This is a genomic window from Vibrio frigidus (assembly GCF_042465995.1).
Classification (GTDB): Bacteria; Pseudomonadota; Gammaproteobacteria; order Enterobacterales; family Vibrionaceae; genus Vibrio.
The window spans coordinates 288,358-519,043 of the sequence record NZ_JBCDMC010000001.1 but is presented as its reverse complement, the minus strand read 5'-3'; the positions used below and the strand labels follow the sequence as shown (position 1 = coordinate 519,043).

Genomic DNA, 230,686 nt, shown 5'->3' with positions numbered 1-230,686 from the left:
CCATAATAATGGGCAACTGAGAGAACTGGCGTACCTGTTTGCATATCTCGATACCGTCCATATCTGGCAACATTAAATCAAGCAGCATTAAGTCAAACGTCTGCGATTTCACCGTCGCCACGACTTCTGCACCCGACGCAAGATGGGTCACTTCAAAACCGCTATTTTGGCAATACGCAATCAAGACTTCGGCAATGTATTCTTCGTCTTCCACAATCAAAATATGCGTATTCATTCTCTTCTTCCTCTATCGAAGTCTTATTGTTAGGTAGTATGGCGATGGATCGGTAGGGTTATCATCATTTTAACACCGCCCATAACCGATTTTTTAGCACAAATAGTGCCTTGATGCGCCTCGATAATTTGGTGACACAATGCTAAACCAATACCAGAGCCACCATGCTCTCGACTGCGAGATTGTTCTACTCGATAAAAGCGTTCAAATACCCGCGTGAAATCTTGCTCAGGTATGGATGGTGACGTGTCTTCGATTGCCACCTCAACGGTATTTTTTTCTTTGTGAAGTGATAAAGTGATGTTTCCCGGTGCGTCGGTATAACGACAACTATTTTCCAATATGTTGGTAAACAACTGCGTCAAACGATCTCGATCAGCGATGACGAAACAATCGGTATTCTCTATCACATACAAAGGTTCACAATCTAGCTCCAACCCAAGCTCATCGGTTTTCACCTTAAAGCTAAGTAAGATATCTTGGAGGAGTTCAACGAGATTAAATGATGTTTTTTTGTATGACAGTCCGCCAATGTCGGTAATGGACAATTGGTAAATATCGTCAACCAAGTTACTCATCCCATCTATTTGGTCAATCATCACCTGTAAACGCTTTTCATCCGCTTTAAAAATTCCGTCTTGAATCGCATTGAGTTGCCCTCGAACAACCGTTAGGGGTGTTTTCAGTTCGTGTGCAACATCTGACATCCATTTAGAACGTTCCGTTTTGTTTTTCTCTAGAGTCTGAGCCAGAACATTAATATTGTCCGTCAGTTCGCCAAGTTCATCGTTGCTACTGCTAACAACTTTTGTTGAAAGGTTACCCTGAATTAACTGAGTCGTACCCTGATTAACCCTAAATATGGGCGCAACCAAGTGACGAGAGAAAAGCCATGCGGTGACAAACGCAAGGACAATAACAGCGAGCGTAATAGAGAGATAACTTTGGTATTGCTCAGCCAGAAACGCGTTAGCGGGGCTATGTTCAGCCAGTCGCGATGGGACATAACTTAACCAACCAATCACGTTACCCTCGTACTCTATAGCTTGAGTTAACATCCTTTCATCAATTTGAGATCGCCCAACCACGACCGTCTTATTCGCATCATACAAACTGAGCCTCCGCTGTGTTTGCAATAGCTGGCTTATACCTGTTGTATCTGTCGGTACAGACAACGACGCATGATCCTCACCCGATCTTCTCGAACCAACTAGGCGTCGCCAATGGTTTTCATCGCCTTTTAACGATTGCCATGTCCCATTTTCTTGATAAAACTCGCCCAATTTTTGGCTGACTTGTTCGACATAGTTCGATTCCGCATCTTTAATGAAATCATGAAAACCCGATGACAAGTTTTGCATGATCAGTGCGAGCATAATGCACACAGCCAAAAAGCTTGTCATACAAAACGCTAGAAAGAACTTATGAATGATCTTCAGCTTAAAATTCACTTTCAACGTCTGTTTCCTTATCCTTTAGATAGCGCATCTACAGGGTTTAATCTTGCTGCATTTCTGGCCGGCAAGAAACCAAACAGAATCCCAATCAATGTTGAGCACATAAAGGCGGCAATAATTGAGTTGGTCGAATAAATAAGACTCAAGCCACTGCTCATTGATGAGATAACCAAACCAACAACGTAAGCTAAACCAATACCCAAAGCACCGCCACATAGACACACCAGCACCGCCTCTATTAAAAACTGTCTCATAATATCCGCTTGTCTTGCCCCTACAGCCATTCGGATACCGATCTCCCGTGTGCGCTCGGTTACCGACACCAACATGATATTCATGACCCCAATACCACCAACCACCAATGAAATAAAGGCAATCGCCGAGATAAGTAAGGTCATCGTTGATGAGGTTTGTTCAATGTTTTCCCTTACCGTATCCGTATTAACAGTAAAAAAGTCCTCTACGCCATGGCGCATTTTAATCAAGTTAATGATCGCTTGCTCTGCAGCGACACTCGATACTTCATCACTCACCCTTACTGTAATATCATTTACGTAATTTTGGCTGTAGATACGAGAGTTTACCGTACTATAAGGCAGCCATACATTCAAAGCATCGCTATTACCAGATGCCATTTTACTTACTTCAGTGACTCCAATAATGCGCACTGGCAACTGGCCCAAAAAGATCACTTGCCCAAGAGCATCACCATCAGGAAAGAGATCGTTTAAGGTGTTATTGTCAATGACGGCGACTTGGCCCAATGAAGCGACACTTTCCTCATCAAACAATTGCCCTTGTGCTAACTCAAAACCTTGAACGCGAAAATAGTCAGGGCCAACGCCTTGCACCTCTGCGGTGACGACCTCACTACCATAGCGTACAGTAACATTGGCACGCACGGTTGGCGTCACGCTATCAACAAATGATAGATTCGTTAAGGCATTGGCATCACTTGCGGTTAGCGTTCTTATTCGGCCCGCACGTCTATCACCTAATCCAGAGCCGGGTTTGATTTCAATGGTATTGGTCCCCATCGAAGCCATTTGTGACAACACTTGTGCCTGAGAGCCGTTACCGATCGCCACTACGGATACCACAGAGGCAATACCGATAATGATCCCCAGCATCGTTAAAAACGTTCTTAGACGGTGACTGCCCATTGCCGATAGTGACATTTTGAACGCTTCAACAAAGCTGAACCATTGCGCGGAAAGTGGCTTTGATGCGAATGTATTCGCATTTTGTTTTTCTGCAACACTTGTTGATGAAGCATCTATAACCGAATTAGCTACTACTGAATGTTTAATTGAGGCGGTATCGTTACTGACATCGCTGGTTATATCACTAACAATTTCACCATCAGAGATTTCAATAACACGCTCTGCTGATACGGCGATTTTAGGGTCATGAGTGACGAGTACAATGGTGTGCCCTTGCTGATGCAAATCTCGAAGTAGCTGCATCATTTTTTTACCGCTGTAACTATCAAGCGCACCGGTTGGTTCATCGGCAAGGATCACTGTACCACCATTAATTAAAGCGCGAGCGACACTAACCCTTTGTTGTTGTCCACCACTTAATTGACTAGGCTTGTGACCCATACGATCGGCTAATCCCAATCTGTTTAGCAACTTCTCTGCGCGTGCCTGACGCGACGATTTATTTTCTGCCGAGTAGAGCGCCGGAATTTCAACGTTTCCGATAGCGGTAAGATCATCCAACAGGTGATAACGCTGAAATATGAAACCAAAATAGTCACGTCGTAACTCTGCTAATCGGTCTGGATTCATTGTGGAGGTATCTTGACCATTGACCAAATACGCCCCTTCACTGGGGGTATCTAAGCAACCTAAAATATTCATTAAGGTTGATTTACCCGAACCAGATGCCCCCATAATCGCAATCATTTCGCCGCGACGAATAGTCAGATTGACGTTGTTCAATACCGTTAATTCCTCATCACCAGCAGGAAAACGACGACTAAGACCCGAGACTTCTAATAGTACGTCACTCATAGTTAAGGTCTCCCGCTATTTCGGCCACCATTGCCTCGTCCACCTTTATCTTGCCCTAATGTGGATGACATATTAAAATTTGATGACGATTTGGTGTCCGCTTGACCAATAATGACTCGATCACCTTGCTCTAACCCATTCAGCACTTGCGCATACACTTTATTATCGATACCAATCTCAACATCTCGCATTTCCAACGCCCCATCAACCAATACGGGGATACGATAACGATTATCGCCCGGCAGCTTGCGAGTGAGAATTTGGGATGGGACTAGTAACACATCTTGAGCTGAATCTAAAACAATAGACACTTGTGCTGTCATGCCTAAGCGGAGCAACCCTTCATTGTTGTCGACATCAAATACGGCGTTATAATAAATAGCATCATCATCACCAATGTTAAGCTTGCTATCATCGCCGGTAAGAAGAGTTGGTCCTGGTTCTATTGTTCTTAACTCACCATAAAAATAGTGTTGTGGAGCGCCTAAAATCGAAAAATATACTTTTTGTCCTGTCGTAACGTGAATAATATCGGCTTCAGATACTTGCGCCTTGATCGTCATAACATCGAGTTGAGCCACTTCAACAATGGAAGGTGTTGACTGGTTTGTATTGACAGTTTGCCCCTCTTCGACAGAGACATAAACAACAGTGCCATGAATGGGTGACTCAATCGTCGTGTAGCCTAAATCCAACTGGGCATCATCAACATTGATCAGCGCTTTCTCTTTTTCAGCAACCAGTTGGTCTAATTCTGCTTTATAAACAAGAAGCTCCGCTTCCGCAGCATCATACAAAGACTGTGAGGTGACATTTTTTTGAAGCATCACCTTCTGCCTTTCAAAAGAGAGTTCTGATTGATGAATCTGCGCTACTTTCGCTTGATATTGAGCGTTAATATTGGCCAATGATGCTTGGGCTTCTTTTAATGCGTTTTCTTGAGAAAGGTTGTCAATTTGAGCAATGAGAACACCCGCTTCAAGTCTGTCGCCAACCGAAACGGCTATCGACTCCAACTTTCCGGACACTTGGGCCCCGACATTCACCATTTTAGATGGGTATAACACACCGTTAGTTAGCACCACATCTTCAATATTCCCGATGCGAACAGGCTCCGTAGAATAAGTCACGGTTGAAGCGTCATTCTTCATATAAAAATAAACGGCGACGGCACCGGTCGCGACAACAAGTAAAGCGATCATAACTAAATGTTTAATGTTTTTCATGCGCAGGTTTTCCCAATTTTTTAACTGTTATTAGGATAACGAAAAAATGTGAGGGAATTTTGAGACATAATATTATAATAAATAATTGATAATAAATGACTTTATCTCGATAAAATTGAATTATGTGGTAAATGTGTGGTGATAAGAAAAGTAACGACCCACAACGCAAGAAATTCTGCACCATTTCTTTTTTCAAACTTGTTGTCGTGAATCTATATCAACATAACCATGCGCTAAGGCTTAGTTGGAGAGTATGTATATGGTTAACACGGCTAAATATTCTATCGCCAGTAGGGTTATTGGTCTCGCTTTTTGCCATTCATTAGGTTTTGTATATCAAAATTACCTGAACATATTTATTCGAACTTCAAGGCGTAACCCACAATGGGGCAGAACCTTTTTAGCTGTTTGTTAGCAACACCCTTTTATATGTCATTATCAGTTAATTGCTGACGACAGTTGCGAACTGTCAAAATACGGATTTCAAGACCTAAACTGTAAATAATACGATAATGACCAAACAATATTTCACGATATTGTGTATGTGGCATTTCAGGAACCATTCGCCCCATTTCGGGCAGAGTTCCTAGTAAATCAGCTTTATCGAAAATCTCGTTAATCCAGTTTCTTGCAGCTTCTGGGTCATCTAAAGCAATGAACTCAGCAGCATCACCAAGCTTTTCAAGAGCTAATGGAGACCAAACTACTTTCATTATTTGATACGTCCCAGCACTTGAGTGCGAGCATCTTCGTTAGATACACCTAAACCAGAAGCGAGCTGCGCTTCTGCTGTTCTCATTTCTTCGAGTAGCTCGATTTTTTCCTGCATTGCCTCATATTCTGCAACATCAAGTACAACTGCAACACCCTTACCGTGCTGAGTAATCACTAGAGGACGGCGGGTCTCATTGATTTGTTTAATAAATGAGGTTACACCTGCACGAAACTCAGAAAGAGGCTGAATATCTTTATCGAAATGAATTCGACTCATATTGAACTCCAAATAGTACAAAATAACGTACAGATAATAGTTCGATTACAACTTTGGTGCAAGAAGTCAATTAGGTCGATCCAATGTAGCCATCATAACTATTGATAGATTTAACTAAAAGATAAAGGGCAGAGGCGTGTTACAAACTTTAAGCTCCCTCGTAATGACAAACTTCAGTAGGTAGTTAGATTTCGGATAATCACTACTAACTAAGTTTGAAAGGTTTACAATGCGTACCTTGATGATAACTGAGCTTCCAACAAGTGCTCGTAAATGTCCAAATTGACCAAATTGACCAGCGTTTAGCATAAAACTAATGGGGACATACACTTTATGAAATGATTATAAAAATCATCTCTATAGGTTAAGATTTTCTTAATTAGCATATTTCTTTACAACAATGATTGGCTCAAACCAAATTCGCTATTTTGGCAGGAACTTCTTCTTTAGCAGAGAATGAGATATACAGCCTTAAAAGTAGATTTGAGCTGGATATAGATTGTCCGTGGGAACAAAGACAATTGAATGCCTCAACACGCTTTGAGTAGATTCATCTTTCCAGTAGACCACAGAAAAGTTTCAACCTTTACTATTTACGCTCTAATCATTATTGTTTCGGTTTCAAATATGAATATTTTCCGCCAGTCGTTAACGAGATGCACGACACGCTAAATAACTACTTTCTCTAGAGAAAAACCGTAAAATCTGCTAGTTTTTCCCTACACTCAAAAAGGATGTCACCGCCCAATGGATTCTATACTTGCGCAACTACAAGCTTATTTTTCTCAACCTAGCCAAGATTGGGGCAATGACGTTCTTCTCATTACAGGCATAAGTTTTGTTGCTTGGCTCGCTTGGCGGGTTATCTATGGTCGACTAGAAGTAATTGCGGACAAAACTAAGTTTCAATGGGACAACGTCATTATCAATGCTTTAAAGACACCGATAAGTACACTACTTTGGTGTTGGCCCGCAACCGTCTCTATCGGTTTGGTCATGCAGAGCTATATAAAACATTCTCTCGATTGGCTAACAACGCTCAAAATGTTGCTCGTTATTGCCATATTCATTTGGATTATCCTCCGGCTTATCAATAACGTAGAAGAATACGTACTTCAACAAAAAAAACGGGATGAATCTACGGTTCAAGCCATCGCTAAAGTGGCAAGGCTACTGTTCATCATCATGGGTGTCCTCTCCATCATGCAGACTTTAGGCTTGAGCCTGTCTGGCCTTCTCACCTTCGGTGGAGTGGGTGGTTTAATTGTAGGTCTGGCGGCAAAAGATCTACTATCCAACTTTTTTGGCGGCATGATGCTTTACTTCGACCGCCCTTTCAAACTAGGCGATTGGATACGTTCACCAGATAGGCAAATAGAAGGCACGGTTGAACGAATTGGCTGGCGAATGACCATCATTCGAACCTTTGATAAAAGACCTCTGTATGTACCTAACTCCGTTTTTACTAATATCGTTGTTGAAAACCCGTCTCGCATGTCGAATCGACGAATTTATGAAACAATTGGTCTGCGATATGAAGATGCCCACAAAGTCGATGGCATCATCAAAGATGTAAAGATAATGCTAGAAAATCATCCAGATTTAGATATCTCTCAAACCTTGATCGTCAACTTTAATGCCTTTGGCCCATCATCATTGGACTTCTTTATCTACTCATTTACAAAAACAGTGAACTGGGTGCACTTTCACGAGGTAAAGCAAGATGTACTATTAAAGGTAATGGGGATTATCCATGACCACGGAGCGGATGTGGCCTTCCCAACTCAGACTTTAAAAGTAGAGCAGTCAACACCACCCAGTGGATTCCCCTTTCCACCAGTAGGAAAATAAAAATTTTGATTCTACACGGACAGTGATCGAATAAACGCGGTCACAGCGTTCGTTTCTACCACGTCGTTCAAAAATACAACAAAGATAGGTATGCCATTAATTAGGCAAGAAATAAATCCACCTTTTAATACTGCTGTTGCCGTTGTTTGAGCTAAACCTCAAACGCTTTTTGCGCATTACTGCAAAATAACAACATTCTTTAAATTGGACATAGATAACGACATGGAACAGATGATCAATTGGGGCATCATTGCCCCGGGACGAATAGCCCATCGGTTTGCACAAGGGTTTACCGCAATAGATGATGGGAATCTTTTTGCGGTAGCGAGCCGTAATGTTGAGCGAGCAACACACTTTGCCAAACAATATGACATTCAACATGTCATGGCCGACTACGAAGAGATGATCCAACATCCGGACATTGACGTAATCTATATCGCCAACCCACATCGATACCATCATGAAACCGTTAAGAAGTGTCTTCTTGCAGGTAAAGCCGTGCTTTGTGAGAAGCCTTTAACGGTGACTGCAAAACAAAGTATTGAGCTATTTGATCTAGCAAAAAAGCAGAACGTCTTTTTGATGGAAGCCGTATGGAGCCGATTTTTACCCTGCTGGACCCAAGTGAAAACGTGGTTAGAAGAAGGGATGATCGGAGAAGTTCAACTCTTGCACTCTACATTTGGTTTTCAACCTCCTAAAGATGAAACCGATAGGCTCTTTGATATCAATCTTGCCGGTGGTGCCCTTCTCGATACTGGAATCTACAATATTGCTCTTTCTGAGTTTATATTGGGCAGGCAACCAAACAGAATCCAATCCGCTGTTTTGGTTGGCGAGACTGGTGTTGATGAACGCTGCACCGTGACGTTAGATTATGGCGACATAACCAGTCAGTTCACTTGTACCTTCTTGAGTAAACTAGACAATCAATTTCACATCATCGGTGATAACGGGACTATCGTAGTCGACGGGAATTTTTGGGATGCCCGCAGTGCAACCTTGACCACCAATGTTGGTGAGGTGCTTAAATGCAACAAACCACAGCGCGCAAGTGGTTTTGAGTATCAGGTAGATGAGGTTCATCGTTGCCTAAGAAATGGGCAGATCGTTTCAGATAATATGCGACCAGAAGTCACCATCGCCAATATGAAAGTGATGGATCAAATATTAGAAGAGGCTGGTGTGGTGTATCCATTCGTAGAACGATAACTAAGAACGTGTATAAAAAAATCCTGCGTTATTAAGCAGGATTTTTTATTTTAAATCGAACTACTTCTTTTTACGGCGCGCTTCTACCGCATCGGCCAATTGTCGAAGAACTTTTTCGGTATCATCCCAACCAATACAGGCATCGGTAATTGACTGACCATAGCAAGCGGCTTTTCCGTCCACAAGATCTTGACGACCTTCCACTAGGTGCGACTCAATCATTACACCGAAGATAGCATCCTCACCGCTCGCCATTTGATCAGCAATATCTGTTGCGACGACCATCTGGCGCTGAAATTGTTTAGAACTGTTCGCGTGGCTAAAATCAATCATCACTTTCTGCGGTAAGCCCGAAGCCGCCAATTGAGATTTCGTGGCCTCCACATGCTCTGCACTGTAGTTGGGCTCTTTACCACCACGAAGAATGATATGACAGTCAGGGTTACCCGCCGTTTCGATAATCGCAGAATGACCGTATTTAGTGACAGAAAGGAAATGGTGCGAAGCCTCCGCACTACGAATTGCGTCTGTGGCTATTTTAATATTGCCGTCGGTACCATTTTTGAAACCCACTGGGCATGAAAGGCCTGAAGATAACTCTCTATGCACCTGAGATTCCGTCGTTCGCGCGCCAATTGCACCCCAACTAATAAGATCGGCAATATATTGCGGCGTGATCATATCTAAGAACTCACCCGCTGTCGGCATTCCCATATCAGTGAGGTCGAGAAGAAGCTTACGACCGATTCTCACACCATCGTTTAACTTGTAGGTATCGTTAAGGTATGGGTCATTGACCAACCCTTTCCAGCCTACCGTTGTACGAGGTTTTTCAAAATAAACTCGCATAACAATTTCAAGGCGATCCCCTAGCTCATCACGTAAAACTTTCAGTTTTTTTCCGTAATCGAGTGCCGCTTCAGTGTCATGAATTGAACACGGACCTATAACAACCAATAAACGATCATCTTTATCATTTAAGATATTAGATATTGCCTTACGCGCTTGGTAAGTCGTTGTAGCCGCGGTTTCGGTCGCTGGGAACTTCTCTAATACCGCGATAGGAGGAAGTAATTCTTTTACTCTATTAATTCTTACGTCGTCAGTTTGATGCATTGCTAATACTATTCCTATTCATATTTGTGAGCCAGTTTGGTATAGATACTACCGACTCATCCATTCTCTATTCTCTATTCTTGTAACTTATCGAGTAAAAAAGATAACTTCAACCATTTTTTCAATCAAAGTTCAATAAAGACATCAAATTTACACTTTACACGACTTGTAACGTTAACTTTACACTTCAATTATTGACATTATTTGCAGGTGTTTTCAGCTTTGTTTACTCATTAGAGGTTAAGAACCTGAGTATTTGGGTTATATTTTAGCGTCAAGCATAGAAATTACACGCACAATTCATTATGGAACCACGCCTTAGGTGTTCGCTATGAAAAAATTCGATATTACGTTTCTCCATACCGGTGAGATTCATGTTAACAATTTTCAATTATTAATAGATGAACTAGCGCCAGAACTAACGACTCATCACATTGTAAATGAATCATTTTTACTTCACGCTCAGAAATACGGCGTTGATTCAACACTGGCTGAGTCAATGAATGCGATACTATTGCCTTTCAGTGAACAATCTCGTTTAATTCTTTGTACCTGTTCTTCTATAGGTTCCGTCGTCGAGAAAATGCCGCTTCATAATGATTGTTTATTTCATCGTATTGACAGAGCAATGGCAAACGATGCGGTTGAGAAATACCAAAACATACTGGTCGTTGCGGCACTAGAAAGTACCATCGAACCAACCAAAACACTTTTGGAAGAATCATGTATTACAAAAAATAAGCAGCCTAATATTGATTTTATCGTGATCAAAGAAGCATGGTCGTATTTTCTTTCCGGTCAACAAGAGAAATACCTGATGGCTATTGTCGACGCTGTACAACAAAAACAGAACGATTATGATGCCGTGGTTCTTGCGCAGGCTTCCATGGCTGAAGCCTCGACTAAAGGGACGTTTTCAATACCGGTATTAAGTAGCCCTAAACGGGGTATCACTCATGCGATAGACGCATTAACCTGACTCCAATTCTATTATTGCCACATCACCAAGGTGGCCGCCAACGCGATCATAATAAGCGCCATAATATCTTTTCTTTTTACGCTTTCTTTAAGCCAAAAAAAGGAAATGAGCATGGTGAAAAACACCTCTACCTGTCCTAATGTTTTTACATAAGGCACAGTTTGAAGAGACATCGCACTAAACCAACCTAAAGAACCAACAAAACTGGCAACACTGGTCATCACCACTAGCTTTGGCTTTCGAAACATAGCCGTTAATGTCGCCCTGTCTTTCAGCAACATATAACTGGTCAAGATGAGTGTTTGCAAAAATATCACTGAAAATAGCACCCATGCGGCGCGATGTGGAAAGGGTACGGATAAACTTAAGCTCGCCTCACGGGCCCAAAGAGACGTTAAAGCAAAGGCACTACTACACGCAAGACCCAATAGCACCGTACTTTTCGATAGGCTTCGGAAGCCCTGTGGGCAACTGAGTATTAATACTGCAATCCCTCCTATTAACACTCCAATCCAACCCAAAACCGGCAATGAGGTACCAAAAAATAGAACCCCTATTAACGCGGCAACGGACGCTTCACTTTTTGCTAACCCAGCCCCAATTGCAAAGTTTTTCTGTTTAAACAACACGACCATCAATGCTGTTGCAACAATCTGCATGATAGCGGCACCAAATATATAAAACAGCGTATCGCTGGTCACGAGAGGTAATTCGGTGGGCTGCCAAACATAAAGAAAAACGAGATAAAGCAATGCTAAAGGGCTCGCCCATAGAAAACGAGCTAAGGTCACTCCGACAACGTTAAGCTCAGCGCTAAGTTTACTCTGAAAAGCGTTGCGCCAAGACTGACTAAAAGCAGCGAGTAAAGTAAATAATATCCAGCTCAAAGTGGTTATTCATCCATGAAATTAGACATTTATCTTAAGAGCAGTTGATCTTAGGTGAAGTTGTAAATATGAGTGACAACTTCATATTATTTACTTCGCCACAAGCCAGAAAGACCGAGTTAAGTAAATTTGTGATCGACATGCATATGACTCCGCAGACCGCTCAATACGTTCTTTTACGCTTAATTATGGGCAAAACGGAAATCTATATTGCGTTAATATCGTCTCGACGACAAGCCCGAACATCGCAAAACGCTCTATCGACTATGGATGAGATACCCATTGATGCCTGTTGCGTAGCTTCTATATTCTTGTCTCTTTAACTATCTAGATGCGTATGATTCCAGCCACGTTCACTAGATTAAAAAAATCGGCCTCTAACACAGTTAGAAGCCGAACATTTTTTATTTCGTAAAAATCCAATCTCGCTTAGTTTTGCTCTGCCGTCACCCTCTTTATCAAATAAAGAACGTATACCGCCACTTTAGATAGCCCAACCACCAGCATAGAATGCAACGAGTACAACCGCAATCAACACGGTACCCACATTAAGACGATTGAATTCACCAGCAATAACACGACCAATAACCAACGAGCTGAAGCCCAACATAATACCGGTCACAATGTTTCCTGTAAGTACAATAAACACGGCGCACATAAGACCCGACAGGGCGTCTACAGAATCGCTCATATCAAGCTTACTGACATTACTTAGCATTAATAGACCAACATACATCAATGCGGGTGCCGTTGCATAAGAAGGCACAAGATAGCTTAGAGGTGCTAAGAACAACATCAGCAAGAACAAGCCACCAACGATGGTCGCGGTTAACCCTGTTTTACCACCTGCAGCAGTACCAGCGGCAGATTCGATATACACAGCAGCGGGTGCACCACCTACAAAGCCTGCAAACATGCTACTGATTGAATCCGATGTAAGCGCCTTACCACCATTAATAATTTGGCCATCTTTATCAAGCAGATTAGCTTGGCCGGCTACCGCACGAATTGTGCCTGTCGCATCAAAAATTGCCGTCATAACCAACGCCAGAACACTCGGGATAACAATCGGGTTAAGCGCGCCCATAATATCCATGGTACCTAGCAATGATTCACCTTCAGCCCCGAAAGAAGGCATAGCAAATAAGCCTTGATACGTTACGTTAGGGTCGAAAACCAAACCAAAGATAGAGATCGCAATAATGACGAGTAAAATGCCTCCAGGAACGCGACGACGCTCTAAACCGAAGATTGCAGCCAGACCAATGACGGACATGAGTACAGGCAAAGAAGTGAACTCACCAAGCCTTACAGGCAAACCTTCGTATGTGTTCTTCTCAACTAACCCGACGCCATTTGCAGCAATAAGTAGCAAAAACAGGCCGATACCAATGCCTGTACCATGCGCAATTCCGGTAGGTAAATTGGTAAGGATCCATTGACGAATACCTGTCACCGTAATGGCAGTGAATAGAACACCCATCAGGAAGACGGCACCGAGTGCAACAGGGATACTTATTCCCTGCCCTAACACTAGGCTAAACGCAGTAAATGCGGTTAAAGAGATGGCACAACCGATCGCCATTGGCAACTTCGCCCACAACCCCATTAACAGAGAACCAAACGCCGCCACCAAACAGGTCGCGATAAACACGGCACCTTGGTTAAACCCGGCAGCACCTAACATGCTCGGCACGACAATAACTGAATAAACCATCGCAAGGAAGGTGGTTAACCCTGCAAGCATCTCCTGTTTAACGGTACTACCGCGAGCCGAAATTTGAAAATAACCATCTAATCCGCTTTGTTGCGCGGGCTCTTTTGGTATATTGACTGGATCACTTTGTATTGTACTATTTTCAGACATGGTGATATTTCCTTGTTAGTCATTGAGTTCAAAGAGTTCGTATTAATTAACTCGTCAAAATAAGACATACCCTTTACAACTCAGAAAGTGTGTAAATGTTCCATTCCACGTATTTTAAATTACCTATTAAATTCTTTTATTCTTTGTCAAAAGACGACGGATTAGCCACGTTCATAAACGAGACGACCATCGACATAGGTTCGGTAGATACTGCGATCATCCCCTAATGTCATCAGCAAAAATAACTTGTCAGCAAGATCTTTTGAACTGTCATAACGCAATTGCTGTAGAGGCGTTGCACAAGGGTCAATGACGACGAAATCGGCTTCTTTACCGATCTCAAAGTTGCCAATCAAATGGTCCAGCGACAGTGAGTTTGCTGCGCCTAAGGTTGCGAGATAGAATGCTTCAAAAGCAGATAATCTATGCTGCTGCAATTGCATTACCTTGTAGGCTTCATTGAGCGTTTGAAGCAGGTTAAACGTCGTGCCAGCCCCAATATCGGTCCCTATTCCGACCTTTATATTTCGATTCCATGCCTCCTGCAGTTTGAACAAACCACTACCGAGATAAAGATTCGAGGTAGGACAGAACGCAATGGCAGAATCTGTCTCTTGTAAGCAATCCCACTCTTTCTCTTCAAGATGAATACAATGAGCAAACACGCTCTTGGGTCCGGTAAGGCCATGGTGATGGTATACATCAAGGTAGCCGTCTTGTTCCGGATACAGTTCCTTCACCCACGCAATCTCATCTTTGTTTTCACATAAATGTGTATGTACATATGTATCTGGATACTCGGCTTTTAGTTTACCGGCCATTGCCAACTGTTCTGGAGATGACGTTGGGGCAAAGCGTGGGGTAATGGCATATTGTAAACGACCTCTTTTATGCCATTTTTCTATCAGTTCTTTGGATTGGTTGTAGCCAATTTCTGGCGTATCAAGCAGATAATCGGGAGCATTGCGGTCCATCATGACTTTACCGGCAATCATCCTCATATTGATTTTTTCAGCTTCTTCAAATAGAGCGTCCACTGACTCAGGGTGAACCGTACCGAAGACCAAAGCGGTTGTTGTACCATTGCGCAACAATTGCTTAATGAAAAATGTCGACATCTCCCGAGAGTATTCTTTATCTTTATAGCGAGCTTCTGTTGGAAAAGTGTAGTTATTTAGCCACTCAAGCAATTGCTCCCCATAGGCGCCAACCATTTCTGCCTGAGGGTAGTGAATATGGGTATCGATAAAACCCGGCATAACCAGTTTTCCCGGATAACTTCTAATACGGACCGATGCTGGAACTTTGTCTTTTCCTTCTTCCCAAGGACCCAACCATTCAATACGCCCGTTATCAACAAGCATTAATCCATCTTCTATAAAGCGAACATTTTCTTCGATATCTCCTGGTTTATCTACTACACGCGCAATATCCATGAACGAGGCACGGATTGCCTTAATAGATTGAGAGTATTCCATAGTTACCCCTATACATTTTTTATACGCACATCTATTTGTTTCTCATCATAGGACGATCACAAATAGCGTACAGATCAATTTTAAAGTTCTAATGTAGAATTCTAAGTATTCATTGATGGCAAAAAACCAATCGGCTCCTTGCCAGTTTATTCAGTGCCGATTTACGCTTTCTGACGAGCCAAGTTTTCTTCTTCTTCCAAAGCACGATTACACACTTCACACTCTTTAATTTGCTCTTCCAAGGCTTCACGTTTTTCGGTTGCACTTTCCGCTTCATCCGCGCGATTAACGCCTAGAGCAACATTCAATGCAAGTGCAACCAATGAACCAGTGGTGATACCTGAGCCGAAAATGACTTTCAAGGATTCAGGTAAGTGAGTAAGTATTTCTGGACGAACAGTCACAGCCATACCAGACGCAACACCTACTGCAATGATCAACATATTGCGCTTGGTAAAACTAATTCGTGAGAGGATGCCAATACCCGCTGAAATAATCATGGCAAACATGACTAAGCCAGCACCACCAAGAACAGGTGAAGGGATCGTTACCACTATACCGCCCAGCTTTGGAAATAAACCAGCCAACAGCATGATGAAACCAGTAAGGGCAACCACATGGCGGCTCGCGACGCCAGTAATAGAAACAATACCGACGTTTTGGCTAAATGATGAAAAAGGGGTTGCACCAAACATAGACGCTAATGCACTACCGGCTCCATCACACAAGATACCTTTCGACAGTTTCTTGCCCGTTAATTTGGTATGAGTTGCATCACTCAATGCTAAAAAATCACCCGTTGATTCCATGATCGTGACCAGGTAGGCAATCGACATACCGATGATACCGCTCACGGTGAAACTAAGGCCAAACGGCAATATTTCAGGCAAAGCAAAGAACTTAGCATCACGTACAGGAGAGAAATCAACAATGCCCATAAATATAGCGGTCAGATAACCTACAGCCATCCCTATTACAATCGCTGCCGCTGATATAATACCGGTACCAACTTGTGATAGGACAATAACAACAACCAGTACCAAAAGACCTAACAACAGATTACTAAGTTGACCGTACTCTTCTTGACCCACAAATCCACCAGCAAACCAATCCACGGAAACGGGTAGAATAGTTAAACCAATAAGTACCACAACCGTACCGGACACAACCGGCGGGAATAATTTGCGGATCTGAGGCATAAATCGGCTACCGATAATCATCACCAGTGATCCCACCAGCGATGCACCGAATATGCCTGAAATACCGGCATCTAAACCGATAGAGATAGAGATGGCAACAAAGGTAAAACTTGTCCCCATAACAACAGGTAGACGAATCCCTACTGGTCCCACACCTTTACACTGAACAATCGTCACTACCCCAGAGACCATAAGGGCAGCGTTGACTAAAATAACCATTTGATCGGTAGGCAATCCAATTGCACTTCCCACGACTAAAGGCACAGCAATGATTGCCCCCATAGCCGCGAGCATATGTTGAAAAGCTAATAATATTGCGGCTCCAACAGGAGGCTTATCTTCGACGTTATAAAAGAGTTTCATTTCAATACTATCCATTTTATAGACTTTTCACAGACTACTGTGCGCTTTAAGGCTTCTTATGTGCCTGTTCAGTCAAACAGTATCAACGAAAAGATTGGACGAGTATGGAATCGATAACCTAGCCAGAAAATCCCCAAGGGGCTCCCACCTAGTAAATAACTAGGTGCTGCCTTACCCCATTTCACTACAACTAAATCTAATTTAGTTCGTATCAGCCAAGCTATGACAACTCACTCGCAAATTAAAAAAGCGGATATTTCCCATCCCCTGAAAATTAACCGCTTTTAGTTCAATTTACAGTTTGTTGAGTCCTCTAAGTACCTTCTCTGGTGTAAAGTTCCATTCTCGAATCCACACACCACAGGCATCATGAATAGCGGTAGCGATGGCCGGTGAAGCACCATTTACACCAATCTCTGAAATAGACTTAGCGCCAAATGGTCCAACAGGATCATCACTTGGTACTAACGCCGCCCGAAAATCTAATGGTATATCACCAATTTTCGGTGCACCGTAACTCTTCAGATCGGTATTGATTGGCACACCGCTCTCGTTATACATCAACTCCTCAGTCATGCTGTGACCAATGGCACGCATACTGGCTCCATAGATTTGACCCAGCGCCAAGTCTGGATTGATTGGCGTACCACAATCGAGAAGGGCATGAAATTTATTCAGTTTTATCTGACCGGAGCGAGTATTGACCGCAACCTCAACGAAATTGGCCCCATATGGAAAAGCAAAGTCAGAGGTAATGAAGCTGCCACTCGTGAGTAACTGCCCCCAACCTTTACCACCTTCAGCTTGATGCGCAATTTCACCGTAGGTGACTTGTTTGCCATCTTTGGCTTCCACCGTTGCAGGGAAAACAAGTTTAACACTTTCAACCTGCTCACCAAGCATCTCTGCTCCGCAAATGAGTATGCGTTCACGCATTGCTTGCGCTGCTTTCATTGCCGCATTTCCGGAGAAACATGTTCCTGACGATGCGTATGCCCCTTTATCAAACGGGCAGTGGTCGGTATCACCAGAGATGACCGTCACTTCTTCCAGCGGCATCTTCAGTGTTTCTGCAACGATCTTGCTCACGACCAAGTCCAAGCCAGTACCAATGTCTGCACCTCCAGAATGGACAATCATTGTGCCATCTGAGGCCAATTTAGCTTTACAGTTCGCCTGATCGATATCTGGAATGCCCGATTTTTGCTGCATAATTGCAACGCCTCGCCCGATTTTCCAGTCAGGTCCGAGATCTTCTTTCGGTGTGTCCCAGCCGAACTCTTCACGTCCACGACGCAACACTTCAGTAAGCGCGCACGAAAGAACTCTAGGCGGTTCTGTCGGTAAATCGCCTTCACCAACTGCCGCTTTAATTTTTAGTGGGTCACCTTCATGAACTCGGTTCTTCTCAATAATATCCAGAAGATCCATATCCAGTTCATCAGCAAGTTCCGCTAGCATCATTGTTAGGGCAAAGACACCTTTAGGTGCGCCATAACCTTGATAAGCACCTGTAGGACAAATATTTGAGTAGTACGTTGTCACTTTAAAACGCACATTATCGATTGGATAAAGCGGCAGTGATAACGCAGGACCGTTGGAAGGTACTGTAAGAGCATGGTTACCATAAGGACCTGTATTGGCTTGGAAATCCATGTCAATTGCCGTCAGAGTACCATCTTTTTTCATGCCTACTTTTAGATTGACCTTAGCAACGTGACGCGTAGAACAAGCGATAAATTCTTCTTCACGAGTGTAATGAAGATAAACTGGTCGTCCGGTCATAAAGGTCGCGAAAGCCGTAAGATCCTCAACCAAGATATCTTGCTTGGACCCAAACCCACCACCAACACGCTCTTTAATTATGTGTACAAGGTTTTGCTTAACGCCGAGGATCCTAGCGATCTGACGACGTACATGGAATGGCACCTGAGTGGAAGCATGCATAACCAATCGATTTCCATCCATATAGGCGTAGCAAATATGGGTTTCCGTTGGCGCTTGCTGTGCCTGTTTGGATTCGTACGTTCTCTCCAAGATTATATCTGCGTCCGCAAAGCCTTGATCGATGTCGCCAATCTGACCATGTACCGAAGCGGCGATATTTTCGCGCGGCTTACAGCCTATTGGAAAGTTAACAATCAACTTACCTTCACGTGGGTCGGCATCTCTGTTTTGTTCTTCGAGATCAGAAGGTGCACCCGCAAGATATTCAATAGGTTCATTGTGGATGATTGGCGCATCTGCTGCGGCGGCTTCATCGATACTCATCACCGGTTTCAGTACTTCATACTCAACGTCAATAAGTTTCAAAGCCGCTTCAGCTATATCGACGCTTTCCGCGACAACGGCCGCAACACGGTCACCGACATGGCGCAGTTTCTGACAGAACATGCGTCGATCTAAAGGCGATGGTTCGGGCCCCGTTTGACCGCCGGGCGTGTAAGGAATATCTGGGCAGTTTTCGTGCGTCATGACAAACACAACACCGGTTAGCGCTTCAGCTTTACTGACATCCAGACGTTTTATCCACGCATGTGGATGAGGACTGCGTAATACTTTAATAACACACGCATCTTTAGCAATTCTATCTTCAACATAACAGGGTTTGGCCTGAACCATTTTCACTGAGTCGTCTTTCGGACTCACCTTGCCGACAATATCCAAGTCATCACAAAAATCCGGTGCCACTTCTTCATTGTAATCCGGCGTATGTTTACGGTTTGCAGCCAAACTGACCACTTGGTAGAACTGTTGATAGCCAGCATCACGGCTAAATAGACCAGAGAGCGCATCATCTATCTCTTCGCGAGTAGGGTTGGCAATTCGCTCTAGTAAATCCGTAATAATCAGTGCCGCCGCTGGATCGTTATATCCTGACTGAACAACACCGACATCAATCATCGCTTGCTGAACTACGTTTAGGTTATTGTGTGTGCTTAATGATTCCGCTGTAAATACGTCACAACCTTCGAGTTGCGCTGCAATTAACAATGAAGCATTCACTAACTTTCCGTTTAGTAAGATGACATCTGAACCTGCATAACCATAACCATCATCACTGTTACGTACGGAGTGTAGCCCCATGCCATGCAGTAGTTTTTGTACATTTTCACCAAGAGCACATTGGAGTTCTTGAGGGCGACTATTTAGCGTAAATTGAATGGTCATAGTTAAGCCTCCTCAGCCAATTGCTGACACTCTGTCAGTAGATCTGCCACAACGACACCCGCGATGTAGCGCTTATATTCCGCACTACCGATGATATCCGCAACGGGATGAACCGCATCCGCTACCGCTTGTTCTAACAACTCACCTTTGAGGTTTTGACTTTCAACATCTCGCAAACGGATAGGTTTTGCGGCACCATTATGCAATGGGGAAACGCCATCAAGTGCAATAACCTTATTCCCTTGGTTGTCTACTGACACCGCAGCGGTGACAACCGCTAATCCCGCAGCAGAGCGCGATATGTTGTAACCAATGCAGTTGAGGTTCACATCAGGAATGATGACTTTAACAATCAAATCTCGTGTCTCTATTGAGATATACTCTTCGACATCGCATTCTCTATCATCTGCCAATACTACGCGGGCTTTCAATGCAATGAGGCTGGGTATTAAACGGGCTTCTGTCTGTAAAGCTGCAATTTCACCACCAAGTGTGGCTTGGTTGCGTACATGCCGAGAGTAAATGAAGCTTGCTGATTGTTTCAATGCCACCGGTACTAACTCGTTATCTATCAAATGCTGAATCTTGCACATCGCACCGATGTGGATGGCATCATCTAATTGTTCAATTTTATCGAACGCCAACTTATCAAGCGATATAGCAACCGTTTTATCGGTTTTACTTGGTGTGGCGTTAAGCTTGGAACCACCGGCGAACCATGTTGCTGTGCCAATATATTGCTGCATGAGTTCTAAAGCCTGGGTGGTAGAGTCTGGTCTGAAGTAGTGCTCAATCATTATTCTTACCCTTTAGATTTCTACTTATCTTTGAGTTCATGGCCTATTTTATTAAGTGAGGCCTTGGACGATACTTTAACTATTCTTAGTCAAGAAAATAGCAACTATTGCGCCAACCTAGACCAAGGACTTAATAAGTGAAGCGTTTCGTGAACCTCGTCTGAAATCGAGGCAGAAATGAGAGCTAAATCATCGATAGAATCTGAGCACATCGACAAATTCAAGATAGTTAAAAAACATTAAATAGGAATGCTTATCAATACGTTAGATATACCTATCAAAATAATATTTTTCCACTATCAATTTGATATCTATCAAACGTGATAGTTGATAATACCAATACCACAAGGTCACGTTTCAAGTGAAAAACGTTTAGTAATTCCAACGTGAAAACGTCATTGTTCAGCAATATGGATGCAAAGGAACAGGCATCAAAAAGGGGGGGGGGGCGTATCGCCCCCCCCCCCCCCCCCCCCTTTTCTTCCCCAATAAAATACGATGACAAACTGAAGTGGTTAATAACCTTTATTGACTACTTAATTGACTAAGCCAACGTCGTAACAGATTAAGAGACGCCTGAAGGCGATAATCAGCCGTAGAACGTTGATCGTCAATTGGATGAATGATTTTTCCATACAAGGTTATTACTTCTTCGATAAAACTTGGGTCTGAAAGTTGCTCGACGGGTAGCCCAGCAAATAGAGACTCAAGTTGACGACTGCGAACCACTGTCGGACCAACCGCACCAAAAGCGATACGACAATCAACTAATTTGCCTTCTTTAACGTTTGCTAACCCTGCAACCGAAAGCTTAGTCAGTGCATTTGCAGCACGGGTACCAACCTTATGGTAGAACGTGACGGGAAAATCAGCTTGCGGAATAATGATATGAGTGAGCATCTCATTTTGCCTAAGCTGGGTCCGTCCCGGAGCAATGATGAAGTCTTCAAGTTCTATTTCACGCACCTCTTGAACAGACGACAGCACGACACGTGCATCTAACAGGTATAAAGCAGGCAGTGTATCTGCGGCGGGTGAAGCATTGCAGATATTACCCGCCATAGTGGCGCGATTACGAAGAGCAGGCGCGGCTATTTTGGCCGCACTTTGACGTAATATATCGGGCACCATGGGGTGTTTTTCAATCTCGTTTAATGTCACCCCTGCGCCGATAACCAGTGCGGTTTTTACATCACCGTTCGAATGAGCGCCATCGCGAGTTTTAGTAATATGCTTTAGCTCTTGGATTGCATCGACAAAAACGACATCCCGATTAAAACTCGGCGTCATTCCCGGTCTGACGCTGTGTTGTACCATGAGATCAGTACCACCAGAAAAGAGCGTATGGCAACCAACCGCAAGCCTATCCAATGCCTGCTCTAAAGTGTCCGGACGATATGCTTCTACCATAACCCTTCTCCTCTTTCGCTGGCAATTTTCGCGGCGTCAACAATCATCCCGTACCCTGTGCAACGGCAAAGGTTACCTGATATCGCTGTCCGAATCTCCAGCTCGTTCGGATGGGCGTTGGATTCAAGTAAAGCATATAACGCAAGCACCATACCCGGAGTACAAAATCCGCACTGTACACCTTTTGCTTCAAGAAGCGCATTGATAACACACAATCCTTTTTCCGTTTTGCGCAGCCCTTCCAGTGTCATCAACTGACCACCATCGGCTTGACCAATGGGCATCATGCAAGCGTTGACCAGATCGCCATTAAACAGTATTGAACACGCGCCACACTCCCCTTCACCGCAGCCTTCTTTGGTCGCCATGTGACTGAGGTTGATACGCAGTGTATGCAGTATTGATTGCAGGGGATCCGCTTCCACTTCGACCAACTCATCATTTAAATAGAATCTGATCTTCATTTTGCCTTACCTCCGCCAGTGGTATTCTGTACTCGTTCACTTTGATAAATCGCCTGGCATATTTTCTCTGGTGTGACGGGTATTGATGACAAGCGTTCGCCAATAGCGGATTCTACTGCCGCTGAAAATGCGGCCGCACCGCCATTATGGGTTAACTCCCCTCCCCCTTTAGCACCATTTGGTCCGTAAGGGTAAGGGTTATCAACTAGGTCGCTTTCAATCGACGGCACATCCAACGCCGTTGGAATGACATAATCAGCCATTGTTTTTTGAGCGAAAACACCTCCGTCATTTAGCTCCATTTTCTCACAACTGCCATAACCAAGCGCCTGCACTAAACCTCCGTCAATCTGGCCCTTGAAAACGGCTGGATCAATCGCATGGCCAATATCGTATACTGCCCAAGCACCGAGAATATCTGTTTCGCCGGTAGCCATATCGACCTCAACCTCAACAATATTCATACCGTAGCTTGTTGCTTGATACGCATTGCCCTGATAAGTATTTTGATCCCAAACGTGGTAGTCCGGCTTGCGGTACACCTCTTCGATTTCCAGAGGTTCACCTTCGTGCCAATTATCTCTTATTTTTTTGGCCGCCTTCTCCAACAAATAACCAACAATCAAGATTGACCGAGACGCGACCGTTGGGCCAGAATCCGGCACAATGCCAGTATCTGGCACCGCTAATTGAATCGTGTCCAATGGTTTGTTTAAGGTATCGGCGACAATCTTACGGAATGTCAGGCTTAAGCCTTGCCCGATATCAGTGTTAGATGCGAGGATTTGAATAGTACCGTCCGCCAATTTGAGAAGACGTACTTTTGCGCGTACCAGCGTATCTTCTAAATCTCCAGCAAAACCACAACCGTGCTGGAACACGGCCAGTCCAATTCCTTTTCGTTTTTCGTTATCTAGCCCTTGTCTCTGAGCTCGCTCATTTGACAGAATCGTATTCGCGTCAGTCTTGTTGTTATAGTCTGATAAGTTCAGTATCCGCTCCAACATTTGATCCAACACTAATTCGCCGAAAATAGCCGCGCCAGTCAAGGTGGTCGAGTCTGATTTTAGGAAATGTCGATGCTTGAAAGCCATTGGGTCTTCGCCAATCTGCTTGGCGATATGATTCATATGGGTTTCCATACAGAAGCACGTCTGTGGTGAACCAAAGCCACGAAATGCACCTGTTGGCACGGTGTTCGTTGTCCAAGCATGTCCTTCTACGCGAACGTTAGGGATATCGTAAACATTGGTCGCCGTTGTAAGGGAACGCTGTAAAACAATGCCAGAAAGGCTAAGGTAAGCACCTGAATTAATATCAAAGTTGAGTTCCATAGCAACAATATTGCCATCGGCATCAATTCCGGTTTTGTAGTGAAATTCTACCGGGTGTCGCTTAGACGTGAATTGAATGTCTTCGCTACGCTCCAGTACGATTCGAATAGGTTGTTGCAATTTTTCAACCGCGACAGCCAGTGGCCCAGCCAAGACATCAGGATAATCTTCTTTACCACCAAACCCACCACCCGTCGGGCATTGAATAGCACGAACGTTATCATGGCCAAGTAGTACCGCCATACAGTGATGAACATAAAAAGGACACTGCATCGAGCCCTCTATAACAATTTTTCCATCCTTTGGATAGCCAACACAGCCTTGTGTTTCCAGATAGATATGCTCTTGATAACCCGTACTGCACGTCTCTTCAATAATGGTCACTGCACGGGAAAACCCCTCTTCAACATCGCCCTTTGTTAGCGTGTGCCTATCAAGCACGTTGTCCGTTGAGTGAATCGCACCATCGATAAGCGCTTTAGATTGCTCTATCGTATACGCCGGTTTTAACGGCGTGTAATCAACCTTAATTTTATTCAGTAACGTCTCTATCACATCTGGATTTGGACCAACCAAAAGATAGATAACCTGACCAACATACCGCACTTCAGTGCAAGCAAACGCTGGCCAATCTATTTCTACTATAGGAAGCGCATTTTGTCCCGGAACATCATCAGCACCAAATAAATGGTAGCCTTCTGGTAGTTCCGGAAGTTCGACCGATTTAATAACCCCTCTGGGGCAAGAAGAGCGGAAAAACCGCCCCTCTAAAAGTCCCGGGTAATGACGGTCGGCAATATACTTAGCTTCACCAGTGGCTTCTTCCCACTTGAATCGAGTATTAACCGTATCCATATCGAGATCTCACATTAGTCTAATCGATCCATTGTTTTCCAAAGGCGTTGCGCTACTTTGCGTGCTTCTGCATAGATAGGCGCAATATCGAATGGGAATGCTCGATCTTCATACACAAATCGGCCTTCAACGATAACACTGTTGACGTTGCCCGCATTGATACCAAAAGCAATATGTCCTGGCAGGTTATCGGCCACAAATGGCGTTGGACTGGTGTAATCGAGAATCGTTAAATCTGCTTTATTTCCTGGGTCCAGACGACCAAACTTAGCCCCAAAGTTACGTGCAAGAATTTCGTTACCATTCCATAGATTACGTGTAAAGCTATCTGGCCATAAAGGGCCACCAGCATCACGATGTTTGAAGAAAGCAAATTTAAGTTCTTCAAACATATCTGCACCAATACCATCGGTTCCCAAAGCTACATTCTTAAAGCGAGTTAGTTTGCTGTTGTAACCTACATTATTGTTCATGTTAGAACGGGCGTTGTGTACTAAGAAACCGTCTTTCGCATTCAAGATATCAATGTCTCGGTCAGACAGGAATAGACCATGTGCCAAAAGTGTTTTTTCATTGATTAGGCCAAAACTGTCCAAACGTTCAACAATATCCTGACTGTAATGATGATGACTATGAGTGACGTCGTAGCGATCTTCTGCGACATGAATGTGGACACCACGTCCCGTAGCCTTAACAGCTTCAGACATCATGGAGAGACCTTCATCCGTCACCGTAAATGGGGCATGTGCACCAATATGCGATTCTACAAGATACGGTTCTTCCCCTTTCGCTTTAGCGCTGTCAATCAGTTGAGCAAAGGCAATATTTTCCTCAACTCCGGCCATCATTTCTTTCATGCCACCATTACGATCAGTCGTCTCATAGCAAGTCATTCCGCGCAAGCCCGCTTTTAAGAAACCGCTGCGCAATGTCTTCAACGAACCGGCGATATAGTTTGGCGAAGCGTGGTGATCAATCACCGAAGAGCAGCCATTCTTAATCGCTTCCAATGAACAAATCAGGCCGCTGTAATACAGCGCTTCTTCATCCAAAGCTCGATCCATACGCCACCAAAGATTTTTCAGAATCGAAATAAAATCTGGACTTGGTTTGATATCGGCCATAATGCCGCGAGCAAGACCCGAATAAAAGTGGTTGTGCGAGCATACAATGCCCGGCATGACCAATTTCCCATTCATCTCTTTTACCGTCGCGCCGGGGTAATTACCCGCCAGATTTGAACCGATCGCTTTGATAACGCCGCCATCAAGTACGATATCAACGCTTTCCTTAATCAGTGCAGGCTCTAATTGCACCGCCGTTGCATTTTTTAGTATTAACATTCCTGACTCCTAACCTATAAATCAACGCTGCCAAGCAAATAATTATGATGCGCATGAACGTAGCTAATCATTGTCGCTTCATCCGTCATCGACACAGGCATATCCAGTTCACTCTCGTTATTAATGCTAAAGGTATATGTCTCACCTTTTGAGCGAACTAATACTTCCTTACCCTCTACGTAGAAGCCTTCATTGGTACTGTTTGCAAAGTCATCGCGTAGATTAAATATGGTGAATTTGTCTTTGTAAGGCTTGCTATCCCAAGGGCAGAACTGAGCACAGTTACCACATTCGTTACAGTAAGCGTCTAGGTGCAATGTTTGGTATTGGTCTTTGAACCCTGGAATAGGCAAAGATATATTGGCTCGGTTAGGGCATACGTCTACACACTTACTACAGATGTAATTACATTCCAGACAACGACTTGCTTCTTGCTCTATGAAGCTTTCGCGGTCGGATTCTTCAAGTTCGTTAACGTTGATCATCTGAACTTGAATATCACCTTTACGCGCATATATCGCCTCGACCTTAACCTCTGATGAAACATCGGCTAGGCTCTCTGATTTCGATTCTCGGGCCAATATCGTTGTCGCAGTTTTCCGGCCACTGGAGATAGCAGAAACGATAGATGACGGTCCTGTATGGGCATCACCCATTAAGAAGACATTCTCTACGCCTGTTTCACAGCTTTCTTCGTCAACAATAGGCCAGCCATTTTCACCCATTGGAATACCAATACGGCCAAGTGCATCTCGGTTTGACTGTTCGCCTACAGCGGTAATGAGCGCATCCACCTGAAGCTCAATGGTCTCTTGTGTGGCAACTGGGCGACGACGACCTTTCTCATCAGGCTCTCCCAATTCCATAACACGAGCGGTTAGCTTGCCATCGGCATCGAACTGTTCCGGATTAGTGAGGAACATAAACTGAACGCCATCTTCAACCGCTTCTTCATACTCTTCTTTGTAGGCGGGCATTTCGGCAATTGTACGGCGGTACAGTATGGTTACCTTCTGAACGCCATCAACTTTAAGAGCGGCACGAGCACTGTCCATCGCCGTGTTTCCTGCACCAATAACCGCAACATGACTTCCAAGCTCCAGTTTTTCACCGTCATTGAACTGACGTAGAAATTCTAGCGACTTATAGATATTGCTATTGTCACCTGCAAGCGAAATAGGGTTGCCTTTATCCGCTCCTATTCCTAAACAGATATATTTGAAACCACTCGATTTTAGTGCATCCAAGTCTAAATTCGGGTTGCAACCGTATTCAATATGAACACCATGAGCGGTAACAAAATCAATATCGTGTTGAATCACTTCTGCCGGAATTCGGAATTGCGGAATGATATTCGTCACCACACCGCCCGCATTTTTCTCTTTCTCAAATATGGTTACTGGATGACCAGCTCGCGCCATAAAGTAGGCCGCGGACAAACCAGCAGGACCGGCTCCGATAACCGCGACAGGGAATTTTTCGCTATCTAAATCAGGTTCATGCCACTTGGCTTTATAGCTTTCCCAACCTTTATCAAGTGCGATTTTCTTCATTTCACGAATGTTCAATGCCCCTTCGTAGTCACGACGGGTACAGTTGTACTGGCATTGATGATCACAGATATGTCCGGTAATGGCAGGCAAAGCGTTACGAGAATAAATAACCTCTAATGCTTCGGTGTACTTTTGCTCACCCAACAGACGAATGTACTCGGGAATATCTTGGCTAATAGGACAAGCAGTGACACAAGGTGCAATATAGCAATCGGTCAAAGGCAGCGCTTTTTTGACACTGATTTCTTCTGGTCCACGCCACTCTTTTTGTACGTAATCTGCGACCAGTGATTTTGCCGCTAATGCTTCAAGTTTCACGAGATCAACTTTTTGCATTCCCCATTCATCACTGGTTTCTAGCTCTTTCGCACAGTCAGTTAAGCGAAGATAACCACCAGGCTTCAGCAAGTCAGTTGCCATTGTGATTGGGCGAATACCCGTTTCAAAAATCTCCTTAATATTAAATTTGCTAGCACCACCGGAATACGAAATAGGCAATGTTCCGTCGAATTCTCGAGAAAGTTCAAGGGCGACGTTAACAGACAGTGGGAACAAAGCTCGGCCAGACATATACATCTCTTTGTCGGGTAAACGTCCCTTACGATTTAGCGTGCCAAGGGTGTTGGTTAGCTTAACGCCAAATCCGATATTTTTTGCTTTGCCTAATTCGACCAAACGATGAAGCATTGCTTTCGCGTCTTCTATCTGCAAGTCGTGACCGAATGACTCTTCGCTTAACGCAATATAGTCGAATCCGGCGTTATCTAATATTTCACGAACACGTTTAAAGCCTAATAAAGTAGGGTTCAGTTTCACAAACGTGTTGATGCCCTTCTCTTCGATCATATATTGACAGATCGCTTCTATCTCATGTGGTGGGCAACCATGCATAGTAGATAATGTGACACCACGCGTCAGTTGAGGTGTAATCGTCTCAGTAAGCTGATTAAGGCGTGTTGAACTAAACTCGTTAGCAAAATCTGATTTCGCGATAAAACGATTCAATTCATCGATATATGCAGCGAAATTTTCATGCGTACTTGAATCAAGCATGTCATGGATATATTTCTGCATTGGTGCTGTTTGGATCCCAGCAAGGTCGTAGCCCACACTCATATTAAAGACAAAAGATTTTGCTTCGCCTTCTAATCGTGGAGCAAAAACTTCTTCCAATAGATGCAATGCAATCCACGCTTTAAGATATTCGTCATACGCTTTTATTAAAGTGAATTCGGTTGACCATTCGGTGTTAAAACACTCATCTTCTGCGTCGATACAGGGTTTAGCGATTTCCAACGTATCAAGCTTTTGAACGGTCTTCAGTTCCATGAAACGACCACCCGCTAACCAAGAGCAGATAATATTCTGCGCCAATTGAGTATGCGGGCCGGCCGCCGGCCCGACGGGTGTTTCACAATTCTCACCCCAAACAGAAAGATCTTTGTTGCTCTCCTTGCGATAAAATTGCTTTGCTGGAATCCCAAAAATCGACTGGCTTTCCTTATACTCGCTAAAGATACGATTAAGAAGCTCGCCGAACGGAACGGGACGCATGATGTCTCCCATGATAAATCTCCTTGATGCTATAATTGCTTGTTTGGTTACAGCCAGTACATTTCGTAATGCAATGTGTGGGGCTAAAATATGTCGGTCTCAAAGTGATAGGTCGAAAAAAATCAACCAACTATATTTATTAAAGAGCAACTACTGAGCCAGATATTAAAATCGAGATCATCAAGTCGATTGTTCTAAGTTAAATTCGTGACAGAGGTCGAAACTAAGGTCCATTGTGTGAGCGCACGCACCTGAAGGTAAAGCGTTTAATAATGAACAAGATAAGTCGGAAATGATTATGATTCTTAGTCAAGGTAAAATACCTATCAAATTAATAAATAACTATCACTTTGATACCGTTTATTTTGATAGGTATTATCAGAAACAGAAACGTTAAAAAATTGTTTAATATAGAAAGGTGAAATGTAATTTATTCTCAATAACAAAATAGGTTCAAATAAACAGTCTAGATTTTTACACAATACAATTATTAGCTGGTGATAGTGACTTATTATCATTTTGATAAAAATTCACTATCAACTCTCATAATGATACTAATAAAATTGGACATGGTGAAGTCAATCAGCTTCAACGCCGACAAAGCGCGTCATAGGCATCTTGTGTGTCAATATCGAACAATATTTCTAACTCCTTCATTCCTACATATTTCACTTCGCCACTCTGAATCAATTTTTTCATCTTACTGTCCAAAGGAGCATTGGCTATCTCAGCCGCCATAGAATAGCAGAGCAAAACCGGGTGGCCCGGGGCTTTAACTGTGCCCGGAAAGACAGTGTGTTGACCACGTTCATTCCACACCCTCTGATAAATATCAGCAGAAATACATGGCATATCGCCATGACATATAAAGAAATTGTCCGTTTCGACTTGTTTAACACCATGTTGAATAGAGCCAAACATCCCCTGTTCAAACCCCGGGTTTACCACCACAACTATATTGCTGTTGCTCTGATAGCGTTGGGCTAATTCACCACCGCGGTGACCCACGACAAGTATTACTCGAGTGCAAAAGCCAAGTGCATTTTCGATACTTTCATCAAGGATTGTATGGTGAAGGTAAGGTAGCATCATCTTCCAGCGTCCCATTCGAGATGACAGGCCAGCAGCAGGCATCACACAGTCTACGTGTTGACGTTGAACCATTATATTACCCATTTGTTAACATTAATCTCATTATTAGGAGGCCATATGACGTTGGAATTTGACGACCACGAACTGCATTTTTTACCATTTAAGGCCTCCGCATCAAGGCCGCTTGTTATTTCACTAGTAGGGGGTGGTGGTAAAACATCAACGGTGTTTTGGCTTGCCAATCAATTCAAGCAGAAAGGTCATCATGTTTTTGTTAGCACAACAACAAAAATGTATTTACCAGAAAATGAACAAGCTGATAATTTTATTAACCTCCACGACACCAACGAACAACTAATAACATACCAGCACTTGAATTTATTAGAGCCAAGTATCACTTTTTGTTATAAAAATAAAATTAAAACAGATAATAAAAATGACAAAATTAAAGTGTCGGGTGTCACAAGTCAATTTATTGATAATTTAAAAAATGACTCACCTTTCACAGTTTTTATTATTGAGTCAGATGGTGCTAAACGTTTGCCAATAAAGGCACCTAATAGGCATGAGCCTTGCATCCCGAATACTTCGGATATAGTTATCGGTGTCACTGGTGCAGAAATTATTCATACTCGGGCGAACCCCGAGAGAATTCATCGATGGGACACGTTTTCTGCACTGACCCAATGCTTGGATGGCGAACTCATAGACCACCGAGTACTGGGAAACTTGATTGAACATCAACATGGAATGTTTAAGCACGCTCCCAAAGATGCCATCAAAATTTGGTTGATAAACAAGCTGGATCTGGCCACTGATTACGACAAAACAATCACGTTAGCCAATAAAATTATCAGCCAAACCTCAACACTTGATGCCATCTGGCTTGCGACGATGAACAGTCATACCCCGATTAAAGACGTACTGACGAGAAACTCGCCCATAAAGCGCTCGTCATGAAAACTGAGGTCATGATTAATGAACATTTTTGCAAGAGCAGCACAATTAGAAGAACAAAACGTTCCATTTGCACTAGCAAGTATCATTGAAACACGTGGGTCAGCACCGCGTCATTCTGGACAGATGATTGTTAAAACCGATGGCACTATTATAGGCACCGTTGGTGGCGGCATGATAGAACGCTATGTGATTGAACAATCATTAGAAGCGATGTCGGAAAGAAAAGCTCGAGTAGTCAAAGGTCGAATGACGCAATCAGGTCCTGAAGCGATGGGAATGGATTGTGGAGGTTCGATGAGTGTGTTCATTGATGTGTATGGCCTTCGCCCTAGCCTTTTGTTAATTGGCGGCGGTCATGTCAATCGAGCGGTCGCGCATGCGGCGCATGTACTCGGTTTTGATATTACGGTTGCTGACGCGTACGAAGATAGCCTTGCAGAAGAACATTTCCCAGAGGGTACAAAATGCATCCTTGGTAAGAGCATGGAAGATGCTATCGATAAATTGAACATTACCGAAGAGAGTTTCGTGGTTATCGCCACGAACCACCAAGACAAAGATGCCATCTCAAAGATCGTGAGTCGTGATACTCGATATACCGGCCTTATGGCAAGTCGTCGCAAGGTCCAGACTCTGTTTAATCACCTTAGAACATGTAATGTAAGCGAAGAACACATTCAAGCAATACACTCTCCTATCGGGTTTAATATTGGCGCGGAAACCCCAGACGAAATTGCCATCAGTATCATGGCTGAAATTCTAAAGGTTAAGCATCAGTCTGCTGGCGGGTTAATGAAAGATGATCCCCGTATTAATCGCAATAGGTTGGTTCTCATTCGAGGTGCGGGAGATATTGCTACGGGAGTCGCCATTCGCCTAAAAAATTCAGGGTTTAAAGTCGTCATGACGGATATTTCACAACCCACAGTAATACGCTGCACTGTCTCTTTCGCCCAATGCTTGTACGGTGAACCTTCGACAGTGGAAGGGGTTACCGCTAGAAAAGCAAACAACTGTAAAGACGTATATAAGATAATCAACGACAACGAAATCGCCGTTATGGTTGATGAAGAGTGCTGCTCTATCGACAAACTAAAACCAACCTTTGTGGTCGATGCGATTCTCGCGAAACGTAATCTAGGCACTCGCCGTGATATGGCGCCAGTCACCATCGCGCTGGGCCCTGGTTTTACGGCTGGTGAAGATTGCGACGCGGTAATAGAAACCAATCGCGGCCATTACCTAGGCCGAATTATCTATAACGGTGTCACTCAAGCCAATACGGGCATTCCGGGCAATATTGCCGGTTATACTCACCAGAGAGTCATGCGCGCAAGCAATGATGGTGTTATGCATAATCATGTCAAACTGGGTGATATTGTAGAAGAAGGGGATGTCATCGCTCATGTTGGTGACAACCCAGTCATCGCGCCATTGAGCGGAATGGTTCGAGGGTTACTGAATGAAGGACTCACGGTCACTGAAGGGTTTAAAATCGGCGATATTGACCCTCGAGGAATCGAATCCGATTATACAACGGTGTCAGATAAAGCCAGAGCCATTGGCGGTAGTGTGTTAGAAGCGATGCTTCACCTAGAACATACTGAATTGAGTTAATCTTTCAGCGTCAGTTTGTTTTAATAACCCATTAATGAACTTCAATAAACCACTCCTGTAAGAGTAATGCTGTTCACCTAAGAGATCAAACTCCGTCATCCTCACGAAAACCAACGTCATCCCCATGAAAATGGGGATCTAAACCCACACAGATTCCCGTTTTCACGGGAATGACGATGACAACTTTGTCTTAAATGATCGGCATTAACTCCTGTATGAGTGGTTTATTAATGGGTGGTAACTCAAACTACCTTTTAAAACATACGAATTCTTTGCGCCATAAACCTATCGATTATGTGAACTGTATTTCTTTAATACCTTCTATTAATTTATTGGGTAGCTTGCGATATGCTAAGACAATAGAGCGTGTTATTGGTCTGTCCAAGACAATCGAAATATACTTTAAATCATCATCTTGCTGGATGTATGACTCTGGTATTACTGCTACCCCTAACCCTAGTTTTACTAAGCCTTGTAGTTGCAAATCGTGGATAGCTTTACCCTTGTAAATAATAGATATGTTCTTCTCATTGATAAGACGTTCAAATGCTTTCCGATTGGTACAATAAGGTCTCTCAATGAACTTGAGGCCTTCAAGCGAATTGAGACTGACTTCTTCGTTTTTCGCTAATGGATGGTCTCGACACACAACGAGTTTATAGCCTTCCTGACGAAGTATTTTAAACTCAAATTGCGACGGTAATCGTTCTTCATCAATGATGGCAATTTGCGCTTGCTCAATAGAATCTGCGATAGACAAGTTAATATCTAATGACACATTTCTTATCGATTCAATAATACCAAAATAATATTCAATGTTGATATCTGGTTGTATATATATATGTAGTTCAATACTACTATCGGGTATAAAGGCAGCCTTTAATTGTTGGCTTTGCAATAACAGATCAGAAGCTAGCTTGTAGAGCTTGTGCCCCTCTTTTGTTGGTTTAATACCTTGTTTATTACGCTCAAAAACTATCACCCCTAAATTTGTTTCTAACGATTTTATAGCATGAGTAATCGACGGTTGTGAGATGTAACATCGCGATGCTGCTGCAGTAATAGACCCTTCTTCATAGGCGGCCAAAAAGTAATGGAGTGGTTTTATCTCTATCATATAATTTATCTATGGATAGTAAATATAATCAATATTATATCTATATAAGAAAAATTGCTACTTTTGTGTCTACAGATAATACAAAAATTCATTTAACAAGGTCATCTCGTATGGCGACTAAGGAAGGGAACCAGAATATGCTCGATCGTCACAGTGATATTGCAATCCATCAAGTATTAAACCGATTTGAGAAAGGAGATTTAACATTGCTAGAACTCATCGCCGACGATATTAATCTTCGAATAGACCACTATAAAGATGATGCAGATATTGATTGGCAACGATGTGACAATAAAGAGGGCTTTATCAAAGTATTAACTCGCTTAGGCACAGAAATTTTTCCTAAGGGAACGACAATTACAGGACTGAAATCAGATACACTAGGGAATGGATGGTATGTAACAACATTTGATCAATCATTTTGGTATGGCTTGGCTGAAGAAACGGTTGAGAGCCGAACGTATATTGTTTCTCATGAATTAGATGGTCAACTAGATTATTTTCGTGAGAATGTAGGCACACTTCAATATAAAACTGTAGATTAGCTTGTGAAATGCGAAATTAATTAGGACCACAACTGACCTTGATGAATTTTAATAGGTGTTGGCCGAGGTGTTTATCGAGATCTATTGACACGGAATGGAGAGAAAACGTGCTAGCAGATATCGTTTTAGCACGTTCCTGGACAATTCCAAGTCAGTAAGTTTCCAAATTAACATTTAGCGAATTATCTAGAGTATTACAAAAACTACTAATCGATAGAAGGTAGAGGAGAGACTGACTCAAGAAGCAATTCATAAAAACGTTTTGTAGCAGGCCCCGTTTTAATCCCTTTAGGTAAAGTCAGATGTAATGGAACCTGATAACCACCTCCATTTTCAACATTCAGCACAGTCAGTTTCCCACTGCCACGGTTGTCAACAATATGCTTAGGTAGCCTGCAATAACCCACACCCTGCTCTACTGCACTAAAGGCATGGTCGAAATTATCAACCGTAATGCGCTGACTCGACTTCAACCAACCCACATCTTTTTTCTCTCCGAGCTTTTCAATCGAGCCTAAGTCTCTAACAACAATTTGTGGTAACGACGACAGCTGGTTTAGCGATATGGATGTCGCGTTAGCTAACGGATGCGAGCTAACCACAACAGGTTCCATCTTCGTAAAGCCAAAGACCTCTGCCGAATAATTTGTGATGGGTAGGTTGATGATAGCTACATCGGCTAGTTCTTGAGTCACCATTTCCGTTGTTTTAGACAGTGACGTTTCAACAACTTGTATCGATGTGGTGTTATTCTCCGCCAAAAATGCTGCCATGGGCTTATAAAGACGTTCAAGGTGACAAAGATGATCAACCGCGACCACTATTTCAGATTCCACACCCTTTGCTAGCTGTTCACTGATCAGCTCAAGTTCTCGAGCTTGTTCCAGCATGCTGCTCGCCCTGCGCAGTAACGCTTTGCCGTCTTCCGATAACACCGCCCTCCGACCTTCAACCTGAACCAAAGACACGCCCAATTGATCTTCCAACTTTCTCAGCGCATAAATAAGCGTGGTGTGGCTCTTATTCAACTGCAATGCCGCAGCCTGAATGCTGCCGGCGCGGTCTATCTCATAGAGTGTTTGCCATTGGTCTAGGGTAGTCTTTAATCTCATCGGTCTAAAATCCTGACAGTTAATGGCAATATTATGAACTTTTCTGTCTGTTTTTTACAAGTAATATCTATTTCAACAGGCAATCAAGCCTCCTATGTTTTGCGAAATGACCATGAGTCACAGCGCAATACCAAGTAACTGTTTGGAGAAATAACCATGAAATTATTACAAGTCGACTTTGAATTTAACGGCCCATTTGGTGAAGAGATGTCAAACGCACTCGTTGACCTAGCAAAGTCTATTAACAACGAACCAGGCATGATCTGGAAAATTTGGACAGAAAACCAAGCCGAAAAACTGGGTGGTGGTGTCTACCTTTTTGAAGACCAACTCAGTGCAGAAACTTACCTAGCGATGCATGCCGCTCGCTTAAAAGAGATGGGCGTAGAAGAAGTGCGTGGTGTAATTTTTGACGTTAATCAGCCATTAACTACCATTAACAAAGGTCCAATCAACGGCTAATTCAGACGTTTGCTGAATGAAGAAAGATAATGGAAGACACGAGATAGAGAGATACAACATGAACAATAAAACGTTTTTAAGCCTACACGGCATCATTTACGCTGGGTTTGCCATCGCACTGTTTTTTCTACCAACGGTGATGTGGCCCATGTACGGCGTGGAAATCAATGATAAGTACGCTTACTTTCTGTCTCAACACACCAGTATCTTCCTTGGTGGTATTGCAGCGATAACTTGGTTATTACGAGATATTGATGCGGGGATCAGCGCCAAAAAACTCATCCAAGGTTTGGTTATCACCAATATGCTGGGTACCATCATCACACTGTATGCGGCTTTCACTGGTATCTTTGTTGGCTTTGGTTGGAGTGACCCCGCGTTCTTCCTTTCACTATCTATACTGAGCGTGTTGCAGGTTCGTAAGCAAGCTTAAACGATTATTTAGTTCGGATAGCACAAACAAAAAGCACTCGGTATATGCCGAGTGTTTTCGTATTCAACCATTTTATCAAGACTAAAGTAAAGTTCACTAATAATGATAAAGCCTGAACTTTATAGACATTACATGTATAAGCAAAATTAGGTTAAACCTCATACAATAACTCGTGATGTAAATCGAACGAAACTTGATGTATGGAATCCACTCCCTCTCTGCCAATCTACACTTAGCAGAGTGCCGTTATAACGAGGGTTCCAATATGTTGACTAAAAATGTTATCGCTATCGACTTAGCAAAAAATGTTCTTCAAGCCTGCCATATCAGCATTCATGGTGAACTACTGTCCAATAAACCTCTGAGTCGCCAGAAAATGAAAGAGTTCTTGGCGAAGGCTAAGCCTTCGATTGTCGCCATGGAAGGTTGTTGCGGTTGCCATTACTGGGGACAATTAGCAGAAAAATTTGGGCATGAAGTCCGAATTATTAACCCTAAGAAGGTGAAAGGATATCTAGAAGGTCATAAAACGGATCATAATGATGCTCTCGCCATCGCTAACGCCGCTATACAAATTGGTATTAAGTACAGCCGTCCAAAGTCATTGGAACAACAAGCTATGCATTCTTTAGAAACTAGCCGTAGATTCTTATCTCGTAGTGTTGTTTCGCTAGCGCTTCATATTAGAGGGACGATTTTGGGTTACGGGATAGCAAATCCTAGAGGTGAAAAAGGTTTAAAAGCTTCTGTTCAGGCTGTATTGGATGGAGAGACCTCAATACCAGCAAATGTTGTATCCGTTCTGTCCATGTTGTGGGAGCAATATAAAGAACTGAAAGCAAAACTCATCGCGTTCGAAAAAGAGAAAAATGCATTAACCCGTCAGATAGAACCATGTCAACGATTAATGGACATTGAAGGTGTTGGTGAAACAACTGCTGCGATGCTCTATACAACTCTTGGTGATGGAAAGCAGTTCAAAAATGGAAGACAAGCTTCAGCGTTTGTTGGTCTTACGCCTAAACAACACAGTTCAGGTGGCAAAGTCTTTATGATTGGGATCGATAAATGCGGAGGTGTGAAGGAGCTACGCTCGCTTCTTTATCTTGGCGCAATGTCTTACGTTGGACGACTCCCCGAAAAGCCGAAGACTCAGAAGGACGCTTGGTTGAGGAGTATCATAGATCGTATCGGCTTCAAGAAAGCCTGCATTGCACTGGCCAACAAAGTGGTACGGACTGCGTGGGCAATGCTTCGATATGAGACTGAATATAAACCAGTATTACTCACTAACAAATTCTAAAATTTTACAAAATGATGATGCATAAAAGGTAAGACCAACCTACTGAAAACCTGGCCATTCTGTCATGCCTTAGAAGCTGCAAACTCGATGAGGACAGTAGGTGCGCAAAACATCAAAGGCTAGAAGGTAGCTCCTTCAATAAGAAGCCGAATATACGACCGCATCTTAACTTTTATTGCCAAAATCACTTTGTAAATACGTGGATTCCATATACACAATGGGGCAGAAATGAGTTTCGGAAAATCGAATATTAGCGACTCATGAATAACTATTGGTATGGAAAGTCGCTTAACTTGGTGTCCAGTATTAATGGTGCAGATCAAGATGTGGATGTCTCAACTTTCTGGTTTTCTCTGGTTCTTTATTAACGGCGATTTGTCAAAACCACTCCGGTGATCACCAGCGCAGTACCGAGTAACATCGAAAGGGAGATCTGCTCATTGAGTAGCAAAGCGCCGAACAACACACCAAATAACGGAACAAAGTTAGTAAAGACAGCCGCTTGTGCCGCACCAATCGTTTTTATTCCTTGGTAATACCAAATAAAAGGGATTACGGTGCCAAATAACGCCAAATAGCCAATAGCAGCAACAATTTCCCAATTTAACTCAGGTAGCATCTGCACATTTGGATTGAAAAACCAGACCATTAACAGCAATAGTAACCCCCAAATAGCAGCATAAGTTGTTGACACTAAAGGTGATAAACCAAGCAGTGCTTTCCGTCCCACGACAGTATAGATAGCCCAGCTAAGTACTGCGCAGAGCATTGACAATTCTCCACGACCAAAAGCCTGACTCATATCTTGGATCACGGTAAGTAGATGACCATTACTGATCACCGTCAGTGCACCCAATACTGCTACAGAGATCCCAAGTAACTTCTGTAATGAAATTTTTTCTCGGTATAAAAGGGAAACCAATAACGCTGTAGCGATAGGATTAAACGCAACAAATAGAGCCGTACGGGAAGCTGGCATTTCAGAGAGTGCAGTAAAAAAACACAGATTGTAGGTAAATATTCCGGTAAGACCGAGAGCGAAGGTGATCGCAACCTGTCTGAGCGATAGCTTTGGTAGCCTACCTTCTAATTTTATAGTGAGTAAAATGAGTATCAATACCGCCAGACCAAAACGGCCTATCGCCGACATTAACGGTGAAAGCGATCCCGCAAGTAAACGCCCTGCGATAAAAGTTCCTCCCCACAGTAAGGCGACTAGAATAAGTTTGAAATAGGTTGGCCAGATGGAGGGTAAAGCCAAGTCGTTCGATGTATTGGTAATTGGTTGCATGATGTCGCTCGATAGAAAAGTGAACCGGATATATGCTACAGTCTTTCACTAATGTTAGGCCATAGTAAAATGAGCAAAAGATCATGACATTTAGTCAACTTGAAATATTTGTGGTGGTTGCAGAGCGGTGTGGATTTACCTTGGCGGCCCAACAGTTAGGTATTAGTCAGTCCGCTGTTTCGCACGCACTGAAAAAACTCGAGGAGGATTTAGGGGTAAGCCTTATCGAGCGCAATAAGTCACAAACTGAACTTACTGTCGCTGGAGTTCAATTGCTTCCCCGCGCTCGAGAAATACTGGGGTTGTCTGAGACCATACGCCAAGAAACAGCAGATATTAAGGGGTTGCAACGAGGGAGCCTGCGTATTGGATCTTTCGGTCCAACTTCTTCTTTGCGCTTACTCCCGGAGATTTTGGATGATTACCGTAAGCAATTTCCCAATATTGAGGTGCGTATTGATGAAGGAAATGATCAACAGGTCGTACAATGGTTACAAGAACGTCGGGTGGATGTTGGCTTTGTGGTGCTGCCTGATGAACGTTTTGATACCTTTGCATTGATTGAAGATAAAATTGTTGCCCTTATACCTAAAGCACATTCATTGGCGAAGAAAGATAAAATTGCACTTCAGGATTTATGTCATGTTCCTTTTATTTTGACTGAAGCCGGTTCAGCACAACTCATTTCCAAATTATTTGCGGCCGAAGATCTGAGCCCTGACATTCGTTTCAGAACGACCCAACTGATGACTACAATTGCATTAGTTGCAAAAGGCGAAGGTGTTGCACTCGTTGCTGAATTAGCCCTCCCTCAAGCTTTGCAAACCGATGGCTATGTGGCTCGTCAACTCGCGCCGCAATGCAAACGAACAATTGGTTTAGCGCTCCACAGTTCCCGCCAAGCCTCTCCTGCCACACAGGCATTTGTCAAAACGGCCGTACAATTATTAAAAAAGAGAAACCGGATGCGTTAATATTGAGCCATTGTTTCGATTATTGTGTCTTCTTTTTTTTAGATTCGTTCTGTAACATGCGAACCCAATCTTCAATAAATCGATTTACTTTGTCTTGCTCGCCTTCAGACCAAGTGCCTGCAATAGCAGAGAAAACACCACCCACGAATGATACTGCACCACCCATACACACTGGGAACAACTTTTGCTGAATCTGCGGCGCTTGGATAAACGTCTCAAAGTGGATCCCACCTTGATTTTGATTGAACCAATTCAGTTTGTAGAGCTGAAAATACTTGTAAATGTGTGACTAGATTTACTAGTCCGCATAATATTACTCGTGAAACAATTTAAGTGACCCATAAATGACTCACACCAAACAAAACACACGAATTAATCAGTTCTGCTTCGGTCAACCGAAAGAGTCTCTAAAGTTAGAAAGTGTCCCTTTGGACGATCTTGCAGAAAATATGGTTCGAGTTCGAATTGAAGCTACCAACATTAACCCTAGTGATTTGTTATCGATTCGTGGCATAGGTCAATATAGACACAGCCATCAACCACCTAGAATACCTGGGTTTGAAGCAGTAGGAACAGTTATAGAGTCCAGTCATGCTGAATTTATCTTAGATCAGCGAGTAATCGTAGCTACGAGTGGGACATGGCAGAAATATATCGATGTATCACCAGAAAACCTCTTCCATGTTCCTCAACACTTAGAAAATGGCTACGCATGTCAATTGTATATTAATGCATTAACCGCTTGGGTTCTTACTACGGAAATTGCTCAGTTAACAAAAGAGGATGTTGTCATTATCAATGCTGGCGGCTCAGCAATTGGTAAGATTTTTTCCCAATTATCCTCCTCACTAGGCTTCAGGCTCATTGTCATAACATCACAAACCGAAAAATATCCATATGCTTCAAACTATGTGTTAGATGCAAAAGATGATTTAATTTCCCTAATTCAGAAGTTTGACTTACCCAGGCCAAATGTCGCATTTGATGCTATAGGTGGAAAGGCAGGAACCGATCTCATTTACACCCTCGGCAATAAAGGACGTTTTATCAACTATGGCACTCTTTCTCTGGAGTTTTATGAGCCTCGTTTTTTCGAATATGCAAAAAGTCAGGATATCGATTTCAGTACCTTTTTCTTACGTTACTGGGAGAATGCGGTTGGTAAAGATTTCCGACGTGAAAAATTTACGCTGATGTTAGACCATTTCATAAAAAATAACATACAGTTAGATGTAGATCGTTGTGTTCCATTAGATGAGGTTCAATCTGCTATTAATCTTATTGAATCTAAATCAGTGCCTTTAAATGGGAAGATTATCTTGCTCCCAATCTAGGCCAAATATACGACGATTCAAGATCGCTTATCATCAACAAAAGTATCGAAAACTCGGTTGTTTAATTAAGCATCGTGTAAACATGTTAGAAAGAGATAGGTGAGGATTAACGATGAAATAAATTTGTTGGAGGCATTATTTGAACAGATGGTGTCAAAACAGGTAACCCCGATGTTATCGGTGCCGAGTTTCTATGTTATTCGGAATTCTATAAAAGGAACTCAGTTGATAACAGCAACCGTCAGCTTGTTTAAGCTTGCCAGATTCAACGCTCGCAAGATCAAAATGTCGTACGGATGTCGGTACACATTGACAATTCTGGAAATAACTGTGCCGATGAGTTCGCTAAATAAGAAATTATTATTTAATTACAACAATCTCATGATTTTAAAGACTGAACCTTTACCATAAGGCAAAAAGAGGGTTATACATAATCTTATGTAATTTATAGTTGTGAATATTTTATGACGCTCAATGAGATCCTTCAAATCCGTAATGTCCGCTACTTCCTAATGTTTCGAAGCAGTTACTTTGCGCGCTTTTACTACCCAGTATTCACCCTACTCTATTTAGACTACGGCTTGACCCTCTCTCAATTTGCCATGCTTAACGTAGTATGGGCTGCAACCATTGTTCTTGCCGAAGTCCCATCGGGTGCATTTGCCGATACCCTAGGACGAAAAAAACTGGTGGTATTATCTTCGGTTGTCATGTTTATTGAAATCACAATGATCGCCGTTGTTCCCACTGGTGACCCCTCTTTGGTATTCATTGTCTTTTTGGTCAACCGAATATTAAGTGGCTTAGCGATGGCTTTGGCAAGCGGTGCAGATGAAGCCTTGGCTTACGACACGTTAAAAGAGCAAGGCAAGGAAGACGCGTGGCCTAGAGTTTTGCAAATCCAGCTACGCATTTCCTCTAGTGTTGGCATATTTGTCACTCTATTAGGTGCCGCTATGTATGATGTTAACTTTATGGCTAACATTTTCCATACTCTCGGATTAGCAGAGCCCGAAAGTACCAAAGACCTAATGCGTATTCCCGTTTATGCCACTCTATTTGTCGCGATGATCGCCATTTATTCTGCGATAAACATGAGAGAAGAAAAAAAAGTATTGCCAAGCAATCAGACCAAATTGGCAACAACTATAACAAGCCTTAAATTAACGGCAACTACTGGTAAGTGGGTACTTGCTACACCTTATGTTCTATTTATCTTGCTCTACTACAGCTTATTCGAACACACTTCGCGTATGTTTTTAACCATGAACAGCCAATATTATCGTGCTATTGATATACCCATTATCTATTTCGGCTTGATTGGTGCGGGGATAAGTTTGCTCCAAATTCTATTGGCAGGTCAAAGTCGTCGACTAGCTGAAAGCATGGCCCCTAAGAGATTTATTGTTGTTATGGGTTTAGCGGCTATGGCAACCTATTATTGGATTAGTCTGGGATGGTCAATTTACGGGGTAATACCAGCACTTATCTTAATTTTCATTGTTATGACCATGAATATTTTCATTAGTTATCACCTCAATAAAAAGACCGAATCACACAACAGAGCCACTGTATTAAGCTTTAAGGGTTTGATGTTTAACCTCGGATACGGCTCGATTGGTATCTTGTATGCCTACTATTATAAATTGGTGTCTCAGAACTACACCGAGCAACAAATAGAACAACACATTGACTTCTTGGCCTCACTTTCTTCATTTTTCTATTACTTTACGGTTTTGTTCATTTCAATCAGTGCGGTATTCTATTTTAAGGACAGAAAAAAGGCGATCTTTTGAACATAAATTTTTATAGACAAGCAGGAATCTACTGAGATTATGCTGACTCGAAGATGGACACAAGTGAGTTTGGAAACGATGCTATTGATAGGTACATAATGTCGCTATCACGAGGCTATAATATCGCTTGTTAGTCTTTATGAATATTTGCATCTATTAACACTATTATACTTTAAAGCTATTACTATATGCACAATCTGAAAAGCGCAACCATTGGTAGTATTGTGTAGTTTTAATGCTACTGTTAAATTTAAAGCACTTTCTCGCATAGGAAATCAAATCAATGCTTACTATAAAAAAGCAGTTTATTGCCCTTTCATCCGTCATTGCACTGGCTACAGGCTGTTCTCCATCCTCTGATATAGTTTCTAGTAGCAGCATCAGTGATTACCAAGGCTCTGCAAGTATTACTCAAGGTCTCGCAAAAACTGTAGAGTCAAACCTTTTTGAGTGTGAGGATGGACGTAGCCGAGTTGCTGGTACTGGTGAAATAACAGATTCAAAAGGAAACGTTTGGACGGTTCCTGCTAAAAATCATTTTACTACTGCACCAAAAGCTATCGACTTATACGAAGAATGTGCAAACATCACTCCCCAAAGTCTTGCTGACGTAGATGAAGCCTCTGTACCAGTTGTAGTGGTTGATTCAGATGGGGAAGAGATCACAGGCTATATTTTTGCTGACAACTACTTTGAGTTATACATCAATGGCACGCTTGTAGCGGTAGACACCGTGCCATTCACACCATTTAACTCTAGCATCGTAAAGTTTAAAGTTAAGAAGCCTTATACGATAGCTGTAAAAGTTATCGATTGGGAAGAACACTTAGGTATGGGTACAGAAAATAACCGAGGGAAGACTTACCACCCTGGAGACGGTGGCTTTATTGCAAGCTTTAGTGATGGAACAGTGACAGGTTCAGACTGGCAAACTCAAACATTCTATACCGCGCCAATTTATGATCTAACTTGTTTAAGTGAAACTGAAGGCCAGCGACTATCTGAGACTTGTACCACAGAGGGTACAGATCATGGCGAAAATGCTTACGCTGCCCATTGGAAAACTCCAAGCAAATGGATGAGTCAGGAATTTGATTCAACCTCCTGGCCTCAAGCAACATTATATTCAGAAGATGAAATCGGTGTAAATAACAAAAAGTCCTACATAAACTTCATTGAAAAATTCAGTGGTACAGGAGCTAGCTTTATTTGGTCAACTAATGTTGTGCTAGATAATGAAGTTTTACTGAGATACGAAGTCAAGTAAGCCTTTACAAAGTTTTTTTTCCGCTTATTCAAACAGCAATACATCATCGTATTGTGTATGGCTGTTTGGTAAATATCGTATTAAGCGCTTTTTCCTTCGCCCCTAACTTAATGTATGGAATCCACTCTCTCCTTTACCAAACTAGAAGTAGAATATAATGAATGACAGCATTAACAAGAAAAAGGGCCTTTTCGTGTGATAAAACGCCAACTCTTGTGGTTCAATAAAACCGACTATTAAGCAATAACCTAACTCAATTTTGATTATTTCTCAGTTAATAATTTTGCTATTTTAACTAATGAAAATTAACTGACGAATACCAATATGTACTGATTTACTCTTCAACCATATTCGCAAAATCAAGATTATACTTTCTGCTTAATTCTAGGATCTCTCCACTCTCAATCATTTTTTCGAATTCCAGATCAAATTGGATTAAAAAACCATCCAGTGTCCTTTTTCTAGAGAATCCATAATATCCCTTATTCACTATAAGAGGTGGTAAGATCATTTTCACTTTATCTTTAATTTTCAACTCATCGATGAGCTTTGATGCGCTTCGAGGATGGCTTACAAGTAAATCAATTCTATCCGCAAGTAATTTTTGGAAATTAGCTTTTACTGTATTCGTCGTCTCAATTCTTAAATTCTCCTTGTATTGATCAAATTTTTCACCGTAACTCCACCCTCTAGTAAGGCCAATATGCAGCCTTTTGAGCGAAGAAAATTCATTATCCCATTTAAAAGCGTTATCTGCCTTAACATAAAATACCATCGGATCTCGATAGAAAGCGTATTTAGTGTAATTCATGAACTTTTCTCTTTCAGCGGATTTGTAAGGACCTATCAATACATCTGCCTCACCACGTTCAATCATTTTTAAAGCTCTTTTAAAGGGATAAATTTCCATTTTGAGGTCATGCCCTAGTCTATGAACAATTGTCGTTGCTATGTCATAACCTAAACCATAAATTTCACCATCATGTTTTTGTTCCAATATAGATGGGAAAGTAGTTCCTACAAATAAATACGTTTCAGCAATAGCCGAGCTTGAGATAATGAAAGACAAAATCATAATAAAAACATATTTCATAACCATTATCCTTCACTTTGTATATTCGCTCACCTAAGTGGAATAACATATTGACCTTGCGTATGCGCATTTCCCCCTTAGTAGTCAACGATCAAAATACCATTGAGCAGCTGAAAAACAAGGGGGTTGAAACTAAAAGAAAATTGCTTAATAAAGCTGATCGTAGAAATAGTATTATCTCTAGAAATCACTTAAAGATAACCTCAGTAAAATGCGGATTATCAATTAAAACTTCCAGTTTAGCTATACCATCCAATTCAATCAGAATGTCTGTCTCGTCAGTATTAAGTTTGATGCATTCATTACGACTTTCATTACGAATTGTATCAAGAGCAACACCTCTTATAGGTTCCCCTTCTTTCATCGTTAATCTAACCGGATAACGGTACAAACAGACTATCTCAATATAATCATATTCACTGCAACTTATCATAAGACTCACCTCTAAAATGAATTACTTACTGCAAGGTTGAACATCAGTTATTGCAATAATCTCAAAAAACAGTGTATCAATGACCATTCAGCACCCGGTATTTTCTTAAGAAATCTCAATTTAAACATCCATGTATAGAACTAAATATGGTTATTTAAATTTGCAAATCTGTATGTGTTACTCTCCTTTGAGCGTATGTCTCTTTTACTATTTCGAGTCAACGATTCGAATTCTATATTCCTAGCTAAGCGCTCACTTCAATCTCATAAGAAGTAAACTTGCGAATGTTAATCACGCCAGTATCAAAAATCAAATACTGTCCTTTAATGCCTTGTAATATACCTGTCACTTCAGGGTTTTTATCAAAATTATGTGAACTAATTTTGATTGGGTGAACAGTCACTGGATAATGTATCTCGGTCGTCAACTCGGTTAACACCTGTATCGCGTCCGCTCCAAACTGCTGCTTAATTTCCTCTACTTTTTCGGTTACCAAAGGCAGAAGTTCAGCAAATTTGTCAGATAAATCCATTGCATCACCGTCTTGCTTTAATAAGGTCCGCCAATTGGTTTTGTCTGAGATATGTTTCGCAAGTTCAATCTCAATCAATCCAGAGATATAACGAGTTTTCACTTTGAAAATAGGTAGACCTTGGGTGGCCCCTTGATCAATCCATCTTGTCGGGATTTGGTTATGACGCGTGATACCGACCTTTAAACTAGAGGTATTAGACAGATACACATAATGGTCTATCATGCAGTTCTCTTCGCCCCATTGCGGCTCACGACATGTACCTTGGTCGTAATGGCACGTTTCAGGTTTCATAATGCACATGTCGCAACTAGCCAATTTCCTCATGCACACAAAACAGTGGCCTTGCGAGTAGCTCTTTTTAGTCTTTTTACCGCATGAACTGCAGAAGATATTACCTGTGTGAGTAAGTGTAATCGTTTTACCTACGTATGGATTGAGATCAATCTCTGAGTCTCCAACAGGTAAACGGTAAAACACCGCCTCTCCTAGATTGGCACGCATTTTACTCAAGGTTCCTTTCGCTAAAATAGACATGTCTTACCTACTACTTTTTTTATTATGAAGATACATTGATTGGATTGTAGCAAAGAAGCGTCGATCATAGGATTATCTAACCACATTATTCTACTGCTTGTAATAATACTTAATGGCTGATCCGTTTCTAAACAATTTTTAAGTGGGCAATTTTGATTTTTTATAGAGTCTGTCCCTGCGGTACCTCGTGGTTATCGCCACGAATCACCAAGACAAAAATACCATCTCAAAGATCGTGAATCGTGTTACTCGATATAAGGATCTCATGGCGAGTCGTCGCAAGGTTCAGACTCTGTTTAATCACCTTAGAACAGTCACTTTACCGTCCTGACTGATCAAAATGGATCGAATAACCAAGACTTTGACCTTTTCTTCCCTCATTTGTTAATGTTAACAAATGAATTGTATATCCGACACTAAAGAGCCCGCTGATTAAGCGGGCTCTTTACCATTTAGTGCGTGTCTAACTCAGCATGAGGCGCAATGGAACCTTGTGGCCGCGTTGCCAACTCTTCATATAGCTGCCACTTACGTTTCGCAACATGTTGTGCCGTTGCAGTAATCTCTGCCGCGGCTTCTGGGTTACTTCTGCGCAATGTTTGGAAGCGTTCCTCGTTGTAACGATACTCCTCTAATGGAATAGTCGGCCTTAATGTATCCAGCGAGAACGGATTCTCACCAGCATCACGAAGGGCTGGGTTATAGCGGAATAGTGGCCAGTGGCCGGATTTCACCGCTAATTGCTGCTGCTTTAAACCATCTTCCATATTGATACCATGAGCAATACAGTGGCTATAGGCAATGATGATAGACGGGCCTTTATAGGCTTCGGCCTCGCGCATGGCCAACAACACCTGCTGAGGGTCGGCTCCTAAAGCAACCCTTGCAACATACACGTTGTTGTAGGATATGGCTTGCATGGCAACATCTTTCTTGGTGGCTTGCTTACCTGCACTCGCAAATTTAGCCACGGCGCCTAACGGCGTTGATTTCGACATCTGTCCACCCGTATTGGAATACACCTCTGTATCCATAACCAAGACATTGACGTCTGCACCACTAGCAAGTACGTGATCCAACCCGCTTGAACCGATATCGTATGCCCAGCCATCACCACCAACAATCCAGATAGAGCGACGGATCAACTGGTCAGCAACAGACATAAGATTTAACGCAGATTCTGTCGTTACCGTATCTAGCTCAGTTTTTAAGGTATTCACCCGTTTAATCTGAGCCTGAATATCGGTTTCTGTAAGCTGTTCTGCATTCAACAGTTGGTCAACCAACAAAGGATCAAGATGTTCACGATTATCCATCAACAACTGTTCTGCCATTTCGTGTTGCTTAACCGCGGCTAGACGGAAACCAAAACCAAATTCTGCATTGTCTTCAAACAGTGAGTTTGACCAAGCAGGGCCACGTCCATCTGTGTTTTTCGACCATGGTGTCGTAGGTAGATTACCACCAAATATTGAAGAACACCCCGTTGCATTCGCGACCATTAATCGATCACCAAACAACTGAGAGACCATCTTGAGATAAGGGGTTTCACCACATCCTGAACACGCACCAGAGAACTCAAATAGAGGTTGTAAGTACTGAACACCACGTACATTTGAGAAATCAATTCGCGCTCGGTCGTTGTAGGATAAAGTTTCAAAGAAGTCTAGATTCTTCTTCTCTTGCTCCATGTATGGTGCTTTCAATTCCATATTGATCGCTTTACGTTCTGGTTGTCCTTCAGAAGCTTCTTGGATCACCATAGGACAAGCATCAACACATAAGCTGCATCCTGTACAATCTTCTGCGTAAACCTGCAACGTATAGCGCGTATCAGGGAAACCACGCGCGGTAATACCAGCAGACTTATAACCTTCAGGTGCCTCATCCAATTTTGATTTGTCATAGAATTTGGCGCGAATCGCGGCGTGGGGGCAAACAACGCTGCAATTACCACATTGAATGCACGCTTCATTTTCCCATACCGGTATTTTCTGAGCTATGTTTCGTTTTTCCCACTGAGTGGTTCCCGAAGGATAGGTGCCATCCACTGGCAACATTGAAACAGGGATCAAGTCCCCCTTACCTGCCATCATTTGCGCGGTAACTTGTCGAACAAATTCTGGGGCATTGTCAGATACCACCGGTTTAATCTGTTCACTGGCCGTGACTTTATCTGGAAGATCAACTTGATACAGATGGGCAAGTGTGTGATCAACCGCTGCAAAGTTTTTCTTAACCACTTCTGGGCCTTTGCGGATGTAGGTTTTTTTGATTGCTTTCTTAATCTTGTCAATTGCCAGTTCTTTTTCAAGCACACCTGACAGAGCAAAGAAGCAGGTCTGCATAATGGTATTAATGCGATTGCCCATTCCGGTATCACGAGCGACTTTGTACGCATCAATGACATGCAACTGCATGTTGCGACTGATCAGTTGTTCCTGCATACGCGCAGGTAAACTATCCCATGCAGTTTGCGCTGATTCCGTTGTGTTAAGTAAGAAAATGGCGTTGTTCGCTGCTTTGGCAAGCATGTCTGTACTTTCAACAAAGGTAGATTGATGACAGGCCACAAAGTTAGCCGACTGAATTAAATAAGGGCTATTTATCGGATGATGTCCAAACCTCAAGTGAGATTCAGTTTGTGAACCCGATTTTTTTGAGTCATAAACAAAATACCCTTGTGCAAAATAATGTGGGTCTTCACCAATAATTTTAATCGTATTTTTGTTTGCCCCCACGGTTCCATCGGCACCCAATCCATAAAACATAGCACGCACAACATCGTTTGATTCAATATCGAAGCGGTTATCTACATCCAAGTGTGAGTGACTGATGTCGTCAATAATACCCACGGTAAAATGGTGTTTGGGTTTATCTAATGCTGAGTTATCAAACACAGATTTAACCATGGCAGGGGTAAATTCTTTGCTCGATAAGCCATAGCGCCCAGCGACCAATCGAGGCATTTTTTCGAAATGCTCCTGATTGTCTACCAGTGCCGTCAATATATCTTGATACAGCGGATCAGCATTCGCTCCTGGTTCCTTGGTTCTATCTAGAATAGTGAGTTTTGTTGTCGTTTGCGGTAGCGCTTCCAACAAATGCTTGGCAGATAGTGGGCGGTACAATCGGACTTGCAACACCCCTATTTTTCTACCCTGCGCAACGAGATAATCGACCGTTTCCTTGATCGTTTCAACACCCGATCCCATTGCGATGACGACGTGTTCTGCATCAGCAGCACCAAAGAACTCCATCAACTTATAGTGGCGACCGGTAAGCTCTCCCAGTTTTTCCATGCACGATTCTACGATCTCTGGTGTTTTTTCATAATAAGGGTTCACCGTTTCTCGTGCCTGAAAATAGACGTCTGGATTTTGTGCAGTACCACGAATGAAAGGCGAATCAGGACTTAAGCCTCTATTACGGTGGGCTCGTACTAATTCATCAGAAATCATGGCGCGAATGTCTTTATCTGCGATTAGGTTTATCTTGTTCACCTCATGCGAGGTTCTAAACCCATCAAAAAAATGGATAAACGGAATTCGCGCATCAAGCGTTGCGGCATGGGCAACAAGCGCCATATCATGAGCTTCCTGTACGGAAGAAGAAGCGAGCAACGCAAATCCTGTTCCTCGCGCCGCCATGACATCTTGATGGTCACCAAATATAGACAAGCCCTGTGCGGCCAGTGATCGTGCGGCCACATGAAATACAGCCGAGGTCAATTCTCCTGCTATCTTATACATATTGGGCAGCATCAACATTAGCCCTTGAGACGCAGTAAAAGTCGTGGTCAAAGCCCCACTTTGTAAAGCGCCGTGCACGGTACCCGCGGCTCCCCCTTCACTTTGCATTTCCGCTATAAGAGGAATATTCCCCCAGATATTTCGTTGGTCTTCAGACGCCCACTGGTCGGCCAATTCAGCCATCGTAGATGAAGGCGTGATCGGATATATAGCACACACTTCACTGACACGATAAGCAATATGCGCCGCGGCTTCGTTTCCGTCGCAGGTATGCATAACGGGGTTATTTTTCTCTATCATGATCAGCTCCTATTCCATTTCCGCCGCGACCATTTCGATCGCATGACTAGGACATTGCGAATAACATGCTTCGCATCCGGTACACTTGTTGTAATCCACTTTATAACCCTTACCTTTTCCAAGGTGAGTTATCGCGCCATACGGACAAGCACCCAAGCAACCATTACATTCAAAACAATTGCCACATGAGTAACAGCGCTGAGCCTCGAACAACGCCTCTTTTTCTGTCAATCCACCGACAACTTCGTCAAAAGAGGTGGCTCGTTTACTCACAGAGATTGCTGGCTGTTCACTCTGCTCTGCATCGGTTTTGTACCATAAATGCAGCTTGTCGAACTGGATGAGTGGCTGCTTAGAGACCTTACTGAACACCCGTTTATTGAGAAAGGCATCGATATGAGAAGCGGCCTTTTTACCGTGTCCGACAGCAATCGTTACGGTACGGTCGCAAGGGACCATATCACCCCCAGCAAACAACCCGTGGTACCCCGTCATCATCTGATCGTTAACCTCGAGGCTGCCATCCCATTTATGCTCTACACCCGGAATATTTTCGGTCAATTCTGTATCGATATTTTGACCCAGTGCCAAAATAAGAGAGTCAATCTCTACCGTTTCAAATTGACCCGTTGGATGCGGACGACCATTTTCGTCAATCGACGTTTTCTCTAGAGTAAATGCTGTGCCGTCGATCCGATTAATGGTACGTTGCCAATTAAAGAGGACACCTTCATCCATTGCCTCAACACATTCAAAATCATGGGCTGGCATATGTTCCCGGTCACGACGATAGATAACCGTGACATCGGCACCCATTCGACGAGCCGTGCGCGCGGCGTCCATTGCCGTATTTCCCCCACCATATACGACAACACGTTGACCTAGCTTTGGCGCTGTATTCATTTCGATCGCTCGAAGATAAGATACGGCATCAATCACCTTGTCTGGATAGTCATTAGGGATATCCACTCCACGGCCGACATGGGCACCAATAGCAAGAAAAACGGCATCAAATCGACCTTTGACTTTCTCGGCTAGTAAATCTTCGACCTTATGATTAAGCACAATTTTAATGCCCATCGCTTCAATACGTGCAATCTCATTTTCAAGGATATCTCTTGGTAAACGGTATGCAGGGATACCAAACTGCATCATGCCACCTGCCATTGGTGCCGCGTCGCGGATTTCTACATCATGTCCTTTTCGCTTCAGGTGATAAGCTGTTGCAAGACCACTTGGGCCAGATCCTACGATCAGAACTCGCTTGCCTGTTGGCTCAGCCTTAAATCTGACGGGCCATTTTTTCTCTAGTGCTTGATCACCAAGGAAGCGCTCAACAGCGTGAATGCTCACCGCTTGATCTACATTGGTACGGTTGCAAGCGGATTCACAGGGGTGATAGCAAACCCGACCATGAATAGCGGGCATCGGGTTGTTTTTGATAAGGGCCTGAAACGCTTCTTCATATTGCTCTGACTGAGCTAGCGATAACCATTCTTGAATATTACTGCCCGTTGGACAGGCATGATTACAGGGTGGCAGGGAATTAGAATAGATTGGAAATTTAGTTCGTACTGGCCCAGAACCTTTTTTCACAGAAAGGTCTGGTGGTAAGGTCATATCCTTAGAACAATTAATCATAGTGTTTTACCTTGTTGTCTGGTTGTTGGTAAAATCAAGAGACGTACTGTTGCGGCGTGAATACGTGGTCGTGGAGGTCTATTCTTAGATTTCCCCCTTCAAACACAATGCCTAGTGATAAGAATTTTTAGATAATGTTACGTCTCTGTTCTTACTACCAACCTGATCAGGCCGTTGGGTTTTTTAATCCTAAAATCCAACGGCCGAATAGATGAGTAAGTATCTTGGAAAAAAGAACAACTATACTGATACGCAGGTGCCTGCTCTCTCATCGAGAACTTCTACGCCTTCTTCAAGCGCACCAATGTAGGCTCGCCCACCAAATGTTGCAAAATCGGCTGCGGCTTCAACTTTGGGTCCCATCGAACCTGCAGGGAACACGTATTGGCTGAGCTGAGTCGGTGTTGCTGTTCGTAATGCACGCTGTTGATCCGTGCCCCAGTCAAGATAAACGGCGTCTGCATCCGTTAGAATCAATAGCTTGTCTGCGTTAAGTTGTTTTGCCAGCAAGGTAGCGGAAAGATCTTTATCGATGACACCTTCGACTCCTTGATACCCTATTTCGTTTCGACAAACCGGAATACCACCCCCACCACAACAGATCACAATTTGGCCAGCAGCGAGCAGCGTATCAATCGATTTCTTGTCAATGATGTTAATTGGTTTAGGCGATGGCACAACACGGCGAACATAATCACCGTCGCGTTTCATTATCCAGTTATTCGCTTCAGCCAAAATTCCAGCTTCTTCTTCGTTGTACACAGGACCAACAAATTTCGTTGGGTCAAGCATACTAGGGTCATTGCGATCGACTTCAATACGAGTCAATAGGCTGGCTACTTCAGTATCTGGAAGAAGGTTTTGTAGCTCTTGAGCCAACATATAACCAATCATACCTTCACTTTCCGCGCCCAACACATCAAGAGGGTATGGTGAAACTTTATCGTAAGCTAAGTTTTGTAAGGCTATCAGACCAACTTGTGGCCCATTTCCATGGACGATTGCCACTTGGTATTTATCGGCTATTTCGGCAATCGCTCTGGCAGCAACTTTAATATTAGCCAGCTGGTTGTCAAAACTTGGCGCATCGCCACGACGTAGTAATGCATTGCCGCCAAGGGCCACAACTGCGATGGGTTTCATGTTAACTCCTTAAATTATAATTATGGTCTGAGCCGCTTTCCGCAATATCTTTCGCCTTTTCGTTAGGTTTAAGATGTGATTAATATGAAAACGGTTTTCGGCGAACAAAGCGGCCATTCCCAGCTTCCCCCATAAATTCGCCATTACACGCGACAACCTGCCCATGGCTAATGGTCATTATTGGCCAGCCTAGGCATTGCATTGATTCATACGGGGTGTAGTCTGTGTTGTCGTGCAATAAATCGTGAGTAATCGTCATCTGTTGCTTAGGGTCAAACAGCACCAAATCAGCATCAGAACCTTTTGCCATATTGCCCTTTTGTGGAAACATTCCGAACAATTTCGCTGGCATGTAACTGGTTAATTCTACAAATCTACTTGGACTCATTCGTCCACTCATTACCCCTTCAGAAAAAAGAAGTGGCATCCGGTTCTCAACGCCGGGCATCCCGTTTGGACAGGCGCTGAAGTTATCTTTTCCACGCTGTTTTTGGTCTAAGTAAGTGAACGAACAGTGATCAGTTGCAACGGTGTCAATGCTGCCGTCTATCAGACCCTTCCAAAGTTTTTCTCGCTCTTCGACAGGTCGAAGAGGCGGACTAAGAATGAATTTCAGCGCATCGTCACGCTCGTAACAACTCTCGTCGAGCAATAGGTATTGCGGGCACGTTTCAGCCCATACAGGCTGATGGTTTTGGCGGGCAAGGCGCACATAATCGAGCCCCAACCCATTGGATAAATGCACAATATACAACGGCGCATTATCGGCTAGTTTTGCCAAGTTGATCATTCTGGCAATCGCTTCTGCTTCGCACTCTAACGGCCGACTTTGAGCATGATATTTAGGGGCCGTTTTCCCTTCGTCCAGAAGCTGACTACGCCTTAGCGTTATGGCGGCATCGTTTTCTGGGTGCACAGTGGTGAGGGCATTCACTTTGTTTAGCTGTATAAGTGCGCGTAAAACGGACTCGTCATCAAGTTTATAGCCATAGGTGAGGTAAAGTTTAAAACTAGAAATGCCTTCGACCTCAACCATAGAAGCCATTTCAGATAGTATCTCATCGTTGATATGCTGAATCACACCATGGAAGCTGTAATCAATAACGGCCGTGTCTTTGGCATACTTTTTATAGACCGATAATTGATGGTGGAGATTACATCCTCTGGGACCAAATCCCATATGATCCACCACCATTGTGGTGCCACCGCAAGCCGCGGCTCGGGTGCCGGTATAAAAATCATCACAGCTCGTGGCAATACCGACATCAAGATTAAAATGCGTATGAACATCTATGCCACCAGGCATTACGTATAAACCGCTTGCATCGATGATGTGCGTCTCAGCAGGGTAGCTTGAAATAGTTTCGCTAATATCCGCAATTTTTCCGTCGACAATCAGTACGTCAGCTTTCTTTTCCTCTAAATGATCGACCACAATTCCGTGTCGAATAAGCATCACCGATGAAGGTCCGTCAGAATGTGCATTCAGCTGTGAGGGAAAAGAACGCTTAAAAACCATATCGCCACCTTGTTAACGTAAAGACGTTGCCATATTCGTGAATATATTTTCAAAATATCTGCGAGTATTGAGGTACTTTGAAAAGAATTCTCTGTTGTTAATGTATCCATCCCGAGGAGGATAAAGTCCAGTACTAAGGCAGAGCATACTGAAACCCTCGGGACGGAATTCTTTAGTGAGGCTGCCTAAACAGCATCAAAACCTATTTTTTCAACTCTTCTAAATACATCTGAGGAATAACCGCGTACATCGCTGCGCACGTAACCAAATGATCTTTCCAAGTTTTCTCGTTCGGAGCGTGAGCTTCTGGCTCTTTACCCGGCCCAAAACCGATGACTGGAATGCCATAGCGACCCATGATCGATACACCATTGGTTGAGAAGGTCCACTTATCAACGGTTGGTTTTTTATCAAACAACAACTCATAAGAGGCTTCCAGAGTCTTCGTTGCAACGTGATCTTCATCGATCAACCATGTTGGGAAATAACACTCGGTTGGGTATACCAGACCGGTATAAGCCGGACGGTTGTATTCGTACATTGACACAACGGCTTTAGCTTCTTGTACCGCTGGTAGCGCTCTGATTTCTTCAAGCGCCCCTTCCCAAGATTCACCCCAAGTTAAACGTCGGTCGATAGAAACAGCACAGCTGTCTGCTACTGCACAACGACTAGGAGAAGTGAAGAAGATTTCAGAAACAGTCAGGGTACCTTTGCCTAGGAATGGATCATCTTTCAGATTGTGAGATAAGCCTTCAAGTTGGCTTAGAATTGGCCCCATCTTAAAGATAGCGTTGTCACCACGTTCTGGAGCCGAACCATGGCAGCTTACGCCTGCAACATCGATTCGAATTTCCATACGACCGCGCTGACCGCGATAAATTTGGCAATCTGTTGGTTCAGTGGATACAACGAATTCAGGACGGATGTTGCTTTCTTCGATGATATACTGCCAGCAAAGGCCATCACAATCTTCTTCTTGAACTGTACCAGTCACGAGCAATGTGTATTCATCTTCAAGACCAAGATCTTTAATAATCTTACCCGCATACACCATAGAAGCCATGCCGCCTTCCTGATCTGAAGCGCCACGACCACCGATTATTTCGTCATTTTCCATACCTTCGTACGGGTCGAAATCCCAGTTGTCCATGTTACCAACACCAACAGTGTCGATATGTGCGTCCATTGCAATTAGGTGAGGACCATGACCGATCCAACCTAATACGTTACCCATAGGATCAATTTCTACCTTATCGAAACCGACCTTTTCCATCTCTTCTTTAATGCGTAATACGACTTTTTCTTCATCGCAACTTTCACTTGGAATCGCAATCATGTCACGTAGAAACTGACTCATGTCTGCTTTATAGTCTTGAGCTTTTTCCACTACTTTGTGGAATGGGATAGTCATTGTCATTGTAATGCTCCTTGAACCGAACGGTGGTCATCGTGTTCGGCATGATGATTTGCATAGAGAGTTAATGCGCTCTTTATTGATGACAGTTACTGCGCATTAACCTGAATTTTAATTGTTTTTGTTAAAGCGTTGGATGTTTGCCTTGCCACAGCACTTCACGATAATGCACTGGGTCGGTATCGCCTTCGGTGTTAATAAGAAGCACAATAGAATCTTGGTCTAATCCAAGTTTCTCCATCAATTTCTCACGCTCGGGGTGGTAGTAAATAGCCGCTAACATACCTGCGCCAACCGCACCGGATTCACCTGATACCACTTTAGGATCACTGCCTAACGGGTTCGCTAACACACGCATACCAAGCGCAGCGATACTGTCTTGACAGGACACAAATTGAGTAGAGCAGTCACGAAGTACTGGCCAGCCAATTGGGTTAGGTTCCCCACATGCTAAACCAACCATAATGGTAGCGAGATCGCCTTCTACGTTGACCATTTCACCTTGCTCACTAATACCTGAGCGATAAATGCAATCTGCAAGATCTGGTTCAATAATGACAGAATGAAGCTTGTCCGCGCCGTACATGTCACAGAGATAACCAAGCACGCCGCCTGCCATCGCACCTACTCCAGCTTGCAAAAATACATGGGTAGGACGTTCAACATTCTGTTGCTTCATTTGATCGACAGCTTCTGCGGCCATTGTGGTGTAACCTTGCATGATCCACGTTGGGATTTCGGTATAGCCTTCCCAAGCCGTATCCTGCACTATCTTCCAGTTGTTCTTGTTTGCCGTTTTAATGGCCAAACGAACGGTGTCATCGTAATTCATATCCGTAACAATACACTCAGCACCCAGAGCACGGATGTTGTTAACTCGCTCATCTGCTGAGCCTTTGGGCATATAAACCACTGCATTTTGACCCAGTTTACTTGCTGCCCATGCCACACCACGTCCGTGATTTCCGTCGGTTGCGGTGGCAAAAGTCATTTTTTCCGATATCTCGTTTTTCAATTTGTCGAAATCAAAATTATTAATATCGAGTGAATACTCGGCACAAAGTAAGCGAGCAATTGCGTATGCACCACCTAACATTTTGAATGCGCATAAATCAAAACGATACGCTTCGTCTTTGACTAATATTTTACCAAGGCCAATTTCTTTCGCTAAACAGTCTAGAGAATGCAATGGCGTTGGTTGGTAACCTTCAACTTTTTGATGAAAAGCACGGGCTTTTTCCGCTTCATCAATGGTGAATAGAGGAGATTGCTTACCGTTATAATGGCGATTATCAGCAATCTCCATTTTTAGAGAGAATGTAGACACGACCAGACCTCATTGAATGAATTATATGGAATGGGCGGGGAATCGAGTTGATGCCCCCGCATAAATGGCCAACATTAGCCAGTTGTCTTGTTATGGGACATTGGGCTATTTGACGCGTTTTTCAGATTCGTCTAACAACTGTTGTAAGATGTCACCTGGCGCTGGGTATTTACGGTTCAAAATCATGGCCGCAATGATATATGGTTTCCAGCTCGCTTCTTTGTATGTGGCAATGCGGTATTTTTCGAATACAGCTTCATCCACTTCACCTTCTTTACAAGATACGCCAGTGATATCCGCAGGTAGGCAATGCATATAAAGCGCTTCTCCACCCTTGGTTTTTTTCATCATTTCTTCAGTACAATGCCAATCTTTGTGTTTTGCATTTTGAGCCAAACATTCTTGCTCAAGCGCTTTAAGTCCATCATGATCATCGGCACGTAGAAGTTCTGTACGACGGCCCATGACTTGATAAGGAGCCCATGATTTCGGATAAACGATATCGGCATCTTCGAAAGCTTCTTCCATAGAGGCAACCTGAGTAAAGCTACCACCTGATTCTTCAGCGTTCTTACGCGCTTGTTCAACAACCTCAGGAATAAGATCGTAGCCTTCTGGATGGGCCAGAGTTACATCCATACCAAAACGGGTCATCAAGCCAATAATCCCTTGAGGTACTGATAATGGTTTGCCATAACTCGGTGAATACGCCCACGTCATCGCAATTTTTTTGCCCTTCAACTGTTCTAGATCGCCGAAATGTTCTTCAAGCCATGCTAAATCAGCCATTGATTGGGTTGGGTGGTCAACATCGCACTGTAAGTTTACTAACGCTGGGCGATGAGGTAGAACACCTTCTTTCACACCATCATCAAGGGCTTCACCCACTTCACGCATATAGGCATTACCCGCGCCTAAATACATATCATCGCGGATACCGATAGCATCTGCACAAAATGAAATCATATTCGCGGTCTCACGAACAGTTTCACCGTGAGCGATTTGAGATTTGCCTTCATCAAGATCTTGCTGAGCGAGGCCTAGCATATTAATAGCCGATGCATAAGAGAAACGAGTACGAGTTGAGTTGTCACGAAACAGTGAAATGCCCAAGCCATTTTTAAAGACGTTTGTAGCAATATTTTCCTGACGCATTGCTTTGATGACTTGCGCCGTTTTTAATACACACTCTAACTCTTCAGGGCTTTGTTCCCACGTTAATAGGAAATCTTTCTTATGAAGTTCAGAGTCTAGTTCATTGATTTCCTTTATAAGTTCATTAATGCTTTTCATTTTATTCTTCCCAGTAATTAAAAATTATTATGTCGTTTGCGGCTGGAATTTTCGGTTGGATAAAGTCCATTAAATAAACAGACACTGATTCCTTTATTCCAATATCTATGCCAATAACGAAAGTAACTCGTAAAATAATCTGATAAAGCTTATTAATACTTAAAATACAATAAGTTATAACTTTTCATTTGTTTTTAATGCGCAATACCTCTTCTGTGGCACTATCAATTACTATCAGTGATAACGACCAAAATGATAGTAGCCAAATAACGGTTTATCATATTGATATCCGTGTGTGATGCAGTGCTCAGATCCCGTCTCATTCTGGCAATCCAATTGTAAAATCTGACTTACATCAATCTTCCTTGGTACCAATCTTGTTAACTTGGTATGTCATTTCTCGAGTAGATCTCTATATGCTAAAAAACACTCAGCAATCCGAACTGATGCAACTTCAACCAACGATATTGCGTTTTACACAAATGCTGTCAGCTGTACTTCAACTTGATGCTGAAGTCGTCGATGCCGATTTAGTTCGTGTTGCTGGCACTGGGCCGTATAGCAAACTCTTTGGTAAGAAAGCAAACAAAAGCTCTAGGATATTTAGGTACATCCTTGAAACTCATCAAGAAAAAGTCGTTCTAAAATCACGTACAGATCCAATCTGCAAAGGTTGCGACAATATAGCGACTTGTCGTGAAACGGCCTTTCTGGGCGTGCCGATCATGGTTGAAGACCGCTGCGTTGGAGTGATTAGTCTCGTCGCCTTCACTGAAGAGTCACGAGAAAGAATCAAGGACAATGTTTCATTATTTTCCGACTACATTCAGCATATATCTCAAGTTGTAGTAGCAAAAGTATTGACTAGCGATAAAGAGCACGAAGCTGGTCTGGATGAAGTATTGACAAGCCTGATAGAGAATATGGATCAAGGCGTACTCGTGCTAGATGGTAACCGCCAAGTAAAATATGGTAACCAGCCGGCGCTCACCAATCTCAATATAGAGCGCGAAGCGTTATCAATCGTAGAAGTCAATATTCAACCACTCTCTTTGCATAACAACGAACTGAAAGGGAATCAGCAACATATTATTTCTCTGGGTGACCGACAGGAATTGGTTGTCGGTCAATTTCATGATGCCCGCGGTCACCAACTATTCCTAATGAGTTTTCACCAGCCGAATAAATCGTTTTCAATTAACGAACCGCAACCACAATTCACCAATGTGATTGGTGAATGTAAAAAAATGCACCAACTGAAAACCTTAATCTCGCGTATCGCCAGTAGCCCTTCAAGTGTGCTTATTAATGGAGAAAGTGGAACCGGCAAAGAAGTCATCGCTCACGCCGTTCATGATTTAAGCACTCGCAGTGATCAACCCTTTATCGCCATTAACTGTGCGGCGATACCCGAACAACTTTTAGAAAGTGAACTTTTTGGTTATATAAAAGGGGCGTTTACTGGTGCGTCAACCAAAGGCAAAACAGGCCTAATTCAAGCCGCCAATAAAGGCACATTGTTTTTGGATGAAATTGGCGATATGTCGATGACTTTGCAGGCCAAGTTACTTAGGGTGTTGGAAGAGCGAGAGGTTAAGCCTATTGGTTCAAACACTTCCATTCCAATCGATATCCGAATTGTGTCTGCGACCAACCGTGATTTCGCCGAAATGATCGCGTCTAACCGATTCCGTGAGGATCTATATTACCGTCTAAACGTCATCCCTATTCATCTTCCCGCACTCAAAGAACGCGAAGGTGATGTTGAGCTTCTCGTTCAATTTTTTCTAGATATACATACGCGAAAAATTGGTGTTGCTTACCCAGGTATTACCGATGAAACGATGGCTAGGCTTAATGCCTATCACTGGCCGGGCAACGTTCGTGAGCTCAGTAATTTAATTGAATATCTGGTAAACGTTGTTCCTGAAGGTGACACTATTGACGTTGATTTATTGCCCCCTTATTTCGAGCAAACCTCGGTAGAGAAACAATCAACAAACATTGTCATGGATGATTTTGCAATGAGCCTTGAAGAGATGGAGAAAATCCGCATTGAAGATGCAATAAGTCGATTGAGTAATCGCAAATTGGTTGCTGACGAACTAGGCATCGGAATTGCCACTCTTTATCGAAAAATCAAAAAGTATGGACTTAACGCCAATAGCCATTAACCCATTAGCATTCAACCATCGCCTCAACTTGACCAAGGTTGGGGCACAACACAATTGGCTTTAGGTGTTCCAGCTCATGGTTGTCACGCACTTAAAGCACTCGAGTAAAAGACATTATTCCATTCTATGGATGTATTCAACAATCACTTCATTCCCTTCTACATAGGCCCTTTGAATCTCACCATCGACCGAAAGGCGCGTTTTTAGAAATGCCGTTTTATTCTTTGCCGACGATCCATTTCTTAACGATGAAATGGCCTGTTGTGGCTCTATGTGCATGATCTGGCAAAATTGTTTAACAAAACTGTAAGTGAGTGGCGCACCTCCACGCAAAAGAGCCGAAAATTCCATTTGAGATATGCCTAACTTTTTGACCACCTCCATCTGAATTAATCTCATGTTTGCCTTTTTAGACATCCAGACATGGTAAAGCTCTTCTCTGTCTTCTTGTGTAAAATCCACACTATTTTCCTAACGGTTAGTAGAGGCCATGAATATGCCTTTTAACCGGAGGAAAGTGTCAAATTCCCGTGAAAATTGATCCTGTGAATGTATTTTTGGAAGCAACCGCAACCTAACTACGTATCCACTTCTAGCCCAAGACAGGTGAGTAATCACCTCTGATCAATGTTCACTTCTATGACCGAGACCAGTGCTTAATCAGCAACCCATTCGGCTTCGACAATCACTTTATCGCCGCATTTTATGCGTCCAGTGAATATATCGCCCTGATAAACAACACCGACACCTGCTGGTGTTCCACTCATTACAATGTCACTAGTTACTAAGTCAGTATAGCTGCTGAGCTCTTGTAGAATGACCCGCGGAGGATAAAGCATCTGGTTCACGTGACCGCTTTGAATACGAACCCCATTGATAAACAGTTCAATATTAAGGTCATCGATATCGGCTCCATCCAAAGGTACAAATCGGCTCAAAACAGCAGAACCATCAAATGCCTTTGCTCGTTCCCAAGGCAATCTTTTTTCTTTCAACCGGCTTTGTAAATCTCGTTTAGTGAGATCAAGACCGAATCCAACAGCCGCCAGCTTTTTGCGCCTCACCATAAAACAGATTTCCGCCTCATAATGAAGGGCTTCTTGGTGAAAAGATCGTAATCTATTCGAAATCGACGAATTAGGTTTATTAAATACCACCATCTCGTCAGGAATGACATTGTTCAACTCTTTTATATGCTCGACATAGTTTCTACCTATGCATAACACCTTGGACGGTTTCACTTGTTTATCGCCTAACGCTACCGTATTCATCTGTTCTGTTCCTTACTTATGAATAAGTATCAATCGTTTAACTTACTCAGTAGCTTCTCGCATAATCGTTTCAGTTCTATCAACTCTTCAACGTCCATATTAAGTTTACAGACCATACCATTTGGCACTGAAAGCGCCTTCTTTCTCAATTCCAAACCTTGTTCAGTCAGGTACAGCATGCGAACTCTTTCATCATCTAGACCTCGTTGTCTGCTGACGAACCCTTTACCTTCTAGGCGCTTTAAAAGCGGTGTTAACGTGCCGGAATCAAGATGAAGTTTATTGCCCAGTTCCTTTACATTGATTCCATTGGTCTTCCACAAAACCATCATCACAAGGTATTGAGAATAGGTGAGATCAATCTCTAGCAAAAGAGGCCGATAAGCTCGAATTACGGCGTTAGCAGCGCTATATAAAGGGAAACAGACCTGATTATCCAATTCTAATGCTTTTTCATCCACAGTAAAACGACCCGATTTCATAATTCATCTCCGAACAATATTGCGCACAATATACTTGCATTTCAGTTTAACTTCGACTTATACCTAAACGCAACTTAATTGTGTACAGCCTAATTACAAGATGACTTCCTATGGCGATATTTGAGCCAGCTCCTAATGCGAGTAGGCTCTTTTTTAATCATCTATTGACCACCTTTAGGAGGGCGATATTTGGGTTGTTGAACTAAAGATACTCGCAAAGATACGCCGTCGGCTCTTCTACTTTCACATCAAAAGATGAGTCACCAACAACGTCAAAAGCCTGCCCTGCGGTAAACGTCGTCCATTGTTCTTCGTCTGTACGCTTGATCGTTAATGCCCCCTTCACCACCGTCATCTTTTCCGGTGCACCCGTGCCAAATGTATATTCACCCGAAGCCATAACGCCAACACTGCTGTCTCCATCTTGCTGAGTAAAACCTAACGACTTAACACCACCGTCAAAGTAAGTATTTTCTTTGATCATTTTACATCCTTGTTGCTTCATTTATTGAACCCATATTTGTATAAGAATTTTCACCAACTCACAAGCAATATAGCTAAATTAACCCTTTAGAAAGGCCTCGGGGTGGCTCTATTTACGGTCAGAGTTACACCATCCGTTATTTCCTGTTTTACGTAATGCTGTTCGGTTAGTGCTAAATTCTTCATTATTCCCGTGAAAACGGGAACTTTGGGGAGTTTAGATCCCCATTTTCATGGGGATGACGTCAGTTTTTCGTGAAAACAGGTCAGTTTTCGTCGGGATGACAGGTTTAAATAATCTTAACCGAACAGCATTCCGGTTCTATGGGTAAAGGATGGATATTTTTCTTAAACGATGCCGTCAGGCAGTGCGTAGGAATGACGATAAACTGAGGTTTAGTTAAGCGTTTTGCTGTTCCAATAATGGGATAAGTTCTTTCGCTAGTAACGGCTTGCTAAAATAATAACCTTGCGCGTACCTACACCCTCTTTGTACTAGAAAATCCGCCTGTTCGAGCGTCTCTACACCCTCAGCAATAACATTGAGTGACATCGCATTTCCGAGTGCAATAATGGCATCAGCAATCGCGACATCATGCTTATTTTCAGGAAGATTCATCACAAAAGAACGGTCAATTTTCAATGTATTGAGTGGGAGTTTTTGTAAATAACTTAACGAGGAGTACCCTGTACCAAAATCATCCATGGATAACTCTATTCCATGTGCGCGCAACGTTTCTAATTGCTTGAGCGCGTTTTCTGCATTACTCATCATAAAACCCTCTGTCACTTCGAGTTCAAGATATCTTGCCTCTAAATCCGCTTCTTTAAGCACCGAAATGACCAATTCAGCAAAGTTGGACCGCTGTAGTTGAGCACCCGCGACATTGACAGCAATACGACCGAATTTGAAACCTTTATCACGCCATTCTATTGCCTGCTTACAAGCTTCCTTTACGACACGCAATCCAATCTCTTGTATTAAACCGGTTTTTTCTGCAATAGGAATAAATTCATCAGGTGATACTGAACCCAATTTTGGATCATTCCAACGTAGCAACGACTCAAAACCGATTAACCTACCTGTAATCATATCCACTTGGGGTTGATACACCAGAAAGAACAGCTCATGATCAAGCGCATCATGGAGCGCAGCCTGCAGCTTTAGATGCGATTCCGACTGCTTGGTTAAGGCTTCCGTATAATAAGCATAGTTATTTCGACCTGTTTTCTTAGCCCTATACATAGCGGCATCTGAGTTGCTTAATAGTAGGTCGCTATCCTCTCCATCTTGCGGATAAAGCGCGATCCCCATGCTACCGGTCAGTCGAATCGAATCTGTTTTATCTAATTCAATCGGTTTATCAAAAATAGACATGATTTTAGGGGCAATTATCGATATAGATTCCAGATCGGCGATAGCAGGGAGAAGCAAAACAAACTCATCGCCCCCTATTCGAGAAACGGTATCGACTTCTCGCAAAATACCTTTCAATCTAGAGGCTATTTCACACAATACTTCATCACCCACAAGATGACCGTAGCTGTCATTAACATGTTTAAAATGGTCTATATCAATGAAGATCGTCGCAAACAGTTCTTGGTTTCTTTTTGCGTGATATATTTCCTGCTTTATTTGATTGGTTAGCTTAGTACGATTGGGTAAATCGGTCAGTGGATCATGATACGCCATGTGTTGAAGGTCATTTTCTTGCTGTTTCTGTTGAGAAATATCTGAAAATACAGCGACATAATTACAGATATTTCTCTTATCATCATACACAACACTGATTGTTGAGAGTTCAGGGAAGATTTCACCATTCTTTCGCCTGTTCCATATTTCGCCCTTCCATTGACCTTCATTGAATAAATCCTTCCAAATCTCACGATAAAAGCTTTTATCATGACGACCCGATTTTAAAAATCTCGGATTACGCCCAATGGCCTCTAGCTCTTGATACCCTGTGATCTCGCAGAACGCTTTATTTACATAGATAATCATGCCATCTCTATTGGAAATAATGACACCTTCAATAGAGTTTTCAAAAACCGTCGCGGCAACCAATAATTGATCTTCAATCGCTTTTCTATTGGTCACATTTCGTGTCATACCGATAATTCCAATCGTTTGACCTTGGCCATCTAACATAGGCGCTTTAATCGTCTCTAACCACGTTTTACTTTGAGGATTAACAGCATTAGCGCATTCTTCAACAACGGTCTGCTTCCCCGCAACAACAACTTCCTTGTCTGCAATCTCAAATTTTTTCGCTATCTCAGGATCGAATAGCTCGACGTCAGTTTTACCTATAATCTCAGAGACGGGCTTGCCCCACGCTTTACTCACTTCACGATTACAATGGGTGTAAACACCTTCTAAGTTTTTTACCCATAAATGGTCGCTAAAACTATCGATAAAACTTTGAAATTCGGGTATTGATTGATGATCCGCCATACTGGTCAAATCAACCTGAAACGCTCTTTGATTCTCTCTATATGTATTGACGAGATCTTGTTCTATTTGACTCACAATCCCTTTCAATAAATCATAATGTTCTACTTGGATTGGCCTATCTTTACTGAAGGCCAATAACACACCAAAATGAGACATGCCTGACCACGTTATTGGTACGCCAACAGAGTAATTAAAGCCACCAATCAGGCAAGGTTTTGAATAAATCGCGTTATGGGATAACACAAGCTTAGAAAAAGCATCCACTTCCAATGTGTATTTTACGTAATCGATTGATTCTGAGGAATACACAATCGGCTGATATACATTGTGTTTAACCGTTGTGCACAGCACAAGCTCGTAACCTAATACGTTTTGATAACTAACGAGTACTCTTTGCCAGTTTTTGCGCGCCTCTACAGGAACGTCGATTTCTACCATGACCTACTTCTACGTATGTTTAATAAGATAAACTCTGACACCACATACTAATTATAATAGTGTCAGTATAAATATAAAGGAATGCTAACTGAAAGGAAGAAATAACCTCGCAATACGTTAACTAACAAACATTTCAGGCGTATAAGCGACTAATTGACTACTATTTTAACTTAATTTTGGCAGCAATAGAGACAATACCAACCAAAATGACACCAGACAAAAGGCCAACGAGCCCATTAAAGACTATCGGTACCAGTGATTCTACAATACTGATATGCGGTAAATTAAATAATACGGGTTCTATCAAATGATGGATGACTGGAATACTGTGAACAACGATCCCTCCCCCCACTAAAAACATTGCTGCCGTACCTATTATTGTTAATAAGTGCATCAATTTGGGTGCACCAGCAACCAAGCCATTTCCTACTGAGACTAAAACACGAGAACGCTTGCGCTTTTGCATATAGAAACCGAGATCATCTATTTTCACGATACCGGCAACCAAGCCATAAACGCCAATCGTCATTAGAACAGCGATTGTGCTCACCACTAAAATTTGGGTCAATATTGGCTGGCCTTGAACCGTACCCAGAGCAATCACTATAATCTCGGCTGACAATATAAAATCGGTTCTAATTGCGCCATTTATCTTCTTTTTTTCATACTCTTCGAGTGACCCAACATCGTTGGAAACGGGTTCGGAGTCTTCACTTTTTTGTTTCTTATGAAAAAATTTCTCGATTACTTTTTCTGCTCCCTCATAACTAAGATATAAACCACCAACGAGAAGCAGTGGCGTAATTAACCACGGAGCGATAGCACTGATAAGCAATGCGGCTGGAACTAAGATAAGTTTATTGCGAAACGATCCTTTAGCGACAGCCCAAACGACAGGAATCTCCCTTTCTGACGCGACACCAGAAACTTGCTGGGCATTAAGAGCAAGATCATCACCCAAGACGCCTGCCGTTTTTTTTGCCGCAACTTTAGATAACACGGCAATATCATCCAATACACTCGCTATATCATCCAGTAACGTTAATAGACTTGCTCCAGCCATTTTTCATCCTTTGAATCCAAACCAAGAACAACAATTACAGCACATTTAGGCAATACGATCCGATTAATATCTCTCTTCTTAACTCAATTCAGTTAACAGGCAAAAAATCACTGATCAAAAATAATATAATTGTTCATAGATCTGCTCATAAGCGAGCATTCTTATAATTAGCTGTGTAATAACTTCACGTTATGATAAATAGTCTGTTTTCGAATCCCTGTGTATACGTTTATACTGATTTAGATGATCGTTCTAAGGATAGATATGGGTAAGATAAGAGAATTAACAGGTTTAATCGAAAACCCAATGCGAAGCCGCATTGGCAAACGAATTACCCTAATTATGGTGCTAATAAGTACCATGGTGACGCTAACCGCGACAACATTTCAGCTTGCATGGGATTATTCACGAGAAGTCAATGAAGTAGAGAGTCGACACCAAGAAATTGAAACCATACATGTGCCTCTACTCGCCGCCTCTTTATGGGAATTTGACCTCAAACTTTTACAGCAAAAACTTGAAGGCCTGATTAATCTACCTAGAATCAATTACTTAGAAGTTCGTTCTGCCAACGAACTTTATTATGCTGGCGAGCCGGTAAAAAAGAACGCTATCGCGGATGAATATCTGATTGTCTATCAATCCAGTTATCATGAGGATCCGGAAGTTCTGGGTACCCTTCGAGTCGAATCAGATGAACAAGAAATCTACGATTATCTGCTGACACAGTTTCTAATTACGCTCGCCATCAATGGTTTTAAAACACTCATCGTCTGCATGGTCATAATGCTCGTTATTCACGAAAGCATTAACAAGCGAATATTCTCTATCAGTAAATATCTACAGAAATATAACCCAAGGCATCCAAGTGAGCCGCTTAATTTGCCGTCAGTAAAAGTTATCACCCATGCATCAGACGAACTCAGCCAACTGGGTAACGAGACCAATAAAATCACCACACGCCTGACGCTCTTATATAACAATATCCGTTATGAACAGGAACGCTTTAGTGATTTTGCTAATGTGGCCTCTGATTGGCTATGGGAAACAGACAGCAATGACGCCCTAATCTATGCATCTATCGAAATGCAGCATAGTTTAGGCATTGATGAACTCGCCAAAGTGCATTTTAGAGACCTACCTGTGCTGCGCAACGCCAGAACGTTACTCTCAAACATTGAGAAAAAGCAGAGCTTTTCATTATGCCAAGAAACTGTCGTCATTGATGGAATGGCCCATTACCTATTATTTCAAGCTATCGCAAATTATAAAAATGGAACATTCATTAGTTTTCGAGGCACAACTATCGATATAACGGTTCTACAACAAGCCCAGATTGAACTCGAAGAACTTAATAATAATTTGGAAAGAAAAGTAAGCGAACGAACACAAGATCTTGAAACCAGCATGTCTCAACTCAAACAAACTCAACAGCAGTTGATTGAATCGGAGAAGCTTGCTGCGCTTGGTGGATTGGTATCAGGTGTTGCCCATGAGGTAAATACTCCTCTAGGGATATCGGTCACAGCAGCCTCTATTATTCGAGAGGGCATTGACGATCTAAATCAGAGTTTCGCAAAACAAACACTCACAACAACACAGTTTTCCAATTTAATGAAACGGCTTGGCGATAGCAACTCTATGCTGGAAAGCAATTTGAATCGAGCAGCACAGTTGATTAAAGACTTCAAGCAAACCGCGGTTGATCAAGTTTCGGAGAGTCGAATATCATTCTCTGTTTATCAGGTACTTGTGTCATTGCTCGCCAGTCTACACCCAGAGACTAGAAAAATTCCCGTCGAACCACAACTTATAGGTGACACAGAATTAGTTATGAATAGCTTGCCGGGCGTTCTCACTCAAGTTGTATCTAACCTTGTCCTTAATAGCGTTAATCATGCTTTTTCCACTCAAACAACACCGGAGATTTCAATTTCGTTTGTTGAAGACGGGGACGATGTGGTGTTTGAGTACCGTGATAACGGAGCGGGAATCGATAAATCTTTGCATCAGAAAATATTTGAACCCTTCTTTACGAGCAAAAGAGGTAAAGGCGGGTCTGGTCTAGGGCTCTATCTTGTATTCAACCTTATACAACATAAAATGAAAGGGAAACTAACTTTCGATTCAGAACTCGGTCAAGGTGTACACCTGACCTTCAGACTACCGCGTATACTGGATAATACTGTGGACAAAAAGGTCATCGATTCCGATGCTTAGATTTTCCGAACGGGCAGACATCTAATACCAAATAGAACACATCACTTTGTGGCTTTAAAGAAGCAGACTTCAACAGGCAAAATAAAGGGCGACATTCTGTCACCCTTTATTTATTGCGGTATTCAATTACGCAAGATCATTAATCGGGGTGTCTTGCTCTAATCTCAACGAAGTCATCCCAATGTTCAATCATCAAATCAACCAATTTAGGGTCAAAATGTTTGCCCCGTTGATGAATAATCTCCGCTTTTATATCCTCATTCGACCATGGTTCTTTATAACTACGTTTAGAGCCAAGTGCATCAAACACATCTGCGATAGCCGTTAAACGGCCGCTAATAGGGATAGCTTCCGCTTGTAATTTATTTGGGTAACCCGTTCCGTCCCACTTCTCATGGTGGTTTCCTGCAATCTCTTTTGCAACAAGCATCAACTGACGTTTTGAATTACTCAATATCTCAACACCATAATCAACATGCTTTTGCATAATAGCCCACTCTTCTTTATTGAGTTTGCCTGGTTTATGCAAAATACTATCCGGTATCGCAACCTTACCAACATCATGTAGCGGCGAAGCATGTTTTAACATTGTAGTTTCTTTTTCTGACAAACCATAAAGCAAACCAAGATGTTCACTAATTAACGACACTCTCTGTACATGAGCTCCGGTCTCTTTACTACGAGCTTCAACTGCGTTCGCTAGGTTGTATACCAACTCTTTCGTGGTGTCTTGCAGGTCCACCATCAAATTAATATTTTCAAACGTTAAACATATATTCTGCATATATAATTCGAGTAACTGCTTATCAAGCTCGGTAAGCTCTGTAATCAAATTTATATAAAGAATACTTTTTACACCCTGATCGTCCACACTATAAAAAACGTATGCATCAGAATAGTTCTCGGATTGTTCAGTATGGATCGCATCTTGACAACGCTGGGCCACAATTTCTGGTAACAATTCTAGAGAATATTTTGGATGAAAATGAACAAATTCCCCAGTAGCTGCCAATGTCAGGGCGCGAGTGGCCTCACCCTCTTCGCTAGGTTGAACGATACAGTAGAAAGCGGAAGCATCTAACTTAAGCAGGCCTGTAAGTTGTTCAAGTACACTCGTCGCATAGGTTTTTAAGGTACCCGTACTCTGAACATTTGCAGAGGCCTTAATGACGCGGCTTAGCCCTTGTTTTTGATCTTCGATTAAACAGATATCTCTATAGGCTCTGAGAGAAGAATATAATAAGGTTCTTAGCTTCTGGGTTGTTAATTCTGTTTTTTCTTTATAGTCGTCTATCTCATATTCACGGATCACGACATCTTCCGGTGCCTGTCCTGCTTGTCCAGTTCTTAGTACGAGGCGGGTAAGGTGATTCTTACACTCTGAACGAATATAGTGTACGAGCTCTAGTCCCGCATGTTCGGTCTCCATTACAACATCAATCAATGCAATGGCAATATTCTTTTCAGAATCTATTATTTCTCTAGCCTGAGCGCCAGAATACGCTGAAATGAGTTCAAGACCACGATCTTGAAATTCAAATCCACTCAACGCAATTTGCGTGATCTGATGCATCTGTTCATCATCATCGACAAGTAATACACGCCACGGAGTTCTAGGTTTTATAACTTTTCCAGTTGGAACCTTCTCACTATTAGGATCGCGTAGATCAGCGAACAACTCCATTCCCACCCCTTAACATAAAAGTTAGACTCTACTGGTTGATTAGATCGTAAGCATTAAGATAGAACCTATACCTTAGAATGAGCATTTATACTAAAAAATCAAGCACAACGTGACAAATTGACCTAGGAATTTCTCAAATTGAGACATCAATTTTTATCCTGTAGATACCATTAATCTCACAGATAACATATTTCACTAGGGGACACTTTAAAGATAAAAGAGTGACTACAAAATAGTAGCCCTTTTATAGAAATCCAGCCAGTAAACTCAATGAATAAGTTTATCTGAATTTTTATTGAATTGACCGAAATGTTTTTCAAGTACTTCAGGGGTTAATTTCCCTTCTTTCTCTAATCTTTTCAGCTCTTCAACCACCGCCTTCTGTTCTTCTAACGTTGGCAGTTTAGTTTCGTCTTCCGTACCCATTTCTAGAGCCATGTTCTCTAGTTCTTTTTCCAAATCACTCATTTTCAAAACCTTACATTACTGTGAATTATGTGAAGTTTACCCATTTCCACAATGTGATTCTAGAAAAACTCGTTAAGCTAGGTAACGATATGGGGTAGCCTAATATCAAATATGTTCGTTACCTGTTGATTTGAACCGGAAGTCGCTTGAAATGCATTGCCTAAATAGCATATTGTTTATAACTGCATGATTGTATCAATACCCCTAGGCTGAAGATTTACATTCTATATTGAACAAAAATCAAGCAATCAATTCGTCGATTAGGAACTTATTTTCGTTTTAGACGACAAAGCATTAAAAGCAGGAGATATGTCGTAGATGCATTCAGAAACATTTCAAAGACTTCAGAACTATCTAGATTCACAAATAATCGGACAGTCAGAACTCGTTCAGCAACTACTCGTTGCTCTACTGGCAGATGGGCATATATTGGTCGAAGGTCCTCCAGGCATTGCCAAGACCCGAGCCGTACAGAAACTTGCAGAATGCATTGAAGGAGACTTTCATCGTATTCAGTTTACCCCAGATCTATTACCTGCGGACTTAACGGGTACTGATATATTTAGACCCGAGACGGGAGAGTTCACGTTTCAAACGGGGCCTATCTTCAACTCATTGATTCTGGCTGACGAAATCAACCGTGCTCCTGCAAAAGTTCAAGCCGCGATGCTCGAAGCCATGGCTGAAAAGCAGGTTACTGCGGGCAGCAGAACCTACCCTCTTCCCGAATTATTTTTGGTTATGGCGACCCAAAACCCTATTGAACAAGAAGGCACTTACCCATTGCCAGAGGCGCAGCTTGACCGATTTTTATTGCATTTAGATGTTCAATATCCCACAGCAGAAAGTGAGCTGGAAATACTCAGACTGAATCGTGGCGAAGCATTAGGAATGGCAGCGATAGAAAAAGCGCACGTAACGCAAAATGATATTTTTCAGGCTCGCAAAGAGGTTCTATCCATTCATATGGCGGAAAGTATCGAGCACTATATCGTTCGACTCGTTCTAGCAACTCGTCATCCTGAAAAATATAGCCCTCAATTGGCCGAGTGGTTAGAGATGGGGGTTAGCCCAAGAGCCACTATCGCCTTGGACCGATGCGCAAGAGCGCGTGCGTGGTTAGATGGACGAGACTATGTCACCCCTGAAGATGTTCAGAAAATGGCCTTCCCAGTGATGAGACATAGATTGCTTTTAAGTTATTCAGCACAAGCTGAAGGTGTCCACCCAAACCAAGTTGTACAACAACTAATATCAATGGTCGGTAGCGCTTGATGACGGATAAGCACACCGCAAACACTCGGTATTTAATAGAAGCAGAGAATATACTGTGTTTGTGAAACAAAGTATGAGCGAATCATTGCTACCAGAACACACCAACGGGGTAACCTTGTCGCTTGCCGAGTTGTTGCAATACAAAGCGCAAACTGTACGCTGGTTACCTCCAGCCAAGAGCTTATGGTCACAACTCAACGGCTTGCATAACAGTGCCCAAAAAGGTCGTGGGATGAATTTCTCGGAGGTTCGGCAATATCAGGCCGGTGACGACATCCGTTCTATCGATTGGCGCGTCACCGCAAGGACAGGAAAACCACATACCAAGCTATTTCATGAAGAAAGAGAGCAACCTGTCATGCTCTATTTGGATTTTGGAAAGTCAATGCGCTTTGGTTCTAGATTGATGCTTAAATCTGTCCAAATGGCACATATGGCAAGCCTAGTTAGTTGGTTAGCAATAGAACAGAAGGACAGAATTGGTGCCATTCTAGACTCTGGAAGTGAGCTGTTTGATATCAAGCCAACGTCAAGAAATAAAGGGCCACTGCAACTATTTAATCAACTGATTAAAATGCACAACCAAATACTAAACACCATTGTTGAAAATGAGCCCCCGTTTTCTAAGGGATTGGCGGCACTCCATCGGTTATGTCCAAAAGGGAGTGAAATTATCATATGCAGTGACTTTACTCGGTTCGATCACAAGGTTGACAAAATACTACTGACACAACTACGTCAGCACAATAGAGTTCAGTTTATTCAGTTTTATGACCCTTTAGAACTCGGACAAACTACATTCAGAGGTACAGAGAAAGTAACAAATGGCCACCAGACTCAATGGCTAAGTTTTTCGACGAAACAAAACAGGGAGAAACTGGAAAGCGTATTTCAATCTGAACAACGTAAAATCGCTTCTTTGTGTCGCTCGCTTGCGATACCTTATTACTCCATATCCAGTGCTGAACCCTTAATTTCTCAAATTGCCGGAACCAATCAATGACCGAAGCAACTGCTGTAACCCATCCACTTTCTTTAGAAGCGATACATCTCCCTTCCGTACCGGGGTTCTGGCCTTTTCCGTGGGGATGGTGGAGTTTATTGGCCAGTTTTATCCTTACCATATTATTTGTCATCGTCCTTTGGAAATGGCGAAAACGCAGACTAAGAGCAAAAAAGGCCGCTATTGCTTTGCTCTCGTTAGAGAAAAATCTGATCACACCATCAGGTGCAATGGAAATCTTAAGGCAAGCTGTTCTTAGCTATTACCCAAGAGGACGCGTCGCTCACCTATCCGGCGAAAACTGGTTAGTTTTTTTAGATTCACAGGTTAAAACACCTATTTTTGAAACTCATGAGAAAGAGTGGACAACCGCCTTATATCAGAAGGAATCGCGGGTAAATCGTGACATGCTCATTGCCCAATGCGAAACCTGGCTGAATGCTGCATTACCACCAAAGAAGGGAGGCCGTGGGTAACCTCATGCATTTTGAGTTTATGTGGTGGGGGATGCTATTTTTGCTTCCTCTTCCTATATTGATCTATTTTTTTGCACCTTCCGTAAAAGAAAATGCGGCAATAACGTTACCTTATCTTCCGAATGAAGGGAGTATCACTGCGCCTTCAAATTTATTTGCCAAAATTATAGCAGCATTAATTTGGCTTCTATTCGTTTTGTCATGTGCTAGACCTGTCTGGTACGGGGAACCGATAGAAAGTCAACCAAAACATCGTGACATGATGCTTGTTGTCGATCTATCAGGTTCCATGGATACGAAAGACATGGCGTTTGAAGACCAATACATTGACCGTTTAACCGCCGTTAAAAATGTACTCATTGACTTCATTAAAAAAAGAAAAGGCGACCGTTTAGGTCTTGTTCTTTTTGCGGACCATGCCTATCTACAAACCCCCTTAACACTCGATCGGCACACCATCGCTTCTCAACTGAACCAAGCGGTATTAGGGTTAATCGGCAATAAAACCGCCATAGGTGAAGGTATCGGCTTAGCCACCAAGACATTTGTGGATAGTGACGCACCTCAGCGAGTCATTATCCTTTTAAGTGACGGTGAGAACACAGCGGGTGTTCTAGACCCTCTAAAAGCGGCCGAGATCGCTAAAAAATATAAAACAACCATATACACCGTTGGAGTCGGTGCAGGAGAAATGGTCGTACAAGAATTCTTTATGAGTCGAAAAGTTAACACAGCAAAAGACCTAGACGAATCGTCGCTTACCAAGATTGCAGAGATGACAGGTGGTGAATATTTTCGTGCGCGCAATCAGGATGATTTACAGAATATCTACGACACTATCAATGAACTAGAACCCATTTCAGGGGCAACGCAAACATGGCGCCCACAAACTGAGTGGTTTAATTATCCATTGGGTATGGCCTTAATACTCTCTGTTGTATTGGTCGTGGGGAGAAAAATACGTGTCTGACTTTATTTTCCTTACCCCTATTTGGTTGCTAGCGCTCATCCCTTTATTTGGTGTTTTGATTTGGTTAACTAAAAGTCAATCTACATCAGGATTGATTGCATCACATATAGCGGAAAAAATGGGTTTGTCCCCAACCAAGAGTCGAAACAAGGGTATTCTCTTACTTGGATTCATTTGGTTAATTACCATTATCGCTCTTGCAGGCCCAAGCATAGAGAAGATGTCTAAACCTACTTTTTCTATTAATTCCGCACGAATGCTCATTCTAGATATGTCTCGTTCACTTTATGCTCAAGACATCAAACCGAGTCGTCTGGCACAGGTGAAATATAAGGCACGGGATCTCCTTTCTTATTGGGATGAAGGCAGCGTTGGTCTTATCGCTTATGCGGGTGATGCCTATACCATTAGCCCTCTCACATCCGACGCATCGACGCTGCACAACCTTATCTCCCATTTGTCACCAGAATTAATGCCCTATCCAGGCGCGGATGCGGCAAAGGCAGTCGAACTCGCCATCACTAACCTAAAACAAGCTGGTTACCCTACTGGTGATCTTGTTTTGATTACTGATGACCTTGATGAGCAAGAGACGAGCACTATTCAAGGACAGCTTAATGGTTCGTCGTGGTCACTATCCATACTTGCTGTCGGTACAGAAGAAGGTGCACCTATACCGATGAAAGACGGATCGCTTTTGACAAACAGCGCTGGCTCAACCGTCATTGCCAAGACGCGAATGCGCAATATGCAGAATATCACGAGAGCATTTTCTGGTGCCTTTGCTCCGGTACAAACCTCTAATTCAGATATCGAACTGATCGCTAAAGCGACAACAAAAGTCGAACTTTCTGACACTAAAAAAGCAAGTCAAGAAATCGAGGAGCGCATCAACAATGGCTATTGGCTGCTCTTACTACTGATTCTTCCTACTCTTATGATTTTCAGAAGAGGGCTTCTCTTTGTGCTTGTTATCAGCACGTTGTCGATAACAACAACACAACAAGTAGAAGCCTCTGCGTGGATAAATAACGATCAACAAGCCTACAAAGATTTTGAATCTAAAGACTTTAAAGCTGCACTAGATAAATTCGAAGATACGCGATGGAAAGCCGCAGCAGCCTACGAGGCAGGTGATTATCAAACAGCAATAGATCAACTCAAAGAGAGGCAAGAAATCGATTCTCAGTATAACTTGGGTAATGCTTATGCTCAGGCAGGACAATTTGAAAAGGCAATAGAGTCGTATCAAAAAGTGTTGGCCGAACGCCCAGACTTCTCTGACGCAAAAAACAATCTAGACATAGTAAAACAAGCCCAACAGCAACAGCAACAAGATGAGAATTCGCAATCAGACAATCAACCCACTGATTCGCCGAAACAAAACTCCGACAGCGGTACAGAGCAATCGGACAAAAACACGTCTGGCCCTCAGGAATCTCAGGAATCTCAGGAATCTCAGGAATCTCAGGAATCTCAGGAATCTCAGGAATCTCAGGAATCTCAGGAATCTCAGGATAGCCAACAGAACTCTAATGACAAGCCATCTTCTCAATCTAAAGGCAAATCTACATCAGCGTCAGAAAGCGAACAATTGCAAGAAGATCAACCTGAAACACAGGCTTTAGCGGAACCGGACAACAGCCAAACTGTCGACCCTGAACTACGCAAATTAGAGCAAGTAGAAAACGCAAGAGATCCGAGCCAATTGATTCGCGCACAGATGATTTTGCAGGCGCGTGGTAAAGAAACGCCAAAAAATAACGGTAAGAGTTGGTAATATGAAATCGAAAACTAACATTCACATCCTCATCGTAACAGCCACTAACCTGTTACTACTGGTCTTAAGCCCACTATCACACGCCGCAGTCATCGCTTCTGTCTCCAGTAATTCAATGGCAAAAGGTGACATATTTACCCTTAAGATAGTTTCTGACAATCGAGTAGACTCTGGAGATGTAGATTTTACTGTTTTAGATAAAGAGTTCTATATGGGTCGACCAAGCTTTTCTTCTTCGATGAACAGCTTTAATGGCACCCGCTCAACACGCAGTGAATGGACACTATCTCTCGCCCCACTTAAAGCCGGTCGCCTAACCATACCTTCTTTCCAAGTGAAAGGAGAAAAGACAGACCCTATTTCGGTCACTTCTCATATTGACCCCACGGTACCAAAATCTGACGATTTCGTTGTGTATCAATCACAGCTCAGTAAAAACGAGATCTACCCTGGAGAGATCGCTCAGTTAGATACTAGACTGATCATCAAAACCGATGCAAGACGGGTACAAGATCCACTATTGGTCCCGCCGACGGCTCTAACGGGGCTCGATATTGAACCAACAGGCACCGCTAATCGATATCTAAGTGTCATTGATGGTATTGAAGCGACCATCATTGACCAAAGCTACCAAATAACAGCGAACAAAGCTGGCCAGCACTCTATCACCAGCCCAAAATTCACAGCCACTATCTTAGACAGAAACCCCCAGACCGGCACAACAAGATTAGTCCCCGTAGACACAGGCTCTAAACAGATCGTCCTTCGTGTTCTCGATAAACCAACGGATCTTGTCGGTACATGGTTACCAAGTCCAAATCTCACCTTGTCTCAAAAATGGCTCGACAGTAACGGCAATGAATTAACTAACGTGGACGAAATAAACACGACGGCAGGTTCCGCCATTACTCGAGAAATAGTCATCGCTGTTGAGGGGATCGCCCAGTCACAGTTACCGAATATAAAAGTTAACTACCCTAGTGATATCCGTTATTACGATGAGCAGCCTAAAATAGTACAAGAAGGTAATCAGGTTTCAATGACGATTAAGCATGTACTCATTCCAAAAATGGAAGGCCAAGTTAATTTGCCGTCACTCACCTTGAACTGGTGGAACACAGTTAAAAAACAGGCACAAACAGAAAAACTGACTGGCTTAGTTCTCGCTGTCAAACCAAACGAAAACCCAAGCATTAAACTCGATTCTAATGACAATCAACCCACTTATCCGGCTCAGATTACAACGGAAACCGTCGTTATCAAAGAACCCGGCATTTGGCCATTTCTTACCATATTGGTTTCTGTACTTTGGTTGATTACCCTAGGACTTCTTTTAAAAAAGAAGACAAACAATGCACAAAATAAACCGGTCGAAGATAAAGATAGTGATACTTTTGCTAACCTAATGACTTCAATCAAAGAGACAGATGGATTGAGAGCGCAAGCAAATATGACGTTGTGGTATAAAGAAAATTTGGGTATAGACCAGATGGTTAAAGCTCAAATAGATGACGAGTTACGTGCGATGATTGCGTCTATTTATGCCGAAGAAACCTTATCTTGGCAGGAAGGTTCTTTGATTACATTGCTTAAGAGTGCGAAGAAAAACCTCTCCAGAAAAAAAACCGAACAACCGAGTTTAGCGCCTCTATAACCGGTTATCGTGACGATACGTTGAGAACATGGATTCAACTCGATTCGATCAGTTCTTCAACGTATTGATTCCATAATTTCAACAGCTCACCAGACTCCGTCATTTCTTTCATTACCTGCTCAATTTTTATAATCGTTTCTGAATGCCGTTCATTGATATAATGAAAACCGCCCTGAACTTTTATCAACTCAGGTATAGGTTCGATATTGGCGTTAGGGTGTCTTTTAAATTCATAGCGAGCATTGATTTCACTCACAACGGCAACGTCCACTTTTCCTCTTTCAAGCTGCTTCATCAGTATATTCACGTTGTTAAAGAAGTAGATATAAGGGTTTCCCGCGGCGAACTCATTAGTATGTCTGACCCCTTTTACTACCGCTAATTTGCATTCTTCTAACCGATTGACGTCAACAACTTTATGTTCCTTGTGTACATACAGCCTTGTTTTTACATAGCCTAACGGATACGGAATTCGAACTAGGCCTATTTTATCTGTCCCATAAGAAAGAATGCGCATAATTTCACCATCTTTTTCACCCATTCCAGCTTCAAACGAGGCACGTTTTCCTGGCAATTGAGTGATTGTCATCTCTATACCTGCCCTTTCATACACTAGGGTAAGCAGTCTTTCCGCAACACTTTGAATGGGACTATAAGCAATTCGCGCGTATTCAAGCTTATCGTCGCTATACGCCGATCTCGGTAAAAGAAGAAACATCAACAATACCAAATACAGGGGATTCATCGTTACACCATGTAAAATTTCGTGTGCCTTACAACTAAGTATAAGCATCATCCGTTGTTTACGGCATTATTAATTCGCACTCAAAAACCTGTCTTTCGCTCATGCTTAGGGTCTGTTGACCTTTCGAGGTAACCTCGCAGAGAAAGATCACCTGAATCCAATAATCAAACCACTTTTTTTGGTGCTCCGTCAATCAAATAACGAGGCCCATCACCTTGTAAAGCCGCTTCATCATTAGGGTTGAACAATCTGCAGCTTTTTAGTGAGAGACAACCACAACCGATACAAGAATCGAGGTTATCTTTTAATCTTTGCATCTCCGCAATCCTTTGATCGAGCGTATTCGCCCAATTTTTAGACATTTTTTCCCAATCTTTTTTGGTTGGTTGTCTGCCCTCCGGCAAGGCGTTAAGCGCGTGTTTTATTTCTTCTAACGAAATACCCACTTTCTGTGCAGCACGGATAACTGAGATAGTCCTTAATGTGGCGGCATGGTAACGTCTTTGGTTCCCATGAGTACGGATAGAACGGATCAGGTCTTTGGATTCATAAAAGCGTAACGTTGATGTCGCTACTCCACATCGCTGAGCCGCTTCACCTATCGTAAAAAAACGCGGATTAACTTTCATTTCAATGTCCATACGTAGAAGTAATTAAAGCTAAGTTTAACTATAGGTTTATAATGCCACATTTCAATTTACAAAACGAAAAAAGCCCATCTTTTACGATGAGCTTTGGCACAAATGGTTGACGACCTATAATAGTGGAGAACCCAAGTACTGATGAATCATAGCACTGATGAACCCAAATACTGACGTGCCAAAAAGTCACCAATAAAACGACATTCAAATGCGATAAACCGTTATTCTACGGGGGTGAGACTAACAAACGCAGGTGATATAAAGTCGTGTTAGTGACATTGGTAATGGGTTGCCAGTTCCGATACATCAATTTGACCTAGTAACTGGCAAGTACAGCTTAAAACTTCACTTTGAATGTCTTCGCTTGGCACTGCGCAAGCGCCCCAACGGAACCGTCTGTCACCTCTTCTGCATCAACTTTTACTGTTTCGTCAAGCATGACCTCAGTCCACTCTTTGACATTGTTAGTAAAGCTAATGTCATCCGACAGCTGTTCTGTTTCAGATGGGTTATACATGCGTAAGACTAATGCATCGTCATCTTCCGCCTTCTTCAAGACACTGATAACAGCACCACCTTCCTCCTTGTTAAGCAGACTATACGTTAACGGAAGAATCTGATCCCCAACATTTAACTTCATAGCATTGTATGGAATTTTGTTATAACAGACTATCGGTGTCACATACTCGCGCGCTTTCGCCATGACGTTTGCACCGATATGGTCATCGGAAAAACCGAAGAGTGCAAATTCACATACCAACTTACCTCGTACTTGAGAATCTGGAGCGGGTATCTTGATACCAGATGGGCGCCCCGGGCGCAGAAGTAAATTTTCCTTACCTAATACGCCAACAGAACGGAACAAAGTAAGAGCAAATGTATCACGAGCCCCTGATTCACCGGCAATCACTTCAAACTCACGCAACCCGTTAGTAAATATTGCCATACCAGCGTTGTCATTTTGCACCGCAGCGAAGTTCATCAATTGATAAATAGGCACAGGCGCTTCTTTCCATTTCTCTTCTTCCCAGACTTGCATTGCAGGGTCATCAACGGGACGGGTGATACAACCAAATTGATTATCTGCCACAACTACTTCTGGAGTGAAAGGGGTCGGTACAAGGACACGAATACGGTGGTCATCGGCTTGGTTATCAAGTTCTATACGGATTTCTATGCGACGTGCATTGTCTTTGAGAACCACTTGGCACTTCACATCAACATAGCCATTTTGACCCGTGCGAGCTTCACGTTCTGTCAGATTTTCTGGCACGTTCATGCGAAACGCGATGTCTGCAACAGATTGGAAACCCTCACGTTTGATGCTTGTTTCTACATCAAACTCATTCGAATACAGAAGCCATTCTTTACGCGATGGCGAATAATCGTATTCATCACCGTCATCAGAACCGTCCTCTAAACGAAGGACTTGTTCGAATGTTTCGTTCGTCTCTTTATCAAAGACAGACAAAGTGCCATCACTATTTACGGTAATTTTATAGAAACTGTTTTCAAGCTTATCTGCTTTCTGTTCTGCGACTTTTACAGTACCGCTCTTATTGGCTTGAATATGCAGTGTTGTGTAGCCCATTGCGGGTACTTTAATGTTCAGTTGGATATCAAATTCCATAAACGGGTCATAGTTACCATAATGAACGATTTGACGATCGACTTTACCTGGGTCTATTTGACGTTTATCTTGAACAAAATACTCAACTTGGTTGCCATTTTCATCAAAGATAGAGAATTCTTGAGCACGTATAGTGATCATCGTATTGACCACGTCACTACGTTCATAAGGCATCAAGTTAAAAAATGCGAGCTTATCGCAATCACCCTGCGCTGGCATATGGTCGACAATCTTGCGCTTGTAAAAATGGATAAGGTTCGTTGCCATATCATCGGCAAGAATGTAACGGTTGAGGATCTCCGCGTGAACCTTATCTGAACAACAGCAGCCGATTGAATCGTGGGCATGATTTTTCATGCTCTCCTTCCACATTTTTTCAATAAGACCATGATGATATTCGAACCCTAAAGTCCAGGCGATAGAAGCCAAAGGCTCAAGAATATTAACTATTTTGTTCTCAATTTCAGCATGGATAAGTTTAATATCCATGCGAGTTGACGAAATAGAACGGTGAACACGCATGTATTTACCATCGTTAAACTCGCCTTTAATGGTATCTAGTTGATCACGCATTGCTTCGATCTTCTCAAAGACTTCTTCATAGCGGCTCATATGGAATTCGCGATCTGGATAGATTTCACGAAGCTTACCTATCACATCGAAGATGTCCTTTTGGATCGGCATCTGATCGTGACCGTTTGGAAGTAAGATATCTTTAGTAACAGAAGCCGCTTCTAAGACTGGAAAGTACTTATCTAAACGAGCACGCAAACCTGCTTCATCTGTTGGCAAATATTTACCAATAGCGTACCCAAGAGGTAGAACCTGCGCGGTCACTTCACTGCCATCGTTACTTTGCCACAAAAATTCCGTTTTATTGGTACCATGGCGTTCACTACAACCACGCCAAAACATTGTGCGATCAATACCAAAACCGTTATATATCATCGGCAGTTGTGAACTCATAGAGAACGAATCTGGCAGATAACCAATCTTCATCACATCACCAAGCTGAAGACAGTCACGAATACCATACATCATGTTACGAACAATAGACTCACCCGATACTTGCATTGTATCTGTCTGAGAATACCAAGGGCCGATAATCAATTTACCTGCTTGAACTAGGGCTTTAACGCGCTCAGTATTCTGTGGTTTTATTGCAAAATAATCTTCTAGCACTGCAGTTTGGCCGTCAAGTACGTAGTATTTGTATTCTGGATCACCTTCTAAACGAAGCATGATCTCTTCCATGTTATTCACGAGAAGAATGCGCGATTCTTCCGTTGTGAAATACCATTCACGATCCCAGTGCATGTGAGGAGTAATATGAACGCGTGATGTAGTCATTGTTTTTACCTGATGTGGTCGCTATTAGAGTACTCAAAAACGTAGGCTTTGAATCTTACTCGTCAGCAAAAATTAGAATGTTAAAAGGTCATATGGGCGCAATGTGTGCTGAGATTTAGAAAGTAGATAGCGTGTTATCTTGATCTCTAGCCTTCAGCATCATCTCTGGAAACTCAGGATTTAAACCAACTCACGACTCTTCCGAAGAAAGAAGGTGACGTTGTCTTCGCACTTATCTCTGATGGTGTTGGTGATGCTGGCTCAACGTTTGCTGCCGGTGCTTCTTCGTCTTCATTTTGGGCATCAAAGATAGCCAAAATCTCTTCCGCTGTAGAGGCGTTCAACACGGCTTCACGAACATCATCATCAACCAATGTCGATGTTAATGCGGTAAGCAAATGCATGTGGGTTGAGCCTGCTTCTGCATTTGGAATTGCGATAAGAAAGATAAGGTTTACATCTTCGTCTTCATCGTCTTCGTCGATACCAGGCCACTTTAACTCTTCGGTGAGGGTTGCAACTGCAAACGCGGCTTCTTTTACTGCATTTGTTTTACCATGCGGAACGGCCAAACCTTCACCCAAAGCGGTTGCACCATGTGCTTCACGTTCAAATACAGCTTCAAGATATTCTTCAAGATTATGTAACTTACCTTGTTGGTTAAGTTGTTCTGCAAGCGCTCTAATTGCTTCATCTTTACTAGTGAATGTCGTTTTTATATTGATTAGCGACGCATCGGTAATAGTGGTTAATTTCATGGCCCAGTCTCATCATCGTCAAAGAAATAAGTATCGATAACACGCTAAAGCATCAAAACTAGCGCAGTTTTAGCAAACAGTCGTTATCGGTTCTGCAATAATAATACACTGACAATACAAATTATCCGTGATCAACACCACATTTTGATACAAATTTGTATTCTTGTTGTATTGAATGTAGAAAACATGATTAGATTTGAGTTGTGTTATCGTCATTAATTTGTATCATGTAAACAATAAGAATATAGAATTACACTGCCAAAATTAAAGAGGTAGGCATGGCCAGACTTCCAATGTACCGTCAAATTTCTGATGCAATCCGCGAAAAAATAGGCAACGGTGAATATAAGGTTGGTGAAGCCCTGCCGACCGAAGCCAATTTACGTGAAGAGTTTTCAGTCAGCCGAGTCACGGTTAGACAAGCATTAAAATTACTCATCGAAAATGGAGAGTTAGAGAGCGTTCAAGGCAGCGGGACATACGTAAAAGCCAGTAAAGTAAATTATGATATTTATCAACAAACTAGCTTCAAAGAAAAATGGGCACATCTGAATGTCGCGACCCACAGCGACGTGATTGCATTTGAAATTACATTGCCCAACCTGAGTATGGCAGAGCATCTAAATATCACAGAGAATGAGCGCATATTTTATATCAAACGTGTACGATATTTGGACGATAATCCTATTACTGTCGAAGAGACATGGATGCCACTCAGTCTATTTCCCGATTTGACTTATGAAGTAATGCGAAACTCAAAATATGACTATATTGAGAATCAAAAAGGTATGATCATAGATCGGAGCGAACAGGAAATTGTTCCGGTGCTTCCGCCCGAAAAAGTCTCAGCATTACTTGGGATAGACCCTTCTCAACCGATAATAGAAAAACGTACCCGTGGCTATTTATTGGACGGAACGGTATTCGAATACAGCCGCAACTATTTTAAGTCGACCGACTATAAATTTACCTTGATAGCAAAACGCCATAAAGGGTAACCAAAAACAGAGCGCATATTTCGCACAATAAACCAGTTGAAACTGGTTTATTGTGCGAAATATTTTGGCGAGGAGTTAAAAACTCTAACTATGAAAGCGCATTTATTACACTATTACTTCTATATTCAACACGTTAAGTTGACGACAACAGCAACGATCTGATATCTATGTTATCTCTCAATAATTCAGATGGTTAACCGTGTATGAAAGCCTATAAAAATAGTATTATCAAATACATTACTTGCTCTTCTTTCATTACTCATTTCTGGGTGTTCTTATTCAACAATCCAGACATCAAAAACCATCATTTCAGACCCACACTGGCACACAGGAACATTAGAAAACGGACTAAAATACTATTCTTATTACTTAGAAGGTGAACCCGTTGAGATGCGCCTACTTGTAAAGGTTGGCAGCTATAACGAAGACTTGAACGAACTCGGTTATGCTCATTTTTTAGAGCATATGGCTTTTAATGGCAGCAAACATTTTAAAGACAACCAACTTATTAATAAATTTGAACAAGAAGGCATAACCTTTGGTGCAGATCTCAACGCCTATACTGATTACGAGGTCACCAGTTACCAAATGTCATTGCCAGACAACCACAAATTCGATGATGCCTTAACTTGGTTTCGTGATATTGGCGATGGATTAACGTTATCAGCAGACCAAATTGAACGAGAAAAAAATGTTGTATTAGGTGAGTTTAGAGTCACCAATACCAATGAAGTCTCACTATATAATCAAATATATGACGAGCTTACAGAAGAAGCAGAACTATTTAGCTATGACCCATTAGGTAGTGAAGACCACATAAAAACAATAAATAGAGAAAAGTTGACCAATTTCTATAACAAGTGGTACCTTCCAAACAATACAGAAATTATTATCGTTGGCGACATCTCACCACAAAAAGTAAAACAAAAGGTTAACGACTTATTCTCTGACTGGTCATCAAGCACAACACCGACCAAATCCAAAATACAATTGCAACACATTAAGGATACTATCCCAACCGCATTCGCAGTCCCTACTTCAGAATCAGCATCAATAACGCTACTACAACCTCTAGGAACTTCACAAGAACAAACACGACTCGACCAACAACGCATTCTTAATTACATTCTTGCCTATCAAGCAATACAGTATCGCTTGGAGACAAAAGCGTATGAGCAATCACTTAATACTGATTATGTTTTCGTCGGCGATTTCGATCTATTTCAAGTTAAGTACGGAGAAATAACAATCGGTTTTTCTGAAAAGGACAGAGAGCAATCCCAAGCGTTTCTCGCAACAGAACTGGCCAATTTGCGTGACCAAGGTATGAGCCAATCAGAATTCTCTATTGTATTACAAACGTTTAACAACGTATTTGATGAGATTGAGAACGACTATAATAATAGAACGTCTCTAGAGGTCATTAACGAAAAAGAAGCCTCTATTTTAACCGGAAACCCTTATCAATATATACAAGATACCAAACAGAGCTTTCAACAATTCTTAACTGAAGTCAACTTAGCCAAAACAAATGAGACCATTAAAACGGCACTTCGTACCGATCATCAAAAAATCATATTTGGTACTCCAACATTGATCGAGTCGCCAGACTTTGCACATTTTCCAACACATAAATATTTCGACACATTCAATACTATTTTCTCTCAAGCGAACAACAACAAACCAACCGAAATCACCAAGAAATCGCTTTCAATAACTCTTCCTGCTGGAAAGATATTGTCGTTCAAGACGATAAAAAAAGACCTTCATAAATGGAACTTAGAGAATGGTATCGAAGTCTGGCTAACGCAATCGGAACAAGCGGAAAATAACGTCTATATAAACTATATCAGCGAAGGCGGATTGCTCAGTGTCGATAAGCGATTCAATCCTGCTTACTACCTATTGTTAGAGACCTTACAACAAAGCGGTCTTGCCGAACTAAATATTACCGAGCTGAAAGCAAACCTAATTAGTCATGCAACCGACATCTATCCGTTCTTTACTATTAATAGTCATGGCTTTCAAATAGATACAACAAATCAAAACCTAAACAATGCTTTTTCTCTGTTACATTTAAGCGCGACTGAAGCTCAGATTGACCGATCCCAATTTGATTTAATACAAAACAAAATCGTAGATGAAAAGAGAAACCTACAACAATCACCTTTAGATGCCTATTATTTTGATTTACAAAGAGAGCAATACGGCATCAACAGTGCAAATACGGGTTCAACTCCGAATGATATCGCCGCTGTAACTGCGGATTCTTTAGAAGACCTTTATCACTTGTTGTTTCGCACTGAACACCCATTCCGACTTATTCTAGCCGCAGACATAACCCCAGAAGAGCTCACACCATACCTTGAAAAATATGTGGCTAATATAGATTATGCCGCGAAGCGGCACTGCGGTCAGAAAATAATGCTTTCTTCACATAAAACTGAATTTGATAGAGCAACATCGAATGAGAACTCCGTCCTTTACGGCGTCTATTTTTCAGAACAGTCATCGATAGCGGACACTAAGGAGAGTGTTATTAATGAGCTAATTTACAAAATCGTCGATTCAAGGTATTACAAACTAATTCGAGAAGATAAAGGGTTAGATTACTCTCCAACCGTAAACCTGAGCAAAATGGATGGTGTTAACACCAGTGAATTATGGTTCGAAATGACATTAGAACCAAAAGATGTCCATCCAGCTAGGGAGGCGATGGATGAATTATTAACCCATCTTCGTGTCGATGGCGTATCGGAAGAAGAGTTGAAAACAGCGAAAAAACAAGTCGCTACCGATATAGCAAAAAACAATGGCGTGACAGACAACTTAGAGAAACTAACGCGTTACCTAACCTTTGGTTATTCCTTGGATGCTTATATCAACCCTAAAATCATAATGGATAGAATCTCAGTCTCCGACTTAAACAAAAGGATAGAGACACTAATAGGAGCAAAATCACACCGCATAAACGGGTACTTACGTCCACAAAATCCTAAGTAAAGCCAAATTTCAGTCAAAAAAACCCCACTCATTGAGTGGGGAAAAGTTTCCATCGCATATTATTATAATAGGTTGCCAGTAATTACATTATTCGCCGATAATTACGGTTTTATACCAAGCTGAGTAACGTTGTACCCAATATAAATATCATTTCTAATGTTGTCTGATTCGTTTTGTAGATTGGTATTGCAATATGTCGATCGCCACCAACCCATCATCGGTTCTGTTAACCAAAATCACCATTAACGTAACCTTTCGTACGGTCATCTTGCGGGTTACTAAAGATATTTTTTGTATCATCGTGTTCAACGAGCTCTCCCATCAAGAAAAACGCGGTTCTGTCAGAGATACGACGCGCTTGCTGCATTGAGTGGGTAACAATCACAATGGTGTAATCTTTTTTCAACTCTTCCATCAACACTTCAATTTTGTGCGTTGCAATTGGGTCAAGCGCCGACGTCGGTTCATCCATTAAAATAACATCCGGTTCCATTGCAATAGTCCGAGCGATACATAGACGTTGTTGTTGACCACCAGAAAGCCCAAAAGCGTGGGATTTAAGACGATCTTTCACTTCATCCCACAATGCAGCGCCACGTAAAGAGCCTTCAACAACCGAATCAATGTGTTTTTTATCTTTAATACCCTGAGCACGGAGACCGTATGCTACGTTTTCATAAATACTCATTGGGAATGGATTTGGTTTTTGAAAAACCATGCCGACCTTGATACGAAGGTCTGCAACATCAATATTGCCATACACATCGGTACCATCCATTTCTAATAACCCCGTAATGGTTACCCCCTCAATCAAATCATTCATACGGTTCAAGCAACGTAACAATGTTGATTTTCCACAGCCTGAAGGCCCAATAAGTGCCGTTACTTGTCGAACGGGAATAGGTAGGTTGATGGCTTTTAGCGCCTGATTCTCACCGTAAAAAAGGTCAAGATTTTCGATGTTAAATTTGTTCATATTTTCGTCTCTGCCTTCGTCGAATTCTTCTCGATGCAATCATCTCTTGCAACGAGAAATTCTATTAATAAGTCGCTGTATTAAAGCGTTTCGCAATAAGCTTGGTAACCATATTAATCAGCAACACAAGTACAATGAGTACAGTTGCGGTGCCATAGGCTTGGTTCCATTCATCAACAGAAAATAGCTCCGTCGTTAACTTATAAAGGTGAACGGTTAACGTTCTACCTGAATCCAATAGAGATTCTGGTACGCGCGCGACCATGCCTGCGGTTAAAAACACCGGAGCCGATTCACCAATTACACGACCAATACTAAGAATGACCGACGTTAAAATTCCCGGCGTTGCACTTGGCAATATTAAACGCCAGATAGTATAGATTTTTGAAGAACCTAACGCATATGACCCTTCGCGGTACGTTTGAGGTACCGCCATTAATGCCTCTTCTGTGGTACGAATAATAACTGGCAGAATAAGAATACTTAGCGTCAATGCACCGGATAATATTGAGAAACCTAACCCAAGAACACCCACAAAGAAGGTCATACCGAACAGACCAAATATAATCGATGGTATACCTGCTAGGGATTCAGTACAAAAGCGGATTATTTTGACTAAGCGACTACCTACTTTGGCATATTCGGTTAAATAAATCGCCGTCATTATCCCTAAAGGTGCGGCCACTGAAATAGAGGCAATAACCATATAAATGGTTGAAATGATCATTGGGAAAATACCCTTGTCCTTACCTGTTGCGGTGTAATCTGTAGAGATAAACTCCCAGTCTACATATTGCAAGCCGTTAGAAAGGATGTACCAAATAATCCAGAACAAGAAACCGACCGTTAGCGCCGCTGCGCCCCAGATTAAAGTGATAAGAACTTTATCCTTGTTCTGGCGAGCTTGTTTAAGTTTTACTGTATCCATAATAATTACTTCGCTCTCTCACGGTTCAAGTAAAGCAGTGCCGCATTTAGCACCATAATAAATACCAGTAACACGACGCCTGTGGCGTAAAGTGCACTCGCGTGAACACCGCTAGCGTAAGACATTTCTATTGCGATATTCGCCGTTAATGTACGTGCTGCATCCAAAATACCTTCTGGCATGGCTGGTGCGTTCCCCATCACCATAATAATCGCCATGGTTTCACCAAGAGCACGACCGATACCCAAGATAACCGCAGTCATGATTCCTGAACGTGCAGCGGGAATAAGTAGCTTAAAAATAGTGAACACACGAGAGGCACCTAACGCTAAGGAACCTTCCTTGTATGAATGCGGCACAGCTCTAATTGATGTTTCGGAAACCGTAATTACCGTCGGAAGAATCATGATACCGAGCACAATAATGCCCGCCAAAATAGTGTTACCAGCGGGGACAGAAAAAACGTTTTGTATTAGCGGTACGATGATAACGAGACCGAAGAAACCGTAAACCACTGAAGGAATACCAGCGAGTAGCTCAACAGCTGGGCGGATTATATCCGCGAGTCTTTTTGGGGCTATCTCCGCGATAAAAATGGCGGTAAGAACCCCAACGGGCACACCAACAATGACGGCACCGAAAGTGGACACTATTGAGGCAACGATCATCGTCAATACGCCATATAGCGCAGGGGGAAGCCAGTTCGTTCCTAACACGATGCCTGTAACACCGGCTTCTTGGAACGCGGGAATGCTTTCTACGATGATGGTATAAGCGATCACTGCAAGGGAGAAAGTACCAATGATTGCACTGGTTAAGAATAAGCCATGGAAAATTCGTTCTTTCCAATCAACACCTTTTTTCGTACGTAAACCATTTGATTTAACGCTAGGCATGAGCTTTTCACTATTTGTCGCGATGGTCATATAGATTTCTCACATTTCGAATTATTCGATATGGAAAAGGAAAAGGCTCAGCCCTAAAAGTTAGCGGGCTGAGCAATCATTACAAATGGTCTAGATTATTGAACAGAGATGTAGCCTTTCGCATCAACAAGTTTCTGCGCGTCGGCGGCAACCATCCAATCAAGGAATTTTTGAGTTTCAGCAGAAGGTTTGCCTTCTCTGTAGAGGACTAAGAAAGGACGAGCGACTTTGTAGTCACCACTCTTAACATTAGCAACGGTCGCATCAACACCGTCAATTGCAAGCGCATGAACAGACGCATCAACCGTACCTAGAGAGATATACCCGATAGCATATGGGTTAGAAGCAACATTCGTTTTTAGAGCACCATTACCCGCTGCAACTTGTGCACGTTGAGAGATTGCCGATACTTTTTTACCTGCAATTTTTTGCTTTAAGCTCATGATATCTTCGAACGCACCACGAGTACCTGATGCGGTATCACGAGTGATAGCAACGATTGGCTTGTCTTCACCGCCAACATCTTTCCAGTTAGTGACGTCGCCTTTATAAATAGCCGTTACTTGGGCAGCCGTTAGCCCTTGGATTTTATTTTTAGGGTTTACGACTACCGCGATTCCGTCACGTGCAACCACAAGCTCTTTAAGTGAATCTTCTTTTTCCGATGCTTTTAGATTACGAGATGCCATCCCTAAATCAGCAGAGCCATTTTTTGCGGCTTTTACACCAGCAGAAGAACCAGGCCCTTGAACCTCAATGAAAACACCTTCGTGCGATTTCATGTATGTTTCACCAAAAACTTCCATCAGTGGCGTTACACTTGAAGAACCTACAGCTGAGATAGTTTCTTTCGCTGAAACTGGAGTTACTGATAGAGCGCCAAGAAGTGCAATTGCACCGATTACTGTCTTTTTCATCACAATTTCCTTTAGGGGCATAGTTGCCGTATTTGTTTTGTTTGAACGAGAGTAACTTTAGGACTTAAATGTGACAGTTGTGTTTCAGTATATTGAACACTCTGTGACAGTGCATTTTATTGGGATTATTGAATGGTCAAGTTGTTACTTATTGAATATTAAGAGAAAAAGGCATTAATAGCATGAAGAAATCAGTAACCAGCAACGAGTAAAGGGGTAATTTAGCAGGTAATATTACAGTGAATACGAGAGATTACGGCAAAGGTTAGAATGCTATTTAGCCAGTCATATACTGTATTTTCGACTGATCCACTGACCAAGAAACTTTAAATGAATTGAAAGTATCACAAATTAAAAAGCCCCTGTCTTGCTCTCCAAGACTGGGGCTCTACAATAATCCTACCTAAACAAGACCTAACTGCTTGCATGAATATCGTGTGTTGAACTGTGGTTTTCAATATAGGCTTCGTAACGTCCACGAAGCACGATAGTGATCAGTCCGTAAACAAGGCCAATTACACAGTAAACAAGCTCTGTGATAGTTGCTGACACATAGGTTGCACCATCAACATAAGACATAAATCCAAAGAAAGTGCCCGCACCAACAAATAGAGCCGGAACAAAATCAAATGGGGGTATGCGTTCTAAGCAAATACAGAAGATGACCACAATAAAAACAGCGACAGGAAATGCAAAGAACCCAAGGCTAGCCAAAACGCCGCCCAGTTCCATTATTGCAACCGATGCCACTATACCAGCGATGTAGCCGAAGAAGGCTTTCTTACCTCCCTCAATTGTGCACCCCGCCATAAAGTACATCGCCCATGCTATGAACGCTATCCAACCAAATCCAACATTATTTTCAACAGGCATAAATCCAGCGACCAATTGGTCCAAGATCTGAATGGTAAATGCTAAAAATGCGACGATTACAGGGATAAATAAAAACTGTGAAAATTTCATCTTTGCCTTCCTTAAGCTTGAGCGCTTTTTTCAGTTTCATAGAGGTCATACGCTTGTACTGGTGTTAGACCACAATGAACAACACCATTAATGGCTTTTATCATGCCCACTGGGCTATCGGACTGGAACACATTTCGTCCCATATCAACACCAGCAGCACCAGCTTGAATAGACCGGTATGTCAGTTCTAATGCTTCCATTTCGGTAACTTTCTTGCCTCCCGCGACAACAATTGGAACCGGACATGCTGCCACAACTTTTTCAAAATCATCACAGTAATATGTTTTCACTATGTGGGCTCCAAGTTCCGCTAAAACACGGGTTGCTAGCATGAAGTATCGAGTCGTTCTCGCCATCTCCTTTCCTACCGCAGTCACCCCTAATGTTGGAACACCAAAACGTGCCCCTGCATCAATCGTATTAACTAAGTTCTTTAAACTTTGGCATTCACCATTTGAGCCGACAAAAACTTGCACCGCGAGACAAGATGCATTAATTCTAATCGCATCATCAATTTCGACACCGATCACTTCATGGCTCATGTCATCTTTTAGTACTGTGCTCCCTGCACTTGCTCGTAAAATTACAGGCTTATTGTGGATAGGTTGAATACAACTTCTTAACGCACCTCGAGTTGCCATCAGAGCATCAGCGTAAGGAGCTAAAGGCTCTATAGTTAAGTCCATTCTTTCTAGCCCAGCGGTTGCGCCCATCATGTAGCCATGATCAAACGCTAACATCACTGTTTTGCCTGTATCAGGTCTAAAAATACGGCTTAGGCGGTCTTTCATTCCCCAATCAACATGATCCATGCCTTTTATATAAAAAGATTGGTTTGCCTGCGGAATATCTAAACCGAAATTTTTGGACAACTTCATACCATCTTTATCTGCCATTTTTTCTCTCCTAGCCTTTTTGTTCTTCTATATAATGAGTAAATGATTCGAAAAGAATCGCCATACTTGTTGCCCCTGGGTCAACAAAACCCACCGCTTTTTCGCCCATGTTTTTTGCGCGTCCACGCGTTGGAATCATAGCGATTGTCTCCTGACAACCTTGCTGTGCAGCCTTAGAAGCCATATCAAACATCTGAGCAATGCTTGCTCCTTCTTTAGCGTTTATTTCTAATGCTTCAATCGCTGGAATAAGCGCGTCCAACATTGTTTTGTCACCTTGACGAGCGCCACTGAAGTGAGCCAGACGATCAAGCCCTGCACGAAATGCAGCCGCAACCTCCGAGGGGGCGAGTTCGGGTTCGACCAAACCAGAGCCGATACCCATAAATAGATTACCGATTAGCATGCCAGCCGAACCACCGTCTTGACTCATAATCGTCCAACCAAGCTCATCCACTTGTTTATTCCAATCGCCTACATTTGTTTGCTGCATAGATGTTTCGATGCAATGGCAAACTCGCAACATGGTAGTTCCATGATCACCGTCACCCGTTTGTCCATCGAGTTCATTAAGGTGTGGGACTTGCTCCAATAGGCATTTCGCTGCGTGCGCAAACATGCCAAATAACAAACCCTGATTGAATGTGACCATTATTCTTCTCCTGATTTATGGCTAAACGAATCCCTACGCCAAAGTGCAAAAACACGGCATATAAACTTGAACATTCGTTTTATGGTTTGAAAAGCTTGCCAGTGAATCATTGGCAAGCCACTATTGACTTACTGTTGAGTCCAGTAAGGTGTGCTACATGGCATATCCCAGTAACTTAACGTCTCGCCATCAAACTTACTAACACACATCTGGAATCCGGCCATCTCTTGAACTGTGAGTACCTCTTCCACTTTCGAACGTGAGATAGTGGCTCCCTTGTCGTCAAGATAAAGATGACTCGCACGCGCAACGATAAACATTTCCATCAACGTAGTGGCACCAGTACCATTAATCATCAACATAAGGTCGTCACCTTTTTTCAAATCGATGGCTTTACAGATCTGGGTTAACATTATGCTCGCCGTGTCATCAGCGGTTTGGATCTTCATTCGGCCCCCACCGCCTTCGCCATGCTGCCCCATGCCAATTTCCATTTCGTCATCGGCGAGGTCACCAATAATCATGCCTGACTGTGGGTGAGTCGCATTACTCATCGCGACCGCTAACGTCGCCATATTTTGATTGAATTTTTGCGCCACACGGTAGACTTCTTCCAACTCCAACCCTGCCTCTGCGGCAGCACCTGCAATTTTGTACACTGGTACACAACCAGCCAACCCACGACGGTCTTTGATATCGATATCGATGCCCGCACTGATATCTTCATGGGTAAGCAACATCTTCACATTGATACCTTCACGTTTGGCCATTTCCATCGCCATATTAGCCGACATCACATCGCCTTCATGGTTAAGTACAATTAACAGAACACCTGCAGGACAGTCCGCCATTTTTAATGCTTCAAATACTTTAGGTGCACCAGGTGCCGCAAAGATATCCCCTACTACAGAGTAATCCAATATGCCTTCACCTACGTAGCCGCTTAGCGCCGGTTCATGCCCAGCGCCACCAAGCGTGACGACAGCCACTTTACTCGGGTCTTTTGGAGTACGGCGACAGACAATTTTGTCTGAAACCACTTTTACTTTTTGAGGAAAGGTTAGAGCCAAACCTTGAAGGAGCTCTACGGTAATATTTTCACTATTATTAATAAATTTTTTCATTGTAGGGTTCTCTTAATACGTTATTTGATTATTTGATACACACGTTACTCGTAATCTAATGACTTTATTTTATAAGAATTGCATCAGCTCTACGGGCGCTTCATCTTCCATTACAAATGCAATCTTTAATGAGTCATTTGCATTAAACGGTTCTAAAAGTACTTTTTTACCTTTCATTGCTTCTTCTAAGTCACTCACTTCATAAGCAATATGTGCGGTTGTTTTTAACTCTTCTGGCATCGGGCTGTCTTCAAGAAAACGCAACCATTCAATACGATTTTCACTTTCGTTGAAATCGGTACAGTACAAACCGATATCTGCATTTAACACTTCACCTTTGTGCTCAATATTTGAAGGTATTCCAATGTGATTAAACTTTTTCATTTCTCGCTCCTTGGGTAAATCACTTCTTTTAGATAACGAGGTTAATATAGACAGCTATTAGCATTAAAAAGGTGATATGTATCACTTAAGGGGGTTATAGTTAAATAGTTGATTTAATAGAATATTATGATTTATTGATATTGTTTTATAAGCAAGTGCAACAAAAGTGACGGATATTTGAATGTGAGCAAGTGCAACAGATATAGATCGTAATTTACAGGTTACACCTATTTTTTCTTGGGCAAGTGCAACAGATAGGCGAGGGATATAAACAGGAAATGATAGGCAAGTGCAACACGTGATCCGTGTCTCAATTTCTAAAATTATTCTATTAAAAAACAATCATCAATCAATTTGTCAATCTGCTCAATGGTAAGTTCAGAGTGATGATGAAGAATAAATTCCTGACACTGTTCTCGTTCCCAACCAATACCAACGAGCTCTTTTACTAGCTCTTCATATTGTTTTTCTACAATTTGAGTGTGAAATTTTTTTCGATGGATCGCCATACGTTGAGCGAGTTGAGGCTCGTAACCATAAGGGCCTGAGTTTCTGGAGAGCTCTCGACTTACCGTTGCGCGGTGAACCTCGAGAATAAGAGCGATTTCGGTTTGGGACTTCCCTTCTTTTCTGAGTGCCCATATCTGCAATCGTTTTTCTTTGTTCAACTGCTTATACACTGTAATTCCTCTTAAGATTAACCTCGCCTTAATACCAATAGAGTGCAATAAACAAAAGTTATATTCTGTGAGAAGTCGTTTATAACTGCATTAAAAAAGCCCTACTAACAATGATTAGTAGGGCTTGATATGTTTTGAGTAACCTTACTCTTCAGGCGTTGATGATTCTGGTTTCGCTGCTTTCTTTTTTGGTACAAATACATCATCACCAACTGCGACAGTTTTATAAAACGTCTTATCTCGCTTAACGGGCTTCTTAGCCACTTTCTTCGCATTTGGATGCTGTTTCTTCTTCGAACTATCGCCTTTTTTCACAGTAGGCTTCGGAGGCTTAATTCCTTTAAATTTGCCTTTCAACCCTTCTAATTCTGCAAATTCAATGTCTTGTTGAAGGAATGACTCTACACGTTTAAAGCTGTCCCAATCTTTCGGACCAACCAAAGAAATCGCATTGCCTTTATTACCAGCACGACCTGTACGGCCAACTCGGTGCACATATTCTTCCATATGCTTTGGCATGTCAAAGTTAACAACATGCGTAACATTGGCAATATCCAACCCACGAGAAGCAATATCTGTCGTCACAAGTATTTTATGAACAGCACGTTCAAACTGACTCATGATAGAATTACGTTGTGTTTGGTTCAGGTTACCACTTAGTGCTACCGCTTTGAGTTTCTTCTCGTTCAGTTTTTCTGTCAAACGCTCAGTATCTGCACGTGTTGCTGTGAACACAATGACTTGGCGATACTCCGCTTCGCTAATAACACGGTCTAAAATCGCTTCTTTATGGTCTAAATGATCACAGAGATAAAATGATTGTGTAATATCCTTGTGCTCTTCATTTGAAAGGCCGATTGAAATTCGTTTCGGATCATTTAGCATCTCTGAGGCAATTTCATTCACTTCAGCATGGTCCATCGTCGCCGAAAACATAAGCGTTTGACGACGGCGATGTTTTGCTAATTTATTGATTTTAAGTAATTCAGGTGCAAACCCTAAATCGAGCATCCGGTCAGCTTCATCCAAAATCAGTGTATCAAGCGTGTCGATAAACAGTGACCGATGTTCAATATGATCCGCCAAACGGCCAGGTGTCGCGACAATGAATTTTGGGTGTTTTCTTAGCGCCTTAACCTGATCGTTAAAGTTTTCCCCACCGACAATAAGAGTCGCGGTATAAGAAAGGCCACCTAACATACCACGCAGCTCACCATACACTTGCTTAGCGAGTTCACGAGTAGGAGCAAGAATAACGGCTCTAGGATCTCTCGCTGAGAATGATTTGGTTTTTAGAGACTTATGCAGCATTGGCAACACAAACGCCAATGTTTTTCCTGACCCAGTTTTTGACGATGCCATTAAATCTTTGCCAGCAATCGCAACAGGAATTGCTTGCTGTTGGATGTCTGTCGCTTGTTTGAATGCGAAATGGTTAAGGTTTTTCAGTAAACGATTATCTAGGCCGAGGTCTTTAAACTGCAAAAGTTTGTTCTCCGATTTTAAGGTAAAAAATAGCGCGCCATAATAACGCAGATCCCTATCTAATAGATAGCGATCACAAAAATTATTATCGTTTATTTTTTAGTCAGTTGGTCAATTTATCCGAAGAGTCGTCTTTACAGAGTCAATTGGTGTATCTCAGATTGCCTTGAATAATATCGTCACAATATCAACTATCGGTTGTTGCTTCCCTATGAGTGAACTTCATTTGATACATTCTTTGATCGGCGTGACGAATGAGTTCGTCAATATGAATGCTGTCATTTGGGTAGTTCGCAAAGCCAATGCTGGTAGAAAGCTCGTAATGGGTATCTTCATGTTTAAACGGGTGATGAAATATCGACTCGAGTACTTTACAAAAATCATCACCTGAGCTCAAAAATTCTTCTGGTACCACAACAGCAAACTCGTCACCACCAATCCTAAATGGATAAGATTTCATACTTCGATTCAGGTTAAGACGGTTAGCGACTTCAATTAAAGCGTTATCGCCTACCTGATGCCCATACTTATCATTTATTTGCTTGAAGCCATTTAAATCTAAAAGAAAAAGGTTAAATGACTTATTTTCATTGTTTAATTCATCGACCACGTTAAACAGCGCCAATCGATTTGGCAATGAAGTTAATGTGTCCGTCAATGCAAGGCATCGACTATATTTCAGTTCCCTCGAATAAATCAGTCCGATGATGGATATGCAGACCACCAGTAACAGAAGTAACGCTGTTTGCATCTGCTCTAAATTGTTTACTTGATTTCGTCTTTCTAAGTACAGAGGACTTGCAACACGAAAATTTCGATTAATATAGTCGACTAATTGTTTATGAATCTTTGTAGTCTCATTTACAAATTCAATAGGGTTTTCCGATTTCGTTTCATCAATAGCCTCCAGTAGAGGTTCAATCTTTTTGTACTCATCAAATAGGTCAGTAAAGAAAGGTCTCGTGCCAGTCAATGCCATAAAGTCATCCGATTCCTTACTCGTCAGCAAAAGATCAAAGCGGCTCCATGCAAGGTCGTATTTAAGTATGACACTTGGCAGGTGATTATCACCGTCACCTAAATGGCTCGCATTCGATGCAAGCTCTAACAGCTCTTTATTCAACTGAAAAAGAAACCACGTTGCTTGATTTTGTTGACTAGAAAAGGAAGCCACCAGTTTCTTGGTTTCACTCAATATATAAATATTGGCTATCAATATAATAATCGCAAATATTGACAGCAATAGCTTCGCTGTGCCTGAGTAGAGATGAGCTTTTTTAGTAGATCGCTCTATTTTCATAGGCTATCAATTTGAATTTTTTCTAACTGCCAGATCATCTGAGAGTGATATAGGCTGTCATCAATTATCGGAAAATCAGAAAGCGAATATATTATCCAATAGGGCCCTTTTTCTCGCACTGTCATTGCCTTCCCATCTTTTAGGTAAGCGATAATAGGATCAAATTTTTCTATATCACTCTTAACAATATCGACAGAATAGTCATTTAACGCGCGGAAGGTAACAACATCTGGGATGGCTCCAAACTGCTTGGTCAGAAAATACTCTAATGAGACGCCCGTAAATTCCGCTTCAACAGTAAACCAAGGCAAATGGGTTTTATAGCTTATTGAGGGCATGGTTTTAAGTTCGTCAAACGTAACTATTTTTACTGGCTTATTTGAAACTTCTAAAATTAAATCACGTGCTAAGCCAACTGGGCTTAGCAATACCGCCATTAATCCAAAGATAAGAACTCGCATGTAATCTCCTACATATCAAATCTTTATTATGTCGAGATAAATTATAGGCCCTGTCACGTTTGGTTACAAATTAGCAACACCTTATTAACCTATCAAGACAACATGGTTAGTACATTGTTCCATCTATGCCGTGTTGTGATTCTGCTGCTCTAGCATCTCTAACAACTTCGCATGAGTTTTGTTACTTTCTTCTAAAGATTTGGCCGTTATCTGAATAGAATTTGCCATACTTGCAACATTACCGGTCGCCGCCATTATGGTGCTCTGCATAGGTCGAATGACAAACCAATACAAACAGGCAATGACAATCGCTAACCCGACCACTATCAAAATTAGCACGATGAGTATATTCATTTTTAGATCGCTCAAAAACACTCGAGTATTGGCAACAACGGATTCTCCTGCTTTGGCAATGGCATCTGGCAATGCCTCCATTACTTCTGTTGACGACATAGCCAATTGGCTAATATTTCCTGACGTTGACGTAATTATCGCGGCTTGCTCTGGTGTTAGTTCTTGGTTATCTGATATCCGATCTAACGCTTCTATTACGTGTTTCATGGACTGATTGGTAATTAATATTGCTTCTTCAATTCCTTTCGTATCCACCACCACATCTAACTCAATGAGAGGCCCACGCATTTCTGGTTCGGTAGCCAATTCATTTTCAGCAAAAGAAAAACCACCAAACATCAAACAAAAGACCACTAACATTCGAAGCATCACGCAACATCCCTACTAAATAAGTATTTATTATCATCAATGAAGACTTTAGCGTATCTGCAAAGCAAATGTATATTTTTTTCAGAAAAGAAAAAGCCCATCCGAAAGGATGGGCAGTAGAAACACTATTGAAAGCACAAGGCAATGAAATCAACACTATGCTTTACATCTTACTTATTGGAATAACATCCTATCTTTCTTAAAGTTCGGCACTCGCTGAGTCAATGAGTGCCTATAATGCCAAATGTTTTTATCACGCTTGTGCGTTTGCTTTTGCCTTGCCTTTTTTACCCACCATCTTAAGAGCGATAGTAAGGCCCATAGAAACGGCAACACCGATTATAAAGTAGGTTAGCCATGCCATAGGCTCGCTAATTACTGGTAGCATGAACACCGCACCACCTGCAATCGTGCCGATTTGGATCTTGGATGAGAGGATAAGAGCAGCCGCAACACCACCACCAATCATGTGAGCAGGGATGATACGCATTGGATCTTTAACAGCGTAAGGGATTGCACCTTCTGTAATACCACAGAATCCTAGAATGGCAGTAGATGGACCAGCAAGACGGTCTTCTTCGTCGAAGAAGCGAGGAAGTGCAATCGCCATAATACCAAGAGACATACCGGGGATACACTTCGCGGCCGTAAACGCGGCGTAGAACTCAGTGTTACCGTTTGTACCTGCACCAATACAGAATAGGTATGCGGCTTTATTAATTGGACCACCCATATCAAGGTTAGACATACAACCTAGGATGAAGCCGAGGATAAGCAGGTTTGAACCGCTCATTACGTTGAGCCAATCAGATAAAGAAGTGTTTAAGAACGCGAAGAACTTACCTGGGCCAACTAACATGAATAGAATCGTTAGTACACCAGCAACAAGAGGAGTAATAATAAGAATCTTAACTGATTCTAGTACTTGAGGTACCTTGATTTGACGAACAAGCATAACAAACAATGCTGCCGCCGCACCCGCTACAAGGCCACCAATGAAACCACCACTAACAATAGTTAGTTTACCGAAAGTGCCACCCACGGCAACATAACCACCAACGAATCCTGGTGCTAAGCCTGGTTTACCTACCATACCGTAGGCGGTAAATGCAGCAAGAACACAAATCAACAGTGGATTAAATGCTTTTAGTGCGATGTAGTATAGATAGTGAACAATACCTTGGTGCGTGGTTGCAAAGTCACCCATGAATTCTTTATCAGCAATTTGTTCACTTGTGAGGTTGTAAAGATGGGTATAGTCATAACCATAAAAAAGATTGAGTAAACCAACACAAAGGCCGCCAATAATAACAAGAGGAATGATGTGAGATACACCAGATAGTGCGCCCTTGTACCAATTTTTTAAGAACTTAACAACGAAGTTGCTATTGCTATCATCAGGTTCATCAAATGCCACGGTAGAAGCGCTAGTCACTTTAGAGACTTCACCACCTGCTGCTTCAATTTTTTGTACTAGGGCATCAATCATTGCATCCGCTTTCTTGACACCGTCTTTAACTTTACCTTGAACAGAGATTAGCCCTTCAAAACGTTCCATTTCCGCTACACCAACATCTGTGGCGAAAATGATACCTGAAGCTTCCGCGATATCTTGTGCCGTGATGCGGTCATCAATTCCGTTAGCACCTTGTTTTTCTACTTTAATATCATAACCGCGTGCTTTCGCTTTTTTTTCTAACGTTTTAGCCGCCATATAAGTATGAGCGACCCCAGCAGTACATGCAGTAATTGCTAAGATTTTCATCTTGTTATCCTTTATCTCGTCTCTCTACCGTCTCGTATTAGTTGCGAACTTTATTGATGGCCCTTTCAATCTCTTTAGAAGAGGTGCACAACTATTTCAGAAATATATGAGTTAGTCACGACTTACTCAGTAGCTATATATTCGTACTATTTGTCCTAACTTTCCGTGATAATTATCACATAAGAGCTATTTTATGTATTATAATTGTATTAATTTTAATGTAGCCACATTAATACAACTGAATAATACAATGAATCTACAATGTTAATACAAGAAATACAAACCATATTTGTATTTAACTTTTTGTTTATAAAGGATATTACCATCCAACCTTACTTTCATTCTACTTTTTATTATAGAATAAAAATAACTTCCATTCATTTTATACGATCCTTTTTCTAAAACGAATTGAGAACAAAAGCAGTAAATTTTAAATTTTGACTCTAAAAAAAGTACACAAATGTTGCTATCGATAACACAATAATCACGACGGCAATTCACTCTGTCACCTTGAACAATTCCTATTATCAAACTAGCATTCATTAACATAATCATAACAATTACAACCAGTGCAGTATGTTTCCAGCGTTATCATCAAAGATTAACGTTGGATGCACTCGACTAAGATGGGGGGATATCGTTTGCATCAACTAGCTACTGTCCGAAAATTGTTCATTTGTTTACTTTTACTCTCGCTACCAGTTAAAGCATTAGCTCAGACTTCACTCAACATGACACAAGGTGTGACAGAAATTAGCGGCAAAGTGTATGAATTGCATATGTTGATCTTCTATATATGCTGCGCCATTGCTTTTGTTGTGTTTGGTGCGATGTTCTACGCCATTTTCAATCATCGTAAATCTAAAGGTGCTGTCGCTGCCGATTTTCATGAAAGCACAAAGGTCGAGATTATATGGACAGTTATCCCTGTTATCATTTTGATCGCGATGGCGATTCCTGCAACCAAAACACTGATTGCGATGGAAGATACAAGCAAATCAGACTTAACTATAAAGATCACTGGTTCGCAGTGGAAATGGCACTATAGCTACTTTGGTGAAGAAATTGAGTTCTTCAGCTTACTCGCCACCTCCTCAGAAGAAATTGACGGTATTAAAGAGAAAGGGGCGAATTATCTACTTGAAGTTAACAATCCACTCGTCTTACCTATCAATAAAAAAATTCGTTTTTTACTCACTTCCGACGACGTTATCCATTCATGGTGGGTGCCAGATTTTGCAGTAAAAAAAGACACCGTACCCGGCTTCATCAATGAGGCGTGGACAAAAATAGACAAACCCGGCATCTATCGCGGCCAATGCGCAGAGCTTTGCGGCCAAGCCCACGGCTTTATGCCTATCGTCGTTCACGCGATGGAAGAAGATGACTACGAACAATGGTTATTAGGTAAACGTCAGGACGTCGAACGTCAAAAAATCGAGGCTGCCAAAGCATTGGCAAACAATATGCCATTAGATCAGCTCATGACCATAGGTGAAAAAGTATACCTGGAACGCTGCTCAGTATGCCACCAACCAAATGGAATGGGTCTACCGGCCGTATTCCCTGCTATCAGTGGAAGCCCTATCGCTACAGGTGATATTTCTCTGCACATTGACACCGTCGTTAATGGTCGCTCCGGTACCGCTATGCAAGCATTTGCTCTTCAACTCACCGATCAAGAAATCGCTGCCGTTATCACTTACCAACGTAATGCTTGGGATAATAAAACAGGTGATGTGATTCAGGCTTCCGATATCAATGCATTTAAGAATCCAGCTGAAGCAGATAAAAATTCGGAGGAAGAGCAATGAAAACTTCTATAGAAAGCAACAACATCGGCTCGACAATCGAATCAGAATTGATGGCGTCAGATACCGCTTCCTCCCATGACGTTCATCATGCTCCTAGCGGTTGGACTAGGTGGGTATTTTCAACCAACCATAAAGACATAGGCACGCTCTATCTTATTTTTAGCCTAACCATGTTCTTCATTGGTGGTGCGATGGCAATGGTAATCCGTGCAGAACTTTTTCAGCCGGGGTTACAACTTGTCGAGCCAAACTTCTTCAACCAGATGACAACGGTGCATGGGCTGATCATGGTATTTGGCGCCGTCATGCCGGCATTTACTGGCTTAGCCAATTGGATGATCCCAATGATGATTGGCGCGCCAGATATGGCGCTACCTCGCATGAATAATCTCAGTTTTTGGATATTACCTTTTGCATTCTTAATCTTACTGGCATCGCTCTTTACTGAAGGGGGCGGTCCGAATTTTGGTTGGACATTCTACGCACCACTTTCTACCACCTATAGCCCTGATAGCACCGCATTATTTGTTTTCTCGGTTCATATTATGGGTATTAGTTCTATTATGGGCGCGATCAACGTTATCGTCACCATTTTCAATATGCGCGCGCCGGGCATGACATTGATGAAGATGCCGATGTTTGTGTGGACATGGTTGATAACGGCATTCCTACTCATTGCCGTTATGCCTGTGCTCGCGGGTGCGGTAACCATGGTATTAACCGATAAGTACTTTGGCACTAGCTTCTTTGATGCTGCTGGGGGTGGTGACCCTGTCATGTTCCAACATATTTTCTGGTTCTTTGGTCATCCAGAAGTGTACATAATGATCCTACCTTCTTTTGGTATTGTTTCTGCCATTGTGCCTGCTTTTTCTGGTAAAAAATTATTCGGCTATAACTCCATGGTCTACGCTACGGTCAGCATCGCATTGATGTCATTTTTGGTATGGGCGCATCATATGTTCACAACGGGAATGCCTGTATTTGCTGAACTGTTTTTTATGTATTGCACCATGTTGATTTCGGTGCCCACTGGTGTGAAAGTATTCAACTGGGTTGCCACCATGTGGCGCGGCTCGCTCACCTTTGAAACCCCTATGTTGTTTGCTATCGCTTTCATTGTTCTATTCACCATCGGCGGATTTTCTGGCTTGATGTTGGCCATTGTTCCGGCGGACTTCCAATATCACGACACCTATTTTGTGGTCGCCCATTTTCACTATGTTCTGGTTTCTGGTGCCGTATTCTCCATCATGGCGGCTGCCTATTATTGGTTACCAAAATGGACCGGAAATATGTACAACCAACGCCTTAGTCTATGGCATTTTTGGACATCACTTATCTCGGTAAACATACTGTTCTTCCCCATGCATTTCCTTGGACTAGCAGGTATGCCACGCCGAATACCCGACTACGCCATCCAATTTGCCGACGTAAACCAGATTGTTTCCATCGGGGGGTTCGCATTTGGTATATCACAGCTGCTATTTCTTTGGGTTGTCATTAAATGCGTTAAAGGCGGAGAGAAAGCGCCGGCAAAACCGTGGGAAAGAGCCGAAGGGCTCGAATGGACGGTCCCTAGCCCCGCCCCTCATCATACGTTTGATCAACCACCGAAAATCGATTAGGTGTCGTCATGGGAATAGGTGAAAAAAAAGATAAGCAAAAAGCAAACAAAGCGCTGACGACCAAACTATTGTTTGCCGTCGTGGCGATGTTCGGTTTTGGATACGCGCTTGTGCCTCTATATGACGTCATGTGTGATGCTTTAGGCATCAATGGAAAAACGAATAAGGTCGCGATAGATCAGCCCCATGGAATGGTTATTGATCTATCTCGAACTATTAACGTAGAGCTTATGGCTCACATTCCGTCTGGTATGCTTTGGCAAATGAAACCAAAAGTTCGGACGCTCCAAGTTCACCCAGGACAGGTGATACAAACGGCGTATCTCGCCAAGAATTTGTCGCAACAAGATACGATTGTACAAGCGGTACCCTCGATCTCTCCGGGCATAGCAGCTACACATTTTAACAAAATGGAGTGTTTCTGTTTTACTCGTCAACCACTTAAAGCTGGGGAAAGCACCGAGCTTGGGCTGGTATTCTATATCGAACCAGATATTCCCGATTCCATTCATACCCTTACACTCTCTTACACCGTATTCGACATAACCGACTCAGTAGAACAAGAGCCAAAAAGTGTCGCCATGCTCGCTAACTCAACCGCGACACCAAGGAGATCAGAATGAGCGTAGAAGCCCCCCATCCACAACATCCTACTTACTATGTCCCAGCCCAGAGTCACTGGCCGATCATTGGTGCTATCGCTCTATTTTTGATCGCGGTAGGTGCAGGGGTAACCGTCCAGTATAAAGGGACCGAGAGCCTTGGGTCTGTCATCGGTAAAGGCGTATTAACCATCGGGTTTTTGGTTCTATTGTATATGTTTGCGGGGTGGTTTAAGAGCGTGATCACCGAATCTCTCTCTGGCTTGTACTCAGATCAGATCGATCGTTCATTCAAACAGGGCATGAGTTGGTTTATTTTCTCAGAGATTATGTTTTTTGGTGCTTTTTTTGGTGCGCTATTCTACGCAAGAATGGTTGCCGTGCCTTGGTTAGCGGGGGCAGATAACAATGCGATGACTCACGAAATATTGTGGCCCGCGTTTGAGGCCCTTTGGCCCTTAACCAGTACACCTGCAGGCCAGTCAGTCGAAGCCATGCCGTGGCAAGGGATTCCACTTAAAAATACGATAATCTTGTTGCTCTCTTCTATCACGTTGCACTTCGCTCATGTCAGTTTGGAAAAAGACCGTCGCACAGCATTGGTTTTCTGGTTAGAGATAACCATCGTGTTAGCAGGGCTGTTTCTGTTCTTCCAAATCGAAGAGTACATCCATGCCTACCAAGAACTCGGGCTCACATTGCAGTCTGGTATTTATGGCAACACCTTCTTTATGCTGACCGGATTTCACGGCCTGCACGTCTTATTGGGATCCATCTTTCTGATAATTCTGCTTTGTAGAATTGCGTATGACCATTTTACACCTCGAAACCATTTTGCGTTTCAAGCCGGAAGTTGGTATTGGCATTTTGTTGACGTGATCTGGCTCTGCCTGTTTGTATTCGTTTATGTGCTATAGAAACGGTTTAATTCACAAATACAACACATATTAACGATCAATAAGGACGAACATTGGGCTCTATTAAACCGGAGCTCAGAGCGATAATAAGTAATATAACGACACCTACTGACACCATGAGTCTCCGGCCTAAAAATTGACTCATGGAAGGACTATTTTCACCATCAGAAGGTGATGATTTCACCATATAATAAAGGGCTATCGCCAAGTTGCCAATGATGAAAAGTAACATGAATATCAGTGCTGTTTTGAAAGCAAAAACCATAGCATCTCCTATTGCTGTGTTATCCCACTCCGTTTCGTATTGGGTTGCAGCACTGTTAACTGTGGTTGTATTTTTTCTATTGGTCAACTTAGGATTCTGGCAATTAAGTCGAGGCGAAGCGAAACAGCTGCTTGAACAACAGTTAGAAACAAGAGCAGGGCAGACTCATATTCCCCTTAGTGAATTGACCGATTATTCGGTTCCTGTTACCGGACTAAAAGTATCCGCAGCCTTCAAACCCAGCAATAACCCCTTAATCTATCTTGATAATCAAACCCATAATGGGCAGGCCGGTTATTTGGTGTATCAAATTGTTAAGCCACATAACCATAATGAGCACCTATTGATCGAACTCGGATTCATACCAACGGGGGACGATCGTTCAGTACTCCCTGCTACTCCACAAACTTTACAACAAGAACGTTTAACGGGTCGGTTGTATGCTCGAAGCTTGAATAAGCTCAGCTCAGACCTGATGCCCGAAACTATCCAACATCTTAGAATCCAAAATTTGAACTTCAAACAGCTTGAAACCAAACTTATGGTTTCTTTATTACCTTTCGCTCTACAACCTGATCAAGTAGAAGACTGGCCTCTCCCTCAACCATGGAAACCGATACCCATGGCTTCATCTAAACACTTCGCTTATTCCGTACAGTGGTTTGCGATGGCAACCGTTTGGTTACTGCTCATGTTAACCATTTTCTATAAAAAATTACGAGCCATTAACAGGGATATATCATGACCATTTCACTAGAAGAAAACCCCACCAATAGCCGAACCAAAGGTCGAATCGTTTTGGTTTCTCTTATTCTCATGTTCATGATTCCAGCCATCGCGGCTAAATTGATATTGACTCAACATTGGTACCAGTCAGGCGTAACAAACAAAGGCGTCCTTATCGAACCAAGACTGACTTATTCAATGCTTAAGATAGAGATGCCCGTCAGTAAAATTTGGCACATGGGAATCGTCATCCCTGCTCAGTGTGGTGAGCTATGTAAACAACAGGTTTATTTACTCAACCAAAGCTATGTCGCACTAGGAAAATACCAACCTAGAGTTGAAGCCGTCCTTTACGTCACCGAAAAGAGTGACCTTAGTAGCTTATCCAGTTTAAGTGACTTATTTACAACCATTAAAGTGACAGATAACTTTATGGACTACGTCGATTCATCAGAGTATTTGTTAGTCGACCCTCTCGGACAATTAGTGATGAAATATCCTCGACAGTCATTAGAAAATGAACTTTTTAAGCAGCATAAAGAACTACTTACTGATTTTCGCAAGTTATTAAAGCTTTCCAGAGTCGGATAAGGATACCGAAATGCAGAACGAACCGCGGGTTTTATTATTGGTATTAAAGCTGAGTATTATATTAACTCTGTGTGTCATCGTTTTGGGTGCCTATACTCGTCTATCCGATGCAGGATTGGGCTGTCCGGACTGGCCGGGATGTTATGGCCACCTCAGTGTACCCACTTCCACGGCTGAGATAGCAAAAGCGAATCAACTCTACCCTCATCTTGACGTTGTCGAGAGTAAAGCATGGCCAGAAATGATTCACCGCTACTTCGCTGGCTCTCTCGGTTTACTTGTTTTTGCTATCACGTGGATTTCACTACGCCACAATCGTGTGGGCTTCATACTCCCAATCTCGCTATCGCTTGTCGTTATAGCACAAGCATTACTCGGAATGTGGACCGTCACCCTCAAGCTCATGCCTATTGTGGTATTAGCCCACCTGTTTGGTGGCTTTACTTTACTCAGTTTACTGGTGCTTCTGTATACCAAAATACGTCTACGTACCGCTGCGCCCGCACAAATTAACGAACCGTTACAAGGCGCTATAAAATCACTCGCATTGATCACGCTGGTTTCAGTCATCGGTCAGATATTTTTGGGTGGCTGGACATCAGCCAATTATGCCGCACTTATGTGCACCAGTCTGCCGATTTGCCAAGGTGAATGGACGCAATATCTTAATTTTAAAACGGCGTTTACACTCATCCAATCTGGCCATGATAATTATGAATTTGGCGTATTAGATTATGCAAGCCGAATGACCATACATATCAGCCACCGCATTGGTGCGATTATCGTCGCCATCGTTGTATTGCTATTTCATTGGCAAGCAAAGCGGAGCGCTGATCCATTTCTTCGCCATCAATCACATTGGCTGCTCTTTTTGCTACTGATCCAAATAACATTAGGGGTCAGCAACGTTTTACTTCAATTGCCGTTACCTATTGCTGTTCTACATAATCTTTGCGGTGCACTGATTCTCATTACCACAGTCAGAATCAACTACGTTATATACGTACACAATAAGGGCCACAACATTGCAACTTCTCACTCTATCGAATCAAACATTAGGGGGACTCATGAATAAAACACTTGTCGCAAGCAATACGGTTGCATTTGAACAGCCAAAATGGCGTCTTTACCTCTCGCTCACCAAACCAAAAGTGGTCGCACTTATGTTGCTTACTGCGGTTGTAGGTATGTGTTTAGCCGTGCCCACTTCATTACCGGTACAGCAAAGCCTACTGGGTCTATTGGGGATTGGCGCGATGGCGGGTTCTGCTGCCGCATTTAACCACCTAATCGATAGAAGAATCGATGCTTTGATGATGAGGACTCAAAAAAGACCGCTCCCTTCGGGAAATATCAACGCTTATGAGGTCTCGCTTTTTGCTTCCGCGTTAGGGGTCATTGGATTTGCCGTCCTCTATATTGGTGTTAACGCATTAACTGCATTTCTCACCTTGGTGAGTTTGCTCGGTTACGCAGTGGTTTACACCATGTACCTGAAAAGAGCCACGCCGCAAAATATTGTCATCGCAGGTATTGCAGGTGCGATGCCTCCTCTATTAGGTTGGACCTCTGTCACCGGAGAACTCCATGCTAACGCGTGGTTATTGGTTATGATTATTTTTGTTTGGACTCCGCCTCACTTCTGGGCACTCGCGATCCACCGAAAAGATGAGTATGCCAAAGCTGATATCCCTATGCTCCCCGTTACTCATGGAGTGGAATACACAAAAACAAGTATTTTGCTTTACACTATTTTACTATTTTTGGTTTGCTTATTACCGGTTCTTGTCGGCATGAGTGGAATGATATATTTGTCGATTGCTACGGTATTAAGCAGTGGGTTTATCTTCCATGCATGGCAGCTTAAATATAACTGTAAAGACAACACAGCAATGGATACATTTAAGTTTTCTATCTATCACTTAATGCTCCTATTTGTTGCTCTTTTGGTTGATCACTACCTAAATTTGTAAAATAACTCGTTTTTATGGGTATTTTTTGTCGAACAAATCGCATTAAATCGTCTTATTAATGAGACAGATACAATTTTACAGTGTAAATAGTGATGATGATGCAAATCTATTTACTAATAAACCCTATCGGATCAATGAGATCAGAGCTACACTAAATTCGAGTTAAAAAAAGATGACATTACATAACAGGAGTGTGCATGAATAACAAATTACTAATAGCAGTCGGTATGGGTTCTCTTCTTTTACTAGGAGGCTGTGCCTCTGGACCCGATGAAGAAACAACCAGTCAACTTGCCGCGCTATCTTCACAAGTAGATGAGTTAAGCAGTGAAGTTTCTTCGCTTAAATCAAGTCAATCAGCTGCTGAAATGAAAGCAGGTAAAGCGACTGATGCAGCTATGTCAGCTCAAGATGAAGCAGCTAGAGCAAACGAGCGAATCGATAATATCGCTCAGTCTTATACGAAGTAGTGTTCAAATACTAAGTAGTCATAGACAGCTTTACTAAATAGTAACAAAACAACGCTAAGCCCTAACCTTTGTTAGGGCTTTTTTTGATTTACGGTTTACAACCAATATCAGTCAAATTGTCTATATGCTTAAAATGAATTCGGTTTATCGAACCGATCGAGTCATACGGGCGTGAACACTTTTCGTCTAACCTATCTTTTAATGGTACTGGTATAAATACCTAGTATCTCAATTGAATTAACGCGAATAGTGTAATACATTCGCTCTGTCTCTAATTCATTAGGTTTAAAAGCATAATTTGGCAAAATTCTATGTCGTTTGGCAAGGCCGTAAAACGGGTATTTTTACTGATTGGGCAACGTGTAAAGCCCAAGTTGAAAAATTCCCTGGGGCTCGTTATAAATCATTTCCGACTCGCATTGAGGCTGAAGAGGCATTTGGTCAACCAGCGAATACCGGCGTAATATCCAAATCACCCGCCGTTAAGTCCGGACACGGAAGCAAATCTATCGCGGGCACTAAAAAACCAAAAGCCTCAGCTTTAACCGATGAACACATTAACGCCATGCCTTATGAGGTTAAAATTTTTACCGATGGTGCTTGCGAGCCCAACCCTGGTGAAGCAGGGTCAGGTATTGCTATCTATCATTCCAACAAGCTTACTGAGCTATGGTTTGGAATCTACCAAGCCGAAGGGACCAATAACACGGCAGAACTGAATGCTCTTCATCAGAGCTTATTGATCAGTCAAGCCTATCTAAATAACAACAAAACTGTTGGTATTTATAGCGATTCTAGTTACTCAATCCAGTGCTTAACCACATGGGCGAAAGGGTGGGCGAAAAATGGATGGGTTAGGAAAGGGGGCGAGATCAAAAATATCGAGCTTATTAAAGATATGTTTGCTTTATACCAAACCCTAGAGAGTAAAATAGCGATCCACCACGTCAATGGCCACATTGGTGTAGAAGGCAATGAACTCGCCGACAGAATGTCTATTTTAGCTATCGAAACGAAACAAGTTAAGCTGAGCTTATACACTGAAGCGTTAGATATTGACGCTATTCTTAAAAAACGCCGCGGATAAATCAACGCTAAATAAATCGATATATAATGTTGTTGATATCAAAAGTAATTATACATGCTAAGCAGTAAGGAAAAACCCAGAATGAGTAACCTCACTCAAGAACAAGAACACGCCATTACTCTTTTTAAAGGTAACCTTCATCTTCCTGATGGCGGCTTCCATCGCCTTATCCTTGCACTTTGCATAGAATTTCAATTGCCGTTTCAAAAGGTAAGAGCGGTATTGAAAGAATCACAGGTCTTTGTAGAACACAAAATCGTTAATGAGTTTGAAAGAGTAGATGAAAACACATTAACCAAAGAAAACTGGCTAAGCATTATCAGACAAACGTTGTCATCTCTGTCAAAGGATAACAAGCCGATTATGGAAAACCTCGTTAATAACCTGCACTACATAAAGGCTATAGACAATGCTGATAAGCCAATAGAGAGTGAACACGATCGTGAGAGGATTATCGCGGATCTATCTCAAGCGTATGAAACGGAAGTATACAAACCACTATCCGCTATGCTTTACACCTCTGATTTATATTGGTTATTATCCAACGAGTTAATCGAAATGGATGACGTTCGCTGCCAACCGTTTCAAGACTACCCTCAACATATCGAGGCAATAATGCACCTGACTACCCTTCTTCAACGCGTCGCTTCACTTTCCTTAACGATCAAATAGATCGCAACATACCCAACTCGAACCTAATCAGATTCGAGTTGGTCAAATTCGCTTCTCTACATTCATTTTAAACCGCAAAAAATGACGGTATTATCAAAAACAAGATCTACGCACCCAATCACTTAACCCAAAGTAATATTTATCGTTATACTCATAGAATAATAATATGTATTGGCTAGAAAAGAGACATTCATTTGGGCTTTATTAAAAAACACAAAACCATCATCAGTATGTTGCTTGTGTGGTCGATTTTGATTGCAGGTTCACTTAGCTGGAATATTATAGCCGCAAGAGAAAGCATCATAAGTCGCGCCTATAGCGAGGCGAAAACGTCTATCAATAAAGACATCACATTTCGCTTATGGGGAGCGTCTCATGGTGGAGTCTATGTGCCTATTTCGGATAAACAACAACCAATTAAATGGTTAAGTCATATCCCAAATAGGGACGTTAATCTACCCGATGGTACGATGCTCACCCTAGTGAATCCTGCCGCAATGCTTCGTCAACTATCTGAACAGTATGCTGAATTATTCGGAATACAAGGTAGGATTACATCCTTAAAGCCAATCAACAACGTTAATGCACCTGACGCTTGGGAAGCGCAACAGTTGACTGCATTTGAACAGGGTGTCATCACAGAAAGTTGGGATACAGAGTTAATCGATGGTGTACCGAATCTTCGCTACCTGAGAGCCATGAATGTTGAAGAAGGGTGCCTTAAATGCCACGCCTCACAAGGCTATCGACTTGGCGATATCAGAGGTGGTATCGGCGTAAGTTTACCTCTTACCGAACACTACCAATTAGTTCAGCGATCCATTAACAACCTGTCAGTTAGCCATTCTATCCTTTGGGTTTTAGGCGGATTGGGGATCTTTTTATATTCAAATATATCGTCTTCTCAGGTTAGGGAACGTCAACAAAGAGACATAGAAAGAGAAGAGTCAGCCGAGGTTTTAGGTCTTTATGCCAACGCCTTTTCCAGCAGTGGTGAAGCCATGTTAATCATTGACCAAAACCAAAAAATCATTAATGCAAATCGTGCATTTTTAAAACACAGTGGTTATTCAATTGAGGATGTTATTTCCAAAAACTGGGAAATGATGCACGCGGATAATACGCCAATTTCGACCTACCTTGAGATGACGAGTACGTTAGAAGACAAAGGATTTTGGCAAGGAGAAGCCTACGGCCGGAGAAAAAATGGCAACGTATTCCCTAAATGGCTCTCAATTTCCAAAATACAAAAGAAAAGCAGCGATTCATCCTTTTATATCAGTACTTATAGCGATATTAGCGAGCGAAAAGAAGCAGAAAAGAAGATTGCCCATCTTGCTCACTTCGACATTTTAACCGACCTGCATAACCGTTACAGCTTAGAAGAAAGGCTAGGTCGAGTATTGGAGCAAGCCCAAAAATATCACTACAAAGCGGCGATGTTGTTCATTGACCTAGACCGATTTAAAACGATTAATGACTCACTTGGGCACGCATTTGGCGACAAACTGATCATAGAAGTAGCGCACGAACTCTCCCAAATAAAGCGAGATCAAGATACCCTTGCACGGATCGGTGGTGATGAGTTTGTATTGGTTCTCCCTCAAGTAACCGATGCTTCAGATGTTGCTCTTGTTGCTCAACGGATCCAAGAGAAACTAAACAAGCTCTATCACATTAATAATCGTGATGTGGAGACCTCTGCCAGTATTGGTATCTGTTTATATCCAGATGATGGCACCACGACGGTTGAACTGATGAAAAATGCCGATATCGCCATGTACCAGGCAAAACTAAAGGGGCGAAATAACTACCAATTTTTTACCACCGCATTGTCCCAAGCTGCGGATGAAAGGTTGAAACTAGAGAACCAAATGCGGGTTGCACTGGAGTTGGGTCAATTCGAAATCTACTTTCAACCAATAGTGAACGCAACCTCTCTAGCTATCGTTAGTGCAGAAGCACTTATCCGCTGGAAACATCCAGAGCACGGGTTTTATCCACCCGACAAATTTATACCCATCGCAGAGGACACTGGATTCATTCACATCCTTGGCGATTGGATATTAGACGAGGCTTGCCATTCATTCTCTCAAATAAAACAGCGTGGCGGTGGCTTAAACAAAATATCCATCAACCTTTCAGTCAACCAACTGCAATCCACTAAACTGATCGACAAAGTAAACAAAGCAATGAAAAAATATGGTATTTCAGTCGGTGAACTAGAATTTGAAATCACAGAGACAGCCGCAATGCAAGATCCAGACTTTGCCGTTTCACAACTTACGGCTCTCAGCAATCTAGGTATCTCATTGGCTATCGATGATTTTGGCACAGGTTATTCATCGCTGAGTTACCTGAAAAAATTACCTATCCAAACCCTCAAGGTAGATAGGACATTTGTTAGCGATATAGGAAAGGATATCAATAATGAAGAGATCTGTATTACAACGATTACCTTAGCTCACAACCTAGGATTGCAGGTCGTTGCGGAAGGGGTTGAAACAGACGAACAGATCGCCTTTTTAAAACAGCACCACTGTGATCGCTTACAGGGTTACTACTTTAGCCGACCCGTCCCGATAAACGAACTTTGTCTATACATAGAGCAAAATACTGCGCCATCAATAATATGAAGATAGACGCCGTTTTCGAACAAAAACTATGGCCCTGCGATCTCTATAGGAATACCACTTTGAACTAGAATCGCCGCTTTTGCTTTATTTTTAGACATTCCAAATTCATCCATCCAACCCTCTAAACTCTGGGGTACAGCCAAGGTTTTTTTCTCACCGTTGCTTCTGGTCAAGGGTTCATGAACTTCCATAAATACGCTGCTATCAGGTTCTAACGTCATTTTCACAGGCGTATTCACTACTCTCACTTTCTCTTTACGAGAAACTTGATGAAATAACCAGTCAATATCCTTTGGTTCCATTCGAATACAACCAGAGCTTACACGCAGCCCGATACCAAAATCCTTATTGGTTCCATGAATGAGGTAATCTCCTACTCCATACCCTAAGCGTAATGCATACAGCCCCAAAGGATTATTTGGTCCTGCAGGGACAACCTTGGGCAGTTCAATACCATTGGCCAATGACTCAGCTCGAATTGTCTGAGTGGGTGTCCACGTTGGATCCTTGATTTTTTGGTTAATGTAAGACGTCATTTCTGGAGTATCGCGACCAATACGACCGATACCGACAGGGAAAACATGCACATTCTTTTTGTCTTTATCAAAATAATAGAGCCGCAATTCTGCAAGGTTAATCACTATTCCCTCGCGGTCTTTGGAAGGTAGAATAAAGAGTGAAGGTATAGTAAGGACCGTCCCTTCTTCTGGTAAAAAAGGGTCAACGCCTTGGTTTGCTGCCATTAATGATAGAAAACCGACATCATATTGTTTTGCAATACCGGCCATTGATTCACCCTGTTCCACCAAGTGATTCTGTATTCGACCAACAAGTTGACTGCCGTCGGTTGGCAGTCGATAACTTGCGGCTTGCAGTGGTGCAACAAACAGTAGGCTAACCAATAAAAACCATCTAAATATCATCAAAAATCTGTTCCTTTCGATTTAAAAACCCAACGAATACATTTTATAGTAACCACACTACTCGTCTCCATTTATTGGAGGAAATTTCTGTTTCAATATGACACCCATACTACTACATAATTGAGCAGACGAAATGTAAGAGATCTTATGAATCATCCTTTCTTAAAATGATTGAAGTTAAGAGTGTATGCAAACTGCATAGCACCAAAATTTTTTGACCATGCTGATGATCTTTTTTTTACAATGTAAATAAAGGCAACCATTTGATTTTAATAAAATGTTAGTATAGCAACTTACCTTACACCACAGGCTTAACTCCATGGGAAAACTATGTAAACTGCTCATTTTTGTTGCCCTATCCAACCTATTCTTTGTTGGGGCTATTTTCCTTATCGAGTATCAAACTGGCATTCTAGCGGTTAAATTCATATCGGATTACTTCTTCTATAGCATGATGGCGCAATGGCTTATTGGTACCTTCTTTATGGTTTCCCCACCGACAAATACTCGCTATATAAAACACAGCCCAAATTTAGCGACAAGCACAGCGGCGTCAATGAATGATGGTTCAGGTGAACAAGCATTTACTTACGTTGATCTACCTTTAAGTCAGAAATTGTTTCTTTCTGGTTCAGCTAGCCTCCTATTTTGTTTAGTGCTCTGATGACTAAAGAAAAGAACCGCATAAGATCACACCAATAAAAACAAAGCTTATCAAACATAACAGTAAATAAAACGTCACAAAAACAGCCTATTTATTCACGTATGTACGAAAATCGCGCAAGGATCAAGTTTCCCAACCTCTATAGTTTTTATACTCATAGGCTTGATTCAACCTATTTTCGAATCGGCTATCGCCACCAAGGAGCATTATGAAACCTCAGAAACAGCCTGCCAACCCTAATTTCTCTTCAGGCCCATGCGCCAAACGCCCAGGATACGATGTAAGCCAACTCGATTTATCCACTCTGGGACGCTCCCACCGCAGTACGATTGGTAAAGCTGCCTTGCAGTCGGCAATTGAACAGACAAAAGCAACGTTAGAACTTCCAGAAGGTTACCGAGTAGGTATCGTGCCCGCATCAGATACTGGAGCAATGGAAATGATCCTTTGGTCCATGTTGGGTCAACGTCCTGTTGATATTTTTACGTGGGAATCGTTTGGTGAGGAATGGCTCACCGATGTAACCAAGCAGCTCAAGCTCAACGACGTCCGCCATTTTGGTGCAGATTATGGACAACTGCCAGACCTTAATCAGGCTAATTCAGATCATGACGTCGTGTTTACTTGGAACGGAACAACGTCCGGTGTCTGTGTCCCTAACGGTGACTGGATAGAAGATGATCGAGATGGGTTGACTATCTGTGATGCAACCTCTGCTGTCTTCGCCATGCCAATGCCTTGGGATAAATTAGACGTTACGACCTACAGCTGGCAAAAAGTGCTGGGTGGTGAAGGCGGGCATGGTGTTATCGTGCTTAGCCCAAGGGCCGTTGAACGGTTAGAGAGTTATACTCCAAGTTGGCCGATGCCTAAAATCTTCCGCTTAACCAAAGGGAATAAGCTTATTGAAGGTATCTTTAGCGGCGCGACGATCAACACACCATCTATGTTGTGCGTAGCCGACTACTTAGACGCACTTCAATGGGTTGACTCTATTGGTGGCCTCTCTGCATGTATCGCAAAATCACAAGAAAACTTAGCCGTTATAGAAGAATTTATTGCCCATAATGAATGGATAGATTTTCTGGCAGTAGACCCTCAAACTCGTTCTAATACGAGTGTATGCCTCTCTTTAGACGCAACGCCAGAACAAGTTAAAGCGTTAGTAAAACTACTGGATGTTGAAGGTGTCGCCTACGATATTGGTGCTTATCGCGATGCGCCAGCTGGCCTTCGAATCTGGTGTGGCGCCACGGTTGAATCAAGCGATCTCAAAACACTACTTCCATGGTTAAGTTGGGGTTATCAGCAGGTTAATAAATAATCACACGTCCTTAAATGAATACTGAGTTCCACGTATAAGAGAGCCATACTAATGCGAAAAATTCGTACCTATAATAGTATCAGCCCCCATGGATTGGACTGCTTTCCTCGTGATAGCTATGAGGTCGCCAGTGAGATAAGCGAACCCGACGCCATCATGTTACGTAGTCAAAACCTTCATGACATCTGTTTTCCTGAGCGAGTTAAAGCCATTGCACGCTGTGGCGCTGGTGTTAACAACATTCCAGTGGGTGATTGCACCCATCAAGGGATTGTCGTATTCAACACGCCCGGAGCAAACGCAAATGCAGTAAAGGAGTTAGTCTTAACAGGCATGTTAATGTCTTCGCGAAAAATCATTAACGGTATCGATTTTACCAGAATGCTTGTCAGTGAACGCAATAACCCTCAGTTTTCAAAGCTGGTTGAAAAAGAGAAGAACAATTTTGTAGGCTCAGAATTATCAGGTAAAACGTTAGGGGTTGTTGGTTTAGGTGCTATTGGCGCAAGTGTCGCACACGCGGCGTTGGCTCTGGGTATGAAAGTGGTGGGTTACGATCCTGCACTCAGTGTCGACACAGCATGGCGACTCTCTTCACAAATACAACGCGCAGAGAATATGCAGTGGCTCATTGCACGCAGTGATTTTATCAGCTTGCATGTTCCTGCTAATGAACATACCAAGGATATGCTCAATTCAGAAACCTTGTCTCACGCGAAACCAGGTTCCGTACTGCTGAACTTCGCTCGTGGTAGTATTGTAAATCAACAAGCCCTTCTCGCTTCACTAGAACAAGGGTTGATTGAACAATACGTATGTGACTTCCCATCACCAGAACTTCTAGAGCATCCTCAAGTAATTCTGCTACCGCACTTAGGGGCAAGCACACACGAGGCCGAACAAAATTGCGCAACAATGGCCGCAGATCAACTGATAGACTTCCTTGAAAATGGTAATATTCGCAATTCAGTGAACTTTCCAACGATTAGTTTAGATAGAACGAAAGGTTATCGAATTGCTTTTGCTAACGACAACGTTCCGAAGGTATTAAGTCAGGTTCTTCTGGTTCTCTCTGACTTGGAGATCAACGTAATTGACATGCTAAATAGAAGCCGCGATGACATTGCCTACACCATTGTCGATATCGAATCTCAACCTACTGAGCATTTACTGGCTAAAATAGCCGCTCTCGAACATGTTTTTAATGTCAGTACGTTTTAATATCTGGTACAAATTAAGCGTGATTCACTACGCGTTTAATTTGTGCTACAACCTACCATAAGAGTTTATTCCTACAACCCCACTTCAATTCAGATATATCCTTACTTTATCTCTATAGCATGAGCATTATTGTATTTATCGCCACCTAGAATAATTTGAAACCAACACACGTTATAATACACTAACATAAGCAATCTATAACAATCGAAAATAATCAGATTACTATATTAGTAAATACGACTAAAATTTTAAAATTACTTTTAATACAATCAGTTATTGTAAGATCATCTAGTCATTACATTCCCCATAAGAATACTACATATAGTTAAACATATAAGATACAAATACTCATAATAATACTGTACTAACATCCGATTAATTATATAGCACATGTCATTTAAAAAATTAATATTACGCTATTATTACTATTAGAAAATACGTTTACCATAATGCCCTTCAACGCAGACCTTAACTGCACCTCTTAATCATATTACCTTAAATTCAACCTACATTACGGTTGAATTTTATTCACAATCAGAATCAAGGTTAATTCTTGATTCAATTAATGAGAAAATTTTAACATTTATGTTGAATGGAGAATTATGAAAAAAATAACATTATGTCTATTGGGTGCAAGTGTTGCATTCAATGTGGCCGCCGATGAAAGCGGTTTCTATATTGGTGGTAAAACTGGCTGGACTCATTTTTCCGGGAGCTGCGAACCATTAAGTTTAGATTGCGACAAAGAAGCGATGGGTGGCGGTTTATTCTTCGGTTATAGCATCAATGACTGGCTTGCAATTGAAAGTGGATATGATTACTTGGGTAAAGCTAAGGCTACTTACCCAAGTTCTAGTGGACCATCCGTAAACGCTTCTAGTAGCACGAAAGTCCAAGGCGTAGAACTCGGTCTTAAAGCCGATTATCACTTGGTCGATAGTCTAAATATTTTTGGTAAAATTGGTGGGTTCAATTGGCAAGCGGAGCAAAAGAGGCAGGAACTAAACCGTAGCACTCGTGATACAGATGACGGGACGTCCTTAATGCTTGGTACCGGTCTTGAGTATCATTTATCTGACCAGTTAAGAACGAGATTAGAATACCAATGGTTTAATGACGTTGACGGTTCAGACATTAGCTTTGTAACCGTAGGTCTAAGCTATGCGTTTGGGTCTGCAGAGAAAGCCATTCCCGTCACAGAACCAGAAGTTGCTATTATTGAGCCTGAAGTGATTGAACCTGAGGTCATTGAGCCTGAAGTGGTGAGCATCAATGAGTTGAATAGCTATGCTCTGTTCAAATTTGATGGCACTACCTTATCACCAGAAGCAAATGGACACCTGAGTCCAATGCTAAAAAGGCTTCAAGATCATTCAGAGGCCCAGTTGTTCATTATTGGCCATACCGATTCTCAAGGATCAGAGAGCTACAATGATCAAATCTCTCTACAAAGAGCACAAAGTGTCGCCTCCTATTTTGAAAATAATGGCATTGCGGCGAGTCGTATTCAGGTTGAAGGCAGAGGGGAAAGTGAGCCAGTAGCTGACAACAGCACGTTAGAAGGGCGAACACTGAATCGCCGCACTGAGGTCATTTCACCATCATTCACCCAATCAGCGCCATAAAACGCTTGTTATCATAAACTTACCTTCTAAGCCCTTCACTTTGAAGGTAGGTCTATAAACACTTTAGATATAAGAACTCCTGAATCAAGATTCAAGGGTTCTTATATCTATTTTTGAATAAGTAAACTAATTTCACCCTGTTACAAACCGCAATACCAATTTAAAAATTTAATTTGTCCGCAATATGAACATTATGTAACCGGCTTAACAATGGACATAAAAGTCCATTGTTAAGCCGTTTCTATTATTACTTACCCATTTTATTCTTTTTTAGGTATAGACTTAAGAAAAGCTTTTTAATCAGAAAGGGAAAGGAATGAAAGAGTTAAAAAATTTGACCATACTAATTATCTGCATTCTTACATTGACAGGTTGTACAGGAAAACCTAACGATATCGAACCTGTTGCCAATTTTGCTCTCGATAACTACCTAGGTAAATGGTACGAACTTGCCCGGCTAGATCACAGCTTTGAACGTGGGCTCAACAATGTCAGCGCAACGTATTCTGTCAATGATGACGGATCAGTACGTGTAATAAACCGCGGATGGAAAAAAGAAGACAAGGAATGGAGTGAAGCGGAAGGTAAAGCCAAATTTGTCACCACACCCGACATCGCGCATTTAAAGGTGTCATTCTTTGGGCCATTTTACGGCAGTTACATTGTCTTTTATATAGAGCCTGATTATTCAACGGCATTAATCAGTGGCTATAACACCGACTATTTTTGGATTTTGTCTCGCACACCGACGATTGCTCAGGATAAAATGGACAAGTACATCATGATAGCGAAAGCGGCTGGGTTTAATACCTCAGAGCTTATCTTTCCTACTCAGGAACCAAAATAGTCTATTTAACAACGCTCTGGTCTGTGGATCAGAGCAAAAAGCGCTTTACGAAGAACTAACGCCCCCGTACACATCGATAGTGAACCCTCTCTCTTTTGCATAATTTTTTGGCGTCAATCCAATCTGTTTTTTCAAATGCCTAATGAGATGTGGCTGGTCACTAAACCCAAATTGGAATGCAATCTCCACCCAGTCTATTTCACTAGTACTACGCTGATAAAGATATTCTAACATCTGTTCTAGTTTGTTCATTGTCTGACATTGTTTCAAAGTGAGCCCCGTCACTCGGCTGAAGCTTCTCTCCAGCGTCCTTTGCGAGCAAAACAACGCGCTACTTAGATCGGAAATAAGGGTATTACCAAGGAGCGGAAGGATTTTGTTAGTGAGTGCACTGTGTTGATCTTCTTTGCTGTTTTCAAGCCATGGTTGCAATAACTTATCTAATTGAGCACAGCAAAGATTAGGGTCATTTCTCGCATAATCAATAAGATCAAGCTCTACTAATCCATCCATACTAAATAGGCTGGTCAAGTTGAACGCTTCTACAGCGTCCAACATCGGATGGGCGCACGTGGGAATTTTTAATGAATACAAAGCACCAATACGGAACTTAATGCCCAGATGTACGAAGGCTTGTGAATGGTCCAACTGCAAGGTTTGCTGATGAGGAAATAACCAATGGCTACCCTTACCTTCAACTATTGCAGGATTCATGTCGTAACGATATTCTTGATTCGAAGGCGAAAGTATCAAGTGTGCGGACGGGTCTGGGTTTAGCTTGGGATATTGGTGGCTTGTTGCATCCGGTCGTTTTTCAATAAACCAATAACACTCAATATACTGTGCTACGTTGGATAATTCTGGAGCCTGAAGCCAATGAATCATAGTGTTGTATAACCGCGATCGTTTTTGTCATCTGACTATATGCTAAATAGAGACGAAATTCAGTGTTCTTGTAATGAAACAAAGGCTCAACCCCTTTATAGAATATGAACCTAATAGCGACAAGTTAAGCGCGACCAAATTCGAACTGAACGATTCGGTTTGAAGAAGTGAGCCCCGCTCGCATAATCGCTTTTTGTGCAGCTGTGTTACCACCTTCAGTTGAACACATCGCCTTTAATCCTTGTTCCGCTGCTCTATTTTTTAAGAATCGCAAGACTTTAGTAGCAATGCCTTTTCCTCGTTCAGATTTCGCCACAATCATGCCCATATCGGCAAAATCGACCTGATACTCGTCAAATAAACGGCACTCTCCTGAGGCGACTAATTTTTCACCTATCCAGTACCCCCAAAGCTCTTGGCGTTGAATCAAATTACCGTAATACCCAGATAACCATTGTTCCGGAGCACCGATAGCTTCGACGGCAAATTCTACAAAACTTTTAAGCTGTTCCTGATTGGCCATTTTCATTTCTAACCATTTTGTTTGGTCAACTTTACTTGTTGAATTTTGTTGATACATCAATGCATTTACCGTAAACGATGACGAATTGTCTAAACACAGCGAGAGATAATCCGTTTCAGCCGTACTGACAAATGCCCCGACAACCTCACCAATATCGACACTGTTTTTCTGCGCAATTAAGGTAAACAATTCTGTTGGCTGTACGTTAGCCACAGGCGACAAATAAAACTGCAACAGATAACCATCCCCATTGACGCAACAATATCCGACCAAAGCTCTATCTTCATAGAATCCAAAATGGTTCGACATAGGAGCAAATCCAAAGTGCCACATACCATCTAGTGGAGCCGTAGTTTGCGCAAAATAAGCGGCTCTTAACTCACTGATCTCATCTATTGACTCTATTTTTTTTATTTCTAACATCACTTTTCTACCTACCAAATTCAATCCACTATCATTTTAGACGGTGAGGACACTTAACTTTCGTCCGCCTCCCACATCTGATGGCAGAAATAGTAGTTGATGCACCTATAGTAAGATTGAACAAAAACGACAGATTATCAAAAAAATGAATAAATCGATTGACCTGACTATGGGGGTAACCCTTATAGTGTTGCGCTTTTCGACTCGCCTATATATCTTCAAAGAGGTTGTTAATGGCCATTGGTTTTGATTTCGGTACTGCTAACTGCTCGGTAGCGCATATTATTAATGAGAAGGTTCACGCCGTCCCATTATCTGGAAGTGATATTTATTTGCCATCAACACTCAGCGCACCCAATGCTGAGTCTGTGTCCGAGTACTTGTTCCGGTGCCTTGATATTAGACCGGCTAACGCTATCGGAGAGTCCGTACTCCGCCGCGCCATTAATCTGAATAAGGAAGAGGGGTTAATAGTTCGACCAGATGACATTCATTTTGGTCAAGCCGCCTTAGGTCTTTACTTAGACGACCCCAAAGATGTCTACTATGTACAATCACCCAAGTCTTTTTTAGGCACACAAGGTTTGCGAGATGTGCAGCTCTCTTTCTTTGAAGACCTCATCTGTGCCATGATGGCAAACGTAAAACAGAAGACAGAACTCGCTTTAAATGAACCCGTATCTGCTGTTGTTATTGGTCGCCCGGTGAACTTTCGTGGTCGCGGTGGTGAAAAATCCAACCAGCAAGCCGAAGGCATTTTGCAACGCGCGGCGACTCGAGCAGGTTTCAAGCATATTGAATTTCAATTTGAACCTGTTGCAGCAGGATTCGAGTATGAATCTAAATTAACTTCAGATAAAACCGTATTGGTCGTTGATATTGGCGGCGGTACCTCAGATTGTTCTTTAATTCAAATGGGCCCCACCTGGCGAGGAAATCAAAATCGCTCTGAATCCCTTCTTTCACATAGTGGTTTGTCCGTTGGCGGAAATGACCTTGATATTTCGATCGCATTCAAAAAATTCATGGCCGATTTTGGCCTAGGTACGGAACAATTATCAGGCTTACCTGTTCCTATTTCTCAGTTTTGGAACTGTATTGCCGTCAATGATGTCGTTGCCCAAAGAGACTTTTATAAATTCGATAATTTAAAGCCGATCTACGAACTCATTAAAAATGCAAAGCAACCAGAGAAGCTAAAACGCTTAGCATACGTCCATAAAGGGACGCTTGGGCACAGTGTTGTCCGAGAAGCTGAATTAGCAAAAATAGCACTCGGCGTTCAAGAGGAATACATTTCTACCCTTAATCTATTAGAAGAAACCCTTGATATTAGACTGCTTAAAGAACAGATGGCCGATGCGATTTCAGAACCAGTACGAAAAATCACGCAGATGGTACAAGAGGCAGAAAAACAGGGGCAAGTAAAACCGGATGTTATCTACATGACTGGCGGTTCGGCGCGTTCCCCCATACTGAGAAAGGCGATAAAATCGGTGCTACCAGATACAGAAATTGTGAGCGGCAGTTATTTCGGGTCGGTAACCGCAGGTTTATCTCGCTGGGCGGACCTCTGTTTCAAATAACGTAAAGTGCACATTGCCCTAGCATCACCAATGCATGCCTATCGATAGTCTTGCATCTGCTCGTACAGGTATTCTACAAATAGCTTTAATTGAGCTGGTACATATTTCGACTGTAAATATTGTGCAACTATTTGCCCCTGATAGCGGCCATTTAATGTCCAATCAGGGAGCACTTCTACCACCTCTCCTGACTGAATAAGCTCATTAATAGTAAACTCAGGAAATACCGAAATACCTAGCCCCCTCAACACAGCATCCTTTCTTATTTCGGTATGATTTACTGCAAAATTTCCGTCAATATTAACCGTTTCTATGTTACGTCCAAGGCTAAACGACCATTTCCTATCCGAGGCTGACTCACCCAATCGAATGCAGTTATGTGTGACCAAATCAGATGGTGAATGCGGTACACCGTGTGTGTCAATGTATGCAGGGTTAGCACATAGAACCAGCCGACTATTTCCTAATAATTTGGCAACCAAGCCTTCAACGGGTTTATCGGTAATATGAATGACAACATCTACCTCATTGCCGATTGGATCAATGAAATGATCTTCGGATTGAATCTGAATAGAGACGTTAGGGTAGACTTGCAGGAAATCCAAAATAATTGGCGATAATACTTGTCTAGCCAAAGCCTTCGGCGCCGAAACCCGAACCAAACCAGAAACTGTATCCGATTCTGAATAGGCAGCATTCACTGCCGATTTAGCCGAGTTCACCATATCGATACAGAGACAAAAGACCTCTTCACCAATTGTACTCAGGCGCAGGCTTCTGGTGGTTCTTTCAATCAATTTTTGCTGCAAAGCATTCTCTAACCTTGCTACCGAACGGCTAACAGATGAAGGCGCGACGCCAAGTTTTATTGCGGCTCTTGAAAAACTGCCTTGCTCAATGACAACAACAAAGGTAGCCATCTCTGGTAAAAGTACCAACAACTTATTCATATCCACAACGCAACAATCCTTTCCATTTTAGCCTATTGTTTATCACAGGGTACTAGTTGATAGTGGACTAATCAATCACATAAGTACTCTGAGATGCCCTGACAATGAACATAGCAACCGAATCCAGACAACGTTATACCTTTACGTTTCCAACCACCGAGGTCCTGTTACTGCTTGTCGCCATCGTATGGGGAACCAGCTATGGCTTGACAAAAAGTGCGCTCACTTACACCTCGGTACTGTTGTTTATTGCTATACGGTTTTCCATGACTTGTTGTTGTCTTCTCCCTTTTGTTTTGAATGACATTGCAAAACAAAGGAATAAGGATTGGATAGTGTCATTACCAACCGGGTTTATATTGGCCGCTATCTTCTTCTTTGAGGTTTATGGCGTAAGCAAAACTACCGCAGCAAACGCCGCATTTCTTATTAGTCTCAATGTTATTTTTACGGCCTTTATTCAGAACATAATCAATAAAGAAAAGCCGAGTGTTGAGTTAATAACACTTTGTGCCTCGAGCGTGTTTGGGGTATTGCTACTCACTGACTCTTTCAACCTGAGTATCTCACTTAACGCAGGCGACTACTGCATCCTTAGCGCTGCGGTACTTCGCGCATTAATGGTCACAACAACAAGACGATTAACCAATGGCAAGCAAATAGCGAACACGACGCTTACTTTTGTTCAGTCTTTTGTCGTCGCCAGTTGCTCCGTTATCGCACTCTTTACCACGGTAGAATTCTCCGTAATATCTCTGCCAACCGAACTTAACTTTTGGCTATACGTTACTTATTTAGTCTTATTTTGTACGCTGCTGGCTTTCTTTGTCCAAAACTATGCGGTCAGAAAAATTTCTGCCACCAAAACGTCGCTGTTAATGGGTAGTGAGCCGTTGTTTGGTGCACTATTTGCGTATTTTTGGTTAAACGAAACCTTTACCGCACTGCAATTGTTCGGCGCCGCTATTATTTTGACTAGCGTCATTCTTACTGCCAATCGAAATATTTAGCTTCAAAAATATATAGAAAATAAATAACCCCATCTGAAAACTCATCCGTTTGTATAGGAAACAGACTGAGTACACAGAAGGAAATACACATGACTTTACGCAAGATATCAACGGTATTCACGGCGCTGACAGTAGTGATGGGTTGCAGTGACCAGATAGCTAACGAGCAAGACCAAACATCAAACTCAAACACACAACAGGCCGCCACAACCGAAGTTGTTACTCGTGAGACAATAATTCACGCTATAGAAGAACAAGAAATGTATGCTGCGGCAGTATTGGAAAGACAATCAAAATCTAAACTGTCTAAACAAGCCGTGCGTTCTACGCACGTATCTCAAATGGATATGATGCTCAGAGTAGAACCGCCGACTTACAACCAAGATCGTGACAACTACTTTGAAAGTGTCAGCAATAACGTGCATCAGGTACTTAATACCCCGCTATCCACGTTTTCTATTGATGTGGATACTGGCAGTTATGCCAACGTTCGTAGTTATCTCAATATGGGTCGTAAACCCCCTACCGATGCTATTCGTGAAGAAGCTTTCATCAATTATTTTGACTATCAATACGCTGCATCACAGGACAAAAATCAACCATTTTCGGTTAATACCGAAATTGCACCCTCTCCTTGGAACGAACATCGACAACTGCTTCGAATCGCACTTAAAGGTTATGACGTCCCTCAGGCGGAACGTAAATCTTCAAATTTGGTTTTCTTAGTCGATGTTTCAGGCTCCATGAATGAACCGAATAAACTGCCCTTACTGGTACAAAGCCTTTCCATATTAGTTAAGGAGCTGAACGAGAAAGACACCGTGAGCTTAGTGACCTATGCTGGTCATTCGAGTGTCGTACTCCAACCAACAAAAGGAAATGAAAAAGAGACCATTACCAACGCGCTAAAAAGCCTGTCTGCGGGAGGAGGCACCTACGGAGAAAGTGGCATTATGATGGCCTATCAACAAGCACGTGCTAATTTCATCAAAGAGGGGGTAAATCGCGTAATTTTAGCAACAGATGGTGATTTTAATGTTGGTATAGCGAGCATTGATGCACTAAAAAAGATGATTGCCAACGAACGTGACAAAGGGGTATCACTAACAACACTCGGCTTTGGTCGCGGAAATTACAATGATGCGATGATGGAGCAACTCGCCAACATTGGTGATGGTAATCATGCATATATTGATACCTTACATGAAGCTAAAAAAGTTCTACTCCGTCAAATGAGTGGCACATTACAAACCATTGCGTCGGATGTGAAAATTCAGATTGAATTTAACCCAAATATTGTCAAAGAGTACCGTTTAATCGGATATCAGAACCGTATTCTAAAAGACGAAGACTTTAACAATGACAAAGTAGATGCGGGTGAAATAGGAGCGGGTCATACCGTAACGGCACTATATGAAATCACACTTGCAGGCGAAAAAGGCCAAATAGACGACCTGCGGTACGATCGCAAAGCTATAACAACAGAAAAATTTGAAGGTGAGTTAGCGCAAGTGAAGGTACGTTACAAGTTACCAAAGTCAAAAAAGAGCGTTTTGACCACGAGCATCGTAAGCAGCCATCAGATAAAAGAACGCTTTAATCATGCCAGTGAAGACTTCCAATTTGCTTCTAGCGTTGCTGCATTTGCTCAAAAGCTCAAGGACAACCACTACTTAGATAGTTTCTCCTATGAGAAAATTGCTGATATTGCCCGAGAAAATCGTGGCAAAGACCCGTACAATTATCGTGGAGAATTTATTAGCTTAGTTGAATTAGCACAGAGTCTTTAATGATAAACAGAACCGATGAACAACTAATGGCAGCATTTGGGAAAGGCGAGCAAGACGCTTTTTCCGAGCTGTATCAACGGCACAAGGACCCGCTTTATCGATATTTTGTGAGGCAGCTTGAACCCTCACGAAATGCTCACGCGGAAGAGTTATTCCAAGACGTATGGTTTCGAGTTGTCGATAAGCGAGAGTCTTATACACCGTCAGCCAAATTCACCACTTGGTTGTATAGAATGGCGCATAACTTGATTATCGATGAATATCGAAAACGCATGTCTGAAAATGCGTATAGCGCACAAATCAGCAATGAAGAATTCACTGAATTACACGACCCAACCGAACAAAATAAAGGCGCGATAAAACACTGTATGTCACAGCTTGCCCCCCTTCAGCGAGAAGCCTTTTTATTGCGATACGAATCCGGTTTCGAATCAGCGCAGATCTGCACGATTGTTGACGCAAAACCAGAGGCGATAAAAACCCGCCTTCGCTATGCATTAGATCAGTTACGCCAATGCCTAACACGCAAACTAGGAGGTCAAGAATGAACCGACCACTAAAAGATGAAGAGATGGTTTCGCTTTACCAACAAGGCGCAACAGAAACACCTTCAAGTGAACTGGATGAAAAAATTATTGGCTACGCTAAGCGACAAAGCAAAAAACAGAAAACGTGGTGGCCGCACATAGGATTAGCAGCATCGATCACTTTTGTTGCACTTCTTGCGCCTTGGAATTGGCTAGATCAGACGTTGCAAAATCCGACCGAGCAAGAACAATATAATGCGCTTCCACTTATGTCAGAAATTGAATCCGAAAATCAATTAATGCGTGACACGCAAAAACTGGAGTCTCGCAGTACCAAGGCAAAAAAGGCCGAGTCTGAAGCATTATTATTACGTTCAATACAAGAAAATGCATTGCAATCTGAGGCCAATAAAAGGTTGATGAAAAACAACGACGAATCAGACATAACAATGGATATACCAGAGACAAAAGAACATTATTTGTTTGAAGAAATCGAATGGCTATTGGCCAATGGTGAAAAAGAAAAAGCACGCGAACAATTATTGGAAATGCTCAAAGGTGACCCAGAAATTGAAGAAAGATTACCCCAAGAATTGAGAGACTTGCTCGCAAGCAAACCGAAATAACACAATTTGAGAGTTAGGTTTCTATCATCACAAGTCTCATCGCTTTGTTGTAGGGCAACAAAGCGATGGGATCTTACTCAGCCGCGAATTACAGAATTTTCGCCGTCAGTTTACCGACTCGACTTTTAAACTTTCGCGATTCATCTAAATAATACTTGTGTTCTTGCATATAAGAGTCATATCCATTTCTTACATTGCATTCATCTTGTAAGCCATTAGATTTCTGCAAGTAATCATTGAGTAAGGTGACTTCTCCACTGTGCATATTGTTATGAACGATCGGGCGAAAATACCCTTTATCAAGCAACTTTGAACTCACTTTCACTCGACACATCGATTCCACACTCCTTGCTTTATATAGATTTTTTTGAAATTGATTGGTGTTGAGATGATAGGTTTTGGCCGCCGATTTGATATAGCTTAATGCGTAAGTAGAAAAGGACGCAGAGAGCAATATGACACCCGTTATAAAACAAACAATTTTAAGTAAGGTCTTGCTGAACATAATAGTCGTATTCTTCATGGTCGCCGTACTGGAGATACATTTATACGTTACGGATTACGACACAATGTCAGCCACTGGTAAAAGAGATACATCTAATAACAATGTGCATTTATACTTCATGCACAATATTTGATAAATACGTAAGAATAATGGATAGACTTTTTCCTATTGTTATTATGGAAACTAAGGGAACATATAAAAGCAAGGTTATATGTTCCCCCGGCAATGAATACAAAGCCCGCAGTTTCGCTTTCTTTCAGAATATGTTTAGACCATAAATATCTTTTACATCGCTGAGGACGTCGTTGGCTTGTGCATTAGCAACATCTGTCCCCGCATGTAATATGTTAGCCAGTTCTTGCCTATCTGATAAGAATACCTCACGTCTTTGTCGAATGGGCAATAATAGTTCTTGAAGGCACTCTTCTAGAATTTTTTTCGTTGTACCATCACCAAGCCCGCCCCGCCGATATTGTTCTTTTAGGCTTTGAACATACCCTTGGTCTTCACAAAAAGCGTCCAAATAAGTAAACACAACGTTACCTTCTATTTGGCCAGAATCTTCAATCCTCACATGATTCGGATCTGTATACATCGACTTTACCGCAACACTTATCTCTTTAGGTGTAGAACCTAATGAGATAGTGTTTCCCATTGATTTGGACATTTTATTTTTACCATCGGCACTTGGTAACCTTGGCATATGGCTAAGCAATGGTTCACACTCGGTAAGGACCGGCCTGTTCGCGAGACGATTGACCTTTCTAACAATCTCATTCGTCAACTCAAGCATGGGAAGTTGATCATCACCAACGGGAACGGTATCAGCTCGAAACGCCGTGATGTCCGCCGCTTGAGAGATGGGATAGGTAAAGAAACCAGTAGGGATAGATCGACCGAAGCTTTTAGATTGGATCTCATTTTTCACGGTAGGGTTTCGTTCTAATCGCGCTACAGACACGAGGTTACTATAAAACATCGTAAGCTCTGCTAACGCAGGGATCTTAGACTGTAGACAAATAGTTGTTTTAGCGGGTTCAATACCCACAGCCAAATAGTCAGCAACCACATTCAAAATATTGCTCGACACTTTTTGAGGATCAAACGCATTGTCCGTAAGGCCTTGCATATCGGCGACCAAGATAGTTTGATTGTTATTATGTTGTAATACGACGCGAGGCTTAAGAGAACCAACGTAATGCCCTAGATGTAAAGCGCCTGTCGCTCTATCACCCGTTAAGATTGTCTTTTTCGATAATGTTGTCATTTTTTATCTCCAGTTTGTATGCCACCGAAGATAATAAGAGGGAGAAATGGTTATCGTTTTTGTCCCCAGCTACCTTTCGGCGGCTAGTGAACACAATGATTCGACGCCGCTCTAAAAAGAGCGCCACCAATTAATAAGATGTGAAGAAACAGTCGTGATTTTAATTTTATTCATAGTCTTTCAAACTATCAGAGCGGCACTTAGCTGTCAAAGAAAAATAGAGAGTCATCTAAACAACTAAATGTACTCAAGAAAATGAGCGCCTCATTACCAAAATTCGATATCATCAAAGTACGACAATATTTGAAGCTTACTTTACATCGGCAATTAATTTTACCGATTAAACTATTAGAGTAAAAAGCCATAATTGCAGAGCGAAGTTTAGAATGCTAAACTCCTGCGGAAAATTACTTCGTATAATCCCAATGATATGGTTTGGGAGTTTCTACCAAGGGCCAATAACTCTTGATTATGAAGTCTGTAACTTTATTTACCACCAATAAAGGTAGAGGCTCATGAACTATTTTAACCTGCCAAAAATCGATCTTCACTGCCATCTTGACGGTAGCGTCCGTCCACAAACTATTATTGATCTCGCTAATCAACAAAACCTAAGCTTGCCGAGTAACGACATCAATGTAATTCGTTCAATGATGATTGCACCAGAAACTTGTCAGAACCTTGACGAGTATTTGAAGCGATTTGAACTTCCGCTTTCTGTCATGCAAACCGAATATGGTATCGAACGTATCGCTTTCGAGGTCTTTGAAGACGCAGCAAAAGAGAACGTAAAGTACTTAGAAGTTCGTTTTGGGCCATTATTACATCTTCAGAGTGGTCTTAACCTTGATCAGGTATTGTGTAATGCAATTAAAGGCATGAAAAAGGCTGAAGAACAGTATGATATCAAAGGTAATTTCATTCTTTCAGTATTAAGACATATGCCTAAAGATAGAATTAATGAGGTTATTGATGCAGGCGCAAAGTACTTGCATAACGCCGTCATTGCATTCGACATAGCGGGTAGCGAAATACCAGGATTCAGTCATGAGTTCGTGCCTTATGCAAAGTATGCCCAAGACAAAGGGTATCGAATTACGATTCATGCGGGTGAGCAAGGTGATGGTCAAAATGTACACGATGCCGTCTCACTGTTAAATGCTGAACGCATCGGTCACGGTATTGGTATTAATGCTCACGAAAATGCTTATAAATTGGTTAAAAGCGACGCCGTTGTACTGGAAACATGCCCCAGCAGCAATATCCAAACCAAAGCAGTCGATAAGCTTAGCAACCACCCATTAGAAGCATTCTATAAAGATGGTTTACTCGTTACGATAAACACCGATAACCGTACCGTCTCCAATACCACAATGACGGAAGAAGTTCGTAAAGTTATGGAGGAGTTTCAACTACGTCGTGAAGATTATTTTGAAATCTATAGAGTAAGCGTAGAACGCTCATTCGCCTCTGATTCTGTAAAACAACATTTATTAACCTTCGCAGAATAAACCCATATTCGTACTACGAACTTATAACGTGGTGAGTTAATTGCCCTCACCACGTTATGCCCTTCATTAGAAACTTCTAACATAGCGATTTATGGCCACTCTCGAATATCATTTACGAGTTTCGCCTGAAATAAATGTCCACAACAACCTTGTGGTTCTTGAATGAAAGGTTAAATCCTGCTCAATTCACTTTCATAACACAGTACTCAATCACATATATGCAAATATACACGTGGTCAAACTGCGCTGCGTTTGCTAAGTTTAAGTGACACAGTGATTGAAAAGGTATAATTATATGAAAGTAAATGTTCAAACACATCACGTTTCAATTAATGACGACTCACGTAAAGAAATTGAAAGTAAATTTGAAAAGGTATCCGCTCACTTTCCACAACTCATCAGCAGCGACATCATCATTACCAAAGAGCATGGACAATACGATGTGGAAATTTTTACCAATTATGAGGGTGTAAGGGTTTCAGCAAAGTCGACTAACGCTATCATGTATCCTGCGATTGCGGCAACATTGAAAAAACTAGAGACAGGTCTAAGTAGCCGTAAAGGGCAATTAAAATCGGACCTTCACGAGAAACCAACGAGCACGAAACCAGAGATTGCTTCAGATATTATCCAAGAGATGAAATTACTTTAAGCAACGACAAATAACCAGATTCATATAGCCAGCAAATTAATGCTGGCTTTTTTACACCTAAAATACAAGAAAAATACACAACGATCTCTTCAACCTTCCGCTCGCTAATGAATCAATTACGACAAAGGTTCTGTTCAAGTTAGCAGTTCGAGAATATACCTGTGCAAAATCTATTTTATTGTTCCTATACTAATAATTACAGTACCTTGATAGAGTGGACAACAAGCCTCCCTTCTCATTCGCTGGATAACAAATAGAATAAAAGGTGCAATAGTTGGATACGATTGCTTTAGAAAAAAAATGGGTCTCCTTAAGCGGAGCTGCCTTTCTGTGCCTAATTTTGGTTCTAACCTCTTGGGTTTCACCGTCGTTGGCATCGCAAATCGCTATATCGAAAAACTCTGCATCGGAATCATCTGTATCAAACCCGTCGGATCCCAACGTTGTTTATATACAGTTGCGTTGGCATCATCAATTCCAGTTCGCTGGCTACTACGCTGCATTAGAAAAAGGCTTCTATAAAGACGAAGGGATCGACGTTCAAATTCGTAACGGTGATCCAAAACGTCAACCAGTAGCTGAAGTATTGTCAGGTCGCGCACAATACGCGGAAGGGAACAGCGAAATCCTTTATCAGCGCTTGCAAGGCAGGCCCCTCATCGCTCTTGCATCTATATTCCAGCATTCCCCTTCCGTACTACTTACATTAAAAAGTTCAGGCATCCGCTCTGTACACGATCTCATCGGTAAAAAGGTCATGCTTGCCAATAAGAACGAAGATGCGGACTTTTTAACCATGCTGGTCAACGAAGGTATTTCCGTTTCACAAATCAATGCGATACATAGTAGCTATCAGCTTGAAGACCTTATATCTGGCAAAGTAGATGCCTTCAACTCATACACCACTAACGAACCGTATTTTCTGAAACAACGTAATATCGAATACAACATTATCGATCCAGTATCTTACAGTGTTGATTTTTATAGTGATATTTTCTTTACGTCTGAGCACGAATTACGTAGCAACCCCAAAAGGGTTGAAGCGATGACCAGAGCAACATTAAAGGGTTGGCGTTATGCGATGGATAACCCAGAAGAAATAATCGAACTTCTATTAACAAAATATAAGGTGCAGAAAACAAGAGATCATCTCCGTTTTGAAGCCGAAGAAATGCGTAAGTTGATTATTCCTAACCTAATTCAAATCGGCCATATGAACCCTGAACGTTGGCAGCATATGGCCAATGTTTTTGTGACAGCCGGGCTAATACCCAATGACGAAAACCTTGATGGCTTCATCTACGATACTAATCCTAGTCGATTACCCGACTGGGTATTTCCAGTGCTCGCCGTCGCACTAGTCATCGTACTAGGCACTAGCTCCTTTAACTTTTATCTTCATCGATTTAATCAGCGTATTGCCCACGCAAAAAAGACCATCCAAGAGAGCGAAGAACGGTTTAAGGCGCTGAGTAGTGCGACAAATGGCGGAGTGATCATTCATGATGAAGGTCAAATACTGGAGTGCAATACTGGTCTATCTGACATGACTGGCTTCAGTTACACGGAGCTTATCAACATGAATGGTCTTGAGCTGATCGCACCAGAATGCATTGAAACCGTCTTTGACAAAATGCGAATCGATTATACCCAAAGCTATGAAGTCATTGGTATGCGTCGTGATGGGTCTCAATATCCACTGTCAATCAAAGGCAAAAATATTGTTTACAAGGAACGGAATGCAAGAGTTATCGAGTTTCTCGATATCACCGAACGTAAAAAAACGGAAGAAAAATTAAGGCTTGCCGCTAGTGTATTCACTCATGCACGTGAAGGTATTATTATCACTGACACTTCAGGCACCATTATTGATGTCAACGACACCTTCACTCATATCACTGGTTATTCTCGCGAAGAAGCGATAGGTGAGAACCCTCGTATTCTCCGTTCCGGTCGTCATGACCAAACATTCTACACTGAGATGTGGACATCGCTACTCAATAAAAAGCAATGGTCTGGAGAGATCTGGAACGAGCGTAAAAATGGAGAGTTATTTGCTGAATTAGTCACTATCAGTGCTGTAACCGATACCAAAGGTCAAACACAAAACTACGTCGCTCTATTCTCAGATATTACCCCAATGAAGAACCACCAACAGCAGCTCGAACATATTGCGCATTACGATACCCTCACAAACCTACCTAACCGCATATTGTTGGCGGACCGCCTGCACCATGCAATGGCCCAAAGTGAACGACGGGGACAATCTCTGGCGGTTGCGTATCTTGATTTAGACGGTTTTAAAACGGTGAATGATTCCTATGGTCATGACGTAGGTGATGAACTATTGATCGAACTTTCTACACTGATGAACCATTGTTTACGCGACGGGGACACCCTCGCTCGCATCGGTGGCGACGAATTTGTGGCCGTTCTCGTCGACATAGAGGAAATGAGTCAGTGCACGCTAGTATTAGAGCGATTATTACAAGCGTCCATGAGCCCCATCACGATCAAAAATAATACGTTGCAAGTATCCACCAGCATCGGCGTTACATTGTATCCTCAAGATGGCGTCGACGCTGACCAATTGATGCGTCATGCCGATCAAGCAATGTACATTGCTAAACAGACAGGAAAGAATCGCTATCACCTGTTTGATATCCATAAAGACAAATCTATACAGACACAACGAGAGACTATCGAACATATCAAGCGAGGGCTCGATCAACACGAATTCGTGTTACATTATCAACCCAAAGTTAACATGAGAACGGGTGCTATATTCGGAGCGGAGGCTTTGATTCGCTGGCAGCACCCAGAACGAGGGTTAGTCTACCCGAATGACTTTCTACCAATCATCGATAACCACCCGATCAGTTTGGAAATAGGTGAATGGGTTATCGGTACCGCACTGACTCAGATGGCCAAATGGCAATCTGCAGGGCTCAATATTCCCGTCAGTATCAATATAGATGCTTTCCAGTTACAACAACGAGACTTCATCAATAAGTTATCCACTGCACTGAAAAAACACCCGACGATCAACCCGAACTCTTTACAACTTGAGATATTAGAAACCAGTGCGTTAGGAGACCTTGTAGAGGTATTAACCATAATGAAATCGTGTATCGATATTGGTGTAAGCTTCTCTCTTGATGACTTTGGTACTGGATTTTCTTCATTGACCTACCTAAAACGTTTGCCAGTAGATCAACTAAAAATCGATCAAAGCTTTGTTAGAGATATGCTAATAGACCCTGATGATCGCGCTATCGTGGTTGGCGTCATCAGCTTAGCGTCTGCTTTCAGTCGTCAGGTAATAGCCGAAGGTGTTGAGACCATTGATCATGGAACCCAATTACTGTCTATGGGTTGTGAACTCGCTCAAGGTTATGGTATTGCGCGTCCTATGCCAGCGGAAGATTTACCCAAGTGGGTGGCGAAATGGAGCCCAGATGCGGCTTGGAAATCATGATGCTATGTTACAAAGAAGCCACGCTTGATCTCCTCTAAATAATAAACACTAAAAAGTAAACTTACTGCTCGGACGTTCAGGTGTTTTCAAGTCCACATAATAATCCCCCCAATATCTGACAATTTCTTTATTTCTCCATTATTCCTTCAATATCCGGCTAGAGAATGATTTTAAAGTGAACATATTGATTCATTTTCTGACCTTAGTATTTTCTTATATTGGAATGCACCTATGGCAACATCTTCTGAAAACAACAATATCGTCCACAGTCGAGGACCACTGATATTAAGCAAAAAGAAAAAAATGGCCGTGATCTATTTCATCGGGCTCTTTATCCCCTATGCTATATCACGCACGGTCAATATGGATAATAAAGGCATCTATGCTTCTATCCTCAGTATTATTAATCTGCTAGCAATGATGGCATTTTTTGTTCAGTTTCCTTTGGCAAGCCGATTAAAACAGATCCCTTTCTTTGCCAACATTGATTGGAATATCTCAACGCATAAAAAAGTAGGCCAATGGTTAAGTGTAATATTTCTTTCGCACCCTATCCTGATTCTTGCCCCACGATTTTTCGTCTCATTTGACGATGCTTTCGTTAGTATTGTCGATACCGTTACCTCTCCGAAAATGCTCACTGGCGTTATAGCATGGTGTTTGATGATCGTCTGGATCCTTACCTCAATATTTAAAAATCGTCTTCCAGTACGCTACGAAACCTGGCGCTTATCCCATGTCGTTGGGTTCGTAGTTATCGCTATTATTGCTACCCTACATATAACAAACATAGGCAGTCATGGTCAGTTCCAGTCTCAGTTTAACTTTGTTTGGTGGGTGCTATGTTCGCTGTCTGTTTTAATGGTTGGCTATAACTATTTTGTTAAACCGACCCACTTGAAGAAAAATCCTTTCACATTGACCCACGTAACTAAAATCAGCAGTAGCGATTGGTTGGTTACTCTAGTAAATAAAAACCGTAATGATTTCAACTTTGAAGTAGGACAGTTTGTGTGGCTTAACACCAGTGGGTCGACTAAGGGAGTAAATGAGCATCCATTCTCCATTGCTTCATGTAAAAAAGACCTGCCTAGCCTCTCATTCATTATTCGCGAATTAGGTGACTACACTTCGACACTTGGTGCTTTAAAAGAAGGACAAGATGTCTATGTCGACGGCCCTTATGGAAGCCTCAGTTTAAAAGATAGCGAAGGTACACATGGCATTACCCTTATCGCTGGAGGTGCGGGGATTGCTCCTATGTTAAGCCTACTCAGAGAACTGGCGTACAAACATGATTCTCGTCCAGTTCGACTCATCTACGGTAACAATAAGCTCGATCAGATGGTGTGTCAGCAAGAGATTCAACAATTAGAGTCTGAAATGGTTAATTTTCGCCAACAGTTAGTCTGCATTGAAAAGACAGACTTAAGCGATGTTCATACCGGTGTAATTGATAGAGTGTGTTTAGAAAACAGCATCAACCCTAATCAAAAAGGTAACTGGGCAATCTATTCATGCGGTCCTGCACCTATGATACGCGCCGTTAACGAGCACGCGAAAGTATTAAGGATCCATAGCGATCAAATTCACTACGAACAGCTCGCTTTTTAAGTAACAACAGAATTAGGAACGACTATGCCCATTCATCAAATATCCGGTTGTATAGGTTGCAAAACCTGTATTGAAAGCTGTCCGACCGACGTCATTCAGTTCGATAAGAATAAAAAAATTGCAGTAATCAAATACCCTGAAGATTGCCAAATCTGTCACCTATGTAGACTCTATTGTCCCGTTGGTGCAATCACCATCACACCTGAAAAATCGATCCCTGTTATGGTTTCGTGGAGGTAACAACAATGAGTAATAAAGTAGGTCTATCTCGTCGACAGTTTATTGGTGTGGCAGGTGGTGTACTGGGTGCATCCGCATTTGCATCTATACCATTTAGTCAGGAAACGGAAGAAAATAACACCACACTTAATGTGAAAAACTTCATTACCAAGCAGTATGAAACCGATGTACTCGTTATCGGTGGTGGCATGGCAGGTCTATTTGCCGCGGTTAAAGCTCATGACGCAGGTGCAAAAGTCATGATGGTATCCAAAGGACGACTCGGTAGTTCTGGCCTGACGCCTTTCGCTAAAGGTATATTTAGTTACGATAAATCCAATGCTAGTATGAGTATCGACGAATTCGTGGCCAAGGTCTCTGAGTCCTCACTTAACACCAGTAATCCTGTTTTTACGCGTCAATTAGCAGAGCATTCTTTTGAACGAGTTCAGGAACTAAAGGAATGGGGGTTTTTCGACTCAGCGTTGTATAACCATAGTTTTATGAAGCCGATGAACGAAAGACAAATTCCATTGCTTGAACGTATTATGGTTACCCACCTTCTCAAAGAAGATGGTCGTATTGCGGGGGCTTCAGGTTTTAGTTTAAATGAGCAAGAGATCATCCATTTTCACGCGAAAAGTGTGATCATTTGTACTGGTTCTGGCGGTTTCAAACCAAGCGGTTTTCCGGTATGCGACCTTACCCATGATGGGTCCATCATGGCGTACAAAATTGGTGCGAAGATCACGGGTAAAGAATGGAATGATGGTCACCCAGGTTCGGCCAAAAATTCAGGATCTTGTTACGATAACTGGCACGGGCAAATCGAAGAAAAACCAAGCACAACAACGGTTCAAATCAATCACCATTTGGGCGTTGATATGAATTACCAAGCCTATACACAAGGGGGACCTGTAACCATGGGACCACCAAAATCTAATGGCGATAGACCTAGGCAAGCTAAAGAATCAAAAGGAGGACCTTATGTACCTCCTGCATTTCGTCAGTCCGGCCCACCACCGAAACCTCCTGAAGAAACGGGCTTAAGAGCGATCTTCGCAAGTAAAGGGCACTCAGGCCCTCCAGGTATGGGTGGCGTACAAGTTGGTGGTTCAACGGCAGGTATGGCCATTCATAAAGCCGAAGGTTTGGTGCCAATTAATAGTAAAGGATTGAGTACCATTCCAGGACTCTATGCTGCTGGTGATGCACTTGGTTCTTATATGTCTGGCGGGATTTACACTCAAATAGGCTCGTCGTTAGCGGGTTCAGCAGTGCAAGGCGCTATCTCTGGCGAAGCCGCAGCAGAAGAAATCAAACACATCACACTCAATAAAATAAGCTCAGAAAAACAAGCCCGCATCAGTGGCGAAATATTAGCGCCGATGCAAAGAGAGAAAGGTTATAACCCTGCATGGGTAACTCAGGTACTTCAAAATACCATGATCCCTAATTTTGTTCTGTACATTAAAAAAGAGCGCATGATGCTGGCCGCTCTCGCTTACATTGAAGAATTAAAAGAGCACCATGTTCCTATGCTCATAGCTGAAGATCTTCATCAACTAAGACTAGCGCACGAGACAGAAAATATGGTCATTACCGCGGAGATGAAGTTAAAAGCTTCTCTTATGCGTAAAGAGAGTCGATGTAGCCACTATCGTCTAGATTATCCCGAAGTAGACTACGAAAATTGGCAAGCGTGGATCAACCTTTGGCAAGATGGCAATGGTGACATGCAGTTTGAAAAACAACCATTTGACTCTGTTGATTACAGCTGACGAGTAGTGTGGGGCGTGAATACATGTCATGGAAAATAGCAAACTCACTAATGTTTCGTTTTTCTCCATTCTCTCTCCACATTCCTCATGCAAAGTGAAACAAACTTTAACCATGAGCTTTATCACCAAACCTATGCACAAGATAATACATAAATCAGCCCTAATACTTATTCTGTTCATCGTTCCAATGTGGACTAACGCAACAGAAATAGTTCAGCTATCCTTCGCCTTAGAAAACGGACAGAAATATCAATCCGAGGTTTTACTGCCAAATGAGAATAAAGACGAGCTGTATCAAATGGTCTTTCAATCACTTCATTCAGTCACGCTATTCACTGAGCTAAAAAGCGAAGAAGAAAAAAACTATCCTATTACAAAACAAGTGACGTACGGATTAACTGTACAGTCAAAGGCAATCAATCAATCTGAAGGGCTATATAGATTTTCTCTAGAATATATGGGTATACCAACGTTATCGTTATCGAACGAAGAAGAGAACAAGATCGTATTCAAAAATTCACCTGAAGATGTAAAATATGAAGTGAATCTTATCTTGGATTCAAACACACCTATCTGTAGCAACATGTCTAAAACCTCAAACAATAATGCTTCATTCCATTCTAGTTTCTGTATCGCGCTTATAGAGGTAGATGCAAAATCCGCGACTAATTGAATTGGATGGTAACGAATAACGCACACGATTAATTGGTCACACCTTATTACTAGCCGTCATCCCATTAATTGACACATCTTATATTGCTCATCGCATGTTACTCCATGACAAATTTGTGCCGATGATGAAACTTAACGATACGAAACTGCCTTAATGTGCATTAACAGCGTTAACTACGTGTCTATTCTCAGCCTGTGTGATTGATAGTCGCAGTATGCTTAGTATCCTCGCAAACAATAATCACTCAAACAAAAGCTGCTCTACCAGTTTCGGTAACAGTGAATGCTGGCTGTTCTTGGGGTGGACAAAAAAATAACTCATACCGGAAAGGACCACGTCATCATAAGGCCTGACCAAACGCTTTGCCTTGATGTCTAGCTCTGCCAACTTAATGTCGCCTATGGCGATACCAAATCCTTGTAATGCCGCATTCATAGCATGATCTAACGTAGGAAAATTTTGATTCTGCTTACTCACCTTACCTCTATAGCCACGGTGACTTAACCATGCCTTCCAGTCTGTGTGATCAGCATCAGCATGCAACCAAGTAAAGCGTTCAATATTGTCCCCTACCTGTTGATCTTCATGTGATTTGATTGCGTCTAATAATCTAGGGGTACAAACAGGCGACAATTGCTCTTCAAATAAAAGATGTGCATCCATAAACGGCGACTTTGGCGCTTTACCATAGGCAATGGTGGCATCAAATACATCAAAATCCGGTGTCACGAAATGGGTAACTGTTGAGGTGAGTTCCACTTTAATTTCAGGATACTTCTCTTGAAACTTCATTAATTTGGGTAACAACCAAGGTGTAATACAACTCGGCGCGTTTAACTTAATGGTCTCGGATTGGCTGGACATCTCTACGACCGCCTTGCGCAACCGAGTAATCACGTCTTCTGCGTGAGGGATAAATTTCTCTCCCTGTGCTGTTAATTTAAGTCCACGCGCTTTGCGATAAAAAAGTTGAACGCCAAGAAGCTCCTCTAACATTTGGATCTGCCGACTCACCGCACCTTGGGTAATATTCAGGACCTCCGCCGCGCGGGTCAAATTTAGCTGCTTAGCCGTAATCAAAAATACCTGTAAGCTCTTCGTTGAGGGCAGTCGACTCTTCATAAATAATATTCAGCCATGTCTTTTAGTTATGGCTAGTATGCATTTATTTCGATTTCTTCTACAAGCGTTTTTTGGTTGAATAGATTTTATGCAGCGTACTGGTTATATATCGAATAAAAAAGCAAAACCAACGCATATAAAATCAAATAATTAAGTAAGATAATTATATAGAGGGATTTAATGTCAGCGTTAGTAGAGAGCTTAGTGCCAGAAGCCATAAAAAAACTAATACCTTATCAATCGGCCAGAAGAATCGGTGGCAGTGGTCGGTTGTGGTTGAATGCCAACGAACTTGAACATGGCATAATGTACCCAGATACCAACGCCGAGTACCATCGCTATCCCGACTTTTTGCCATTCGATATCGCCTCCGCCTATCAAGAGTACAGCCAGACAGAGACGCCAACATTGGCCGTGAGAGGGGCAGACGAAGCTATCGATCTCATTATCAGAACGTTTTGTCAGCCCGGAAAGGACAAAATATTAATCTGCTCACCAACTTACGCAATGTATGAATTTTGTGCGGACTCTTTTTCTGTCGAAACCTTAGACGTGCCTTTATTGCCACCTACATTTTCACTAAATGTTGACGAAATCGCAGTAAAAGCTCGTGACGTTAATGTGGTATTTCTCTGCTCACCAAATAACCCAACAGGCAATTTAATACCAGAAGAGACCATCATTCAGGTGCTTGAACAAACCAAAGAGAGTGCTTTGGTGGTCGTAGATGAAGCCTATATTGACTTTGACATGACCAATAATATTGCTTCGCTGATTAATCGATTTCCACACCTAATTGTTATCCGCACCTTATCAAAGGCGTTTGGATTAGCCGCTGTACGTTGTGGTTTTATACTTGCAGAACAAACCGTTATGGATTACCTAAAGAAATTGGTTCCTCCTTACCCAATGCCAGATTCCTCATCCCATATTGTGATGCAAGCATTATCGTCGGAAGGTCTTGCGATAATGCGTTCTGGTCTCAAAGAGATAATCGCTGTCCGTGATGAATTTGTATCCGCTATTCAGTCGCTCAAGTGGATAGAATCGATTTACCCGTCAAACACTAACTTTATCTTGATAAAAACCGACTCGTCTGTAGACGTATTCAAATACCTTTTAGACAATGGTGTGGTTACTCGAAATCAAGGCCACGAACCCGCTTTAACCAATTGTGTGAGAATCACTATTGGTTGTAAAGAAACCATGCGTGAGGTCGCCAATCTTCTTACGCAGTATACTCATGTAATGAAAAACTCAACTGAATACTGATTCAAGGAAGGAAACAACAATGAATAAACTACTATCAGTTATCACCTGCGTCGTGGCCCTAATGAGCACTTCCGTCGTCGCAAAGGAAGTTCGTCTCGCGTCGGACTTTACTTACCCTCCGTTTAACTACAAAAATAGTGATGGTGTACCTGTTGGCTTTGACATCGAGATTGCTGACGCATTATGTGCACAAGCAAAACTAGACTGCGTATGGGTATCGCAAGGGTGGGATGCATTGATCCCTAGCCTGCTCTCTCGAAAATCGGACGTCATCATGGCATCAATGAGAATTACAGAAGAGCGTAAGAAGAAAATACTCTTCACCAATAAATATTACCAAACACCCGCTCGATTTGTCGCCCAAGCGTCAAGCAGCTTTACTATTGATAAAACCGGACTGAATGGAAAGGTGATTGGTGTACAACAAGGTACAATCCACGATCGATACGTTACCGACAAGTTTGGAGATGTAGCAGAAATTAAACGCTATACAGGTCAAGATGAAGTTTATATCGATATGGTGAATCAACGCTTAGATGCCACTTTCGGTAACTCAGACCAACTTGCCCTTGCGTTCTTAGACACAACGCAAGGTGATGGTTTTGAATTCAAAGGTGAAGCCGTAACAGACAAAGCCTATATTGGAGAAGGTACCGCGCTAGCACTTAGACAGCAAGATACTGAACTCGCTGAGAAGTTCAATCAAGCCATTGTTGCGATTCGTAAAAACGGCACCTACGACAAGATTGCAAATAAGTATTTTACCTTTGATATCTACGGTGACTAAATCGCACCTGAAAAAATAATTTCATGTTCTCTTATTGAAAATATCGGTGACGAGTGTCGTCTCCGATATTTTCAACACCCTATATCCTACCAGTGACTTTCTTTCCCTGGGCCCACTCTTGCATTATCAGGAATGGTAAACTGTGCGGCTAGTTTTCTATTAGACACGATATACCCCACCCATAGTCCTACTGTACAAAACAGTATAACCAACCCAGTTACCGACTGAGCATTCAAAGCAAATGTTGCTACCACACCACTGGACATACTACTCACCGCAATTTGAAAGCTATTTTGAAAGCCTGCTGCCGTAGCAGGGCTATGTTTTGCGTTAACCAATGCTTTATTAACAACAATTGGATACAAGGCTCCGTTTACCATGGCAATAAGACAAAATGGAATCAATATTGGCCAAATAGACGTTAAGGTCCACTGAGAGCTAACAAACAAAAGTACTACCGAGACAGAAAAGAAAATAAGCAGTGATTTAAGAACACGTTCTGTACCCAGTTTTTGAGTCCATTTTTTACCTAAATATCCTCCGATAACAAATGCGGCCGTTTGAGGAAGAAAGCTCATGCCAATATCGTGCGGGGTGTACCCCATCTGACTCATGATCACTGGCATGCCAGTCAAGTAAGCGAAAAATGCCGCCGACGCAAATGCAAATATAGTGATGTTGCCCATGTATTCTTTCGACTTAACTAATAATTTAATATCCTCTAAGGTACTTGTTTTCTTTATCAGTATCTCTGATTGCGGTTGTCGTAATGTCACCGCCATCAGTATGAGTCCAAAAGCCGTCAGTGATAGAAAAATACTTTGCCAATCAAATATTCCAAGCAACAGCACGCCCAATTGCGGTGCTAACGCTGGTGATAACGCGACAAGAGGCATGATGGTAGCAAATAGCTGCTGGCTAACCTTTTCAGGATAACGGCTGATGACCATCGCTTGCCATATAACGGCAGGCGCACAGACACCTATCGCTTGAATGAATCGAAATGTCAGTAGATGCCAAACTTGAGTGCTGTAGATAAGGCCAAACGAGGCGACTGAGAAGATAAAAAGACCGGCTATTAGTGATTTCCGGTATCCATATTTTTCTGATAACACACCCCATCCTAGTTGGCCAATACCCATGCCCGTTAGAAAAACAGTCAGTGAAAGCGCAACTTGCTGAGGACCAGTTGCAAAAAAAGATTGCATTGAATCAAATGCAGGTAGATACATGTCGGTGGCGACAAAGCCCAACATAGAAAGTGCTGATAAATAAAAAATTTGTAATTTTGATACGTTCATGGTGTTCTCGACTAAATAATTTGATTACACTTATTTCTAAGTAATGTTCATGTATAAAGAGTCGATGATGGTATACCTAAGTAAATCGCAAATTAAGCGACATTTTTAGTGGTTATGAATCAAATTTTTTGAAGGCTATATATGTTTTCCAAATCCTCGTTAGAAACACTGGTTACCGTTGCGCGCTTAGAGAGTTTTACGGCAGCGGCAAGTTTGCTTCACAAAGTTCCGTCTGCCATTAGCTACAACATCCGTCAAATGGAACAGGAATTAGATGTCGTACTTTTTAGGCGGTTACCTAGAAAAGTAGAGCTAACATCGGCAGGAAAAATTTTGGTCGCGGAAGCTGAACAACTATTAATGCATATGGAAGACGTTAAAACCCAAACACAAAGAGCGGCATTGGGCTGGCAATCTCGCTTGAGAGTAACGGTAGACAACGTAGTAAAATTAGAACAACTAAAACCGATGATAGAGGTGTTCTACGACACATTTAGCCAATCTGAATTGCAAATTAACATGGAGGTATTCAACGGTTCATGGGATGCCATTGCTCAAGGGCGCACAGATATCGTGATTGGAGCCACATCGTCCATCCCCGTAAATGGTGACTTTAGTGTGAAAGATATGGGGGTTGTCGAATGGGATTTTGTCTTGTCAGCCACACACCCTTTAGCTCACATAGAAAACATATCAGAGGATCAATTGGCGGACTATCCGTTCATATGCCTTGATGACACATCCATTAAATTACCCAAACGGCATTTTGGAAATTATAAGGCGCAGCGTCGGTTATTATTACCCAATTGGTTTAGTGCGATTGAATTGATTAAAAGTGGCGTCGGAGTCGGCTATCTTCCTCGCCATATTGCCGCACCTCTAGTTAAAGAGGCAGAGCTGGTTAGAAAGCAAATCCCTCGTCCACAACAACCCAGCCAATGCTGCTTGGTGTGGAAACGAGATTCAAGCCACAAGCTGATTGAATGGATGGTCGACTATTTAGGATCCACGGAAAAACTGAATGCGGATTGGTTAAAGAGCCCGGAATCTTTATAAACATCAAAGTGTTCGGCTTACTCTATAAAGAAAACCGTCACTAAACTGTACATGGCTTTTTTCGCTGACATAGCGTTCGAAAATATATCGATGGTTAGTATCTATATATTGACATAGAATGGAGTTTAATAGATATTGACCGTTCAATCATTTGGACTAAGAGCTTGTGATGCAAAACAAAATGCGCACAATTTGGTTAACGACAATCACACTGGTTGCTTTATTGCTATCCAGTATTGTGTCTAGTACCCCTCTTATGCCGATTCAAATGGCCGTAGCAAATCAGGTTACAGTTACCGATCAAACCGATGCTACTCACCAAATGACGATGGAATCAGATACGCCAGATAGTCATTGCGCATCTTCAATGAAAAACACCGTTGATTTTGAAGCATCATGTTGTAACCCTGATAATATAACCTCAGATCATCAATGTAATGCCATTAGCTGCGTAGTAAGTTTCTCATTAATCATCGAGTCGGTACACAGTCATACCCAACCACACAGTTTAATCTTAATCTCAAAAGAACCTTCAAGACGTATAAGCTCAATTGCTAATGCGCTCTATAAACCCCCTATCGCTTAATTCCTTTCTGATGATTTAACGTCATCAACATCGTTTTTACACGGAATCTTTCCGTGTGATCTGTTTTATTTGCAAATATTACGCTATTGCGGCCTATTTGCGCCAGTTAACGATTGGAATATAAGTGAACATAAAGCCTATAGCGATAGCACTCGCATTAAGTGCAATATCGGCACCATTGTATGCCCAAGATGGTAAGTACTACTCATTAAACGAAATTATTGAACTTGCCGTATTGCAAGATCATGGTCTCAGCCAGATTAACTCTACTGTTTTATCCCTTAAAGAAACCGGAATAGCAAGTTCCACTCTTATGGATCCAAAAATGAAAATTGGTGTCGGTGGTTTACCGGTTGACAGCTTTCAATTTGATGACGATCCAATGACCAATATTTCTATTGGATTAGCCCAGCAGTTCAGCCGTGGCTCGACATTAGATTTGTCCCAACAGCGTTTCGAGCAACAATCACAGGTGGTCGAACAGCAATTACAATTACGTAAATTGGATATAGTCAAAAATATCACTCGTCAATGGATCGAACTTCAATATCTTGGACGTGTGAATCAATTAACAGAAGAGATGCGTGATTTGATGGGTGACATGACGACATTTATTCAGACCAACTATTCCTTAGGAAAGAGCGAAGCTCAGGACCTTTTGTTTGCGGAAATGCAGGTCAGTAAATTAGATGAGAAATTACAGCAAAACCAACAAATGCAACAGCGAGTTCGCACCCAGCTATCAGAGTGGGTTGGAATTGAGTACGTAGAAAATATTAATATTGGACAACAACTTAGCCTTAACTGGACAAATATAGAAGCGCAAATAAGCCAACTTCCGGAAAATACTACTCACTTTTATGACTTGCTCACGCAGCACCCTAAAGTTCTGGCCGCCGACAAAAATATCTTAACGAAAGAGACTCAAGTTCGTATCGCAGAAGAGGCTTATGCACCCCAATTTGGTGTAGAAGTGGGTTATGCCTATCGTCAATCTAATGGAATGAATGGTAAGCCAGCGTCTGATTTGGTCAGTGCTTATTTAACGATGGACATCCCCCTTTTCACGGATAAACGACAAGATAGAACCCATGCTGCCGCCCAATATCAAGTTGGTGCAGCCAAATCTCAAAAAGACTTACTCCTTGTACAGATGAATGCGCAAGTAAACACGCTGTTCATTGACAAAAGCAATTTAGCGCAACGAATTGAACGATATCAGAGTGTGCTTTTAAAACAGGCACACAATCGAACGAAAGCAATAGAGCGTGGTTACGAAAATAACACGGTGCAGTTTAATGAACTGATTTTGGCAACAAGAGACGAACTGACAATGGCTATTGAAGAGGCCAAATTGCTCTCAGATTTAGACAAAACAATGAATCAACTCGCCTATACCTTAAATCGTTACGATCAAAATATTATCGAACTCAGTGCTGATATGGCTTCTAGGAAAAACAAATAATGAAAACACTACCAATAGCAACGCTAACGCTCTTGATCGGTGGCGTTCTAGGATTTACCGGTCATCAATATCTAACTTCCAACCATGATATGACGTCAGAGAATATGTCTAGGACCACTGAAAAAGCCCCTCTATATTGGGTCGCTCCGATGGACCCTAACTATCAGCGTGATTCACCCGGTAAATCACCTATGGGGATGGACCTAATTCCTGTGTATGACGATATCAACACCGCGGATGGCAGTGAGAAGCCAGGCACAGTAAAAATTAATCCTGCGGTTGAAAACAACTTAGGCGTCAAAACCGCTAATGTCAGCTTCAATGTGTTGATCCCTGAAATTGAAACGGTGGGGTACATTAATTTTGATGAAAGTCGTTTATGGCAAACCAACATACGAGTGAGCGGCTGGGTAGAAAAGCTGAACATAGATGCAGTAGGGCAAGCCGTTAATAAAGGCGATGTTCTCTTCACTATCTACTCTCCAGAACTCGTTAAAGCTCAAGAAGAATTGCTTAACGCCTATCGCTCTGGGAGAAAAGCTCTTATCAACGGAGCAACGGATCGTCTAACTGCTTTGGGTATAGACAAGCCTCAAGTGAAACAAATTCTCAAAGCAGGACGAGCAAGTCAGAATGTAGCCATAAAAGCACCAGAAAATGGCGTGATAGCGTCTCTTAAGGTTCGAGAAGGTGGCTATGTTTCACCTGCACAAACGATTATTAGTGCCGGACCTCTTGATGAAGTCTGGGCTGACGTTGAGGTTTTTGAACGCCAATCTCATTGGGTAAAAATAGGAACAGAAGCAGAAATGACATTAAGCTCTTTTCCCGGTAAAGCGTGGAATGGCACTGTCGATTTCATTTATCCAATTCTCGATCCTAAAACCAGAACACTGCGTGTCAGGTTGAAATTCTCTAACAATAACGACGAACTCAAACCAAACATGTTTGCCAACGTCACTTTGAAGGCCCGCTCAGAAGCGCCTGTTTTGACTATACCAAGAGAATCGGTGATTCGCTCAGGTGGCATGACTCGTGTGGTATTGGCTGAGGGCAATGGCCAGTATCGCTCTGCCCGCATTCAGATTGGGCGTGAAACATCTGACCAAATAGAGGTACTGGCTGGATTATCTGATCGCGATAAAGTTGTCACTTCTGCACAGTTTATGCTTGATTCCGAATCTAGTCAGCGTGCAGACCTGTCACGAATTAACGGTTTAGAAGAGGCAAACCAGCTTCGCGTTTGGGCAGTTGGTGAGATTACCGATGCCATGATCGACCACCGCATGGTAACCATTAACCACCAACCCGTTGAAGAGTGGCAATGGCCGGGAATGGTGATGAACTTCACCTTCGCTGATGGTATTAATATTGAGGGTGTGCAAAAAGGGCAAACCATCGATTTTGAAATTCAAAAAACCGAGGGCGGACAATACGAGATAACTGACTATAAAGTCGGAGACACTGTTATCGCTAACGACGTATGGATAGATGGCAGCATTAGCATGTTAATGGCTGATTTTGGCATGATTACTGTCAACCATGAAGCGGTCACCGAATGGGGATGGGAAGCGGGAGAAATGAACTTTTCTGTGGATGAGGCCATCGATTTAACGCCATTTTCTGAAGGGCAGGCCATTCGATTTCTAGTCAGTAAATCAGGTGCAGAAACACAATTAATGTTGATTGAACAGGCAGGAGGCCAATAATGATTACTGCCATTATAAGATGGTCGATCAACAACCGATTTTTGGTTTTGGTCGCCACCTTTTTCCTCGTCTTTGCCGGGCTCTACAGTGTTAAAAATACACCCGTTGATGCCCTGCCTGATTTGTCAGATGTTCAGGTGATTATAAAAACCAGTTATCCTGGACAAGCACCTCAGGTAGTAGAAGACCAAGTAACTTATCCACTGACGACCGCTATGCTCGCCGTACCGGGAGCCGAAACCGTTCGTGGCTACTCATTTTTTGGTGATTCGTACGTTTATATCATTTTTGACGATGATACCGACATGTATTGGGCACGGTCACGTGTATTAGAATACTTAAGTCAGGTGGCTCCAAAGTTGCCTGCGAATGCAAAACCGACACTAGGTCCGGATGCCACTGGTGTCGGCTGGGTATATAGTTACGTACTGCAAGATAAAACCGGTCAACATGACCTTGCCCAATTACGAAGTATTCAAGATTGGTTCTTAAAATATGAACTTCAAACGGTTAAGGGCGTTTCCGAAGTAGCAACGGTCGGCGGTATGGTGAAGCAGTATCAGGTTCAAATTGATCCCGCGAAACTTAGAGCCTATGACTTAACGCTACAACAAGTGAATCAGGCTATTCAATCGGGTAATCAGGAAACCGGCGCCTCGGTCATCGAAGTTGCTGAAGCAGAGCACATGGTCAGAACCACAGGTTACCTTTCTGGTATTGAAGATATCAAGTCTCTTCCGCTAAAAGTGACCAGTACAGGAACCCCGCTTCTTTTAGGTGATATTGCTGATATCAATTTGGGTCCTCAAATGCGCAGAGGAATATCGGAACTTAATGGTGAAGGGGAAGCCGTTGGTGGCGTAATTGTCATGCGATTCGGCGAGAACGCGAGTGACGTTATTGCCAACGTGAAAGAGAAACTCACTCAACTTCAATCGAGCTTACCTGAAGGGGTTGAAGTCGTCGCAACCTATGATCGCTCTACATTGATCAACAATGCGGTACAGAACCTATGGGAAAAACTCGCGGAAGAGTTTTTGGTTGTTGCTGTTGTATGTGCGCTATTTTTGTTTCATATCCGCTCTTCCTTAGTCATTGCGTTAAGCCTTCCGGTGGGGATTTTATCGGCATTTGTTGTTATGCATTCACAGGGAATAAATGCCAACATTATGTCACTTGGTGGAATTGCTATCGCCATTGGCGCCATGGTAGACGGCGCTATCGTCATGATAGAAAACGTACACAAGCACATCGAACGTACACCATTAACAGACAAAAACCGTTGGCAAGTCATTGGGCGTGCAGCAGAAGAAGTGGGACCGCCACTTTTCTTCTCATTACTCATTATTACGTTTAGTTTTGTGCCTGTATTTGCACTAGAAGGTCAAGAAGGGAAGATGTTCTCCCCTCTTGCCTTTACCAAAACGTTTGCAATGGCCGCATCTGCTGGGCTTTCTATAACTTTGGTACCTGTATTAATGGGCTATTTTGTGCGAGGTAAAATTTTACCTGAGCACAAAAACCCAGTAAACAGAACGCTTATTGCACTCTATCGCCCACTATTAAATCTTAGCCTCAAATACCCTAAATCCATGGTTATCGTTGCGCTTTTGATCTTGTCGTCAGCGTATATTCCATTAACCAAAATGGGCAGTGAATTCATTCCGCCATTGGATGAAGGCGACCTCATGTATATGCCAACAACCTATCCGGGTATCTCAATCGGTAAGGCTAGAGAGCTCTTACAACAAACCAATAAGTTGATTAAAACCGTTCCGGAAGTTGAAACAGTGTGGGGCAAAGTTGGACGCGCTGAAAGTGCAACTGATCCTGCACCATTAACGATGATAGAGACCGTCATCCAGTTAAAGCCAAAAGAAGCGTGGCGTGAAGGCGTCACAACAGAATCACTGCGTAAAGAGTTGGATAATCTCATCCAATTTCCCGGCCTGACGAACGCTTGGGTAATGCCGATCAAGACGCGTATCGATATGCTGGCAACAGGCATAAAAACACCGATTGGAATAAAGATAGCCGGCCCCGATTTAAAAACTATTGAACAAATTGGGGCACAGTTAGAACCATTATTAAACGGAGTTGAAGGAACCGCTTCTGTTTATGCAGAGCGTGTTGCTGGGGGGCGTTACGTGACGATAGACATCAAACGTAAGCAGGCAGCCCGATACGGGTTGAGTATTAAACAGGTTCAGCAGGTGGTATCAACCGCGATTGGAGGCATGAACGTCGGTGAAACAACAGAAGGATTGGAACGCTACCCAATTAACGTACGATACCCACAATCTTACCGAGATTCGGTGGATAAGCTCCAAAGCCTCCCTTTAGTTACTCCAAATGGTGCTCGTATTGCTTTAGCTGATGTTGCGGACATACGTTTTGAAGATGGCCCTCCAATGATAAAAACAGAAAATGCCCGTCCGAATGGCTGGGTGTTTGTTGATATTGAAGGGCGAGACTTGGGTTCTTATGTTGCTCAAGCACAAAAAGAAGTAGCTGAGCAGCTTAACCTACCTGCGGGGTATTCATTAGCATGGTCTGGACAGTATGAATATATGGAACGAGCAAAAGCCAGATTAAGCGTTGTTACTCCTATTACGCTCACAATCATCATGCTTTTACTCTACTTAAGCTTCAGAAGGGTCGGAGAAGTGTTGATCATTATGGCAACACTTCCATTGGCAATGGTTGGAGGGCTATGGCTCATGCATTACCTCAATTACAATTTCTCAATTGCAGTTGGTGTTGGGTTTATTGCCCTGTCCGGTGTTGCGGTTGAGATAGGTGTGATCATGTTGGTCTATCTCAATCAGGCTTGGCACCACCGTAAGCTTGATCTTGCTGAACGAGACCAAATTCTCACATCAACGGACTTATTCGAATCCATCATTGAAGGGGCTGGTTTGCGGGTACGCCCTGTAATGATGACGGTTGCAACCGTCATCATTGGCTTAATCCCTATCATGTACGGAACGGGAACGGGCTCTGAAGTAATGCAACGCATTGCCGCCCCAATGATTGGCGGTATGGTTTCGGCAACCCTTCTCACATTGTTGGTATTACCAGCCGTATTTAAGCTCTGGAAACAACGTGAAATAAAGCGATTACCGAGATCAATCACACCGTCTTAAATCTCATTTACCGAGCGCATCCTCGTTGGTTGTGCTCAAAGCGAATATCATTTTTATAGGAAGAATACACATGAAAAAATCATTGATTACTTTAGCTCTTATCACCATTACTGGTACGGCAATAGCAGATTCAAATTCTGGACACAAAGAGATGGGTCACAACGCAATGGGCCACTCGACAGAAATGACGATGGATCATTCAAATGGCATGGCAATGGAAGGAATGACAGATGTTGGCATGCCTGCAGCGGGTGCAAAACCGACGAAGGTAGTACACGTTCTTTTATCTGACGATATGAAAATCCGATTCAAGAAAGAGGTACAAATTGAGACCAATGATGTGGTTCAATTCGTGATTATGAACACAGGAAAAATTGACCATGAATTTTCTATCGGTAGCGCGAGTGAGCAGATTGAGCATCGTGAAATGATGAAGGCTATGGGTAATCACGCACACGATAGTGGCAACGCGGTCACCGTTAAACCGGGAAAAGCGAAACAACTCTTATGGCACTTCCACGGAGAAAAAAACGTAGAGTTAGCTTGTAATATTCCGGGGCATGCTGAATCTGGAATGATAAAAAAAATGGCACTCTAAACCATGAATTATCTCCGTTAACAATCGTTTAAATAGACATTAAACATAAACAGTAAACATGGGCTAACACACGATATTATTAGTTCTTATCGACGCTTTATTGACAATATAGAGCGTCGATACAATCCAATAATTGAACCTATTTCTATTGACTGGTGGTCATCATTAAAAAACCACAGAAAGCGGCATTGTTCGGTTTAAGGGACCCATCGACAAGCGCTCTCATTTCAATAATTTGTGAGCGATATTTTAGATAGAAATCATAGCTAGGAGTAGGTTTGTATTCTAAGTCTTTCAGTTCAAAATACTTTATTACGCCTTTCGCCGTCGTCGGTTTTACAAAAACTTCATCAAGTGGCGCATAGTAGTTAGGAATAATCGTCATCAGTGACCATTTGGCTAACCGAGCAGGCCTTAACAAATCGCCCATAATGTTAAAACCATATTCTTGGTCGCCGTGCAGCATATCTTTCAGCGCGTATGCATAACTCTCTCTTTCATCATGTGTCATTCCCTTTACCCAATCTCGCAATTTAGGTTTTTCGAACAAGGAAACCATCGAAGATCGACTGATCACCTTGATCATGTTTTCAGCAACCAGTTGCGGCTTGCTGAAGGATTCCGCAGAAAACAAACTCTGACACTGCTCTATCATCTGAGGCACTCGATGTTTCTTAGCAATTTTGGCCATTTCAGGATCAGAAAAGCCTTGAGGGAACTGCAACAAAAAATCACGCTCTGCAGCCTTCAATCTAAGTTTATTCATGGGAAACCTCTAGACACATTATTGAAATTGAGAGTGTTTGATTTAGTACGATATACCAGCGTCATGCACAAGAAAATAAAAATTTGATCAAAATACATTCAACAACTATAGTACACCATATGGTTAACTATAATGAACAACAACTCTCCCAGGTTTTTTCCGCGTTATCTGACCCAACGCGCCGTGAGATGTTAATACGACTAGGTCAAGACGAGATGTCTATTGCAGATTTATCTATGCCCTTCAACATAACAAAATCGGCCATTACTAAGCATGTCAAAGTGTTAGAAAACGCAGGATTATTAAAACGAACCATTGATGGTCGAGTGCACCACTGCCGCTTCGACCCAGAGCCGTTAAAGCAGGCTTCTGACTGGATGACATTTTACCAGAAGTTTTGGGATAACAAGTTTAATGCACTGGATGTATTTTTGGCGAAGGAAGAGCAATCATAATGAGCGCACTGACGTTTAATGAGACCCTTGAACTTGAACACGTATTCAACGCTCCAATAGAACGCGTATTTGCCGCATGGACAAATGCCGAAATGCTCGCGCAATGGTTTGGACCTGAACACTTCTCGGTTGTGAAAGTTGAAGCAAATTGTCAAAAAAATGGTCGCTATGACATCACTATTGAGTCACCAGATAAAAATCTAATAAGGCACTACGGTGAGTACCTTGAAGTCCATAAACCAACCACACTAATCTTTACATGGGAGATTGAGAACCAATCCTGCCAAGGCAGTGTTGGACACAAAGCGACCACCATCGTTGAGTTAAACTTCATCCCTCAGGGACAAACAACGTTATTACAACTTAAACATGAGAAATTACCTGACGACGTTGCACTTAATGGGCATCGATTTGGCTGGATGAGTAGTTTCGACAGTCTCAGTACGCTCTTAGAGCAACAACGTTAAATTCATTCCACCTATAAAAAAGTCGCAATGAATTTGTTTCGAGTGTTAGATATTTAGACATACACTCGAAATGAGCAATTCGCTCATTTATTACAGAAAAATAGTACACCTAATGGTTAACTATTTTTCCTACTAGGAGATACACATGCATAGCATACTTCACAAAATAGTCATCGAAGCATCACCTAATCAACTATTTCGAGCGTTAACGACCACAGAAGGATTATCGAACTGGTGGACGAAAACAGAACAACAAGGTGATGAACTCACCTTTTCATTTGGCCCTAATGGAGAACATCAAGTCGTGATGACGTTACTCTCATCGATCACGGATAAAGAGGTGAGATGGCAATGTACTGGTGGGCCATGGGTTGAAACCGGTGAATTTGTTTTTTCAATCTCTGAAGATGATCGCGGATCATGCCTTAGATTCGCTCACCACGGTTGGGAACAACCCGATGATTTCTACCAACACTGCAACGCTAAATGGGGTTTCTTTCTGGTTATCAGTCTAAAACAATACTTAGAAACCAAAACCGGACAACCGCACCCACATGATCCGAGTATATGATTCCTTAGTGACAACCATTTTGTTACCAAACATCGGTTGAAAAAGCTTTTCTCAACCGATATTTGGTCATGGAGACTTAGTTTATTCACTAACGCTTGTAGAAACTCAGCGGTTTCGCCCTTCTTCAAACCTTGGAAGCTGATCGGATATTTCACACCAGTTAGCAGCATATTTGGTGTAGATATGAGCGTCAGGTTTATGGGGTATATCCGTGTCCAATGCGCCTAAAGCAAACTCAACAAATTCGCCAGCATCATTCGAAGGAATAAAGCGCAAGCTAGATCCACACGTCGAGCAAAACTGTCTTCTCGTACCATTATAAGCTTCATATGTCTTAAGCAGTTTTTCTCCTGAGAGCCATTTAAAATGCTCACTACGTGCTTCTCCATAGGTTGCATAGGCCGCACCATGAAATTTACGGCACATACTGCAGTGACAATGACCCATCTTTTTTTGAATTTCATCAACTTCAAACGTGATAGATCCGCACAAGCATTGACCTTTATATGACGTGTTCATATTCACTTCCTTGTCATTGTAACCATCAATAATGAGTGGTTTTAAGCAGATGAAGAAACACAATTATAGAATATTTTACTCTCTGCATTTTCAAAATTTCGACTGTATTTTACTCGCTGTACTTTAGAATTATCGTCTGTAATTCAGACACATTCGTTGCAACGTGATCCGGTTTTACTCGCCACTCATCTGGGTTCGCGCCACTATAGCCAGCGGCAACAGAAATAACTTTCAAACCATTCCCTAGCTCAGCTTCGATATTTTTTGCAAACTCAGCGTCGGCTTCATGATCACCAATATACATGACCCATTTGTTTACAACGTCATCAAACAATTTCGCAAGGCATTTTACTCCACTACTTGGATGTGGCTTCTGTGACTCATTATCTACGTCGTCGTAACCAATAATCGCTCGAAATGAATGATCAAGTTCGTTGTCTCTTAAAACACGCCAGATATTTTGCTGCGAGTTTTGCGAACAGATACCATGAGGAATGTGAGAAAACTGTCGAATAGTACGATCAATTCCATCAAATAAGTGTACGGTTGTTTGGTTGCTATTTTGGTGCTCGGCCCAAAGTGACCCTGCTTTTAACATTTCACTTTCTGTCAGCCCATAATATTTACAATATAACTCCTGCCAGTTTTTAGCGGCATGATTCGCTATGTGATAAGCCGTCTCACTCAGTAAATATTTAGGTAGATTGTTTCCCGTCAAGTGAGGGGCGACAATCGATAATATGGACTTAGTTATGTCGATGTTCTTAGGAACAGAGTTTACTAATGTGCCATCGTAGTCCCACAGGATTGCGGCTAATTTCATATGGATTCATTCCCCACCTTCTTGTTAGTCATCATTAAGCCATGATAGCCGCCATTATTTTGTTAAGGATATTTCGTTATTAATTTCTTACAGAGCATAGGGATATATCTCGTTTTGTATGACCCTGATTATTGGGGTCATAACTCAACATGACCAACGTATTGGCACTATCTTCGAATACGAAAAGGGCATACATCTGAATAATTGAAGTGTATGTCCCTTTTATCTATTGATCTATTCAGTCGCTGTATTTTTATTTCATGTTACGAACCAAACGATATAACAGGTGTAATTATTGCCTAGCCCTTAGCTCTGCGATCTCTTTACTCATTTCTTCATGCGATTTTTCTGCCTGGAATTTTTGCCATGCTGCTTCGTCATTTGCCATACTTGTGCGAACTGCATTTTGAGCTTTAGCGACCAAGTTTTTCTCATCGATAGCAACCCAAACATAGACCTCACCTTCTGGTCCAACGACACGACGAATAATTCTAGACCCCATTAACGACTCATCCGTTATGGATTTTGAAGTACTAGATGCAGCGGCGTCGATACTAGTCTGATCTGAAACACCAGTGGTGCCAAGATAGCTTTTAACCATGTTGCTTACTTGAGTCCTTACATTTTGTGCAAGTTCAACCCGTGCCGCTAATGCTGCTTGCTGAACCATGAAGTTCATACCGGAACTAGATTTCGGAGAAGACCCACGCCCAGTGACTACAAAGTTATCAATATTTCCAGTGCAAAAAAACTCAGGTGCTTCTGTTTTTCCATCATCAAAAGTACACCAGCTCTTTTCAACCACTTGGTTGGATTGATCAGAAGCGGCCTGTCGCTCATCTGACGTACTACTACATGCACTTACAAAACCAGCCGCAAACAATACTATCGCCAACTTATTAAATTTCATCTTATCCACCTTGCCTCATATTGTTATAAAAACAATTTTCCATTATTAGTTACTTTCAGTTGTAAATAACAAAACCGCTTCAGACTTACTGCTGCCTGTTTTTTTTACTTTTTTAATCCCTCGAGTTTGTTTCAATCCTTCTTCTATATCATCCGATATCACATAATAACCGCTCTCGAAAGAGTACTTATAAGATGGGAGATAACCCAATAAGTCATGAGTAGATGCCACCAGTTGTAGGCTCTCTATACCAAATGGTCTCTCAACAACAAACTCACCAAGTGATATCCATTTATTCACTTCATCAGCGTTAACATAGGTAATAAATCGGCGGTCTCCTGGAGCGTCATTTAGGTCAACAAGATAAGACTGCTCTAGCTTGGCCTTTTTGGTGTAACCGACTATGTAGAAATAACCGGGTTGGTTGACTTTTGTAAGCAACTCTATTTTTTCCCACTCTTTAAACAGCAGTCCTCGTATCCCTTTATTTGTTGCCAAAGCAGCTTTAAAGTCACTCGACACTGCATAACCGCTATGAAGTAACTGATCAAAATCTGGAGCTAAAGGCGTCGTCCTAAAGTCTACATAGCTTTCGGGTAATAAGTTAACGACAAATGATTTTAGTGTCTTTCCATCTTTGTCAGAAAGGTCATAGCTGACTTTAATCCCCGAATTGCTTTCAATATAATTTCCAGTCAACAAAAAAGCCGCACGTTCTTTTGTCTTTACCGTTTTAAGAAGAGACTTAACTTCCTCATTGAGAGCTGACGAGAAAGGCGTTATCTCTCTAGAGTTCATGAGTGTTATTGGTTTTATGTATATATTTTTCTCATCGATTTGTTGATTAAGAAGTCGCGCTGCAACATTTAATGACCGAACGGCGCTTTGTTGCTCTGTTATCTTGCTGATTACCTGTTGTGTTGTAATGTTTGGCTTATCAATATTAATGTTCCTGTCGGCTAATAAACTAGCAACGACCACAAGTTTTTCATACTGCCGTAATGTCGAAAGCAACGAATATAAAATGTCCAATTTTGCAGATTGTTCCATTGCAACAATAATGCTGTAGTTGTCATTGATGTCATCTACCAATCTCTTTATTTCTCTTTTGTATAATGGATTAGAAGAGTTTGTATCCAAAACTGCGGTGCAAAAATGCTCATTTCTTTTCTTCATACACTTGTATCTGACACCAAACATTGGAATATTAGTCGTGACTGTCGCTTCAAAGCTAAATTTGTTAATTCCTGTGGTGTCTTGATATGTTGAAGACTTACTTTCAACATTGACGTAAATGTTACTCGCCAATGTCGCCAAAGCAGACTTTTGGGCTTTTTTGAGATCACTGCCATAACCATCCCCTTCTAAAGTTCTGGCACCCAGACATTGAGAGGTTATCGCACTTAAAAAAACCAGCCATAATGTTAAATATTTTCTGCTCATATCGTATGTACTTAAACTTCCTTGAAATAAAATTAGTCGACCATTCTCAAACACGTATTGCTAACGCTAGTCCGTAATAATCATTGGGATAACATTCTTAAACATAGGCATAGTTTCACCTATGGTCGCGCCAATGTATGTTGGGTCAGCGATGAAAAATTTTCGACCATTTACCCTCACATGATCTGCACCGATATCAGTTTCAGATTCGTCTAAGCCTACTGCAACAGCAAGGTGGCCCGGGTATTTGAGACCGACAGTGTCAATACCAACTACTTGTTCGACTAGGTATGAAAATAGGAATGATCGGTCTTCACAATCAGCAGCCTTTAGCATCAGTGTGTGCATTGGTGTAGAATAGTATTCTTCACCCCATTGATCGTTATCGAGTTCATATTCAAATCCATATTGAATAAGACTAAGTAACATTTTAACCTGAGTAGTTACGGGGTAGTTATTTAATTTATTTTTTAAGCTATCTATTAAAGTCAAATAATAATCATCTTTTAATGACACCCGAAAGTACCAAATAAAGTCCAAAGATGGGTGGTTTCGATAATAATCTTCTAGCTGGGGGTATATAAGGTAGCTCACATCTAAACCAGTATGAGAATCACTCAACGTTCTTTTTTCAGGAATAAGTCCTTTAATCGGTTGTTTATCAGAAAATGAGAAATCGAAACGCTTTTGACTTGGTTGGCTAGCGATGTATGTATATATTGGATTGTTAGGTAACTCGCCGATAAAAATATAGTAGTTAACATCATCGATTTTGATTGACGACTTACCGTAAATTTTTTGTTGACTTGGTAACAGCAAATAAAGGTTTATATCATCATATGCCAACCGCGCGTCGAATCCGAGTTCAATTAACATCCCCCAAAGCATAAACCGACTACCGTTGCTATCATAGTTGTTCACTTCAAGTGCATATTCGTTAAGCAATGAAATTAACGCCCAATCCGATAAATCACTTAATTCAGCGCTTTCAAATATAGTTTTGACCAACGTTTCTAAATCAGGATATAAGCTCTCCCACGCACTGGTAATATTTGTTTTTCCGACACTCAACGGTAAATATCTAGGGTTGAATTCAGGTAATCTGAACTGCCTTGTCAAATAGTTAATTTCAATCTGATTCAATTTTGGCGGTTGAAGCTTAGGCATGTCCATGGGCACCGTAATATCAGGCTCATTCTTTTTAGGCATATCTATAAGAGGTTCAGATTTTAACGGTGCAACAGGAGCGGTATCTAATTTTGGCTCACTATAAAGGTTTTTAGGCTGAATTAACTTAAAGCTCTCCCACTCTGATTTCAAAGCTTGTCTGAATGCCGCTCGTTCATCACTTTTATAGGACTGAAAACTTTCGTTATTCTTTTTCTTCCATGAAAGGAATTCTTCGGTAGCGATTATATTGCAACTAAAGAAAACTGCTCCCAAGATAGAGCAAATTCTAATCCATTGAATCTTCATTGTTAAAATACCCCTTAGCGCTCACCATTCCAAAATTAAGAGATCTTCACTGTATACACTTTTTACTTAGACGCGCCAGTTAACTGAAAGGCAGCCCAACGAGATGGGTGACGATATTTTTTACGGGTCTTCAATTGAGCTAACTGTAACGCATCAACTTTGTCATTATTCTTTAGATAACCATAAAATGATTGCATGAAATACGCGGTAGGCTCATCTTCAACTGGCCAGAGGCTAGCGAGAATAGAGTCTGCACCTGCATAGAGGAACCCACGGTTTAGTCCAACAACATCGTCACCATTAACGACATCCCCAAGCCCGGTGTCACAAGCAGACAGCGTTACAAGATCTGCGTTAATCCTAATCCCATAGATTTCAGCAACGGTCAGTCGACCATCATTCTGTTGATCCGGGGAGAGAAGCAGACTGGATTCGAGCGGATTATTAGGATCGAACACCCCGTGGCTAGCAAAATGAAACATACTGTAATCTCCAGCATTGTTTTTCAACGCTGTTTCTGTCGCCTCATCTTTTACTCTGATGTCAACGTCTGACCAAAGTGCGGCAATAGCCTTCGCTTCTTTTTCTGCGCCAGGTAGGTTAGCTTCTGGGTTGTTTAGCTCAGGATTTCCTAGAATCATCATTTTCTTGTTACCTTGAACTTCATTTCCTACATAATTCATCGCAGAAGCACTCGGCATTAGACGAATTTGAGATTTATCCACCATAAAAGTACGCCCATCGTAAAGTGAAGAGAAAGGCAGGTAATGAAGTGGACCATGGGGAACAATTACTAAGCTTTTGTTTTTAACCCTACTGCCGAATGGGCGAATAAGTTGAGCATAGAGAACCTTCGAGGGTTTTTTCCATTCGTTACGTGTTTTCATCAATGCATTACGATAAGTACGAATATTTTCAGAAAGATTTTTTCCATTGAGTGGGTAGACACTCAATTTTCCATCTTCTATGACAAACGCCATCAGATTGTCACCAGCCAGATAATATTCCACCAACATTTCATTCTTTTTGAGTAACAAACCTACTTGTTCACTAGATTGTGTATCGACGCTTATCAATGAAGTGAGCTCTGGATATTTATCTCTTAATTTGCTCTTCGGTACACGAATCAACCCTCTTGTCTCATCTTCCGGGACAGGTTCAATACTCATCGGTATCCGTGATTCAACTTGTTGTAATTGCGCTAAATAGTCGTTCGCTTCCTGATCCGCACCTAAGTCTAAGTTCTCGCGCGCGGCGAGCAAATCGATAAGAGCCCTAGCCTTGGAACGCTCAACATAGTCGAATGCTTTTTCATTAGTTCCTACTTCGAGCAAAGTCATTATCATAAGTGCATAGGCCTGTTGCTTACCTTGTGCAAACCCCATTTTCCCCATTTCACTGTGAAAATCGGTACGCTGGGACTCAATCACATCAATCGATTTTTCGAGCATAGCAAGCGCTTGTTCGGTATCCCCCAAGCCTAAATGAGTTCTTCCGTAATCATACCAGTACATCCAGTGTAGGTTGAAGTCTTTAGAAATGGATGTATAGCCTTCGAGTGCTTTGAAGTTTTCTAGTGCATCTTCATAGCGTTCCCCCTCGAGATCTGCTCTTGCGATAAAATACAGTCTGATATCAAAGGCTAATTTAGCTTTTTGTTCGGCTTGCCTTATTTGATCATCTGCTATGGCATCAATGACTAGGCTTAAACCAAAAGTAGTCACTGCATCAGCTGCTTTTTCAAAATTATCCCAGTCTGACGGTTCATCATCGGGGAGTTCACCAGCAAAATAAGCAGCGCGGTCATATTCCCCCAGAGCAAGGTAGACTTGCGACAACGTCTTACTCGTTTTTTCGCGATACCTTTTCTTTTGTTGGTCTAACCAAGGCATGGATTCCTCAACAAAGGTAAGGGCTTTCTCTTCTTCTACCGTATCTCCTAGCTCGTGAGCCACTACAGCTTTAACGGCATAAAGCTGGATCTCACTTGTTTTGATCAAAGGTCCATATCGGTCATCTTCACGTAAATCCATTTCGTCAAGTAGTGCAAGGCCTCTGTCTATAGTGTCATTTGCATCTTCATAACGACCTAAGCCGTTAAGGGTCAATACCATACTTTCATGGCTGCTAACTACTATAAAATGCGTCGCAGGATCGGGGTCGTTTTTAAATCGGCGAATGACTATTTCTGTGCAATCGTGAAACGTGTTTATTTTTCCTGTGGTCGCATACATTGAACAAAGCATTGAAAGCTCCATTGCGCTCAACTTTTCGAATGCAGATTTTCCTCCCACGCTCTCAATATATTCGGCCTGAGTTCCGTTCTGCATAGCCGTTGCCCCATTATAAGCTGCCATCATACCTGAACAACCAGATAGAAATAGAAGGCTCAAAAGCCATAACGAATTTAAGATACGCATAAAACAGATACCTCATAAAGATAAGAAAGCATCGTATTGTACTTTTTGTCTGCAAAGCATTAATAGAGAATTACCATACAAACTGTGGGTGTACTTTATTAACGACTCAATCCGACGATACAATACGTAACGTTGCTAACTTAATATTTAAGGAACAAAGACATTATTTAATTCCCATCAATAGAAAATAAATAATGCAACTAATTGATTAATTGTTATTAATTTATCGTCTTACGTTGCATCACTTATTGATGGTGATCATGTGTACTATTTGATCATCAACATGAATAATTGTTTTTTGAACTGAGTCTATGAGTCTCTTCTTACGTTACATTTGTTGCAAAGCTATATAAAAAAAGTCGTACTATCCAGAACTTGGCTTCCACCTTGTAATGAAGTTTCATCCTACTTAGCACCTGAAGCTTCATTTAATCTTGTCACCGTGTGCAGTTGCCCCTCTATAAGGCTACGGGTAGTTTTTTTGATACTAGCTATAAGCGATTGCTCACATTAGCTCTGGGGCTCTTCTCCGTTTACGTGAGTTCAATCAGGACAACAAGGATAGGCACGCTATAGAAAAATGCATACCAACTCAGTTATCGTGATATTGAAGGGCTTATGACCGAGCGGGGTATCGATGTTGATCACTCAACCATCAATCGGTGGGTTATTAAGTCGCCCCCTCCCGTACTCGAACACCGGTCTCGTCATAAAAAGAAACCTGTCGCGTCTTTATAGTGAATGGACGAAATCGATATTAACGTTAAAGGTCAGTGGCAATGTTATTACCGAACCGTTGATAAGCCCCGCAACATTATTGATTTTCTCTTATGCAACCGTCGTGATGAAAAAACGGCTCGCGTCTCTTCAATGAGGTGACAGACCATCACAAGATTGCATCTTAATTTAGACCCTTAGACCCAGCAAGTAGTACTAGTTGGTCATGATAGACGCCATTACTTTGTTGAGGATATCTACCCAGTAAGGACAAAACTGGCTGCCGCTTGCGTTATTGATTTCTTGCAGAGCATAGGATATATGTCGTTTTGTATGAACCTGATGGGCGCGAGCGTGTGTCATGGCTTCAAATGCGTCCACTAAGGCTAAAATCTTCCCTCCGTGAGAGATATCAACGTTACTGAGTCCTTGCGGATAACCTTTCCCATCCGCACGCTCATGGTGATCTAAGATAAATTGTCGTGCTTCTGTCCAGTGTGGCATTTCTGAAAGAAAGCTGACGCTGCGCTGTACGTGGCCTCGAAGGCAGGCGACCTCTGAATCAAGTAGCGCAGTTTTTTGTCTGAGTAATGCCAAAGGTAGAATGGACATACCTAAGTCATGCAGATAAACCGCGGCTCTTAATTGTTGTTCATCAACAACTTTTCCTGAGAACTGATTCAACAGCAATGCTAATTTTAGTTGACGACTACTGCGTCCTTCCCAGTTATCTACTCGATCTTCAACAGGTTTCATTATGCTATGAAAAAAAACCAAATCAGGCTCGACTTCACCTGACCAGTCAATTCTTAGATCATCCAATTCCTGAGAAAAAAGCGCAGGTTCAATATTACTGGCAAACGGTGGCTCAATAATATGTAACGATTTGGTCAACAATTCTTCATGGTCACCCATATTATCGGGCTGAACTTTGGCCATCATTTGAGTTGCTGCAATATACATCTTCGCGTCGTACATAACGCTACCTAAATTCGCTATGTCATCAACAAACGATTTTACTTCTTCAATAATACTAAGCAGAAGGTCTGATAGTAAATCATCATACTGCATTTCTCCCTCTCTCATTAATCCAAGAATATCTTCAAGGGCAGATAAGAGAGGAATAAGAGGAGCGAACTTCGCAAGGCCAACATCACCTTTGATGGTATGAACAGAACGGAATAATTTATCTAACAGGTCTCTGTTTTTTGGGTCATGGCTCAACAAAACCAATGTATTGGCACTATCTTCACAAAGAAGATCAACTTCATCGACCACATCGAGTAGAAGTTCATTATCCAAATCTAGCGGGGTAAAGCTCTTCATTGTTGATACTCACAATAATTGTCTTAAATAACTACAACTGGCAAATGTGACTGATATTTTAGTGGCAAATTATCTAGTGCAGCAATTATTGTACCTTAGCACCCTATGATTGATGCTGTGCAACGTCTAACTATCAACATTTAATTTCATATGGTTTTCATTAACTCTTCCTTGGTTGGCAATGCTGTCATTGCCCCTTTTTTGGTGATTGCTAAGGCACCACAACCATTGCCCCATAACACAGCTTCGGCTACTACTTCAGAGTCACTCCAATTGTTACTCTGAGCTAATCGAGCGATCAGTCCACCAATAAAGGCATCTCCTGCCCCAGTGGTGTCCACTGGACTGACTACTCTACCAGAGATCAGTTTCTCAGAGCCATCATGAATAACCAATGCGCCTTTTGCACCCATAGTAATAAGCACCAGTGTGTTATCAAGTTTTTTGAGCTGCTTAACTCCTTGTTCAAGGGTCTTAGCATCTGTCAGGAACAATAGTTCTTCTTCAGAAAACTTGACCACATCGGCTTTCGCCAACGCCTTTAATACCACTGACTTAATTTCTGAAGGATCAGTCCACACTTCATCCCGTAAGTTGGGGTCAAAACTCACGTTACCACCGACAGCTTTAATTCGTTCAATCGCTTCAAACATAGTGCTTCTACTGGGTTCATTTGCAAGAGAAATTGAACATAGATGCAACCACTGATTCGCCTGAAATTTTGGAATATCCTTGGTCTGCAAGAACTGGTCGGCACTCGGCTTAACCATAAAAGTAAAGCTGCGCTCACCGTTATCATCTAGGTCAACAATAACGATAGATGTTCGCTGATCTTCATCTAAAAGCAGGTATTCAATATTAACCTCTTCGTCTTGCAACGTCTGTCTCATAAACCGACCAAGTGGATCATTGCCTACGCGTCCAAAAAAAGCACAGTCACTACCCAATCTTGACGTTGCAACTGCAACATTGGCTGGCGCGCCTCCCGGGCACTTTAGGTACGTTGTTTCACTGTCAGGAATAAGGTCAACGACGGCGTCACCCGAAAGCCAAATTCGATTCATTTCTTGATCCTTTCTCTCTATCATTATTTTATACTCATCTTCGCAGAAGATAGTTGCCAAAACCGGAAAGTCGCGCGCCCTTTTAGCGCTAGTTCAGTTGCTGTTGCAGGCGTAAATATACGGCTACTCATTACTGATTCTCCACCGTTAATAAAGATCTCGATTGATGAATTATCAGCCATTATTTGCAACGTAACAGTATCGCTATTCAGTTTACGCTCTCTTATCGTATCGCCTTCTCTGATCAAAGTATTCGCCCTGTTCAGAAACAACGTTTCACTGCTCTCATCAAGAGAAATTAGGCATTCATTCAGGCTATCTTTGAACAAAGACAACTCGCTACCCCAAGCTAATTCAACCTGTAATTCAAACGACTTGGTTTTTAAATCGAGTGAAGCGTTATTGAGTTCAAATTCCAATAGTGATGAACGTAAAGCTTCAAGTTCTTTAATTGGTTTTTGAATAAGCTTCCCGTTAGCAAGGGTCAACTCACGAAGAGAAGTCAATTGATGGATCCAACCACTATCAACACTTGGTTGATTTATCTCATCAGGTAGACCCATCCACGCAGTGAGCACTCTTCTCCCATCTGGTGTTTCAAGTGTCTGTGGCGCATAGAAATCAAATCCGTGATCTAAATTAGTGAAATCACTCATCGACAACTCACCTTGCTCGGAAATCGATGCCTTGAGGAAACCATTGTGATGAGCAACGGTATGATAATGGCTATCGGACTGAATACCTTGAGGACCAATGACGGCAAGAAGTTGGTCACCAAGTTCAAAAAGGTCAGGGCACTCCCACATGTAACCAAAATCCCCTAGTTCATCACCGTACAGTTTATCGAAATCCCAATGATGCAAATCATACGATTTATAGACAGCTAAGCGACCAACTAAATCCTCGCGTTGAACACCTATTAACATCCACCATTCTTCACCTATTTTAATCACTTTAGGATCGCGGCAATGAGAGGTGACACCTTTCGGTAGACCTGTGATAACAGGGCCCAATTTCTCAAAACTTATTCCGTCAGTGGACACCGCAAGGCATTGCGTAGTGTGTCGCTCTCGTTCCGGTCCAGTACGCACGTTACCCGTGTAAAAGATCATCAGTTCTTGTGGGGTGCTAATGGCGTGCCCAGAAAACACTCCGTGGCTATCAAACCAATCGGAGGGCGTTAACGCGACGGGTTGCTGGTGCCAGTTAAATAAGTCGGTACTGGTTAGATGCGCCCAAAATTTGTCTTTGTGTACACACCCGAAAGGGTACCATTGATAAAAAAGATGGTAGGTTCCTCCATGGTAGATAAAACCGTTTGGGTCATTCAACAAACCCATTGGGGGCGAGATATGCCAATCTGGTCTAAATTCGCACTTTTTCGGATTGCCCAGTTTCGTGATTGCATCGAGCTGCTTCTTTCTAATCTCTGTTCCAATTCGAATAAATTCAGATGGCTCGATTTTATCGCGTATATCGATCTTGACTTGGGACATACTTGAACAATATCGTCCAGTGAGCCCTTCCGATAGCAATTCATCATTATCAATTTCGAGTATTAACCGCCCTTGGGTGCTCAATATACGGTTAACATTCGAAATACCACCACAGTTTTCAATATAAGCATCTAACATGACGTGACCATAATTTATTGGGAACGTTTGCAACAATAGACAAAAAATTGGCCAACCTCAAGAAAACATCTTTCTCATGAGATCAGCGTCACAAAATACTTAGGACACGTTAACAGGATTGACGTTCAACCACTCTAAAACTTAACACTATCTTACTCATAAGCTGTTGTTTACCTTCTATTAAATCAAGAACAACTGTTGCTGCTGTTTCTCCCGCCGCTTCAAAGGCGTAATGAAAAGTAGACAGTGACGGGCTAGAGACCATTCCAAGCTCATCATTGCCAACACCAACAACCTTAATCTCTTTACCAGCGGTTTTTCCACTCTCTGTAATTGCCTTTATCGCTCCGATTGCAATTCTATCCGTAGCGCAAAAAACCCCATCTATTCCTTTGTTTTTTATTAATAAATCCTTCATTTGTTCATACCCGGATTCGATAGAAAACTCGCCTCGACTATGAAAAATTGGCGCCGATATTTCCAATGAAAGCAGAGCTTGCGATAAGCCTTGGTAACGCATTGAATCTACAGCAATATCTTCACTCGATACGCCAATAAATCCAATGTTTTTACATCCAGATTTTACTAATCGTTGACCAGCAGAAAAACCAACTCGCACATCGTCATGTATCACGCTCGGTATATCATAAATGGAGCCATCTTGGCCGACGAGAACAACAGGAACCTGAGACTGACTAATGGCTTTCATTAGCGGCTCACCTAAATGTGTTGCATACAAAATAATGCCTTCAACCCGTTTTTGATTAAAAAGGCGAATATATTCAACCTCTTTGTCATGCTGATGTTGACTGTTCGCTAAAAGAACATGTTTCCCATTCTTATCAAATACATGGCTGAGACCATCAACGCCTTGAGCGGTCGAGTTTGAAGAGAGTGTCGGTACAATAACCCCAATAAGATTGGTTTTTTGAGACTTTAAATCCTTTGCTACTTGGTTTACTAGGTAACCACACTCATCAATCGCTTTCTGCACCATCTCTTTGGTGCTTTGCTTTACGCCATATTCATTATTAATGACTCGAGAAACTGTCGATTTGGACACGCCAGCCAATTTGGCTACATCATGTAATCCAACCATTCTTACCTCAACACCTATCAGAATTGCAATTGTTACCAATTTTCTCAACAAAATTCGGGAATAGATAGTGTGCAAATTGCCTATTTGATGATTTTTCGACCAAAATAATAGATCTAAATCACATTTAAAGAGCATTTCTTTTGACGAAACGCTATAAATCTTTAAATATCATTTCTGCAAACGTTCCCGACTTTTAAAAAACAATTTGAAAGACCAATAATTGGTTGGAGTACATAATGAACTATCCTAAGATTGCAAAAGAACTACTAACCCTGCTTGGCGGCAAAGAAAACATCGAAGCTTTAGCACACTGTGCTACCCGACTTCGTCTAGCGTTGAAAGACGAGTCCATTATAGATGAAGACACCATTGATTCACTTGATGGCGTTAAGGGGCAATTTAAAATTGCGGGTCAGTACCAGATCATTTTCGGTTCTGGAGTCGTGAACCAAGTTCATGCTGAACTGGCAAAACTTACGGGCATGTCAGAGATGTCTACGCGTGAAGTCGCTTCAGCAGGCGCTCAAAAACAGAACATTCTTCAACAAGCAATTAAGGGACTATCCGATATTTTTGTTCCTATTATTCCAGCGATCGTTGCTGGCGGCTTATTAATGGGAATATTTAACCTACTGACTGCAACAGGCTTGTTTATTGAAGGGCAATCGATAATTGATGTCTATCCTGGGTTAGCTGATTTGGCCAATATGATAAACACCTTTGCTAACGCGCCTTTTGTATACCTACCAGTATTATTAGCATTCTCTGCAAGTAGCAAATTTGGCGGCAACCCATTTTTGGGCGCAGCACTTGGCATGTTAATGGTTCATCCAGACCTATTAAACGGCTGGGGATTCGGCGGAGCAAGCGTATCCGGAACCATTCCAGTATGGAACATTCTTGGCTTCGAAATTCAAAAAGTCGGTTATCAAGGTTCTGTTCTACCGGTACTTGTGTCAGCTTTTATTCTGGCTAAGGTTGAAATGGGTCTACGCAAAATTATTCCGTCTGTATTGGATAATTTGTTAACACCAATGTTAGCGATATTTATTACTGGGTTCTTAACCTTTACTATCGTTGGACCATTCACTCGCGATATTGGTTTCTTGTTGGGTGATGGCTTAAATTGGCTTTACGATTCAGCGGGCTTTGTTGGTGGTGCAGTAATGGGCTTAATCTATGCTCCATTTGTTATCACTGGTATGCACCACAGTTTCATTGCTATAGAAACCCAACTATTAGCAGATATTGCCATTACAGGGGGAACGTTTATTTTCCCAATCGCAGCAATGTCTAATATTTCTCAAGGTGCTGCCGCTTTGGCTGTTGGTTTCTCGACAAAAGATATCAAAACAAAAGGGATTGCAATACCATCTGGCATTACGGCTCTACTAGGCATAACAGAACCAGCTATGTTTGGTGTTAATTTAAAACTTCGTTATCCATTTATTGCAGCAATAACTGGTGCGGCAATATCAAGTGCCTTCATCACTCTATTTAATGTTAAAGCTGCGGCGTTAGGAGCGGCCGGTCTACCAGGCATCATCTCTATTCGTCCCGGAGATCTTAGCTATTACATTATTGGTATGATCATCGCTTTCGTTATTTCTTTTGGCTTAACATTAGTTTTAGCTCAGAGAAACAAAGCAAAAAGCCGTGCCATCGTCAAAGCAACCGCGTAAGTTAACCTGAATTTTAAAAGGGCACACATCGTGCTCTTTTGTTCATTTGGTCTAACAAGAATAGTGGCGAAGTTGTCAAAAATAACTAAACGCCAATAGCGACATTCGATGAATAAATCGGAAGATCGGAAGGTAAGCCAGTTTTGTTGGTATAAATACGAGAAAAGGAAGTAAGGTTTGCCACCTTTACCGAAGCAAATCGACCCCATTTGCTTGCATCGGCCAACAACCAACTTTGTCGAGAATTGGCAATAATCGCTTTTGAGATCTCGGCTTCTTGCGGTTCATGTTCCATCGCAGATAGGTTTGGCGTTATTGAGCCACAACCAATGATACCAATGTCGGCTTCAAAATCACCAAAGAACTTTAAAACACTTTGACCAACGACGTCTTGATGATCACAGCGCACCAAACCTCCACATAGATACACTTCAACGTTCGGGTTATTCTCAAAGATTCTGGCCACTTGCAAGTTATTGGTAATCACCCTAAGTGCCTTCAACCCAGTCAAAAACTCAGCCACGTAGGTTACCGACGTACCGATACCCATTATTACCGTTGAGCCTTCAGGGATCTGTCTCGCTACCTCTTGACCAATCGCTATTTTGATATCAGATTCCACTTCTCGACGAAATTGGTAGGTCGTGTTCGTCAAATTTGCTGGCAAACTCAGTCCACCATGTACTCGCCGAGCTAAACCCTGCTCGCACAATGAATTGACATCTCGACGTATTGTTTGTGTGGTAACCGCAAACATAGTTGATAGTTCATCGATCTGAACATCACTGTGTTGTTTGAGATAACCTAGTATTTCCTGCTGTCGAAAGGTCAGTTCCATAGTGGTTCAATCCTGTTAAAAAAGTTCCGGGTTATCCGTGATAATATTCTTTACCTTCATTTGTGCAAACGTAGTCATTTTTTCCGGATCATTGAGTGTCCATATATTGAGGACATACCCTTCGTTTGTGATCGAGCATGCCATATCATTCGTGAGAACTTTTTGGTCCACATGGACACTATAAAGATCCAGTTTCCTCACATTATCCAGATAATCAGTGGATTTTTCTTCAGTAATATAACCCCGACGTATCTCTGGCAATAATGACTGACACAGTGCCAAAGCACTCAAGGAGAAACTAGATAGTAGCAATCTGTCATATGGAAACCCGAAAGACTTAATTATTTCAGCCACTTTTTCAGCCAAAGGTGCCACCTGTTCGCTATGATGAATCTTCAACTCTAGGTTCATATTTAGATCGTTATCTAAACAGGTTTGTAACGCCTCTTCCAATGTCGGAATGGTTTCATTGCTGAATGACTCACCAAACCAACTTCCGGCGTCAAGTTGCTTCAATTCATTGAGTGCCAATGAAGCGAGTTTTCCTGTTCCGTTTGTGCAGCGTTCCAAATTTTCATCATGAAATATCACCGGGATATGATCAGCGGTTAGTTGGGTATCTATTTCTATCCAATGAATACCAACTTCAGCTGCTTTTTTAATTCCAGCGAGTGTATTTTCCGGAGCCAGAGCCGCTGCACCACGATGACCTACAATCATAATTACCTTCTATACTTTCATTTTAAACCACACGACCATAGGCAACGATTCTACAAACACGCGACATAAATTCAAGCTTAAGGCGTGAATAAAACATATTAGCTTTCAATTTGATAACATGGTCACAACATTCATATGAAAATTATAATGTTCATATGAATGTAATAATGAATATTATATGGTACGTAATCTAACAATTAGAAAATAACAAAACGTGAACAAAAGCTCACATACGAGCGCGGTAAAAACAGGAACACTTTACCTAACTACTAGAGGGTTAAGATAATGAAAAAGCTACTACTGGGTACTGTATTAACAGCAGCAACGCTGTTTGGATATAGCGTCATTGGAAGTGAAACCGCAATGGCGGCCTCAGAAAAGCCAGTGAATATCAATATGAGCTTGGTGTTTACCCAAAACGAACTGCTAACGAAAGAGCTGATCAAGGTGACAGATAAAATCCGTACACGTACGGATGGTGGCGTTAATATTAAAGTATTCCCAGGTGGTCAATTACCTGTATACAAAGATAACCTAGAGCAGGTGGTAAATGGTGCCGATTGGATAGCGGTTGAAGATCTAAGCTACCTTGGCGATTTTGTACCTGATTTTGCAGCGCTTGCCGGCCCAATGCTTTACAACTCATATGATGAATATCTTGCTATGATGAAAACCGACTTTGTTGCTGACCTATCAGCTCAGGTTGAGAAAAAAGGCATCAAAATTCTAACCGCAGACTACATGTTCGGCTTCCGTCATATGATCACTAATAAAGAGATCAAATCTTCTGCTGATATGAAAGGCATGCGTATTCGTGTACCAGGAAGTCAGTTGTTCATCAGTACACTCGCCTCTATGGGCGCTTCTCCTGCATCATTACCATTCCCAGAAACCTATGCTGGCGTTCAGCAAGGTGTTGTCGATGGTCTTGAAGGTTCAATCTTAACTATGTACTCAACTAAGATGTATGAAGTGGCAAAAAACATGTCATTTACTAAACACTTCTTAGGTACTGTTGGCCTATACATTTCGCCAAAAGTTTGGGACAAGTTAACGGCTGAACAACAAAAAATTGTGATGGAAGAGCTAGAAGCTGGCGCAATATCGAATACCAACGAATTAGTGAAACTTGATGAAGAGTACATGAACAAACTTCAAGACTTAGGCGTGACATTCAACGAAGTTGATACGGCTGAATTCGGTAAGCTAACCGCTGACGTGTATAACCAGTTCCCATCATGGAGCAAAGGTATTCACGCAACGATTAATGGCGAACTGGAGAAAATCCGCGCTAACAAATAGTTCAATAAACGACTTACAACGCCTTGTTACTAATAAAGCCCAATAAGGCGTTGTAATTAGTTCGTTTAGATAGATTCTTGGAGTACAAATGCGTTTTATAACTAACATTGAAGAAATCTTAGCTTCAGTTGCCATTTCTATTACGGTTTTAATGGTCATCATTAACGTGTTCTTACGTTACGGCTTCGGTTTTGTTGTGCCCTGGAGCGAAGAGCTATCTGTTATCTGTTTTATCTGGGCCGTCTATTTTGGCATCAGTTCTTGTTACAAACACAAATTACACATGGGTGTCGATGTCATAATGACCTTGTTGCCCGACAGCGCGAAACGACCTTTCCGCTTAGTAATAGCCTGTTTCTTATTAATACTGAATGTAATCTTGGCTTATTTAAGTTTTGATTACACCATGCTGTCGACCAAAGTGACACCTGTGATGGGAATGTCTTATTTCACCATTAATGGTGTACTGATTGTCTGCTTTTCTCTAATGGCATTTCATACCCTGAAGTTTATCAAAGATGATTTGAAAAATTCAGATGAAAATTCGTCGACACATACGCACTAGGTGGTTGAAGTGGACATTTATTTACCGATTATCCTCTTGTTTGTATTATTTTTATTGAATGTACCCATCGCGTTTTCATTAATCGCATCATCATTGGTCTACTTTCTTTTTCTTAATACGTCCATTCCAGTTAGCTTAGTGATGCAGCGATTTATATCCTCTGCTTCTTCTTTTCCTTTGTTGGCGATACCTTTTTTTATCATGGTTGGCTCAATCATGAACTACGCCGGGATCAGCCGAAGTTTGCTGTCCTTTGCAGATTCACTTATAGGACATAAAGTGGGTGGGTTAGCGCATGTGAATGTACTACTTAGTACGTTGATGGGCGGCATATCAGGCTCTGCAAATGCCGATGCGGCGATGCAGTCAAAGATATTGGCACCAGAAATGACCAAACGTGGTTATGACCTCCCATTCACCGCAGCAGTAACGGCGGCATCTTCGAGCATTGCACCTGTTATTCCACCAGGTATAAACCTGATTATTTTTGCATTGCTGGCGAACGTGTCTGTCCATTCCATGTTCATCGCCGGCTATGTGCCAGCGGTATTAATGGCCGGATCATTGATCTTTACTATCGCCATTATTTCAAAAAAACGAGGCTATAAACCCTCTCGTTCAGTACCCGCACCTTCAAAGGAGCGCTTTCACTTTTTTGCCAAAGCCGTCCCTGCTCTATTTATCCCTTTTGGCATCATTCTCGGCATGCGTTTTGGTCTATTCACACCAACGGAAGCGGGTGCTATCGCTGTTTTGCTATGCACTATAATAGGCGCATTAATCTACCGAGAATTAAAAATTCGTCATATCCCTATGATTTTGAAAGAGACAATTCAGGGCACAAGTAGTGTCATGTTCATCATTATTGGTGCAATGGTATTTGGTTATTACATGACCCTAGAGCAGATACCACAAAACGTGGCGTCCGCATTGATCCAATTGACGGATAACAAGCTAATACTGTTGCTATTAATTAATGTGCTACTTCTAGTTGTAGGCATGTTTATAGAAGGTGGCGCGGCAATGATTATATTAACGCCGTTGCTTCTACCTGCGGTACTTAATCTTGGTGTTAATCCGGTTCATTTTGGCGTCATTGTTATCGTAAATATCATGATTGGCGGTGTCACACCACCATTCGGTTCCATGATGTTTACAGTATGCTCAATTCTTAAAGTACGGGTGGCCGATTTTGTGCGTGAAGTTGCGCCGCTGTTACTTGCACTTATTACTGTTCTCATGATTCTGACCTACTCAGAAGGTTTGGTCATGTTTTTACCGAATTTGCTATAATTCATTAAGGGAAAGAATATGAAATCGGTAACGAATCAGCTAACCAAGGAATGGAAAACGGTAAGCTGGGTCCTAACAGACGTCGATGATACGTTGACTTGGCAAGGCAAGCTTCCCCCAGAGACTTTAATAGCACTCAACAACTTACAGCAAGCGGGTATAAAAGTTGTTGCCGTAACAGGCGCTTGTGCTGGTTGGTGTGACCACATTGCTCAACTTTGGCCTGTAGACGCAGTACTGGGTGAAAACGGGGCATTTATATTAGAGAAAAAAGACAATTATCTTACTATCAAGGCCGATGTGAAGTTAGATGAGTTAAAACACCTGCAGGATAAATTGAAACGTCAGGTGTTGGAGATTCTAGAGGATTATCCAGATCTCAATTTGACGCTTGATCAATCATACCGCCTATGCGAAGTATCTATCGATATAGGGCAAAACTGTCCTAAAGTTAGCGACGTCATTATCGAGGAGGTCGTTTCCAAAATAACGGCACTGGGTGCTCATGCAACCGCCAGTTCTATCCACATTAACGCGTGGTATGGCGAGCATTCCAAAAAAGTGACCTCGTTACGTTTCCTTCATGAGAAAGGATTATCCGATGCAGATATCCTCTCTCACTGCTGCTACGTTGGCGACTCACTCAATGACCAACATATGTTTGCAACCCTACCCAACAGTGTCGGGGTTGCTAATCTTTCCCATTACTGGGACAAATTGATATCGCCTCCTCCTGTCATGATGACAAAACCAGGAGGCTATGGTTTCGCCGAATTTGCACAACAACTTTTGCAATTAAAAGGGTTTACCTAGAACGACCAGTATTCACTATTCCAACCGACAAACACAACTCATACGGAGGTATCTATCGCGTGAAACTAGATCTTGAGATACTCGATACCTCGATGGAAATAAGAGCAACCGTCAACAAAAATAAAATCTCCTCACTCGAAATGTTCATGTTTTTACCTGATGATATGGGAATTAGAGAGCGAGATATCGGTGCTAACGTTTTGCTCGATCTTAAGGCATCTCGTTATCACTATTCAATTTCAAAAGCCAAATTTCCACTCCTTAAACAACAGAGAGCAAACTCAGACAGTACGATCGATTTTCCAATTTTTCTGAAAACATTTAAGTTGAAACTGTCTAGGCTTACCCAAAAGACTGACAAAACCAAAAACAATTTGAGTGAGTTTCTAGACGTATCCAGAACACTACTCAATGATCTACGAAATACCCCCACAACCGATGATAATATTAAAGATTTTCGAAGTGCAGACGAGCTCTGCTCTTATTACGCAGAACAAATAACGCTCGCTTTTTGCCATACAGGTAAAGGAAATAATGAAAACACGGCCATTTATGACGAACTGATTAAGTTCGCTTGCTCTGAACGAGAATACCGAAGAGACAACTATGGTTTAAAATCAAAAGAGGCTCAATACATTCGCAGAAAAGAAGATTATTTCTGCAAATCAATCAATATTACCCAGCAAAATAGTACGCTAGGTGTACTGAGAGAACAGGCCGCATTTAGTCTCAGTGCATTTTTGTCTATGCTATTAACGACATTAGTCGTCTTTTATGTTCAATTGGGATATGGCACGGTCTCATTTGCTCTACTGATGGCACTCTGTTTTAGTTATATATTTAAGGATCGGTTTAAAGAACTATTTCGGATTTATATTGCAAAAAAACTAAGCAAAGGAAAGTTTAGTGGTAGAACCGTACTATACGATAGTGACAATAAAATTGTGGGTCAATGCTACGAGTTAGCCGAGTTTGCCATACCGGATGATGAGATAATATCTGTGCGAGGAAAAGGGAAATACACAAAAAAAGACGCCGATGAAGTCGTAATTTATTACAAAAAAAAGTACGAGATTAATGACAGCTTTATGAATGGGTTCACCCAACTTAGAGACACAATGGATATAAACCTACATACCTTATTGGTGTTATTACCCGATACCACATTGAGGCATACCTCTTATGAACATGGCAAATTGATTCGAAATAAATTTTCCATGTTGCACGATATTAACCTTGTATTTCGCCTTAATAACGACAAGATAGAACGATATAGGATCAAAGTATCTCATTCAAATATTGCGAAATTAGAACCTGTTAAATGGTCTTAATCATACTGAAAATTCAAACACACCACCGAATTTTCGCAGAGTCCTTCCTGAGCAGACATATCTGCTGGTAAGAAAATATAGCCGAAGAAACATACAAATTTTAAATGTAAATGAATTGATCATAATTATATGCTACATTGCTTTGCATATAGTTTTTCAATACTTTCGTTTACTGACGTATTAATTCTAAATGCTTCCTTTATGATTATGAATGAAAACCAACACACTCACCAAGACGTTCGATTATTAGAAACCGCAGACATTGATCAATTAGCGAACTTTCAAGCAAGTAAAAATCGATCCTACATCCAGCTCCATGCTGGAGAGTTGAATGCTCAGTATGTTGAGCTCAATTTAGGTGATGTTCAGATATTTAGAGAACAACTCAATGTTGGATCTAGAATTCAGGCTGCTCCAGCGAGCCGCTTTCTTCCCTTTGCTGTTATCAATTCCCATGACACAGATGGAACCTATTGTGGCAAAAATCGGCCGAAAAACTCATTTATACAGGCGACTGGTGGTGTATGGGATGTCAATTTTTCTAACCATATTGATTACATTTGTACCGCATTTAATCGTGAAAGCTTAACCAAGAATATTCGTCAATTAACCGAAAAGGATATCCCTAAAAATTGGTTATCTAGTAAAGCGGCCATTTCAGACCCGCTAGCACTCAAGCGATATACCTTGGGTTCAAAAAAAATCATGCATATGGTCCGACACAACCCTTGCTTACTTAACTATCCGTCTGTTAATCGCGTACTCAATGAAGCAATTTTGCAGCTTACACTCGATGTTTTAGCACCAACCAACCAAAATGAAGAAATACTCAGACCGCAACCCCAACGAATTAAAGGGGTACACAAGGTTATTGAGTACCTGAACTACCATGCCCATCAGATGCCCACATTATCTGAACTATGTGCTGTAGCACAACTCAGTGAGCGTAGCCTACAATACGGTTTCAAGGAGTATTTAGGCATGACTCCAAACCGCTACCTACGAATAGTTCGTCTCAACAAGGTCCACAGCGATCTTATTGCTGCAAGCGCGACTAAAAGTAAAGTTGTTGATTTTGCACTAAAATGGGGGTTCTTGGAATTGGGTCGCTTTGCTGGCGAGTATCAAACCTTCTTTAACGAACTGCCATCAGAAACCCTTCGAAAGCAGATTTAGTTCCCTGCTAAATTGTCCCGTAATTGCGAATGCAAGATATCTTGCGGAATCTGCATATCAATCATACATGATGTTGCTAATGTGTTAATTAATTGACAACAACGTCTAACTTTCTATTCTTACATATAAAAAACAAATAATTGGATAGTTGGATCTTTCACTTTCGACCAAGACGAAACTCTTAAATGTCACATTTACTAGCAACAAGGAAGAAGGACCTAGGTATGATAAAAAATGTCGTTACACTCATTGCAATAGCAGTTTCTGCTAATGCAATGGCGATTGACTCAAAGCCAGCGACTCAATCGACGATAGAGGCGAATAACAATGTACTCAATGCTCTCCCATTTGGCGACAAAAAGGACTTTGACGACGCTCAACGCGGTTTGATTACGACTCAAGACGTTGTCACCATTAAAAATGAAAAAGGCGACGTTGTTTGGGATTTAGAGTCTTACAAAAAGTATATTTCATTAGATAATAAATCACCCGACAGTGTTAACCCAAGCCTTTGGCGTAATGCGCAATTAAATATGATCAATGGCCTGTTTAAAGTTACCGACGGCATTTATCAAGTGCGTGGTTACGACTTATCTAACGTTACCTTTATTGAAGGTAAAACAGGTTGGATCGTTTTTGATCCGCTTATATCTCAAGAGGTAGCAAAAGCCGCATTAGATTTCGTCAATCAAGAATTGGGTGAACGCCCAGTTAAAGCCGTTATCTACAGCCATAGCCACCTTGATCATTTTGGTGGTGTACGTGGCTTAGTCGATGAAAAAGATGTTATTTCGGGCAAGGTCGAAATTATTGCTTCGCAAGGATTTACAGAACACGCCGTATCAGAAAACGTTATCGCAGGTAACGCCATGGGTCGGCGTGCTATTTATATGTACGGTGCATTACTACCACGTAACGAATTTGGTGGCGTTAATGGAGGGCTTGGACAAACAACGTCCACGGGTGTTGCTACGTTAATTGGACCAACCGACTTTATTAAAAAAACAGGTGACGAACGCACGGTAGACGGCATTAAAATGGTATTCCAATATACGCCAGGAACCGAAGCCCCTACAGAAATGAACACGTGGTTTCCAGAGAAAAAAGCCCTTTGGATGGCAGAAAATACCACTAATACAATGCATAACATCTTAACACTTCGCGGTGCTCAAGTGAGAGATGCACTAAAATGGTCTAGTTACTTAAATGAAACCATCGAGTTATGGGGTAACGAAGTAGAGGTTAAGTTTCAAAGCCACCACTGGCCACTTTGGGGCCAGAAAGATATCAATAGTTATTTTAAGAAACAACGTGATATCTACAAATACACCCATGACCAGTCTGTTCGATTGATGAACCAAGGGTACACGGGTGAAGAAATTTCAGAAATCATCCAGCTACCTAAATCATTAGAAGACAACTGGGCCACACGTGGTTATTACGGTACATTGCGTCATAACAGCCGTGCAGTTTATCAACGCTATATGGGTTGGTATACAGGTAATCCTTCTGACTTGAACAACCTGCCGCCAACCAATGCGGCTATTAAGTACGTTGAATATATGGGCGGAGAGAAAGCCATACTAGACAAAGCTAGAGAGGATTTTGCCAAAGGCAATTACCGTTGGGTTGCGGAGGTTCTTAAACATGTGGTATTTGCTAACCCAAACACCAAAGGAAAAGAGCTATTGGCAGATACTTACGAGCAGTTAGGTTACCAATCAGAATCGGGGCCATGGCGTTCTGTGTACCTACAAGGTGCCTACGAACTGCGTAACGGTACACCAGAAACAGGCGGGTTAACAACAGCGTCGCCAGACATCATCCGAAACATGCCTCCAGAGATGCTGTTCGACTATCTATCCGTTCGAATCCTTCCAGAAAAAGCCGAAGGTATGAACTTCTCAATGAACATCGATTTCACTGATTTAGATGAGCAATACACACTAACCATTGAGAACTCCGTATTGAACTACTCTAAGATACTCATTGACGATCCTAGTGTCAGCTTGAAAATTTCAAAAGCCGTTCTAGATGATGTGCAAATAGGTAGTGTTACGCTTGAGAAAGCGATTGCCGACGGTGATCTTGTCATCGATGGTGACGCGAGCAAGTTTAAAGATTTTATTGGTATGCTGGACCAATTCAAGTTCTGGTTCAATATTGTCACACCGTAAGGCCTCAGATATGAAAGTATTAACACAAATACTATTGATACTTTCTGTTCTAGGAGCAAGCCCTAGTTGGGCTTGCTCTTACGATGGTCAGTTCATTAATCCATTTACGGAGAGCTATCCTGGCTCTCTAGATGTAGTTATTGCGACACAAAAAGCGTTAGCAAATAATCAAATAGTTAAACCAAAAAATGTCGAAGGCGCACAGGGTCTACAACGCGCAGTTTGGTGGCTAAAGCTGTTTGTTAAAAATAATCAAGAAGCACTACCTGAAGAAGGGTATATCTATTTAGCGGACAGCCATTTATGGAGCAAATTTACCAAAATGGGCAAGGTAGAAGTACATGCATTAGCCCCTCAAGACAATAAGCACGTCTTGGTAATTTCTGAGTATGCACTAAGTAACCTAATCTCGAAAAATATCTCTTATGAACAATCTCAACAACTAGGATTGGTTGAACTTAACTATTAACACGTAGATCCAACACAATACAGGCCCACTTATTATTAAATGAGCCTGTTTTACTATTCTATTGCCCTGCGAGATTTGGTTCATGCATCACGTGCAATTTATTGCCATCTAAATCACGACAATACGCACCAAAATAATCTGGTCGGTATCGATACCCCGGCGCCCCTTCATCTGTACCACCGAAAGCTAACGCGACACGGTGGAACTCTTCTACCATCTCATTACTGGCTGCTTTAAAGGTGACTTGTGTTCCATTCCCGCTCGTTGCGATGTGTTTATTAAACGGTATCAATATCCAAAAGCAGCTTGGTCCACCTTCAGGGCCGTAACCAACTTCATCATCTTCTTCCATAGTGCGTACCATATTAAGAGTAGCCAACAGTCGGTCATAAAAAATACCGGCTTTAGAAAGATCGTTGGAACCAAGGGTGATGCCTAGTAACATGGGGATTTTGTCCTGAAATATATGTTGAATGTCGACCATGAAAACATGCCAAGCAAATACTATCAATCATTTTGACAACGCTAACATTGAAAGCCAACTAGGTTCATATTGATACCTATCCATTATCTAATCTCAATATGTTTCGGTTGCGAGACCCTTTCTATATTAAGGACATACCCACTCGAAAAAGTACTAGCTGAAACAGCAATATCTATCCATACACCATCCCATATGACCTTTATCTCGCTAGCGCCGTCGTTGTCTTGCCGTTCTACCCCTTCACCATCTATGGATACATAAGCAACACCATCGACAGATTCAACCTCAATGTGAAAATAGTCACCTGAAAAACCGAGTATTCGATAATGTGTTTGGTGCTCACCACCCACTATTCCGGTCATTTGAAGCTCATTCGTTTTATCATCAAGGTGAATATAGAAGTAATCTCGACTTACTTCCTCTACATGACGTAGCAAATAGTCGTGATCACTTAGGGCATATGTATGCGAAGTAAAACAGGCAGAAAAAAGCAGTAGAACAATCGAAAACGTATGGTTTATTTTCATGGTAGTGCTTTTCTTTGAAAGGGCGGATAAGTTAGCATAGTTCGCTGATGGCTTATCTTATTTGATTAGGCGCATTAATTAGCCATGTTTAGCGTCGCAGACAAGAAGTACATCCTCGGCATGCAGAACGAGAACTCGGGTCTAATCTGCCTCGCTGCACTTTACAGTAAGCGTTTCTTAGTACGCGACGTGCAGCAAACCAATCCTCTGGTTTTTCTAGGAGCAAATAGCCATTAAAACGCTTCACCACTTGCGTACCATATTCCTCTATAAACCGCCGATCAAAGTCGACCTCAAAATAGGTTAACGCTTGCTCGATAGAGGTGAAACTCGAGATGGTTTGTTGAATATCGGTCAGCTTCATAATAAATTTTTGTTCGAACATGCTCGCTAAGGTGTGCACACATTTTAACGCAATCATTCAAATAGTTGCCAAGATAAACAAACGCATCATTGTCAAAACGTTATAACTTTTCAATATAAAGGATTACTTCGCCGACATGAAAACCCCATTTAGACATATCCGTCTTATTGAACAGCCGCTTTTCATCGATCATAAACATCCAGTCGTCTAAAGTAACTTCATAGATCGTGCCATCCACAGGGATCTCTAACTCGTATTCCCAATAGAGAGCCGACCCTTCCGTTTTGCCATTTGCAATGCCGACCACATCACCTGCGGTACCTTGATATTGATTATCGCCAAGTTTTTTCAGTTGCCAAATACGCGTCGACTTCTCACCGTCATCAAACTCAAACCACTCTTTTATTTCCCCTTCATCTCCCTGCCATGACGCGAGAAGTTTAACGTTGAAACGGCGCAATAGGTTTCCCGAACGATCTAGCACCATGCCATAGGCTTTAAGCTCTCCATCAAAAAATTGTTCTAACTTCAGCTCTGGAGTGGTGTTCTTGTGTTCCTCTAAACTGGCACTGCCACATGCAGTAAGTAACAGTACGAGAGAAAAAATGGTCAATATTTTCATTGATTAAGCCCCAATAATTGTTGACGTAGTTTAGGCTCTGACGTGTTCTCCGATAACCAAATTGAAAGAAAAGCATCCCCAAAATCTTGGCTCTCTATCGCACCTATCGGTGCATCATTAAAGAAGAACTGACTCTGACCATCTTTTTGCACGCGAATAGTAATGGTATTGCCTGGTTCCACATCTGGCCAAATTCGTTCAAGTGGCGCGGCCCATTTGTCTATGTTGTTCTGTCGATAACCTAAATGTTGCCATTGGTCGATAGTCGCATCGATAAGTGCCCGCTTACTTATTGATTTAAAGTATTCGATTTTAAGCGCTTTTTCATTTTCATCTTTTGCTAGAATCACCATCATCGCATTGTCTTTTTCTTGTTCTACATCCTGGTAAAACTCCGCTTGATAAATGGTCCAGAACAGGTAGGTCATTTCCCCTTCACCTACTTTATTTAAATGGCTAATAGGTGAGGCCGATACACTAGCCGTCAGCAGTAGCAATACTAGAGTCCATATTTTCATACATCACCTCAAAACATGTGCATTGGCAGGTTGATTTACATAGCGTTTAAGAATGACAAACACCGGTAAAAGAAGCGTCCAAACCAATATCAGCGAAAAAACAACACTGCTCGTTGGCAACAAAGGAACCAAAACACCCGCCTTTATGCCTCCCCAGTAGCTACTCGCACCGCCAATTGCACCTATCAGCATAAGCGTTGGAATCGAACGGTTATCTAACCAACGTAGGCTATGGTTCAAGCTAATAATAAACATTATCCATAGCATTAATAACCAGATAGGAAAAAAGCTATCACCAGCACTAAATACACCGAGTTCTAACTGAAATTTATCGGCAATCAATCCGATAGGAACCAACATTAGCAATCTAAGATCTTTGATCCGCGTTGGTGATAGTGCAAAATGAATGATAAGTAATAATGGCATTATCTGATTGGCGTATTCGGTAAAAAATGCCGCACATAGCCAACTGGCTTGAAATAGAAAAAGGTTAATAATCCAAAACAATTTCATCACTTTTCCCCCTGAAACGTGGCTTTCTAGCAACCACGTGATGTGTACTTATGACCCTTTGCAAAAAAGCGCCTTCGCAATAGCATAAATAGAACAACCATAAGCGCTTGAACTCTTCACTGTAGCCAAGATCGATTAACTGATCCCATTGTTGTTCAAAAGCTAAACGCCAGTCCGCCAATGTACGTGCATAGTGAAGGCCTATATCATGCATTTCATGCACCACCAAATCGGTATTTTTAGCCATCTGTTCGGTCATGACCGCTACAGAGGGTAAGCACCCACCCGGAAAGATATATTTTTGGATAAAGTCGACGCTTTTACGGTAGCTATCGTAGCGACTGTCAGCAATAGTGATGGATTGAACAAGCATTTTTCCATCGGATTTAAGCAGCTCTGAACACTTGCTGAAGAATGTCGAAAGATACTCGTGTCCTACCGCCTCAAGCATCTCAATTGAAACAAGCTTGTCATACTGCCCCGTGAGTTTGCGATAATCACTTTTCAACAAAGTAATCTTGTCATCAAGACCAAGCTGCTGAATTTTATCTGCGGTATATTGATGCTGGGCATCAGAAATAGTGGTAGTGGTAACATGACAATCGTAGTGTTGGGCCATGTATATCGCCAACCCTCCCCATCCCGTGCCAATTTCTATTACGCTATCGCCCGATTGTAGGTCCAGTCTTTCACAGATGGTCTGCATTTTAAGTTGCTGGGCTTGTTCCAATGTGGAGGCTTGTGCATTATAAATTGCACAGGAATATTGCATTGCAGGATCTAAAAAGCGCGTATAAAGCTCGTTACCGAGATCATAATGAGCCAGGATATTGCGTTTTGAACCTTGTTCGGTGTTGGCATTTTTACGGCTAAGTAAACGTTTTTTTAATCGACTAAACCACTGAACCTTATTCTCAATCTGGTCTAGCTGTGATTGATTTCTCGCCAAAACCTGAATGACGTTGGTTAACTCTGGGCTCGTCCATTTACCGTCAATGTAGGCCTCCGCTCCACCAATACTGCCATTGAGTACCACATCTTTATAAAAGCTCGGATCATGCACAACAATTTTCCCACTTAATGTGGCAGAACGCTCACCAAAAATAAGATGCTCGTCACCCTCGATAATTTCAACACTCGCCTCATCAAGTTTACTTAGTAGAGCAAAAATCAAACGTCGATACTTCCCCATAGCGTCATTGCGACTAGTGGCATTCTGGTAGGCCAAAGGTTGATCCTGTTTTGCTATTTGTTGCATGTAAACCTCACTTGCGAGTCTAAATACTTCCAATATTCACTGAAAAACGATTCATTAACTATTTGGGTGCACGACAAAAGGAACTCGTTTCAAAAACAGCTTTAGCGCCTGCCAATAAATACCGCTTACAATCTTCAAGGTCATCATCGGAATCGCGCTAATTGTCTTCCATAGCTGCTTTGCACTAAATTCACGTTTAGTTAACGCCAGAGTGGCATCAAACACTTTCCCTTGTTTGTGGCTTTCTATGTGAACCAAGGTGTTCTTTTCTGGTGGTGATATCTTCCAATGATAATTCATGTCCATCTCCATAAATGGTGAGACATGAAAGGCTTTTTTTACCTTCATGTCTCCGGTCATATCCACCAAGTAATAGTGTCTTTGTTTCCATGGAGTGTTACTCACTTCCGCTAACATATATTGGCATTCGCCCGCTTCTGAATAGCAAAAGTAGCAGTTAATTGGGCTGAAATAGATCCCCATACATCGGCCTTGTGCCAGTAGAGTAACTCTATTGTTCTCAGACCAATCGCCTCCTAATTGCGTTACTTTCTGACTTATACGTTGCTTCAACGTGCCAGGTTCATTTTTTACATAATCTTTTTCATAAAATCGAATTGGGTTGTACCAATGTTGACCAAATACTAGGCTACGGCGTGACAATTCGGCTAACTCATCTAGGTCTACAGCCAACATGTAAAGTTGATAGCTAAATTCATGCGCTATCTCGCCAAATCGGCGATGACGAACATGGCCCCAATAGATACCACTGTGATCATTCATAACGACAGTCCAAACCGTTCAGTTACATCAATCGCACTGCGTACACCATCTTCATGAAAACCGCTGTACCAATACGCCCCAACAAAATGACAGCCATTTTTACCGCATATTAAATGACGTTTTTTTTGTGACTTAACACTTAATTCGTCCAGTATCGGATGGTGATAAATAAAACGACGTATCACCTTGCTTGGCTGTATTGCTTCCGTTTGATTCAGGGTGACACAAAACGTGTCGTTGCTTTGAATACCCTGCAATATATTCATATTATAGGTAACACATGAAGGCCGCGATAAATCGCCATCGAGCATATAGTTCCAACTCGCCCATGCCAGTTTTCTATCGGGTAGCAATCGAGTATCGGTATGCAGTACCACTTCATTCCGACTATAAGGAATACCAGAAAGAACCTCGACTTCTTGTTCAGTGGGGTCAGCGATAAGGTTTAGAGCTTGGTCTGAATGGCAGGCAAAAATAACATCGTCAAAACTCTGTACTTCGCCGTTTTCCATAGTGATTATCACGCCACCACTATGCCGTGTAACGTGCTTTATCGTTGCTTTTGTCACAATGGCTTTGCTAAGTTCCTCTTGGATGCAGTTAACATAAACTCGTGAGCCACCGGGAACGACATACCATTGCGGTCGATCAACAATGTTAAGTAACCCGTGATGATAGAAAAACTGGATGAAAAATTTAAGTTCGAATTTTTCCATCTCTTCCAAACTTGTGGACCAAATCGCCGCTCCCATTGGAAGGATGTAATGCTGACAAAAAAAATCTGAAAATTGATGCCGTTGTAAGAAGTCACCTAAGGTGGATTTTTCATTAATATTGTTTTCTCGAAACGCCTTCTTACAAAGCTTATTAAACGTAATAATCTCTGAAATTAGACGCCAGAACTTCGGCTTAAACACATTACTTCTTTGCGCAAAAAGCGCATTGATACCATGCCCATTATATTCGAACTTCGTCTGACGGTTGTGCACACTAAAGCTCATTTCCGTGGCTTGTCTTTTAATGCCTAGCTGTGACAGTAACTGGTTGAATTTAGGGTAAGTTCTATCATTAAATACGATAAAGCCCGTATCAATGGCATACTCTTGACCTTGGTGAACAATATCAACCGTTGCGGTATGACCACCTACATAATCATTCTTCTCAAAAACGGTAACGTCATGCTGTTTGTCTAATAGATAAGCGCAAGTTAGTCCTGAAATACCTGAACCAATAATGGCGATCTTTTTATTTGTCATTGCTAACCCATCCTTGTAGCGAGTCTATTCCAAAGTGACGAAGGTAATACGCGAAGGCATTTCATAATAAATATAAATAATGTCGGAAAACTGATATCTGGTTTTCCTTTGGCTATGCCTTCAATGATTTTTTCTGCTGCCGCTTGGCTAGAGATAATCATCGGCATTTCAAAGTTATTTTTATCAGTCAGTGGTGTTTCTACAAAACCGGGATGAACCACGGTGACGTTAATATCGTGCTTTTTAAGATCTATCGACAGTGTCTTGCCTAGATAACTTAGCGCCGCTTTTGATGCGCCATATGCTTCAGCTCGAGGTAGCGGCAATAATCCAGCACTGGAACTCACCAAGACTAAACGACCACCTGGCTTGAGGTGTTTAAGCCACGCTTGAAGACCATAACCAATCGAAATCAGATTAATATTAATCACCCTCTCAAACTTCTTAGCGTCGAAGTTGAGTGCATCATCAATATATTCGCAGTCACCAGCATTAAAAATGAGCATATCAAGCGACTCAAAATCATCGTCCATTGTGGGATAGTTTTCATAATCTGTTAAATCAAAGCAGAGCGGTGTAATGAATGGTCGATCAACTGTAAGCTGCTGCAACTTCACATGGTTTCTGCCACAAGCCATCACTTCAGCTCCTTTGCTGGCATAACTTAGGACTAATTCTTTCCCTATACCTGATGTAGCACCAGTAATTAAAATACGCATTATTGCCCCGCTCTCTGCTTTATGATTTTGACGAACGCACCAATAAAAGGGACGTGTTCATATATCATCGCCCCGGCATCTAGGTAGTCGCGGTGGAATATCACTAGGTTATCTTGCGCTTTAAGATGGGAGTGGCCAATAACAGAGATAGGCTTTTTACCATTCAAGCTTTTGTGACGAAACGTCATATTCCAATAAACAGCCGCTTCATTGTCCGATTCAAACACATGTTGAATGACAAAATCACACTGAATAATATTTGTGTAACTACTCTGGAAACTGTCTATAAGATCTTTTACACCGTCGACTCGATGCAGCGGATCGATAAATGTAACCGCTGGATGATAAATAGATTGTAAAGTGATGAGATTATCTGTTCCTAACTCGCTGTAAACATCAACAAATTTTTGTAACCACAATGAGCGTTGCATATAAGATCATCCTTAATATTGTTTGAAAAAATCTAACGCCCTCTGTCTTGCTTCTTTGTGATCGACGATGGGCTTGCAGTACTGCGTTGTGTTGCCATTCAATTGCAAATATTGATGTGGAAAATGGATATGTTTATTGGGCACATCATACAGTTCTGGAACATATCTACGGATGAAGTCGCCATTAGGATCAAATCTTTCACTTTGCGTGATCGGATTAAATATTCTGAAGTATGGTTGAGCATCGCAACCTGTGCTTGCTGCCCATTGCCAACCGCCATTATTGGCACTTAAATCCCCATCAATAAGGTGTGACATGAAGAACGCCTCTCCGAGTCGCCAATCTATTAACAAGTGTTTAGTTAGGAAACTTGCTACCACCATCCTCAATCTATTGTGCATCCAACCAGTTTGGACTAATTGCTTCATTGCGGCATCAACTAACGGATAACCTGTTCGACCATCACACCATGCATGAAAGTGCATTGGATTGCCTTGCCATACCATGTCTCGGTATTTGAGCTGAAAGCTCTGTCCTTTTGCTAGTTCAGGAAAGTGAAATAACAGATGTTTGTAGAAATCGCGCCAAATTAGTTCATTAAACCATGCAAATCCGGGCATAGCTGAATCATATACAATCTCCGGTTGCCTCTGCACTAATTGCAGCGCAAGCCATCTTGAACTAATCGCTCCAATAGCAAGATAAGGCGAAAGACCAGAAGTTGCCTTAATCCCGGGAAAGTCTCGTTTTTCAGCATAACACTCAAGCTTATTATCGAAGAAAGTAGGCACCACTGTTTGCATGACCTCATCACTGAGCGGCCAACGTGATGAGTCCGCATCGAGATAATCAAATTCAATCGACGTCAAAGAATTATCAATGGAGGTGTTAACATTCTTTACAGGGAGGATGGCACATTCAACACCGGTAAGTTGTAAGCGCTGTAACCATGCTTTTTTAAATGGTGTAAATATTTTATACATCTCATCTTGTTTGTTAAGCACGCTGCCTACCGGCAAGATAGTATCGCAGTTAGAAAGAACAAGGTTTATACCCGTGTTTTGAAAAAGTGTATCTCGGTTGAGTTCATTGATCTCTGGCTCTCGATTAGCGCAGACATTGCCAATAGCATTCTGATTGCAAAATTCTTTTAATACCTGCACCTGAGAGTAATAATCTGAGGCTTCCAAATAATGCAGTTTCACACCATGCTCTGCCAATTGTTTCGCAACCAATAGTAGATGTCTTCGGATGAAATCAGCTTGAATGGGCGCAAGGTTGTGTTGTTGCCACTGCTCGGGTGTTGATATATAGACCGCATTAGAAGCCCCCATTTTAAGGGCTTTACATAATGCTGGGTTATCGTGAATGCGAAGATCTCGTCTCATCCAAAGCAGTGTACTCAATAGCCATACCTCAACTTTAACGCCTTAGGATGTGGATTTAAGTAGGTTTGCTCTGATAGATAGTCATTGGGAAATTCGAGTAAATAGTGGTTAATCAAGGTTAGAGGAACCAATAATGGCAAAAGGCCTTCTCGATAAGCATCAATTTGATCATTCAACTCTTTGCGTTTTTCTTTGGTTAGCTGCTTCTTAAAATAACCCTGTAAATGATGCAGAGTATTGGTGTGGCTACGTCGAGTGGCCTTGATGGTTAATGCTTCCATCAACATTGATATATATTCATCCGCCACCTCATTAATCGGTTGCTGTGGATCAGCAAGCAGCCGACCTAGGCCTTTATAGCTTTCAATATGATGGCTCATAACCAGATACTTGTGGGCACTATGAAACGTAATAAGTTTATGTAAGGTAAAACCACTGGCTTTTAAATCGAGCCATTTTTGATAGGTGAATATACGAGTAATAAAATTTTCTCGAATGATAGGATCGTTCAAGCGACCATTCTCTTCACAAGGTAATAATGGGTTATGTTGCATTATCTGTTTCGAAAACATACCAACGCCCGTCATCTTGGAACCCTTACCGTCATGCTGATATATCTTGACCCTTTCCATGCCACAGCTTGGGCTTTTAGCACAGAAGATAAAACCAGCCAGATCATCATTCTGTTTAGCTTGGGATTGACCGAATTGGGTAAGCGCTTCCGTTACATCTCCTGTGCCATCGGGACGAGAGACGGTTATCACATCCCCGTTAGAAATCTGCCTTATGGTTGGTCGTGGAATAGGTAATCCTACCGCGACCTCAGGACAGACGGGCTTAAAATCAGCAAATTCACTCAGCTCTTCCATGCAAAAATGCGAACGCTTATGGCTTTTATCATATCGAACTTGCTGTCCTACGACGCACGCACTGATGCCTATTTGTAGTTTTTTATCCATATTGGAAGTCCCGCCTCATGTAATTTAAAACTCACTTAGTAAATCAATTTCCCTAATGGATTAATCAGCTTACTAACCCCTTGAGTAAATCGAAGCGCATCACTTGAAACGGTTAAGCAAACACAGCCTTCTTTTGTCATTGGATTGTGGGTATGCTTACCGTCTAACCAGATAAAATCGCCTGCGTGATAGCTGCCCATTTCATCCTCAAAACTGCCTTCAAGCAATAAGGTTATTTCATAACCTTTGTGCGTATGATGAGGAACGTTACCGCCTTCAGCGATATGTAATAGACTCATGCGTCGCTCATCATCATCAAGCTTCAACCTCGCACGCGAGATCTTTCCTATCCCTTGCCACTCTTTTAAAGAGATGGATCTGATTGCTCTTGGCAAGGTTACACGTGTGTTCGATACTTCTATTTCCGTCACTGTAACGGGTAAAATTGGTGCTTGTTCCACTGGCTGAGCCGTAATCGTTTCAAGCATCTCTAGCGAAACTATCTCTTCTTGCTGCGTAACAATATCGATGCCTGATTCATCAAAGCTGAAATCGAAATCTTCAGTACTCAACCTATCCTCTTTCACATCAAACGCATCCATTGCTGCCTTCTCTGTAAATTGACTGACGAGAGACTGGCATTCACTACACATTTCTACATGGCTTGCGACAATAACAGAAACCGATACTGGCAGGTCGCCCGCTACAAATTCTTTTATTACAGCTTCGCTTGGGTGATAGTTAATCATTGTCTTGCTCTCCCATTTGCTGTCTAATTTTTTCCAATGCTAACCTCAACCGTGATTTTATGGTTCCGATTGGAACACCTAACTGTTGTGATAACTGCTCTTGCGAAAGCTCCTGATAGTAAACACCTTGTACCACTACCCGTTGAGCTACAGGCAAGCTACCCACCAATTTTTCCAGTTGCTTTGCCATCAGGTGGTCACCAAATGGATTTAACAGGTCGTCATTCTTGCTTAATTCTTGCTCTATCGGCCAGATATCGTCACCAAGATTTTGCTCGGCTTTGCTTCTAATCTTCCTAAGTTGATCAAAAGAGGCATTTCGCATAACGGTGTAAATCCATGTCGTTGCGGCCCCCTTACTGGCATCATAAAGGTGTGCTTTTTTCCAAACATTCGTCATTGTGTCTTGAACCAACTCATTAGCTTGGCTCTCGTTGCCGTGCTGTTTGATACCAAAGCGTTGAATTTTAGGTGAGAAAAATCGGAACAGCTTAGTAAAAGCGTCCTTGTCTTGGTTTTGTGCCACCGAGGATAACCAGTCGGACAATTCTGGGTGCGCCGACGTAATGGTAGGCTGAGTAATGGGAATCCCTCTCGCTATCGGTTCGATTTTTACCTCAATCTGCTGCATCTGAACAACACCCCTTTAGAATAGTTATTAACCATTACGTTGAGGCGGATAAAAAGGATCAATCTTTATTTAATTCTTTTTCGCATAAGATACTGAGGAGCGTTGTAAGTTGTGTATAGTCAAGTTGTTGAACAAACCTCTCTTTTTCAGTCAGGGACAGAGGAATAATCTCTAACAAACGTGCACATACCCATTCAGGATAGTCAAAGAATTGTGTTTGGTATAGGTCACTTAGTTCATAATGTGAATTAAATACTCCTTTTAAAACAGAAGATAACTTAACTTGAACCTGTTCAATGGGGCCATTATCAGAGGAGTCATAGCTGGTTGAAATAACACCTTTATTAGAAGACCAATGCGGCAAAGAAAAAGTCTGCGCGATCAACAACCCGCCTTGTTGTTCGTCGAAATTGGATATGCTAACCATACCATCGGCAAGTACATCGACCGTCAATATGCCATCTTCACCTTGATCAAAATCGACAATTTGGACATGAACCCCCCAATCAGGAACTAAAAAAGCTCTCTCTTTTTGATAGAGTGCGACAACAAAACCATCCGTCTGTTGAGCGTTCGCGATCATTGAGACATATTTAGACTCAAAAATACGCAGCCTTTGCATGCCACCAGGGAGTATAAAGATAGGGAGTGGAAATACAGGGTATTGAGTAGATTCACTTCTATTTTGATTACGTTCTTGTTTGGAGTTATTCACAACGACTCTCTTGTTTTGTTTGATATTATCATTACGTAAGAAAGACGTTGAACGATCACATTTAGGGTAAATTATTGATTTATACCATTTCCACCAAATAGTACCCATCTGGAAAATTAACTGTCCAGCAATAGGATTGTTATCGGGCCGGGAGGACCATTACTATGCGTACAGGGATGTCTTGAGTCGTCGAGGGAATGACATCCATGTTGAACATGAACTTACTTAGCTTGATATAACTGGCCTGATGAAATGTGCCCGAAGATTCAAATTCATTTGAATAATATAATTAACGCGACTGACATTATTTAATATAGAAGCCAAACGGTATAGTTAGAGTGAATAGATATATAACTGAAGCGTTTTTCCAACGAAAATAGAGGCGTTTTATTCCTCCAAAATATCAAACATTATTGTTATAAAAGAGGACGTTAGAACACTACGACTTACAGAGTGCAAAATATTCAAGGTAATTAAGTAAGAGCCAGGTGACAGGTTTACTATTTGTTACAATAAACGAAATTCAGAATGGACTGAGCTATTAAAAAGAAATTGAAAAATTACCAATAAGTTGATTGTCACTATTGGTGATATCACCTTCGCAGGTTTGTTCGCAATACGAAAGCTCAATATCAACACTGTCGACATTACCATTCAATCGAATATGTCGTAATAATATATCACTGTTCAATTGATGGATGGGTGCGTCCCAAGAGATTTCGCCTTTTAACATAGTAAAGCTCACTATCATTTAATTACCTCTAATTTTATTTGGTTGTTTAATTATTTAGTTATTTTATTATTTTGATTTCGGCTATTTTGAAACCAAAATCGCTTACGACCGATTGAACGAGACATAAGTATCCTTATTTTTATAATAAGCATGTTAAAGCCAAAATAGAGCAATTCTAAATATGGATTTATACTGCAAATTTTTAATGTTAATGATTTTATTTATTAGAATATAACGAAGTGAATAAGAAACGTAACGACATATGGAAAAGCAGATGTTTGAAATGTTTATATTTTCGAATATATGGTATAAATTGATTAATATTAGTGGTTTAGATGACGCAAATAGTAATGATACTATCTGCGTCGTCTTACGAAATTATAGCGCTGTAACGTTAGCCGCTTGAGGACCTTTTTGGCCCTGCTCTACTTCGAAAGATACTTTTTGGCCTTCAGTAAGCGTTTTAAAGCCTTCTGATGCAATTGAACGGAAGTGAACGAATACGTCAGCGCCGCCATTGTCTTGAGTAATGAAACCAAAACCTTTATCTTCGTTAAACCATTTTACTATACCAGTTGTTTTATTAGACATGTTGTGTCCCTTAATATTTTTAGATTAATAAGTTATCGCAATAGTGCGATGCGCTGATAGCTGAATTATTAAATGTGACGATGAAGCGTAAGGGAAAAACTGAGGATAACAACAATAACGAAGAAATTCTGAGGCTTTACTTTTACTTATGTTTCATTAATAACTCTGATCAACAGAGCGAGGTAGATAATACCTGAGTATCAAATAATGTAAAGGTTTATTTTATTTATTTTCCCTTGAACTTGTTTTTCGTTGTCCATCATAAAGACACTCAATTTAGCAGGTTACTTTCCACCCGCAATATCGATAAAAGTTCCTGTCACATAGGAGGCCTCATTTGATAACAACCATACGATCGCTTGAGCCACTTCTTCTGGCGTTCCACCTCGTTGAAGAGGGATCTGAGCCGCTAATCGCTCAACCCGATTTGGCTCTCCACCATCGGCATGCATATCCGTATGGATAAAGCCGGGCCTGACGCTATTAACACGTATACCTTTTGGAGCAAGTTCAAGTGACAACCCTTTGGTAAGAGAATCCATTGCCCCTTTAGAGGTCGCATAATCTACGTATTCAAACGGCGCACCTGTTCTTGAAGCTGCGGACGAGACGTTCACTATTGCACCATGCGTATCAATCTGATTGATAAACGCTTTACAACATAAAAAACAACTCGTTACGTTGGAATTCATCACTTTTTCAAAACGTTCTAATTCAATATCACCCAGCTGAGACTGAACAAACAATACACCTGTGTTATTCACTAGATGTGTCACTGTCCCGTATTGTTGGCGAACGGATGAAAACAAACGCTTTACGTCGGATTCAACAGATACATCTGCTCGGTATGCAATTGCCTCGCCACCATTTTTTTGAATCAAAGCGACCAAACTTTCTGCCTGAACTACATTCTTCAGGTAATTTACACAAACCTTATACCCTTTGGTTGCCAACATTTTAGACGTAGCAGCTCCAATTCCGCGCCCCCCACCTGTAACAATAACAACTTTATTCAAGCAACTCTCCTTGCGTTTTCTTGTGTGAATGCCTGATCACTGTGTTTGTTTATCTGTTTCTACCATCAGTTATTAATACGCTTGATTTTTTACACTTCTGGTTTGCCAAGATACCATTTATTTAAACCACTATAGCATGGCATATTTTTATTTAAATAGAACACCGAAGACCGTAAATAGAACACTGAGGATATAGGGGTAGTTTGGAAAGCATCTAACCAGATGTAGGTATTCAAGAGGAGAGTGTCAACAGCTTGTTGTTAAGAAAAGGACAATCAATTGCTATGATTGTCCTCCATCGATTTTACTTTTCTTCAGAATTGTAACTTGAATATGAGCAGTAGTAGCAACCATTTGACTGTGGGTATATTTCTTTGGCTGCATTCAGTGCTGTACTGCATGCGGTATGGTAGCCAAGTGGGTCACAATTTTGCACCCCAGGACCGTGAGTACATGTTGCTGTGTGAATCTCATGATCGCCATTATCTTGCGCTTTCTTATCAACATAAAACAAACTCATAATTACCTCTGAAATTTCGTGTTCAACCGGTTATTTGAGACACCACACTACTCCTATACAATTATAGGAGATAGGCAAGAATACGAATAGTTAGATGGGCATCACTTACATTCGTTGGTCTTTCACACAATTAATTTGTGGGATCACAGTCATTCATCAATATTTTATGTTGAGGCCGTTATATTCGTTCGAACACCTCAAAAAAAGCCTTTTATCTTCCCAGCCATCCGATGATATTGCGTATCATGATTAATTCAGATGACATTATTTTTCATACCCTAAGAATACCCATTCTTCTTATTTTGAGGTGGTATTCTCGGCTTAAGCATCAGAAAACTAAGTCCTATAAACCTTATGAAATTTTTAATTTTCGATGAAGCAACTAAACTAGGCAATGTACTATCAAGGTATTGCACTACCTCTGTTCGTCCAAACATTAACGCCCAGTCTCGCACATTCATGTTGGTCTTATTTCTATTCGTTGTTATTGCTCCAAATTGTAATAGAAGCTTTATAATCTCTACATTACCTTTGAAAGCTGAAGCCATCAGCACTGTATTCTTCATGCAGTCCATCGAGTTTACATCTGCGCCACTTCTCAAGAGCGCTTCACAGAAATCTCTCTCTCCATTATAAACGGCAAGCATAAGTGGAGAGTAGCCTCTGTTATTTTTAGCATCTAAGTCTATTTCAGTATGTTGCGATAAAATATTTACAAGCCCTCTAAAGTCACCAACTCTTGCGAAATCAAAGATATCTAACTCACTGCGATAGGTTGTCTTATAATCATTCCAGTTTCTCATACCATACCCCTTTCAGCATTCGCTGGTTAAGTCAGTGATAATTAACTGCAGGCCAATAGCTAAGGCCTGCAGTTAAGAGCGGTTTTTCTTATTGTTTACTGTCTTCTAAAGCGATTCCTAACGCTTTCGCGACACCTTTACCATAAGCAGGGTCTGCTTTGGAGCAGTTCGAGATATGGCGGCGTTGGACTTCAATCGATGCCCCACCAACACTGCGAGCCGTGTTTTCAAAGAGCGCTTTCTGTTGACTCGATGTCATTAGGTTGAACAAATTTCTCGGCTGCGTGAAGTAATCACTATCATCCTCACGGAAATCCCAGCTATCCGCATCACCATTAAGTTGCATTGACGGTTCTTTAGTATCCGGTTGCTCTTGCCATAAACCTAAACTGTTTGGCTCATATGCTTTGGTACTTCCGTAGTTTCCATCTACACGCATTGCTCCATCTCTGTGGTAAGCATTCACGGGACAACGAGCCTGATTGACTGGAATATGCGCATGGTTGACTCCCAAGCGATAACGCTGTGCATCCCCATACGAGAATAATCGCCCTTGCAACATCTTGTCAGGAGAAAATCCAATTCCAGGCACAATATTGGCAGGATTAAATGCGGCTTGCTCTACCTCGGCAAAGTAGTTCTCTGGATTTCGATTAAGCTCCATGACACCAACATCAATCAATGGGTAATCCTCATGCGGCCAAACTTTACTGAGATCAAATGGATGAAAGCGGTAATCTCCAGCTTCGTTCTCGGGCATAATTTGAACTTTCAAATTCCAACGAGGAAATGCACCACTTTCAATTGACTCATACAGGTCTTGTTGATGACTTTCACGGTTCTTGCCAATCAATTCCTCCGCCTCTTGATCGGTTAAGTTCTCGATACCTTGTTGCGTTTGTAGGTGAAATTTCACCCAGAACCTTTTATTTTCAGAGTTGATAAAGCTAAAGGTATGGCTTCCAAATCCATGCATATGGCGGTAAGTACGAGGAATACCACGCTCACTCATTAGAACGGTAATTTGGTGAAGCGCCTCAGGAAGCAATGTCCAGAAATCCCAGTTCGTATTAACACTACGCATATTTGTACGGGGGTCTCGTTTAACAGCATGATTTAGGTCTGGAAACTTTAAAGGATCACGAAGGAAGAATACCGGCGTGTTGTTACCAACTAAGTCCCAATTCCCTTCCTCTGTGTAGAACTTCATTGCAAATCCGCGAATATCACGTTCAGCATCCGCTGCACCACGCTCACCAGCGACGGTAGAAAAGCGGACAAAAAGATCGGTCTTCTTGCCGACTTCGGAGAATAAGTTGGCTTTAGTATATTTAGAAATGTCATGCGTTACGGTGAAAGTGCCATAAGCGCCAGACCCTTTGGCGTGCATGCGTCTTTCTGGAATAACTTCTCTATCGAAATGAGCTAGCTTTTCAAGAAACCATACGTCTTGCAGAAGCATTGGTCCACGAGGACCTGCGGTTTGTACATTTTGGTTATCTGCAACAGGGCAGCCATTGGCTGTGGTCAGTTTTTTTTGTTTCATCATTTTATTTCCATTTTTTGTAGGGCATTCTTTTGACTGTTACTACCTGAGGTGAACAGAACAGAAAGATGCAGCGGTTTAGAATCAGTTTAGACCTCAGACTAAAACAACAACTTTTTCAACCCAATCTAGAATCAATAATTAATTATAATCATATAGTTAAATACAAAAATGACAGTTCTCTTCGTTCAACCCATAAGTACCACTTCTAATGGATAGATGCTCTTTCCCGGCAGTTACCCCCATCTGGTAGCCGTCATGCAATGTGGCTTTATTCATTGTTAACCTCTTAACCGCAAAGCTTTCTGGTGGCGCTATCACTCGAATAATAGCGTCTTTGGGTGGATTTCTGATGAACTCAAGAGATTGATTATAATTATTGGCTCTTACCATCATAGATTTCACAATATTCGGGTGTTTAGACAGCAGCCTTTTTATTAACCATGGGTATTTATTGGGTTGCATTTGATAACTAAGAGGATGGGACAAGATCACCGTGATATCACGGGCGCCACGTCGATACGCTTCTTTTACTGGAATGGAGTCAGCAACACCTCCATCGATATAACAGCCACCTGAAAAACACGGTGTTTCACGATAAGCCACAGGGAGTGCGGTTGTCGCTTCAATAATGTTAGACAGTGAGTCAGGTTTTATCTGATGGTAGTCCGCACAACCCGTATCAATATTTGTGATCGCGGCATACATAGGGATACTTGAAAATAGTACTTCTGAATCGAGAGGGTAACGTTGGTTGGATTCATTCCAGAGCCATTTCACATCAACAAGATGCCCGCCTTTAGTAAAACGTATCGGGTTAAAAAAACCTTTGTCTATTGCCAATGTGGTAATAATATTAAAACTGCGTTGAGGTGCATTGGCAAGGTAGCCGACTAAATTAGAAGCACCAGCAGAAACGCCAATAGCAAAATTGTACGGCAAGAACGCTTTCTCCATAAATGCATCTAACACCCCACTGGCGAATATACCTCTCATTGCCCCACCTTCAACAATTAGCGCACTTGTTGCCATACCCATTACCTTATCCAAATCCACTCATTAACAACAGAATATATAAGTTGATTAGATAAGTTAAATCGATTAAATCTATGATTTTGATAGCTAAAAGCTATTTGTAGGTATCTAGAAGAAAATATTGGTCATGAAGGTTGGGCTGGATATAAAAATACATGATGTACTTCCACAAATTGTGCAACATCATAATTTGTACGATAGTTCGTTACGTATCATGGTGCACCTTTAGTCGATGGTTACACCCTTTTTAATATAATATTGCCATATTTGGTGTTTCTCCCGTCAAGACAACAGCAAAACCCCTTCCTTGCTCGCCGGTCCGAGCGGCCTCAATAGCCGCATTCAACGCGAGCAAATTCGTCTGCTAATGTGTCTATCGTTCTGGAGATCACACCAAACTCTGTTTTATCAACATAGTTGGTTCTTTGAGTCATGTCGCCTTCTGCCATTTATATTAATACCGGACTGGTTTTTCCGATTGGTCTCTTGATACTAATTACAATGATGTAGCCAATGATTAAAGCAATGACACATGAAATAGCAGCAATTGAGATACAGGTCACGATACGCCCGTAAATGACTGCTATCGGCCATTTAGATGCCCGTATCTTGATATGAGCACTAAAACCGGGCAATAACGGGCGAAATATCACGTATTTGGGCAAGAAAAATAAAAATAGGTTGGCTTAAACCGTCAACATTCCATGTGGGAATCATGGTGCTGGGTTGAACATGATTAATGACATCATGGCATGCAATAGACTGTAATTTGAAGATGAGAAGGCGAATCGAATGATTCACCTTGTTGTTTTATTGACTGTATTAACTCGAATACAAGAAACTTATTGAGGCCGTTGATAAGCCAGTTCCCTCCCACTAAGGAAAAATAACCATCGTAAAGTGAGAGGTTTATCTTATGCTGGAGACCCCGTTCACACCTGCTTATTTATAGATTAAGCATTCGCTTTTTTAACCGTGCTAAGTCAATCGCGTTTGACCGTACGTTGAACTTAATATGACTATACTCATACTCTTCCTTAGTGACACTCATGCTGGAACGAATTTCACCTATAATACCTTTAGCGGTATAAGGAACAATAATCTCATCTTCAATCATGTCATGCTCGGCTGCACCAACGATATATTTATGCAGTTTAGCGATATCAAGAGGATTGCGGGTTGAAGTCATCATGGCATCAGGAAACTCTTCCATCAGTGCCTGTTGTTGCTCAGTATTCAGTTGATCTGATTTATTCAGTACCAGTAATTTTTTTATACCTTCAACGCCCACTTCCTCTAATACCTCGTGAACAACATCAAGTTGAGCACGGAAAGTAGAATCTGAGGCATCGACCACATACAATAACAACGAAGCATCATGTGCTTCTGCTAAGGTTGAATGAAATGAGGCAACTAAATCATGAGGGAGCTTTTTGATAAAACCGACGGTATCTGAAACGAGTATTCGAGGTTGCGTAACGGGGTACAATGCACGTACCGTGGTATCAAGTGTTGCGAAAAGTTTATTTTCTACTAATACCTCACTACCTGTAATCGCTCGCATCATTGATGACTTGCCCGCATTGGTATAACCAACCAAAGCAACACAAAATATTTCAGAACGTTGTGTACGTCGGCCTTTCATTTCATCTTGAACACTAGCCAAGTCACGCCTTAATTCAGCTAATTGGTCGCGAACCTTACGACGATCTAGCTCTAGCGTAGTTTCGCCTGCACCCTTACCCATTTGGCGTTCTTTATTACCAATGGTGGAATCTCTGAGCCTCGGTGCTAAGTAATTTAGACGAGCGATTTCTACTTGCAAGCGTGCTGTTCGGGTACGAGCATGGCGACTAAAGATCTCAATTATGATCCCCGTACGGTCAAACACCTCAACACCTAATTGATTTTCCACATTGCGTTGTTGTGATGGGCTTAAATCGCAATCAAATACCACCACATCTGCGCATGAAAACGGCAGTTCTTCTGTTGGAAGTTCAGCAAAATCCGTCTCATCAGAAAAATCTTCTTCTTCAAACAAACCCTTGTTACCAGTGAGGTGCGCTATTTCAGCCAATTTCCCTGAACCAAGTACATTTTGTTTTTGACCCGAACTCTGCATTTGCGACTGTGTGCCAACCACGTTAAACCCTAGTGTAGTCACTAGTCGACCAAGTTCTGCAAGTGATTCTGCTGCCTCATCACCTTTAAACTGCGGTGTGCAAATAGAAATAAGTAACGCGTGATTGAGTGATGCATTTTCTGTTAGTTGCATAATTTTTTCTGTTAGCGCACCAGAGTGCAAGCCTAGTATTTTATCCAAAGTTACCTGATCCTACGCTGTTATAGCGGAGGTTTATAGAGTAATAGAATACTAAATGCAGATATTCTTTTAGTTAACGACAAATCACTAACGTAAAGCGGGTGTTAGGCCATAAAATAAGTGGTAATGTATTCTTCTTCTCCTTCTCATTTTTCTCTATTTATCACATAAAGTTATCAAAACACTACTTTTTGATAACTTTATCCAATCACAAGATGCGTACATACACCCCCATCAAAACAAACAAGTGACAAACTACGCAATAAGCGAGATCAATATGACGATAAATCATGTTGAATTGTACGGATAAAGCAGCCACGTTTTATCTCAAAGCAATAGGTCTACACATTATTGTGGGCAAACCTGTAGCAATAGAAGAGACCAAAAATCAAGTTGAAGGCTTTATATTGAAAGTTATCCTAATTATTGAATATTAGATTAATGAAGGCTATTACAACGATTAACTAATGTAATCGCTTCTTTGCGGCATTTAATATTAAGTTTTTTATAAATTTTATAGATATGTGTTTTAACTGTGCATTCCGCCACATAAAGCTGATCGGCAATTTGCAGATTAGTTTGTCCTCGTACCAACATATCTAGAATTTCTTTTTCTCGTTTTGTTAAATCGTCAGCATAAGTGGGGGAGGAAATAGACAACATTTTGAACTGAAGTAACATCTTAGACATTAGTTGACGAGGTAACCAAAGTTCCCCATTTATTACGTCAACAACACAACGCACCAAATGCTCTATCGGGGCATCTTCATACAGAATACCTCGTAGACTGTTCCAAGACATCAACTCTGTTTCATTTTTCAGGTCTGTAGGTACATCGTATATGACCACACTAAGTCCCGGTACACTTGATGACATAAACTCACTATAAGCACTATCACTGATTGAATGATAGCCGATTAATACCACATCGATTTTATTAGAGGTAAACAAATTCATAACTGAGTTATGTGAAAACTGTGTCACTTGGATATTGCTAGCACTTTCTAATTCTTTCTTGATTAAACTTGACTGAATATTTCTTCGGCCAAAAAACAATATATTTTTTTTTGGATGAAGAGCATATGAGTTTGTTTTGTTCATATTATACCTTTAAACCAGCAACATAAGTTTTTCTTTTTCGCGTGCCAATAAACTATAAATCCTTCAGGGAAAATATAGCATGCATTAGTACTCTCATCTGTTTCTAAAATGATACTTGAAATACAATATTTTTATTTAGATATAAGATCATGAAATTAAATGACATTTTTATCAGTCTACAACTTTTATTTCATAATTCCTTCATACCTTACTACTACTTTCAAATTTTCATCAAACTAACTTAATACCTTTGGCTTTCTGTTCGCCACTACACTTACTTTCAAACGATGAAGCAACTTAGGAGAGAGGGTTATGAAGACAACTTATCTTTCGTTCTTGATGATGTTACCTGTTATGGGTTTCGCAGAATCAGATGGCGACCTCTCTCTTAGCGTGTTTGGACACATAAAAAGCCATTGCGAGATCAATTTTAATCGCGGTGACAAATTGGATTTCTCAAACGACATTCAAAAAAGTGTTTTATTTGAAATTCAGTGCAATCAGCCCATGGGTATGTCGCTATATTCACAAAACGGCGGCTTGAGCTTGCAACAGAGTAAAACCCCTGTGGTTGTGCAATACCAGTTAAATATTGACGTGGCTTCGATAGGCATGAACAGAACCTTGCAAAGTAAAGACCTATCGTCGCCAAAGTTAATTGAAAGTTCCAGTGTCATTCCATTTACAACGGAAGGAGTGATGAAAGTGACACTAGAAGAAAATCTGCACTATGCGGGGCTTTACGAAGATATTATTGAGATAGATGTATACCCATCTATCCATGGTGTTGACCCGTAATCAACTTGCAATAGGCAGAATATGGAAGACCTCAGACTACAGTCAGTGGTAACAGCGAATCATCAAAAATTGATAAAGGATATTTCAATGAAAAAACTAACTCTATGTGCAATTTCAGTTTCGGCTCTTTTTGCAGTTAATGCGAACGCGGGTGATGTTCAATTGGTCGGTTTTGTAGCTCCGGTGTGTGAAGTTACCGGTATGAATTCTCAACTGGTCGACTTCGGTATGGTTGATGCCGGATTCCAAACTATTAATGTTCCTTTGGGGATCCAGTGTAATGATGCCGATGGTGCAACAGTAACTCTAATCAGTGCTGAAGGTGGCCTAGAATCAGATGATCAAGAAGATTTTGCATTAACTTATGACGCCGTATTTACCCCTGCTGGTTTAGCATCTCTAACACTTAACGCTCCTGGCGGCCCTGGTTTAAATGATGTGTCTGTAAGTCAATCTTATGGTGGTTCTGGTACTCTTGCCGTAGGTGTTCTCGCCTCGTTGGACGTAACCACAACAGAAACTGCTACTTTCTCAGGTGGTTATTCTGATACATTGACCATTCAAATAACGCAAAACTAGTTCTATACTTACCTTACTTTCCAATGGGAGGCTATGCCTCCCATTTAATACAAGGAGTGTATTAGGATGACAATAACAAGGCTGTTTTTGGTTAGTTTTCTTATTCTAGTTAGTCAATCTGCATTGGCCTATAAGGTTCAACCTATGTTGGCCGAGATCGCGCCAATCGGGAAAGGATCGCAGATGACCATGCGAATTGACAATACCGGTGAATCCCCCCTAACGATTGAATTGGTCCCGCTCTCTTTCACCATGGATGAGTATGGCAAGGAAACCACCAAATCTGCCGAGGATGACTTGCTGGTCATTCCTTCCAGCGCCATCATTGCGCCAGGACGATCTCAAGCTGTAATCGTACGATATTTAGGCAACCCATCAATCACAACGTCAAAACCATATCGAATTTCAGTCCGCCAGGTAAAAGTGTCTCGTTCTGGTCAAGAACAAGCATCTTTGGGCCTTTTACTGCAATTTGATACCCTACTCAATGTCAGACCAAAAAACACCAACCCAAACCTAAGCGTAAATAGTGTGACAAAAAAAGAGGAAAACTGGCTGGTGTCGATAAAGAACTCAGGTAATAGCTATGGTCGTATCACCAGAACAAACTGGACCATTTCTGATAAAAGTCATTCATTATTCGTCAAGAATTCTGAGATCGGTGAACTAATTGGAGGTTCGTTAGTATTACCTAACTCAAAACGTATATTTACCATGAAAGCGCTTGATGGATTCGATATCAAAACTGTCGATATCAAACTAGAAAATGCGGATTAAGCCATGTGGAAGCGCGCTCTCTGGCTGTTGCTAATATCAACAATTAGTCCGGGTGTAATCGCCATTATTATTACACCCACCGTTCTAGACATGGAAATTCAAAGTGGACGAATGGCGCAGGTCGTTGTGACGAATAACTCGACGCAACAGATACCACTTGAAATCAGTGTTAAAAAACTAGAATTCTTATCAAATGGTGAGTTTGTAACCCACGATAGCAATGAGGATAACCTCGTTATTTTTCCCCCCGCAGCTATGGTGAAGCCGGGGAAGTCACAGGTTTTTCGTTTGCAGTGGATAGGCAGCAAAAAATTGCCACATTCTGATAGTTATTTTGTCCGCTTTAGCCAGCCTCCTCTCGCTTCTGCCAACACAGACACATCAGGTATTTCAGTGCAAATGCACTACAACGCCTTGATACATGTTTTTTCTCAAAATCAGGCCGCTGAGATTACTTTAGTCGTTGATGAAGATGGTACAGCCGTCATTACAAACTCAGGTGATCGGTTCTCATATTTAAGTCTCATTCGTTTCGAAGGGCTACAGAGAAAAAGTGCAGATGCAATTAACCGTTTTTTAGGTGAACGATTCATCGCCCCATCCACTTCCTTTAAGTTTTCGTTACAAACACAAGTGGAGCCAGGGGAATATTATGGACAGATGCAGTGAATTACCCGTTGACAAGGATCACCTTCGTTTTCTCTGTCGTACTACTTTCTTCATTCGTTAGTGCGCAAGAAAACCAAGTAAAACTTAACCCTACAGGGAGAGATATAGAACTTATGTCACTTCTAAGAGTTAGTGATAGCGTCATCGGTGAAGCACAGGTCATCATCACCGCTGATGATGAGATATTACTACCTAAAAACGATACTCTGCTTATATTAAAAGGTCTCATTTCAGAAAAAACCACCAACCAACTATCTGATCTAAACCAAAGTGATAAGCTGTCTCAAAAAGACTTTAGAAGCGCGGGACTCGACCTAACATTTGATTTTTCAACGCTAGAAAGCGTCATATCTATACCTATAGAAATGCTACAGACACAGCAATTGTCTTTTGAAGGTGCAGGTGACTATAACAACTATTTGGAACCTTCATTGGCCAGTGGTTATCTCAATGTCACTTTCTCTGGCTCGCAGGTGGTTCAGAAAGATGATCAGTCGACGAGTGAAACCAGTTTTACGAGTAGTTTTGACTCAGCATTCAATATAGGCAGGGCTAATCTAGAGTACGAATCAGAATATGTCAGTTCCGATGTCGCTGAATCTTATTATCTTAGAGAAGGTACCCGATTCAATATGGATTTCCCTTCTCAAGGGACACGTCTTGTTTTGGGCGATATGTATAATTCTGGTGCGGCTTTTCAGGACGGCGTTGACCTTTTAGGTATCGGTCTAACAAGAGATTTCACACTTATTCCAACAAGAAATGTTCGGCCAAGAGCAACACAGAGCTTCACGTTACAACGTACGTCAAATGTAGACGTAGTGCTTGATGGTATCGTCGTACAGAGACTGACCTTGAATGCTGGGAGTTATAATCTAAACGATATCCCCCTCGCTCAAGGTAACAATGATGTCGAATTAATTATTACTGACTCAAGCGGTCAGGAAGAACGACTTCAGTTTTCTGTTGCTACCGGAAATGACCTTCTTGATAGCGGCGAATTCGAATACAGCATCGCCTATGGTTTACCCAGTGAGATAAACGGAGACGAAATAGATTACTTTACAGACCAACAACTAATTCATGGTTACATAGAAGCCGGTGTGACGCCTTGGTTAACTCTGGGTATTAATGGGCAAGCTCGTGAAGAATTATATCAATACGGCGGATCAATTCTATTTGCTACTGAACTAGGAACCACTGAGCTATGGGCGTCAAGTAGCCATCATTCTGATATTGGAGGAGGGGAAGCTTTTCGCTTCGCATTCGACGCAAGTTTTGATAGTGATAATGAATATAATCCCGACTTCAGTCTTATTTATGATTATCAGACTGAAAATTTCTCTGGTGTTAGGGACTTCGATTCGTTGACGACACCGCTGAATACGGTTGAACATTATGTCTCTCTTTTCAGTTCGATGGATATCAGTTTTCGAATGCGGGCAGCCTTGTCCCTATCTTATAGCTCCGGTTCTGAGGAAAGCGACAATTATACCGTTGTCGGTCCGAGCTTTTCCGGTCCTCTTTTCGCGACACCCGCATCATGGAGCACCCGATTTAACTATCAAATAAACGAATATGAAGACGATGAGTTCTACACCACTCTTACGTTGAGTTGGCCACTTAGCAAAGCAACCAGAGTGGTTGCCCGTTACCAGAGCGATACTGACTATGCGGCTGTGGAAGCAAGTTATCGGGAAGGCATAGGTAATACTGGTGGAATATCTGCATATGCCTCAGTGGGAAGAGAACGAGATACAGATGCAGATATCGATGCAGGGGTAGATTATACCGCCAATCGAATGTCGGTAAGCGCTAGCCATAACACTCGATATGACGATACAGATCTTGAGACCCAGACGCACAATAGCCAAATAGAATTATCAAGTGCCATCGCCTTTTCTGGTACCTCTGTGGCAATTGGCCGTCAAGTCGGCGAGGCCTTTGCTGTTGTGACTAAACACCCGAGTTTAGCAGAAAACAATGTGGCAATAGACCCAATAAGAAACACAGAATATGCAAGGGTAATCAGTCGTTCTACCCGTAATGTACTTATACCTGATCTGGTTGCGTATAACCCTCAATTAATCGGATTTGATGTAGAAGATCTACCGCCAGGCTATGACCTAGGCGAAGGTGCGTTCTCTCTTTACCCTGGGTATAAACGTGGATACAAACTGCAAGTCGGTTCAGACTCTGTTTTAACCGTGATGGGTAACGTAATTGAAAAGAAAACAGGTAAACCGATTTCTCTGATTGTTGGAGAGGCAATATATCTTGGTAAAAATGCTGGTAAAAACGACCCAGTCGAGTTTTTTACCAATAGAAATGGTCGATTCGCCATTTCCGGATTACGTCCGGGAAAATACCGATTGGATCTTTTTCTAAAGGACACGAAGTCGATAGAAATTACTTTACCTAAAGAAAGCGATGCATTGATACGCTTGGGAGACTTATATGTGGAATAATAGCCAACGATGGTTCTTAGCTTTACTGCTATTGACTGTAAATACCTACGCTTACGGAAATTGTAATGCGAGATTAGTAAGCATCGAGCCCCAATTTTCTCTGTCCAGATATGATGTATTCTCTGTCAGTGATACACCTTTGGTTCAGAATTATATAGTACGAGCAGATATTGAAGGTCAAGACTGCACCGCAATTGTTGAACTCGATATCGGTGGAAATTCTGACCATTTGCAGAGCCCCAATTTTGAGATCTTAAATTTTGAATGGCATGCAGAGCGTGGATTTGAAAAAAATGGATTATGGTATATCCCATTAACTGAAAACAATGCCACGGGCAAAATTCAGTTACGATACCCAGGTAAACAATGGGTGAGTGCTGGGAGTTATGAAAACAAATTAGAAGCTTCGGTCATTGAAAATGGCAGTAACTTGCTAAGCTATACTGGCAAAAAAATATATTTGGATATTGAAGCTGAAGTACTACCCACTTCTAAGGTTCAGTTTTACGGACTTTCTCAAAGACATTATGACCTCGATTTCGGAGAACTAGAAACAGGAAAAAGTATACGTTCCTCCCCAAGACTCTGGATTCAGAGTACCGGCGGATATTATATCTCCATTGAATCAGATTATGATGGAAACCTGCGTCACGACTCACTTAATCCCAAATGGGATATCGAGTATAGAATGTCCATAGCGGATAAGAGTATTGATATGCATAAGAAAGGCCGCCAGTGGCGTAGTGGTGATTCAACTTCTGGTTCCTCATTACCGATAAACTTTGTTGTAGGTGAAACCAAAGACAGAAGAGGCGGTGAGTATCGTGACAACATTCATATATCGATTGAACCTGATTTGTCACAGATGCCGTAAAATGACACAAGCTGTTTATCGAGTATAGACAGATTACTAGGTCGCAATATGTTATTCATCAAACCTGTTTTTATCGTGTTCCATTTCACTAAAGGCAAATTGTATTTGCTCTGATGAAAAGCCTTTGCGACTCAGCATGGCATATGCTTTACCACGCTCTTTGTGACTACTTAGGTCATAATGTTTTTTTTCTAGTTGTGTTAAGCACAATGAGAAAAAATCCACATCTTCTGAGTTAACCAATCTTTCGAGTATCACATCAAAGTCGGTAACATCGATTTTTCGTTGGCGTAGCTCTTGTCGAATAACGGTCGCCCCCTTTCCCTTTCGTGCATATTTCAATATTTCCTTCTCAATATCCGCTTTAGACGCTTTGATTTCGAGGTTAGTTTTTAGCTGTGAAAATGATGCGTGCTGACTGATCGCCTCATTAACCTGCGAATAACTAAAACCTCTCTTTTTTAACGTCCCTTGAAGTCGCTCTTTACTAATCGTAAATTCATGATAATAGTTGTTTACATACTCATTTAGCATCGACTGCTCACAGATCGCCCTATCTGCTTTAACCTTTTCAATAGCGTCTCGAATCTGGTCGTCTAAGATCCCTTTTTTCTTGAGTTTTTCTTGAATATAACCACTTCCATATTCACTCATAAAAGATCGTTCCGTGAACTGCTCTGCAAAATCTTTGTTGGATTTCAGATAGCCGAAACCACGAAGCTTATCGAGAGTCTCAGCGATCCAGGCTTCGTTTTCGGTCTTGATGCGTAACTTAGTTAACAACTCGCTTTCTGTCATGTCGCGTTGTCCTAAATGCCACATTGCCGAGTTCATCACGCTTTCAATACGAGTCGCTTTCTTAACCCGTTTCTGGTCAGTGTCCAAATCATCTCTCATCAGTGTTTGGTGCTTCATTGATACAATAAATCGTGTTTACAAATTAAAAAGTATTCACATACCTCTAGATTAAAGACTAAGCTTCATTATATTTTTACAGCCTCTAACTCATCCGTAAATGGTGATTTATTAATCAACGAGGTCGTAATTCTATTTGTGCATTATAGGTAGCAGAATCAAAACTATCCGTATAATGCCAACCGTATCTATCGGCCAATTTTTTAGTCAATCTCAAACCTAATCCAAAACCTAGGTCTGTTGATTCAGCCGCTTTCTGGACACTGCTATTGACTACAGAGATAGAGCTTCCAGTCTGAATCACGGTAATATGTCCCACCATAGTATGTTGAAAAGCATTACGGATCAGGTTAGCCAGAACAATTCTGCATGGTATTTCCGCAATACAGAGTATGTGCTCAGATGTTGTCACTTCCAGCTCCACAGGCTTATTTTTTAAAAGATAAGTCAACTCTATAATAAGTTCGTCGATCATGTCTTTCAGGTTAACCTTTTCACTCTGAGGTAAATTCAGATCATCTCGGCTTAACCACAGCAATGTCTCAGTGAGATTGGTCATGGTTCTTCCTGCCCTGTCTATTCTCTCAACTACTTGTAATTGCTTTGGCGTTCCCTGTTCTTTCTCGTACAACTTGATCAATAACTCCGTATTGGTTCTAATCACTGAAATCGGGGTTCTTAATTCGTGGCTGGCATGGGTTAAAAACTGTCGCTCTCTTTCGAGGCTTTCCTGAACCGAACTAAGACTGGTCTTTATGATATCTGCAAGCGTATTTAGTTCACCGTATTGAAAATCAGGGACTGGTTGTTTTAATTTCTCCCCATCAATAGACTTCGCCCAGTTTTTTAACGATTCAACAGGGCTTGCGACCTTACTAATAAGAACAAACAATACCAATGAAAAGACAATAATAGCGCTTACAGCAACAATAATAACCCAAACAAAATGAGGGAACATTTTTTCCTCATCGAGCCCTCTATACGACGCCTTTAAAAGTAAGGTTTTTGAAACGTAACGGACTTCTCCCTGCTTATTGAACCCCTTCATTATGAGATTTACTTCTTTTGGTGGCGAAAATATCCCTCCACCATAGGTCCGTTTTTCTAATCTAAATGCTTTTGTCGGTGGTCGATTTTCAAATGACCCCTTCACGTTGTCTGGCATATCTTCCCAACGACTTGAGACATGATACCCCCATACTTTAATAGATTGACCTTCTACAACACCTTTGGCATTAACAAAATCACGCATCGTTTGTTCTTGGCCTTTATCTAACCCCTGCACAAAATAAGTGAGTGTTAAAATGGAAAAAAAAATGGCCATTGCCGACGCCAATAATATCATGCTGGCAATAAATCGGATCTTAAGGCTGGGTCTTATCTTCATTCGATTCTCAATATCGTCTCGTTTTCTTTCTCTTGCCAATCATCGGTGTATCGCTATTTTTCAGTCTCTTCGATGGAGAAACCAAACCCCGGAATGGTATGAATTACCGTGTTGTCTCCAGCAGAGTTCAACTGTTTTCGCAAGTTAAACATATGAACTTTAAGGCTATTGCTTTCCGGTTGTTCATCTCCCCAAATTACTTGGGTGATTGTTGTTCTAGATACCGGATTAGGACTATTTCGTAGCAACAACTCCAATATTTTTATTGCTGTCGGTGATAGTTTTAATTCGCGCCCTTCTCTGTATACCGTCTTCTTTTCTACATCAAGCTTAATGCCTGCGACAGACAACAACGTCGCCTGCCCACTGCGTCTTCTTGCCAACGTTTGAGCGCGAACAATGAGCTCCTCCATTGCAAAAGGTTTAATTAAATAATCATCGGTACCTTTAGCAAATCCAACTAATTTATCATCTAAGCTATCCATCGCAGTCAACATCAAAACGGGTGTATCGATCCCTTTCGAGCGCATTGATTCACATACCGCCAACCCATGCATTAACGGTAGGTTCAAGTCGAGAATAATCGCATGATAATCGTTCTTCTCAATTAAGTTCAGTCCTATCACGCCATTTGCAGCGTGGTCACACTGAATACCTTCGAGTTCAAGGTAATCAATCACCGCGGTCGCAAGATCAATATCGTCTTCGACTAAGAGTAAGAGTAAATTTAACACTCGTTAATTACCTTCTTAGAATAAAAAATCTTATTTCTTAAATTACCACATACCGTCGTTATTTCATGATTAATCAGTAATAACGAAGGAATGAGCACCAGAGTAATCAATGTCGCAAAAATGATCCCATAGCCAAGTGCCGCAGCGGCTGGAATCAGGAATTGTGCTTGTACAGATGTTTCACCAAGTAGCGGGGCTAAACCTGCAAATGTGGTAAACGAGGTAAGCAACACCGCCCTTAAACGACCAGTACAGGCCTCAAATATCGCCTCTTTTACCGCCATATTCTTCTCTCTTATCAAGGTGTTAAATCGAGAAGCCAATAGAAGACTATCATTCACTACGACACCACTTAGTGCTAGAACACCATTTAAAGATAGAATACTAATGGTCAAGTCGTTCACAACATGCCCTAGAATCGCGCCAACAATACCGAAAGGGATAGCCATCATAATAAGAATCGGTTGAACATAAGACCTTAATGGAATAGCAAGCAATGCATATATTGCAATTAATGCCATTACAAACATACTACTCATGGAACTAGTCGTCTCTTCCTGATGTTCTGCCTCACCAGAAAAATCAATCGTTAGTCCTGAATACTGTGCCAATAAATCAGGCATTACCTCTGTCTTTATTTTCTGCACTAATTCATTAGACGCGATAATATTTTTGTCGACACTTGCCGTAATGTATACCGCCCTTAGATTATCAATTCGAGTAATCTCTGATTGTTGATATTCAGTGTAAACTTTCGCAACCGTACTTAATGGAACAACGCTACCATCACTTGTTCGAATATGCGCTTCCATGATATCAGCCAACGTCTGTCTTTGATCCTCTGGGTAGCTAACCTTTACCTTAACTTCATCGCTGTCCCGCTGGAACTTCTGAACGGTTGAACCACCGAACGAACGCAATATTTGCGATGCTAGATCGGAGGTTTCTAACCCTAATGAACGCCCCTGCTCTGTAAGCTCAAATCGATATTGAGGTTCTCCTGGGCTCATATTGTCATCAATTCCACTCACGCCATCAATGCTTTGAAGTTTCGCCTTTAGCTCCGCTCCTGCCGCAAAAATAGTATCGGTATTCCACGATTTAAGTTCAACTTTGAAGTTATCTCCCATCGACTTTTTAGCTTCAATACTAAGCTTTTTTACCCCTTCCGGAATACCGCTTAATCTTTTCCATTCCTTAAGTAATTCGTTTGATTGATAAACACTATTACTGTCAATTTCTACGGTGACGGTACCACTGTCGTCGCTCTCAGCGATGACTTGTAGGTTGAGGATCTCACTCTCTTGCTCACCATATTTGGTAACAAGGTTTGCATCTGCTGCTATAACGGCGCTTTCAAGCTGTAATAAACTCGCCTCTGTTTGACCAAAGCTAGCATCGTCATACATGGATATCTCGCCGCGCACAGTATCACCAACGATATCAGGGAAGAATGAAACTCGGACCTTCCCAGTGAGTGGCATACCAACGACTAAAACAAAAAGAGACAAAAATAGAACCAATACGGCGTAACGATATTCCAGTGCAACACCAATCGCTCTTCGGTAAATTTTGCTACTAAACCATTGAAGCCCTGCATCTGCGCCCTGTTGAATTCTTGACCAGATACCTTTACCCGCTGCACGATGTGTATTTAGATGCGCTAGATGTGAAGGTAATATCAGCTTTGACTCGACCACAGAAAGCAACAAACAAATCATCACAACCGTACCAAATTGAGCATAAATTTCACCCATACGCCCTTCCACATTCGCAATAGCAACGAACGCAGCAACGGTCGTTAGGACACCAAAAATGGTCGGTACTGCCACTTTTAACGTTCCTCTAACCGTACTTTCTACGCTATCTCCTTCTTCACACCGGGTGGTATAAATACTCTCCCCCACCACAACGGCATCGTCGACGACAATACCTAATGCCATGATGAAGCCGAATGTGGTCATTTCGTTGATAGTTAAACCAGTAAATCTATCTGTCATAAAATATAGCGTGCCGAAAAATACAAACGGCAAACCTGCCGCCACCCAAAAAGCGACGCTTAGGTTTAAGAAAACGGCCAATATAATGAAAACCAGAGCAATACCCGAAAGGGCGTTTTTTACCAACAGGCTAAGACGATCTTTGATAACGGTGCTTGAGTCATACCAAGTAGTCAGTTGCACATCCTGTGGAAGATAGTTCGACGCGTGCCATTTATCAACAACCCGATTGGCCTGATCGACGATCTTAGTAATATCACCATACTCATCCATAACGATCTCTATCGCCATGCCACTTTGTTGGTTATAGCGAGACAACGTATAGGTATCATCTTCAAACGTTTCTTGAACGTTAGCAATATCGCCTAAATAGACATGGGTTCCGTCAGATAAGGTAAGTAGACGAATATTGGCAAATTCTTGCTGCTCATAAGCCTGTTCAGATACTTTTAGCCTGACCACTTTTTCGTTATTCCGAAGACTGGTTGTTATCGCGCTCGAAGACTCTGCGTTAATCGCATCAGATATATCCGATAACGTAAGTCCATACGCCTGTAACTTGGCTTCGTCCAATTCGACCGCAATCATGGGATCGGCCGTGGCTTTAATTTCTAGATCACGAATAGCCGGTTGGATTAACAAATCTGATTTTAACTTCTCTGCTAGATCTTGAAATGTGGCTCTATCGGCATCACCATAAAGTTGAACCCAAATGGCATGATCTTGCCTAGTGGCTTTTTCAATAACTGGATTATCTGCATCAGATGGGAAATCATTTATCGCATCTACGTTAGTTTTGATATCTGTAAATAGAGTATCCAATGGGTAATCGTTCATTTTCTCGACGACGACCCGACTACCACTTGCGTCCGACGTTGATGTTATAGCATCAATACCCGCCACGCTTTCCAGCGCTTCCTCAATTTTTATTGCGATTCCTTCTTCAGCTTGATCCGGATTACCACTATCATAATTGACGGATATTGTTACTTGATCTGGGGCTAAGCTAGGAAAGGCTTCTTTACGCAGCTCACTTAACGAGAGTATACCCATCACTATGGTTGCAATAAGCAGTAAATTTGCCGCCACTGAATTACGAGCGAACCAACCAATAATGCCTTCACTATACGTTGAATTTTGCATTTCGATTATCCTTCAACTTTAGGTGTCACGAGCATACCGACTATGTAATTACTAAGCGGTCTTTTTATGATTTTTGCGGTGGGCAGATTTTCTATTGGTGATACATAAACAGAACCAGATTTTTCAAATACCTTATTTGCAGGTACCTTATTTAGCTGATTATTCTCGGTCAAATACCAAAGGTCACCTTGTTGTGAGATAGCTGATGCAGGTAACTCCCATGTATTATCTAGCACAGCGCCTTCTATATAGGCCTGTACAAAAGTACCGGGAAAGAGTCCAACCTCCTGTTCGAATGGCTTCTCAACCGCAATAATTAGTGATCGCTGACGAGATGTCGCATCCACATGCTGCTCTACACGAGTAACATAACCCTGCCAGCTATTCTCACCATCTGCGCTATACAGAGTAACTGGCCATGGCGGCTGATCTTGATTTGATAGATCCTTATTCGTCAGTTTTGGTAGCGTTTGCCACTGCTTCATCGACAATGGGATGTCAATTTCAACCCTATCTGTGCTGTATAACTCAGCAACCGAAGTCCCTACTTGCGCATAACTTCCCGGCTGAATGTAACGCTCAACTATCAAAGCATTAAATGGGGCCCTTATTATTGTTTTTTCTAGGTCTTGCTGAGCTTTTCTAAGGCTAATTTTGGCATTTTCTACTACCGCTTGTTGCGCTGCTAGCTGAGGCTTTCGCAATACCAAAGGGGAATTAGGTTCTCCTGTCATACCAGAACGTTTCCACTCTAAACGCGCTTGCTCTCCGGTTCTTTGTTCTTCAAGAAGATCCAATTCAGCTTGTGCCAGGTTAGAATTTGCCGCCGCTACCGCTTGCAAGTAAGAGGTATTTTCCAATGTTGCCAGGACTTCTCCTTGCTTAACCAACTGACCAGTTGCAAATTTAGGCATCAAACTTTCAACTCTGCCACTCACTTCTGAACCGTATGTAATTGCATAATGAGCAGAAGCTTCACCATACCCCTTCACTAACGCTTTATATGTATCTGCCTTAACCTCAAGTACCACAACACTGGGGGCATTCGCGGTTAAAAGTTCGGCTTTTACCTTGCTAGGTACATGGACAGGAGTTTGTCCGTTTTGAGAAGGTTTTTCGTCTTTAGTTGACATTTGAGAACCATTATACGCAACAGCGCTGGCTAAGCATGCAATGGAAACTAGCGTGACAAAGATTGGCAATGATTTTCGTTTCATGAGGATACTCCTAGGCCTAACGCTAGGCCTAAATCAATTCGGTTTACTAAACGGTTATAAATGACTTGTGTCAGCTTTACTTTTACATCGAAGCCATTGGTTTGAACTGAAATCAAATCCGTAATATCGACTAAGCCTTCTCTATATTTCTCCTGATAATTAGCAAAGCTGCGCTTTGCACTGTCAAGCGCATCTTCTAAATGTCGCTGTTGCTCGGCTAATGATTTTTCCTGACCAAGAGCATTCTCTACTTCATTGACCGCATTAAGTAACGTTTCTTGGTAAATCCAATACGCATTCTCAGCTGTCATTTCAGATATTTCGGCTTGTGATTGTAAATAACCACCATCAAAGATGGGTGCAGACAATTGACCGAGTAGGCTCCATAGCGGGCTCGTTAGAAGGGCCGATGTGGGAGAGGAAGCCGCATCAGAAATCGCAACAGATAAGCTAATAGAAGGGAGAAGCGCCTTATAGGCCGCATTGGTTCGAAATTCTTCGGCTTCTAGATCATAAAAAGCACTTTGAAGATCGGGTCTCCGTGAAAGATCCTGTTCAGGAAATGAGATAAGCGGTGTTATCACGGCGGGAAACTCAGAATTCACATCAAATCCTTGCTCTCCACCCAACTGCCCTAACAATAAGGAAAGGCTTCTCTGATTTTGAGCAAGCTCTTCTGTGTATTCGACCAGAGTTGAACGTGTTGAAGCACTATCCGTTCTAGCGGTATCTAAATCTTCCAGATCCCCTAAACCAGAGCGGTATTTTTCTAAAATGATACTTTCGTTATTTTCCGTTACCCGCAGCCGCTGAATTTCTATATCAACCAACTGTTTTTGTAGGCTTATTTGCAGCCATGCTCGCATAATGTTGGCCGCTAATGTGTCAGTTGCACTTTGATAAGTCGCTATACTACTGGCAATATCTTTGTCCGCAGCACTGGTGGTGCTGCCAATCTGATCCCACAAGTCCAATTCCCAGCTTACAGTAAGATCGGCACTATATTGAGCATCAGAATCTTCTACTTTGTTCGCGTCATACCCTGCGGTTAACGAAGGAATTCGTTCACTATTTGTTGCATCACGTTGTGCATAAACAATTTTCAGAGCCATTAAGGTTTGTTGCAAACTTGGGTTATTTCCCATGGCTTGTTTGATAAGAATGTCGAGCTCTGGAATATTCATTAGTTCGGTAAGTTGAATAACCTCTGTCGCTTCCGGTTGTTCAGCGTTCCATACGAGTTGTTGCTTAAGGGATTGTTTCGCAAGTTCTTGGTAATCTTTGTCTGACGATGAACTACAGCCTACCAAGCCGACAATAATCATGGCGAGTAAGCTGCAATTCATTTTTCGATAAGACATCATCTTCTGTCTCCTATTCTAATTGACGCAAGAATAGAAGACTTGTGGTTAAGAGGGGGTTAAGACTCGTGGGCTCAAAACCACAATGATGTGAAGGCGACTCAATTTACGCTATTTTAAGCCACCCATGAGTATATACTTCGCCTCTAAATAATCATCCATACCCATATACGAACCTTCGCGTCCTAGGCCCGATTCTTTCACTCCACCAAATGGGGCAAGCGTAGTCGAAATCAAACCTTCATTTACACCGACAATACCCGTTTCCAGTTCCTCTGCAGCCTTCCATGCTCGTGCTAAAGATTGAGTATATATATACGAAGCTAAACCAAACTCCGTATCGTTTGCACGTGCCAATACTTCATCATCATCGCTAAAACTGAACAGCGCGGCCATTGGCCCGAAAGTCTCTTCTGTTGCCACCAACATATCATCTGTCACACCCGTGATAACATGTGGTGTAACCAAGCGACTTCCTGGCTCTGGTAATGTACCGTAAAGCACATTTGCTCCTTTATCACAGGCGTCTTGAATGTGTTGAGATACCTTATCTACAGCCGCATCGTTGATAAGTGGTCCAATATTTACACCCTCACTAAACCCATCGCCTACCTTCAGTTCGGCGGCTTTTTTGGCCAATTTTTTAGCAAATTCGTCATATACATTTTCATGAATAAACAGACGGTTCGCACAGACACAGGTTTGGCCTGCATTTCTGAATTTAGCGATCATTGCCCCTTCTACAGCGGCATCAATATCAGCGTCTTCAAAGACGATAAACGGCGCATTACCACCCAACTCCAATGAGAGTTTCTTAATGGTTGATGACGACTGTTCCATTAAAATTTTACCAACATTCGTCGATCCAGTGAACGAGATTTTCCGAACGATTTTACTCTTAGTTAGTTCACCACCAATCGCAATGGCATCACCCGTAATAACACTAAACAACCCTTTAGGAATACCGGCTCTTTGCGCCAATTCAGCAAGCGCCAACGCGGTAAATGGCGTATCGGGTGCAGGCTTAAGAATAACCGGACAGCCAGCGGCAAACGCGGGGCCACATTTACGAGTGATCATCGCGGCAGGGAAGTTCCAAGGCGTGATTGCTGCAACCACACCAATAGGTTCCTTAGTTACCAGTATGCGGGCATCCTGCTTGTGGCTTGGTATTATATCTCCGTATGCACGACGCGCTTCTTCTGCAAACCATTCAATAAAACTTGCTGCGTAGGTCACTTCACCCTTCGCTTCTGCCCATGGCTTACCTTGCTCTGTCGTCATTATAGTCGCCAAATCATCGGCGTTTTCCATCATGAGTTCATACCAACGACGAAGAACTTTAGAGCGATGTTCAGACGTCTCTTTTTTCCACAGTTTAAAGGCAACCTGTGCATCTTCAATCGCTTGGGCGGTCTCTTTTGCCCCCATATTTGGCACCGAGCCAATCACTTCATCGGTAGAAGGGTTGGTAATGTCTGTCGTTGTACCATCGAACGCATCCGCCCACTCACCTGAAACGTAGGCTTTTTGTATAAACAGGCTGTTATCAATTAATTTCATCTTCTACTTCCTTTTAGATAGCTCAACTCTTCTATCTGGTTGATAGGGTTAATGTTTGACGGCGCCCGCTTTTTTACGTCACCTGAATTCGGGTTATGTCATTTTGATGGTAGTGGAAATAGAGTGCTAACGCACATACTCCATAGCCAACAAGAAACAGTGGCAGCATTATTGACCCAAGCTGTTCGACTAATCCGCCAACGAGTTGCGCCAACAATGCGCCTAATAGTAATTGTATAAAACCGAGCAGGCCCGAAGCTGACGCTCGGTTTTCCTCTACCGACGCGATAGATAATGACTGCAAATGGGGCTGACTCAATCCACGACCAAAGGTAAACAAGGCCATAGTGAGGAATAAATTTTCATAACTAATCTCAAATAACGTAAAAGATACCAACATCAGCAGTCCACCAATGAGTGACAGGCTATGGCCAATAATTACTGAGCTAGAATGAGATAGTCGTGTTGATAGTTGCGCACTCGTAAAGCTGCCGGCCATAAATCCAATGGCAACAAAAAGAAACCAAAAGCCATATTGGGTTAGGCTCTCACCTAAGTTTGCGCTTACTATAAAAGGGGCGCAGGTAACAAATGAGAAAAACCCACAAGCGATAAGCGTACTAGACAAAGCAAGGCTGATGTAGGCTTGATTCTTTATCAGTTTTTTGTAGGTACCGATAAAAGAAGCGGCTTTACCTAAACTCATTTCGTCACTTATTGGTTTCGGATATTGGAAAAACACACCGATCCAAACCGCTGTCGCCATCAACATTGGCATATAAAATACAGAATGCCAGCCAATAAATTCTGACACAACGCCACCGACAGTCGGTGCTATCGCTTGTGAGACAGCCACACCCATGGTTACATAACTCAGTTTCTCAACGGCTTTTTCTGAAGGGTACATGTCCACTAAAATACTACGCGCGAGCATCATACCAATACACCCACCCGCAGCTTGCATCACTCGGCTAAGCAATATGAGTTCGACAGAACTAGCAAAAACCCCTACTAAGCCACCAGCAACGTGAAGCCCAAACCCCCACAACAGTAAATTGCGTTTACCATATCGGTCCGCCAATGGGCCACCAAACAACTGACCGATAGCAAGCGTGGCTAAATAGGCGGTAAAACTGAGTTGGATTACGCTGTTAGAGGCACCAAATTCTTTTGCCAGAATAGGCATAATTGGGGCAACAATATTAAGAGCCACAGGGCTAACCATCGCCATCAATATCAAGAAATAGGTAAGCTGAGTATCCTTATTCATGTCGGTTACTTTGCATGTTCAGAAAGTGTTAAAAAAGCCTCAATTCCCGCGTTAGCACATTCTACATCTTGGATCTCACTCGCACCAGAAACACCAATAGCACCAATCGTTTCATTTTGAAACTGCACCGGAATACCCCCACCAAACAAGACCATTCGATCTTGCTGAGAAAGACTACTTAACAGGTGGGGATTCCCCTCTAAACGCCGAGTCCAATCTTGTGTGGGAAAACCAAAGCTTACCGCCGTAAACGCTTTGTTAACGGAGATATCAGTGCAGGGGAATGCGGCGTTGTTGATTCTAAGTTGGGCAAGAGGGTAACCATGACGATCGAGAACCGATACGCATACCTTAAGTTGATGCTCTTCCGCATACTCTATCGCGGCAAGCGCGATCAGATGTGCCGTTCGCCAACTCAGGCTCGAACCAGTCACGACCATACTTATTACACCTCAAACAAAACGTTGACTTGTCCAGTTCCTGAGCTTGGGAAGTACTCACTCACTAAACGACCTTTGCCTTCGTATTTGTCCCATCCTAGAGCACCAAACAGCATTGCTGTATCGTGCATACCCCCTTCGCCATCGCATTTCGCAGCGTAATCTGGAAGCATTTTCAAGAAGGTTTCAATATCACCTTTCTGCCACATATCCAGTACATGAAGATCCATCTGACGATTAAATTCACTAGAGATAGTAAACGTACCGTTATTGGCAACGTAATCTTCATTGGCCCAGATCTTGTGAGAAAGTGAGCCGGAAGCAAGCAACATAACTTTACTGTCACTGGCTTCAATCGCTTCACGAATAGCCTCACCCAATCGTCGAGATGATTCTAGACTATGAACCGTACACATGGCGGCAACAGAAACCACTTTAAACTGCTTATCCTCGTTCATAAAACGCATCGGAACCAAGGTGCCATATTCTAACGCTAGCGAATCGACTTGATGAGAAAGAGTAAAGACCCCCTTCTCTGTCGCGATGTCTGCAATTAGATCACCCAGTTTAGAGTTGCCTTCATATTCATAAGGTAGGTTCTGAATAAAATGCGGAAATTCGTTACTGGTAAATAATCCTTCAAAATGCGTATTTGAATTAATATGGTATCCAGCATTGACTAACCAGTGCGTATCCAGCACAACTACCGTATCGACGCCTTTCTCACGCGCGATTCTTGATATTTCTTTGTGTCCATCAATCGCGTGCTGACGCAAGCCGAAAATTCTGCCAGGTTGCTCAGACATAATCATTGTCGGAACGTGTGTGATTTTTGCAGCAACAACAAGTTCGCCCATCTTGTGTATCTCCTTGCTTGAGGTAACAAAAGCGCTCCGATTAAAATAGTAGAGTTGGCTTCATTACGCTCTTATTCAGTTTCAGTTTCTAACGCTTAAAAGCTCAGCTTAACTCACTAAGTTTTTAAGCTTCTCGTGTATATTATTTTTTTTATAATTCAGTGTCGGATGCAGCTCGGTCATTTCGAAACCGATGCTAAGATAGCGTTCATCAAATATCGGCTGTAGGCATGCAGTGAAGGCGGCAAAGATAATGTCTCCGGCTTCTTTCAATGTCTCCATTGATCGTCCACTACCGACCTTCACCGTAAGATGAATAAACCCATTTTCTGGATCACCTTCTGCTACTCGAAAGTCATCAGCTTTATATGCCCGGCTACGAATGCCCCCTAACGGAAACACGCCAGTCGATACAGCCGTTTCGTTGAGTACTTTCAATAGATCTGGCAGATCCAACTCTTGTTCAATATTGGCGGAGTATTCCACTACAAAATGGGGCATAGTTTTTCCTTTGATGTTCGCTAACACTAGAGTCTGTATTAAAAAAATATTAACGCCCTAATACCGGAACGCTGTGGGTATCAAATGCGATGCAGACGTTCTTTGTTTCCATGTAGAAATCGAAACTCCAATCGCCGCCATCACGACCAATACCCGACATTTTCACACCACCAAATGGTGAAGGAAGGTTACGGTTATTTTCAGAGTTAATCCAAACCATACCCGATTCAACACTATGGGCCATACGCATTGAACGACCTGTATTGCTTGTCCAAATGTAAGCAGCCAAGCCATAGTTAGTATCGTTAGCAATGGCGACAGCATCTGCTTCAGTTTCGAACTCGATGGTGGTAAGCACGGGCCCGAAGATCTCTTCGCGAGCGATACGCATCGTATTATTCGCATCAGTGAAGAGTGTTGGGGTTAGATAGTTACCGTTGCCAAGATCAGTAATACGTTTTCCACCTACTGCAACGGTTGCGCCATCTTCAATCGCAGCATCAACATAGCTTAATACTTTTTCATAATGCGATGTATGTACCAACGGACCCACTTCTGTCACGGGATCAAGCGGATGACCAACCTTAAGGTTCGCAACACGCACTTTCAATGCTGTAAGGAATTTATCCTTAATACCTGACTGGATAAGTAGACGACTTGAACTCGTACAACGCTGGCCGTTTAAGCTATAAATCATAAAGACAACCGCATCAAGCGCTCGATCAAAATCGGCATCATCAAAAACAATAACGGGATTTTTTCCACCTAATTCAAAGTGTGCACGCTTCAACGTATCCGCCGCTTGTTTTTGGATCATAGAGCCTGTAACGGTTTCTCCGACAAAGGCAATCGCCTTGATATCTGGATGCTGTGTCAGCTCTTTGCCCGCCACTTCTCCAAATCCGTTAATCATATTCCATACACCCGGAGGCAAACCGGCTTCGTCTGCACATTCTGCAAGAATCGCGGCTGAAAGCGGGCTAAATTCTGCTGGCTTATGAACGACTGTACATCCCGAAGCTAGAGCGGGTGCAATCTTCCAAGTCGACAACATAAATGGCGTGTTCCAAGGCGTAATAACACCGACTGGGCCAATGGGCGACTTAACGGTAAAGTTAGTGTGTTCTTCCTGTTGCAAAGCAAGTCCGTTACGCGCTTCAGGTGCTTTATCAGCAAAGAAACGGAAATTGGCCGCGCCGCGAACGGCCGCTTGACGCATAAAACGAATCGGCTGGCCACAGTCTGAAGACTCTACCAATGCGATCTCTTCAGCGCGTGCTTCAATTTTGTCGGCCAGTTTATGCAAAATCGCTTTACGTTTTGCTCCACTCATTGCTCCCCACTCTTTTTGAGCTGCCGCCGCCGCTTTACAAGCTGCATCCACATCAGAAACGCTCGCTTTAACGACCTTACCTAATGATTCGCTGTGCACTGGTGAACCGTTATCGAACGTCTCGCCTTCACTGCCTAGTGTCCATTTCCCATTAATGTAATGCCCCAGTGTGTTCTCTTTGAAACGCGCGAGGTACGTTGCGGCTTTGTCTAAATTGTTTTGAAGATCCTGACCCATCATTTCGTCCCTTTTGAGTTGTTGTCGCCAGTAATTCGCGATGAATAGAATTCTTGTTCAGAAACCATATGAGTCTCTAACGAACCTACTTTTTCAATCGAGCAGACGACGACATCGCCCGGCTGCATGTCTTTTAGCCCTTTCGGTGTTCCTGTTGCAATCATGTCACCTGGTTGAAGCGTCATAATGGCACTGAGATACTCAATTAAGAACGGCACGTCGAAGATCATGTCAGCCGTGCTGCCTTCTTGAGTCAGTTCACCATTTACTCGTGTTTCTATCTTCAGATTGCTGATATCACCCACATCCTCTTTATCAATTATCCATGGGCCGATAGGGCAAAGTGAATCACGACTCTTCACACGAAGGTTGGGGCGATAGTAGTTTTCCAAGTAGTCTCGAATTGCAAAGTCATTACATACGGTGTAACCCTCGACGTAATCCATCGCGTCTTTACGATCGATGTTTTTACCTTCTTTACCAATCACCGCGACCAACTCACACTCGTAGTGCATGAATTCGATATCATCTGGGCGATACGAGTCTTGCTTGTGACCCGTTAACGTATTGGTTCCTTTAATGAAAACCAATGGCTCGGTAGGGGGAGCGAACGCGAGTTCTGAAGCATGATCCGCATAGTTAAGACCAAGCGCAAAAATGGTACCCGGATTTTGAACAGGTGATAGCCATTGAACATCACTTTCTGGAAGTAATTGTCCCGACTCCGTTTGAATCTCGCCCACTTGATTTACGGTTACATTTAAAATCTCTTCTTGAAAGAGTATACGTGCTCTTTTCATCATTACTCTCCCGTCAAAGTATTATTAAGTTGCTGTAATCCGCTCATACTTGAGCTGACGTTGTCACCCACCTGAACCGCTATACGGTCACCGGGAAATCCGACGGCGATAACATCGCCAACATTTAACGTCATAATGGTGGAAATAAGATGAATCAACTGTTCGATACTGCGATGGAACTGAGAAACGCTCAACACACTTTTTTCTTCACCGTTAACACTTGTTGTAACGGTTAAATCAGCCAATGAAGCGATATCTGAAAGTGGCACTGGATTTTGAGCGATTGGCGCCGATCCATCTAAACACTTACCTTTGATATCAGGGCGGTAGTAGCTTTGCTCTGGCAAAGAGAAGTCATGTGTAAGGGTTAATCCACTAATATAATCCAGTGCATCGGTTTCGCTTACGCGACAACACGTTTTACCGATTACCAAAGCAATACTCGCGCCAACGACCATTGAATCGCCCACATAGCTGACTTTAGCTCCATCCGATGACCATGTATTTCTTGTTTTAAAATAAAGTACCGGCTGAGTCGGTGGCTTTACATAAGGCTTTTCACTAAAAGTGCCGTTGAGTTCATTTAACTGCTTGGCATCATTAAGTGCCACGCAGACAAACTTCTCTTTGACTAACTGATTTGAATTCATCTGAAGTCCTTCTCTCATTATTTTAAGCAAACTAATAGCCGCTAGACGCGTTAGTTTGTTCAGTTTTCTGTTCTGGGTTCTTTACTCTATTCACTAATTGTTCAGCAGATAAACGCAGTAATAACGTGTCGACGCCAACGCCGACAAATTTAGTTCCGCTTGCGGAAAATTGCTGAGCTTTTTCAATGTTGAGGCACAAAATTCCCGACGCTTTGCCACTGTTGTGGATGACGTCCATTCCCCACTGGATCTTTTCAACCACTTCAGGATGATCTGGGTTACCTACATACCCCATTGCGCCGGAAAGATCAGACGGTCCTATAAAGACACCATCAACACCATCCACCTGCACTATCTCTTCTAGATTATCCATTGCTTCTAAAGTTTCTACTTGAACAATGAGGCAAATTTCGTCATTTGCGTTCTGTAAGTATTGAGGAACCTTGTTCCATTTCGCCGCACGAGCAAGAGAGCTTCCCATCCCTCTTATACCAAGAGGAGGATAACGAACAGCTGAAACCAACTCTTTTGCCTGTTCTGCTGTATTCACCATAGGGATAAGCAAGGTTTGAGCACCGACATCAAGAAGCTTCTTGATTTTGGCTACACTCCCCTCATCTGGACGTACGATAGGGGACACATCATAAGGTGCTAATGCCTGTAGATGATGCAATATATCTTTGAGTTCAAAAGGCGCGTGTTCACCGTCTATAAGTAGCCAATCAAAACCAGCACCAGCACAGATTTCAGCACAGCTTGTATCAGGCAAACCTAGCCATAAACCCCACAAGGTTTCATCCCCTTGCAGAGCGCGTTTAAATTTGTTTATCGGTAACGCAGACACCGGATTCAAAGTAGACATAACTCGCCTCTATACAAACTTAACGGAAATACCGCCAAGAGGACCAAAGTCAGCGTGCACGGTATCACCCGCTTTAACAGGAACAGGTCGAGTAAATGAACCGGATAGAATCACCTGACCCGGTTCCAAGCCTATATCATGAGGCGCAAAGCGTTTACATACCCAACAAATACCATTCGCAGGATGACCGAGTACGCCTGCCGCTAACCCTGTTTCTTCTATTTGACCATTCAGATAAAGCATCGCTCCGGCCCAGCGCATATCAAAGTCCATCGGTTTGATTGGACGGCCACCGACAACAATGCCAGCGTTCGCTGCATTATCAGCTATCGTATCGTAAACCTTGCGTGTATAGCCCGATTCTGGGTCAGTACGATGACAACGTGCAGCAATCAATTCTAAGGAAGGAATAATGTAATCTGTTGCGTTTAGCACATCGAATATAGTGACATCTTCGCCTTTCAAAGGGTCTTTTAATACAAACGCCAGTTCTACTTCTATACGAGGGTCAAGAAAGTCATCTGCCTTAATTTGAGCACCATCAGCAAAAAACATATCGTCTAGCAATACACCGTAATCTGGCTGATCAATGTTTACTGCCATTTGCATAGCCCGTGAGGTTAAACCAATCTTGTAACCTTTAACCTTCGCCCCCTCGCTCTTCTTGCGTTCTACCCATGCGCTCTGTATCGCATAAGCATCGGCCATCGTCATGTCTGGGTGTTCTAGCGTAAATGCTGGGATCTGATAGCGCTCTTTTTCTGCTACGTAGAGCTTATCGGCTGCCGATTGTACTTGTTCTGGAGTGAGCATGGATTGACCTTCCTTTGCCAAATTATTCTGTTTTTATCGATTATCTTAAAAAACGACTTTCATTAACATGTTAAACATAATACTTAACATCTTAACTAAATACCAGAAACAAAAAGTGCAAAATATAACCGAATGATTTGGAAAAAAACTAACCATTTGATTAATAAGTAGTTTACGTTTAACTTACTAACAACTTGTTAACGAATATGAGCATTCGATCACATTTCAGTGACATTTATCGATTTATAGCAATGTAGCTTTTTGTACAATCAGGCAGGATAATTAATTGTTTATGTTTTATTTAACAATAGATTACATAATTTGCACGTTTTTATTAACCTATGAAAAGTGCAAGCATCTCTTGTTTTCGTCTATTTCCAATCACCCGTTTCACATGGAAACTTAACAATATATTAACCAGATGGAATTGAGAAAATGTCTAATCAACCACTATTTAGAGACGCAATGGCCAACCTAGCAGCAGCCGTTAACATTGTGACCACAGGCGGCGAAGCTGGAACCGTTGGTATTACCGCAACCGCTGTTTGTTCTATCACCGACACCCCAGCAACCATTATGGTGTGCGTGAATAAAAACAGCGCCTCCAACGATATAATCAAGAGAAACAAGAATCTCTGTATTAATGTATGTGCAGCAGAACAGCAAAAGATGTCACTCGATTTTGCAGGGATGACAGAGTTAACAATGGAAGAGCGTTTTGCTGACCCAGCATGGTCTTTAAACGAGGCAAAAGTACCTGTACTCAGTGGCTGTCTAACCAGTTTAGAAGGTCATGTTTCAGAAAATTTGGAGATGGGTACACACACGGTTTTCTTTGTCGAAATTGATAATATTGTCGTGAATAAGGGCAAAGATGCTTTAGTCTACTTTGCCCGTG

At 41.9% G+C, this 230,686-nt stretch carries 204 protein-coding genes, 2 pseudogenes and 1 riboswitch (2 of these 207 running past the window's edge); of the genes and pseudogenes, 82 read left to right on the top strand and 124 right to left on the bottom strand.

All coding sequences use genetic code 11. The features are described from left to right. The 6 genes from AACW90_RS02250 to AACW90_RS02225 all read right to left on the bottom strand — a co-directional run. Positions 1-235, bottom strand: partial view of a response regulator gene (locus AACW90_RS02250; RefSeq protein WP_390230162.1) — the beginning only. 470 nt of this gene lie to the left of the window's left edge; 235 of the gene's 705 nt are visible here — the first part of the coding sequence; the start codon lies at positions 233-235; its stop codon lies beyond the left edge, outside the window. Between the two features lie 29 nt (positions 236-264). Continuing rightward, positions 265-1,692, bottom strand: coding sequence for an ATP-binding protein (locus tag AACW90_RS02245; protein ID WP_390230159.1), 1,428 nt, complete (start codon positions 1,690-1,692; stop codon positions 265-267). A gap of 11 nt (positions 1,693-1,703) precedes the next feature. Beyond that, entirely contained in the window at positions 1,704-3,710 is a 2,007-nt protein-coding gene (locus AACW90_RS02240; protein WP_390230157.1) for a MacB family efflux pump subunit, read from the bottom strand. A 2-nt stretch (positions 3,711-3,712) separates the two neighbouring features. Then, the gene (locus AACW90_RS02235; RefSeq protein WP_390230155.1) at positions 3,713-4,936 is read right to left on the bottom strand and encodes an efflux RND transporter periplasmic adaptor subunit; all 1,224 of its coding nucleotides are present in this window, start codon (positions 4,934-4,936) and stop codon (positions 3,713-3,715) included. Positions 4,937-5,361: 425 nt separating this feature from the next. Further along, positions 5,362-5,649 (bottom strand): type II toxin-antitoxin system RelE/ParE family toxin, encoded by a 288-nt coding sequence (locus AACW90_RS02230; protein ID WP_390230152.1) that lies wholly within the window; start codon positions 5,647-5,649, stop codon positions 5,362-5,364. Continuing rightward, positions 5,649-5,927 carry a type II toxin-antitoxin system Phd/YefM family antitoxin gene (locus AACW90_RS02225; RefSeq protein ID WP_390230150.1) on the bottom strand — a complete coding sequence of 93 codons (279 nt, stop codon included), beginning with the start codon at positions 5,925-5,927 and terminating at the stop codon, positions 5,649-5,651. The genes AACW90_RS02230 and AACW90_RS02225 overlap by 1 nt, the downstream gene beginning before the upstream one ends. Positions 5,928-6,674: 747 nt before the next feature. Here AACW90_RS02225 and AACW90_RS02220 point away from each other — a divergent pair. After that, entirely contained in the window at positions 6,675-7,778 is a 1,104-nt protein-coding gene (locus tag AACW90_RS02220) for a mechanosensitive ion channel family protein (RefSeq protein WP_390230147.1), read from the top strand. A gap of 222 nt (positions 7,779-8,000) precedes the next feature. Continuing rightward, a complete protein-coding gene (locus tag AACW90_RS02215; RefSeq protein ID WP_390230144.1) occupies positions 8,001-8,990 on the top strand; it encodes a Gfo/Idh/MocA family protein in 990 nt (329 codons plus the stop codon). Between the two features lie 60 nt (positions 8,991-9,050). Here AACW90_RS02215 and aroG read toward each other — a convergent pair whose 3' ends face one another. Beyond that, positions 9,051-10,106, bottom strand: a complete 1,056-nt coding sequence (gene aroG / locus AACW90_RS02210; RefSeq protein WP_390230141.1) for a 3-deoxy-7-phosphoheptulonate synthase AroG — start codon at positions 10,104-10,106, stop codon at positions 9,051-9,053. A gap of 331 nt (positions 10,107-10,437) precedes the next feature. Between aroG and AACW90_RS02205 the strand changes: the two genes are divergently transcribed. Beyond that, on the top strand, positions 10,438-11,085 hold the full coding sequence (locus AACW90_RS02205) for a hypothetical protein (RefSeq protein WP_390230138.1): 648 nt from the start codon (positions 10,438-10,440) through the stop codon (positions 11,083-11,085). An 11-nt stretch (positions 11,086-11,096) separates the two neighbouring features. Here AACW90_RS02205 and AACW90_RS02200 read toward each other — a convergent pair whose 3' ends face one another. Continuing rightward, positions 11,097-11,972, bottom strand: a complete 876-nt coding sequence (locus AACW90_RS02200; RefSeq protein ID WP_390230136.1) for a DMT family transporter — start codon at positions 11,970-11,972, stop codon at positions 11,097-11,099. Positions 11,973-12,040: 68 nt separating this feature from the next. On the opposite strand from AACW90_RS02200, the gene AACW90_RS02195 reads away from it, so the two are divergent. After that, entirely contained in the window at positions 12,041-12,295 is a 255-nt protein-coding gene (locus tag AACW90_RS02195) for a hypothetical protein (protein WP_390230133.1), read from the top strand. Positions 12,296-12,456: 161 nt separating this feature from the next. Here AACW90_RS02195 and AACW90_RS02190 read toward each other — a convergent pair whose 3' ends face one another. From AACW90_RS02190 to mocA, 11 genes are all read right to left on the bottom strand, one after another. After that, entirely contained in the window at positions 12,457-13,839 is a 1,383-nt protein-coding gene (locus AACW90_RS02190) for an NCS2 family permease (protein ID WP_390230131.1), read from the bottom strand. A 161-nt stretch (positions 13,840-14,000) separates the two neighbouring features. Then, complete coding sequence (guaD, locus tag AACW90_RS02185) at positions 14,001-15,317, bottom strand: guanine deaminase (protein WP_390230128.1); 1,317 nt, start codon at positions 15,315-15,317, stop codon at positions 14,001-14,003. A 161-nt stretch (positions 15,318-15,478) separates the two neighbouring features. Further along, positions 15,479-16,879, bottom strand: a complete 1,401-nt coding sequence (locus AACW90_RS02180; RefSeq protein ID WP_390230125.1) for a nucleobase:cation symporter-2 family protein — start codon at positions 16,877-16,879, stop codon at positions 15,479-15,481. A gap of 294 nt (positions 16,880-17,173) precedes the next feature. Continuing rightward, a complete protein-coding gene (locus AACW90_RS02175; protein ID WP_390230122.1) occupies positions 17,174-20,050 on the bottom strand; it encodes a molybdopterin-dependent oxidoreductase Mo/Fe-S-binding subunit in 2,877 nt (958 codons plus the stop codon). Positions 20,051-20,052: 2 nt separating this feature from the next. Beyond that, complete coding sequence (gene ygfM / locus AACW90_RS02170; protein WP_390230120.1) at positions 20,053-20,847, bottom strand: molybdopterin-dependent oxidoreductase FAD-binding subunit; 795 nt, start codon at positions 20,845-20,847, stop codon at positions 20,053-20,055. 525 nt (positions 20,848-21,372) lie between these two features. Then, positions 21,373-22,257, bottom strand: a complete 885-nt coding sequence (locus AACW90_RS02165) for an FAD binding domain-containing protein (protein ID WP_390230117.1) — start codon at positions 22,255-22,257, stop codon at positions 21,373-21,375. After that, positions 22,251-22,721, bottom strand: coding sequence for a (2Fe-2S)-binding protein (locus AACW90_RS02160; RefSeq protein ID WP_390230114.1), 471 nt, complete (start codon positions 22,719-22,721; stop codon positions 22,251-22,253). Before AACW90_RS02160 ends, AACW90_RS02165 begins: the two co-directional genes overlap by 7 nt. Next, positions 22,718-24,910, bottom strand: coding sequence for a xanthine dehydrogenase family protein molybdopterin-binding subunit (locus AACW90_RS02155; protein ID WP_390230112.1), 2,193 nt, complete (start codon positions 24,908-24,910; stop codon positions 22,718-22,720). The genes AACW90_RS02160 and AACW90_RS02155 overlap by 4 nt, the downstream gene beginning before the upstream one ends. Positions 24,911-24,924: 14 nt before the next feature. Next, positions 24,925-26,253, bottom strand: coding sequence for a putative aminohydrolase SsnA (gene ssnA / locus AACW90_RS02150; protein ID WP_390230109.1), 1,329 nt, complete (start codon positions 26,251-26,253; stop codon positions 24,925-24,927). Positions 26,254-26,267: 14 nt separating this feature from the next. Continuing rightward, entirely contained in the window at positions 26,268-29,372 is a 3,105-nt protein-coding gene (ygfK, locus tag AACW90_RS02145; RefSeq protein WP_390230106.1) for a putative selenate reductase subunit YgfK, read from the bottom strand. A 576-nt stretch (positions 29,373-29,948) separates the two neighbouring features. Further along, the gene (mocA, locus tag AACW90_RS02140; RefSeq protein WP_390230104.1) at positions 29,949-30,524 is read right to left on the bottom strand and encodes a molybdenum cofactor cytidylyltransferase; all 576 of its coding nucleotides are present in this window, start codon (positions 30,522-30,524) and stop codon (positions 29,949-29,951) included. Between the two features lie 51 nt (positions 30,525-30,575). Here mocA and yqeC point away from each other — a divergent pair, with 51 nt between their 5' ends. Both yqeC and yqeB read left to right on the top strand, forming a co-directional pair. Continuing rightward, complete coding sequence (gene yqeC / locus AACW90_RS02135) at positions 30,576-31,412, top strand: selenium cofactor biosynthesis protein YqeC (protein ID WP_390230101.1); 837 nt, start codon at positions 30,576-30,578, stop codon at positions 31,410-31,412. 18 nt (positions 31,413-31,430) lie between these two features. Next, positions 31,431-33,029: a selenium-dependent molybdenum cofactor biosynthesis protein YqeB gene (gene yqeB / locus AACW90_RS02130; protein WP_390230099.1), complete on the top strand. Its 1,599-nt coding sequence runs from the start codon at positions 31,431-31,433 to the stop codon at positions 33,027-33,029. Positions 33,030-33,321: 292 nt separating this feature from the next. On the opposite strand, the gene AACW90_RS02125 is transcribed toward yqeB, so the two are convergent. Then, positions 33,322-34,146, bottom strand: a complete 825-nt coding sequence (locus tag AACW90_RS02125; RefSeq protein WP_390230096.1) for a LysR family transcriptional regulator — start codon at positions 34,144-34,146, stop codon at positions 33,322-33,324. A gap of 110 nt (positions 34,147-34,256) precedes the next feature. Here AACW90_RS02125 and AACW90_RS02120 point away from each other — a divergent pair, with 110 nt between their 5' ends. Further along, positions 34,257-34,691: a hypothetical protein gene (locus tag AACW90_RS02120; RefSeq protein WP_390230094.1), complete on the top strand. Its 435-nt coding sequence runs from the start codon at positions 34,257-34,259 to the stop codon at positions 34,689-34,691. 206 nt (positions 34,692-34,897) lie between these two features. Here AACW90_RS02120 and AACW90_RS02115 read toward each other — a convergent pair whose 3' ends face one another. Next, positions 34,898-35,803: a LysR family transcriptional regulator gene (locus AACW90_RS02115; protein WP_390230091.1), complete on the bottom strand. Its 906-nt coding sequence runs from the start codon at positions 35,801-35,803 to the stop codon at positions 34,898-34,900. 156 nt (positions 35,804-35,959) lie between these two features. Here AACW90_RS02115 and AACW90_RS02110 point away from each other — a divergent pair, with 156 nt between their 5' ends. The 3 genes from AACW90_RS02110 (at position 35,960) to AACW90_RS02100 (ending at position 38,001) form a co-directional block, all read left to right on the top strand. Then, positions 35,960-36,265 carry a monooxygenase gene (locus AACW90_RS02110; protein WP_347999423.1) on the top strand — a complete coding sequence of 102 codons (306 nt, stop codon included), beginning with the start codon at positions 35,960-35,962 and terminating at the stop codon, positions 36,263-36,265. A 58-nt stretch (positions 36,266-36,323) separates the two neighbouring features. Continuing rightward, a complete protein-coding gene (locus tag AACW90_RS02105; RefSeq protein WP_390230087.1) occupies positions 36,324-36,698 on the top strand; it encodes a hypothetical protein in 375 nt (124 codons plus the stop codon). 265 nt (positions 36,699-36,963) lie between these two features. Next, on the top strand, positions 36,964-38,001 hold the full coding sequence (locus AACW90_RS02100; RefSeq protein ID WP_390230084.1) for an IS110 family RNA-guided transposase: 1,038 nt from the start codon (positions 36,964-36,966) through the stop codon (positions 37,999-38,001). Between the two features lie 364 nt (positions 38,002-38,365). On the opposite strand, the gene AACW90_RS02095 is transcribed toward AACW90_RS02100, so the two are convergent. Next, entirely contained in the window at positions 38,366-39,292 is a 927-nt protein-coding gene (locus AACW90_RS02095) for a DMT family transporter (RefSeq protein WP_390230081.1), read from the bottom strand. An 83-nt stretch (positions 39,293-39,375) separates the two neighbouring features. Between AACW90_RS02095 and AACW90_RS02090 the strand changes: the two genes are divergently transcribed. Continuing rightward, positions 39,376-40,266, top strand: coding sequence for a LysR family transcriptional regulator (locus tag AACW90_RS02090; RefSeq protein WP_390230078.1), 891 nt, complete (start codon positions 39,376-39,378; stop codon positions 40,264-40,266). Positions 40,267-40,285: 19 nt separating this feature from the next. Here AACW90_RS02090 and AACW90_RS02085 read toward each other — a convergent pair whose 3' ends face one another. Further along, positions 40,286-40,432 (bottom strand): hypothetical protein, encoded by a 147-nt coding sequence (locus tag AACW90_RS02085; protein WP_390230075.1) that lies wholly within the window; start codon positions 40,430-40,432, stop codon positions 40,286-40,288. Positions 40,433-40,610: 178 nt separating this feature from the next. Here AACW90_RS02085 and AACW90_RS02080 point away from each other — a divergent pair, with 178 nt between their 5' ends. The 3 genes from AACW90_RS02080 (at position 40,611) to AACW90_RS02070 (ending at position 44,663) form a co-directional block, all read left to right on the top strand. Beyond that, complete coding sequence (locus AACW90_RS02080; protein WP_390230072.1) at positions 40,611-41,600, top strand: zinc-dependent alcohol dehydrogenase family protein; 990 nt, start codon at positions 40,611-40,613, stop codon at positions 41,598-41,600. Positions 41,601-42,064: 464 nt separating this feature from the next. Next, entirely contained in the window at positions 42,065-43,396 is a 1,332-nt protein-coding gene (locus tag AACW90_RS02075; RefSeq protein WP_390230069.1) for an MFS transporter, read from the top strand. A gap of 283 nt (positions 43,397-43,679) precedes the next feature. Further along, entirely contained in the window at positions 43,680-44,663 is a 984-nt protein-coding gene (locus AACW90_RS02070; RefSeq protein ID WP_390230067.1) for a hypothetical protein, read from the top strand. A gap of 334 nt (positions 44,664-44,997) precedes the next feature. On the opposite strand, the gene AACW90_RS02065 is transcribed toward AACW90_RS02070, so the two are convergent. The 10 genes from AACW90_RS02065 to ygeW form a co-directional block, all read right to left on the bottom strand. Then, a complete protein-coding gene (locus tag AACW90_RS02065) occupies positions 44,998-45,756 on the bottom strand; it encodes a substrate-binding periplasmic protein (RefSeq protein ID WP_390230064.1) in 759 nt (252 codons plus the stop codon). Between the two features lie 187 nt (positions 45,757-45,943). Next, positions 45,944-46,189, bottom strand: coding sequence for a Rho-binding antiterminator (locus AACW90_RS02060; RefSeq protein ID WP_390230061.1), 246 nt, complete (start codon positions 46,187-46,189; stop codon positions 45,944-45,946). 244 nt (positions 46,190-46,433) lie between these two features. Continuing rightward, a complete protein-coding gene (locus AACW90_RS02055) occupies positions 46,434-47,258 on the bottom strand; it encodes a DUF2797 domain-containing protein (RefSeq protein WP_390230058.1) in 825 nt (274 codons plus the stop codon). A gap of 452 nt (positions 47,259-47,710) precedes the next feature. Further along, complete coding sequence (nifJ, locus tag AACW90_RS02050) at positions 47,711-51,310, bottom strand: pyruvate:ferredoxin (flavodoxin) oxidoreductase (RefSeq protein WP_390230055.1); 3,600 nt, start codon at positions 51,308-51,310, stop codon at positions 47,711-47,713. Between the two features lie 9 nt (positions 51,311-51,319). After that, entirely contained in the window at positions 51,320-52,951 is a 1,632-nt protein-coding gene (locus tag AACW90_RS02045; protein WP_390230053.1) for an NAD(P)-binding protein, read from the bottom strand. 240 nt (positions 52,952-53,191) lie between these two features. Then, a complete protein-coding gene (arcC, locus tag AACW90_RS02040) occupies positions 53,192-54,094 on the bottom strand; it encodes a carbamate kinase (protein ID WP_275137942.1) in 903 nt (300 codons plus the stop codon). A 79-nt stretch (positions 54,095-54,173) separates the two neighbouring features. Next, positions 54,174-55,613, bottom strand: a complete 1,440-nt coding sequence (gene hydA / locus AACW90_RS02035; RefSeq protein WP_390230049.1) for a dihydropyrimidinase — start codon at positions 55,611-55,613, stop codon at positions 54,174-54,176. Between the two features lie 202 nt (positions 55,614-55,815). After that, on the bottom strand, positions 55,816-57,033 hold the full coding sequence (locus AACW90_RS02030) for a YgeY family selenium metabolism-linked hydrolase (protein WP_390230047.1): 1,218 nt from the start codon (positions 57,031-57,033) through the stop codon (positions 55,816-55,818). A gap of 121 nt (positions 57,034-57,154) precedes the next feature. Beyond that, complete coding sequence (dpaL, locus tag AACW90_RS02025; RefSeq protein WP_390230044.1) at positions 57,155-58,357, bottom strand: diaminopropionate ammonia-lyase; 1,203 nt, start codon at positions 58,355-58,357, stop codon at positions 57,155-57,157. A 105-nt stretch (positions 58,358-58,462) separates the two neighbouring features. After that, positions 58,463-59,650, bottom strand: coding sequence for a knotted carbamoyltransferase YgeW (gene ygeW / locus AACW90_RS02020; RefSeq protein ID WP_390230041.1), 1,188 nt, complete (start codon positions 59,648-59,650; stop codon positions 58,463-58,465). 416 nt (positions 59,651-60,066) lie between these two features. Here ygeW and AACW90_RS02015 point away from each other — a divergent pair, with 416 nt between their 5' ends. Further along, a complete protein-coding gene (locus AACW90_RS02015) occupies positions 60,067-61,824 on the top strand; it encodes a sigma-54 interaction domain-containing protein (RefSeq protein WP_390230038.1) in 1,758 nt (585 codons plus the stop codon). A 114-nt stretch (positions 61,825-61,938) separates the two neighbouring features. On the opposite strand, the gene AACW90_RS02010 is transcribed toward AACW90_RS02015, so the two are convergent. The 6 genes from AACW90_RS02010 to AACW90_RS01985 form a co-directional block, all read right to left on the bottom strand. Beyond that, a complete protein-coding gene (locus tag AACW90_RS02010) occupies positions 61,939-62,286 on the bottom strand; it encodes an XRE family transcriptional regulator (protein WP_390230036.1) in 348 nt (115 codons plus the stop codon). Between the two features lie 194 nt (positions 62,287-62,480). Beyond that, on the bottom strand, positions 62,481-63,095 hold the full coding sequence (locus AACW90_RS02005) for a fumarylacetoacetate hydrolase family protein (RefSeq protein WP_390230033.1): 615 nt from the start codon (positions 63,093-63,095) through the stop codon (positions 62,481-62,483). Positions 63,096-63,124: 29 nt separating this feature from the next. Then, positions 63,125-63,577, bottom strand: a complete 453-nt coding sequence (gene ohrR, locus AACW90_RS02000) for a transcriptional regulator OhrR (protein WP_390230030.1) — start codon at positions 63,575-63,577, stop codon at positions 63,125-63,127. Between the two features lie 202 nt (positions 63,578-63,779). Beyond that, positions 63,780-64,061: a pyrimidine/purine nucleoside phosphorylase gene (ppnP, locus tag AACW90_RS01995; protein WP_390230027.1), complete on the bottom strand. Its 282-nt coding sequence runs from the start codon at positions 64,059-64,061 to the stop codon at positions 63,780-63,782. A 399-nt stretch (positions 64,062-64,460) separates the two neighbouring features. Further along, positions 64,461-66,953, bottom strand: coding sequence for a sensor domain-containing protein (locus AACW90_RS01990; RefSeq protein WP_390230025.1), 2,493 nt, complete (start codon positions 66,951-66,953; stop codon positions 64,461-64,463). A gap of 160 nt (positions 66,954-67,113) precedes the next feature. Next, positions 67,114-68,016 (bottom strand): DUF808 domain-containing protein, encoded by a 903-nt coding sequence (locus AACW90_RS01985; protein ID WP_390230022.1) that lies wholly within the window; start codon positions 68,014-68,016, stop codon positions 67,114-67,116. A gap of 264 nt (positions 68,017-68,280) precedes the next feature. Between AACW90_RS01985 and AACW90_RS01980 the strand changes: the two genes are divergently transcribed. Continuing rightward, the gene (locus tag AACW90_RS01980; RefSeq protein WP_390230020.1) at positions 68,281-70,236 is read left to right on the top strand and encodes a PAS domain-containing sensor histidine kinase; all 1,956 of its coding nucleotides are present in this window, start codon (positions 68,281-68,283) and stop codon (positions 70,234-70,236) included. A gap of 139 nt (positions 70,237-70,375) precedes the next feature. On the opposite strand, the gene AACW90_RS01975 is transcribed toward AACW90_RS01980, so the two are convergent. Both AACW90_RS01975 and AACW90_RS01970 read right to left on the bottom strand, forming a co-directional pair. Continuing rightward, a complete protein-coding gene (locus tag AACW90_RS01975; protein WP_390230017.1) occupies positions 70,376-71,920 on the bottom strand; it encodes a DUF3369 domain-containing protein in 1,545 nt (514 codons plus the stop codon). 267 nt (positions 71,921-72,187) lie between these two features. After that, positions 72,188-72,388 carry a restriction endonuclease subunit S gene (locus AACW90_RS01970; RefSeq protein ID WP_390230014.1) on the bottom strand — a complete coding sequence of 67 codons (201 nt, stop codon included), beginning with the start codon at positions 72,386-72,388 and terminating at the stop codon, positions 72,188-72,190. Between the two features lie 318 nt (positions 72,389-72,706). Between AACW90_RS01970 and AACW90_RS01965 the strand changes: the two genes are divergently transcribed. The 6 genes from AACW90_RS01965 to AACW90_RS01940 all read left to right on the top strand — a co-directional run bounded on the left by AACW90_RS01965 (position 72,707) and on the right by AACW90_RS01940 (position 79,546). Further along, on the top strand, positions 72,707-73,663 hold the full coding sequence (locus tag AACW90_RS01965; protein WP_390230011.1) for an AAA family ATPase: 957 nt from the start codon (positions 72,707-72,709) through the stop codon (positions 73,661-73,663). A 73-nt stretch (positions 73,664-73,736) separates the two neighbouring features. Then, positions 73,737-74,666, top strand: a complete 930-nt coding sequence (locus AACW90_RS01960) for a DUF58 domain-containing protein (protein WP_390230008.1) — start codon at positions 73,737-73,739, stop codon at positions 74,664-74,666. Further along, on the top strand, positions 74,663-75,142 hold the full coding sequence (locus AACW90_RS01955; protein ID WP_390230006.1) for a DUF4381 domain-containing protein: 480 nt from the start codon (positions 74,663-74,665) through the stop codon (positions 75,140-75,142). Before AACW90_RS01960 ends, AACW90_RS01955 begins: the two co-directional genes overlap by 4 nt. A 4-nt stretch (positions 75,143-75,146) precedes the next feature. Continuing rightward, positions 75,147-76,112 carry a vWA domain-containing protein gene (locus AACW90_RS01950; protein ID WP_390230003.1) on the top strand — a complete coding sequence of 322 codons (966 nt, stop codon included), beginning with the start codon at positions 75,147-75,149 and terminating at the stop codon, positions 76,110-76,112. Beyond that, a complete protein-coding gene (locus tag AACW90_RS01945; protein WP_390230000.1) occupies positions 76,105-77,892 on the top strand; it encodes a VWA domain-containing protein in 1,788 nt (595 codons plus the stop codon). The genes AACW90_RS01950 and AACW90_RS01945 overlap by 8 nt, the downstream gene beginning before the upstream one ends. A 1-nt stretch (position 77,893) precedes the next feature. Further along, positions 77,894-79,546 (top strand): BatD family protein, encoded by a 1,653-nt coding sequence (locus tag AACW90_RS01940; protein ID WP_390229997.1) that lies wholly within the window; start codon positions 77,894-77,896, stop codon positions 79,544-79,546. A gap of 34 nt (positions 79,547-79,580) precedes the next feature. Here AACW90_RS01940 and AACW90_RS01935 read toward each other — a convergent pair whose 3' ends face one another. From AACW90_RS01935 to AACW90_RS01920, 4 genes and pseudogenes are all read right to left on the bottom strand, one after another. Next, positions 79,581-80,291: a substrate-binding periplasmic protein gene (locus AACW90_RS01935; RefSeq protein ID WP_390229994.1), complete on the bottom strand. Its 711-nt coding sequence runs from the start codon at positions 80,289-80,291 to the stop codon at positions 79,581-79,583. Positions 80,292-80,455: 164 nt separating this feature from the next. Then, entirely contained in the window at positions 80,456-80,920 is a 465-nt protein-coding gene (gene soxR / locus AACW90_RS01930; RefSeq protein WP_390229991.1) for a redox-sensitive transcriptional activator SoxR, read from the bottom strand. A gap of 349 nt (positions 80,921-81,269) precedes the next feature. Then, positions 81,270-83,912 carry a mannosylglycerate hydrolase gene (mngB, locus tag AACW90_RS01925; protein ID WP_390229988.1) on the bottom strand — a complete coding sequence of 881 codons (2,643 nt, stop codon included), beginning with the start codon at positions 83,910-83,912 and terminating at the stop codon, positions 81,270-81,272. Between the two features lie 245 nt (positions 83,913-84,157). Continuing rightward, positions 84,158-84,670 (bottom strand): annotated as a pseudogene (locus AACW90_RS01920) (fructose PTS transporter subunit IIA); the annotation flags it as partial. Positions 84,671-84,948: 278 nt separating this feature from the next. Here AACW90_RS01920 and AACW90_RS01915 point away from each other — a divergent pair. Both AACW90_RS01915 and AACW90_RS01910 read left to right on the top strand, forming a co-directional pair. Continuing rightward, on the top strand, positions 84,949-85,668 hold the full coding sequence (locus AACW90_RS01915) for a GntR family transcriptional regulator (protein ID WP_275137965.1): 720 nt from the start codon (positions 84,949-84,951) through the stop codon (positions 85,666-85,668). A gap of 390 nt (positions 85,669-86,058) precedes the next feature. Next, positions 86,059-88,671: a M16 family metallopeptidase gene (locus tag AACW90_RS01910; protein WP_390229984.1), complete on the top strand. Its 2,613-nt coding sequence runs from the start codon at positions 86,059-86,061 to the stop codon at positions 88,669-88,671. Between the two features lie 226 nt (positions 88,672-88,897). Here the strand turns inward: AACW90_RS01910 and pstB are convergent, their stop codons facing one another. The 15 genes from pstB to AACW90_RS01835 all read right to left on the bottom strand — a co-directional run bounded on the left by pstB (position 88,898) and on the right by AACW90_RS01835 (position 102,851). Then, entirely contained in the window at positions 88,898-89,647 is a 750-nt protein-coding gene (pstB, locus tag AACW90_RS01905; protein WP_275137967.1) for a phosphate ABC transporter ATP-binding protein PstB, read from the bottom strand. 64 nt (positions 89,648-89,711) lie between these two features. Then, positions 89,712-90,575 (bottom strand): phosphate ABC transporter permease PstA, encoded by an 864-nt coding sequence (gene pstA, locus AACW90_RS01900; protein ID WP_390229981.1) that lies wholly within the window; start codon positions 90,573-90,575, stop codon positions 89,712-89,714. 5 nt (positions 90,576-90,580) lie between these two features. Next, on the bottom strand, positions 90,581-91,501 hold the full coding sequence (gene pstC / locus AACW90_RS01895) for a phosphate ABC transporter permease subunit PstC (protein WP_390229978.1): 921 nt from the start codon (positions 91,499-91,501) through the stop codon (positions 90,581-90,583). Positions 91,502-91,596: 95 nt separating this feature from the next. Next, positions 91,597-92,418 carry a phosphate ABC transporter substrate-binding protein gene (locus AACW90_RS01890; protein WP_390229976.1) on the bottom strand — a complete coding sequence of 274 codons (822 nt, stop codon included), beginning with the start codon at positions 92,416-92,418 and terminating at the stop codon, positions 91,597-91,599. A gap of 414 nt (positions 92,419-92,832) precedes the next feature. Continuing rightward, complete coding sequence (locus AACW90_RS01885) at positions 92,833-93,381, bottom strand: DUF1097 domain-containing protein (protein ID WP_390229973.1); 549 nt, start codon at positions 93,379-93,381, stop codon at positions 92,833-92,835. Positions 93,382-93,392: 11 nt separating this feature from the next. Further along, the gene (gene lsrF / locus AACW90_RS01880; protein ID WP_195705969.1) at positions 93,393-94,277 is read right to left on the bottom strand and encodes a 3-hydroxy-5-phosphonooxypentane-2,4-dione thiolase; all 885 of its coding nucleotides are present in this window, start codon (positions 94,275-94,277) and stop codon (positions 93,393-93,395) included. Positions 94,278-94,287: 10 nt separating this feature from the next. Continuing rightward, positions 94,288-94,929 (bottom strand): DAK2 domain-containing protein, encoded by a 642-nt coding sequence (locus AACW90_RS01875; RefSeq protein WP_390229969.1) that lies wholly within the window; start codon positions 94,927-94,929, stop codon positions 94,288-94,290. Positions 94,930-95,057: 128 nt separating this feature from the next. Then, on the bottom strand, positions 95,058-96,053 hold the full coding sequence (locus AACW90_RS01870; RefSeq protein WP_390229966.1) for a dihydroxyacetone kinase subunit DhaK: 996 nt from the start codon (positions 96,051-96,053) through the stop codon (positions 95,058-95,060). A gap of 69 nt (positions 96,054-96,122) precedes the next feature. Continuing rightward, entirely contained in the window at positions 96,123-96,437 is a 315-nt protein-coding gene (locus tag AACW90_RS01865; RefSeq protein WP_390229963.1) for a hypothetical protein, read from the bottom strand. 323 nt (positions 96,438-96,760) lie between these two features. Next, entirely contained in the window at positions 96,761-97,117 is a 357-nt protein-coding gene (locus tag AACW90_RS01860; RefSeq protein WP_390229960.1) for a helix-turn-helix domain-containing protein, read from the bottom strand. Between the two features lie 144 nt (positions 97,118-97,261). Then, positions 97,262-98,602: a DEAD/DEAH box helicase gene (locus AACW90_RS01855; protein ID WP_390229957.1), complete on the bottom strand. Its 1,341-nt coding sequence runs from the start codon at positions 98,600-98,602 to the stop codon at positions 97,262-97,264. 187 nt (positions 98,603-98,789) lie between these two features. Continuing rightward, positions 98,790-99,902 carry a GGDEF domain-containing protein gene (locus tag AACW90_RS01850; RefSeq protein WP_390229954.1) on the bottom strand — a complete coding sequence of 371 codons (1,113 nt, stop codon included), beginning with the start codon at positions 99,900-99,902 and terminating at the stop codon, positions 98,790-98,792. Further along, positions 99,899-100,363: a putative pterin-binding protein gene (locus AACW90_RS01845; protein ID WP_390229951.1), complete on the bottom strand. Its 465-nt coding sequence runs from the start codon at positions 100,361-100,363 to the stop codon at positions 99,899-99,901. Before AACW90_RS01845 ends, AACW90_RS01850 begins: the two co-directional genes overlap by 4 nt. A gap of 123 nt (positions 100,364-100,486) precedes the next feature. Continuing rightward, positions 100,487-101,086 carry a hypothetical protein gene (locus tag AACW90_RS01840; protein WP_390229948.1) on the bottom strand — a complete coding sequence of 200 codons (600 nt, stop codon included), beginning with the start codon at positions 101,084-101,086 and terminating at the stop codon, positions 100,487-100,489. A gap of 253 nt (positions 101,087-101,339) precedes the next feature. Continuing rightward, positions 101,340-102,851, bottom strand: coding sequence for a PTS fructose transporter subunit IIC (locus AACW90_RS01835; RefSeq protein WP_390229945.1), 1,512 nt, complete (start codon positions 102,849-102,851; stop codon positions 101,340-101,342). Positions 102,852-103,492: 641 nt separating this feature from the next. Here AACW90_RS01835 and coxB point away from each other — a divergent pair. From coxB to AACW90_RS01815, 4 genes are read left to right on the top strand one after another with little or no spacing between them, the layout of a single operon-like run. Beyond that, positions 103,493-104,665 carry a cytochrome c oxidase subunit II gene (coxB, locus tag AACW90_RS01830; RefSeq protein ID WP_390229942.1) on the top strand — a complete coding sequence of 391 codons (1,173 nt, stop codon included), beginning with the start codon at positions 103,493-103,495 and terminating at the stop codon, positions 104,663-104,665. 50 nt (positions 104,666-104,715) lie between these two features. After that, a complete protein-coding gene (ctaD, locus tag AACW90_RS01825; protein ID WP_390230834.1) occupies positions 104,716-106,293 on the top strand; it encodes a cytochrome c oxidase subunit I in 1,578 nt (525 codons plus the stop codon). Between the two features lie 8 nt (positions 106,294-106,301). Further along, positions 106,302-106,916, top strand: coding sequence for a cytochrome c oxidase assembly protein (locus AACW90_RS01820; RefSeq protein WP_390229939.1), 615 nt, complete (start codon positions 106,302-106,304; stop codon positions 106,914-106,916). Then, positions 106,913-107,812 (top strand): cytochrome c oxidase subunit 3, encoded by a 900-nt coding sequence (locus tag AACW90_RS01815; protein ID WP_390229936.1) that lies wholly within the window; start codon positions 106,913-106,915, stop codon positions 107,810-107,812. The genes AACW90_RS01820 and AACW90_RS01815 overlap by 4 nt, the downstream gene beginning before the upstream one ends. Before the next feature lie 37 nt (positions 107,813-107,849). On the opposite strand, the gene AACW90_RS01810 is transcribed toward AACW90_RS01815, so the two are convergent. After that, the gene (locus AACW90_RS01810; RefSeq protein WP_390230831.1) at positions 107,850-108,044 is read right to left on the bottom strand and encodes a DUF2909 domain-containing protein; all 195 of its coding nucleotides are present in this window, start codon (positions 108,042-108,044) and stop codon (positions 107,850-107,852) included. Between AACW90_RS01810 and AACW90_RS01805 the strand changes: the two genes are divergently transcribed. The 8 genes from AACW90_RS01805 (at position 108,043) to AACW90_RS01770 (ending at position 116,232) form a co-directional block, all read left to right on the top strand. Continuing rightward, positions 108,043-108,822 (top strand): SURF1 family protein, encoded by a 780-nt coding sequence (locus tag AACW90_RS01805; protein ID WP_390229933.1) that lies wholly within the window; start codon positions 108,043-108,045, stop codon positions 108,820-108,822. The two genes, AACW90_RS01810 and AACW90_RS01805, sit on opposite strands and share 2 nt — an antisense overlap. After that, on the top strand, positions 108,819-109,394 hold the full coding sequence (locus AACW90_RS01800; RefSeq protein ID WP_390229930.1) for a redox-active disulfide-containing membrane protein: 576 nt from the start codon (positions 108,819-108,821) through the stop codon (positions 109,392-109,394). Before AACW90_RS01805 ends, AACW90_RS01800 begins: the two co-directional genes overlap by 4 nt. 10 nt (positions 109,395-109,404) lie before the next feature. Further along, entirely contained in the window at positions 109,405-110,469 is a 1,065-nt protein-coding gene (locus AACW90_RS01795; RefSeq protein WP_390229927.1) for a COX15/CtaA family protein, read from the top strand. Next, entirely contained in the window at positions 110,462-111,367 is a 906-nt protein-coding gene (cyoE, locus tag AACW90_RS01790; RefSeq protein ID WP_390229924.1) for a heme o synthase, read from the top strand. Before AACW90_RS01795 ends, cyoE begins: the two co-directional genes overlap by 8 nt. Positions 111,368-111,564: 197 nt before the next feature. Then, positions 111,565-111,837: an Lpp/OprI family alanine-zipper lipoprotein gene (locus AACW90_RS01785; protein WP_195705942.1), complete on the top strand. Its 273-nt coding sequence runs from the start codon at positions 111,565-111,567 to the stop codon at positions 111,835-111,837. 298 nt (positions 111,838-112,135) lie between these two features. Beyond that, positions 112,136-112,924, top strand: a complete 789-nt coding sequence (locus tag AACW90_RS01780; RefSeq protein ID WP_390229921.1) for a ribonuclease H1 domain-containing protein — start codon at positions 112,136-112,138, stop codon at positions 112,922-112,924. Positions 112,925-113,005: 81 nt separating this feature from the next. Then, positions 113,006-113,596 carry a hypothetical protein gene (locus AACW90_RS01775; protein ID WP_390229919.1) on the top strand — a complete coding sequence of 197 codons (591 nt, stop codon included), beginning with the start codon at positions 113,006-113,008 and terminating at the stop codon, positions 113,594-113,596. 194 nt (positions 113,597-113,790) lie between these two features. Next, positions 113,791-116,232 carry a putative bifunctional diguanylate cyclase/phosphodiesterase gene (locus AACW90_RS01770; protein WP_390229916.1) on the top strand — a complete coding sequence of 814 codons (2,442 nt, stop codon included), beginning with the start codon at positions 113,791-113,793 and terminating at the stop codon, positions 116,230-116,232. Positions 116,233-116,258: 26 nt separating this feature from the next. Here AACW90_RS01770 and AACW90_RS01765 read toward each other — a convergent pair whose 3' ends face one another. Continuing rightward, a complete protein-coding gene (locus AACW90_RS01765; protein ID WP_390230828.1) occupies positions 116,259-117,155 on the bottom strand; it encodes a L,D-transpeptidase family protein in 897 nt (298 codons plus the stop codon). A 319-nt stretch (positions 117,156-117,474) separates the two neighbouring features. On the opposite strand from AACW90_RS01765, the gene AACW90_RS01760 reads away from it, so the two are divergent. The 5 genes from AACW90_RS01760 to AACW90_RS01740 all read left to right on the top strand — a co-directional run bounded on the left by AACW90_RS01760 (position 117,475) and on the right by AACW90_RS01740 (position 122,836). Beyond that, complete coding sequence (locus AACW90_RS01760) at positions 117,475-117,819, top strand: hypothetical protein (RefSeq protein WP_390229913.1); 345 nt, start codon at positions 117,475-117,477, stop codon at positions 117,817-117,819. Between the two features lie 208 nt (positions 117,820-118,027). After that, the gene (locus AACW90_RS01755; RefSeq protein ID WP_390229910.1) at positions 118,028-119,143 is read left to right on the top strand and encodes a phosphoserine transaminase; all 1,116 of its coding nucleotides are present in this window, start codon (positions 118,028-118,030) and stop codon (positions 119,141-119,143) included. A 51-nt stretch (positions 119,144-119,194) separates the two neighbouring features. Then, positions 119,195-120,364, top strand: coding sequence for a 3-phosphoglycerate dehydrogenase family protein (locus AACW90_RS01750; RefSeq protein ID WP_390229906.1), 1,170 nt, complete (start codon positions 119,195-119,197; stop codon positions 120,362-120,364). Between the two features lie 602 nt (positions 120,365-120,966). After that, the gene (locus AACW90_RS01745; protein WP_390229903.1) at positions 120,967-121,989 is read left to right on the top strand and encodes an OmpA family protein; all 1,023 of its coding nucleotides are present in this window, start codon (positions 120,967-120,969) and stop codon (positions 121,987-121,989) included. 316 nt (positions 121,990-122,305) lie between these two features. Next, positions 122,306-122,836: a lipocalin family protein gene (locus tag AACW90_RS01740; RefSeq protein ID WP_390229900.1), complete on the top strand. Its 531-nt coding sequence runs from the start codon at positions 122,306-122,308 to the stop codon at positions 122,834-122,836. Between the two features lie 45 nt (positions 122,837-122,881). Here the strand turns inward: AACW90_RS01740 and AACW90_RS01735 are convergent, their stop codons facing one another. Together AACW90_RS01735 and AACW90_RS01730 are read right to left on the bottom strand one after the other, a co-directional pair. Further along, entirely contained in the window at positions 122,882-123,721 is an 840-nt protein-coding gene (locus AACW90_RS01735) for a helix-turn-helix domain-containing protein (protein ID WP_390229898.1), read from the bottom strand. A gap of 124 nt (positions 123,722-123,845) precedes the next feature. Further along, positions 123,846-124,667 (bottom strand): GNAT family N-acetyltransferase, encoded by an 822-nt coding sequence (locus tag AACW90_RS01730; RefSeq protein WP_390229896.1) that lies wholly within the window; start codon positions 124,665-124,667, stop codon positions 123,846-123,848. A 233-nt stretch (positions 124,668-124,900) separates the two neighbouring features. On the opposite strand from AACW90_RS01730, the gene yegD reads away from it, so the two are divergent. After that, positions 124,901-126,253: a molecular chaperone gene (gene yegD / locus AACW90_RS01725; RefSeq protein ID WP_390229893.1), complete on the top strand. Its 1,353-nt coding sequence runs from the start codon at positions 124,901-124,903 to the stop codon at positions 126,251-126,253. A 38-nt stretch (positions 126,254-126,291) separates the two neighbouring features. Here the strand turns inward: yegD and AACW90_RS01720 are convergent, their stop codons facing one another. Further along, positions 126,292-127,209, bottom strand: a complete 918-nt coding sequence (locus AACW90_RS01720) for a LysR family transcriptional regulator (protein ID WP_390229890.1) — start codon at positions 127,207-127,209, stop codon at positions 126,292-126,294. Between the two features lie 98 nt (positions 127,210-127,307). Between AACW90_RS01720 and AACW90_RS01715 the strand changes: the two genes are divergently transcribed. The 4 genes from AACW90_RS01715 (at position 127,308) to AACW90_RS01700 (ending at position 131,156) form a co-directional block, all read left to right on the top strand. Continuing rightward, a complete protein-coding gene (locus tag AACW90_RS01715; RefSeq protein WP_390229887.1) occupies positions 127,308-128,213 on the top strand; it encodes a DMT family transporter in 906 nt (301 codons plus the stop codon). Positions 128,214-128,302: 89 nt separating this feature from the next. After that, positions 128,303-130,003 carry a vWA domain-containing protein gene (locus AACW90_RS01710; protein ID WP_390229884.1) on the top strand — a complete coding sequence of 567 codons (1,701 nt, stop codon included), beginning with the start codon at positions 128,303-128,305 and terminating at the stop codon, positions 130,001-130,003. Next, a complete protein-coding gene (locus AACW90_RS01705) occupies positions 130,003-130,551 on the top strand; it encodes a sigma-70 family RNA polymerase sigma factor (protein ID WP_390229881.1) in 549 nt (182 codons plus the stop codon). The genes AACW90_RS01710 and AACW90_RS01705 overlap by 1 nt, the downstream gene beginning before the upstream one ends. Further along, on the top strand, positions 130,548-131,156 hold the full coding sequence (locus tag AACW90_RS01700) for a hypothetical protein (RefSeq protein WP_390229878.1): 609 nt from the start codon (positions 130,548-130,550) through the stop codon (positions 131,154-131,156). The genes AACW90_RS01705 and AACW90_RS01700 overlap by 4 nt, the downstream gene beginning before the upstream one ends. An 88-nt stretch (positions 131,157-131,244) precedes the next feature. On the opposite strand, the gene AACW90_RS01695 is transcribed toward AACW90_RS01700, so the two are convergent. Next, complete coding sequence (locus AACW90_RS01695; RefSeq protein ID WP_390229876.1) at positions 131,245-131,679, bottom strand: hypothetical protein; 435 nt, start codon at positions 131,677-131,679, stop codon at positions 131,245-131,247. A 238-nt stretch (positions 131,680-131,917) separates the two neighbouring features. After that, a complete protein-coding gene (gene trpS / locus AACW90_RS01690; protein WP_390229873.1) occupies positions 131,918-132,928 on the bottom strand; it encodes a tryptophan--tRNA ligase in 1,011 nt (336 codons plus the stop codon). 392 nt (positions 132,929-133,320) lie between these two features. Beyond that, a riboswitch (purine riboswitch) is annotated at positions 133,321-133,420 on the top strand. Between the two features lie 23 nt (positions 133,421-133,443). Between trpS and add the strand changes: the two genes are divergently transcribed. The 7 genes from add (at position 133,444) to AACW90_RS01655 (ending at position 142,856) form a co-directional block, all read left to right on the top strand. Then, complete coding sequence (gene add, locus AACW90_RS01685; protein WP_390229870.1) at positions 133,444-134,439, top strand: adenosine deaminase; 996 nt, start codon at positions 133,444-133,446, stop codon at positions 134,437-134,439. A gap of 295 nt (positions 134,440-134,734) precedes the next feature. After that, positions 134,735-135,091: a ribosome hibernation-promoting factor, HPF/YfiA family gene (hpf, locus tag AACW90_RS01680; RefSeq protein ID WP_195705922.1), complete on the top strand. Its 357-nt coding sequence runs from the start codon at positions 134,735-134,737 to the stop codon at positions 135,089-135,091. 274 nt (positions 135,092-135,365) lie between these two features. Then, positions 135,366-138,569, top strand: a complete 3,204-nt coding sequence (locus tag AACW90_RS01675; RefSeq protein ID WP_390229867.1) for an EAL domain-containing protein — start codon at positions 135,366-135,368, stop codon at positions 138,567-138,569. A 231-nt stretch (positions 138,570-138,800) separates the two neighbouring features. Beyond that, a complete protein-coding gene (locus tag AACW90_RS01670; RefSeq protein WP_390229864.1) occupies positions 138,801-140,183 on the top strand; it encodes a ferredoxin reductase family protein in 1,383 nt (460 codons plus the stop codon). Between the two features lie 24 nt (positions 140,184-140,207). After that, entirely contained in the window at positions 140,208-140,423 is a 216-nt protein-coding gene (locus AACW90_RS01665; RefSeq protein ID WP_275138027.1) for a 4Fe-4S dicluster domain-containing protein, read from the top strand. Between the two features lie 5 nt (positions 140,424-140,428). Continuing rightward, complete coding sequence (locus AACW90_RS01660) at positions 140,429-142,183, top strand: FAD-binding protein (RefSeq protein WP_390229860.1); 1,755 nt, start codon at positions 140,429-140,431, stop codon at positions 142,181-142,183. A gap of 28 nt (positions 142,184-142,211) precedes the next feature. Beyond that, entirely contained in the window at positions 142,212-142,856 is a 645-nt protein-coding gene (locus AACW90_RS01655) for a hypothetical protein (RefSeq protein ID WP_390229857.1), read from the top strand. Between the two features lie 240 nt (positions 142,857-143,096). Here AACW90_RS01655 and AACW90_RS01650 read toward each other — a convergent pair whose 3' ends face one another. After that, on the bottom strand, positions 143,097-143,978 hold the full coding sequence (locus tag AACW90_RS01650) for a LysR family transcriptional regulator (RefSeq protein WP_390229854.1): 882 nt from the start codon (positions 143,976-143,978) through the stop codon (positions 143,097-143,099). A gap of 180 nt (positions 143,979-144,158) precedes the next feature. Here AACW90_RS01650 and hisC point away from each other — a divergent pair, with 180 nt between their 5' ends. Then, positions 144,159-145,250: a histidinol-phosphate transaminase gene (gene hisC, locus AACW90_RS01645; RefSeq protein WP_390229851.1), complete on the top strand. Its 1,092-nt coding sequence runs from the start codon at positions 144,159-144,161 to the stop codon at positions 145,248-145,250. 19 nt (positions 145,251-145,269) lie between these two features. Beyond that, positions 145,270-146,037, top strand: a complete 768-nt coding sequence (locus tag AACW90_RS01640; RefSeq protein ID WP_390229848.1) for an ABC transporter substrate-binding protein — start codon at positions 145,270-145,272, stop codon at positions 146,035-146,037. Between the two features lie 86 nt (positions 146,038-146,123). On the opposite strand, the gene punC is transcribed toward AACW90_RS01640, so the two are convergent. Continuing rightward, complete coding sequence (gene punC / locus AACW90_RS01635; protein WP_390229845.1) at positions 146,124-147,338, bottom strand: purine nucleoside transporter PunC; 1,215 nt, start codon at positions 147,336-147,338, stop codon at positions 146,124-146,126. Between the two features lie 141 nt (positions 147,339-147,479). Here punC and punR point away from each other — a divergent pair, with 141 nt between their 5' ends. The 6 genes from punR to copI all read left to right on the top strand — a co-directional run bounded on the left by punR (position 147,480) and on the right by copI (position 155,898). Next, complete coding sequence (gene punR / locus AACW90_RS01630) at positions 147,480-148,394, top strand: DNA-binding transcriptional activator PunR (RefSeq protein ID WP_390229843.1); 915 nt, start codon at positions 147,480-147,482, stop codon at positions 148,392-148,394. A 169-nt stretch (positions 148,395-148,563) separates the two neighbouring features. Further along, positions 148,564-148,980: a hypothetical protein gene (locus AACW90_RS01625; RefSeq protein WP_390229841.1), complete on the top strand. Its 417-nt coding sequence runs from the start codon at positions 148,564-148,566 to the stop codon at positions 148,978-148,980. A 124-nt stretch (positions 148,981-149,104) separates the two neighbouring features. Beyond that, a complete protein-coding gene (locus AACW90_RS01620; RefSeq protein WP_390229838.1) occupies positions 149,105-150,445 on the top strand; it encodes a TolC family protein in 1,341 nt (446 codons plus the stop codon). Then, positions 150,445-152,154 carry an efflux RND transporter periplasmic adaptor subunit gene (locus AACW90_RS01615; protein WP_390229835.1) on the top strand — a complete coding sequence of 570 codons (1,710 nt, stop codon included), beginning with the start codon at positions 150,445-150,447 and terminating at the stop codon, positions 152,152-152,154. Before AACW90_RS01620 ends, AACW90_RS01615 begins: the two co-directional genes overlap by 1 nt. Further along, on the top strand, positions 152,154-155,300 hold the full coding sequence (locus AACW90_RS01610) for an efflux RND transporter permease subunit (protein ID WP_390229832.1): 3,147 nt from the start codon (positions 152,154-152,156) through the stop codon (positions 155,298-155,300). Before AACW90_RS01615 ends, AACW90_RS01610 begins: the two co-directional genes overlap by 1 nt. 70 nt (positions 155,301-155,370) lie before the next feature. Then, a complete protein-coding gene (gene copI / locus AACW90_RS01605; protein WP_390229829.1) occupies positions 155,371-155,898 on the top strand; it encodes a copper-resistant cuproprotein CopI in 528 nt (175 codons plus the stop codon). A gap of 145 nt (positions 155,899-156,043) precedes the next feature. On the opposite strand, the gene AACW90_RS01600 is transcribed toward copI, so the two are convergent. Next, positions 156,044-156,664, bottom strand: coding sequence for a hypothetical protein (locus AACW90_RS01600; protein WP_390229826.1), 621 nt, complete (start codon positions 156,662-156,664; stop codon positions 156,044-156,046). Between the two features lie 119 nt (positions 156,665-156,783). Here AACW90_RS01600 and AACW90_RS01595 point away from each other — a divergent pair, with 119 nt between their 5' ends. The 3 genes from AACW90_RS01595 to AACW90_RS01585 all read left to right on the top strand — a co-directional run bounded on the left by AACW90_RS01595 (position 156,784) and on the right by AACW90_RS01585 (position 158,157). Beyond that, positions 156,784-157,119: an ArsR/SmtB family transcription factor gene (locus AACW90_RS01595; protein WP_390229823.1), complete on the top strand. Its 336-nt coding sequence runs from the start codon at positions 156,784-156,786 to the stop codon at positions 157,117-157,119. Continuing rightward, the gene (locus AACW90_RS01590; RefSeq protein ID WP_390229820.1) at positions 157,119-157,586 is read left to right on the top strand and encodes an SRPBCC family protein; all 468 of its coding nucleotides are present in this window, start codon (positions 157,119-157,121) and stop codon (positions 157,584-157,586) included. The genes AACW90_RS01595 and AACW90_RS01590 overlap by 1 nt, the downstream gene beginning before the upstream one ends. A 145-nt stretch (positions 157,587-157,731) precedes the next feature. After that, positions 157,732-158,157 carry an SRPBCC family protein gene (locus tag AACW90_RS01585; protein WP_390229818.1) on the top strand — a complete coding sequence of 142 codons (426 nt, stop codon included), beginning with the start codon at positions 157,732-157,734 and terminating at the stop codon, positions 158,155-158,157. A gap of 105 nt (positions 158,158-158,262) precedes the next feature. On the opposite strand, the gene AACW90_RS01580 is transcribed toward AACW90_RS01585, so the two are convergent. From AACW90_RS01580 to AACW90_RS01555, 6 genes are all read right to left on the bottom strand, one after another. After that, positions 158,263-158,676 (bottom strand): GFA family protein, encoded by a 414-nt coding sequence (locus AACW90_RS01580; protein WP_390229816.1) that lies wholly within the window; start codon positions 158,674-158,676, stop codon positions 158,263-158,265. Between the two features lie 109 nt (positions 158,677-158,785). After that, entirely contained in the window at positions 158,786-159,499 is a 714-nt protein-coding gene (locus AACW90_RS01575) for an HAD family hydrolase (RefSeq protein ID WP_390229813.1), read from the bottom strand. A gap of 292 nt (positions 159,500-159,791) precedes the next feature. Continuing rightward, positions 159,792-160,409 (bottom strand): LPP20 family lipoprotein, encoded by a 618-nt coding sequence (locus AACW90_RS01570; RefSeq protein ID WP_390229810.1) that lies wholly within the window; start codon positions 160,407-160,409, stop codon positions 159,792-159,794. A gap of 45 nt (positions 160,410-160,454) precedes the next feature. Continuing rightward, positions 160,455-161,906, bottom strand: a complete 1,452-nt coding sequence (locus tag AACW90_RS01565) for a hypothetical protein (RefSeq protein ID WP_390229807.1) — start codon at positions 161,904-161,906, stop codon at positions 160,455-160,457. A 12-nt stretch (positions 161,907-161,918) separates the two neighbouring features. Then, entirely contained in the window at positions 161,919-163,328 is a 1,410-nt protein-coding gene (locus AACW90_RS01560; protein ID WP_390229804.1) for a hypothetical protein, read from the bottom strand. A gap of 62 nt (positions 163,329-163,390) precedes the next feature. Beyond that, positions 163,391-165,748 (bottom strand): CHAT domain-containing protein, encoded by a 2,358-nt coding sequence (locus AACW90_RS01555; protein ID WP_390229801.1) that lies wholly within the window; start codon positions 165,746-165,748, stop codon positions 163,391-163,393. A 741-nt stretch (positions 165,749-166,489) separates the two neighbouring features. Between AACW90_RS01555 and AACW90_RS01550 the strand changes: the two genes are divergently transcribed. Continuing rightward, positions 166,490-166,627: a DDE-type integrase/transposase/recombinase gene (locus AACW90_RS01550; protein ID WP_390229798.1), complete on the top strand. Its 138-nt coding sequence runs from the start codon at positions 166,490-166,492 to the stop codon at positions 166,625-166,627. A gap of 54 nt (positions 166,628-166,681) precedes the next feature. Here AACW90_RS01550 and AACW90_RS01545 read toward each other — a convergent pair whose 3' ends face one another. The 4 genes from AACW90_RS01545 to AACW90_RS01530 form a co-directional block, all read right to left on the bottom strand. Beyond that, a complete protein-coding gene (locus tag AACW90_RS01545) occupies positions 166,682-167,791 on the bottom strand; it encodes an HD-GYP domain-containing protein (protein ID WP_390229795.1) in 1,110 nt (369 codons plus the stop codon). Positions 167,792-167,937: 146 nt separating this feature from the next. Continuing rightward, positions 167,938-168,855, bottom strand: coding sequence for a fructokinase (gene cscK, locus AACW90_RS01540; RefSeq protein WP_390229792.1), 918 nt, complete (start codon positions 168,853-168,855; stop codon positions 167,938-167,940). Positions 168,856-168,878: 23 nt separating this feature from the next. After that, entirely contained in the window at positions 168,879-170,489 is a 1,611-nt protein-coding gene (locus AACW90_RS01535; protein ID WP_390229789.1) for a glycoside hydrolase family 32 protein, read from the bottom strand. Positions 170,490-170,598: 109 nt separating this feature from the next. Then, entirely contained in the window at positions 170,599-171,588 is a 990-nt protein-coding gene (locus tag AACW90_RS01530) for a LacI family DNA-binding transcriptional regulator (RefSeq protein WP_390229786.1), read from the bottom strand. A gap of 236 nt (positions 171,589-171,824) precedes the next feature. Between AACW90_RS01530 and AACW90_RS01525 the strand changes: the two genes are divergently transcribed. Beyond that, a complete protein-coding gene (locus AACW90_RS01525; protein ID WP_390229783.1) occupies positions 171,825-173,270 on the top strand; it encodes a sucrose-specific PTS transporter subunit IIBC in 1,446 nt (481 codons plus the stop codon). 85 nt (positions 173,271-173,355) lie between these two features. On the opposite strand, the gene AACW90_RS01520 is transcribed toward AACW90_RS01525, so the two are convergent. Further along, positions 173,356-174,108, bottom strand: a complete 753-nt coding sequence (locus AACW90_RS01520; RefSeq protein WP_390229780.1) for a DeoR/GlpR family DNA-binding transcription regulator — start codon at positions 174,106-174,108, stop codon at positions 173,356-173,358. 15 nt (positions 174,109-174,123) lie between these two features. Continuing rightward, positions 174,124-174,828, bottom strand: coding sequence for a glycerophosphodiester phosphodiesterase family protein (locus AACW90_RS01515; protein WP_390229777.1), 705 nt, complete (start codon positions 174,826-174,828; stop codon positions 174,124-174,126). Between the two features lie 285 nt (positions 174,829-175,113). Between AACW90_RS01515 and AACW90_RS01510 the strand changes: the two genes are divergently transcribed. From AACW90_RS01510 to AACW90_RS01475, 8 genes are all read left to right on the top strand, one after another. Beyond that, entirely contained in the window at positions 175,114-176,130 is a 1,017-nt protein-coding gene (locus AACW90_RS01510) for a C4-dicarboxylate TRAP transporter substrate-binding protein (protein ID WP_390229774.1), read from the top strand. 88 nt (positions 176,131-176,218) lie between these two features. Beyond that, on the top strand, positions 176,219-176,695 hold the full coding sequence (locus AACW90_RS01505; protein WP_390229772.1) for a TRAP transporter small permease: 477 nt from the start codon (positions 176,219-176,221) through the stop codon (positions 176,693-176,695). A gap of 9 nt (positions 176,696-176,704) precedes the next feature. Beyond that, positions 176,705-177,988, top strand: coding sequence for a TRAP transporter large permease (locus tag AACW90_RS01500; RefSeq protein WP_390229769.1), 1,284 nt, complete (start codon positions 176,705-176,707; stop codon positions 177,986-177,988). Positions 177,989-178,006: 18 nt separating this feature from the next. Continuing rightward, positions 178,007-178,801, top strand: a complete 795-nt coding sequence (locus AACW90_RS01495) for an HAD family hydrolase (protein WP_390229766.1) — start codon at positions 178,007-178,009, stop codon at positions 178,799-178,801. 59 nt (positions 178,802-178,860) lie between these two features. Then, on the top strand, positions 178,861-180,132 hold the full coding sequence (locus tag AACW90_RS01490; protein WP_390229763.1) for a hypothetical protein: 1,272 nt from the start codon (positions 178,861-178,863) through the stop codon (positions 180,130-180,132). Positions 180,133-180,333: 201 nt separating this feature from the next. Continuing rightward, positions 180,334-181,308, top strand: coding sequence for a helix-turn-helix domain-containing protein (locus AACW90_RS01485; protein WP_390229760.1), 975 nt, complete (start codon positions 180,334-180,336; stop codon positions 181,306-181,308). Positions 181,309-181,532: 224 nt separating this feature from the next. After that, entirely contained in the window at positions 181,533-183,485 is a 1,953-nt protein-coding gene (locus AACW90_RS01480) for an alkyl/aryl-sulfatase (protein WP_390229758.1), read from the top strand. A 10-nt stretch (positions 183,486-183,495) separates the two neighbouring features. Beyond that, entirely contained in the window at positions 183,496-183,954 is a 459-nt protein-coding gene (locus AACW90_RS01475; protein WP_390229755.1) for a hypothetical protein, read from the top strand. A gap of 58 nt (positions 183,955-184,012) precedes the next feature. Here AACW90_RS01475 and AACW90_RS01470 read toward each other — a convergent pair whose 3' ends face one another. The 25 genes and pseudogenes from AACW90_RS01470 to hflX all read right to left on the bottom strand — a co-directional run bounded on the left by AACW90_RS01470 (position 184,013) and on the right by hflX (position 204,391). Further along, positions 184,013-184,438, bottom strand: a complete 426-nt coding sequence (locus AACW90_RS01470) for a VOC family protein (protein WP_390229752.1) — start codon at positions 184,436-184,438, stop codon at positions 184,013-184,015. A gap of 83 nt (positions 184,439-184,521) precedes the next feature. Continuing rightward, positions 184,522-184,965: a hypothetical protein gene (locus AACW90_RS01465; protein ID WP_390229749.1), complete on the bottom strand. Its 444-nt coding sequence runs from the start codon at positions 184,963-184,965 to the stop codon at positions 184,522-184,524. A gap of 88 nt (positions 184,966-185,053) precedes the next feature. Continuing rightward, positions 185,054-185,329 carry a nitrogen fixation protein NifW gene (locus AACW90_RS01460; protein WP_390230825.1) on the bottom strand — a complete coding sequence of 92 codons (276 nt, stop codon included), beginning with the start codon at positions 185,327-185,329 and terminating at the stop codon, positions 185,054-185,056. A 100-nt stretch (positions 185,330-185,429) separates the two neighbouring features. After that, positions 185,430-185,951, bottom strand: coding sequence for a DUF3833 domain-containing protein (locus AACW90_RS01455; RefSeq protein ID WP_195705885.1), 522 nt, complete (start codon positions 185,949-185,951; stop codon positions 185,430-185,432). Then, on the bottom strand, positions 185,948-186,469 hold the full coding sequence (locus tag AACW90_RS01450) for a chalcone isomerase family protein (RefSeq protein ID WP_390229746.1): 522 nt from the start codon (positions 186,467-186,469) through the stop codon (positions 185,948-185,950). Before AACW90_RS01450 ends, AACW90_RS01455 begins: the two co-directional genes overlap by 4 nt. Positions 186,470-186,472: 3 nt before the next feature. Further along, positions 186,473-186,982 carry a DUF2878 domain-containing protein gene (locus AACW90_RS01445; RefSeq protein WP_390229743.1) on the bottom strand — a complete coding sequence of 170 codons (510 nt, stop codon included), beginning with the start codon at positions 186,980-186,982 and terminating at the stop codon, positions 186,473-186,475. Further along, on the bottom strand, positions 186,960-188,240 hold the full coding sequence (locus AACW90_RS01440) for a class I SAM-dependent methyltransferase (protein ID WP_390229740.1): 1,281 nt from the start codon (positions 188,238-188,240) through the stop codon (positions 186,960-186,962). The genes AACW90_RS01445 and AACW90_RS01440 overlap by 23 nt, the downstream gene beginning before the upstream one ends. A 54-nt stretch (positions 188,241-188,294) precedes the next feature. Next, complete coding sequence (locus tag AACW90_RS01435; protein WP_390229737.1) at positions 188,295-189,023, bottom strand: DUF1365 domain-containing protein; 729 nt, start codon at positions 189,021-189,023, stop codon at positions 188,295-188,297. Beyond that, positions 189,020-190,279, bottom strand: coding sequence for an NAD(P)/FAD-dependent oxidoreductase (locus AACW90_RS01430; RefSeq protein WP_390229734.1), 1,260 nt, complete (start codon positions 190,277-190,279; stop codon positions 189,020-189,022). Before AACW90_RS01430 ends, AACW90_RS01435 begins: the two co-directional genes overlap by 4 nt. 2 nt (positions 190,280-190,281) lie before the next feature. Next, entirely contained in the window at positions 190,282-190,998 is a 717-nt protein-coding gene (locus AACW90_RS01425) for an SDR family NAD(P)-dependent oxidoreductase (protein ID WP_390229731.1), read from the bottom strand. Beyond that, positions 190,998-191,429, bottom strand: a complete 432-nt coding sequence (locus AACW90_RS01420) for a nuclear transport factor 2 family protein (RefSeq protein ID WP_390229728.1) — start codon at positions 191,427-191,429, stop codon at positions 190,998-191,000. Before AACW90_RS01420 ends, AACW90_RS01425 begins: the two co-directional genes overlap by 1 nt. 12 nt (positions 191,430-191,441) lie before the next feature. Beyond that, positions 191,442-192,836, bottom strand: coding sequence for a deoxyribodipyrimidine photo-lyase (phrB, locus tag AACW90_RS01415; protein WP_390229726.1), 1,395 nt, complete (start codon positions 192,834-192,836; stop codon positions 191,442-191,444). Then, positions 192,833-193,777: a YbgA family protein gene (locus AACW90_RS01410; protein ID WP_390229723.1), complete on the bottom strand. Its 945-nt coding sequence runs from the start codon at positions 193,775-193,777 to the stop codon at positions 192,833-192,835. The genes phrB and AACW90_RS01410 overlap by 4 nt, the downstream gene beginning before the upstream one ends. 35 nt (positions 193,778-193,812) lie before the next feature. Continuing rightward, positions 193,813-194,526, bottom strand: a complete 714-nt coding sequence (locus AACW90_RS01405; protein WP_390229720.1) for a ChrR family anti-sigma-E factor — start codon at positions 194,524-194,526, stop codon at positions 193,813-193,815. Then, positions 194,519-195,157: a sigma-70 family RNA polymerase sigma factor gene (locus AACW90_RS01400; RefSeq protein ID WP_390229717.1), complete on the bottom strand. Its 639-nt coding sequence runs from the start codon at positions 195,155-195,157 to the stop codon at positions 194,519-194,521. The genes AACW90_RS01405 and AACW90_RS01400 overlap by 8 nt, the downstream gene beginning before the upstream one ends. Positions 195,158-195,215: 58 nt before the next feature. Further along, entirely contained in the window at positions 195,216-195,872 is a 657-nt protein-coding gene (locus AACW90_RS01395; protein ID WP_390229714.1) for an LON peptidase substrate-binding domain-containing protein, read from the bottom strand. Positions 195,873-196,413: 541 nt separating this feature from the next. After that, the gene (locus AACW90_RS01390) at positions 196,414-196,623 is read right to left on the bottom strand and encodes a hypothetical protein (RefSeq protein WP_390229711.1); all 210 of its coding nucleotides are present in this window, start codon (positions 196,621-196,623) and stop codon (positions 196,414-196,416) included. A gap of 360 nt (positions 196,624-196,983) precedes the next feature. Then, positions 196,984-197,196: a transcription antiterminator/RNA stability regulator CspE gene (gene cspE / locus AACW90_RS01385; RefSeq protein ID WP_195705871.1), complete on the bottom strand. Its 213-nt coding sequence runs from the start codon at positions 197,194-197,196 to the stop codon at positions 196,984-196,986. A gap of 284 nt (positions 197,197-197,480) precedes the next feature. Further along, positions 197,481-198,212, bottom strand: a complete 732-nt coding sequence (locus tag AACW90_RS01380) for an SDR family oxidoreductase (protein ID WP_390229708.1) — start codon at positions 198,210-198,212, stop codon at positions 197,481-197,483. A gap of 304 nt (positions 198,213-198,516) precedes the next feature. Next, positions 198,517-198,732, bottom strand: a complete 216-nt coding sequence (locus tag AACW90_RS01375) for a hypothetical protein (RefSeq protein ID WP_390229706.1) — start codon at positions 198,730-198,732, stop codon at positions 198,517-198,519. Between the two features lie 278 nt (positions 198,733-199,010). Then, a complete protein-coding gene (locus AACW90_RS01370) occupies positions 199,011-199,535 on the bottom strand; it encodes an ankyrin repeat domain-containing protein (RefSeq protein WP_390229703.1) in 525 nt (174 codons plus the stop codon). Between the two features lie 88 nt (positions 199,536-199,623). Then, positions 199,624-201,084 carry a catalase gene (locus tag AACW90_RS01365; protein WP_390229701.1) on the bottom strand — a complete coding sequence of 487 codons (1,461 nt, stop codon included), beginning with the start codon at positions 201,082-201,084 and terminating at the stop codon, positions 199,624-199,626. Between the two features lie 156 nt (positions 201,085-201,240). Continuing rightward, complete coding sequence (locus tag AACW90_RS01360; protein ID WP_390229698.1) at positions 201,241-202,113, bottom strand: patatin-like phospholipase family protein; 873 nt, start codon at positions 202,111-202,113, stop codon at positions 201,241-201,243. A gap of 289 nt (positions 202,114-202,402) precedes the next feature. Beyond that, positions 202,403-202,480, bottom strand: a pseudogene (locus AACW90_RS01355) (methyl-accepting chemotaxis protein); the annotation flags it as partial. A gap of 582 nt (positions 202,481-203,062) precedes the next feature. After that, positions 203,063-204,391 carry a GTPase HflX gene (gene hflX / locus AACW90_RS01350; RefSeq protein WP_390230822.1) on the bottom strand — a complete coding sequence of 443 codons (1,329 nt, stop codon included), beginning with the start codon at positions 204,389-204,391 and terminating at the stop codon, positions 203,063-203,065. A 338-nt stretch (positions 204,392-204,729) separates the two neighbouring features. Here hflX and AACW90_RS01345 point away from each other — a divergent pair, with 338 nt between their 5' ends. Next, positions 204,730-204,876 carry a hypothetical protein gene (locus tag AACW90_RS01345; RefSeq protein ID WP_390229695.1) on the top strand — a complete coding sequence of 49 codons (147 nt, stop codon included), beginning with the start codon at positions 204,730-204,732 and terminating at the stop codon, positions 204,874-204,876. Position 204,877: 1 nt separating this feature from the next. Here AACW90_RS01345 and AACW90_RS01340 read toward each other — a convergent pair whose 3' ends face one another. Continuing rightward, complete coding sequence (locus tag AACW90_RS01340) at positions 204,878-205,540, bottom strand: helix-turn-helix transcriptional regulator (RefSeq protein ID WP_390229692.1); 663 nt, start codon at positions 205,538-205,540, stop codon at positions 204,878-204,880. A gap of 312 nt (positions 205,541-205,852) precedes the next feature. On the opposite strand from AACW90_RS01340, the gene AACW90_RS01335 reads away from it, so the two are divergent. The 6 genes from AACW90_RS01335 (at position 205,853) to AACW90_RS01310 (ending at position 211,705) form a co-directional block, all read left to right on the top strand. After that, complete coding sequence (locus tag AACW90_RS01335) at positions 205,853-206,338, top strand: hypothetical protein (protein WP_390229689.1); 486 nt, start codon at positions 205,853-205,855, stop codon at positions 206,336-206,338. Positions 206,339-206,425: 87 nt separating this feature from the next. Beyond that, a complete protein-coding gene (locus AACW90_RS01330) occupies positions 206,426-206,917 on the top strand; it encodes a hypothetical protein (protein WP_390229686.1) in 492 nt (163 codons plus the stop codon). A gap of 66 nt (positions 206,918-206,983) precedes the next feature. Next, positions 206,984-207,694, top strand: coding sequence for a fimbrial biogenesis chaperone (locus tag AACW90_RS01325; protein ID WP_390229684.1), 711 nt, complete (start codon positions 206,984-206,986; stop codon positions 207,692-207,694). Positions 207,695-207,697: 3 nt separating this feature from the next. Further along, entirely contained in the window at positions 207,698-208,363 is a 666-nt protein-coding gene (locus tag AACW90_RS01320) for a fimbrial biogenesis chaperone (protein ID WP_390229682.1), read from the top strand. A gap of 113 nt (positions 208,364-208,476) precedes the next feature. Next, positions 208,477-210,831, top strand: a complete 2,355-nt coding sequence (locus AACW90_RS01315; protein WP_390230819.1) for a fimbria/pilus outer membrane usher protein — start codon at positions 208,477-208,479, stop codon at positions 210,829-210,831. After that, on the top strand, positions 210,821-211,705 hold the full coding sequence (locus AACW90_RS01310; protein ID WP_390229681.1) for a hypothetical protein: 885 nt from the start codon (positions 210,821-210,823) through the stop codon (positions 211,703-211,705). Before AACW90_RS01315 ends, AACW90_RS01310 begins: the two co-directional genes overlap by 11 nt. Positions 211,706-211,756: 51 nt before the next feature. On the opposite strand, the gene AACW90_RS01305 is transcribed toward AACW90_RS01310, so the two are convergent. The 16 genes from AACW90_RS01305 to hpaH form a co-directional block, all read right to left on the bottom strand. Further along, positions 211,757-212,539: a regulatory protein RecX gene (locus AACW90_RS01305; protein WP_390230816.1), complete on the bottom strand. Its 783-nt coding sequence runs from the start codon at positions 212,537-212,539 to the stop codon at positions 211,757-211,759. A 196-nt stretch (positions 212,540-212,735) separates the two neighbouring features. Next, the gene (locus tag AACW90_RS01300) at positions 212,736-214,007 is read right to left on the bottom strand and encodes a sensor histidine kinase (RefSeq protein WP_390229679.1); all 1,272 of its coding nucleotides are present in this window, start codon (positions 214,005-214,007) and stop codon (positions 212,736-212,738) included. 53 nt (positions 214,008-214,060) lie between these two features. Continuing rightward, entirely contained in the window at positions 214,061-214,741 is a 681-nt protein-coding gene (locus tag AACW90_RS01295) for a response regulator transcription factor (protein WP_390229678.1), read from the bottom strand. Further along, complete coding sequence (locus AACW90_RS01290; protein WP_390229676.1) at positions 214,735-217,884, bottom strand: efflux RND transporter permease subunit; 3,150 nt, start codon at positions 217,882-217,884, stop codon at positions 214,735-214,737. Before AACW90_RS01290 ends, AACW90_RS01295 begins: the two co-directional genes overlap by 7 nt. A gap of 5 nt (positions 217,885-217,889) precedes the next feature. Beyond that, a complete protein-coding gene (locus AACW90_RS01285; protein WP_390229673.1) occupies positions 217,890-219,101 on the bottom strand; it encodes an efflux RND transporter periplasmic adaptor subunit in 1,212 nt (403 codons plus the stop codon). Then, positions 219,098-220,465, bottom strand: a complete 1,368-nt coding sequence (locus AACW90_RS01280; protein ID WP_390229670.1) for a TolC family protein — start codon at positions 220,463-220,465, stop codon at positions 219,098-219,100. Before AACW90_RS01280 ends, AACW90_RS01285 begins: the two co-directional genes overlap by 4 nt. A gap of 108 nt (positions 220,466-220,573) precedes the next feature. Beyond that, positions 220,574-222,025, bottom strand: a complete 1,452-nt coding sequence (locus AACW90_RS01275) for an NAD-dependent succinate-semialdehyde dehydrogenase (RefSeq protein ID WP_390229667.1) — start codon at positions 222,023-222,025, stop codon at positions 220,574-220,576. Between the two features lie 73 nt (positions 222,026-222,098). Further along, entirely contained in the window at positions 222,099-223,295 is a 1,197-nt protein-coding gene (locus AACW90_RS01270) for a multidrug effflux MFS transporter (RefSeq protein WP_390229665.1), read from the bottom strand. A 5-nt stretch (positions 223,296-223,300) separates the two neighbouring features. Then, positions 223,301-223,735: a GlcG/HbpS family heme-binding protein gene (locus AACW90_RS01265; RefSeq protein ID WP_390229662.1), complete on the bottom strand. Its 435-nt coding sequence runs from the start codon at positions 223,733-223,735 to the stop codon at positions 223,301-223,303. Positions 223,736-223,740: 5 nt separating this feature from the next. Further along, positions 223,741-224,592: a 3,4-dihydroxyphenylacetate 2,3-dioxygenase gene (hpaD, locus tag AACW90_RS01260; RefSeq protein WP_390229659.1), complete on the bottom strand. Its 852-nt coding sequence runs from the start codon at positions 224,590-224,592 to the stop codon at positions 223,741-223,743. Positions 224,593-224,700: 108 nt separating this feature from the next. Further along, on the bottom strand, positions 224,701-225,093 hold the full coding sequence (locus tag AACW90_RS01255) for a 5-carboxymethyl-2-hydroxymuconate Delta-isomerase (protein ID WP_390229656.1): 393 nt from the start codon (positions 225,091-225,093) through the stop codon (positions 224,701-224,703). Positions 225,094-225,142: 49 nt separating this feature from the next. Further along, complete coding sequence (hpaE, locus tag AACW90_RS01250; protein WP_390230813.1) at positions 225,143-226,663, bottom strand: 5-carboxymethyl-2-hydroxymuconate semialdehyde dehydrogenase; 1,521 nt, start codon at positions 226,661-226,663, stop codon at positions 225,143-225,145. After that, positions 226,663-227,466 carry a fumarylacetoacetate hydrolase family protein gene (locus AACW90_RS01245; RefSeq protein WP_390229653.1) on the bottom strand — a complete coding sequence of 268 codons (804 nt, stop codon included), beginning with the start codon at positions 227,464-227,466 and terminating at the stop codon, positions 226,663-226,665. The genes hpaE and AACW90_RS01245 overlap by 1 nt, the downstream gene beginning before the upstream one ends. Then, positions 227,466-228,113 carry a fumarylacetoacetate hydrolase family protein gene (locus tag AACW90_RS01240; RefSeq protein WP_390229651.1) on the bottom strand — a complete coding sequence of 216 codons (648 nt, stop codon included), beginning with the start codon at positions 228,111-228,113 and terminating at the stop codon, positions 227,466-227,468. The genes AACW90_RS01245 and AACW90_RS01240 overlap by 1 nt, the downstream gene beginning before the upstream one ends. A gap of 31 nt (positions 228,114-228,144) precedes the next feature. Beyond that, positions 228,145-228,975 carry a 4-hydroxy-2-oxoheptanedioate aldolase gene (hpaI, locus tag AACW90_RS01235; protein WP_390229648.1) on the bottom strand — a complete coding sequence of 277 codons (831 nt, stop codon included), beginning with the start codon at positions 228,973-228,975 and terminating at the stop codon, positions 228,145-228,147. A 9-nt stretch (positions 228,976-228,984) separates the two neighbouring features. Beyond that, entirely contained in the window at positions 228,985-229,788 is an 804-nt protein-coding gene (gene hpaH / locus AACW90_RS01230; protein ID WP_275138116.1) for a 2-oxo-hept-4-ene-1,7-dioate hydratase, read from the bottom strand. A 435-nt stretch (positions 229,789-230,223) separates the two neighbouring features. Here hpaH and hpaC point away from each other — a divergent pair, with 435 nt between their 5' ends. After that, positions 230,224-230,686 carry the 5' portion of a 4-hydroxyphenylacetate 3-monooxygenase, reductase component gene (gene hpaC, locus AACW90_RS01225; RefSeq protein WP_390229644.1) on the top strand. Its footprint extends 50 nt past the window's final position, so 463 of the gene's 513 nt are visible here — the first part of the coding sequence; its start codon is at positions 230,224-230,226; its stop codon lies beyond the right edge, outside the window.

Coding starts and splice junctions, on each gene's coding strand:
- AACW90_RS01495 (WP_390229766.1), top strand. CDS start 178,007: ATGAAATCGGTAACGAATCAGCTAACCAAGGAATGGAAAACGGTAAGC.
- AACW90_RS02220 (WP_390230147.1), top strand. CDS start 6,675: ATGGATTCTATACTTGCGCAACTACAAGCTTATTTTTCTCAACCTAGC.
- AACW90_RS01255 (WP_390229656.1), bottom strand. CDS start 225,093: ATGCCCCATTTTGTAGTGGAATACTCCGCCAATATTGAACAAGAGTTG.
- AACW90_RS01990 (WP_390230025.1), bottom strand. CDS start 66,953: ATGGTAGAAATCGACGTTCCTGTAGAGGCGCGCAAAAACTGGCAAAGA.
- AACW90_RS01440 (WP_390229740.1), bottom strand. CDS start 188,240: ATGCAACAAATAGCAAAACAGGATCAACCTTTGGCCTACCAGAATGCC.
- AACW90_RS01270 (WP_390229665.1), bottom strand. CDS start 223,295: ATGAATAAGGATACTCAGCTTACCTATTTCTTGATATTGATGGCGATG.
- AACW90_RS01890 (WP_390229976.1), bottom strand. CDS start 92,418: ATGAAAAAGACAGTAATCGGTGCAATTGCACTTCTTGGCGCTCTATCA.
- mngB (WP_390229988.1), bottom strand. CDS start 83,912: ATGACTACATCACGCGTTCATATTACTCCTCACATGCACTGGGATCGT.
- AACW90_RS02125 (WP_390230096.1), bottom strand. CDS start 34,146: ATGATAGAGATAAAACCACTCCATTACTTTTTGGCCGCCTATGAAGAA.
- AACW90_RS01835 (WP_390229945.1), bottom strand. CDS start 102,851: ATGAAAATCTTAGCAATTACTGCATGTACTGCTGGGGTCGCTCATACT.
- AACW90_RS01760 (WP_390229913.1), top strand. CDS start 117,475: ATGGGAAAACTATGTAAACTGCTCATTTTTGTTGCCCTATCCAACCTA.
- AACW90_RS01805 (WP_390229933.1), top strand. CDS start 108,043: ATGAATATCAGTGCTGTTTTGAAAGCAAAAACCATAGCATCTCCTATT.
- yegD (WP_390229893.1), top strand. CDS start 124,901: ATGGCCATTGGTTTTGATTTCGGTACTGCTAACTGCTCGGTAGCGCAT.
- AACW90_RS01875 (WP_390229969.1), bottom strand. CDS start 94,929: ATGGTCACATTCAATCAGGGTTTGTTATTTGGCATGTTTGCGCACGCA.
- AACW90_RS02230 (WP_390230152.1), bottom strand. CDS start 5,649: ATGAAAGTAGTTTGGTCTCCATTAGCTCTTGAAAAGCTTGGTGATGCT.
- aroG (WP_390230141.1), bottom strand. CDS start 10,106: ATGCATCAAACTGACGACGTAAGAATTAATAGAGTAAAAGAATTACTT.
- AACW90_RS01765 (WP_390230828.1), bottom strand. CDS start 117,155: ATGATATTTAGATGGTTTTTATTGGTTAGCCTACTGTTTGTTGCACCA.
- AACW90_RS01640 (WP_390229848.1), top strand. CDS start 145,270: ATGAATAAACTACTATCAGTTATCACCTGCGTCGTGGCCCTAATGAGC.
- AACW90_RS01320 (WP_390229682.1), top strand. CDS start 207,698: ATGTGGAAGCGCGCTCTCTGGCTGTTGCTAATATCAACAATTAGTCCG.
- AACW90_RS01660 (WP_390229860.1), top strand. CDS start 140,429: ATGAGTAATAAAGTAGGTCTATCTCGTCGACAGTTTATTGGTGTGGCA.
- AACW90_RS01580 (WP_390229816.1), bottom strand. CDS start 158,676: ATGAACACGTCATATAAAGGTCAATGCTTGTGCGGATCTATCACGTTT.
- hydA (WP_390230049.1), bottom strand. CDS start 55,613: ATGGTTTTTAAGCGTTCTTTTCCCTCACAGCTGAATGCACATTCTGAC.
- AACW90_RS01800 (WP_390229930.1), top strand. CDS start 108,819: ATGACCATTTCACTAGAAGAAAACCCCACCAATAGCCGAACCAAAGGT.
- AACW90_RS01585 (WP_390229818.1), top strand. CDS start 157,732: ATGCATAGCATACTTCACAAAATAGTCATCGAAGCATCACCTAATCAA.
- AACW90_RS01670 (WP_390229864.1), top strand. CDS start 138,801: ATGGCAACATCTTCTGAAAACAACAATATCGTCCACAGTCGAGGACCA.
- AACW90_RS01745 (WP_390229903.1), top strand. CDS start 120,967: ATGAAAAAAATAACATTATGTCTATTGGGTGCAAGTGTTGCATTCAAT.
- AACW90_RS01290 (WP_390229676.1), bottom strand. CDS start 217,884: ATGCAAAATTCAACGTATAGTGAAGGCATTATTGGTTGGTTCGCTCGT.
- AACW90_RS01530 (WP_390229786.1), bottom strand. CDS start 171,588: ATGGTTGGATTACATGATGTAGCCAAATTGGCTGGCGTGTCCAAATCG.
- AACW90_RS01980 (WP_390230020.1), top strand. CDS start 68,281: ATGGGTAAGATAAGAGAATTAACAGGTTTAATCGAAAACCCAATGCGA.
- AACW90_RS01870 (WP_390229966.1), bottom strand. CDS start 96,053: ATGAAAAAATTTATTAATAATAGTGAAAATATTACCGTAGAGCTCCTT.
- AACW90_RS01545 (WP_390229795.1), bottom strand. CDS start 167,791: ATGAAGAGCTTTACCCCGCTAGATTTGGATAATGAACTTCTACTCGAT.
- AACW90_RS02065 (WP_390230064.1), bottom strand. CDS start 45,756: ATGAAATATGTTTTTATTATGATTTTGTCTTTCATTATCTCAAGCTCG.
- AACW90_RS02090 (WP_390230078.1), top strand. CDS start 39,376: ATGACATTTAGTCAACTTGAAATATTTGTGGTGGTTGCAGAGCGGTGT.
- AACW90_RS02155 (WP_390230112.1), bottom strand. CDS start 24,910: ATGGATACGGTTAATACTCGATTCAAGTGGGAAGAAGCCACTGGTGAA.
- AACW90_RS01700 (WP_390229878.1), top strand. CDS start 130,548: ATGAACCGACCACTAAAAGATGAAGAGATGGTTTCGCTTTACCAACAA.
- AACW90_RS01910 (WP_390229984.1), top strand. CDS start 86,059: ATGCGCCTACTTGTAAAGGTTGGCAGCTATAACGAAGACTTGAACGAA.
- AACW90_RS02165 (WP_390230117.1), bottom strand. CDS start 22,257: ATGGTAGAAGCATATCGTCCGGACACTTTAGAGCAGGCATTGGATAGG.
- AACW90_RS01730 (WP_390229896.1), bottom strand. CDS start 124,667: ATGTTAGAAATAAAAAAAATAGAGTCAATAGATGAGATCAGTGAGTTA.
- AACW90_RS01305 (WP_390230816.1), bottom strand. CDS start 212,539: ATGAACTCGGCAATGTGGCATTTAGGACAACGCGACATGACAGAAAGC.
- AACW90_RS01285 (WP_390229673.1), bottom strand. CDS start 219,101: ATGAAACGAAAATCATTGCCAATCTTTGTCACGCTAGTTTCCATTGCA.
- punC (WP_390229845.1), bottom strand. CDS start 147,338: ATGAACGTATCAAAATTACAAATTTTTTATTTATCAGCACTTTCTATG.
- AACW90_RS01820 (WP_390229939.1), top strand. CDS start 106,302: ATGGGAATAGGTGAAAAAAAAGATAAGCAAAAAGCAAACAAAGCGCTG.
- AACW90_RS01445 (WP_390229743.1), bottom strand. CDS start 186,982: ATGAAATTGTTTTGGATTATTAACCTTTTTCTATTTCAAGCCAGTTGG.
- add (WP_390229870.1), top strand. CDS start 133,444: ATGAACTATTTTAACCTGCCAAAAATCGATCTTCACTGCCATCTTGAC.
- AACW90_RS01595 (WP_390229823.1), top strand. CDS start 156,784: ATGGTTAACTATAATGAACAACAACTCTCCCAGGTTTTTTCCGCGTTA.
- AACW90_RS01515 (WP_390229777.1), bottom strand. CDS start 174,828: ATGATTGTAGGTCATCGTGGTGCAGCGGCTCTGGCTCCGGAAAATACA.
- AACW90_RS02060 (WP_390230061.1), bottom strand. CDS start 46,189: ATGATAAGTTGCAGTGAATATGATTATATTGAGATAGTCTGTTTGTAC.
- cspE (WP_195705871.1), bottom strand. CDS start 197,196: ATGTCTAATAAAACAACTGGTATAGTAAAATGGTTTAACGAAGATAAA.
- pstB (WP_275137967.1), bottom strand. CDS start 89,647: ATGAACAAATTTAACATCGAAAATCTTGACCTTTTTTACGGTGAGAAT.
- AACW90_RS01280 (WP_390229670.1), bottom strand. CDS start 220,465: ATGATGTCTTATCGAAAAATGAATTGCAGCTTACTCGCCATGATTATT.
- nifJ (WP_390230055.1), bottom strand. CDS start 51,310: ATGATAGAGAAAAATAACCCCGTTATGCATACCTGCGACGGAAACGAA.
- mocA (WP_390230104.1), bottom strand. CDS start 30,524: ATGGTTCAACGTCAACACGTAGACTGTGTGATGCCTGCTGCTGGCCTG.
- AACW90_RS01750 (WP_390229906.1), top strand. CDS start 119,195: ATGCGAAAAATTCGTACCTATAATAGTATCAGCCCCCATGGATTGGAC.
- AACW90_RS01705 (WP_390229881.1), top strand. CDS start 130,003: ATGATAAACAGAACCGATGAACAACTAATGGCAGCATTTGGGAAAGGC.
- hpaI (WP_390229648.1), bottom strand. CDS start 228,975: ATGTCTACTTTGAATCCGGTGTCTGCGTTACCGATAAACAAATTTAAA.
- AACW90_RS01365 (WP_390229701.1), bottom strand. CDS start 201,084: ATGATGAAACAAAAAAAACTGACCACAGCCAATGGCTGCCCTGTTGCA.
- AACW90_RS01955 (WP_390230006.1), top strand. CDS start 74,663: ATGACCGAAGCAACTGCTGTAACCCATCCACTTTCTTTAGAAGCGATA.
- AACW90_RS01965 (WP_390230011.1), top strand. CDS start 72,707: ATGCATTCAGAAACATTTCAAAGACTTCAGAACTATCTAGATTCACAA.
- AACW90_RS01550 (WP_390229798.1), top strand. CDS start 166,490: ATGGACGAAATCGATATTAACGTTAAAGGTCAGTGGCAATGTTATTAC.
- yqeB (WP_390230099.1), top strand. CDS start 31,431: ATGAACATTTTTGCAAGAGCAGCACAATTAGAAGAACAAAACGTTCCA.
- AACW90_RS01695 (WP_390229876.1), bottom strand. CDS start 131,679: ATGAAGAATACGACTATTATGTTCAGCAAGACCTTACTTAAAATTGTT.
- AACW90_RS01610 (WP_390229832.1), top strand. CDS start 152,154: ATGATTACTGCCATTATAAGATGGTCGATCAACAACCGATTTTTGGTT.
- AACW90_RS01310 (WP_390229681.1), top strand. CDS start 210,821: ATGTGGAATAATAGCCAACGATGGTTCTTAGCTTTACTGCTATTGACT.
- AACW90_RS01300 (WP_390229679.1), bottom strand. CDS start 214,007: ATGAAGATAAGACCCAGCCTTAAGATCCGATTTATTGCCAGCATGATA.
- cscK (WP_390229792.1), bottom strand. CDS start 168,855: ATGAATCGAATTTGGCTTTCGGGTGACGCCGTCGTTGACCTTATTCCT.
- AACW90_RS01315 (WP_390230819.1), top strand. CDS start 208,477: ATGTCACTTCTAAGAGTTAGTGATAGCGTCATCGGTGAAGCACAGGTC.
- AACW90_RS02160 (WP_390230114.1), bottom strand. CDS start 22,721: ATGAAGATCAGATTCTATTTAAATGATGAGTTGGTCGAAGTGGAAGCG.
- AACW90_RS01775 (WP_390229919.1), top strand. CDS start 113,006: ATGAGTAACCTCACTCAAGAACAAGAACACGCCATTACTCTTTTTAAA.
- AACW90_RS01510 (WP_390229774.1), top strand. CDS start 175,114: ATGAAAAAGCTACTACTGGGTACTGTATTAACAGCAGCAACGCTGTTT.
- AACW90_RS01360 (WP_390229698.1), bottom strand. CDS start 202,113: ATGGCAACAAGTGCGCTAATTGTTGAAGGTGGGGCAATGAGAGGTATA.
- pstA (WP_390229981.1), bottom strand. CDS start 90,575: ATGGATACAGTAAAACTTAAACAAGCTCGCCAGAACAAGGATAAAGTT.
- AACW90_RS01370 (WP_390229703.1), bottom strand. CDS start 199,535: ATGAGAAACTGGAATGATTATAAGACAACCTATCGCAGTGAGTTAGAT.
- hpaE (WP_390230813.1), bottom strand. CDS start 226,663: ATGGGTCAGGATCTTCAAAACAATTTAGACAAAGCCGCAACGTACCTC.
- AACW90_RS02205 (WP_390230138.1), top strand. CDS start 10,438: ATGAAAAAATTCGATATTACGTTTCTCCATACCGGTGAGATTCATGTT.
- cyoE (WP_390229924.1), top strand. CDS start 110,462: ATGAATAAAACACTTGTCGCAAGCAATACGGTTGCATTTGAACAGCCA.
- AACW90_RS01325 (WP_390229684.1), top strand. CDS start 206,984: ATGACAATAACAAGGCTGTTTTTGGTTAGTTTTCTTATTCTAGTTAGT.
- AACW90_RS01850 (WP_390229954.1), bottom strand. CDS start 99,902: ATGAAAATAGAGCGATCTACTAAAAAAGCTCATCTCTACTCAGGCACA.
- hisC (WP_390229851.1), top strand. CDS start 144,159: ATGTCAGCGTTAGTAGAGAGCTTAGTGCCAGAAGCCATAAAAAAACTA.
- ssnA (WP_390230109.1), bottom strand. CDS start 26,253: ATGTTAATACTAAAAAATGCAACGGCGGTGCAATTAGAGCCTGCACTG.
- AACW90_RS01970 (WP_390230014.1), bottom strand. CDS start 72,388: ATGAGTGATTTGGAAAAAGAACTAGAGAACATGGCTCTAGAAATGGGT.
- ygeW (WP_390230041.1), bottom strand. CDS start 59,650: ATGAAAAGCATTAATGAACTTATAAAGGAAATCAATGAACTAGACTCT.
- AACW90_RS01795 (WP_390229927.1), top strand. CDS start 109,405: ATGCAGAACGAACCGCGGGTTTTATTATTGGTATTAAAGCTGAGTATT.
- AACW90_RS02240 (WP_390230157.1), bottom strand. CDS start 3,710: ATGAGTGACGTACTATTAGAAGTCTCGGGTCTTAGTCGTCGTTTTCCT.
- AACW90_RS01810 (WP_390230831.1), bottom strand. CDS start 108,044: ATGTTACTTTTCATCATTGGCAACTTGGCGATAGCCCTTTATTATATG.
- ygfK (WP_390230106.1), bottom strand. CDS start 29,372: ATGGGAGACATCATGCGTCCCGTTCCGTTCGGCGAGCTTCTTAATCGT.
- AACW90_RS01435 (WP_390229737.1), bottom strand. CDS start 189,023: ATGAATGATCACAGTGGTATCTATTGGGGCCATGTTCGTCATCGCCGA.
- AACW90_RS02100 (WP_390230084.1), top strand. CDS start 36,964: ATGTTGACTAAAAATGTTATCGCTATCGACTTAGCAAAAAATGTTCTT.
- AACW90_RS01740 (WP_390229900.1), top strand. CDS start 122,306: ATGAAAGAGTTAAAAAATTTGACCATACTAATTATCTGCATTCTTACA.
- hpaD (WP_390229659.1), bottom strand. CDS start 224,592: ATGGGCGAACTTGTTGTTGCTGCAAAAATCACACACGTTCCGACAATG.
- AACW90_RS01715 (WP_390229887.1), top strand. CDS start 127,308: ATGAACATAGCAACCGAATCCAGACAACGTTATACCTTTACGTTTCCA.
- AACW90_RS01590 (WP_390229820.1), top strand. CDS start 157,119: ATGAGCGCACTGACGTTTAATGAGACCCTTGAACTTGAACACGTATTC.
- AACW90_RS01785 (WP_195705942.1), top strand. CDS start 111,565: ATGAATAACAAATTACTAATAGCAGTCGGTATGGGTTCTCTTCTTTTA.
- AACW90_RS02075 (WP_390230069.1), top strand. CDS start 42,065: ATGACGCTCAATGAGATCCTTCAAATCCGTAATGTCCGCTACTTCCTA.
- AACW90_RS01815 (WP_390229936.1), top strand. CDS start 106,913: ATGAGCGTAGAAGCCCCCCATCCACAACATCCTACTTACTATGTCCCA.
- AACW90_RS01485 (WP_390229760.1), top strand. CDS start 180,334: ATGATTATGAATGAAAACCAACACACTCACCAAGACGTTCGATTATTA.
- AACW90_RS02055 (WP_390230058.1), bottom strand. CDS start 47,258: ATGTCTATTTTAGCGAAAGGAACCTTGAGTAAAATGCGTGCCAATCTA.
- AACW90_RS01525 (WP_390229783.1), top strand. CDS start 171,825: ATGAACTATCCTAAGATTGCAAAAGAACTACTAACCCTGCTTGGCGGC.
- AACW90_RS01480 (WP_390229758.1), top strand. CDS start 181,533: ATGATAAAAAATGTCGTTACACTCATTGCAATAGCAGTTTCTGCTAAT.
- AACW90_RS02115 (WP_390230091.1), bottom strand. CDS start 35,803: ATGAGATTAAAGACTACCCTAGACCAATGGCAAACACTCTATGAGATA.
- AACW90_RS01600 (WP_390229826.1), bottom strand. CDS start 156,664: ATGAATAAACTTAGATTGAAGGCTGCAGAGCGTGATTTTTTGTTGCAG.
- AACW90_RS01650 (WP_390229854.1), bottom strand. CDS start 143,978: ATGAAGAGTCGACTGCCCTCAACGAAGAGCTTACAGGTATTTTTGATT.
- AACW90_RS02195 (WP_390230133.1), top strand. CDS start 12,041: ATGAGTGACAACTTCATATTATTTACTTCGCCACAAGCCAGAAAGACC.
- AACW90_RS02225 (WP_390230150.1), bottom strand. CDS start 5,927: ATGAGTCGAATTCATTTCGATAAAGATATTCAGCCTCTTTCTGAGTTT.
- AACW90_RS02045 (WP_390230053.1), bottom strand. CDS start 52,951: ATGATTAATTGTTCTAAGGATATGACCTTACCACCAGACCTTTCTGTG.
- AACW90_RS01885 (WP_390229973.1), bottom strand. CDS start 93,381: ATGAAATTTTCACAGTTTTTATTTATCCCTGTAATCGTCGCATTTTTA.
- AACW90_RS02085 (WP_390230075.1), bottom strand. CDS start 40,432: ATGGGTGGTGCAGTATCATTCGTGGGTGGTGTTTTCTCTGCTATTGCA.
- AACW90_RS01555 (WP_390229801.1), bottom strand. CDS start 165,748: ATGCGTATCTTAAATTCGTTATGGCTTTTGAGCCTTCTATTTCTATCT.
- AACW90_RS01960 (WP_390230008.1), top strand. CDS start 73,737: ATGAGCGAATCATTGCTACCAGAACACACCAACGGGGTAACCTTGTCG.
- AACW90_RS02110 (WP_347999423.1), top strand. CDS start 35,960: ATGAAATTATTACAAGTCGACTTTGAATTTAACGGCCCATTTGGTGAA.
- AACW90_RS01450 (WP_390229746.1), bottom strand. CDS start 186,469: ATGAAAATATGGACTCTAGTATTGCTACTGCTGACGGCTAGTGTATCG.
- ygfM (WP_390230120.1), bottom strand. CDS start 20,847: ATGATTGAGCACTACTTCAGACCAGACTCTACCACCCAGGCTTTAGAA.
- AACW90_RS01335 (WP_390229689.1), top strand. CDS start 205,853: ATGAAGACAACTTATCTTTCGTTCTTGATGATGTTACCTGTTATGGGT.
- hpaH (WP_275138116.1), bottom strand. CDS start 229,788: ATGCTCACTCCAGAACAAGTACAATCGGCAGCCGATAAGCTCTACGTA.
- AACW90_RS02005 (WP_390230033.1), bottom strand. CDS start 63,095: ATGAATACGGTAGCGTTAGGCGATAAACAAGTGAAACCGTCCAAGGTG.
- lsrF (WP_195705969.1), bottom strand. CDS start 94,277: ATGGCAGATAAAGATGGTATGAAGTTGTCCAAAAATTTCGGTTTAGAT.
- AACW90_RS01655 (WP_390229857.1), top strand. CDS start 142,212: ATGGAAAATAGCAAACTCACTAATGTTTCGTTTTTCTCCATTCTCTCT.
- ohrR (WP_390230030.1), bottom strand. CDS start 63,577: ATGAAATCGGGTCGTTTTACTGTGGATGAAAAAGCATTAGAATTGGAT.
- AACW90_RS01340 (WP_390229692.1), bottom strand. CDS start 205,540: ATGAACAAAACAAACTCATATGCTCTTCATCCAAAAAAAAATATATTG.
- AACW90_RS02175 (WP_390230122.1), bottom strand. CDS start 20,050: ATGACCATTCAATTTACGCTAAATAGTCGCCCTCAAGAACTCCAATGT.
- AACW90_RS02215 (WP_390230144.1), top strand. CDS start 8,001: ATGGAACAGATGATCAATTGGGGCATCATTGCCCCGGGACGAATAGCC.
- AACW90_RS01915 (WP_275137965.1), top strand. CDS start 84,949: ATGGCCAGACTTCCAATGTACCGTCAAATTTCTGATGCAATCCGCGAA.
- AACW90_RS01665 (WP_275138027.1), top strand. CDS start 140,208: ATGCCCATTCATCAAATATCCGGTTGTATAGGTTGCAAAACCTGTATT.
- AACW90_RS01420 (WP_390229728.1), bottom strand. CDS start 191,429: ATGCAACGCTCATTGTGGTTACAAAAATTTGTTGATGTTTACAGCGAG.
- trpS (WP_390229873.1), bottom strand. CDS start 132,928: ATGACAACATTATCGAAAAAGACAATCTTAACGGGTGATAGAGCGACA.
- arcC (WP_275137942.1), bottom strand. CDS start 54,094: ATGAAACCCATCGCAGTTGTGGCCCTTGGCGGCAATGCATTACTACGT.
- hflX (WP_390230822.1), bottom strand. CDS start 204,391: ATGCAACTAACAGAAAATGCATCACTCAATCACGCGTTACTTATTTCT.
- AACW90_RS01240 (WP_390229651.1), bottom strand. CDS start 228,113: ATGAATTCAAATCAGTTAGTCAAAGAGAAGTTTGTCTGCGTGGCACTT.
- copI (WP_390229829.1), top strand. CDS start 155,371: ATGAAAAAATCATTGATTACTTTAGCTCTTATCACCATTACTGGTACG.
- AACW90_RS01560 (WP_390229804.1), bottom strand. CDS start 163,328: ATGAAGATTCAATGGATTAGAATTTGCTCTATCTTGGGAGCAGTTTTC.
- AACW90_RS01865 (WP_390229963.1), bottom strand. CDS start 96,437: ATGAAAAAGTTTAATCACATTGGAATACCTTCAAATATTGAGCACAAA.
- soxR (WP_390229991.1), bottom strand. CDS start 80,920: ATGAAAGTTAATCCGCGTTTTTTTACGATAGGTGAAGCGGCTCAGCGA.
- AACW90_RS01390 (WP_390229711.1), bottom strand. CDS start 196,623: ATGATAGTGAGCTTTACTATGTTAAAAGGCGAAATCTCTTGGGACGCA.
- ppnP (WP_390230027.1), bottom strand. CDS start 64,061: ATGATCAAAGAAAATACTTACTTTGACGGTGGTGTTAAGTCGTTAGGT.
- AACW90_RS01940 (WP_390229997.1), top strand. CDS start 77,894: ATGAAATCGAAAACTAACATTCACATCCTCATCGTAACAGCCACTAAC.
- AACW90_RS02190 (WP_390230131.1), bottom strand. CDS start 13,839: ATGTCTGAAAATAGTACAATACAAAGTGATCCAGTCAATATACCAAAA.
- AACW90_RS01465 (WP_390229749.1), bottom strand. CDS start 184,965: ATGAAAATAAACCATACGTTTTCGATTGTTCTACTGCTTTTTTCTGCC.
- AACW90_RS01845 (WP_390229951.1), bottom strand. CDS start 100,363: ATGCGAGTTCTTATCTTTGGATTAATGGCGGTATTGCTAAGCCCAGTT.
- AACW90_RS02080 (WP_390230072.1), top strand. CDS start 40,611: ATGACTCACACCAAACAAAACACACGAATTAATCAGTTCTGCTTCGGT.
- AACW90_RS02030 (WP_390230047.1), bottom strand. CDS start 57,033: ATGACAATGACTATCCCATTCCACAAAGTAGTGGAAAAAGCTCAAGAC.
- AACW90_RS01430 (WP_390229734.1), bottom strand. CDS start 190,279: ATGACAAATAAAAAGATCGCCATTATTGGTTCAGGTATTTCAGGACTA.
- AACW90_RS01625 (WP_390229841.1), top strand. CDS start 148,564: ATGCAAAACAAAATGCGCACAATTTGGTTAACGACAATCACACTGGTT.
- AACW90_RS02070 (WP_390230067.1), top strand. CDS start 43,680: ATGCTTACTATAAAAAAGCAGTTTATTGCCCTTTCATCCGTCATTGCA.
- AACW90_RS01975 (WP_390230017.1), bottom strand. CDS start 71,920: ATGGAGTTGTTCGCTGATCTACGCGATCCTAATAGTGAGAAGGTTCCA.
- AACW90_RS01755 (WP_390229910.1), top strand. CDS start 118,028: ATGAAACCTCAGAAACAGCCTGCCAACCCTAATTTCTCTTCAGGCCCA.
- AACW90_RS01935 (WP_390229994.1), bottom strand. CDS start 80,291: ATGAATCCCCTGTATTTGGTATTGTTGATGTTTCTTCTTTTACCGAGA.
- AACW90_RS01575 (WP_390229813.1), bottom strand. CDS start 159,499: ATGAAATTAGCCGCAATCCTGTGGGACTACGATGGCACATTAGTAAAC.
- AACW90_RS01505 (WP_390229772.1), top strand. CDS start 176,219: ATGCGTTTTATAACTAACATTGAAGAAATCTTAGCTTCAGTTGCCATT.
- AACW90_RS02235 (WP_390230155.1), bottom strand. CDS start 4,936: ATGAAAAACATTAAACATTTAGTTATGATCGCTTTACTTGTTGTCGCG.
- AACW90_RS01710 (WP_390229884.1), top strand. CDS start 128,303: ATGACTTTACGCAAGATATCAACGGTATTCACGGCGCTGACAGTAGTG.
- AACW90_RS01570 (WP_390229810.1), bottom strand. CDS start 160,409: ATGAAATTTAATAAGTTGGCGATAGTATTGTTTGCGGCTGGTTTTGTA.
- AACW90_RS02015 (WP_390230038.1), top strand. CDS start 60,067: ATGCTAAAAAACACTCAGCAATCCGAACTGATGCAACTTCAACCAACG.
- AACW90_RS02180 (WP_390230125.1), bottom strand. CDS start 16,879: ATGAAACTCTTTTATAACGTCGAAGATAAGCCTCCTGTTGGAGCCGCA.
- AACW90_RS01410 (WP_390229723.1), bottom strand. CDS start 193,777: ATGGATAAAAAACTACAAATAGGCATCAGTGCGTGCGTCGTAGGACAG.
- AACW90_RS02095 (WP_390230081.1), bottom strand. CDS start 39,292: ATGCAACCAATTACCAATACATCGAACGACTTGGCTTTACCCTCCATC.
- AACW90_RS01375 (WP_390229706.1), bottom strand. CDS start 198,732: ATGAGTTTGTTTTATGTTGATAAGAAAGCGCAAGATAATGGCGATCAT.
- punR (WP_390229843.1), top strand. CDS start 147,480: ATGTTTTCCAAATCCTCGTTAGAAACACTGGTTACCGTTGCGCGCTTA.
- AACW90_RS02120 (WP_390230094.1), top strand. CDS start 34,257: ATGGCGACTAAGGAAGGGAACCAGAATATGCTCGATCGTCACAGTGAT.
- AACW90_RS01345 (WP_390229695.1), top strand. CDS start 204,730: ATGTTGAATTGTACGGATAAAGCAGCCACGTTTTATCTCAAAGCAATA.
- AACW90_RS01400 (WP_390229717.1), bottom strand. CDS start 195,157: ATGCAGCAGATTGAGGTAAAAATCGAACCGATAGCGAGAGGGATTCCC.
- AACW90_RS01245 (WP_390229653.1), bottom strand. CDS start 227,466: ATGATGAAAAGAGCACGTATACTCTTTCAAGAAGAGATTTTAAATGTA.
- AACW90_RS01425 (WP_390229731.1), bottom strand. CDS start 190,998: ATGCGTATTTTAATTACTGGTGCTACATCAGGTATAGGGAAAGAATTA.
- AACW90_RS01950 (WP_390230003.1), top strand. CDS start 75,147: ATGCATTTTGAGTTTATGTGGTGGGGGATGCTATTTTTGCTTCCTCTT.
- AACW90_RS01475 (WP_390229755.1), top strand. CDS start 183,496: ATGAAAGTATTAACACAAATACTATTGATACTTTCTGTTCTAGGAGCA.
- AACW90_RS01265 (WP_390229662.1), bottom strand. CDS start 223,735: ATGGTCGTGACTGGTTCGAGCCTGAGTTGGCGAACGGCACATCTGATC.
- AACW90_RS01330 (WP_390229686.1), top strand. CDS start 206,426: ATGAAAAAACTAACTCTATGTGCAATTTCAGTTTCGGCTCTTTTTGCA.
- AACW90_RS01535 (WP_390229789.1), bottom strand. CDS start 170,489: ATGTTAGATGCTTATATTGAAAACTGTGGTGGTATTTCGAATGTTAAC.
- AACW90_RS01735 (WP_390229898.1), bottom strand. CDS start 123,721: ATGATTCATTGGCTTCAGGCTCCAGAATTATCCAACGTAGCACAGTAT.
- AACW90_RS01455 (WP_195705885.1), bottom strand. CDS start 185,951: ATGAAAATATTGACCATTTTTTCTCTCGTACTGTTACTTACTGCATGT.
- AACW90_RS01520 (WP_390229780.1), bottom strand. CDS start 174,108: ATGGAACTGACCTTTCGACAGCAGGAAATACTAGGTTATCTCAAACAA.
- AACW90_RS01840 (WP_390229948.1), bottom strand. CDS start 101,086: ATGCTTCGAATGTTAGTGGTCTTTTGTTTGATGTTTGGTGGTTTTTCT.
- AACW90_RS01985 (WP_390230022.1), bottom strand. CDS start 68,016: ATGGCTGGAGCAAGTCTATTAACGTTACTGGATGATATAGCGAGTGTA.
- pstC (WP_390229978.1), bottom strand. CDS start 91,501: ATGACCATCGCGACAAATAGTGAAAAGCTCATGCCTAGCGTTAAATCA.
- AACW90_RS01460 (WP_390230825.1), bottom strand. CDS start 185,329: ATGAAGCTGACCGATATTCAACAAACCATCTCGAGTTTCACCTCTATC.
- hpf (WP_195705922.1), top strand. CDS start 134,735: ATGAAAGTAAATGTTCAAACACATCACGTTTCAATTAATGACGACTCA.
- AACW90_RS01275 (WP_390229667.1), bottom strand. CDS start 222,025: ATGAAATTAATTGATAACAGCCTGTTTATACAAAAAGCCTACGTTTCA.
- guaD (WP_390230128.1), bottom strand. CDS start 15,317: ATGGAATACTCTCAATCTATTAAGGCAATCCGTGCCTCGTTCATGGAT.
- AACW90_RS02105 (WP_390230087.1), top strand. CDS start 36,324: ATGAACAATAAAACGTTTTTAAGCCTACACGGCATCATTTACGCTGGG.
- AACW90_RS01470 (WP_390229752.1), bottom strand. CDS start 184,438: ATGGTCGACATTCAACATATATTTCAGGACAAAATCCCCATGTTACTA.
- AACW90_RS01615 (WP_390229835.1), top strand. CDS start 150,445: ATGAAAACACTACCAATAGCAACGCTAACGCTCTTGATCGGTGGCGTT.
- ctaD (WP_390230834.1), top strand. CDS start 104,716: ATGGCGTCAGATACCGCTTCCTCCCATGACGTTCATCATGCTCCTAGC.
- AACW90_RS01405 (WP_390229720.1), bottom strand. CDS start 194,526: ATGATTAACTATCACCCAAGCGAAGCTGTAATAAAAGAATTTGTAGCG.